Annotated in this window: 208 protein-coding genes, 5 tRNA genes and 4 pseudogenes (2 of these 217 cut by a window edge); 151 read left to right on the forward strand and 66 right to left on the reverse strand. The window is 60.3% G+C overall.

Features of this window, described 5'->3' with window-relative positions; genetic code table 11:
* Nucleotides 1-293 carry the 3' portion of a GatB/YqeY domain-containing protein gene (locus PAB09_RS01390; RefSeq protein WP_271034325.1) on the forward strand. It extends 160 nt beyond the left edge of the window, so the window shows 293 of its 453 coding nt (coding positions 161-453); its start codon lies off the left edge, out of view; it ends in the stop codon at nt 291-293.
* A gap of 44 nt (nt 294-337) precedes the next feature.
* Here the strand turns inward: PAB09_RS01390 and PAB09_RS01395 are convergent, their stop codons facing one another.
* Complete coding sequence (locus PAB09_RS01395) at nt 338-2740, reverse strand: transglycosylase domain-containing protein (protein WP_271034326.1); 2403 nt, start codon at nt 2738-2740, stop codon at nt 338-340.
* A 175-nt stretch (nt 2741-2915) separates the two neighbouring features.
* Between PAB09_RS01395 and PAB09_RS01400 the strand changes: the two genes are divergently transcribed.
* The 4 genes from PAB09_RS01400 to PAB09_RS01415 all read left to right on the forward strand — a co-directional run bounded on the left by PAB09_RS01400 (nt 2916) and on the right by PAB09_RS01415 (nt 4786).
* Entirely contained in the window at nt 2916-3236 is a 321-nt protein-coding gene (locus PAB09_RS01400) for a WhiB family transcriptional regulator (RefSeq protein ID WP_271035230.1), read from the forward strand.
* A 64-nt stretch (nt 3237-3300) separates the two neighbouring features.
* Nucleotides 3301-3456 (forward strand): DUF4177 domain-containing protein, encoded by a 156-nt coding sequence (locus PAB09_RS01405; protein ID WP_169729826.1) that lies wholly within the window; start codon nt 3301-3303, stop codon nt 3454-3456.
* Nucleotides 3456-3917, forward strand: a complete 462-nt coding sequence (locus PAB09_RS01410) for a RidA family protein (RefSeq protein WP_271034327.1) — start codon at nt 3456-3458, stop codon at nt 3915-3917. The genes PAB09_RS01405 and PAB09_RS01410 overlap by 1 nt, the downstream gene beginning before the upstream one ends.
* Nucleotides 3918-3955: 38 nt before the next feature.
* Nucleotides 3956-4786 carry an MBL fold metallo-hydrolase gene (locus tag PAB09_RS01415; protein WP_271034328.1) on the forward strand — a complete coding sequence of 277 codons (831 nt, stop codon included), beginning with the start codon at nt 3956-3958 and terminating at the stop codon, nt 4784-4786.
* Nucleotides 4787-4835: 49 nt separating this feature from the next.
* Here PAB09_RS01415 and glxR read toward each other — a convergent pair whose 3' ends face one another.
* Nucleotides 4836-5519 carry a CRP-like cAMP-activated global transcriptional regulator GlxR gene (gene glxR, locus PAB09_RS01420; RefSeq protein WP_271034329.1) on the reverse strand — a complete coding sequence of 228 codons (684 nt, stop codon included), beginning with the start codon at nt 5517-5519 and terminating at the stop codon, nt 4836-4838.
* Nucleotides 5520-5943: 424 nt separating this feature from the next.
* Between glxR and nth the strand changes: the two genes are divergently transcribed.
* From nth to PAB09_RS01440, 4 genes are read left to right on the forward strand one after another with little or no spacing between them, the layout of a single operon-like run.
* Nucleotides 5944-6702 (forward strand): endonuclease III, encoded by a 759-nt coding sequence (gene nth, locus PAB09_RS01425; RefSeq protein WP_271034330.1) that lies wholly within the window; start codon nt 5944-5946, stop codon nt 6700-6702.
* A gap of 1 nt (nt 6703) precedes the next feature.
* Nucleotides 6704-7303, forward strand: a complete 600-nt coding sequence (locus PAB09_RS01430; protein ID WP_271034331.1) for a TlpA family protein disulfide reductase — start codon at nt 6704-6706, stop codon at nt 7301-7303.
* Between the two features lie 6 nt (nt 7304-7309).
* The gene (locus PAB09_RS01435; protein WP_271034332.1) at nt 7310-8083 is read left to right on the forward strand and encodes an NUDIX hydrolase; all 774 of its coding nucleotides are present in this window, start codon (nt 7310-7312) and stop codon (nt 8081-8083) included.
* A 60-nt stretch (nt 8084-8143) separates the two neighbouring features.
* Complete coding sequence (locus tag PAB09_RS01440; RefSeq protein WP_271034333.1) at nt 8144-9343, forward strand: MarP family serine protease; 1200 nt, start codon at nt 8144-8146, stop codon at nt 9341-9343.
* A gap of 105 nt (nt 9344-9448) precedes the next feature.
* On the opposite strand, the gene PAB09_RS01445 is transcribed toward PAB09_RS01440, so the two are convergent.
* Both PAB09_RS01445 and PAB09_RS01450 read right to left on the reverse strand, forming a co-directional pair.
* A complete protein-coding gene (locus PAB09_RS01445) occupies nt 9449-10372 on the reverse strand; it encodes an alpha/beta fold hydrolase (RefSeq protein WP_271034334.1) in 924 nt (307 codons plus the stop codon).
* Between the two features lie 65 nt (nt 10373-10437).
* Entirely contained in the window at nt 10438-10944 is a 507-nt protein-coding gene (locus PAB09_RS01450) for a phage holin family protein (protein WP_271034335.1), read from the reverse strand.
* 247 nt (nt 10945-11191) lie between these two features.
* Here PAB09_RS01450 and PAB09_RS01455 point away from each other — a divergent pair, with 247 nt between their 5' ends.
* Nucleotides 11192-11845 (forward strand): hypothetical protein, encoded by a 654-nt coding sequence (locus PAB09_RS01455; RefSeq protein WP_271034336.1) that lies wholly within the window; start codon nt 11192-11194, stop codon nt 11843-11845.
* Nucleotides 11846-11873: 28 nt separating this feature from the next.
* Here PAB09_RS01455 and PAB09_RS01460 read toward each other — a convergent pair whose 3' ends face one another.
* Nucleotides 11874-12731: an HAD family hydrolase gene (locus PAB09_RS01460; protein ID WP_271034337.1), complete on the reverse strand. Its 858-nt coding sequence runs from the start codon at nt 12729-12731 to the stop codon at nt 11874-11876.
* Nucleotides 12732-13260: 529 nt separating this feature from the next.
* Here PAB09_RS01460 and ssd point away from each other — a divergent pair.
* The 8 genes from ssd (at nt 13261) to PAB09_RS01500 (ending at nt 18382) form a co-directional block, all read left to right on the forward strand.
* Nucleotides 13261-14427 (forward strand): septum site-determining protein Ssd, encoded by a 1167-nt coding sequence (ssd, locus tag PAB09_RS01465; protein WP_271034338.1) that lies wholly within the window; start codon nt 13261-13263, stop codon nt 14425-14427.
* On the forward strand, nt 14424-15524 hold the full coding sequence (locus PAB09_RS01470; protein WP_271034339.1) for a TadA family conjugal transfer-associated ATPase: 1101 nt from the start codon (nt 14424-14426) through the stop codon (nt 15522-15524). The genes ssd and PAB09_RS01470 overlap by 4 nt, the downstream gene beginning before the upstream one ends.
* Nucleotides 15511-16299 (forward strand): type II secretion system F family protein, encoded by a 789-nt coding sequence (locus PAB09_RS01475; protein WP_271034340.1) that lies wholly within the window; start codon nt 15511-15513, stop codon nt 16297-16299. Before PAB09_RS01470 ends, PAB09_RS01475 begins: the two co-directional genes overlap by 14 nt.
* The gene (locus PAB09_RS01480) at nt 16296-16868 is read left to right on the forward strand and encodes a type II secretion system F family protein (RefSeq protein ID WP_271034341.1); all 573 of its coding nucleotides are present in this window, start codon (nt 16296-16298) and stop codon (nt 16866-16868) included. The genes PAB09_RS01475 and PAB09_RS01480 overlap by 4 nt, the downstream gene beginning before the upstream one ends.
* Nucleotides 16869-17085: 217 nt before the next feature.
* Nucleotides 17086-17226, forward strand: coding sequence for a DUF4244 domain-containing protein (locus PAB09_RS01485; RefSeq protein WP_271035231.1), 141 nt, complete (start codon nt 17086-17088; stop codon nt 17224-17226).
* Between the two features lie 26 nt (nt 17227-17252).
* Complete coding sequence (locus PAB09_RS01490; protein WP_271034342.1) at nt 17253-17555, forward strand: hypothetical protein; 303 nt, start codon at nt 17253-17255, stop codon at nt 17553-17555.
* Nucleotides 17542-17874, forward strand: coding sequence for an Rv3654c family TadE-like protein (locus PAB09_RS01495; RefSeq protein WP_271034343.1), 333 nt, complete (start codon nt 17542-17544; stop codon nt 17872-17874). Before PAB09_RS01490 ends, PAB09_RS01495 begins: the two co-directional genes overlap by 14 nt.
* 88 nt (nt 17875-17962) lie before the next feature.
* Nucleotides 17963-18382, forward strand: a complete 420-nt coding sequence (locus PAB09_RS01500; RefSeq protein WP_271034344.1) for an organic hydroperoxide resistance protein — start codon at nt 17963-17965, stop codon at nt 18380-18382.
* Here PAB09_RS01500 and PAB09_RS01505 read toward each other — a convergent pair.
* Entirely contained in the window at nt 18379-20715 is a 2337-nt protein-coding gene (locus PAB09_RS01505) for a DEAD/DEAH box helicase (protein WP_271034345.1), read from the reverse strand. The genes PAB09_RS01500 and PAB09_RS01505 overlap by 4 nt on opposite strands.
* A gap of 342 nt (nt 20716-21057) precedes the next feature.
* Between PAB09_RS01505 and PAB09_RS01510 the strand changes: the two genes are divergently transcribed.
* On the forward strand, nt 21058-21261 hold the full coding sequence (locus PAB09_RS01510) for a cold-shock protein (RefSeq protein WP_271034346.1): 204 nt from the start codon (nt 21058-21060) through the stop codon (nt 21259-21261).
* A 279-nt stretch (nt 21262-21540) separates the two neighbouring features.
* Nucleotides 21541-24489, forward strand: a complete 2949-nt coding sequence (gene topA / locus PAB09_RS01515; protein ID WP_271034347.1) for a type I DNA topoisomerase — start codon at nt 21541-21543, stop codon at nt 24487-24489.
* 85 nt (nt 24490-24574) lie between these two features.
* Here topA and PAB09_RS01520 read toward each other — a convergent pair whose 3' ends face one another.
* Complete coding sequence (locus PAB09_RS01520; protein WP_271034348.1) at nt 24575-25579, reverse strand: HNH endonuclease signature motif containing protein; 1005 nt, start codon at nt 25577-25579, stop codon at nt 24575-24577.
* Between the two features lie 175 nt (nt 25580-25754).
* Here PAB09_RS01520 and PAB09_RS01525 point away from each other — a divergent pair, with 175 nt between their 5' ends.
* Together PAB09_RS01525 and PAB09_RS01530 are read left to right on the forward strand one after the other, a co-directional pair.
* Nucleotides 25755-27086: an amidase family protein gene (locus PAB09_RS01525; RefSeq protein WP_271034349.1), complete on the forward strand. Its 1332-nt coding sequence runs from the start codon at nt 25755-25757 to the stop codon at nt 27084-27086.
* 65 nt (nt 27087-27151) lie between these two features.
* Entirely contained in the window at nt 27152-27769 is a 618-nt protein-coding gene (locus PAB09_RS01530; protein WP_271034350.1) for a PadR family transcriptional regulator, read from the forward strand.
* Between the two features lie 54 nt (nt 27770-27823).
* Here the strand turns inward: PAB09_RS01530 and PAB09_RS01535 are convergent, their stop codons facing one another.
* Nucleotides 27824-29794, reverse strand: coding sequence for an OPT family oligopeptide transporter (locus tag PAB09_RS01535; RefSeq protein WP_271034351.1), 1971 nt, complete (start codon nt 29792-29794; stop codon nt 27824-27826).
* A gap of 168 nt (nt 29795-29962) precedes the next feature.
* A complete protein-coding gene (locus PAB09_RS01540; protein WP_271034352.1) occupies nt 29963-31489 on the reverse strand; it encodes an adenylate/guanylate cyclase domain-containing protein in 1527 nt (508 codons plus the stop codon).
* A 200-nt stretch (nt 31490-31689) separates the two neighbouring features.
* Between PAB09_RS01540 and PAB09_RS01545 the strand changes: the two genes are divergently transcribed.
* From PAB09_RS01545 to PAB09_RS01580, 8 genes are all read left to right on the forward strand, one after another.
* Entirely contained in the window at nt 31690-32862 is a 1173-nt protein-coding gene (locus PAB09_RS01545) for a DNA polymerase III subunit delta' (RefSeq protein WP_271035232.1), read from the forward strand.
* Nucleotides 32863-32957: 95 nt separating this feature from the next.
* A tRNA-Thr gene (locus PAB09_RS01550) sits at nt 32958-33030 on the forward strand.
* A gap of 858 nt (nt 33031-33888) precedes the next feature.
* Entirely contained in the window at nt 33889-34686 is a 798-nt protein-coding gene (locus PAB09_RS01555; RefSeq protein ID WP_271034353.1) for a hypothetical protein, read from the forward strand.
* Nucleotides 34679-35023: a hypothetical protein gene (locus tag PAB09_RS01560; RefSeq protein ID WP_271034354.1), complete on the forward strand. Its 345-nt coding sequence runs from the start codon at nt 34679-34681 to the stop codon at nt 35021-35023. The genes PAB09_RS01555 and PAB09_RS01560 overlap by 8 nt, the downstream gene beginning before the upstream one ends.
* Nucleotides 35024-35095: 72 nt before the next feature.
* Nucleotides 35096-35311, forward strand: a complete 216-nt coding sequence (locus PAB09_RS01565; RefSeq protein WP_271034355.1) for a hypothetical protein — start codon at nt 35096-35098, stop codon at nt 35309-35311.
* Nucleotides 35312-35329: 18 nt separating this feature from the next.
* Complete coding sequence (locus PAB09_RS01570) at nt 35330-35506, forward strand: hypothetical protein (RefSeq protein WP_271034356.1); 177 nt, start codon at nt 35330-35332, stop codon at nt 35504-35506.
* Nucleotides 35507-35731: 225 nt separating this feature from the next.
* Entirely contained in the window at nt 35732-36016 is a 285-nt protein-coding gene (locus tag PAB09_RS01575; protein WP_271034357.1) for a hypothetical protein, read from the forward strand.
* Nucleotides 36017-36261: 245 nt separating this feature from the next.
* Nucleotides 36262-37455 carry an MFS transporter gene (locus tag PAB09_RS01580; RefSeq protein WP_271034358.1) on the forward strand — a complete coding sequence of 398 codons (1194 nt, stop codon included), beginning with the start codon at nt 36262-36264 and terminating at the stop codon, nt 37453-37455.
* Here PAB09_RS01580 and PAB09_RS01585 read toward each other — a convergent pair.
* Nucleotides 37452-37817: an ArsR/SmtB family transcription factor gene (locus PAB09_RS01585; protein ID WP_271034359.1), complete on the reverse strand. Its 366-nt coding sequence runs from the start codon at nt 37815-37817 to the stop codon at nt 37452-37454. The genes PAB09_RS01580 and PAB09_RS01585 overlap by 4 nt on opposite strands.
* 199 nt (nt 37818-38016) lie before the next feature.
* Here PAB09_RS01585 and arsB point away from each other — a divergent pair, with 199 nt between their 5' ends.
* Complete coding sequence (gene arsB, locus PAB09_RS01590; protein ID WP_271035233.1) at nt 38017-39030, forward strand: ACR3 family arsenite efflux transporter; 1014 nt, start codon at nt 38017-38019, stop codon at nt 39028-39030.
* A gap of 42 nt (nt 39031-39072) precedes the next feature.
* Nucleotides 39073-39516 (forward strand): arsenate-mycothiol transferase ArsC, encoded by a 444-nt coding sequence (locus PAB09_RS01595; protein WP_271034360.1) that lies wholly within the window; start codon nt 39073-39075, stop codon nt 39514-39516.
* Nucleotides 39517-39531: 15 nt separating this feature from the next.
* On the opposite strand, the gene PAB09_RS01600 is transcribed toward PAB09_RS01595, so the two are convergent.
* From PAB09_RS01600 to PAB09_RS01610, 3 genes are all read right to left on the reverse strand, one after another.
* Nucleotides 39532-41181, reverse strand: a complete 1650-nt coding sequence (locus tag PAB09_RS01600; protein ID WP_442873684.1) for an AMP-binding protein — start codon at nt 41179-41181, stop codon at nt 39532-39534.
* A 237-nt stretch (nt 41182-41418) separates the two neighbouring features.
* Complete coding sequence (locus PAB09_RS01605; protein ID WP_442873726.1) at nt 41419-41757, reverse strand: DUF2304 domain-containing protein; 339 nt, start codon at nt 41755-41757, stop codon at nt 41419-41421.
* A 45-nt stretch (nt 41758-41802) separates the two neighbouring features.
* The gene (locus tag PAB09_RS01610) at nt 41803-42549 is read right to left on the reverse strand and encodes a glycosyltransferase family 2 protein (protein WP_271034362.1); all 747 of its coding nucleotides are present in this window, start codon (nt 42547-42549) and stop codon (nt 41803-41805) included.
* Between the two features lie 142 nt (nt 42550-42691).
* Between PAB09_RS01610 and PAB09_RS01615 the strand changes: the two genes are divergently transcribed.
* Nucleotides 42692-43711: a glycosyltransferase family 2 protein gene (locus tag PAB09_RS01615; RefSeq protein ID WP_271034363.1), complete on the forward strand. Its 1020-nt coding sequence runs from the start codon at nt 42692-42694 to the stop codon at nt 43709-43711.
* A 16-nt stretch (nt 43712-43727) separates the two neighbouring features.
* On the opposite strand, the gene rfbA is transcribed toward PAB09_RS01615, so the two are convergent.
* From rfbA to PAB09_RS01645, 6 genes are all read right to left on the reverse strand, one after another.
* Nucleotides 43728-44594, reverse strand: coding sequence for a glucose-1-phosphate thymidylyltransferase RfbA (gene rfbA / locus PAB09_RS01620; protein WP_271034364.1), 867 nt, complete (start codon nt 44592-44594; stop codon nt 43728-43730).
* Nucleotides 44595-44659: 65 nt separating this feature from the next.
* On the reverse strand, nt 44660-46057 hold the full coding sequence (locus PAB09_RS01625) for a bifunctional dTDP-4-dehydrorhamnose 3,5-epimerase family protein/NAD(P)-dependent oxidoreductase (protein WP_271035235.1): 1398 nt from the start codon (nt 46055-46057) through the stop codon (nt 44660-44662).
* A gap of 53 nt (nt 46058-46110) precedes the next feature.
* Nucleotides 46111-47109: a dTDP-glucose 4,6-dehydratase gene (gene rfbB / locus PAB09_RS01630; RefSeq protein WP_271035236.1), complete on the reverse strand. Its 999-nt coding sequence runs from the start codon at nt 47107-47109 to the stop codon at nt 46111-46113.
* 112 nt (nt 47110-47221) lie between these two features.
* Entirely contained in the window at nt 47222-48457 is a 1236-nt protein-coding gene (locus tag PAB09_RS01635) for a hypothetical protein (RefSeq protein ID WP_333780188.1), read from the reverse strand.
* 9 nt (nt 48458-48466) lie between these two features.
* Nucleotides 48467-49843 carry a M1 family metallopeptidase gene (locus PAB09_RS01640; protein ID WP_271034366.1) on the reverse strand — a complete coding sequence of 459 codons (1377 nt, stop codon included), beginning with the start codon at nt 49841-49843 and terminating at the stop codon, nt 48467-48469.
* A 108-nt stretch (nt 49844-49951) separates the two neighbouring features.
* Nucleotides 49952-52111: a prolyl oligopeptidase family serine peptidase gene (locus PAB09_RS01645; protein WP_271035237.1), complete on the reverse strand. Its 2160-nt coding sequence runs from the start codon at nt 52109-52111 to the stop codon at nt 49952-49954.
* 867 nt (nt 52112-52978) lie between these two features.
* On the opposite strand from PAB09_RS01645, the gene PAB09_RS01650 reads away from it, so the two are divergent.
* The 3 genes from PAB09_RS01650 (at nt 52979) to PAB09_RS01660 (ending at nt 55777) form a co-directional block, all read left to right on the forward strand.
* Nucleotides 52979-53863, forward strand: coding sequence for a hypothetical protein (locus PAB09_RS01650; protein WP_271034367.1), 885 nt, complete (start codon nt 52979-52981; stop codon nt 53861-53863).
* A gap of 46 nt (nt 53864-53909) precedes the next feature.
* Nucleotides 53910-55325: a dihydrolipoyl dehydrogenase gene (lpdA, locus tag PAB09_RS01655; protein WP_271034368.1), complete on the forward strand. Its 1416-nt coding sequence runs from the start codon at nt 53910-53912 to the stop codon at nt 55323-55325.
* A gap of 269 nt (nt 55326-55594) precedes the next feature.
* The gene (locus PAB09_RS01660) at nt 55595-55777 is read left to right on the forward strand and encodes a DUF6767 domain-containing protein (RefSeq protein WP_271034369.1); all 183 of its coding nucleotides are present in this window, start codon (nt 55595-55597) and stop codon (nt 55775-55777) included.
* 17 nt (nt 55778-55794) lie between these two features.
* On the opposite strand, the gene ramB is transcribed toward PAB09_RS01660, so the two are convergent.
* Nucleotides 55795-57219, reverse strand: a complete 1425-nt coding sequence (ramB, locus tag PAB09_RS01665; protein ID WP_271034370.1) for an acetate metabolism transcriptional regulator RamB — start codon at nt 57217-57219, stop codon at nt 55795-55797.
* A gap of 506 nt (nt 57220-57725) precedes the next feature.
* Between ramB and PAB09_RS01670 the strand changes: the two genes are divergently transcribed.
* The 7 genes from PAB09_RS01670 to PAB09_RS01700 all read left to right on the forward strand — a co-directional run bounded on the left by PAB09_RS01670 (nt 57726) and on the right by PAB09_RS01700 (nt 64131).
* Complete coding sequence (locus PAB09_RS01670) at nt 57726-58487, forward strand: succinate dehydrogenase cytochrome b subunit (protein ID WP_271034371.1); 762 nt, start codon at nt 57726-57728, stop codon at nt 58485-58487.
* Nucleotides 58488-58517: 30 nt separating this feature from the next.
* Nucleotides 58518-60533: a fumarate reductase/succinate dehydrogenase flavoprotein subunit gene (locus PAB09_RS01675; RefSeq protein WP_271034372.1), complete on the forward strand. Its 2016-nt coding sequence runs from the start codon at nt 58518-58520 to the stop codon at nt 60531-60533.
* Complete coding sequence (locus tag PAB09_RS01680; protein ID WP_271034373.1) at nt 60533-61282, forward strand: succinate dehydrogenase/fumarate reductase iron-sulfur subunit; 750 nt, start codon at nt 60533-60535, stop codon at nt 61280-61282. Before PAB09_RS01675 ends, PAB09_RS01680 begins: the two co-directional genes overlap by 1 nt.
* Nucleotides 61283-61404: 122 nt before the next feature.
* On the forward strand, nt 61405-61749 hold the full coding sequence (locus tag PAB09_RS01685; RefSeq protein ID WP_271034374.1) for a hypothetical protein: 345 nt from the start codon (nt 61405-61407) through the stop codon (nt 61747-61749).
* A gap of 291 nt (nt 61750-62040) precedes the next feature.
* Nucleotides 62041-63333: a DUF445 domain-containing protein gene (locus PAB09_RS01690; RefSeq protein WP_442873685.1), complete on the forward strand. Its 1293-nt coding sequence runs from the start codon at nt 62041-62043 to the stop codon at nt 63331-63333.
* Nucleotides 63334-63349: 16 nt separating this feature from the next.
* Complete coding sequence (locus tag PAB09_RS01695) at nt 63350-63646, forward strand: DUF2516 family protein (protein WP_271034376.1); 297 nt, start codon at nt 63350-63352, stop codon at nt 63644-63646.
* Nucleotides 63646-64131 (forward strand): aminotransferase, encoded by a 486-nt coding sequence (locus tag PAB09_RS01700; RefSeq protein WP_271034377.1) that lies wholly within the window; start codon nt 63646-63648, stop codon nt 64129-64131. Before PAB09_RS01695 ends, PAB09_RS01700 begins: the two co-directional genes overlap by 1 nt.
* A 155-nt stretch (nt 64132-64286) precedes the next feature.
* Here PAB09_RS01700 and PAB09_RS01705 read toward each other — a convergent pair whose 3' ends face one another.
* Genes PAB09_RS01705 through PAB09_RS01715 form a run of 3 tightly spaced genes read right to left on the reverse strand, consistent with a single transcriptional unit; the run spans nt 64287 to nt 66398 of the window.
* Nucleotides 64287-65057: an LmeA family phospholipid-binding protein gene (locus PAB09_RS01705; protein ID WP_271034378.1), complete on the reverse strand. Its 771-nt coding sequence runs from the start codon at nt 65055-65057 to the stop codon at nt 64287-64289.
* A gap of 10 nt (nt 65058-65067) precedes the next feature.
* Nucleotides 65068-65892 carry a class I SAM-dependent methyltransferase gene (locus tag PAB09_RS01710; RefSeq protein ID WP_271034379.1) on the reverse strand — a complete coding sequence of 275 codons (825 nt, stop codon included), beginning with the start codon at nt 65890-65892 and terminating at the stop codon, nt 65068-65070.
* A gap of 2 nt (nt 65893-65894) precedes the next feature.
* Nucleotides 65895-66398 carry a DUF2505 domain-containing protein gene (locus tag PAB09_RS01715; protein WP_271034380.1) on the reverse strand — a complete coding sequence of 168 codons (504 nt, stop codon included), beginning with the start codon at nt 66396-66398 and terminating at the stop codon, nt 65895-65897.
* 24 nt (nt 66399-66422) lie between these two features.
* Here PAB09_RS01715 and PAB09_RS01720 point away from each other — a divergent pair, with 24 nt between their 5' ends.
* Entirely contained in the window at nt 66423-67511 is a 1089-nt protein-coding gene (locus tag PAB09_RS01720) for a UDP-N-acetylmuramate dehydrogenase (RefSeq protein WP_442873686.1), read from the forward strand.
* Here PAB09_RS01720 and PAB09_RS01725 read toward each other — a convergent pair.
* Together PAB09_RS01725 and PAB09_RS01730 are read right to left on the reverse strand one after the other, a co-directional pair.
* On the reverse strand, nt 67508-68413 hold the full coding sequence (locus PAB09_RS01725) for an aldo/keto reductase (protein WP_271034381.1): 906 nt from the start codon (nt 68411-68413) through the stop codon (nt 67508-67510). The genes PAB09_RS01720 and PAB09_RS01725 overlap by 4 nt on opposite strands.
* A gap of 153 nt (nt 68414-68566) precedes the next feature.
* Nucleotides 68567-70273 carry a long-chain-fatty-acid--CoA ligase gene (locus PAB09_RS01730; protein ID WP_271034382.1) on the reverse strand — a complete coding sequence of 569 codons (1707 nt, stop codon included), beginning with the start codon at nt 70271-70273 and terminating at the stop codon, nt 68567-68569.
* Between the two features lie 196 nt (nt 70274-70469).
* Here PAB09_RS01730 and mshA point away from each other — a divergent pair, with 196 nt between their 5' ends.
* From mshA to PAB09_RS01750, 4 genes are all read left to right on the forward strand, one after another.
* Nucleotides 70470-71711, forward strand: a complete 1242-nt coding sequence (mshA, locus tag PAB09_RS01735; RefSeq protein WP_271034383.1) for a D-inositol-3-phosphate glycosyltransferase — start codon at nt 70470-70472, stop codon at nt 71709-71711.
* Between the two features lie 115 nt (nt 71712-71826).
* Nucleotides 71827-72573 (forward strand): phosphoglyceromutase, encoded by a 747-nt coding sequence (locus PAB09_RS01740; protein WP_271034384.1) that lies wholly within the window; start codon nt 71827-71829, stop codon nt 72571-72573.
* Nucleotides 72574-72593: 20 nt separating this feature from the next.
* On the forward strand, nt 72594-73832 hold the full coding sequence (locus tag PAB09_RS01745; RefSeq protein ID WP_271034385.1) for a sensor histidine kinase: 1239 nt from the start codon (nt 72594-72596) through the stop codon (nt 73830-73832).
* A complete protein-coding gene (locus PAB09_RS01750; RefSeq protein WP_271034386.1) occupies nt 73829-74524 on the forward strand; it encodes a response regulator transcription factor in 696 nt (231 codons plus the stop codon). Before PAB09_RS01745 ends, PAB09_RS01750 begins: the two co-directional genes overlap by 4 nt.
* Nucleotides 74525-74575: 51 nt before the next feature.
* Here the strand turns inward: PAB09_RS01750 and PAB09_RS01755 are convergent, their stop codons facing one another.
* Complete coding sequence (locus tag PAB09_RS01755) at nt 74576-75505, reverse strand: hypothetical protein (protein ID WP_271034387.1); 930 nt, start codon at nt 75503-75505, stop codon at nt 74576-74578.
* Nucleotides 75506-75536: 31 nt separating this feature from the next.
* Between PAB09_RS01755 and PAB09_RS01760 the strand changes: the two genes are divergently transcribed.
* From PAB09_RS01760 to PAB09_RS01780, 5 genes are all read left to right on the forward strand, one after another.
* Nucleotides 75537-76502 carry a Ppx/GppA phosphatase family protein gene (locus tag PAB09_RS01760; protein WP_271034388.1) on the forward strand — a complete coding sequence of 322 codons (966 nt, stop codon included), beginning with the start codon at nt 75537-75539 and terminating at the stop codon, nt 76500-76502.
* Between the two features lies 1 nt (nt 76503).
* Complete coding sequence (locus tag PAB09_RS01765; protein ID WP_271034389.1) at nt 76504-77763, forward strand: hypothetical protein; 1260 nt, start codon at nt 76504-76506, stop codon at nt 77761-77763.
* Between the two features lie 124 nt (nt 77764-77887).
* Nucleotides 77888-78694 (forward strand): pyrroline-5-carboxylate reductase, encoded by an 807-nt coding sequence (gene proC, locus PAB09_RS01770; RefSeq protein ID WP_271034390.1) that lies wholly within the window; start codon nt 77888-77890, stop codon nt 78692-78694.
* A gap of 474 nt (nt 78695-79168) precedes the next feature.
* On the forward strand, nt 79169-79360 hold the full coding sequence (locus PAB09_RS01775; protein WP_271034391.1) for a helix-turn-helix domain-containing protein: 192 nt from the start codon (nt 79169-79171) through the stop codon (nt 79358-79360).
* A 316-nt stretch (nt 79361-79676) separates the two neighbouring features.
* Entirely contained in the window at nt 79677-79778 is a 102-nt protein-coding gene (locus tag PAB09_RS01780) for a 30S ribosomal protein bS22 (protein WP_003402602.1), read from the forward strand.
* 144 nt (nt 79779-79922) lie between these two features.
* Here the strand turns inward: PAB09_RS01780 and PAB09_RS01785 are convergent, their stop codons facing one another.
* The gene (locus PAB09_RS01785; RefSeq protein ID WP_271034392.1) at nt 79923-80966 is read right to left on the reverse strand and encodes an HAD-IB family hydrolase; all 1044 of its coding nucleotides are present in this window, start codon (nt 80964-80966) and stop codon (nt 79923-79925) included.
* A gap of 404 nt (nt 80967-81370) precedes the next feature.
* Between PAB09_RS01785 and PAB09_RS01790 the strand changes: the two genes are divergently transcribed.
* From PAB09_RS01790 to ccsB, 16 genes and pseudogenes are all read left to right on the forward strand, one after another.
* The gene (locus tag PAB09_RS01790; protein WP_271034393.1) at nt 81371-81664 is read left to right on the forward strand and encodes a glutaredoxin family protein; all 294 of its coding nucleotides are present in this window, start codon (nt 81371-81373) and stop codon (nt 81662-81664) included.
* A 410-nt stretch (nt 81665-82074) separates the two neighbouring features.
* Nucleotides 82075-83469 (forward strand): glutamyl-tRNA reductase, encoded by a 1395-nt coding sequence (locus tag PAB09_RS01795; protein WP_271034394.1) that lies wholly within the window; start codon nt 82075-82077, stop codon nt 83467-83469.
* Between the two features lie 31 nt (nt 83470-83500).
* Nucleotides 83501-84418 (forward strand): hydroxymethylbilane synthase, encoded by a 918-nt coding sequence (hemC, locus tag PAB09_RS01800; protein WP_271034395.1) that lies wholly within the window; start codon nt 83501-83503, stop codon nt 84416-84418.
* Nucleotides 84419-85460: 1042 nt separating this feature from the next.
* A pseudogene (locus tag PAB09_RS01805) lies at nt 85461-87131 on the forward strand (uroporphyrinogen-III synthase); the annotation flags it as partial.
* A gap of 496 nt (nt 87132-87627) precedes the next feature.
* Nucleotides 87628-88614 (forward strand): porphobilinogen synthase, encoded by a 987-nt coding sequence (hemB, locus tag PAB09_RS01810; protein ID WP_442873728.1) that lies wholly within the window; start codon nt 87628-87630, stop codon nt 88612-88614.
* A 63-nt stretch (nt 88615-88677) separates the two neighbouring features.
* Nucleotides 88678-89241: a hypothetical protein gene (locus PAB09_RS01815; RefSeq protein ID WP_271034397.1), complete on the forward strand. Its 564-nt coding sequence runs from the start codon at nt 88678-88680 to the stop codon at nt 89239-89241.
* A gap of 221 nt (nt 89242-89462) precedes the next feature.
* Nucleotides 89463-89945 (forward strand): hypothetical protein, encoded by a 483-nt coding sequence (locus PAB09_RS01820; protein WP_271034398.1) that lies wholly within the window; start codon nt 89463-89465, stop codon nt 89943-89945.
* A gap of 407 nt (nt 89946-90352) precedes the next feature.
* On the forward strand, nt 90353-92707 hold the full coding sequence (locus PAB09_RS01825; protein WP_271035239.1) for a heavy metal translocating P-type ATPase: 2355 nt from the start codon (nt 90353-90355) through the stop codon (nt 92705-92707).
* Between the two features lie 192 nt (nt 92708-92899).
* Nucleotides 92900-93973 (forward strand): uroporphyrinogen decarboxylase, encoded by a 1074-nt coding sequence (gene hemE / locus PAB09_RS01830; RefSeq protein WP_271034399.1) that lies wholly within the window; start codon nt 92900-92902, stop codon nt 93971-93973.
* A 101-nt stretch (nt 93974-94074) separates the two neighbouring features.
* Nucleotides 94075-95481 carry a protoporphyrinogen oxidase gene (locus tag PAB09_RS01835; protein WP_271034400.1) on the forward strand — a complete coding sequence of 469 codons (1407 nt, stop codon included), beginning with the start codon at nt 94075-94077 and terminating at the stop codon, nt 95479-95481.
* A 305-nt stretch (nt 95482-95786) separates the two neighbouring features.
* Nucleotides 95787-97115 carry a glutamate-1-semialdehyde 2,1-aminomutase gene (hemL, locus tag PAB09_RS01840; RefSeq protein ID WP_271034401.1) on the forward strand — a complete coding sequence of 443 codons (1329 nt, stop codon included), beginning with the start codon at nt 95787-95789 and terminating at the stop codon, nt 97113-97115.
* A 72-nt stretch (nt 97116-97187) separates the two neighbouring features.
* Complete coding sequence (locus PAB09_RS01845; protein WP_271034402.1) at nt 97188-97796, forward strand: histidine phosphatase family protein; 609 nt, start codon at nt 97188-97190, stop codon at nt 97794-97796.
* Nucleotides 97797-97836: 40 nt separating this feature from the next.
* Nucleotides 97837-98421 carry a TlpA family protein disulfide reductase gene (locus PAB09_RS01850; RefSeq protein WP_442873729.1) on the forward strand — a complete coding sequence of 195 codons (585 nt, stop codon included), beginning with the start codon at nt 97837-97839 and terminating at the stop codon, nt 98419-98421.
* Nucleotides 98418-99221, forward strand: a complete 804-nt coding sequence (locus tag PAB09_RS01855; RefSeq protein WP_271034404.1) for a cytochrome c biogenesis CcdA family protein — start codon at nt 98418-98420, stop codon at nt 99219-99221. Before PAB09_RS01850 ends, PAB09_RS01855 begins: the two co-directional genes overlap by 4 nt.
* Nucleotides 99222-99321: 100 nt before the next feature.
* Nucleotides 99322-100917 (forward strand): cytochrome c biogenesis protein ResB, encoded by a 1596-nt coding sequence (locus PAB09_RS01860; RefSeq protein WP_271035240.1) that lies wholly within the window; start codon nt 99322-99324, stop codon nt 100915-100917.
* A 353-nt stretch (nt 100918-101270) separates the two neighbouring features.
* Entirely contained in the window at nt 101271-102302 is a 1032-nt protein-coding gene (gene ccsB, locus PAB09_RS01865) for a c-type cytochrome biogenesis protein CcsB (RefSeq protein ID WP_271034405.1), read from the forward strand.
* Between the two features lie 240 nt (nt 102303-102542).
* Here ccsB and PAB09_RS01870 read toward each other — a convergent pair whose 3' ends face one another.
* Both PAB09_RS01870 and PAB09_RS01875 read right to left on the reverse strand, forming a co-directional pair.
* Nucleotides 102543-102779: an ArsR/SmtB family transcription factor gene (locus PAB09_RS01870; protein WP_333780189.1), complete on the reverse strand. Its 237-nt coding sequence runs from the start codon at nt 102777-102779 to the stop codon at nt 102543-102545.
* Between the two features lie 276 nt (nt 102780-103055).
* Nucleotides 103056-103463 (reverse strand): hypothetical protein, encoded by a 408-nt coding sequence (locus PAB09_RS01875; RefSeq protein WP_271034407.1) that lies wholly within the window; start codon nt 103461-103463, stop codon nt 103056-103058.
* A 321-nt stretch (nt 103464-103784) separates the two neighbouring features.
* On the opposite strand from PAB09_RS01875, the gene PAB09_RS01880 reads away from it, so the two are divergent.
* Nucleotides 103785-104105: a DUF4229 domain-containing protein gene (locus tag PAB09_RS01880; protein ID WP_271034408.1), complete on the forward strand. Its 321-nt coding sequence runs from the start codon at nt 103785-103787 to the stop codon at nt 104103-104105.
* 160 nt (nt 104106-104265) lie between these two features.
* On the opposite strand, the gene PAB09_RS01885 is transcribed toward PAB09_RS01880, so the two are convergent.
* Complete coding sequence (locus PAB09_RS01885) at nt 104266-105180, reverse strand: 1,4-dihydroxy-2-naphthoate polyprenyltransferase (protein WP_271034409.1); 915 nt, start codon at nt 105178-105180, stop codon at nt 104266-104268.
* A gap of 1136 nt (nt 105181-106316) precedes the next feature.
* Here PAB09_RS01885 and PAB09_RS01890 point away from each other — a divergent pair.
* A complete protein-coding gene (locus PAB09_RS01890; RefSeq protein ID WP_271034410.1) occupies nt 106317-106652 on the forward strand; it encodes a hypothetical protein in 336 nt (111 codons plus the stop codon).
* On the opposite strand, the gene menE is transcribed toward PAB09_RS01890, so the two are convergent.
* Nucleotides 106649-107776, reverse strand: coding sequence for an o-succinylbenzoate--CoA ligase (menE, locus tag PAB09_RS01895; protein ID WP_271034411.1), 1128 nt, complete (start codon nt 107774-107776; stop codon nt 106649-106651). The two genes, PAB09_RS01890 and menE, sit on opposite strands and share 4 nt — an antisense overlap.
* Nucleotides 107777-107849: 73 nt before the next feature.
* On the opposite strand from menE, the gene PAB09_RS01900 reads away from it, so the two are divergent.
* The gene (locus PAB09_RS01900; protein WP_271034412.1) at nt 107850-109271 is read left to right on the forward strand and encodes a cutinase family protein; all 1422 of its coding nucleotides are present in this window, start codon (nt 107850-107852) and stop codon (nt 109269-109271) included.
* Here the strand turns inward: PAB09_RS01900 and PAB09_RS01905 are convergent.
* From PAB09_RS01905 to PAB09_RS01920, 4 genes are all read right to left on the reverse strand, one after another.
* Nucleotides 109268-110242, reverse strand: a complete 975-nt coding sequence (locus PAB09_RS01905; protein ID WP_271034413.1) for a 1,4-dihydroxy-2-naphthoyl-CoA synthase — start codon at nt 110240-110242, stop codon at nt 109268-109270. The genes PAB09_RS01900 and PAB09_RS01905 overlap by 4 nt on opposite strands.
* A 24-nt stretch (nt 110243-110266) precedes the next feature.
* Nucleotides 110267-110413 (reverse strand): hypothetical protein, encoded by a 147-nt coding sequence (locus PAB09_RS01910; RefSeq protein ID WP_271034414.1) that lies wholly within the window; start codon nt 110411-110413, stop codon nt 110267-110269.
* The gene (locus PAB09_RS13280) at nt 110361-110609 is read right to left on the reverse strand and encodes an ABC transporter permease (RefSeq protein ID WP_442873730.1); all 249 of its coding nucleotides are present in this window, start codon (nt 110607-110609) and stop codon (nt 110361-110363) included. The genes PAB09_RS01910 and PAB09_RS13280 overlap by 53 nt, the downstream gene beginning before the upstream one ends.
* 269 nt (nt 110610-110878) lie before the next feature.
* Nucleotides 110879-111202, reverse strand: coding sequence for an ATP-binding cassette domain-containing protein (locus PAB09_RS01920; protein ID WP_271034416.1), 324 nt, complete (start codon nt 111200-111202; stop codon nt 110879-110881).
* A 100-nt stretch (nt 111203-111302) separates the two neighbouring features.
* Between PAB09_RS01920 and PAB09_RS01925 the strand changes: the two genes are divergently transcribed.
* Both PAB09_RS01925 and PAB09_RS01930 read left to right on the forward strand, forming a co-directional pair.
* Nucleotides 111303-112346, forward strand: coding sequence for an o-succinylbenzoate synthase (locus PAB09_RS01925; RefSeq protein WP_271034417.1), 1044 nt, complete (start codon nt 111303-111305; stop codon nt 112344-112346).
* Between the two features lie 241 nt (nt 112347-112587).
* Complete coding sequence (locus PAB09_RS01930) at nt 112588-114852, forward strand: excinuclease ABC subunit UvrA (protein WP_271034418.1); 2265 nt, start codon at nt 112588-112590, stop codon at nt 114850-114852.
* An 88-nt stretch (nt 114853-114940) separates the two neighbouring features.
* Here the strand turns inward: PAB09_RS01930 and PAB09_RS01935 are convergent, their stop codons facing one another.
* From PAB09_RS01935 to PAB09_RS01945, 3 genes are read right to left on the reverse strand one after another with little or no spacing between them, the layout of a single operon-like run.
* Nucleotides 114941-116518, reverse strand: coding sequence for an ABC transporter permease (locus PAB09_RS01935; protein ID WP_271034419.1), 1578 nt, complete (start codon nt 116516-116518; stop codon nt 114941-114943).
* Nucleotides 116519-116520: 2 nt separating this feature from the next.
* Nucleotides 116521-117441, reverse strand: a complete 921-nt coding sequence (locus tag PAB09_RS01940; protein WP_271034420.1) for an ABC transporter ATP-binding protein — start codon at nt 117439-117441, stop codon at nt 116521-116523.
* 25 nt (nt 117442-117466) lie between these two features.
* Complete coding sequence (locus tag PAB09_RS01945; protein WP_271034421.1) at nt 117467-118111, reverse strand: TetR/AcrR family transcriptional regulator; 645 nt, start codon at nt 118109-118111, stop codon at nt 117467-117469.
* A gap of 262 nt (nt 118112-118373) precedes the next feature.
* Here PAB09_RS01945 and menD point away from each other — a divergent pair, with 262 nt between their 5' ends.
* Both menD and PAB09_RS01955 read left to right on the forward strand, forming a co-directional pair.
* Nucleotides 118374-120029: a 2-succinyl-5-enolpyruvyl-6-hydroxy-3-cyclohexene-1-carboxylic-acid synthase gene (gene menD, locus PAB09_RS01950; RefSeq protein WP_271034422.1), complete on the forward strand. Its 1656-nt coding sequence runs from the start codon at nt 118374-118376 to the stop codon at nt 120027-120029.
* The gene (locus PAB09_RS01955; RefSeq protein WP_271034423.1) at nt 120026-120538 is read left to right on the forward strand and encodes a DUF3592 domain-containing protein; all 513 of its coding nucleotides are present in this window, start codon (nt 120026-120028) and stop codon (nt 120536-120538) included. Before menD ends, PAB09_RS01955 begins: the two co-directional genes overlap by 4 nt.
* 71 nt (nt 120539-120609) lie before the next feature.
* On the opposite strand, the gene PAB09_RS01960 is transcribed toward PAB09_RS01955, so the two are convergent.
* On the reverse strand, nt 120610-120873 hold the full coding sequence (locus tag PAB09_RS01960) for a hypothetical protein (RefSeq protein WP_271034424.1): 264 nt from the start codon (nt 120871-120873) through the stop codon (nt 120610-120612).
* A 351-nt stretch (nt 120874-121224) separates the two neighbouring features.
* Here PAB09_RS01960 and PAB09_RS01965 point away from each other — a divergent pair, with 351 nt between their 5' ends.
* Together PAB09_RS01965 and PAB09_RS01970 are read left to right on the forward strand one after the other, a co-directional pair.
* Nucleotides 121225-122409, forward strand: a complete 1185-nt coding sequence (locus PAB09_RS01965; RefSeq protein ID WP_271034425.1) for a glycosyltransferase family 4 protein — start codon at nt 121225-121227, stop codon at nt 122407-122409.
* Between the two features lie 81 nt (nt 122410-122490).
* Nucleotides 122491-123183 carry a demethylmenaquinone methyltransferase gene (locus PAB09_RS01970; RefSeq protein ID WP_271034426.1) on the forward strand — a complete coding sequence of 231 codons (693 nt, stop codon included), beginning with the start codon at nt 122491-122493 and terminating at the stop codon, nt 123181-123183.
* Between the two features lie 47 nt (nt 123184-123230).
* On the opposite strand, the gene PAB09_RS01975 is transcribed toward PAB09_RS01970, so the two are convergent.
* A complete protein-coding gene (locus PAB09_RS01975) occupies nt 123231-124478 on the reverse strand; it encodes a geranylgeranyl reductase family protein (RefSeq protein WP_271034427.1) in 1248 nt (415 codons plus the stop codon).
* A 192-nt stretch (nt 124479-124670) separates the two neighbouring features.
* On the opposite strand from PAB09_RS01975, the gene PAB09_RS01980 reads away from it, so the two are divergent.
* The 14 genes from PAB09_RS01980 (at nt 124671) to rplL (ending at nt 133966) form a co-directional block, all read left to right on the forward strand.
* Nucleotides 124671-125705: a polyprenyl synthetase family protein gene (locus PAB09_RS01980; RefSeq protein ID WP_271034428.1), complete on the forward strand. Its 1035-nt coding sequence runs from the start codon at nt 124671-124673 to the stop codon at nt 125703-125705.
* A gap of 82 nt (nt 125706-125787) precedes the next feature.
* Nucleotides 125788-125869: transfer RNA gene (locus tag PAB09_RS01985), tRNA-Tyr, on the forward strand.
* Nucleotides 125870-126577: 708 nt separating this feature from the next.
* A tRNA-Thr gene (locus tag PAB09_RS01990) sits at nt 126578-126650 on the forward strand.
* A 39-nt stretch (nt 126651-126689) separates the two neighbouring features.
* A tRNA-Met gene (locus tag PAB09_RS01995) sits at nt 126690-126766 on the forward strand.
* Between the two features lie 628 nt (nt 126767-127394).
* Nucleotides 127395-127470: transfer RNA gene (locus PAB09_RS02000), tRNA-Trp, on the forward strand.
* Nucleotides 127471-127658: 188 nt separating this feature from the next.
* Nucleotides 127659-127982 carry a preprotein translocase subunit SecE gene (gene secE, locus PAB09_RS02005; RefSeq protein WP_271034429.1) on the forward strand — a complete coding sequence of 108 codons (324 nt, stop codon included), beginning with the start codon at nt 127659-127661 and terminating at the stop codon, nt 127980-127982.
* Between the two features lie 229 nt (nt 127983-128211).
* On the forward strand, nt 128212-129060 hold the full coding sequence (gene nusG / locus PAB09_RS02010; RefSeq protein WP_271034430.1) for a transcription termination/antitermination protein NusG: 849 nt from the start codon (nt 128212-128214) through the stop codon (nt 129058-129060).
* 265 nt (nt 129061-129325) lie between these two features.
* Nucleotides 129326-129757: a 50S ribosomal protein L11 gene (rplK, locus tag PAB09_RS02015; protein WP_271034431.1), complete on the forward strand. Its 432-nt coding sequence runs from the start codon at nt 129326-129328 to the stop codon at nt 129755-129757.
* A 113-nt stretch (nt 129758-129870) separates the two neighbouring features.
* Complete coding sequence (rplA, locus tag PAB09_RS02020) at nt 129871-130578, forward strand: 50S ribosomal protein L1 (protein WP_271034432.1); 708 nt, start codon at nt 129871-129873, stop codon at nt 130576-130578.
* Nucleotides 130579-131212: 634 nt separating this feature from the next.
* Nucleotides 131213-131407 carry a hypothetical protein gene (locus PAB09_RS13285; protein WP_442873690.1) on the forward strand — a complete coding sequence of 65 codons (195 nt, stop codon included), beginning with the start codon at nt 131213-131215 and terminating at the stop codon, nt 131405-131407.
* A gap of 437 nt (nt 131408-131844) precedes the next feature.
* The gene (locus tag PAB09_RS02025; RefSeq protein WP_271034433.1) at nt 131845-132252 is read left to right on the forward strand and encodes a CD225/dispanin family protein; all 408 of its coding nucleotides are present in this window, start codon (nt 131845-131847) and stop codon (nt 132250-132252) included.
* A gap of 22 nt (nt 132253-132274) precedes the next feature.
* Entirely contained in the window at nt 132275-132703 is a 429-nt protein-coding gene (locus PAB09_RS02030) for a DUF2752 domain-containing protein (protein ID WP_271034434.1), read from the forward strand.
* A gap of 251 nt (nt 132704-132954) precedes the next feature.
* Nucleotides 132955-133470, forward strand: a complete 516-nt coding sequence (gene rplJ / locus PAB09_RS02035) for a 50S ribosomal protein L10 (RefSeq protein WP_271034435.1) — start codon at nt 132955-132957, stop codon at nt 133468-133470.
* Between the two features lie 109 nt (nt 133471-133579).
* On the forward strand, nt 133580-133966 hold the full coding sequence (gene rplL / locus PAB09_RS02040) for a 50S ribosomal protein L7/L12 (RefSeq protein ID WP_271034436.1): 387 nt from the start codon (nt 133580-133582) through the stop codon (nt 133964-133966).
* A 78-nt stretch (nt 133967-134044) separates the two neighbouring features.
* Here the strand turns inward: rplL and PAB09_RS02045 are convergent, their stop codons facing one another.
* The 4 genes from PAB09_RS02045 to PAB09_RS02060 all read right to left on the reverse strand — a co-directional run bounded on the left by PAB09_RS02045 (nt 134045) and on the right by PAB09_RS02060 (nt 137453).
* Nucleotides 134045-135397 carry a S8 family serine peptidase gene (locus PAB09_RS02045; RefSeq protein WP_271034437.1) on the reverse strand — a complete coding sequence of 451 codons (1353 nt, stop codon included), beginning with the start codon at nt 135395-135397 and terminating at the stop codon, nt 134045-134047.
* Nucleotides 135394-136299, reverse strand: coding sequence for an HTTM domain-containing protein (locus PAB09_RS02050; RefSeq protein ID WP_271034438.1), 906 nt, complete (start codon nt 136297-136299; stop codon nt 135394-135396). Before PAB09_RS02050 ends, PAB09_RS02045 begins: the two co-directional genes overlap by 4 nt.
* Nucleotides 136300-136351: 52 nt before the next feature.
* Nucleotides 136352-137041 carry a DUF5819 family protein gene (locus tag PAB09_RS02055; protein ID WP_271034439.1) on the reverse strand — a complete coding sequence of 230 codons (690 nt, stop codon included), beginning with the start codon at nt 137039-137041 and terminating at the stop codon, nt 136352-136354.
* A gap of 103 nt (nt 137042-137144) precedes the next feature.
* Nucleotides 137145-137453, reverse strand: a complete 309-nt coding sequence (locus PAB09_RS02060; protein WP_271034440.1) for a hypothetical protein — start codon at nt 137451-137453, stop codon at nt 137145-137147.
* Nucleotides 137454-137788: 335 nt separating this feature from the next.
* On the opposite strand from PAB09_RS02060, the gene PAB09_RS02065 reads away from it, so the two are divergent.
* The 8 genes from PAB09_RS02065 (at nt 137789) to PAB09_RS02095 (ending at nt 151854) form a co-directional block, all read left to right on the forward strand.
* Nucleotides 137789-138295: an ArsR/SmtB family transcription factor gene (locus PAB09_RS02065; RefSeq protein ID WP_271034441.1), complete on the forward strand. Its 507-nt coding sequence runs from the start codon at nt 137789-137791 to the stop codon at nt 138293-138295.
* 1 nt (nt 138296) lies between these two features.
* Entirely contained in the window at nt 138297-139310 is a 1014-nt protein-coding gene (locus PAB09_RS02070; RefSeq protein WP_271034442.1) for a serine hydrolase domain-containing protein, read from the forward strand.
* A 3-nt stretch (nt 139311-139313) separates the two neighbouring features.
* Entirely contained in the window at nt 139314-139724 is a 411-nt protein-coding gene (locus PAB09_RS13290) for an RDD family protein (protein WP_442873691.1), read from the forward strand.
* A 3-nt stretch (nt 139725-139727) separates the two neighbouring features.
* Nucleotides 139728-141209 carry a phytoene desaturase family protein gene (locus PAB09_RS02075; protein ID WP_271034443.1) on the forward strand — a complete coding sequence of 494 codons (1482 nt, stop codon included), beginning with the start codon at nt 139728-139730 and terminating at the stop codon, nt 141207-141209.
* Nucleotides 141210-141212: 3 nt separating this feature from the next.
* Nucleotides 141213-142175, forward strand: coding sequence for a DUF3068 domain-containing protein (locus PAB09_RS02080; protein ID WP_271034444.1), 963 nt, complete (start codon nt 141213-141215; stop codon nt 142173-142175).
* A gap of 293 nt (nt 142176-142468) precedes the next feature.
* Complete coding sequence (rpoB, locus tag PAB09_RS02085; RefSeq protein ID WP_271035241.1) at nt 142469-145963, forward strand: DNA-directed RNA polymerase subunit beta; 3495 nt, start codon at nt 142469-142471, stop codon at nt 145961-145963.
* A gap of 165 nt (nt 145964-146128) precedes the next feature.
* Nucleotides 146129-150136 carry a DNA-directed RNA polymerase subunit beta' gene (locus PAB09_RS02090; protein ID WP_271034445.1) on the forward strand — a complete coding sequence of 1336 codons (4008 nt, stop codon included), beginning with the start codon at nt 146129-146131 and terminating at the stop codon, nt 150134-150136.
* Nucleotides 150137-150975: 839 nt separating this feature from the next.
* A complete protein-coding gene (locus PAB09_RS02095; RefSeq protein WP_271034446.1) occupies nt 150976-151854 on the forward strand; it encodes a VOC family protein in 879 nt (292 codons plus the stop codon).
* A gap of 226 nt (nt 151855-152080) precedes the next feature.
* Here the strand turns inward: PAB09_RS02095 and PAB09_RS02100 are convergent, their stop codons facing one another.
* Nucleotides 152081-152515, reverse strand: a complete 435-nt coding sequence (locus PAB09_RS02100) for a hypothetical protein (protein ID WP_271034447.1) — start codon at nt 152513-152515, stop codon at nt 152081-152083.
* On the opposite strand from PAB09_RS02100, the gene PAB09_RS02105 reads away from it, so the two are divergent.
* Nucleotides 152514-152831, forward strand: a complete 318-nt coding sequence (locus tag PAB09_RS02105) for a hypothetical protein (protein WP_271034448.1) — start codon at nt 152514-152516, stop codon at nt 152829-152831. The genes PAB09_RS02100 and PAB09_RS02105 overlap by 2 nt on opposite strands.
* Before the next feature lie 23 nt (nt 152832-152854).
* Here PAB09_RS02105 and PAB09_RS02110 read toward each other — a convergent pair whose 3' ends face one another.
* From PAB09_RS02110 to PAB09_RS02125, 4 genes are all read right to left on the reverse strand, one after another.
* Complete coding sequence (locus PAB09_RS02110) at nt 152855-153982, reverse strand: glycosyltransferase family 39 protein (protein WP_271034449.1); 1128 nt, start codon at nt 153980-153982, stop codon at nt 152855-152857.
* Entirely contained in the window at nt 153921-154376 is a 456-nt protein-coding gene (locus PAB09_RS02115; RefSeq protein WP_271034450.1) for a hypothetical protein, read from the reverse strand. The genes PAB09_RS02110 and PAB09_RS02115 overlap by 62 nt, the downstream gene beginning before the upstream one ends.
* A gap of 120 nt (nt 154377-154496) precedes the next feature.
* Nucleotides 154497-155189: an anaerobic ribonucleoside-triphosphate reductase activating protein gene (locus PAB09_RS02120; RefSeq protein WP_271035242.1), complete on the reverse strand. Its 693-nt coding sequence runs from the start codon at nt 155187-155189 to the stop codon at nt 154497-154499.
* Nucleotides 155190-155214: 25 nt separating this feature from the next.
* On the reverse strand, nt 155215-157008 hold the full coding sequence (locus PAB09_RS02125) for a ribonucleoside triphosphate reductase (protein ID WP_271034451.1): 1794 nt from the start codon (nt 157006-157008) through the stop codon (nt 155215-155217).
* 587 nt (nt 157009-157595) lie between these two features.
* On the opposite strand from PAB09_RS02125, the gene PAB09_RS02130 reads away from it, so the two are divergent.
* From PAB09_RS02130 to PAB09_RS02230, 21 genes are all read left to right on the forward strand, one after another.
* A complete protein-coding gene (locus PAB09_RS02130) occupies nt 157596-158729 on the forward strand; it encodes an ABC transporter ATP-binding protein (protein WP_271034452.1) in 1134 nt (377 codons plus the stop codon).
* 241 nt (nt 158730-158970) lie between these two features.
* A complete protein-coding gene (locus PAB09_RS02135) occupies nt 158971-160233 on the forward strand; it encodes a DUF4032 domain-containing protein (protein WP_271034453.1) in 1263 nt (420 codons plus the stop codon).
* 581 nt (nt 160234-160814) lie between these two features.
* Nucleotides 160815-161186 (forward strand): 30S ribosomal protein S12, encoded by a 372-nt coding sequence (gene rpsL / locus PAB09_RS02140; RefSeq protein ID WP_025251882.1) that lies wholly within the window; start codon nt 160815-160817, stop codon nt 161184-161186.
* A 3-nt stretch (nt 161187-161189) separates the two neighbouring features.
* Nucleotides 161190-161657 carry a 30S ribosomal protein S7 gene (gene rpsG, locus PAB09_RS02145; protein WP_271034454.1) on the forward strand — a complete coding sequence of 156 codons (468 nt, stop codon included), beginning with the start codon at nt 161190-161192 and terminating at the stop codon, nt 161655-161657.
* Between the two features lie 344 nt (nt 161658-162001).
* Nucleotides 162002-164074, forward strand: a complete 2073-nt coding sequence (gene fusA / locus PAB09_RS02150) for an elongation factor G (protein ID WP_271035243.1) — start codon at nt 162002-162004, stop codon at nt 164072-164074.
* Nucleotides 164075-164390: 316 nt separating this feature from the next.
* Nucleotides 164391-165581: an elongation factor Tu gene (gene tuf, locus PAB09_RS02155; protein WP_271034455.1), complete on the forward strand. Its 1191-nt coding sequence runs from the start codon at nt 164391-164393 to the stop codon at nt 165579-165581.
* A 425-nt stretch (nt 165582-166006) separates the two neighbouring features.
* Entirely contained in the window at nt 166007-167488 is a 1482-nt protein-coding gene (locus PAB09_RS02160) for an Hsp70 family protein (protein WP_271034456.1), read from the forward strand.
* Between the two features lie 60 nt (nt 167489-167548).
* Nucleotides 167549-168454 (forward strand): hypothetical protein, encoded by a 906-nt coding sequence (locus tag PAB09_RS02165; protein ID WP_271034457.1) that lies wholly within the window; start codon nt 167549-167551, stop codon nt 168452-168454.
* Nucleotides 168451-169002 carry a DUF421 domain-containing protein gene (locus PAB09_RS02170; RefSeq protein WP_271034458.1) on the forward strand — a complete coding sequence of 184 codons (552 nt, stop codon included), beginning with the start codon at nt 168451-168453 and terminating at the stop codon, nt 169000-169002. The genes PAB09_RS02165 and PAB09_RS02170 overlap by 4 nt, the downstream gene beginning before the upstream one ends.
* Before the next feature lie 607 nt (nt 169003-169609).
* Entirely contained in the window at nt 169610-169915 is a 306-nt protein-coding gene (gene rpsJ, locus PAB09_RS02175; RefSeq protein ID WP_003848085.1) for a 30S ribosomal protein S10, read from the forward strand.
* A 32-nt stretch (nt 169916-169947) separates the two neighbouring features.
* Nucleotides 169948-170604 (forward strand): 50S ribosomal protein L3, encoded by a 657-nt coding sequence (gene rplC / locus PAB09_RS02180; protein ID WP_271034459.1) that lies wholly within the window; start codon nt 169948-169950, stop codon nt 170602-170604.
* Nucleotides 170601-171254 carry a 50S ribosomal protein L4 gene (gene rplD, locus PAB09_RS02185; RefSeq protein ID WP_271034460.1) on the forward strand — a complete coding sequence of 218 codons (654 nt, stop codon included), beginning with the start codon at nt 170601-170603 and terminating at the stop codon, nt 171252-171254. Before rplC ends, rplD begins: the two co-directional genes overlap by 4 nt.
* Nucleotides 171254-171556 (forward strand): 50S ribosomal protein L23, encoded by a 303-nt coding sequence (gene rplW, locus PAB09_RS02190; RefSeq protein ID WP_271034461.1) that lies wholly within the window; start codon nt 171254-171256, stop codon nt 171554-171556. The genes rplD and rplW overlap by 1 nt, the downstream gene beginning before the upstream one ends.
* Nucleotides 171557-171579: 23 nt before the next feature.
* The gene (rplB, locus tag PAB09_RS02195; RefSeq protein WP_271034462.1) at nt 171580-172422 is read left to right on the forward strand and encodes a 50S ribosomal protein L2; all 843 of its coding nucleotides are present in this window, start codon (nt 171580-171582) and stop codon (nt 172420-172422) included.
* 16 nt (nt 172423-172438) lie between these two features.
* Nucleotides 172439-172714 (forward strand): 30S ribosomal protein S19, encoded by a 276-nt coding sequence (rpsS, locus tag PAB09_RS02200; RefSeq protein ID WP_025251893.1) that lies wholly within the window; start codon nt 172439-172441, stop codon nt 172712-172714.
* A gap of 3 nt (nt 172715-172717) precedes the next feature.
* Nucleotides 172718-173077, forward strand: a complete 360-nt coding sequence (rplV, locus tag PAB09_RS02205) for a 50S ribosomal protein L22 (protein WP_025251894.1) — start codon at nt 172718-172720, stop codon at nt 173075-173077.
* The gene (rpsC, locus tag PAB09_RS02210) at nt 173077-173823 is read left to right on the forward strand and encodes a 30S ribosomal protein S3 (RefSeq protein ID WP_271034463.1); all 747 of its coding nucleotides are present in this window, start codon (nt 173077-173079) and stop codon (nt 173821-173823) included. The genes rplV and rpsC overlap by 1 nt, the downstream gene beginning before the upstream one ends.
* A gap of 2 nt (nt 173824-173825) precedes the next feature.
* On the forward strand, nt 173826-174242 hold the full coding sequence (gene rplP, locus PAB09_RS02215) for a 50S ribosomal protein L16 (protein ID WP_046438647.1): 417 nt from the start codon (nt 173826-173828) through the stop codon (nt 174240-174242).
* Nucleotides 174242-174472, forward strand: coding sequence for a 50S ribosomal protein L29 (rpmC, locus tag PAB09_RS02220; protein ID WP_025251897.1), 231 nt, complete (start codon nt 174242-174244; stop codon nt 174470-174472). Before rplP ends, rpmC begins: the two co-directional genes overlap by 1 nt.
* A gap of 2 nt (nt 174473-174474) precedes the next feature.
* Nucleotides 174475-174753: a 30S ribosomal protein S17 gene (gene rpsQ, locus PAB09_RS02225; RefSeq protein ID WP_271034464.1), complete on the forward strand. Its 279-nt coding sequence runs from the start codon at nt 174475-174477 to the stop codon at nt 174751-174753.
* 31 nt (nt 174754-174784) lie between these two features.
* Nucleotides 174785-175150 (forward strand): YciI family protein, encoded by a 366-nt coding sequence (locus tag PAB09_RS02230; RefSeq protein ID WP_271034465.1) that lies wholly within the window; start codon nt 174785-174787, stop codon nt 175148-175150.
* A gap of 412 nt (nt 175151-175562) precedes the next feature.
* Here PAB09_RS02230 and PAB09_RS02235 read toward each other — a convergent pair whose 3' ends face one another.
* A complete protein-coding gene (locus PAB09_RS02235) occupies nt 175563-177026 on the reverse strand; it encodes a DDE-type integrase/transposase/recombinase (protein WP_271034466.1) in 1464 nt (487 codons plus the stop codon).
* Between the two features lie 108 nt (nt 177027-177134).
* Between PAB09_RS02235 and PAB09_RS02240 the strand changes: the two genes are divergently transcribed.
* The 5 genes from PAB09_RS02240 to pglX all read left to right on the forward strand — a co-directional run bounded on the left by PAB09_RS02240 (nt 177135) and on the right by pglX (nt 185350).
* The gene (locus PAB09_RS02240; protein WP_271034467.1) at nt 177135-177914 is read left to right on the forward strand and encodes a hypothetical protein; all 780 of its coding nucleotides are present in this window, start codon (nt 177135-177137) and stop codon (nt 177912-177914) included.
* A 160-nt stretch (nt 177915-178074) separates the two neighbouring features.
* The gene (locus PAB09_RS02245) at nt 178075-178680 is read left to right on the forward strand and encodes a DUF1819 family protein (RefSeq protein WP_271034468.1); all 606 of its coding nucleotides are present in this window, start codon (nt 178075-178077) and stop codon (nt 178678-178680) included.
* A gap of 5 nt (nt 178681-178685) precedes the next feature.
* Nucleotides 178686-179291, forward strand: coding sequence for a DUF1788 domain-containing protein (locus PAB09_RS02250; RefSeq protein WP_271034469.1), 606 nt, complete (start codon nt 178686-178688; stop codon nt 179289-179291).
* A gap of 6 nt (nt 179292-179297) precedes the next feature.
* Nucleotides 179298-182777, forward strand: coding sequence for a BREX system P-loop protein BrxC (gene brxC, locus PAB09_RS02255; protein ID WP_271034470.1), 3480 nt, complete (start codon nt 179298-179300; stop codon nt 182775-182777).
* Nucleotides 182777-185350 (forward strand): BREX-1 system adenine-specific DNA-methyltransferase PglX, encoded by a 2574-nt coding sequence (pglX, locus tag PAB09_RS02260; RefSeq protein ID WP_271034471.1) that lies wholly within the window; start codon nt 182777-182779, stop codon nt 185348-185350. Before brxC ends, pglX begins: the two co-directional genes overlap by 1 nt.
* Nucleotides 185351-185759: 409 nt before the next feature.
* Here the strand turns inward: pglX and PAB09_RS02265 are convergent, their stop codons facing one another.
* Nucleotides 185760-186839, reverse strand: a complete 1080-nt coding sequence (locus PAB09_RS02265) for a hypothetical protein (RefSeq protein ID WP_271034472.1) — start codon at nt 186837-186839, stop codon at nt 185760-185762.
* Between the two features lie 224 nt (nt 186840-187063).
* On the opposite strand from PAB09_RS02265, the gene PAB09_RS02270 reads away from it, so the two are divergent.
* Genes PAB09_RS02270 through brxL form a run of 4 tightly spaced genes read left to right on the forward strand, consistent with a single transcriptional unit; the run spans nt 187064 to nt 193911 of the window.
* On the forward strand, nt 187064-188281 hold the full coding sequence (locus PAB09_RS02270; RefSeq protein ID WP_271034473.1) for a tyrosine-type recombinase/integrase: 1218 nt from the start codon (nt 187064-187066) through the stop codon (nt 188279-188281).
* A 55-nt stretch (nt 188282-188336) separates the two neighbouring features.
* Nucleotides 188337-189272: a hypothetical protein gene (locus PAB09_RS02275; RefSeq protein ID WP_271034474.1), complete on the forward strand. Its 936-nt coding sequence runs from the start codon at nt 188337-188339 to the stop codon at nt 189270-189272.
* A gap of 22 nt (nt 189273-189294) precedes the next feature.
* Entirely contained in the window at nt 189295-191754 is a 2460-nt protein-coding gene (gene pglZ, locus PAB09_RS02280) for a BREX-1 system phosphatase PglZ type A (RefSeq protein WP_271034475.1), read from the forward strand.
* Nucleotides 191755-191778: 24 nt separating this feature from the next.
* A complete protein-coding gene (gene brxL / locus PAB09_RS02285) occupies nt 191779-193911 on the forward strand; it encodes a BREX system Lon protease-like protein BrxL (protein ID WP_271034476.1) in 2133 nt (710 codons plus the stop codon).
* Between the two features lie 56 nt (nt 193912-193967).
* On the opposite strand, the gene PAB09_RS02290 is transcribed toward brxL, so the two are convergent.
* Entirely contained in the window at nt 193968-194849 is an 882-nt protein-coding gene (locus tag PAB09_RS02290; RefSeq protein WP_271034477.1) for a DUF1648 domain-containing protein, read from the reverse strand.
* A 146-nt stretch (nt 194850-194995) separates the two neighbouring features.
* Here PAB09_RS02290 and PAB09_RS13225 point away from each other — a divergent pair.
* Nucleotides 194996-195332, forward strand: a pseudogene (locus tag PAB09_RS13225) (transposase).
* Nucleotides 195333-195335: 3 nt separating this feature from the next.
* Nucleotides 195336-196256: an IS3 family transposase gene (locus PAB09_RS02295; protein ID WP_333780177.1), complete on the forward strand. Its 921-nt coding sequence runs from the start codon at nt 195336-195338 to the stop codon at nt 196254-196256.
* Nucleotides 196257-196279: 23 nt separating this feature from the next.
* On the opposite strand, the pseudogene PAB09_RS02300 reads toward PAB09_RS02295, so the two are convergent.
* Nucleotides 196280-196744: pseudogene (locus PAB09_RS02300) on the reverse strand (IS110 family transposase); the annotation flags it as partial.
* Nucleotides 196745-197766: 1022 nt separating this feature from the next.
* On the opposite strand from PAB09_RS02300, the gene pulA reads away from it, so the two are divergent.
* Nucleotides 197767-199698 (forward strand): type I pullulanase, encoded by a 1932-nt coding sequence (pulA, locus tag PAB09_RS02305; RefSeq protein WP_271034478.1) that lies wholly within the window; start codon nt 197767-197769, stop codon nt 199696-199698.
* 88 nt (nt 199699-199786) lie between these two features.
* On the opposite strand, the gene PAB09_RS02310 is transcribed toward pulA, so the two are convergent.
* Nucleotides 199787-201388, reverse strand: a complete 1602-nt coding sequence (locus PAB09_RS02310; RefSeq protein WP_271034479.1) for an alpha-amylase family glycosyl hydrolase — start codon at nt 201386-201388, stop codon at nt 199787-199789.
* Nucleotides 201389-202123: 735 nt separating this feature from the next.
* Here PAB09_RS02310 and PAB09_RS02315 point away from each other — a divergent pair.
* The 8 genes from PAB09_RS02315 to PAB09_RS02350 all read left to right on the forward strand — a co-directional run bounded on the left by PAB09_RS02315 (nt 202124) and on the right by PAB09_RS02350 (nt 212605).
* A complete protein-coding gene (locus tag PAB09_RS02315) occupies nt 202124-203353 on the forward strand; it encodes an extracellular solute-binding protein (RefSeq protein ID WP_271034480.1) in 1230 nt (409 codons plus the stop codon).
* 154 nt (nt 203354-203507) lie between these two features.
* Complete coding sequence (locus PAB09_RS02320) at nt 203508-204917, forward strand: carbohydrate ABC transporter permease (RefSeq protein WP_271034481.1); 1410 nt, start codon at nt 203508-203510, stop codon at nt 204915-204917.
* Nucleotides 204918-204925: 8 nt separating this feature from the next.
* Nucleotides 204926-205780, forward strand: a complete 855-nt coding sequence (locus PAB09_RS02325) for a sugar ABC transporter permease (RefSeq protein WP_271035244.1) — start codon at nt 204926-204928, stop codon at nt 205778-205780.
* An 88-nt stretch (nt 205781-205868) separates the two neighbouring features.
* On the forward strand, nt 205869-206684 hold the full coding sequence (locus tag PAB09_RS02330) for a TraX family protein (RefSeq protein WP_271034482.1): 816 nt from the start codon (nt 205869-205871) through the stop codon (nt 206682-206684).
* Nucleotides 206685-207027: 343 nt separating this feature from the next.
* On the forward strand, nt 207028-207858 hold the full coding sequence (gene ygiD / locus PAB09_RS02335) for a 4,5-DOPA dioxygenase extradiol (protein WP_271034483.1): 831 nt from the start codon (nt 207028-207030) through the stop codon (nt 207856-207858).
* A 229-nt stretch (nt 207859-208087) separates the two neighbouring features.
* Nucleotides 208088-209575 (forward strand): glycoside hydrolase family 32 protein, encoded by a 1488-nt coding sequence (locus PAB09_RS02340; protein WP_271034484.1) that lies wholly within the window; start codon nt 208088-208090, stop codon nt 209573-209575.
* A 75-nt stretch (nt 209576-209650) separates the two neighbouring features.
* Entirely contained in the window at nt 209651-211645 is a 1995-nt protein-coding gene (locus tag PAB09_RS02345) for a sucrose-specific PTS transporter subunit IIBC (protein WP_271034485.1), read from the forward strand.
* Nucleotides 211646-211969: 324 nt separating this feature from the next.
* Nucleotides 211970-212605 carry a hypothetical protein gene (locus PAB09_RS02350; RefSeq protein ID WP_271034486.1) on the forward strand — a complete coding sequence of 212 codons (636 nt, stop codon included), beginning with the start codon at nt 211970-211972 and terminating at the stop codon, nt 212603-212605.
* Between the two features lie 91 nt (nt 212606-212696).
* On the opposite strand, the gene PAB09_RS02355 is transcribed toward PAB09_RS02350, so the two are convergent.
* From PAB09_RS02355 to PAB09_RS02395, 9 genes are all read right to left on the reverse strand, one after another.
* Entirely contained in the window at nt 212697-213419 is a 723-nt protein-coding gene (locus PAB09_RS02355; RefSeq protein ID WP_271034487.1) for a response regulator transcription factor, read from the reverse strand.
* Complete coding sequence (locus tag PAB09_RS02360; protein ID WP_271034488.1) at nt 213380-213769, reverse strand: ATP-binding protein; 390 nt, start codon at nt 213767-213769, stop codon at nt 213380-213382. The genes PAB09_RS02355 and PAB09_RS02360 overlap by 40 nt, the downstream gene beginning before the upstream one ends.
* 80 nt (nt 213770-213849) lie before the next feature.
* The gene (locus PAB09_RS02365; RefSeq protein ID WP_271034489.1) at nt 213850-214449 is read right to left on the reverse strand and encodes a hypothetical protein; all 600 of its coding nucleotides are present in this window, start codon (nt 214447-214449) and stop codon (nt 213850-213852) included.
* Nucleotides 214446-214835 carry a hypothetical protein gene (locus PAB09_RS02370; protein WP_271034490.1) on the reverse strand — a complete coding sequence of 130 codons (390 nt, stop codon included), beginning with the start codon at nt 214833-214835 and terminating at the stop codon, nt 214446-214448. The genes PAB09_RS02365 and PAB09_RS02370 overlap by 4 nt, the downstream gene beginning before the upstream one ends.
* A 475-nt stretch (nt 214836-215310) precedes the next feature.
* Complete coding sequence (locus PAB09_RS02375; RefSeq protein WP_271034491.1) at nt 215311-216102, reverse strand: ECF transporter S component; 792 nt, start codon at nt 216100-216102, stop codon at nt 215311-215313.
* Between the two features lie 99 nt (nt 216103-216201).
* Nucleotides 216202-217947 (reverse strand): ABC transporter ATP-binding protein, encoded by a 1746-nt coding sequence (locus tag PAB09_RS02380; RefSeq protein WP_271034492.1) that lies wholly within the window; start codon nt 217945-217947, stop codon nt 216202-216204.
* A gap of 6 nt (nt 217948-217953) precedes the next feature.
* Entirely contained in the window at nt 217954-219150 is a 1197-nt protein-coding gene (locus tag PAB09_RS02385; RefSeq protein WP_271035245.1) for an energy-coupling factor transporter transmembrane component T family protein, read from the reverse strand.
* A gap of 91 nt (nt 219151-219241) precedes the next feature.
* The gene (locus tag PAB09_RS02390; RefSeq protein ID WP_271034493.1) at nt 219242-220204 is read right to left on the reverse strand and encodes an oxidoreductase; all 963 of its coding nucleotides are present in this window, start codon (nt 220202-220204) and stop codon (nt 219242-219244) included.
* A 115-nt stretch (nt 220205-220319) separates the two neighbouring features.
* Nucleotides 220320-221546: a hypothetical protein gene (locus tag PAB09_RS02395; protein ID WP_271034494.1), complete on the reverse strand. Its 1227-nt coding sequence runs from the start codon at nt 221544-221546 to the stop codon at nt 220320-220322.
* A gap of 700 nt (nt 221547-222246) precedes the next feature.
* On the opposite strand from PAB09_RS02395, the gene rplN reads away from it, so the two are divergent.
* Genes rplN through rplE form a run of 3 tightly spaced genes read left to right on the forward strand, consistent with a single transcriptional unit; the run spans nt 222247 to nt 223514 of the window.
* On the forward strand, nt 222247-222615 hold the full coding sequence (gene rplN / locus PAB09_RS02400; RefSeq protein ID WP_271034495.1) for a 50S ribosomal protein L14: 369 nt from the start codon (nt 222247-222249) through the stop codon (nt 222613-222615).
* A 3-nt stretch (nt 222616-222618) separates the two neighbouring features.
* A complete protein-coding gene (gene rplX / locus PAB09_RS02405) occupies nt 222619-222933 on the forward strand; it encodes a 50S ribosomal protein L24 (RefSeq protein ID WP_271034496.1) in 315 nt (104 codons plus the stop codon).
* A gap of 2 nt (nt 222934-222935) precedes the next feature.
* A complete protein-coding gene (rplE, locus tag PAB09_RS02410) occupies nt 222936-223514 on the forward strand; it encodes a 50S ribosomal protein L5 (protein ID WP_271034497.1) in 579 nt (192 codons plus the stop codon).
* A 377-nt stretch (nt 223515-223891) separates the two neighbouring features.
* Here the strand turns inward: rplE and PAB09_RS02415 are convergent.
* Nucleotides 223892-226118 (reverse strand): annotated as a pseudogene (locus tag PAB09_RS02415) (bifunctional hydroxymethylpyrimidine kinase/phosphomethylpyrimidine kinase).
* Nucleotides 226119-226176: 58 nt separating this feature from the next.
* A complete protein-coding gene (thiM, locus tag PAB09_RS02420) occupies nt 226177-227034 on the reverse strand; it encodes a hydroxyethylthiazole kinase (RefSeq protein WP_271034498.1) in 858 nt (285 codons plus the stop codon).
* 375 nt (nt 227035-227409) lie between these two features.
* On the opposite strand from thiM, the gene rpsH reads away from it, so the two are divergent.
* The 6 genes from rpsH to rplO are packed head-to-tail and all read left to right on the forward strand — an operon-like array spanning nt 227410 to nt 230076.
* A complete protein-coding gene (gene rpsH / locus PAB09_RS02425) occupies nt 227410-227808 on the forward strand; it encodes a 30S ribosomal protein S8 (RefSeq protein WP_271034499.1) in 399 nt (132 codons plus the stop codon).
* A gap of 15 nt (nt 227809-227823) precedes the next feature.
* The gene (rplF, locus tag PAB09_RS02430; RefSeq protein WP_271034500.1) at nt 227824-228360 is read left to right on the forward strand and encodes a 50S ribosomal protein L6; all 537 of its coding nucleotides are present in this window, start codon (nt 227824-227826) and stop codon (nt 228358-228360) included.
* Nucleotides 228361-228362: 2 nt separating this feature from the next.
* Nucleotides 228363-228770, forward strand: a complete 408-nt coding sequence (gene rplR / locus PAB09_RS02435) for a 50S ribosomal protein L18 (RefSeq protein WP_271034501.1) — start codon at nt 228363-228365, stop codon at nt 228768-228770.
* 40 nt (nt 228771-228810) lie between these two features.
* Entirely contained in the window at nt 228811-229437 is a 627-nt protein-coding gene (rpsE, locus tag PAB09_RS02440; protein WP_271034502.1) for a 30S ribosomal protein S5, read from the forward strand.
* Between the two features lie 3 nt (nt 229438-229440).
* Nucleotides 229441-229626 carry a 50S ribosomal protein L30 gene (gene rpmD, locus PAB09_RS02445; RefSeq protein ID WP_271034503.1) on the forward strand — a complete coding sequence of 62 codons (186 nt, stop codon included), beginning with the start codon at nt 229441-229443 and terminating at the stop codon, nt 229624-229626.
* Nucleotides 229627-229629: 3 nt separating this feature from the next.
* Nucleotides 229630-230076, forward strand: a complete 447-nt coding sequence (rplO, locus tag PAB09_RS02450) for a 50S ribosomal protein L15 (protein WP_271034504.1) — start codon at nt 229630-229632, stop codon at nt 230074-230076.
* Between the two features lie 103 nt (nt 230077-230179).
* On the opposite strand, the gene PAB09_RS02455 is transcribed toward rplO, so the two are convergent.
* Nucleotides 230180-230686: the 3' portion of an AAA family ATPase gene (locus tag PAB09_RS02455; protein ID WP_271034505.1), read on the reverse strand. Its footprint extends 126 nt past the window's final position; 507 of the gene's 633 nt are visible here — the last part of the coding sequence; its start codon lies beyond the right edge, outside the window; the stop codon is at nt 230180-230182.

Genomic DNA, 230686 nt, shown 5'->3' on the forward strand with positions numbered 1-230686 from the left:
TCATCGCCCGTGAGATTAAAAAGCGCCGCGAATCCGCCGAGGTCTACGCCGAGGCCGGCAGGCAGGAGCTTGCCGACGCCGAGCTGTTCGAAGCCGAGGTGCTGTCCGCCTACCAGCCGGCCCAGCTTGACGACGAAGAACTCGCCCAGCTCGTGGCCGAGGCGATCGCCGCGGTCGAGGGGGAAGTCACCATTCGCCAGATGGGCCAGGTCATGAAGATCGCCACCGCCAAGGCCGCAGGACGCGCCGACGGAAAACGCCTGTCGACGGCAGTGCGACAGGCGTTGAGCTAGTGTGTGGCCGCGCTGGCGTGGGACGCTGGCGCTAGGCGATGGAGCTAGTTGGCATTCGGTTCGAGCAGTGACTGGATCTGATCGCTGAGGTCATTGAGATCCTGCTCGTTGATGCCGAATAGGTCACTGATATTCGAGTTCGCGGACGCGCTCGGCGCGGTGGTGGTGGGCGCGGTGGACGTCGGCCGCGGCCGCGTGCCATCGGAGACATAGACCGTCACCTTCGAGCCCTCGCGCAGCGGCGGGGTAGCGTCGATACGCATGACGCGATCCTTGGCCGTGCCATCGCCAGCGCTGACCTGCAGCGTCACGTCATAGCCCAGGCCAGTCAGTTCCTTGCGGACATCCTCGGCCAGCTTGCCGCGGTACTTGTCCGACAAAGTACCAGCAACACCGGTGTCATAGGCCGGGTCGTAGGCAGGCAACGAGCCCGCGGAAGCACCCAGAGCGCTTGCGGCCTGGAACCAGGTCTGTGCAGGCTCATCGCCGCCGTAGAGCGAGCCGTAGGAGCACTGCGAAACCGGGGCGGTGCACAACGGGGAGATCGTGGTGCCGTCGTTATAGATGTAGGTCGCCGCCGCGAAGTTGCTATTAAAGCCCATAAAGGCAGCCGACTGGTGCGACTCAGTAGTACCCGTCTTCGCCGCCACCGGCGCGTTCCACCCAGCCGCCCGCGCGGCATCAGCTGCGGTGCCCCGCGTGGCGTCTTGGCTCAGCCCGTTCGCCAAAGCATTGGCGACATCGGTGCTAATCGCCTGTTCGCAAGCCGGGCGCTCAATGTAGATCTCCTGGCCATTGTCATCGGTGACCGAATCCAAGGGGCTTGGCTCGCACCAGGTACCGCCCGAGGCGAGGGTCGCAGCGACGTTCGACAACTCCAGCGCATTGACGGCGGTAGGTCCAAGGGTGAAGGAACCGAGGTTGTGTGCCTTCATATAGTCCGCGATGGAGCTTTCCCCATCGAAGGAACCCTCGTTGGTATAGGAACGCAGGCCCATCTTCACGGCCAGGTCCACCACGTTGCTCACGCCCAGCTTCTCAATCAGCATGACAAACGGCGTATTGGGAGACTGGGCCAACGTATCGCGCAGCGTCATCGACGATGCATAAGAGCCCGAGTTCTCCACGCAATAGCTTCCCGCCGGGCAGCCCGAGGCGCCGCCCTCACCCATGCCCTGAGCCACGTAGCGCGTGGGCACCTGCAGCACGGTATCGAGACCATAGCCCTGATTAAGGGCTTCGGCGGCGGTGAAAATCTTAAACACCGAACCCGCGCCATTGCCCACCAACGAGGCAGTTTGCGGTAGCACCGTTTGCCCGGCCTCCAGGTCGAGGCCATAGTCACGCGAGGAGGTCATGGCCAAGATACGGCGGGAATTCGTGCCCGGCTCCACCACGTTCATGACGTCGGCAACGCCATAGGTCGACGAAGGAACTTGGCTGCTGACCGCAGCGTGCGCAGCATTTTGAACATTCTGGTCCAAGGTGGTCTTGATGGTGTAGGAACCACGCGTGAGCTGATCGGTATCGAGCCCCCTGCTGGCTAGATAATTGAGTACATAGTCGCAGAAGAAACCATTGTCGCCAGCGTTAATGCAGCCGTTGGGCAGCCCCTGTGGGGACTCCAAGACTCCCAAGGGCTCAAGGTGGAAGCGATCGGCGTCTTCCTGGGTCAGGGTGCCGGTAGAGACCATCGCGTCTAGGACCTGGTCGCGGCGGGCAACAACAGCCTCGGCGTTGGTATAGGGATCGAGATAAGAAGAGGACTGCACCATGCCCGCCAGCATCGCTGCCTGCGGGACATTCAGCTCGGCGGCGGAAATCCCAAAGTAGGTGCGCGCGGCGGCCTCGATGCCGTAGGCGCCATTGCCGAAGGGGATCAGGTTGAGATAGCGGGTGAGGATCTCATCCTTGCTAAGGCTCTCATCGATGCTGGAGGCCATGCGCATCTCGCGCAGCTTACGTGGGATCGAGGTCTCCACGGCCGCGGCCTGTTCGTCGGCGTTGTTGGAGGTAACCAACAACAAATAGTTCTTGACGTACTGCTGATCAATGGTGGAGGCGCCCTGCTCCACGCCGCCGGCGACAAGGTTGGTGGCTATAGCGCGAAGATTGCCCTGGATATCAACGCCGTTGTGCTCATAAAAACGCCGATCCTCAATCGAGACGATGGCATCTTTCATCGTCTGTGCGATCTGCGTGCTGTCCACCTCATAGCGGCGCTGCGAGTAGATCCAAGCGATCACGTTGTCGTTGGCGTCCGTAATCGTAGTGACCCCCGGTGCGGAACCATCGGTGAGGTCCTCAAGGTTGGATTGCATCGTCGCGTTTGTGCGATCAACAGCAACGCCGCCCAAGGCGGCAACGGGGCTAAGCGCTACTGCGCTGGTCAGCCCCGCCGCGATGGTGGCTCCAAGCAACTTCATCAGTGAATTCCACTTTGACACTCTTTTACCCTAGCGGGCGAACCTGTGAGTAGGGAATGCGAAAACCCCCCTCAATGTGTGATCCATTCGACTAAGTACCTAAAAAGTGAATACACTTACAAGTGTGCAAAAGCCGAAAGGCAAGGTTTCCACAAGGGTAGGAGGACGACCAATGACTGCATCGCTTCTTAATGACATGAAGCGCAATCCATTTACTGCCTCGAATCAGGTCGCAGGTAGTGGCGATCGGGGGGATTGGGTCATGCAGGCTCACTGCCGAAACGGGGACCCGGACGCGCTTTTCGTGCGTGGTGCCGCTCAGCGTCGGGCAGCCGCGATTTGCCGCCAGTGCCCAGTAGTGATGCAGTGTCGCGCAGACGCCTTGGATAACAAGGTGGAATTTGGAGTGTGGGGCGGACTCACCGAGCGTCAGCGCCGTGCCTTGCTCCGCAAGAACCCGCACATCACCAATTGGGCGGACTACCTAGCCTCCGGTGGGGAACTCATCGGAATCTAATTTAATTTCTTTTCCGTCTCCTTCGGGAGGCGGATATTTTTATGCCTCCGGTAAGGTGTAAGGCATGACTAAATGGGAATACGCAACCGTTCCGCTATTAACGCACGCCACCAAGCAGATCTTGGACACCTGGGGTGAAGATGGCTGGGAGCTGGTCTCCGTCGTGCCGGGCCCGAACCCTGAAAACGTCGTCGCCTACATGAAGCGAGAGGTGCAGTAATGGCTACTCATTCCGAGCGTCTCGCTGAACTGGGAATCACCCTCCCGGCGGTAGCGGCACCGGTTGCTGCCTATGTTCCTGCCGTGAAGGTGGGCAATCAGGTGTGGACCTCTGGCCAGTTGCCCTTTATCGAGGGCGCGCTGCCAGCCACCGGAAAGGTCGGCGCGGAAGTGTCGGCAGAAGACGCGCAGGCGTTTGCCCGCCAGGCCGCACTCAACGCCTTGGCGGCAGTCGATGCGCTGGTCGGCATCGATAACGTCACCCGCGTGCTCAAGGTCGTGGGCTTTGTGGCCTCTGCCTCCGGATTCGGAGGTCAGCCCGCCGTGCTCAACGGTGCCTCCAACCTCATGGGTGAGATCTTCGGTGAGGCGGGCGCGCACGCGCGTTCGGCCGTCGGTGTCGCGGAGCTTCCGCTGGATTCCCCCGTCGAGGTGGAAATTGTCGTTGAGGTCACCTCTTAGAGCGTGAAGCCTCGATAACTGGTACAAGTTCGCCGAAAATGGCTAAAGTTAAACACATGCAGCATCCTGCCTACAGCCAGTTGCGTCCGGTAACACCGTCCGCCGCCGTTGTCCTTTGCCCCAACCCCGGATACTCCTCTTTGGAGGGGACAAACTCCTGGGTCATCCGCGCGCCCGAAGATCCGCGCAGCATCGTGATCGACCCCGGTCCCGCCGACGAAGGGCACCTCAACGTGCTCCACGCAAAGGCAGATGAGGTTGGTGTTGTCCTCCTTACGCACCGTCACCATGATCACGCCGACGGCGCGCAGCGTTTCCGTCAGTTGACCGGCGCGCCGGTGCGTGCAGTGGATCCTTCCTATTGCGCTGGCGGGCAGCCGCTGACCCCGGGCGAGGTCATCTCCATTGACGGTGTGACCCCTCAGGTCGAGGTCGTGGCCACCCCAGGGCATACCAGTGACTCCGTGTGCTTCTTCATTTGGAGCGGTGAGCCACACAAATCCACCTTGGAGGGCATTTGCACCGGTGACACGATTGCGGGTCGTCACACCACCATGATCTCCGAGACCGATGGTGATCTGGGCAAGTACATGCAGACCTTGGAGCTGTTGCAGGAGCGGGGCAAGGATGTCCGCCTGCTTCCGGGGCACGGCCCCGACGGTGAGGACGTGGCAAGCTACGCAACTTGGTATCTCGAGCGCCGCCATCAGCGCCTCGATCAGATCATCGCGGCGAAGAAGAAGCTCGGCGATGATGTGGCACTCAAGGATCTCATTGATGAGATCTACGATGACGTGGATCCGGTACTGCGTGGCGCAGCGGAACAGTCCACCCGCGTCGCGCTGCGTTACCTAGAAAAGCAAAAGTAGTCCGAGATAGATGAAAGCCCCCACGAGGTGGGGGCTTTCATCTTTTCACTTAGCGGGCGCGCTTTGCTAGGTGTTCTGGGTCCACGATGAGCACGGACTTGCCCTCGAGGCGAATCCAGCCGCGATGCGCGAAGGTAGCCAGGGCCTTGTTCACGGTCTCGCGAGAAGCGCCGACCAGCTGTGCGATCTCTTCCTGGGTGAGGTCGTGGTTCACGCGCAGGGCTCCGCCTTCCTGGGTGCCGAAGCGGTTGGCCAGCTGCAGCAGCGTCTTGGCCACGCGACCGGGGACATCGGTGAAGATGAGATCGGCCAGGGAGGCGTTGGTGCGGCGCAGGCGGCGAGCCAACACGCGCAGGAGCTGCTCGGAAATCTCCGGGTGCTCAGCGATCCACTTGTGCAGCATCTCGGAGTTCATGGTTGCTGCATGCACCTCGGTCACGCACACTGCCGAAGAGGTGCGAGGACCCGGATCGAAGATGGAGAGCTCGCCGAACATGTCGGACGGGCCCATTACGGTGAGCAGATTCTCGCGCCCGTCGCTCGAATGGCGGGCGAGCTTCACCTTGCCGGAGGTGATGATGTAAAGGCGGTCACCCGGCTCGTGCTCTTCGAAAATGGTGGCACCGCGCGGGAAGCGCACGGTCTCTAGCTCCTGAATGAGGTTGTTGACAGCAACCGGATCCACACCCTGGAAAATTCCGGCGCGGGACAGGATGTCGTGTACACCTTCCACGTCTAATGACTCCTCTACATAAAAGATGACGCGACTTCCCTTTTGTGCCAGCTGAAACCGCCCCCTTAGGAAAAGATAAGGTTTCGAGCCAGTGCGTCACGTCTCGGTATATAAGTTATCTTCCCATACCTTACTATGAAATAGGTTACAGGGGCACCTCAAAAATCGAAGTATCACAAGGTCTGACATTTAGGGGGAGTCATGTGGGGGTGAAACGGGCACTTGTGCCGGTGAAAAAGAGTGCGAAAACCCCTACGCGGACGTGGGCTTTGCGGCCTCAGGGGTGGACTTGGGGAGAAGCTTCTTCTCCAGGCGGTCCATCCATACAAGGAAAAGGGTAAGGAACACAGGAACTACGATTACCAAGAAAGCACTCATAGTTTCCCCATTTTACGCCCAGACTTTTCGCTTACACTGTTGAGCTATGACTGCCACGACCCCGCTCGCTTTAAAACGGCGCGCCCGGCGCATCAACCGCATGCTAGCCGAGGGCTACCCGGACGCCCATTGCGAGTTGGACTTTAGCAACCCTTTGGAGTTGACGGTGGCTACCGTCCTTTCCGCGCAGTGTACGGATGTGCGAGTCAACCAGGTTACCCCGGCGCTGTTTGCCACGTATCCCACCGCCGAGGCCTATGCAACGGCCAACGAACTGGAGCTGCAGGAGATCATCCGCCCCACCGGGTTCTATAAGGCTAAGGCCGCCCACCTCATCGGACTGGGGCGGATGCTGGTGTCCGACTATGGTGGGGAGGTTCCCACGGCGCTCGAGGACCTGGTCCGCTTGCCAGGGGTAGGCCGCAAGACCGCGCACGTGGTGCGCGGAAATGCCTTCGGCATCCCCGGGCTGACCGTCGATACCCATTTCGGCCGGCTGGTGCGCAGGTTGGGGCTGACGTCCCAAGAGGATCCAGTGAAGGTCGAGCACGACATCGCCGAACTGATAGAGAAGAAGGAATGGACGATGTTTTCGCATCGGATCATCTTCCACGGGCGCAGGGTATGCCACTCCCGGAAGCCGGCCTGCGGCGCGTGCTTTCTAGCCAAGCAGTGCCCAAGCTTCGGGCTGGGGCCGGTGGATCCGGCCGTGGCCTCCGAGCTGGTGACAGGCCCCGAGCGCGAGCACCTTTTGGACATGGCGGGCGCTATTATGGGCACATCAACTAATTCAGGAAAGGGTTAGGATGCCAAGAAAGACAGTCATCGCTTCGGTCATCGTGTTCCTCCTCGGGATCGTGCTGTTGCTGATGTTGGCACCGAACCTGAGAAACGATAGCTCCACCGAGGAAGCAGCCACGGAGGAGTCCACGGCGTTGGGAACCCTCGAGGTTCCGGCGCGGCCGTCGTGTCCGGCGGGGGAGGTGGCGGGCATTGATTTGCCGTGCCTGGGTCCCGCGTCGGAAAGCGACGATACGGGCGATGTCGCCGGCGCCAGTGCCGGTTATACGATCGTGAGCCTGTGGGCGTGGTGGTGCGAGCCGTGCCGGGTGGAGCTGCCGCTGTTTGACGAGCTCGCCGCCAAGCACCCGGAGTATGAGGTGGTGGGCGTTCACGCGGACAAGTTCGCCGCCAATGGCGCGGCCATGCTCAACGACCTCGGCGTGAACATTCCCTCCTATCAGGACGATTCCAATCAGTTCGCGGGTACTCTGGGGCTACCCGGCGTGGTGCCCATCACCGTGATCGTGGACAGCCAGGGCGCGATGGTCTCCTTCATCCCGCAGGCCTTCGAAGACTATGACTCGCTCGAGAAAGCTATCGCGGAGAAGATAGCGCAGGCATAAAAGGACATGACCTTCCCACAACAAGACCTACCCGGATTCAACACCACGCTGCGCCCCGAGGCGGCGCCGCAGTGGCTCAAAGGGGTCATCGACCATCCCCGAAGCATTCAACGGCGCCTCGAGGGCACCATGCAGGAGCGCACCCTGCCCGCGAATCCGTCGCGCGCCGCGGCGGTTCTCATGCTGCTCTCCGGTAGCGCCGGATCGGCGTCCGGGTCAACGCCTGAGGCGCTTCCCGACGATGCCGCGGTGCTGCTCACACACCGTTCGCCGTCGCTGCGCAGCCACTCCGGCCAAATAGCCTTCCCCGGTGGGCGCATCGACCCGGGTGATACCAACGTGGTGGATGCCGCGCTGCGGGAGGCTTGGGAGGAAACCGGCCTCGATCGGCGCGCGGTGGTTCCACTGGCGCAACTCGATGCCGTGGAGATCCGAGTGAGCGGCAATCCGGTTCACCCGGTGGTGGGGTATTGGGATGCCAGCGCCGACGTTGGCGTCATCGATCCCGGCGAGGCCGACGACGTCTTCCTCACCCCGCTGGCGGAGCTTGTGGATCCGCGCAACCGCGTCCGCCTGGTCATGGGGCCGTGGATGGGCCCTGGTTTTTGGGTGCGTGACTATCTTGTGTGGGGCTTTACCGGCGGGCTGTTATCGGCGCTTTTTACGCAGGCCGGATGGGAACGTCCCTGGGCGGATGCGCCGGTCATGGGATTAGATGAGGCGATTGCGCGCTCCCGCAACAATGAGCCGCACTACTGGGGTGCCGAACCGAGGGGCTAATATTCGGGAAGTAGTTTTGTATATTTTGGAAGTCACAGTCCGCCGGCAGAAAGGTTAGATGTGCACTTTGCCCCGGAGACCATCGTCGATGTGGTGGTCGCAATCGCGCTCGTGGCCGCCTGCTATTCGGGCTGGCGCCAGGGGGCATTTACGGCAGTGCTGTCGACCGTCGGCGTCATCGCCGGCCTGATTCTAGGGGCAGCGCTTGCACCGCAGGTCATGCAGCTGACTGAGTCCGTCGCGCTGCGTTTCCTGCTGGCGTTGGGAACCGTGGTCATGCTCGTGGGCTTGGGCAACCTCGTCGGTGGGCTGTTGGGATCCTCGTTGCGCGCGGGCATCCGATTTAAGTCGCAGGTGGTGCTGGATTCGATAGTCGGCGCCGTGTTCCAGGGGCTTGCCACTGCGATCGTGCTGTGGCTGATTGCGATCCCATTAGCCACTGGTCTCGGCGGAAGCTTCGCCCAAGGCATCCGCAACTCGCACATCCTGGGCGCTGTCGACGGGCGGATGCCGGGTGCGATGGCCACGTTGCCTTCACGGATTTCTGCGATGCTGTCGGACTCCGGCTTGCCCCCGCTGGTGTCGCCGTTTAGCGGTCAGACATCGACCCAGGTGGAGGCCCCACGCATCGAGGTGGAAGATACCGCCCTCGTGGAGCAGCTGCGTCCTTCTGTCATCCACGTGCTAGGCGAGTCGCAGCAGTGCTCGCGCAGGCTCATGGGCTCCGGCTTCGTGGTCGATGATTCCCATGTCATGACCAACGCCCACGTCGTGGCCGGCACCGACAAGGTCAGCCTCGACACCGTCGAGGGCGTCTTCGAAGCGCAGGTGGTCTACTACAACCCGGAGCTTGACATCGCTGTTTTGTACAGCGATCACCTGGGGCTGCCCGCCCTGGATTGGGCCAGCGATGTCGCCCAGACCAGCGAGGATGCCATCGTGATGGGATTCCCGGAGTCCGGGCCTTTCGAGGCAGCCCCTGCCCGCATTGCCGAACGCATTACGATCTCCGGGCCGGACATCTATGCCTCCGGCCGCGTGGAGCGCGAGTCCTATACCGTGCGTGGCACGATCCGGCAGGGTAACTCCGGCGGCCCGATGGTCAACACCGAGGGCGACGTCTTAGGCGTGGTGTTCGGCGCCAGCGTCGACAGCAGCGACATCGGCTATGCGCTCACGGCGCAGGAGGTCTTGGGCCAGGTCGGCGATTACTCCTCCCTGACCGCGCCGGTGGACCCCGGGCGCTGCGTGATGAACTAAGAGCACGGCACACCGCCGTGGGCGCTTGGGTGGGCAGCGTCCGGCGCCCAGTGGCTGAGGGCACAGTCCCAGGCTGTGGCTGTGGCTGTAGCAGAAGCAGGGGCGTTAGTGCGTGCCGACGAACCCAGCTATCAATTCGGCCAGCTTTTCCGGGGCCTCCAGGTGGGCACGCCACCGGGAGCCCTCGTCCCCGTCGATCACGGCGTATTCGAACTCCCCAAAGCACCGCGCGCGGGCACGAGCAGCCAGAACCTGACTGTGGCTGGTCTTGTCGCCGACAAACTGCACGGGGACGGTGACCTTGTTCCCCAACCACTTCGCCGGCGGCAAGGAGGTGGCAATCTTGACGGTGCGGGCGACCGCGGCCTGGGTGGATTCCACGCTCATCGCCATGATCCGCAGGCGCAGGTCCTCGGCGAAGTGTGCGCCTTCCTGATATGCCAGGGAGGTGCCTGCGCGCAGTTCGCGGCCGAGCCACCGGTCGCGTCGCTTCCACAGCTGGCGCCGGGGAAGGGACGGGAGGTGGGCGAACAGGACATTTTCTATGGTCTGGGAGAAAAGCCACGGCCGGGTCATTATGAGCCTGCGCATGTCCACCGGGTGGATGCCGTCGATGCAGGTGATGCCGCTGATGTGCTCCGGGTGTGAGGTAGGCATGGTCCAGGCGATGGCGGCACCGGCGCCCACCCCCACCACATGCGCACTGTCATGACCCATGGTGCGGATCACGCCGGAGACATCGCCGTTGAGGTGGCGTAGGTCGTAGCCCTGAGGCGGCTTATCGGAGTAGCCATAGCCGCGCAGATCCAGCGCGATAACGTGGTAGCCCTTGCTTGCCAGCAGTGGGAGCAGCCGCCTGAAGTCCATCCAGGAGCCGTAGGCGTCGTGAAGCAAAACGATGCAGGGATCCGACGGGGAACCGGCAACGGCGGCATGCAAACGCAAGCCACGGGTATGGATCTCCTGGTGGTTAAACCCGTCCAGCAGCACCACCTTCGGCGACAGCGTTCGGGCGGAAAATAGACTCATCGACTTACCTCAAGGCACACATGGGAAACGCCCGCGGGCAGGCGAGGCGTGAGAAAAACAAGCTCTTAGCTGAACATGCCGCGGTTGCGGGATTCCAGCTTCTTGGTGGCCTGGCCGGGGACCAGGTTCTTGAGCTCGTTGACGGAGGCGATGGTCTTCTCCGGGGCGCGCAGCTTGCGCAGCTTCTTGAAGCCGATGAGGGCGAACAGACCCGCGAGAACCAGCATGAGCAGGAACACGATAAGGAACGCGGCCCAGCGAGCCAGCCACAGGTCCGCGATCAGTTCGGCGAGGAAGAAGAAAAAGAAGAAAGAGCTGTACAAAGCAACCGTGCCGGCCACGCCGAACAGGCCGCCGCCGATGGCCCCCTTCTTGGCCTCCTGCGCCAGCTCGGCCTTGGCAAGCTCCAGCTCGGAGCGGAACAGGGAGGACATCTGAGTGGTTGCGTCGCTAACCAGCGCGCCGATGCTACCCTTGCCGCCGGCGGCGTCCACATCACTCAGGGGGATGGAATTTATTTTGGCGCCGAAAGTCTCCGCGCCGTCCGTAAAAAATCCTTTGTCATTGCTCACGGGTTGATCCCTTCCACAACCGGCCCCTGGGGGCGGAGCCGAAGTCTGTACAGTTCTTACACACACTAGTCCCAGACGCACTAGTTCTGCGTAAACGATACCTACTATCGTGCCACGAAATGCTCGCCAATGTGAATTAGCCAACCTGAATTGCCGGATTTACTCACCCGTTTCCACAGGCGTGATTCCCGGCGCGCGAGCCGGTGGGCGATCATCGGCTTGAGGGCGGGCAAGTAGACTGTGGCGCATGGATCTAGCCAGCGATGCGCGCATTATCGAACTCACCTCTGAGGCGACCGCGGCGGTCAACGCGGTCCACCGCCGCCCCGTGAACCTTCGCAAACCGGAACTCACCAGCTCCGAGTCCGCGCTGCGCGGGGCGCGCGCCAACGTCGACTGCTACCTCGCCGGTGTCAGCGTCGAAGAATCGATCAACGCCTATAGCGTGCTCGCCCCCGCCAAGGTCTCCCAGACCGCGAGCACGTTCCTGCGCGCACCGCTTCAGGTTCTTGCGCTTATCGACGTCTATAGCGGGGGAACCGGACGCCCCGAGAAAAACCCGCAGCGCCTTCAACAACTGGCGAAGCTCATCACGAACGACCCGGACCAGGTGCTTGCCCCGGCACTGATTCAGGCGGAATTAATCACTGGCGGCTATTTCGGGCAGCGCTCGGGCACCGTTGCCCGCGTGGCCACCCGGATCGCGGCGATCGCCTATGGCTTCGATCCGCGCGGGCTGTGCGTGCCGGAGGTCTACCTGCGCCGGCACCGCGCGGAATACGAAACACTCGCCACCCACGCCACCGATGATCAGCAGGCCCTGACGGACTTCCTCGCCTTCTACCTGCAAAGCTATATCCTCGGCGCGCACGAGGCGGAGGGAATAGCCAAGCTGGCCTGAGGCGAGCCGGCGCTTTTGCGAAGGCGGGTTAAGCCTCGTCCGGGCGGTGCTTCTTGGCCAACCAGATGCCACCCGCGGCGGCGGCTGCGATAGCGGCGACGACCCCGGTGGTCTTGCCGATCTCGACGCCGGTGGGCATCTGGAATAGCGGCACGGGGTTGCGGAAGCTGTGGATGTTCCAGCCTTTGTCCGCGGCCACCTTGCGCAAGGCCCGGTCCGGGTTGACGGCATTGGGATTGCCCACGGCCTCAAGCATGGGGATGTCCACGGCCGAATCCGAGTAGGCGAAAGACTGGGGCAGGTCGTAGCCGCGGCGGGCGGTTAAGTCCATGATCGCCTGCGCCTTGGCAGCCCCCTTGCAGTAGAAGGTGATCTCGCCGGTGAACACCCCATCCTTTTTAGCGAGCTCCGTGGACACCACGGTGGTCACGCCCAGCTCCTTGGCGATCGGCTCGACCAGCTCGCGGGCGGAGGCGGAGATGATGACCACGTCATGGCCTGCGGCGAGGTGCTGATCGATGATGGAGCGCGCCTCGGCATAGATGGTGGGGGTCACCACGTGCTGCATGGTTTCCTCGGCGATGGCCTTGACCTGCTCGACGTTCCATCCGGCGATCATATGGGCGAGCTGATCGCGGGTGGTGTCCATCTGTTCGCTCGAGTGACCTGCGAACATGTAGGTGGCCTTGGCCATGGAAAGCTGCAGCGCCTCCACCGGGGTGATGAGCCCGGAGTTGAGAAACTCCTTGCCGTAGGCGAAGGCGGAAGAGGTAGCGATGATCGTCTTGTCCAGATCGAAGAAAGCCGCAACACGACGCGGCGCCAGGGCTAGCTCGTTGCTCGGGGCCGGCGCGACGTGCTCGTGATCGCGTTCCTTCTTACTCATTGCCACCTCATTCTAGCCACAAACCTACCCGCGGTGGCTGTCCCTCGCCGTCACCCCCCACAGGTTGCGCAGTCGCGCCACTTCATGGCAGCGCGCACCTGAAGTGGCGGCAAAAAGGTTTTCAAGCTGTGTAAACGTGCACGCGCCGAGGTTGCCTTGCTTTGTGGCCCTGTGTCATAATGGCACCTGCAAGGCCCCGATATACAGTGCGGCCTGCCCCGGCCCGCCCCCCTGTGGCCGGGTTTGGCGGCTCGCGCGTTTACCCCCCCCTAGCGCGAGCCGCCCTTTTAGGTCTCCCACCCGGCGCCACCCGAGAAACCTGAAAAATAGAATTTTCCACTAGGTGAATCACTATTGAATGTGTGTGGAAATAATGGCTGGGTGTTGGTTCTAAATAGACAAGAATTCGCCGCCTGCCGGTGACAGTTATCCACAGGCGAGCCCTTGGGCGTTCTCAGGTTCGGCAGTTATCCACAGGCAAACGCCCCGGCGGGTGAAAAGGCGTTGACGCTTGCGAAGACTTGTCGGCATGAACGAAGTAACGCACACCATGGCACCTGACGCCGGTATCGCCGCTGATGTGGACGATCTCATTCCACCGTTGCCGGTGCGCAAGGTCCGGCTGGTCCAGCAGATGCCCACGCCCAAGCCGCAGGCGGTGACAAGAGGCATGGATGCCCCAGTGCTCGTGGGGGTGGCCGACCCCGCGCTGCATCCGGAGGTCTCCACCATCGTCGCCGCCACCGGGCGCACCCGACTCGATACCACCCAGGTGTCGGAGATCCTGAAGCATGCCCCGCGCGCCTGCGCGATCATCCTCGACCCGGAGGTGGCCGCGGGCGTGGTCTCCCACCAACTCGCGGGAACGATCTTCCTCGTCCACGCCGATCCCGGTCCGGTGGATTGGAAGCTGGCCATGCAGCTGCACGCCGAGGAGGCTTTGGTGTTGCCGGCCCAGGCACCCGAGCTGCTGGCCGCGCTGGGGCGCCGCGAGAAGGTCCTGCACGCAGATACCTTTGCCCTGAGCATCGCCGGTGCCGTGGGCGGGGCAGGCGCCTCGACGCTGGCCGCGGCCGTGGCGACGCAGGTTGCGGGAAGCGTGCTGATCGACGCCGACCCGCGCGGCGGCGGCCTCGACCTGCTTCTCGGGGTCGAGGAGCACACCGGGGTCCGGTGGAATGACCTAGGCAGGGCGACGGGTTTGGATGCCGCAGCCCTGCTCGCTGCGCTTCCGGAGGTCGAAGGGTTTCGGCTGCTGGGGCCCGCCCGCACCCAGTTGCACCACGAACTCGAGCCGGCACAGCTGCGCGGGGTCGCCGATACCCTGGGCGGGCACGCCAGCCTTATCTTCGATACCGCAGGGGTGGGGGAGTGCTTCGAGCAGGCGGTGGCGCACTCCGATGCGGTGGCACTTGTCGTTCCGGCGGAGGTACGCGCCGCGGTCACAGCCCACGGGCTCGCACGTGCGCTGGATGCCCAACGCATCAAGCCCTTTCTGGTGGTGCGCCACCGCGGCTGGTCGGGGCTGAGTGCCAGCGAGGTTGAAGACGTCGTGGGAGCCCCCGTGGTCGCCGAAATACCGACGGTGCGCAGGCTCGCCAAGCGGATCGAAACCCAAGGCCTCGGCGCGCGCATGCCGAAGCCCCTGCGGGCTGCCGCCCGTGCGGTCACCGACAAGGTCCGGGAGCTGGCATGAGCATCATCGACCGCGTCCAAGCCCGCCTTGCCCAGGAACCGCACCTCGCCGATACCCTCGCCGCCGTGGTGCGTGAGGAGGCCGGTGGCATCATCAGCGATGCCGACGTCCTCGACGTCCTGCGCCGCCTGCGCCACGACACCACCGGCATCGGCCCGCTCGAGCAGCTGCTTGCCATCGATGGGGTCACCGACGTACTGGTCAACGGGCCCGACGACGTTTGGTTCGACCGTGGGCACGGCCTCGAGCGCGCGGGGATCTCGTTTCCCGATGACGCCGCCGTGCGTCGGCTTGCGGTGCGCGTGCTGGCAAGCTGCGGGCGTAGATTGGACGATGCCCAGAGCTTTGCCGACGGCCGGGTGATCCGCGCCGACGGCGCCAACCTGCGCGTCCACGCGATGCTGGCCCCGCCCTCGGAGGCGGGAACACTGATCTCGCTGCGCGTGCTCAAACAATCAAGGGTCAGCCTCTCCGGCCTCGTGGCAACCGGCACCTTTGACGAGGAGGCGGCTGACCTGTTGCGCGCCGTGGTGGCGCAACGACGCTCCTTCCTTATCGTCGGCGGTACCGGAAGCGGGAAGACAACGCTGCTTGCTGCCATGCTTGCCGACGTCGACAAGCGCGAGCGCATCATCTGCATAGAAGACACCGCCGAGCTCAACCCCGAGCACCCGCACGTGCTCACCCTCGTCACCCGGGCGGTCAACACCGAAGGCCAAGGCGAGATCACCATGGCCGACCTGCTCAAACAATCACTGCGCATGCGCCCCGACCGGATCATCGTCGGCGAGATTCGGGGCGCGGAGGTCGTTGAGTTGCTGGCCGCTTTGAACACCGGCCACGAAGGCTGCGCCGGCACCATCCACGCCAACTCGCTGGAAGAAGTGCCGGCCCGGCTCGAGGCCCTGGCCGCGCTCGGCGGCATGAGCAGAACCGCCCTGCACGCCCAGGCGCAGGCCGCCAACCCGCTGGTGCTGGTCATGCGCAAAGTCCGCGGGCGAAGGCAACTGGCGCAGATCGGCGAACTCGGGCGCCTCGACGGGCCACCGCGGGTCCTCTGGGCGCGCGAAGGGGGTGACCGCCATGATTCCGCTTGAGATTGCCGGGGCCGTCGCGTTGGCGGCACTCATCATCGGCGCTGGTGCGCCCCGGCGGCGTGTCGGCCCACACAACGCCACCCGCCTAGGTGGCATCAACCGGATCGTCGGTGCGCTTGCTGCTGCCGCCGCCCTGTTTGCCCTGCGCTCCTACCTGCTGCCTGCCATCGCGGCGATGGTGGTGGGGGCTACCGCAACCCACCTGGTGCGCAGCCGTCGCAGGCAAAAGAAGATGCTTGCCGACGGCGCCGCCGTCGCCACCGCAATGGCCATCATCGCGGGCGAATTGCGGGCGGGCGCGCAGGTGGGGCACTCCATCGAACGCGCCGGGACAGAACTCGAAGACACCAACGCGGCCGTGGCCACGGCCCTGCTCGTGGCGGCGCGCACCGCCTTGGCCGGCGGGGATGGGGCTGCAAGCCTGAGCAGGTCGGGCGAGGCCATCCCCGAGCTCGGCACCCTCGCCCGGGCGTGGTCGGTGGCCCACGCGCACGGCATCTCGCAGCTGGAAATGGTCGAGCAGGCCCGTCGGCGCATCGACAAGGCCACGTCGCAGGCGCGAAAGACCCAGGCCAAGATGCAAGGAGCACAGGTCACCGCCGCAATCCTCGCCGTCATGCCCATTTTCGGCATCGGCATGGGATTTGCCATGGGGGTAAACGTCCCCGCATTCCTGCTTACCCACCCCCTCGGCGGAATCCTTCTCGTGATGGGGGTCGGGTTGGAATGCGCCGGGCTCCTTGTGTCCGAGAAGATCATGAGGCAGGCAGCATGAGCGGAATAATTTTGGGACTTGCGATAGCCACGGCACTGGTGATCACCGAACCGCGATCGACCAGACTGGTGCGCATCGGTCAAGGCCCGCGCACCCCGCGCGATGGCCCCCGAAGATCAACGCGGGGAAAGAAGGCAGGCGAGCATCTAGCGCGCGCCGGGGAGCTCGAGCTCGTGGCGGCGTGCCTGCGCTCGGGGCTGTCCCCGCAGGCGGCCGCGCAGGTGGTGGCGGAGTCCACGGGCACGAACGCGTGGGCTCAGGTGGCCACGATGCTGCGCCTGGGCGTGGATCCCATCACCGCGTGGGACCCGATTGCCCGGCTGGAGGGCTGCCAGGAGATGGCGCTGATCGCGCGCAACTCGCACCGATCGGGTGCCGCGATGGCAACGTCGTGCCGCAACCTGGCGGCCACGCTGGACGACGCCGCCTGGGCCGAAGCCGAAAGCCGCGCCGAGCGCGCCGGCGTGCTCATAGCCATACCGCTGGCGTTGTTTTTCCTGCCCGCCTTCATCGTGTTGGGTCTGGCCCCGGTCGTGATCACCCTGGGGCAGGGCATGGCGCCACTGTAGTGGCAACAATCAGGTGATCGAACACTCAAAAGAAAGTAGGTAACCCATCATGACCGCTGCACTCGATGCGCTTTTCGAGGCGCAAGAAAGCACTCATTACCCTGTTCAAACCGACCACACCCACCCCGGCCCGATTGAGGTCGACGCCGCAGACCACCTCGAGGACTGTGGCTGCCTGCGCCATCGCATCAGCGTATTACTAGGCGATGACCGGGGGATGTCCACGCTGGAATACGCTATGGGTGCGCTCAGCGCAATGGCACTAGCGGCCGCCTTGTACCTGGTGGTTTCTTCCGGGACCGTCTCCGACGCACTGGAATCCATCATCACCGACGCCCTCAACAACCGACCGGCTTAAGGGGGGCGAAAGTGAAAAGTAGGCGGATGGCTGATGATGCCGGTATGACAACGCTCGAGGCCGCCATGGCAGTGAGCATCCTGGTGGGCGTCGCCGCGATGATCATCGCTGGCATCGCCACGCTCGCCGCCTACATTCGGGTGGTCGATACCGCTGGGGCGGCCGCCCGGGCCCATGCGATAGGAGAGGAGTTCGCACCGGTGGGTGCCACGGTGACCGTGACGGTGACCGGTGGCATGGTGGAAGTCACCGCGCGCGACGATTCCTTCCTTATCCCGCTTTCCGCGCAGGCCCGCTTCCCACAGGAGCTTGCCGATGGCAACCGATAAAAGCATTGTATGCGATGAAAAAGGTGCCATGAGCCTGCTGGCCGCGGTGATGATCGCCGCCTTGGTGGTCATCGCCGGGGCTGTCGGCTGGGCGTGCATGCGGGTCATTGATTCCCATCGCGCACAATTGGCGGCCGACATGGCGGCGGTTTCCGCAGCCTACGAGCACTATGTCGGTGGCGACGGGTGCGTGAAGGCTCAGGAGATCGCGCTAGAAAATGGGGCAAGTCTTGCCTCGTGTGAGATCGTGCTGATGGATGTTCGGGTGCGAGTGCGCGTTGAGCAGATGGGTGCGGTGGCGGTGGCTGGCCCATCGTAGAAAGTTGCGCGCGGATGTGCACGGGAGTACTCTTCGATTTATATTGCACGCAATCGTTTAGGTGAGTAATCGCCAGAATTGAGGGAACATGGAACCGCTGTACACCGCAGAAGCACTGGCCACCGGAGCAGGCCGAAACGGCCACGTCCAGATCGCCGGAACCGAGCTCGGCCTCGACCTGGCAATCCCGAAGGAGATGGGTGGCTCCGGCAACGGCTACAACCCGGAGCAGCTCTTTGCCGCCGGCTACTCCGCCTGCTTCCACTCCGCGCTGCAGATGGTCGCCCGCACCCGCAAGCTGGAGCTCGGTGAGTCCAGCGTGGGTGCCCGCGTTAACATCGGCAAGCAGGGCGAGGGCTTCGGCCTGTCCGTCGTGCTTGAGGTTGTCATCCCGGCCCAGCCGGAGGACGTCGCCCGCGAGCTCGTCGAGCAGGCACACCAGGTCTGCCCGTACTCCAACGCCACCCGCGGCAACATCGACGTTGACCTGGTGGTTTCCCAGGACTAAGGCGTAACGCCTAGCATGGCGCACATGGCCCCCAACAGGGCCAGTGCGCCTTTCTTGCTCAGTGGGTTATTGCCATTCCCGCACTTCGGGGACTGCACGCACGAGGGGCACCCCGATTCGCATTCGCAGGATCGGACATTGTCGTAGGTGGCCGCGATCCACTCCGGGAAACGCTCGAAGCCACAGTCGGCAAACCCCGCGCCGCCGGGATAGCCGTCATAGACGAACACGGTGGGAAGTCCGGTGTCCTGATGCAGCTGGGTGGATACCCCGCCGATGTCCCATCGATCGCAGGTGGCGATCAGGGGCAGCATGCCGATGGCCGCATGCTCAGCGGCATGCAAAGCGCCGGGAATGTCGGTGATGCCGAGCTGGTCGAGGACCAAAGGATCAATGGTGTAGGCCACCGCGCGGGTGCGCAGCAGCGCCGGGGGCAGGTCCAGCGGGACCATGTCCAAGGTGGTGCCATCATGCCCGCGCCGGATGTAGCCGATCACCTGATCGAGTACCTCGACCTCCAGGTTCGATACCCATAACCCCGGCGCCGGATTGGCGATCTGATCCGGGTCGGAGACGATGCGGATATCCGTCACGCTGCGCGATTGGGTGGTGTATTCGGGCAGCTCCGCGTGCACCACCACCAGGCGATCTTCCAGATTGAGCTCATCGACGACAAAGCTTTCGCCTTGGTGGATGTAGATCGCCCCGGGGTGGGTCTGCGATTGAGCTTGGGCGCCATCGATGGTGCCCAGAAGCCGCCCGTCGGTGTGGTCGATAATCGCTAGTTGCTCGCCCGCCCCGCGCAGGGCGACCTCCTCGTGGGGAGTGGGCTGCCCGGGCTCGAGGCTTGCATACCAGCCGCGTGACCGTCGCCGCAGGTAGCCTTGGGCTGCCAGATCGGAGACGACCTCCTGGGCTCCAAGCTCGGCCACTTCGGCGTCGGAAAGCGGTGCCTCGATGGCTGCACAATAGACGTGGCCTGCAAGGATATGTGGGTTGCGGGGGTTGAAAACCGTTTTTTCAATCGGGCGGCCGATCAGCGCCTCGGGGTGATGGACGAAGTAGTTATCCATCGGCTCGTCGCGCGCGACCAAGGTGACCAGCGAACCCTGCCCGCGTCGGCCCGCGCGCCCGGCCTGCTGCCAAAAACTCGCCGCCGTGCCCGGGTAGCCAGCCATGACCACCGCATCCAACCCGCCGACGTCGATGCCCAGCTCGAGCGCGTTGGTGGAGGCAACCCCCAGCAGCGAACCATCGTCGAGGCCGCGCTCGAGCTTGCGGCGATCCTCGGCCAAATAGCCCGCCCGATAGGCGGCGATCCGAGGGGAGAGGTCTAAGCGCCCGGCGAGATTGAGCTCCTCCTGGCAGCGCATGGCCACGATCTCGGCCTGCCTGCGGGTGCGCACGAAGCTTAAGGTGCGCGCGCCCTCATTGACAAGCGCAGCCATGAGGCTGGCGGTCTCCGAAGCGGCCGAGCGGCGCACCGGCGCCCCGTTTTCGCCCTCCACGCCGTCGAGGATGGCCGGTTCCCAGGTCATCACGGTGCGTGCACCCTGGGGTGCGCCGTCGCGGGTGACGGCCACGACCTGCTTGCCAATAAGGTTGGCGGCGTGTGCACCGGGATCGTTGCTGGTGGCCGAGGCCAAAATGACGGTGGGGGTGGAACCGTAGCGGGCACACATGCGCAGGAACCGCCGCAGCACCAGCGCCACGTGTGCGCCAAAAACACCCCGATAGCTGTGGCACTCGTCGACGACGATGAAGCGCAGGTGCCGCAACACCCGCCCCCAGCGCGCATGGTTGGGCAAAATACCGGTGTGGAGCATGTCGGGGTTGCTGAAGATGATCCGCGCCCGTTCGCGAATGGCCGCGCGCGCCTCCTGCGGGGTATCACCGTCGTAGCGGGCACAGGTTACCTGTTCGAGCCCGGCCACAGCGCTTGCGATGGCGCTTGCCGACGCCAACTGGTCCGAGCCCAAGGCCTTGGTGGGGGTCAGATACAGCGCGCAGGCCAACGGGTCGATGGCCAGGTGGGAGAAGATCGGCAACTGATAGCACAGGGACTTTCCTGAGGAGGTGCCGGTGGCCACCACCACGTCGTGGCCGGCCCAGGCCGCCTCCGCGCACTCCGCCTGATGGGTATAAGGCAAGGTGATGCCCTTGTGGACTAGGTATTCGCGCAGCGGGGGATGGATCCACGCCGGCCAGTCGGCGGTGGTCGATATCTTCGGCGGGAGGGTCTGGCGGTGTGTGCAGGTTCCTTCCGGGAATTTCTCGACGAGAATGCTGGCCAATTCCTCGCCGTACCCCGATATGGGGTTAGTTTGGCTCATTGATTTCCATCGCTTCCTGCAGGTGGTGCACCTTTTTAAGAATTAATTAATCTTATTGGCCTATCCATTAGTTTCCAAACGTGCAAGACTGGTGGTGGTCGCTGAGGCAGACTAACCAGTCCCCGCCGGCGAGAAAGCTGTTATCTTGCGGTTTTGTTTTTCGGTGCGGGGCCCAGGATTAGCTGCATTGTTTTTGCGAAAGTGATCTGCGGGTGTGCCTTTTTGGTGAGTACCTGCGGTGTCTTACGTCTAGTGAGGATGATCGACCCCACCGCAATTCGGTAAACACCGAGAAGTATCCGCTGGCTACATGAGTGGCCGGCAAAAAAGTTAGGAAAATATATGGCACAGGGAACTGTGAAGTGGTTCAACGCTGAAAAGGGATTCGGCTTCATCGCACCTGAGGACGGCAGCGCGGACGTTTTCGTCCACTACTCCGAGATTCAGGGCAATGGATTCCGCTCCCTCGAGGAGAACCAGCGCGTCGAGTTCGAGGTCGGCGAAGGCGCTAAGGGTCCGCAGGCTCAGGCGGTCCGCGCAATCTAAACGTACGTGATATTCAAGCCCCCACCGTCACGGTGTGGGGCTTGTTTGCATTATTGCCCCCATGGTGATTCCTCAGGCCAAAAACCGGCTGTGGGGGACAGGATTTAACAACTTTTCGACCGTTCTAAAATTGCCCCCACGCTGGCCTGTTGGACAAAGGTGCGTGAGTGACCCGTATTATAAGGAAACTAATGAGTAAGAAAATTAATTTTCTTACCCAGCTAGATCCCCTCACCGTGGGAACCACGGGCACTGTTTGAATTGAGGTCGAGCTCCTCTATGGCTGAATCCAAAGGCACGAAGCGCCTTGTAATCGTCGAGTCTGCGACGAAGGCGAAAAAGATCGCGCCCTACTTGGGCAGCGACTACATCGTCGAGGCCTCCGTTGGCCACATTCGTGACCTCCCACGCGGCGCCGCGGACGTCCCGGCGAAGTACAAGAAGGAGCCGTGGGCGCGCCTTGGCGTCAACACCGAGGATGGGTTCACCCCGCTGTACGTGGTCAGCCCGGATAAGAAGAAGAAGGTCGCCGACCTTAAGGCCAAGCTCAAGCAGTGCGACGAGCTGTATCTGGCAACCGACCCCGACCGCGAAGGCGAGGCGATCGCCTGGCACCTGCTCGAGGTGCTCAAGCCGAAGGTGCCGGTCCGGCGCATGGTCTTCAACGAGATCACCAAGCCCGCGATCCTCGCGGCGGCTGAGAACACCCGCGAGCTGGACGAGAACCTCGTCGATGCCCAGGAAACCCGCCGCATCCTCGATCGCCTCTACGGCTATGAGGTCTCGCCCGTGCTGTGGAAGAAGGTCATGCCCCGGCTGTCTGCAGGACGCGTGCAGTCGGTGGCCACGCGCGTGATCGTCGAGCGTGAGCGCGAGCGCATGGCGTTCATCTCCGCCGAGTACTGGGACTTAGAGGCTGAGTTCGACACCGGCAAGCCGGCGGTCGACGGCAACCCGTCCACCTTCATCGGCCGCCTCGTGAGCCTCGATGGCAAGCGGGTGGCAACGGGCCGTGACTTCAACGATCGCGGCCAGCTGTCTTCGGACACCGTGGTCGTCGATAAGCAACGCGCAACCGCGCTGGCCGCTGACCTCGAAGGACAGCCGATGGCCGTGGCCGCGGTGGAGGAAAAGCCCTACACCCGCCGCCCCTACGCGCCGTTTATGACCTCGACCCTCCAGCAGGAGGCCGGCCGCAAGCTGCACTACACCTCCGAGCGCACCATGCGCATCGCGCAGCGCCTATACGAAAACGGCCACATCACCTATATGCGTACCGACTCCACCACACTGTCGGAGCAAGGCCTTAAGGCCGCCCGCGAGCAGGCGATAGCACTCTACGGCAAGGAATACGTCACCGACGGCCCGCGCCGGTACGACCGCAAGGTGAAAAACTCCCAGGAGGCGCACGAGGCCATCCGCCCCGCCGGCGAGCGCTTCGCCACCCCGAGCGAGCTATCGGGACAACTCGACGCCGAGGAATTCAAGCTCTACGAGCTGATCTGGCAGCGCACCGTCGCCTCCCAGATGGCCGACGCCAAGGGCACCTCCATGAAGGTCACCATCGCCGGCTCCGCCCACGACGGCAGCGCTGTCGAATTCGCCGCGACCGGCCGCACGATCACCTTCCCCGGCTTCCTGCGTGCCTACGTGGAAACGAGCAGGCTTGCCGACGGCCGCGACGTCGCCGACAACGCCGAGAAGCACCTGCCGCGCCTAGCCGCAGGCGATCCGTTGGGTGTGAACACGATCACCGCCGACGAGCACTCGACCAACCCGCCGGCCCGCTACACGGAGGCCTCGCTGGTCAAGAAGATGGAAGACCTCGGCATCGGCCGCCCGTCGACCTATGCCTCCATCATCAAGACCATCCAGGACCGCGGCTACGTCTACTCCCGCGGCAACGCGCTGGTGCCCAGCTGGGTGGCCTTCGCCGTGGTCGGGCTCATGGAGAAGTCCTTCTCCTCGCTGGTCGACTACGACTTCACCTCCTCCATGGAAGACGAGCTGGACCAGATCGCCAACGGCGAGGAAGACGGCACCCACTGGCTGACCGGCTTCTACTTCGGCGACGCCGACGCCTCCGACGCCACCGCCGAATCCGTGGCCAAGCACGGCGGCCTCAAGGCGCTGGTGGGCGACAACCTCGAATCCATCGACGCCCGCGAGGTCAACTCGCTGAAGCTTTTCGACGACGCGGAAGGCCGCGCCATCGTGGTGCGCGTCGGCCGCTACGGGCCGTATATCGAGCGGGTGATCGGACGCGATGAGCAAACCGGCGAGCCGATCTATCAGCGCGCCAACATCTCGGATACCACCACCCCGGACGAGCTGACCCTGGAGCTTGCGGAGAAGCTGTTTGCCACCCCGCAGTCCGGGCGTGAGCTGGGCACCAACCCCGCCAACGGGCGTATGATCGTGGCCAAGGAAGGTCGTTTTGGCCCCTACGTCACTGAGATTCTCGGTGAGGATGAGAAGGAAAAGGTGGCCAAGGTCGCCGAGGAGATCGTCGCCGCCGAGCGCGCAGAGGAAGACGCGCAGCGCGCCGCCGAGGGCAAGCGGGCCAAGAACTGGGAGACCAAGACCGCCGCTGCCGCCAAGGAGAAGCGGATCAACCAGATCATCGACGAGCGCCTCAAGCCCGCCACCGCCTCCCTGTTTTCCACGATGGAGCCTTCCACCGTCACCCTGGAAGAAGCGCTGCAGCTGATGAGCCTGCCGCGTGAGGTGGGCGTGGATCCCTCCGACGGCGAGGTTATTACCGCGCAGAACGGGCGCTATGGCCCGTACCTGAAGAAGGGCTCGGACTCGCGCACGCTGGCCAGCGAGGAGCAGATCTTCACGATCACCCTCGATGAGGCCCGTCGCATCTACGCCGAGCCCAAGCGTCGCGGCCGCGGGACGACCTCCCAGTCCGTGATCAAGCAGCTAGGTGACAACGACGTCTCCGGCAAGCCCATGTCCGTGCGCGACGGCCGCTTCGGCCCGTACGTCACCGATGGCACCACGAACGCCTCCCTGCGCCGCGGCGACGACCCCACCGCGCTGACCGACGCCCGCGCCAACGAGCTGCTGTCCGAGCGCCGTGCCAAGGAGGCCGCGGACGGGCCGGCGAAGAAGTCGACGAAGGCGACCAAGGCGACAAAGAAAGCCGCCAAGAAGACGTCGAAGAAGACCGTCAAGAAGACTACCAAGCGCGTGGTGAAAGCCGGAGCGCGGAAGTCGTAGAACGACCAACCCCCGGCGTTCGACCGGGGGCTTTGGGTTTTAGGCATGCTTCGCAGGCCCCCTGGTGGGGGCCTGTGGTGTTTGTTTAGGCTTTGGGGTGCCAGGGTGGGTAGGTCCAGGTGGGGTGGCCGTTGGTGCGTTGGATGCGCCCGTGTTTGGGTGTGCTGGGGTCATCGTCGTTTCTTCCGTTGTGGAAGGCGCATAGCATGGTGAGGTTTTTACTTGCGGTGGTCCCGCCCCGATTCCACGCATGGATATGGTGGACCTGGCACTCATCGGCTGGTTTATTGCAGTCCGGGTGGGCACAGCTTAAGGATTCGAGGGTGGCTAGGTCGCGTTGCTTGGCGTTGGCAAACCTGGAGGAGCGCACGAGGTCGACGGGTCCGTCGACGGGGTGGATAAGCCCGAACCCCCACTGGTCATCAAGGATGGAGGCAACGATTTCGGTGCTGGTGCGTGTGACCCCATCGGAGCAGGTGAAGGTGGTTTCGTCTCCTGTGGCATCCAGGACGGTGGTGAGTTTGTCTAGGGGGATGGCCACGATGGGGCGAAGTGTTTTGGTGATGGTGCCGGCGTGGGGGAAGTTTTTGGCTGGGTCGGGCAGGTCTTTGAGTGTTTCGTAAAGTGTGTCGATATCGGCTGGTTCGCCGTTGATTTTCAGTTGCCAGAGGTTGTTGCGGTTGCGGTTGATGCTCACGCCTTTGACCAACCTTGCCGGTGGGGTTGCGTAGTCGTTGGTGATTGCGCGTGCGCGGGTGGCGAACTGTCCGGTGGGCAGGTTGCCGAGGTTGATGAGGTCGCGGCGTAGTTGCCATGTGGTTTTTTCGCCTGTGACTTTGCGGGTGCAGGTTTCGATGATTTCCAGGTGGGCGAGGGTAAGCCCGAGGGAGTCTATGGTTTCCCGGCAGGTGGCTTGCATCCTGGTGTAGGAGGTGGTGCCGTAGTACACCGTGGCGAGGGTTTTCAGGTCGGTGGCTGTGTTTTCGGGTAGTCCGCGTTCGACAAGCGCAGCAATTGTGCACCCGGCGGCGTCCTGGATGAGGGCGAGCGGGTTGGAAAGTACTGCTGCAAGCTGGTCGACGGGGTTCATGCCCACCAGTAAAGAAGCAAGGGCACGGGCGTGCAAGCATTGGTGTTGCGTGCCTGTGGATAACTCGGGCGACCTGCGGTTTTCAACCTGTGGATAACTTTTTTCCTGTAATTACAGTTCGAGAATTTTTCCGGGTTCGTCACCCGTTGTGCCTGAAACGGTCTAGGTTAGTTTTATGACTCAGGCACACAAAAGCTCGGCGAATGATATCCATACCTGGCGCGCTCGGGTGGAACGTACCTCGGCTTGTGAGACGGTAGAGGCGGTTATAGAACGCATTGAAGCCGAAAATCCGGTGTTGAACGCCTTTAGCGTGGTTATGGCTGATGAGGCCAGGCAGCAGGCGCGGGAGCTCGATGCCTTGCCTGCGGATCAGCGTGGGCCGCTGCATGGCGTGCCGTTTGTCGTCAAGGACGAGATCGACGTCGCGGGGTACCCCACGACCTTTGGCACCCACGCCAACGTCCGCATCAAGAAGGCCGACAGCGAGATCGTCGCAAGGCTGCGAGCGGCAGGTGCCATCCCGGTGGCGAAGACCAGAATGCCCGAGTTCGGGGCGTGGCCACAGACTTTTTCCGATCATGCCGGGGCGACCCGCAATCCTCATGATCTTGCGCGCACCCCTGGTGGGTCGTCGGGCGGTACCGCGGCGGCGGTGGCGTCCGGGATCGTTCCCTTTGGACTCGGTGGCGACGGTGGTGGCTCGATCAGGATCCCCTCGGCGCACTGCGGGCTGGTCGGTTTAAAACCCCAGCGTGGAAAGGTGCCGACGAAGCCATATCGTAATCTGTGGCTGACCCTGGGCACACCGGGCGCGCTGACTACAACCGCGGAGGATGCCGCACTGGTCTATGACGTCATCGCCGATGGGAGCGCACACCTGGTGCGCGCGTTGGAGCACACGGGGCCACTGCGGGTTCGGTGGACCACGAAATCGGCGTCGCCGACCGTACGGACCTGTGCCGACAATCAGCGCTCGGTGCGTAAGGCGGCGCAGGAATTGGCCCGCCAGGGTTATGATGTTCGCCCACTCGCGAAGCGGATTCCTGATCCAACGTGGCCTTTCTTAGCGCTGTTTTTCGCCTCCATCAAAGAGGAAACCACGCTGATCGAGAATCCGGCAGCGCTCGATAAGCGCAGCAGGACCTTGTCGCGTTTGTCACGGCTGACTCCGTTTTGGCTGCGGGCGTGGGCCCAAAGTCACAGCGAGCACCTCGCGCACCTCACGCAGGCGCTTTTCGACGACTGCGATGTGCTGCTCACGCCAACGACTGCCTCGAGACCGGGCAGGGTAGAGGACTTTCAAGGGGTGACGGCTGTGGGAGCCATGCTCAAGTCGGCTGGATCGGTGGCGCACACGGTGCTGTGGAATGTGACTGGTCATCCGGCGGTGGCAGTTCCGGTGGGGAAGGATTCTGCGGGGCTGCCGTTGTCAGTGCAGGTGGTGGGCCCAATCGATGGGGAGTCGTTGATCATGCGGGCGGCGCGTGATATCACAAAGGGTTGACGTAACGATATATTGCGATATATCGTTAGCGTATTCAGTTACGCAATCCTAAGGAAGGAAGCGACATGTTCAACCCAATGTCGACCCCAGAAGACTTTGACTTCGGCCGCCCAGGCTTCGGCGAATTCCGAATGCGCGGCCCACGCGGCCCACGCGGTGGGCGCCCCATTCCCGGATTTAGCCCGGAGGACTTTCGCGAGCACTTTGGCCACGGCCGCGGCAAGGGGCGCGGGGGCAGGGCCGGCCGCGGTGACCTGCGCACCGCCGTGCTGCTGCTGCTCGCCGAGGAACCGATGCACGGATATCAGCTCATGACCACCATCACCGAGCGCACCGAGGGGAATTGGAAGCCCAGCCCGGGTGCGATTTACCCGACGCTGTCCCTGCTGGAGGACGAGGGGCTCATCACCGTCGAAAAGCAAGCCGGACGCAAACTGGCCACGATCACCGAAGACGGACAGGTGTTCGTCGGCAAGCACAAAGAGCAATGGAAGGACTTTTTTGAAGCCTACCGGCAGCAAGCTAGCTTCCATCCGCGCGACGGGCGGCGCGGGTTCGGCAATCCACAGCTCATGGAGGCACTCGGCGGCCTGCGCCAGGTGCTCATGGATGTTGCTGAAGAAGATCAAGACAAGGCGGCCGCCATCGTCGAGGAAGCCATCGAACGCATCCGCAAGCTGTAGAAAAAAACAACGCCACGGGGACAAATCCCTGTGGCGTTGAGTGCGTTTTTACGGTTAGAGCTTGACGCTTAAGCCCCTGACCCAGCGGTAGAGGCCAAAGATGATGCCGACAAAGACGATGACGCCCAGCCACTCGGCGAACGTGCCGAAATCGAACAAGGCCAGCGGCGCCTCGGAGCCGGAGGCACCGATGATGGCGGCGTTGACCACGCCGAATAGGGACTCGCCGACGATCAGGCCGGTGGCCAGCAGGATGCCCATGCGCTTGGAGGTCTCGGGCTTGGACTGCTTGTCAGCCCAGCGATCATAGAACATGCCGATGAAGGCGCCGATCGGGATCATCAAGGTCAGCGAGATCGGCAGGTACATGCCCATGCCCACGGCCAGAGGCGGCAGGGAGGAACGGGTGGTCTTCTTCAGGACCTCGTCAATGATGATGATGCCCACGCCAATCAGCGCTCCCAGACCGATGCGCGACCAGTCGAGGGAGTTGCCGAAGATGCCGTTGGCCACCGAGGACAGCAATGCCGCCTGCGGTGCGGCCAGCGCGTTCTCGCCCGCGCCCTCCATGCCGACGAAGCCGAAGCCGTCGAGCATGAGCTGGAGCACCGGCGGAATGATGATGGAGCCGAAGACGACGCCGATGACCAAAGCCACCTGCTGCTTCCACGGGGTCGCACCTACCAGCTGACCAGTCTTGAGATCCTGGAGGTTGTCGTTCGAGATCGTCGCGATGCCGAAGACCACGGCCGAAGTAAACAGGGTGTAGGCCACCAGCGCCGGGGCGTTGGTGTCGGACTCATTGCCGGTGACCACCTTGATCAGCAAGGCGGAAGCCAGAACGACGATGATGCCCACGCCCGAGATCGGGGAGTTGGAGGCACCGATCAGGCCGGCCATGTAGCCGCAGACAGAGGCCACGATAAGCCCGATGAGCAGCACGAAGACGATGGACAAGATCACCAATATCGTGGTGTGGTGCGCGATCTCGGAGGTGTGGATGAACAGGTACAAAAGCGCGCCGACCGGAAGCATCGAGGCCAAGATGACGCCGATGACCACGTTGAAGGGGATGTCGCGCTCGGTGATCGGGACCTCCTCGCCCGACTGGCGGGCGCGGGACGAAGCCAGGGAATCCTTGATGCCCTTGACGATGGGGCCGATGATCTTCAGCAGGGTCCACACGGCGGCCACGGCCATCGTGCCGGCGCCGACGAAGCGGACCTCGGAGGAGAAGGTGGTGGAGACGACGTCGGCCAGCTCGCCGGTGCCGAGGGAGCCGGAGCTAAACACCGGCAGCAGGATGAAGAAGGAGATGACCAGGCCCACGATCATGGCGATGCCGACGCTCACGCCGACCAGGTGACCCACGCCGATCAGCGCCAGCGACAGGCTGGAGCCGACCATCGTGCCGCCGGGGCCGAAGCGGAAGACGGCCGAGAGCTCGCCGGCGGTAGCCTTCATCGCGGTCAACAGCGACATGCCCGCCGAAGCAAGGCCGCCGGCGATGATCACGTGCAGGCCACGGCGGTTTTCCTCCGCGTTTTCGGCAGCCTCATCGGATTCGGTGTCGCCGATCTTCAAGACCTCGGCGGCGGCCACGCCCTCGGGGTAGGGCAGGTCGGAGCCAGTCACCAGGGCACGGCGCAGTGGGATGGAGTACATGACGCCCAAGATGCCGCCGATGGCGCACACAGCCGCGGTGGTCCAATAGGGGAACCCACTCCACCAGCCGACCATGACCAGGCCCGGCAGGACGAAGATGATGGCGGAGAGGGTGCCGGCGGCCGAGGCGATCGTCTGGACGATGTTGTTTTCGACGATGGTGTGTCCGGCGAACTTGCGCAGGATCGCCATCGAGATGACAGCCGCGGGGATAGAGGTGGCAAAGGTCAGGCCCACCTTGAGGCCCAAGTAGACATTTGCCGCAGTGAACACAAGCGTGATGAGTCCACCGATGATGACGGCGCGGAGAGTAAGCTCCTTATAGCCATTCCCGGCGGACTGCGTGGTCTGTGTGGCCACGGAAGTTCCTTTCCAGTGTGTGGGGCGAAACCTGTCGAATAAATTAGTTGACAGGACGCATAACCCACTCAGCCTAGAACGATCAAGCCGCAGGAACCAACTACGACCCCGCGACCCATTCCGATTTTCGGAAGTAATCGGGGTAACAGTGCGAGTAAAACCACAATTTTAGGAACGGTCGGCCAGCGTCGGGCGCACCGGACGCGCCAGCTGCGTCATCATCTTGCGCCCGCGCAATTCCACCGACTTCATCAGCGTCCAGCGCTTCTGCTCCGCCTCATTGGCCTTGGCCAAGGTGGAGGCATTGGTGAGCACTCGGCCCGGGGTGTCCTTGGCTAGCTCTGTCAAGCGGGCCGCAGTGTTGACGGCGTCGCCGATGACGGTGTACTCGAAGCGGTCGTGACCACCGATATGACCCGCAACGACATGCCCGGCCGCAACGCCGATGCCTGCCTGCAAACGCAAGTCCTTGAGCTCCTGACGCAGCTCGCGGGCGGCGGTTAGGGCGTGGCCGGTGGCGTCGGAAAGCGTAATGGGGGCGCCGAACACGGCAAGCGCCGCATCGCCCTGGAACTTATTGATGATGCCCTTGTTACGGTGAACCACCTCGACGACGTGCTCGAAGAAACGATTGAGCTCGGCGACGACCTCCTCCGGGTCATGGTTGACGGCGAAGGTAGTCGAGCCGATCACATCGACGAAGATGACGGCGACCTCGCGGTCCTCACCGCCGAGCTCCGGGCGCTCCTCCAGCGCGCGGCGGGCGACCTCGGTGCCCACATAACGGCCGAAGATATCGCGCACCCGCTGGCGTTCCTTAAGCCCGCGCATCATCTCGTTGAAGCCAGCCTGCAGCACGCCGATCTCGGAGCCGTCGTAGATGTCTACCTGTACGTCGGAATCGCCGCGACGAACCTTGTTGATCGCCCGCTGAAGCTCCAGGATCGGGTCGACCACGCTCATCACCACCAAGGTGGTGCCAAGGAAACCGGTGATCAGTGCCGCACCGCACAAGGCGGTGATACCCGGGATGATGTCATTGGGGTTGTCAGTAAAAAACCCCGCCTCCTGGCCGACGATCATCAGCAAGACGCCGACGATCGGCAAACCAGAGGTCAACAGCCACGTCATGCGCAACCGCTGCGTAATCGGCGGCTCCAAGGTCGCATCCTCAAAACGGCGCGCCAACGCCGTGGCGGCAACCGGGCGCACCAAGCGTTCGGCCTCCAGGTAGGTCAGCAACACGACCACGCCACCGGCCAAGGAGGTAGCAACCACGACGACCAAGGCCATTCTGCCTGAGGTCTGCAGCGCCGTCACGCCGACGATGATAATGCCAATCGCCCACACCAACGCGCACAACGCCGCTTGGTAGAAGGGGATGCGCATCACCAAATTGCGCACCATGTTCGGATCGTGGCGCTCGGGGTGGCGCTGCCAATCCAGCACCGGACGGAAGAGGAAAAACGTGACGATCGCGCCGAACAAGATGGCAAGGAACAAATAAATTAACCCGATGAGCCCGAGCGAGCCATCGAGGGAAGAAAAGTCCTTGAAACCGGGCAGTGGAACCAAGAACCGAAGAAAGAGCATGATGGCGATGGCTGCGGAAACATTAGACCCCAGCACCGTCGTGGCGTATAGCGGCCACGAGGTTCCCGACAGCCACTTGAGGGCGCGCCACACTCTATCCATGCCCATTACTTTAACCTGCCGGCGTCAGCTACGCGGCGGGTACCTCTGAACAACTGTCAGCACGGGGTGCCTACCCATTCGAACGGTCTCGTATGGCCATCGCCAACATGTCGCGGTCCTCGTCTAGTGTTAAACCCGTGAACCCAAGCGCACCCTCAGCTACAACCACCGCGGCCGAGCACGATGACGTCTTTACTCAAATGGGCGTCAGTCCGGCGGTGGCGGCACCGTTGCGGGCGGCGGCCCAAGCTGCGCGCACGGGCGAGCCCGGTCCGGCGATGACCCACGCCTGGCTTTTTACCGGCCCGCCGGGCTCCGGGCGCTCGGTGGCCGCCCTCGCCTTCGCCGCCGCCCTCGAATGCGAACACCCCAGCATTGTTGGCTGCGGACGTTGCCCGCAATGCGTGGCGGTGAAGGCGCGTACGCATGGTGACCTCGTGTTCTTGGACCCCAGGGAGCTCAGCATTGGAAAAGAATGGGTCAACAACACGATTGTTAAAGAAAGCTATTCGAATCCAACTACTGCGCGGTGGCGGGTGGTGATATTAGACAATGCCGATCGCCTCACCGCTGAAGCTGGCAACACCATGCTCAAGACCTTTGAAGAGCCACCGTCGCAGACCGTTATCATTCTCTGCGCGCCCTCGACGGATCCCGATGACATGTTGCCCACTTTGGTCTCGCGTGCCCGCCACCTGCATGTTCCCCCGCCTAGCGTAGAAGATGTTGCTAGGATCCTTACCCGCGACGGACAGATCAGCCAGGAAGATGCCTTGCTTGCCGCCGCTGCCACCGGAAGCCACATTGGCAGGGCTCGTCGGCTGGCAACGGATCCGGAAGCTCAAAAGCGCCGCTTTGCCATCTTGCACCTGGCGGAACTGATGTATCACGGTGACCAGGCATTTCGTGCGGTCACGGACATTGTGAAGTCGGTGACGAAGGCCGCTGAGGCCGATCATGCCGAAGAAAATGAGAAGGAGCTGGAAAAGCTGCGGCAAAGTCTCGGCGTCGGCGCAAAAGGCCGGGGCGTGGTCAAGATGCAGCGGGAGTATTCCAAAGAGATCAAGGTCCTTGAGGAGCTGCAGAAAAAGCGAAAAACCCGCGCCATCCGTGACGCGCTGGATATGTCGCTGGTGGATTTCGCCGGGCTTTACCGCGACGCGCTCATGATCGCCACCGGCGCGCAGGTCGATCCCATCCATCCCGACATGGCACCGCTTGCCGGTGACCTGGCGAAGGTCGGCGTGCCCGGGCTTGCCCAGTGCATCGATGCGGTGATGGCGTGCCGCACCGCGATCGCTACGAATGTGCGCCCGGAAACCGCCCTCGACGCAATGGTCGGCAAGATTCGTTTAGCCTCGCGGTTGTCCTAGCGTGACGTTTTCTTGCTTGCCGACGTCCACCGGCACCCATTTTGGAACTACCTCACCTCGTGCTGTAAAATTCCGAAACAGTGCCAAAGCACGGCGCCGCCTTAGCTCAGTCGGTAGAGCATTTCACTCGTAATGAAAAGGTCGCGAGTTCGATTCTCGCAGGCGGCTCAATTAAAAACACCCCTCTACCTGCAAGTTCGGGTTTGAGGGGTGTTTTTGTCTGCCCGTGTCGAATGTTGAGTGAACACAAAATGAGCACAACCCGGGTGCTATACGACAAAATATGTGTAAGTTCCCCGTATTTTTTGGCTTTGACCGTATGTTTTCATGCGTTTGGTTTTCCTAGGAGATTTTGGATCTCTCGTTTTTGGTGTGAAGAAAACTGACGGGGTGTTTGTAAATTCCGCTAAGCGGGTAGCGGATCCATCCGCCGACTTGCTTTCGTCGTTTTGTAGTAATGGCATTGGGGACGTTATTGATCTCAGCGGATTGTTGGTAATGCACTAGGGCGGGATCGGTTTGAGGCCTGTAGGTTCGAGATCTCTCTCGGGTGGCTCATGCGCTTTGGTTCCATAAATGATGGCTTATTCTGGAACGGAGGATCCCTTCACGAGGGCATGGCACAGGAACCCGTGGCCATAATCTTCAAAGAAGTGGACTGCGTTAATGTGCTTGGTTGTACTAACTTTTGTTAGCTCACCAACCTTTTCATCGAGTCGAATATTGACTCCTGCCCATGCCCTTCGCCCAGCCTGACTGCCACAATGCGCGGGTAACCCCAGGATAGACCTGTGGGGAGCAGATGAGATTCCATCTGCCACGCAGGGTGTGACTGTGATGCGATCCCCGTCACGGACTACGACCGCCGTGAGAAACAGCTCGTTCAGGATGGCTGGATTCTCGATGTGAAGGATTATTTCGATTCGCTTTCGGAAAAAGCAGCAGAATCAGATCTTCTCCCGCTCTGGTGCTCAAGCAATCAGAGACGGTGCGGACATCAACTAAGTAGTCAACTCCCGCAGAGGCATGGACGCACGGGGTGTGTTTACCAGTGAGGGAACGACGAAGCGCGGGTGGGCGTCAGATTATCTCCTGCAGCAGTACCGTGCGACCTGGGAGAAGAACCCCACCGGCCGGTACATGCGAACGTCCGTGCCACGGCTGAGTATAGATGAGATTTATCGTCGATCTTCGACCTCGGATGAGGCTTTGGTGTTGCTGCACGGCAATGGGTACCTCACGGACGCTTCCCCAGACTTGTCGGGCAAGTTTGACTTCTTCCTACGTGATGCGGAGGTCAAAGCAGCACAGCTACGAGTAAGACAAGCGAAGCTTTCAGCGATAGCTGCGAAGCAAGCAAGACTCACGGATAGTGGGACTGGTGGTCCGCCTCTGATTCCGCCGGAGGTATTCAAGCTAGTCGATGAGGGCGATGGAGATTGGCGCTCCCGGATCACCGCAGACGCAGGAATATCCAAGAAAGCAATTCACGAGTGGGCAAGCTTTGTGCAGCTGGCCAAGAACGGGCATGCGGTCCATCTGCGACGCGATAGTGACGAGGAAGGAGTAGCAAATCCTGACATCTATCTAGACGGTGTTCTAACAGAGGTGAAAGCGCCGAAAGGGGGAACGAAAAATACCATCGCCGGCATTGTTAGAAAAGCGAAGTCGCAAAGCAGCCAAGTCGTTATTGACACTATTCGTGCGAATCTCTCTGTCGCAGAAATCGAAGCGTATTCTCGCAAGGCACTGGAACGCTATACTGAGGTGAACAGAATCATGGTCATGGCCGCGGAAAAGGAGGTGTGGGTATCCAATGAGTAACGAGGACTTCGTCATGACTGACGCGCCATTTGGCGAGGCCGTAGAGGCGTTGAAGTCTGCTGGCGTAATAGTTGAGATTCCCAAAGCTCCTACGGCAGTAGTTAAGACCACGTTCCAAGGCCAGTACATCGAAATTGGTTACGACATCAAGCTCGACGAGGATGAATTGGAAACATGGGTAGCAGTAGATGAAACTCAGGAAGAGTTGACTGCTGCCATCTTCTCCGCTTTTCAGCAATTACCGTATGCGTGTTTGCGCACCCCAACGCTTTCTGACCCAGTGGAAAGAATCTACAAGCCGCGAGGGGCGCGAAAAGCTGAAACCGCGGCAGCATAACAAACACCAAGAACCACCACACGAACCATCGTGCTGGTGGTTTTTTCATGCCAATTTTCGAGAGGAAATAACATGCACAACACCAAGCCATGGCTTCGCTTCATCGAGGCCGGCACCCCACATCTCGTCCCAGCACCGACCCCAGCACCTCCTTCCACATTGGAAGCCACCCCTACAGTGCAGAGTCCCGCACCGGTCGATCCCACCCAGGGGAAGACTGCCGACGCGAAGCCGAAGTTCAGTGATCTGGGTAGCGCGATCGCTGCCCACTACGAAGCGAACAAGTAATGAAAGGGGAGATAACCTATGGCTATCACTCTTGAGCAGGCAAAGCTCAATACTCTCGCGGATTATGCTCCCGCGATCATCGACGAGTTCCGCGAGGGCTCGGCACTTTTGGACCTTATGGTCTTCGACACCGCCGTGAACCCGGCTGGTGGTGGAGCGACGTTGACCTACGGCTACCGTCGTGTCTCCAAGTAGCGTGGTGCTGCATTCCGCGCCCTGAACACCGAGTACGTTCCGGGTCAGGCGGAGACCACGCAGCACTACGTCAATCTGGTTCCGCTGGGCGGTTCCTTCCAAGTTGACCGCGTGCTTGCAAAAATTGGTCCTACGGCCTCCAACGAGGTGATTTTCCCGATGCCTTAGACCATCAAGTCTTCGAACGCGAAGTTCGTCGACGCGGTCATCAACGGTGATACCGCAGTGGAGACTTCCGGCTTCGATGGCCTGGATAAGGCGTTGACGGCTACGACCACGGAGCTTACCGGTGGTAAGGACTGGTCTGCTCTGAACACGACGGACTCGGCTCATAAGATCCTTGATGATCTCGACGAGCTGCTTAGCGCCCTCGATGGCGCCCCCACCGCTTTGATCGGCAACACTCGCACCCTGGCGAAGTTACGTGCAGCTGCGCGTCGCGCCAGCATGTCCACCAAGTCCTCGGTCGAGGGGCTGATGGACGCCAACGGGCGTCCCACTTCCCGCTGAATCTAAGGCCTCACCATCGTGAAATGAGAATGTGCCCCTCCATGCTCCGGCGCAAGGGCCGTTTTTCGGGTGCCTTGCGTATTTTGGATGCAGCGATAAGGATAGGAGGTAATTTGCGGGGGTGGTAAAACCTCATGCCTGCCGGGGGATTTGTTAGTTTTGCGGGGGTGGTCTGACAAGGCGGGGGCTGCGGGTTTTCGACGAATTGTGAATTTTGCGATGTGCGTCACGCTACTATGTGATTCATGACACGAAATGGGATACCGGCTTGGGTGGGCATTGCGCTCGCCGTTTTTACTGTGGCGTGGGGAGGGAATCAATACACCCCCATGCTCGTGTTTTATCGGATTCAGGGCGTTTTTACGCCGCTGTTTATCGACCTCATGTTGGCCGCCTACGCCTTTGGTGTGGCGGTGGGTTTGTTGGTGGCGGGCCCATTGTCCGACCGTTATGGGCGCAAGCCCGTGATGATGCCGGTGCCCATCCTGGCCGCCATCGCCTCCTTATGCATTGCCGTCGGCGAGGAAAATGAGTGGTGGATGACCGTCGGGCGCACCTTATCGGGCATTGCCGTCGGCGTGGCGATGACCGCCGGAGGGGCTTGGATCAAGGAGTTGAGCTCTTTCAAGTTTGACCCGAAGGCGGTGCCCACGTCGGGGGCAAAGCGGGCGTCGATGTCGCTGACCGCAGGCTTTGCTTTGGGGCCTGCGTGCTCCGGCTTGCTGGCGCAGTTTGTGCCGCTGCCGGGTCAGCTTGCCTACATCGTGCACATCGTGCTGTCTATTGCGGTGCTTCCGCTGATGGCGCGCCTGCCGGAGACGCGGCACTCGACCCACCTGCACGAAAAGGGTGGGTTTAGGAAGGATATGTCGATCCCGTCGTTACGCAAGCCGCGTTTCATGCTGGTGATCGGGCCGATGGCGCCGTGGGTGTTCGGCGCGGGCTTTACGTCCTATGCGATCCTGCCGGCGCAAATCCGGCACCTGATGACCTATCCCATTGCACTGACCGCGCTGATCGCGTTGACGACTCTGGGCTCGGGCTTTCTTATCCAGCAGGTGGGTCCGCAGATCGCTGGCGATTCCAAGGTGCGCGGGCCGATTGTGGCCATGAGCGTTGCGGTGGTGGGCATGGGCTTAGCGACGATCGATGTCGCCCATCCGCGCGTGTGGTTTACCTTCGTGTGCGCGGTTTTCTTGGGGCTTACCTACGGCCTGTGCTCCTATGTGGGCCTGGCGGAAACCCAGGAAATTGCCTCCCCGGAGGATATGGCCGGACTGACGGGCATCTTCTATTGCCTCAGTTATGTGGGAATGTTGTTCCCAGCGGCGTTGACCATGCTGTCGGACTGGTTTAGCTACCCGCAGATGCTGGGCTTCGGCGTCGCGGTTGCCGCGGTGAGCCTGGTGGTCACCATCTTTACGGCGAGAAAACTCTAACGAAGATTGAGCAGGCTGCAAAGGGTCCGGAACTGATCTTCCTCAATATAGTGCAGGACCTCCAACCCTTGGCGCTGCTTGCGGATAAGCCCCGCATCGGTGAGCTTTTTGAGGTGATGGGAGACCGTCGATTGGGTCAGCCCGCTTAGTGCCGTGAGCTGAGTGACTGTCAACGGTTCGCAGCGGCGGTCGGCGATGTGCGAAATAAGTAACAGCCGGGTGGGGTCGGCGAGCGCCTTCAGCTGTGTGGAAAAACGCTGCGCCTCCTCTGGGGTGAGGATGTGGGTGCCCATGCAGCATTCGGTTGCGGGTTCGCCGACGGCTTGAATGGGGATCGTGGTGGGGAAGTGTTGCTCGGTCATTGTCTATTGATAGTAGGCGACCACCTCGATTGAAAGTCAATGCTGCAGAGGTGGGTGCCCACCCCGGGTCATATATTGACAAATATCGATATTCTGTTAGCTTGGGAACCGTCAATATTGTCAGGCGTGCGCTACCGTTGGTGGCGGAAAGCAAGGAAAAGTGGAACCCAAACTCAGCTTCCTCGATCGATTCCTTCCCATGTGGATCCTGCTGGCGATGGCCCTGGGGTTAGCACTTGGCGCCTGGGTGCCAGGGTTAGGCGATGCGCTTGGTGGCGCGGAGGTGCTGGGCGTTTCCATCCCCATCGCCATCGGCCTGCTGGTCATGATGTACCCGCCGCTGGCGAAGGTGCGCTACGATCGCGCGCTCAACCGGGCCTTTGACGCCAAGGCGTTGGTGGTGTCCGTGGTGGCCAACTGGGTGCTCGGCCCGGCCGTGATGTTCGCTCTGGCCTGGGCGTTCTTGCCCGATGCGCCGGAGCTGCGCACGGGCGTGATCATCGTCGGGCTGGCGCGCTGCATCGCGATGGTGGTGGTGTGCACGGATCTGGCTTGCTCGGATCGTGAGCTCACCGTGGTCCTGGTTGCGATCAACTCCATCTTCCAGATCCTCATGTTCAGCCTCATGGGCTGGTTCTACCTGCAGGTCCTCCCCGGCTGGCTGGGGCTAGATACCACCAGCGTGAACTTTTCGCTGGCGCAGATCACCGGCTCGGTGCTGGTGTTTTTGGGGGTGCCGCTGCTGCTTGCGATCGTGAGCCGAAAGGGGATCGAGCGCACTCGCGGGCGTGACTGGTACGAGCAGGTCTTCTTGCCGAAGATCTCCCCGCTGGCGCTGTGGGGCCTGCTGTTTACCATCACCATCTTGTTTAGCCTGCAGGGCGAGCGCTTCATCGCGGAGCCGGGCACCGTGGCCCGGGTGGCCGCACCGCTTCTGTGCTACTTCGTCATCATGTTCCTGGGCACCTTCTTTGCAGCCCGCGCGCTGGGGATGAACTACGAGCGCACCTCGGCGCTTGCCTTTACCGCAGCGGGCAACAACTTCGAGCTGGCCATCGCGGTGTGCGTGGGTACTTTCGGCACCCACTCGCTGCAAGCGCTGGCCGGCACCGTCGGCCCGCTCATCGAGGTGCCGGTGCTGCTTGGATTGGTCTATGTCGCCCGCTATCTGCGCAAGGTCGCATTTGCCACACGCATCGAGGCAACCAATTAGTCTTAAGCTTGTCCCCGCTTTCCTACTGTGGAGGGAAAACCCATGTCAGAAGTAAAATCCGAAACCCCAGGCGTACTGTTTGTGTGCGTGCGCAATAAGGGCAAGTCGCAGATGGCGGCGGCCCTGGCGCGCCTGCGTGGCCAGGGCTTGATCCGGGCCTACTCGGCGGGCACCAACCCCGCCCTCGGCCAGCCGGTCAACCAGGAGTCGGCGGCCGCGATCGCCGAGGTCGGCGGGAACATGTCCGATGAGCAGCCGCAGGGGATCAGCGACGAGCTGCTTTCCCAGGTCGACCAGATCGTGGTCATCGGCGCCGAGGCGGACACCAGCGAGCTGGAGGCCGCCGGGTGGCAGGTCACCCGCTGGGTCACCGACGAGCCCTCCTTGCGAGGAATCGAAGGCATGGAAAGGATGCGGATCATCCGCGAGGATATTGACTCCCGGGTCCAGGCGCTCATCGCGGAGGTGACGCAGGCGCACCGTTAGGCGTCGGCAAGCACGTTAGCCGAGCTTGGCCTTGACCACCTTGCCGGTGGCATTGCGCGGCAGGGAATCGACGAAGTGCACGTCGCGCGGGACGGAGTGCTCGGCCAGGCGGTGAAGCACCCAGTCGCGGACCTTGTGCTCATCCAGTGCTTTGCCCGCGCTGTCCTTCGCGCGCACCACCCACACCGCGACGCGGGAAAACATCTTCGAATCCTCCACGCCGGTTGCGAAGATGTCCTTCACACCCGGCATCGGCTCCAAGACCTCCTCCACCGAACGGGGGAAAACGTTTTCGCCGCCGACGATGATCATGTCATCCGCGCGACCCATGACGTGCAGGCGGCCCGCCTCGTCGAGAAAACCGCGGTCGCCGATCTGGACCATGTGCCCGTAGGTGTTCATCGGGATGGAGGGATCGGTATAGCCACTCAAGGTGGTGGAGTTCGCACAGAAGATGCGGCCGATCTCACCGCGGGGTGCGGGGCGGTCCTGCTCGTCAAGGATCACAAGGTCGGTTCCCACGCAGATATGGCCGGCCACCGTAGGCGATTCCACGAGATCGTCCATTCCCGCGATCGCCGCAGCAGAAATCTCAGTGGAGCCATAAAGGTTGCACAGGATCTTCCCGAAACGCTTGTGGACCGCCTCCACCAGCCACGGCGAGAGCGCATGACCGGAGGAGATGATGAACTTCAGCGATGAGGTATCCCCCGGCAGATCCACCATTTCCTTGAGGAAGATCGGCGAGGAGAACATGCCCTCAAGCTTCTGGCTTTCGATGTCGGCCATGATCTGGGCCGGGTTGAAGATGCGGTGCATGGAAATCGTCGAGCGCCCGGCCAAGGCGATATTCAAACAGCCCCAACCCCAGGTGTGGAAGATGGAGGCGGTCAGCTGCAGGCGCATATTCGCCCGCCACGGAACATGACCCAGCAGGCTGGCCACCACGGCCGGAATCACCGGCTCCGGGCGCACCACGCCCTTCGGGGTGCCGGTGGTGCCGGAGCTCATGAGCACGACGGGCCCGTGTGCGGGGAACAGGGGCAGTTTCACCTTCGCCGCTTGCGGGGTGCGCGCCCAGGAGTGGAGGATCTCATCGAGGGACGTAAATTCCGTCGCGCGCTCATGGGCGGTGGTTTCGCGGAAGCCCACGATCACGTGCAGATTGCCGGTGTCTTCCGGCAGTCGGTCGAGGAATTCCTCGTCGATGACCAACACGTTGATGCCATCGCGGTTGATGCAGCCTACAAGCTGCTCGGTGGAGGAACCGATGTTGAGCAGGTACACGCCCGCCCCCGCATAGCCCTTGGCCGCCAGCGGGTAGACAATGCCGCGGGAGTTGCGCGCCATGATGCCCACGCGCAGGTCCTCGATTCCCAGAGAGAGGAAATAGCGGGCGATGGTGTGTGAGTTGTTGCGTAGCTGCTCGTAGGTGAGCTCGCCGGCATCGTCGATGATGGCGATGCGTTTCGGGCAGACGTTGTAGCCCTGTTCCACTTCGCGGGCGGTGGTAAACCGATAGCGCGCGAGCACCTCCGGCAGGCGCACGGCCGCTTTCACCGATCCCTCCGTGCTCAACAGACCCGCGTTGTGGAATGCTGGCACGAGCTTGGCCAGATCTATGGCGGTGGAGGCAAAGGAATGGGCGAAACGGGTATAGCGCACGGGGAAAACTCTCCTTGAAAATAACGATGGGTGCCTTCAGTCATTGCTACCCTGCATCCCTAGCAGCAAGAAGTGAGCCTGCTGGGATCTGCCTGACTATTTCCTACTTGCGGGCGTGAACAAGTGACAATTGGGCAGGGTGCATGAAGGCAAAAATCCGTTTGGTATATAAAACTACAGGGCGCAAGCGTTACTAAAAAAAGGAAATCCCCGCCGTGAGAAGCGGGGAAACACACATCAGAGGTCATCCTCTGGCCTGACCGGCGATTGCAACGCGACCGCCCGGGCGAGCCTGGCATAACGCAGCTCCTGCTCGCGGAAGCGGATATAGGAGCTGACCGTGGTGAACATGAACGCGACGACGAGCGCATAAAGCAGCAGGTCCGTTCCCCGATCCACGCCGAGGAAGTTGGCCACGGTTGTCAGGGCCTCGGGGCGCAGCACCGAGACGATGCAGACGATGATGAAGACCACGAAGCCGATCTTCACCCCCGCCTTGGCACGCGCCTTGCGACGGTTGGCCACGAAGTACACAGCAAGCGCGGAGGTCGCTAGCAATAGCAGGCTCTGGATGATGATCTTTTCCACTGATGTAAGTCCCAATTCTTCCTAAAGATGTCCCTAGATGCGCTTGGCCAGCAGGCCGTCCGCCAGGATGTTGACGCCGTTGATGAGTGACTGTCCCTTGCTCATGGAGTACTCGGTGTAAAGGATATCCACGGGCTCTTCCGACACCCGCCACCCTTTGTCTGCGATCAGTGAGACTATCTCCGAGGCGTGGCTCATACCGTTCATGCGGAGGTTCATCCCATTGGCTACGGTGGAGTTGAACACGCGCAGGCCGTTGTGGGCGTCCGAGAGCCCCAACTTGCGGGTGGTCGGGGAGAGCATGACCACGGTCTTTAATACGATGCGTTTAATAAGCGGCACCTGGTCGTCGGCCGCGCGCGGGCGGCCGAATCGGGTGCCCACCACGATGTCTAGGGGCTCACTGCGCAGCCGTTCGATCATGCGGACCACGTCCTTGACCTGGTGCTGGCCGTCGGCGTCGAAGGTACAAAAGTACTTCGCCCCTGGCTGCTTGCGGGCGTACTCGACGCCGGTCTGGATTGCCGCGCCTTGGCCGAGGTTGACAGGGTGATTAACCAGGTGGGCGCCAGCGGCGTGAATTTCCGCAGCAGAGGCGTCGGCGGAGCCGTCGTTGACCGCGACGATGTTGGGAAACGTCTTCCTGGCGTTCTCGATGACCTCGCGGATGACCGTACCCTCGTTATAGCAAGGGATGATCAGCCAGGTGTCCGAAAAATCCCCCGGACGAGGGGTGGCTTCCGGGTCCGGCGACGAGGGGGTGGCAGCAGATGTATCCATGATGACTTAAACCCTATTCCACGCCATTAATAAGCCGCAAAGGCACGCCGAAGGCCCAAGTAGTACCTGCCCCTGCCCGGTGGGGTGGGTCATAACCGACAGCCGCCGGTTGGGCCGGAAGGGGCGCGCTAAACTCGAAGCGGTGAACACACTTGGAGTAGTCATCGTCTCTTATGGCCACGAGGCCGACGTGGAAAAGCTTGTACACTCTTTCCTCCCCCAGTTGAAAGGGGGGGACCGCGTGGTCATCGTGGATAACAAGAAGCCGTGGCGCTTCGCGCAGACCGTGCTTTTCGACGATGACCGCATCCAGGTGGTAGAGCACGACAACGGTGGCTTCGCCGCCGGTTGCAACGTGGGAGCGGCCCGGCTAGACACCGACATTATCTTCTTTCTTAACCCGGATACCCAGATCAAGGACCCGAACCTGTTCGACTCCATGCGGGCGATGGGGGACTCTGACTATGCCGCGTGGATGCCCTATCTTCTGTTGGGAGACTCCGGCAAGGTGAACTCCGCAGGCAATGCGCTGCACATCTCCGGGCTCAGTTGGGTCAATGGGCTTGACACCTCCCCCGACTTTGAGGCTGGGGTCAGCCGGATTTCTGCGGCCTCCGGCGCCTGCCTTGCGGTCAAGCGCTCCTGGTTCAATGAGATCGGCGGCATGAGCGAGGAATACTTCATGTACCACGAAGACCTTGACTTTTGTGCCCGTCTGCAGTTGGCTGGAGGCTCGATCGCGCTCGTGCACGAGGCCTTCGTCAACCACAATTATGACTACGGCAAGGGCGACTACAAGTGGATTTACATTGAGCGCAATCGCCTGATGTTTGCCTTGGCGACGTGGCCTGCTCTGGTCCTCGCGGTCCTAGCCCCGCAGCTGCTTGGCGTGGGCGTGGGCCTGTGGGCGATCGCGGCAAAGCAGCATCGCCTAGGACTTAAGGTGCGCTCGGCGACGCTGCTCATCAAGGCCATCCCCCAGATTCGGCGCATGCGCGCCCGTGCCGCGCGCACGCGCCGGTTGAGCGCCCCGGAGTTCTACTCTTTGATGAGCTGGCAGCTCGACAACCCCAATCTCGGCCTGCAGGACGCGGTGCTGGTGCAAAAGATATACCGCGCCTACTACCAGCTAGGCGCGGTGATTCTCAAGCTGGTGAAGTAGGACGCGGCAAGCGCGCCTATCGTGCGGCAAGTGCGCGCATGAGGTAGGTGCCGTAGCCGGACTTCTTCAACCGCTCGCCTAGTTGGCGGAGTTGTTCATCGGTGATGAATCCTTCTTGCCAGGCGGCGATTTCGGGTGAGCCGATGAGGATTCCGGTGCGTTTTTGTATGACTTCGACGTAGGCTGAGGCTTCGCTCATGGAGTCGATCGTGCCGGTATCAAGCCACACGTCTCCGCGGGCAAGGCGCTGCACGTTCAGCGCGCCTTGGTTGAGGTAGGCCTCGTTGATGCTGGTGATCTCCAGCTCGCCGCGCGCCGACGGGGTGATCGACTTCGCGATCTCCACGACGGAATTGTCGTAGAAATACAACCCCACCACCGCGAAGTTGGACTTCGGGTCGACTGGTTTTTCCTCAATGCTGGTGGCGAGCCCGTCCTTGTCGAAAGCCACCACACCATAACGCTGCGGGTCGGCGACCTCATAGGCGAACACCGTCCCACCCTTCGGGTCACGGCACTGCTTTAACGCCCGCCCTAGGGAACGACCATCAAAGATGTTATCGCCTAACACCAAAGCCACATCATCGTCTCCGATGAAATCCTCACCGATGATAAACGCCTGCGCCAACCCGTCCGGTGATGGCTGCACCGCATACGACAACGCGAGACCCCATTGGGAGCCATCGCCTAACAAACGCTGGAACCCGTACTGATCCTCCGGGGTGGTGATCACCAAAATCTCCCGGATGCCTGCCTTGATCAACGTCGTCAACGGGTAATAGATCATCGGCTTGTCATAAATCGGCATCAACTGCTTCGAGATACCACGAGTAATCGGATACAACCGAGTGCCGGAGCCACCGGCCAAAATGATGCCCTTCATGAAGCGCACATCCTTATTGAAGACAAAAAAAGGGGGAAACAACCAGACAAAAACAACAACGACGCCTACGCCAACTGGGCGAGGTAACCTGCGATGTAATCAGGCAGCACATCGCGCCAGTCGCGTGGGTGAAAACCAGCAGCGGTGATCTTGGAAAGATCCAACTCCGAACGAAGCGGACGTGGGGAGATATTATCCTTACCCGCGAAGTACTCGGCGGTAGTCGTCGTCGACACCATCGCCGGATCATGCCCCGCGTACTGGTAGCACAGCTTGGCTACCTGCGCCCAGGAGACGACATCGCCGGTGTTGGAAAGGTTGTAAGTACCAAAAGGTGCCTGCGTATCCAGGAGGTGTGTGATACCGGCAGCCAGATCCTGGGTAAACGTCAACCGGCCTACCTGGTCATCGACGACTGCTGGCGATACACCCTTGTGGGCAAGGTTGACCATGGTACGAACGAAGTTGTTTCCTTCACCGACCACCCAGCTGGTGCGCACAATATAGTGCTTCGGGGTGCTCGCCGCTGCGATATCACCAGCGGCCTTCGTCTGTCCATAGACCCCCAGCGGGGACAAAGCCTCCTGTTCAGTGTGCACGGGCGCACTGCCGTCGAAGACATACTCACTAGAAACATGCACCAACGTGATCCGAAACTCGGTGGCAATCCGCGCTAAGGCAGCAACACCACCAGCGTTGACAGCCCACGCCAGCTTCTTGCCCTCCGTGGTCTCAGCCTGATCCACCGCCGTATACGCGGCAGCGTTAATAATCGTGGCGTAATCCGCCCACCTGCGATTATCCCTCAACACCTCATAACCGGCTGTCAGATCCAGATCCGCACTCGTGGAGACCTCAGCATCCGGCAACAATGCCGACAAAGCAGTACCCAGCTGCCCATCGGCACCAATAATCAACACCTTCTTCGCCGCCACCGGGACGGCATCCGCAAGCACAGGATGCTGCTTATCCTTATCTGACAACTCCGCCTCATCCAGCGGAATCGGCCACGCAATCCCCAACGCCGGGTCAGCAAGATTGACAAACGAATACTGCGCATCCGCCGACCAATGATCATTGACCAAATACGTATACGCCGTAGGCTCCAACGCCTGGAAACCATTGGCCACACCCCGCGGCACAAACACCGCCACATCCGGGGTAATCACCGTCGTAAAAACCTGCCCATAGGTAGCAGAACCCGAACGCAGATCACACCACGCACCAAACACCGAACCCGAAGCAACCGAAATGAACTTATCCCACGGCTCCGCATGCAAACCACGAGTCACCCCAGCCTGGGCATTAAAAGAAATATTGTTCTGCACCGGGCCGAAATCATCCAACCCCAACGCAACAAGCTTCTCCCGCTGCCAATTCTCCTTAAACCAGCCACGATTATCACCAAACACCGACAAATCAATGACCTTCAACCCCGCAATAGGCGAATCCTTGACAGCCAAAGGCTTAGAAAAAGCAACCACCGACATCCTCCAAAAAACGAAACGACCGCGACCTACTGCCCCTGCTGCGCGTAACGCGCCTCCACCTGCTGCTTCAACGCAGCCCACCACGCCTGATTATCCCGATACCACGCAATAGTCTGCTCCAAACCCTCACGCATACCAGTCTCATTATCAGTAAACCTCGGCTCCCACCCCAACTGCGTACGCAACTTCGTCGAATCCATCGCATACCGCATATCATGACCAGGTCGATCATTGACATGCTCATACGCATCCGGGCCCAAACCCATCAACTCACAAATCAACGAAATGACCTGTTTGTTATTGACATGGTCGTTGTCCGCACCAATGATATAAGTCTCACCCAACGCCCCCTTGTCCAAGATGAGATGAATTGCGTCGTTATGGTCATCAACATGAATCCAGTCGCGCACCTGCTCACCCGTGCCATACAACTTCGGCGAAATACCCGACAAAATATTCGTAATCTGCCGCGGAATAAACTTCTCAATATGCTGATACGGGCCGTAATTATTCGAACAATTCGAAATCGTCGCCTCAATACCAAACGAACGAATCCACGCCCGCACCAAATGGTCGCTTCCCGCCTTCGTCGCCGAATACGGCGACGAAGGATTATACGCAGTCGTTTCCGTAAAACGGTTCGGATCATCTAACTCCAAATCACCGAACACCTCATCCGTCGACACATGATGAAAACGCTTACCATGCTTACGCACCGCCTCCAGCAACGTATACGTGCCGATCAGATTGGTATGCACAAACGGCCACGGATCCCTCAACGAATTATCATTATGCGACTCCGCCGCAAAATGAACCACCACATCCGCATCTGCAACCAACCCATCCACCAGCGCAGCATCCGCAATATCCCCAACAACCAACCGAGCATCCACACCAGCCAAATTCGCCCGATTACCCGCATACGTCAACTTATCCAACACCGTCACCTCATACTCCGGACGAGTAGCAACAGTACGACGAACAAAATTAGCCCCGATAAAACCGGCACCACCAGTAACAAGCATCTTCATAAGAATCAACATTACGGGGTGCAGGCCCAGGGCGGGCGCTTCCACACCTTGGAGTTAGCGAGTAATCCGCGTCGACCGCAGTGGCATGCTATTCCCGGGAGTTGAGTCAGGTGTTCCTCGAGGCGACCGTGATGCCGATGCCGTGGACGAGCAGACCCAGCAACGGGCCCGCGGTTAGTGCCAGCCAGGCGGAGGTGGCCAAGGAAAGGGGAGAGGCTAGGACCGTGACGGCAAAGATAGTGGCCACCACCCAGCCGAGCAGATAAAGCCCGTGTGCCTCCATCGCCACCGTGGCCGCGCCGGTGACCATCAGTGATGCGGTGCAGGCGGCGCCGAGGGTCAACAGACCCAGCAGCCACCAGGGCGCCTGATAATCCGGGCCCAAGATGGTGGGCATAAGCCAGGGGCCTACAGCCGCCGCGGCGACCGCGCCGATGATGCCCACGGCCCAGACGATGCCCATCGGGCCCACGAGTGCACGGACGGAGCGGTGTTCCACAAAGCGCACGATGAGTGCGGACTGGAATTGCTGCAGGGGCACGAGGATGGGCGCGCGGGTCAGCGTGACCGCGTAGATGACCGAGGCGGCGGTGATGGCCTCCGCGGAGGTATCTGGGTGCGTCAAGCGCACGATCGTCGGAAAGCCGGTGATGAGGATGGCGGTAGCGCCGGAGGCCGCCATCGCCGTGCCTGCGCGAGCCACAAAGGCGCGGGTAGGGACGTCGGCAAGCGAATGCAATACCGAGCGCAGCGCCGGTGAACACGCCACGATGAGCAGCCAACTCACAGCCCCCATGACGGTGACCACCATGAACGCGAGAAGCTTCCAGCCAACCGCCCAGGCGATGACCGAAACCACCATGCGCGAGGCTGTGTCCAGGGTGATCAGTGCGGCGTAGTGTCGCCAGAGCTGATGCCCAGACAGCAAGCCGGAAATGGTGGCCTGGACGGCGTAACTTCCCAAGCCAAGCGATAACAACACCACGCCCTCAATGTGGTAGTCGCTGGTCACACGTGGTGCCCACGCAAAGCCGGTGGCGGCGAACACGGCGATGGTGACCAGCCCGATGAGGAAGGACAGGCGAAAAGGGCGGGCCTTGGCTACTTCTCGTGCGGGGGCAGGGTGCCTGTCGGCGGGGCCATCGGAGGTAACCGTCACGTGGGAGGCCACCGCGCGGGTGGTCTCCTGGGTCAGGCCGGTGAGGATGCCGGTGCCGGCGAAAAACAAACCCCAGTAGGCGGTGAAATCCTCCGCCATGCGCAGATCAGAGCCGAAGGCGCGGGCGGCAACGATGATGACCACGAAGCCGGAAATGCCGGCGATGATCGTGGCCACGGACATGTACTTCACTTAGGCCTCCGCGGTGGGAAACGGCGGCAGGGCGGTCTGTTGTAGCCAGGCGTTCCACAGGTCATCTAGCTTCCCGACGCCAACGCCCGCCTCCTCCGCGGCGCGCACGGCCTCCCGGCGCAGATCCACGGGCTCGACGACGCAGTGGCGGCCATTGGCTACATAGCGGCGAATCATGCCGAAGAAGGCCTCATCGCCGAGCAGAACGCGCAGCGCATGCACGGTCAGCGCCCCGCGTTTGTACACGCGGTCATCGAACATGTCCTTGGGCCCCGGATTGGCCAAGAGCAGATCCTGCGGCTTGGAGGCAAGCACGTCATAGTGTTGCTTGGCCGAGATGGAGGCATGCTTGCCCGCGGAGTGCTCAAACCACAGCCACTCCGAGTAGCAGGCGAAACCCTCGTTGAGCCAGATGTCATCCCACTGCGCAAGGCCGAGCGAGTTGCCGAACCACTGGTGGGACAGCTCGTGGGCGATGAGCCGCTCCCAGTCCTTGTCGCCCTTGGCGTGGTTGGCGCCGAAGATGGACAGCCCTTGCGCCTCCAGCGGGATTTCCAGCTCGTCCTCGGTGACGACCACCGTGTACTGGCTAAAAGGGTAGGCGCCAAAAAGCTGGGTGTATAGCTCAAGCATCTGAGCCTGATCGGCGAAGTCGTTGTTAAACCCCGGGATCACCGCCGGCGGCACGTAGGCGATGATCGGGGTGGGTGCCTTGGCCAATTCAATTCGGCGATATTGTCCTACCTGCACGGTGGCCAGGTAGGAGCTCATGGGGGATTCCGCGAGATAATCCCAGGTGGTGCGCGAGCCCTTCACCGTCTTTGCCTGCAATAGTCCGTTGGCGACGACCGTGTAGGGAGAGTCGGCGGTAATGTGAAACTCGTAGGTGGCCTTCTCATCCGGGGTGTCATCGCAAGGAAACCAGCTATGCGCCCCGCAGGGCTGGCTGGCCACCAGCGAACCGTTGCTCAACTCCTCCCAGCCGATGGTGCCCCATTCGGAGCGCACCGGGCGGGGATTGCCCTGGTAGGAGATGGTAAGCTCAAATTCCTGATCCACCGGGATCGGCTCTTCAAAGCTGATGCGCAGCTTGCCGCCGGAGTGGCGAAAACGGGCGACGGACACCTTGGTCACGCCCACGGCGCGCGCGGTCACCGCGCTCACCCGCAGGCTGTTGGCCAGGTCCAAGGTGAGGTGGCCAAGCTCTAAGTAGTTGTCCATCGACAATCTCGCCTGGGCCTTGAGGTGATTGGGGCCCACCTTGTAATCCAGCTGCAGGTTGTAGTGCCTGATGTGGTAGCCCAGGTTGAAGTCGATTCCGGTGTAGGAATCGCGGGTGCCGGGGATGGGGGTCTTGCGGAGCCTGAGAGATTTCATCGCTTCATAACTTACTGCACTTACTGCGTCACGTTCTTTTTCTTTATTTGCACGGCCTGAGGGCAGAGGGTCGCACCTGCAATCTCTTGCTGCCTCTTGCTGGAGCCGTCAAGGATGGTCGCAGCCTTGCGCGAGCGCAGCGTTGATCCACCCGGCTACCAGCGCCTCCATGAAGGCGACCTGTGCGTTATCGGCAGCCCCGGCATGCCCGCCGGAGGAGTTTTCGTAATAATCCACTGATTGCCCGGCTCTTTCAAGCCCCAGGCAAAAAAGCCGGGCGTGCGCCGGGTGGACGCGATCATCCCTGGTTGAGGTGGTCACCAGCACCGGGGGATAGGCCTTGATCGCGAATCCTGCTCCGGTGTCGTCGCGCGCGGGCACGACGTCGTCGATGAGCGAGATCGCCGCACCACCTGCGGCATCGAGGGCGGCAGGACTGCCCGGCGCGAGGGCGATGTTGTGCAGCGGCGAATAGGAGGCCAGCACCTTACGCTGCGCGCCGTCGGGATCGCCGTATTCCGCCATCCAGGAGGCGCCGGCCGACCAGGTGTGGTAGCGCAGCATGTCCGTCAGCGGCACCTGGATGACCGCCGCGCCGATCAACTCCGGGTAGCGGGTAAGGGCCACCGAGGTCAACAATCCGCCGTTGGAGCCGCCGCGCACCACGATCTGGCTGGCGGTGGCATAGCCGCGGGCGGCGATGTCGGCAAGGACGGCGGCATGGTCCTCGTAGACCTTGATGCGGTTGTCACCTATGACCTGCTCGTGCCAGCTGGGCCCGAATTCCCCGCCGCCGCGCAGGTTGGCCTGCACCAGGTAGTTGCCCTGCTCCATCCACATGCCGCGGATGAAGGAGTGGCTCGGCAGCAAAGATACCTCGAAGCCTCCGTAGGCGCTGACCAGGCAGGGGTGCGGGTTGTCGTCGAAACGCCCGGTGATGAAGTAGGGGATCTTCGTCCCGTCGGCCGAGGTTGCCCAGTGTTGGCGGGTTGTCATGCCGCCGGCATCGAACAGCGCAGGGGCCGCGGCCACCTCGCGCAGGCTGTGCGGGTCGCCCGCCTCCCAACGGTAGAGGGTGTCTGGTTGCGTAAAGGAGCTTGCGCCCAACCAGACCTCATCGCTGTCGGTGCTGGTTGAGACCACCCGGGCGGTGGCGAGGGCGGGCAGGGGCAGGGGGGTGCATTCGCCTTGCGCAAGGGCTGTAAGCGGCACGCTAAAGATGGTGGTTGCCACGTTGTCGAGGACGGTGAGCAAAAGATGCGACTTCGACAGCGACACATCCTGCAGGCTGGTGGTGGGCGTGGGGTGAAAGATCGTGGCAAACTCGCGTGCGCCTCCGAGGAAGTCGTCGAGGTCAATGACGCCGAGGCCACCGGCTGCGATGCCAGCAAACGGTGTGCGCGGGATAATAAACATCCAGTTGCGGTCGAAGAACACCTCCGCGTCCTCGGGGACCTCGAGGATCTGTAGGCCCAGCGGGGTGTGGACGAAGGTGCGCGCCCGGTAGAAGTCGATGGTGCGGCGCACGAAGATTCTTTCGTAGCCGGGTTGGTTTAGCGCCCATGCCGAAACCGCGAGATCGTCCGGCTTTCCGGCAAAGAATTCCTCGCTGTCTTCCAGCGACTGCCCGCGCCGCCATAGGTGGGCGCGCGCCGGGTAGCCGGCGGTGGTGAGACTTCCCGGGCCAAAGTCCGTGCCGATGAGCACAGTGTCCCGGTCCACCCAGCTAATCTGGGTCTTTCCCTCCGCCACGTTAAAGGGGCTTTCCGACGTCCCCAGCGCCGCTTCCCGCCCTGTCGCCGGGGCCATCTCCGGCGCCACATCCTCCAACGTTGCCGTGAGGTCGGTCCCTACGAAGCGCTTTGCTTCCAAGTCGAATTCCCTGATCACCACCGCGTCCGCGCCGCCGCGGGACAGGCGCAGCAGCGCCCGGTCGAAGGCGTGTTCGCGCACGTGCGCGCCCTTCCACACCCAGTCGCATCCGTCATCAGCGGCAAGCTTATCGACGTCCACCAGCACCTCCCATTGCACCGTTTCCGGTGCCAGATACTGCTCCAGGGTGGTCCTTCGCCACAGCCCGCGGGGGTGAGACTCATCGCGCCAGAAGTTGTACAAATAATCCCCGCGCCGTGTCACATAGGGGATGCGCCCTGGGGTGTTGAGGCCTGCTTCGATACGTGCGCGCACCGTGTGGTCGACGAAGCGGGCTGTGATGTCCGAGCGTTGCTTGGCCCACCCGACCGCCTGCGGGTCCTCGACCTCCAGCAGGAACTGGTCTGGCCTTGTGGCTGTATCTGGGCTTGATTTCGGGTGTTGCGCGCTCACCCACACGATTGTAGCTGTTGGTGACCTGTGGGTTTAGGCCACAGGGTGAGTCCAATTCCGCTGACCAGCCCGCCGATAATACTCATCGACACAACTGCCTCAACCCCGGGCGGTGCGGGGCATTGCTGGGACAGATGTAACGCTTGGTGGCCGGGTAACGTTCTACTGAAGTAGAGTCCATTTCGGATATTCATTAGAAACCCAGCAGACCTACCTCCGCTGCTTTAACGTAGCGGAAGAAAAGGAATACTCTCATGGAACAGATTTTTGAGCAGATCCTCGTGGCAATCAACAATGTCCTTGGCACCTTCATTCACGCCGGTTCTTCCGCTACCTCCACTCTTTCCTCCGTCCTGGGCATTTTCTAAACGTTGCTGATAGGCCAGCGCGCTCGACGACTGCGCGCGGTGGCCGTCGGAAAGCAAGAAATTTTAGACCGCAACCGGCACCAATTCCCCTTCAAAGCAGCACCTGTGTGCGGGGGACATGGTGTCGGTTGTTGGCGTTATCGGGCCTGCGCGCGGTGCCCAGGTACAGTGAGCAGCAGGAAGCAAGATAAGGCAAGGGCGGGCACTGGCGGTCAAGCTAAGCCAGCAGGCAATGGCAAGTAACTGCGCGCTGCAGCAAGCAACGGCAAGCAAGGGCAAGCTACGGCGCACTGCAGCGAGCAATCGTGATGCAATAACTGTAGGCAACGTAAACGGGCGCAAGCGCCTGCAACCTGCGACAAGCAACTGTAAGCTTCCTCAGCGGTTGCGGGCAACGCCACACACGAGCTTTCGCAAGGACGTACTTTAAGGAAGGTTGGCAATGGCCGATACGGCACAAAATTCAGGTGGCGGCGCGCGAGTACCCAGCGCGCCGAGTGGCGCTATCCGGGAGGGAAACCAGCTGGTTATCTCAAGGCAGCTGCCCCTGTCGGCCACCGATGCCTGGGCGGCCGTGACCGAATCGGAGAAGATGGCCGCCTGGTACGGGCCGTGGGAGGGACAGCTGCGCGCGCCGGGAAGCGGCGAAGACGGTCCATTGGGCGAGGTCAGCGTCACCATGATCGCCGAGGAGGGCGCGCCCGCGATGGTCATGGAGGTTGTATCCTGCGCTCCGGGGAAGTCCTACCGGGTACGCGGCAAGGGGTACTTCGCCTGGGATCTCGGCGTGGAAGTCGAGGAGCTGACCGGGCAGGCCGCAGGCGCGCCCGCTCGGTCGCAGGTGAGCCTGGTACATGCGCTTGGCGAGCAGGACCTGGCCATGGTGGACCAGATCGGGCCGGGCTGGGAGTACTACCTCGACTGCTTGCTGGTTGCAGTCAGCGGCGGCGATGCCTCGAAGGTGGACTTCGGGGACTACTTCCCGGCGCAGCAGTTCTACTATCAGCTCGTCGGCGCAAGCGAGCAGGCATTAGCATCGATTCGTGCTTTCGAATCCGCCCGCCACGCTGCCTCGCTGCTGGCGGATGCGGACAAGCCCGACAAACAAACCACCCGCTTTGTCAACACCGCCGATTTGGTCTGGGCGTGGATCGCGCAGCACCCTGAGGCCGAGCACTCCTTGTACCGGCTTGCCGCGCAGGTCAGCGGCCTAGAAGACCAAGCGCTCATCGACGCCATCGGCGCGCTGGTGGAGCTGTGGGAGTTTCGCGATCCCTTCTTCGTTTCGCTTGTCGACGACCACGGTGGGCTGACCTTCCGCGAATAGGGGCAAAAGGCGACAAGTTAGGGGATATTTCACTATTCTTGGTTGCGTGACTGAACATTATGACGTAGTAGTACTCGGAGCTGGCCCTGGCGGCTACGTCTCCGCCATTCGCGCAGCCCAGCTTGGCCTGAAGGTTGCTGTAGTTGAGAAGCAGTACTGGGGCGGTGTGTGCCTCAACGTGGGCTGCATCCCCTCCAAGGCGCTGCTGAAGAACGCCGAGGTCGCCCACATCTTTAACCACGAAGCAAAGACCTTCGGCATCACCGGCGATGTCTCCTTCGACTTCGGTATCGCCCACGCCCGTTCCCGCAAGGTGTCCGAGGGCATCGTCAAGGGCGTTCACTTCCTGATGAAGAAGAACAAGATTACCGAGATCGATGGTTTCGGTACCTTCACCGACGCCCACACCATCCAGATTACTGAGGGCAAGGATGCCGGCAAGACCGTCACCTTCGACAACTGCATCATCGCCACCGGCTCCGTCGTGCGCTCCCTGCCGGGCGTGACCATCGGCGGGAACATCGTCTCCTTCGAGGAGCAGATCCTCAACAACGAGGCGCCGAAGTCCATGGTCATCGTGGGTGCTGGCGCCATCGGAATGGAGTTTGCCTACGTGTTGTCCAACTACGGCGTAGACATCACCATCGTCGAGTTCATGGATCGCGTCCTGCCGAACGAGGATGCAGACGTCTCCAAGGAGATCGCCAAGCAGTACAAGAAGCTGGGCGTGAAGCTTTTGACCGGCCACAAGACCACCGCCATCCGCGACCTCGGTGGCGCTGCTGGTGTCGAGGTCGACGTCGAGTCCAAGGACGGCTCCAAGTCTGAGACCATCAAGGCAGACCGCGTCATGGTCTCCATCGGCTTCGCGCCGCGCGTGGAAGGCTACGGCCTGGAAAACACCGGCGTTGCTCTCACCGAGCGCGGCGCCATCGCCATTGACGATGAGATGCGCACCAACGTCCCGCACATCTACGCCATCGGCGACGTCACCGCCAAGCTGCAGCTCGCCCACGTGGCCGAGGCCCAGGGCGTGGTCGCCGCTGAGGTGATCGCGGGTGCTGAGACGCAGCTGCTCGGTGACTACATGAACATGCCGCGTGCGACCTTCTGCAACCCGCAGGTCGCCTCCTTCGGCTACACCGAGGAGCAGGCCAAGGCCAAGTTCCCGGATCGCGAGATCAAGGTCGCCACCTTCCCGTTCTCCGCCAACGGCAAGGCCCAGGGCCTGGCCGAGTCCGCTGGCTTCGTCAAGATCGTCGCCGACGGCGAGTTCGGCGAGCTCATCGGTGCCCACATGGTCGGTGCCGGTGTCTCCGAGCTGCTGCCGGAGCTGACCCTGGCACAACGCTTCGACCTCACCGCTGAGGAGATCGGCCGCAACATCCACACGCACCCGACCCTGTCGGAGGCAATGAAGGAAGCAGCCGAGGGCATCATGGGACACATGATCAACTTCTAAGACAAGCTTGGAAGGCCTAGGCCTTCTGCAGCCTGTGAGTAGCAACCGTCTTTTCGTCGCGATAGTGGCGAGGGGCGGTTGCTTTTTGCTTTCCGACGGCCACCGCGCCATCGATTTCTTCGTCGCAGAAAGCGGATCTGTCAGCATAATCTCATTGGGTGCATGCTCGCAGCTTATCGATGTTTTTTCGATGGCGATCGAAGGGTGATTTCCCGATGGACTCCTTGAGTGGCGCCGGCTGCGGAGGGCGGGTGGCTAACATGGGGGATATGCATGTTGATGCCAAATGCCCCATCAGGTTCGGTGAACCGTGCACCCTGTGCGTTCCTGGTGCACATGGCCCGCAGGATTGCCAGCTTGTTGCCCTCGTGCGCGAAGATCCCGACCTCGCGGAGTTGCGGGCCGAGATGATCGCGAACAAGAAGGCGGAACAAGCCAACAAGCGCGGCTAGGGACTCGGCTGTCGCCCTTAATAAGGCGCAACGTTGGAGCTGTGCGCATCGATGGTGATGGTGCGGTTGATCGAGGGGAAGGCGCGCTGGGCGCAGTTCTCGCGGGAGCAGATTCGGCATCCGGGACCGATCGGCGTAGCGGTGGAGAGATCCTCAAGATTGAGCCCCTCGGCATAGACCGTGCGCTCTGCGTGGCGGGCCTCGCAGCCGAGGCCGATGGCAAAAAGCTTGCCGGTCTCGCCGAAGCGACCCTGGTGGTGGCGCACCGTGCGGGCGATCCACAGGTAGTTGCGCCCATCGGGCATCTGCGAGAGCTGGCGTTGGATCGTGCCGGGATTGGTGAAGGTGTCATAGACATTCCACAGCGGGCAGGTACCGCCCGAATGGGTGACATGAAAGCCGGTTGCCGACTGGCGCTTGGACATATTTCCCGCGCGGTCGACGCGGACGAACGTGAAAGGGATGCCGCGCAGGTTCGGGCGCTGCAACGTCGATAAGCGGTGGCACAGCGTCTCGTAGCCGACGCCGAACATCAGGCATAGGTACTCGATGTCATAACCGTTGCGCTCGGCCTCGTAATGGAACATTTCATAAGGCAGCATGACGGCCGCGGCGAAGTAGCTGGCCACACCGCGCAACGCCAAGGTGCGCGCCTCGGAGGTGTTGAAGTGCCCGTCGTCCACGGCCGCCTCCATGAGTGGGCCGACCTCAAGGTAACTCAGCTCGGCCGCCAGGCGGAAGGCGCGCTGGCCGGCAATCAGGCGCGAAGACAGGGTCAACACCTTGGTGTCGTGATCGAGTACGTGCAGGCGGTTGCCGATGTCTGCCCCGGTTTGGACGCGAATGCCGTGAGCCAGCGCTAGACGCTGGGTGAGTGCCTCCTCGGTCGCACGGACGGCAAAGACCCCCACACCGAGTTCCTGGGAGATCTCCTCGGCGCGCCGGTCGATATCGTCGAGGTAGTTCTGGCGGGCATAGAAGAAGTCCCGGACCTCATCGTGGGGCATGGACAACGCCTGCGCGACGGTACCACCAGAATCGGTGCCGGTGTGGCGTACGTCGGTAGCTACCGACAGCTTGTCGCGAACGTTGCGGTAGCGCCGGTGCATGTCCACCATGACCCGGGCGATATCCGGATGGTTTTGCACCATCTCATTGAGTTCGTGCAATTCGAAGGGGGTAGGGCACAACTCCCGGTCGAGGGCAACGTCCTGGATTTCCGCCAAAAGTCGGGAATCATCATCGCGGGAGAAGAAGGTGGCGTCGACGCCGAAGGCCTCGGTGATCTTATTGAGCACGGCAAGCGTTAGCGGGCGCACATCGTGCTCTATCTGATTGACATAGCTGGCAGATAAACCCAGCGTTGCGGCCAAGCTGGCCTGGCTGAGGTCACGCTCGCGGCGCAACTGACGCAGGCGTGATCCAACATACGTTCTTCCCATGTGCAGAAGTCTAACGTGACTGTCGTCACGAATGCGAGGGTATTCGCAAAACCTGTTCGCAAAATTGGATTATGTGTGCCAAATGGCACGGGGATGGGATAAGTGTTGGCCAACACTGAAACACGTGGCCTCAGGCACAAGTAGTGCGAAAGGCTTGCGCAATGGCTGGTAAATGTGGGAGTTACTGGGGTGCGTGTGAAACTTGGGACTTTTTCAAACGTCTCGTTTCGCTGAAACTTAGGTCTCACCCCGAAATGGTGTACTGCAAATTAGCAACACAAAATGTTGCGAAATTCGCATGATTGAAATTGTCACTTAACGCTCGGTGAAAATATGCCGGTAGAGGGCTATAGCGAGAGCTTGTCGATCGGACGAAAAAGATAAGGCTAACCTAAACCGCAGCTCATCGCCGGAATCTAATGGGTGTGAGGTAGATCACTGCACCCTGCGCTAAGTGGTTTGCCGGGCAAATTTCCTAATAAAGTAAAGCCGACACTGGAGGTGCCATGACTGTAAATAACATCGACCGTGACGCCATCGCTCACGGCAAAATCACTGAAAAGCCGCTACGCGAGCGGCCAAAGTACCCAACCTGGGCCCTGAAGCTGACAATGGCCGTCACCGGCCTTATCTTTGCGCTCTTCGTGGTCTTCCACATGGTTGGTAACCTGAAGATTTTCCTTCCTTTCTACGAGGATGGAACCGCCCCTATCGATTCCTATGCTGAGTGGCTGCAGAAAGACATTCTGTACCCGCTCGTTCCACACGGCTGGTTCATCTGGATCTTCCGTATCGTCCTGCTGGCATGTATTGTCCTGCACATTTACGGCGCATTCGCGTTGACCGGACGTTCCCACCAGTCCCGTGGTAAGTTCCGCCGCACCAACCTGATTGGCGGCATGAACTCCTTCACCACGAAGACCATGCTGGTTACCGGTATTGTCTTGCTGGCTTTCATCATCTTCCACATCCTGGATCTGACCATGGGTGTGGCACCGGCCGCATCGGACTCCTTCGTCCACGGCGAGGTGTACGCCAACATGATCGCAAGCTTCAGCCGCTGGCCGGTCACCATCTTCTACGTGATCGCAATGCTGGTGCTGTTCCTGCACCTGTCTCACGGTATCTGGCTGGCTTGCTCTGACCTGGGTATTACCGGTAAGCGCTGGCGCGCATTCCTGCTCGGATGTGCCTACGTTATCCCGGCCCTCGTCATGATCGGCAACATTTCGATTCCGCTCTCCATCGCCTTTGGCTGGATTGGTTAAGAGTCGATAGGACGAAAAGGTAAACATTTAATGAGCACTCACTCTCAAACCGTTACTCGCCCTGAGTTCAACCACCCAGCATCCATCGTCCCGGGCGTTGTTCCTGGAACCGTGCTGGAGTCCAATGAGCCTCATGGCGTCCCAATGAAGGACATGTGGGAGTACCAGAAGGACCACATGAACCTGGTCTCCCCGCTGAACCGTCGCAAGTTCAAGGTGCTGGTCGTAGGTACCGGCCTTTCCGGTGGCGCTGCCGCTGCAGCCCTCGGCGAGCTTGGCTACAACGTCAAGGTCTTCACCTACCACGATGCTCCGCGCCGTGCGCACTCCATCGCCGCACAGGGTGGCGTTAACTCCGCTCGTGGCAAGAAGGTCGACAACGACGGCGCATACCGCCACGTCAAGGACACCGTCAAGGGCGGCGACTACCGCTGCCGTGAATCCGACTGCTGGCGCTTGGCTTATGAGTCCGTCCGCGTGATCGACCACATGAACGCCATCGGCGCTCCATTCGCACGTGAGTACGGCGGCGCCTTGGCTACCCGTTCCTTCGGTGGTGTGCAGGTCTCCCGTACCTACTACACCCGTGGCCAGACGGGTCAGCAGCTTCAGCTGTCCACCGCTTCCTCGCTGCAGCGCCAGATTCACCTGGGTGCTGTCGAGATCTTCACTCACAACGAGATGGTTGATCTCATCGTCACCGAGAAGAACGGCGAGAAGCGCTGCGAGGGCCTGATCATGCGTAACCTGATCACCGGTGAGCTGACCGCTCACACCGGTCACGCGGTGATCCTGGCTACCGGTGGTTACGGCAACGTCTACCACATGTCCACTCTGGCAAAGAACTCCAACGCCTCCGCCGTGATGCGTGCATACGAGCAGGGTGCATACTTTGCCTCCCCGTCGTTCATCCAGTTCCACCCGACCGGCCTGCCGGTTAACGCTGAGTGGCAGTCCAAGACCATTCTGATGTCTGAGTCGCTGCGTAACGACGGACGCATCTGGTCCCCGATCGTGCCTAACGACGACCGCGACCCGAACACCATTCCGGAGGAGGAGCGCGACTACTTCCTCGAGCGTCGTTACCCTGCCTTCGGTAACCTCGTTCCTCGCGACGTTGCATCCCGCGCCATCTCCCAGCAGATCAACAAGGGTCTGGGTGTTGGACCGCTGCACAACGCCGCATACCTGGACTTCCGCGACGCAATCCAGCGCCTCGGCGAGGCCACCATTCGTGAGCGTTACTCCAACCTCTTCCAGATGTACGAAGAGGCTATCGGTGAGGATCCCTACAAGGCTCCGATGCGTATTGCTCCGACCTGCCACTTCACCATGGGTGGTCTGTGGACCGACTTTAACGAGATGACCTCCATCCCAGGTCTGTTCGCTGCCGGCGAGTGCTCTTGGACCTACCACGGCGCGAACCGTCTGGGCGCTAACTCCCTGCTGTCCGCATCCGTTGATGGCTGGTTCACCCTGCCGTTCACCATCCCGAACTACCTGGCAAACCACCTCGGTGAGGATGCACTGCCGGCAGATGCTCCTGAGGCAAAGGCCGCTCTGGCTCGCGCGCAGGCACGCATCGACAAGTTGATGAACATCAAGGGCGACAACCCGCACGGCCCGGAGTACTACCACCGCCAGCTCGGCGAGATCCTGTACTTCTCCTGCGGTGTTGCTCGCAACATCGAGGACCTCAAGACCGGTATCGAGAAGATCCGCGCCCTGCGCAAGGACTTCTGGGCAAACCTGCGCATCACCGGTACCAAGGACGAGATGAACCAGGTGCTCGAATACGCCAACCGCGTTGCTGACTACATCGACTTGGGCGAGCTCATGTGCGTCGATGCTCTCGACCGCGACGAGTCTTGTGGTGCTCACTTCCGCGATGACCACCTCTCCGAGGACGGCGAGGCCGAGCGTGACGATGACAACTGGTGCTTCGTCTCCGCTTGGGAGCCAGGCAAGGCTGAGGGTGAGTTCATCCGCCACGCCGAGCCGCTCGTGTTCGATTCGATCCCGCTGATGACAAGGAATTACAAGTAATGAAACTGCATCTTGAAATCTGGCGTCAGGCCGGGCCGACTACCGAGGGCCACTTCGAGTCGATCACCGTCGAGGACGCCGTCGCTCAGATGTCCATCCTCGAACTGCTGGACCACGTCAACACGGGTCTGATCGAGGAGGGCAAGGAGCCTTTCGCATTCGCTTCCGACTGCCGCGAGGGCATCTGTGGTACCTGCGGCCTCATGGTCAACGGTCGCCCACACGGCCTCGAGCAGAACAAGCCTGCCTGCCAGCAGCGCCTGCTCAACGTGGCTGACGGCTCCACCTTAAAGATCGAGCCGCTGCGCTCGGCTGCTTTCCCGGTCATCAAGGACATGGTCGTTGACCGCTCCGCGCTGGACCGCGTGATGCAGCAGGGTGGCTACGTCTCCCTCAATGCCGGTACCGCACCGGACGCCGACACCTTGCACATGAACCACCAGACCGCCGAGCTCGCCCTCGACCACGCCGCCTGCATCGGCTGTGGCGCCTGCGTGGCTGCCTGCCCGAACGGTGCAGCGCACCTGTTCACCGGTGCCAAGCTGGTTCACCTGTCCCTCATGCCGCTGGGCAAGGAGGAGCGTGGACGTCGCGCCCGCAAGATGGTCGACGAGCTGGAGACCAACTTCGGTCACTGCTCGCTCTACGGCGAGTGCGCTGATGTCTGCCCGGCCGGCATTCCGCTGACCGCTGTTGCCGCGATCAACAAGGAGCGCGCGCGGGCATTCTTCTCCGCTAAGGATCACTAAAAAAGGCTGATGATCGGGATTGTGTAGCCCGATCATTGCGCTAGACTATCAAGAAGTCTTAGTGACCATTTGTGGAAGTAGCATTCCCCACGACACTTTCTAAGAAAGGTACGTCAAGTCTCATGTCTAAGAGCACCGTGAGCACCACCGCGGGTTACCCCGTCTTCACCAACCGTCCTCACTACATCGACGGCTACGATCCCAGCAGCCTGTGGGCGCCGCATTCTTCCTTGCAGCGCACCTCGACGTGGCTCGGCATGGGCATGATCCTGGCTTCGCTGGCTGGTTTCGGTACCCTGATCTTCGGTATCGCAGCAGGTGGCGTTGGTTCTCAGGAGAACTGGTCGCTGTACGCAACCATCGGTGCTGTGTTCGCGGTTGCCCTCCTGATTGGCGGCTTCGGTATGGTCCACTCAGGTCGTTCCGCATACCGCCAGTACCGCGCTGAGACTGGTCGCGTTAACTAAGGTCTTGAGACACCTCCACACGCGGGGGCTTCGCACATACAATGTGTGAGGCCCCCGCTTTCATAATGAAAAATGAGCCTCTAGGAGGAGACATGCGAAATGATTCACGCTTGCGGATAGTGCTGATCACGCTGTCGACGTTGATCACGCTCTTGGTGGCGTTGCGCTTCTGGAATCTCGCCTGGGTGCTGGGATTTTAGCCTTCGTTTGTGAGGCAATCGCCGGAGGTGTGGAACTTAACTGTACTTTAGGCGTTGAATACATAGTTCACGTCTTTCCGAAAAGCAAAGGATGTATGGGGTGTCTACGCTAGCTGTGCCTGGTCCAAGCCCTGAGGTGGAGGCGCAGCGGCGGCAAGCACTGCGCGTCCATAAAACGATCGCTACGGGCCTGCTCATCGTTGCGGCTATTATCTTCCTCGTGTGCCGTTGGTATGAGTCCACCGGCAACGCTGGTGCTTGGGTCGGTTTCGTGCGTGCGGCAGCGGAGGCAGGCATGGTCGGCGGCCTCGCGGACTGGTTCGCCGTCACGGCGCTGTTTCGCTACCCGATGGGGCTTAAGATTCCGCACACCGCCATCATCCGCCGCAAGAAGGATCAGGTCGGGGAGGCCTTGAGTGGCTTCGTTGGCGAGAACTTCCTCAACGCCGAGTTGATCACGGAGAAGGTTTCTAAGGCCAAGGTGCCCGAGCGCATCGGCGAGTGGATGGTGGTGGAGGACAACGCCAAGAAGGTGTCCCGAGAGGCGGGCAAGTTAGTGGCCAACGCAACCCGGGCATTGGATCCGCGCGACGCGGAGGCGGTGATTCGCACGGCGATGATCGACAAACTCGCCGAGCCCGCGTGGGGTCCGCCCTTGGGGCGCACCCTCGACCAGTTGATTGCGGAGGGGCAAGCCGAGCCCATCGTGGAGCAGCTCATCCAATGGCTTAACCGCAAGGCGATGGAATCGGAGGATCTCATCGTCCGGATCTTAGATGAGCGCGCGCCAACGTGGGCCCCGAAGTTCATCAACGAGCTTGTCGGCGACAAGGTCTATCGGGAGCTGGTGACGTGGACCGGCCAGGTGGCTGCGGATCGCAACCACGAGGCCCGGCAGGCGGTGCGCCGGTTTATCTACCAATTCTCCCAAGACTTGCAATATGATCCGACGATGATCCAGCGCGTCGAGGACATCAAGCATGACGTGATGGGTTCCAAGCCGGTCCAAGATGCCGCGAAGACGGTGTGGTCGCAGGCAAGCGATGCCATCATCGAGTCGGCGGAGAACCCGGATTCTGTCCTGCGAAATAAGATAACTGAGCTGTGTTTGCAGTGGGGGCAGCGGATCCAGGAGGATCACGAGCTGCGGGAGGCGTTGGATAAGCGCATCACGGGCACTGCCGCCTTCTTGGCGGATAACTATGCTGGTGAGGTCACCTCGATTATTTCCGAGACCATCGAGCGCTGGGACGCCGATGAGGCCAGCGACAAGATTGAGCTGATGGTGGGCAAGGACCTGCAGTACATTCGCTTAAACGGCACGGTCGTCGGCGCGCTTGCCGGTCTTGCCATTTACACTGTTTCCTACGTGCTGTTTGGCTGATCAACGAAAGAAGAACATGACGATTTCGATTCTTGGCATCCTCCACTGGGCTATAACTATCGGCACCTTCGTGCTAGTTCTCTGTGGCCTGGCCGGTGCGGTGATGGCTGCCCTTACTCGCGATGATGCCTTTGAGGCAGCTGATCGCCAGAACAAGTGGATTTGGGTATCAATCCTTGCGCTATCCTCGCTGGTTTTGTACTTGAATTTCCCATTCCTTTCGTGGATCGGCATCGTGATCATCGGCCTGTACTGGTTTGATGTTCGCCCCCAGATCAAGGACATTCTCAGCGGCAATTACGGGTGGCACTAGTGCGCGACTTCTTGCTTATCGACGATCCCCTGGCCGATGCCGCCACCGTCGCTGCGGGGGTGGCGGCCGCCATCGAGCAAGACCACGGCATTTGTGTCGAGCCCTCTTTGCTCCATGCAATCAAGGACGAGGTGGCTGTGGCGACGTGGAGTGGTTATCCAACCGGAAAGCACCACACGCTGGTCAAGGCCGCGGAGGCGAGGCTCGCGGTGCAGTTTGGGGCGGAGTATGTCACCGTAGTACCCGACTTCGCGCTGGTAGGCACCAACGCCTACATGTCCGAGCTCATCGCCATTCGAGAGGCCGTGCCGCACCCGGCGAAGTTGGGGGTATTCCTCGATGAGCAGCATTGTGCCGAGACCATGCGCGATCAGGCCATCGCGCAGGCCGCGCGCTGCGGCTTCGATTACCTGGTGGGCACCAGCCATCATGCGCTGCCCACAATGAAGCTCATTGATTCCACGGCGAAGGATGAGCGTCCCTAGCCGTTGCCGCTGGGAACTGTGCATTCCTTTATGGCATTCCTTTATGTTCTTTGTTCAAGAAGTTCGTTGTGATCACGGCACAGCAAAACCCACCCTGTATGGTGCGCCTTTCGGAAGCGAACACAGGGTGGGTTTTAGTGTGTGCCGGTGACGTCCTAGAGCTGGCTCAGGGGGACGTTGGTGCCGGTGATGTGCAGCCTTAGGCCGCCGTCGGCAACCTCCACGGACTCAAGGCTGAGCCCATCGCCGAAGCTTTGCACGTTCTGGGAAAAGGCGTCGGTGATGGCGTTTGCGATCTCCTCCGGCAGGGACATCCCGAACGCGGCAGCTTCCGTGGCGGTAAAACCAAGCCCGCCGTTGGTGACCTCGGGGCGTAGCTTGAGGCTCATCGCGCCCTGGGTCAGCTCCACGTCCATGGTGCCGTCGCTAGGGTTGGACTTAATCGCCGTAACCGTAATCAGTTGGGTGAGGAACTGGCTGGCCAGCTCCTCGATGCTATCGCCGGTTGCCTGCTGGGGCGTCATGTTGGACTGGATGGACGCCAGCAGGTATTCGTCGGAAAGCAGGGTCGTCATCTCGAGGGAACCTGCCGTGGGGTTCGTCTCGGTAAGGGCGAAGTCCTTGAGCACCAGGTGCAGCTCGGGTTGGCCGTCGATGGTCGGCGGCTGGCCGGAGCCGTTGCTGGTGATTGTTACCGTGGAGGGCGAATCCACTGTCAGGTTCGGGATTCTTTGCTGCGGGAGGCTAAAGATCAGCGGCGAGGCGCCGAAGGAGACCTTTGCCTTTTCCCCAGTGGTGGAGGAGGAAAGATCCTCGGCGATCTGGTTGCCGATGAACCAGCGCAGGCCGAACTCGGCGATCAGGCCTAAGACGAGGATGACCGCGACGATACTAAGCAGTATTTTCGAGACTTTTGAATTTCGCATCCCCTCCATACTAGGCACAATCCGGGCCGACGACACCCCAGGGGAGGGTGATCTGATTGTCGCGCACCGGGCGTCGGATCGGGGTAAAGGGCAGCCCTTCGTTGGCAAGCAAGGCGCGCGCCTCGCGCCAGCGCACGCGTGGGCCGTAGGTGGCAAAAGGGGCGGCGCGCAGCCAGGCATCGTCCAAGAGGCGCAACACGTCGTAGATGGGCTCGCCGGGGACGTTGCGGTGGATGAGGATCTTCGGCAGTCGTTCGGCGATGTCGCTAGGGCGCTCCACATCGAAGGGGTCCCAGGCAAGGGTAAGGGTCTGGGGGCCGCGGGCGTCGATAAGCAACCACGAACTGCGGCGGCCGAGCTCATCGCAGGTGCCCTCCACGAAGAAACCACCGGGGGCGAGCCGCTCGCGCACCATCGCCCAGGCATCGTCTACCTGGTCGACGTCGTATTGGCGCAGCACATTGAAGGCGCGCACGAGGGTAGGCCGATAGCCTGCCAGCTCGAAGCCGCCGAGTGCGAAGGTGACGCCGTCGCGAGGCGGTAGGACGCGCTCCGGGTCGATCTCGAGGCCGGTGACGGCGATGTCGGGGCGGATCTGGCGCAGCCAGCGCGCCCATTCGACGGTGGTGGTAAAGCTGGCACCGTAGCCAACATCGAGCGCAAGCGGGGTGTCGGCTTGCCAAAGCGCGCGTGTGATCTCGGGATGATAGCGCATCCAGCGGTCGGCGCGGCGCAGACGATTAAAGCCGGTGGTGCCACGGGTAATGACACCAACCGGCTTCCGGCCCGAGCCCTTCCTGAAACTAGCGCGCAGGTTGTGGGCGTGATCGGCCATTTTTAAAGGTTGTCAGAAATCCAAGCGGCAGTCAGGTGGCCCTCGTTGGTAAACAGCTCGCCGAGGGCCTCGCCGACCTTCGGCTCGATGGCCGGGCCCATGAACGGGATGTTCACGGAGATCTCGTTGGAGTAGGAAACGGTGGTGGTCTCGCCTTCGCCGGTGAACACCACGGTGCCCTTGAAGTCCACGGGGGTGCCCTTGACGTCGGCGGTGTAGTTGCCGGAGAAGGTGTTAGCGGCCAAGGCGCCGACGGTATAGACGCGCTTGACCTTCAGTGCCTGGGAGATCATGGCGCGCACGGCCTCGGGGAGGATCTCGAGCGGAAGCACTTCAAAGAGGGTGGCCACGGCGCCGCCGTCGGCCTCGGTGAACTCGTTGAGGGAGCCCGGCTCGGGGCTTAGGTTTTCGGCGATGTGCGCCCAGTAACCCGCGTTGGTCAGCGCCGCGTGAACCTTGTCCACAGGCTGGTTGATAACGACGGTGTTCTCGCTACGTGAAGTCATGTGTAACAGACTACCTTTAAAAGGGTGTCTGAAAAATCTAATGTCCCCTTTGCCCAGCTCGAGGCGATCGACGGTGTGCGCATCGCGCAGGTGCCGTTTAAGGAATTGACCACCCTGCACGTCGGAGGCACCCCGTTGGCCACCGTTTTTTGCACCTCGCGGCAGTCCGTGTGTGAGGTTGTTTCCTTGCTTGACGACGCCAAGGTGCCGCTGCTCATCGTCGGTGGCGGATCCAACCTGCTCGTGGCCGACGGATCGTTGCCGCTGGTGGCCGTGGTTCTGGACTTCGACGAGGTAGACATTCGGTTCCTCACCAATGGCACGCAGGCGACGGTGGTAGCAGAAGCCGGCGCGGTGTGGGACGAGGTGGTAGAGATCTCGGTGCAGGCCGGACTCGGCGGGATCGAGTGCCTGTCCGGTATCCCCGGTTCCGCCGGGGCGACCCCCGTGCAAAACGTGGGCGCCTACGGGGCAGAGATCGCAGACGTGCTCACCCGCGTGGAGCTTTTCGACCGCAGAACGAAAAAGCGCGAGTGGGTGGACGCTTCCTCACTGGAGATGGCGTATCGCTATTCCAACCTCAAGTTCACCGGGCGCGCTGTGGTTCTAGCCGTCGAACTTCAGCTGGAGACCTCGGGGCTGAGCGCCCCGCTGCGCTTCGGGGAGCTCGCCCGCGTGCTCGGCGCGGAGGGTGGTCAACGCATGCCCGTGGCGACGGTGCGCGAGGCCGTTGTGGGGCTGCGCCGCGGCAAGGGCATGGTCTACGACGAGGCCGACCACGATACATGGTCTGCCGGTTCTTTCTTTACCAACCCCATTCTGGAGCAGGCGCAGGCTGAAAAGGTGCGGCAGTTCGACGAGACCATGCCGTACTTCGAGCTCGGGGACGGCACGGTCAAGCTGTCTGCGGCCTGGCTCATTGACCACGCCGGATTCAAGAAGGGCTACCCAGGCCACGGCGCTGCGATGTTGTCGACGAAGCACACCCTGGCATTGACCAACCGCGGTGCGGCGACCGCGGCAGACATCAAGGCCTTGGCCGAGGATATTCAGCGCGGGGTGGAGCAGGCCTTCGGCGTCCACCTTGAGCCGGAGCCGGTCTGGGTGTTCTAGGGGCAGTCCATGCCGCGGGACTCGCTGAGCAGCTCGTACCACTGCTCGCGGCTCAGCCGTGGCGCCTGCATCGCCTGGGCGAGCGCGTCGATGTGGGCAGGGTTGGTGGTACCGACCACGGGCACGATGCCTTGGCAGGTCAGCCACCACAGGGCGATGACAGCCGGGGTGGTGCCGTGGATGGCGGCGATGTCGCTTAGCTTGCGGGAATCCGCGAGCGCCCCTCCCGCCAAAGGCGACCAGGCCTGGACCTGAATGCCGTGGTCATGGCAGTATTCCACGGTGCCCGGTGTGTAGTGGGAGCCCGGGCGGGATTCGAAGGCCACGTTCATGGCGGCCTCGACGAAACCGCGGGCGCGCAGGCTCAGCTCGAGCTGGTTGACCACGGGGTAGGAGCCGACGTGGTCGGCAAGCCGCTCAATCTGCCAGGCGGAGAAGTTGGACACACCCCAATCGCCGATGGTTCCGGCGTCGAGGGCGGCTTTGATGGCAAAGCCGGTATCGCGGACATCCATGAGCGGATCCGCGCGGTGCAGGAGCATGATCTCCGGCGCGCGGCCAAGCTTGTCAGCGCTTTTCTCAATGGCCTCGCGGACATAATCGCCGGAGGAGTTGTAGCGGGTGTGCGCGTGCTGCTCGTCGGGAAGCAGGATGGAGCACTTGGTCTGCACCTTGAAGTGCTGCGCCAAGTCCTCATCGCGCGAAAAGACCTCACCGATCACGGCCTCGGAGGCCCCGCGCCGATAGATATCGGCGGTATCGATGAGGTCTATCCCTAGGGACTGGGCATGTGCGAGCGCGACGTGGGCGGTGTCAATATCGTCCTTGACATAGGAGGGCGTATCCCACGATCCGCCCAGCCCCATTGTTCCCAAAACGAGATGCTTCGATGTTGGCTTCATGACCCCAAGTCTAGGAGCCTTCGGCGCAAATGTCCGTGGGTAGAAAGAACAACAAGAAAGACGTCAGTAGGCAGACTGCGAGGACTCATAAGATATTCCAGCCACGCGCAGTCACTGCAGAAGACGGTCCAGAAGACGCAGCAGACGTGGGGGTTACTTGCCCAGCTTCTCCAAAAGCTCCGCCTGAACGTCGCGGCGACGGATCTTGCCCATCTGGTCGCGCGGTAGCTCCTCGAAGTGGTAGAAGGTGCGCGGCACCTTGTAACGGGTCAGCCGCTCGCGGCAGAAGTTCTTCAGGCCCTCGGGGTCGAGCGCGGCTCCCTCGCTCATCGTGATGGCGGCGACCACCGACTCGGATCCGTCGGCACGCGGGATGCCCACCACGGCGCAGTCCACGATGTCTGGGTGGGAGTGCAGCGCCTCCTCGACCTCGGCGGGGTAGACGTTGAAGCCACCGGTGATGATGACCTCCTTGATGCGGGCGACCAGGCGCAGAAAGCCGTCTTCTTCCATGATGCCGACGTCGCCAGTGCGGTACCAGCCGTTGTGGAAGCTGGCCTCGGTGGCCTCGGGCTGGTTGAGGTAGCCCTTGAAGATCTGCGGGCCACGCACCAAGACCTCGCCCTCGACGCCGTCGGGCTGGGTCTCGTCGAGGTTGTCCGGATTGGCAATACGCACCTCGGTGTCGGGGAAAGGGATACCCACGTAGCCTGGGCGGCGGCTGGTGGTCATGGGGTTGCCCACGATGATCGGCGAGCACTCCGTGAGCCCGTAGCCTTCCACCAAGAGGCCACCGGTGAGCTTTTCCCAATCCTCGACCGTGGAAACCGGCAGGGTAGAGGCACCCGAGAAGGAGTTGCGGATGCCCGAGATTGAAATGCCCTTCTCCTTGGCCGACTCGACAATGCGCTGGTAAAGGGTGGGGACGCCGGGAACCCAGGTGGGGGTGTTCTTCTTCATGATCTGCATGATCAGCGGGATCTGTGGTGCTGGCAACAGCATGATCTCACCGCCGACGTAGAAGGAGAGATTCATGACGATGGTCAGGCCGTATGCGTGGAAGAACGGCAGCGCGCCCAACAGGCGCTCGGGCTGATCGCCGAGGCCTGGCACCCACGCCTTGCCCTGGAGGAGGTTGGCCACCAGGCCGCCGTGGGTAAGCTGGGCTCCCTTCGGGGTGCCGGTGGTGCCAGAGGTATACAGGATAACCGCCACGGTTTCCTTGTTGACGGTGGGCTCAGAGACTACGTCATCGCCGATGCCGCCGAGGGCGGAACCTACCAGCACGTCCCACGGGATGGTGTTCGGGGCGGACTCCGACAGCTGCTCGCGCTTCTTCTTGATCATCGGCAGCGGAAGGCTCAGCGCCAGGCGCTGCACGGTCGGCATGGCGGAGATCATGTTGACGCTGACGATGGTCTCCAGCGGGGTGGTGCGGCGCAACTTCTCCAGAGTGGAGCAGGCCTTGTCCCATACGATGGCAACGCGCGCCGCGTGATCTTTAAAAGGATGCTCGAGCTCGGCCGCGGTATACAGCGGGTTGTGCTCGACCACGATCGCACCCAGCTTGAGGACGGCCCAATAGGCGATGACGTGTTGCGGGCAGTTAGGCAAGACGATGGCGACGCGATCGCCGGGGCGCACGCCCAGCGCGCGCAGACCAGCGGCGGCCGAACGGACCTGCTTGTCGAGCTCGCTGTAGGTCATCTGGCGGCCGAAGAAGTAGGTGGCATGCTCGTTGGCGTGCAGCGCCAAAGTGTTGTCATAAATGTCGAGCAAGGTGGTGGTGCCGTAATCCAAGGTATGCGGCGTCCACTCGGCGTAATGCTGAAGCCAGACCTTTGTTTCGAAAGCTGACACGTAACTTCCCTTCACATGTCGAGCGCGTACCTTACGCCCTCGTAGGTTTTTCCACCCACCATAGCACCAAAAGATGGTCAGCCCTTGAAGATGCGTACTTCCCTTATGCCTGCAATCGTTAGCGGGCGGTGGGGGAAAACGTGGTGCCGGTTATGCGGGTGGCAGGGGAGAAAGTGATGCCGGTTATGCTGGATCCATGCGCGTTGCCATGATTTCGATGCACACCTCTCCCTTGTCCCAGCCCGGCCTCGGCGATGCCGGGGGGATGAACGTCTATGTTCTCAACACGGCGCGCCACCTGGCGCGTCAGGGGGTTGAGGTGGACGTTTTTACCCGGGCGACACGCCCCTCCCAGGGAGAGGTCGTTGCGGTGGAAAAGAATCTGCGCGTGGTCAACATCGAAGCCGGCCCTTTCGATGGCTTGTCCAAGGAGGAGCTGCCTACCCAATTAGCGGCTTTTGCACGCGGCATGGTGGCCTTCAATAAGAAGGAACATGGCGAGTACGACATCATCCACAGCCACTATTGGCTCTCGGGTCAGGTGGGATGGCTGCTGTCCGAGCTGTGGGAAATCCCGCTCATTCATACCGCGCACACCTTGGCCTCGGTGAAAAACCACCACCGCTCCGAGACGGATACTCCTGAGTCTGAGGCCCGGCGCATCTGCGAGCAGCAACTTGTCGACAATGCGAACGTGCTCGTGGTCAACACTGCGGAGGAGACCCGCGATCTGGTGCGTCACTACGATGCCGATGCCTCCAAGATCGCGGTGGTGGCCCCCGGTACGGACACCACCTTGTTTACCCCGGGCACTGCCCGTAATACCGAGATGTCCAGGCGCTGCCTCGGCATTCCGCTGCATGCGAAGGTGGTGGCCTTCGTCGGCAGACTCCAGCAATTCAAGGGGCCGCAGGTGCTTTTGGAGGCAGTGGCCGCGCTGTTGGCTCGCGACCCGGAGCGCAACCTGCGGGTGATCTTCTGTGGCGGCGCCTCAGGTTCTTCTGCCACCACGGACCAGTACCACGACATGGCTCGCAAGCTGGGAATCTCGCACCGGGTACGGTTCCTTGAGCCGCGTCCGCCGCAGGAGCTGGTGAGTATCTATCAAGCCGCCGACATCGTCGCGGTGCCTTCGTATAACGAGTCCTTCGGGCTTGTCGCCATTGAGGCGCAGGCCTCGGGGACCCCGGTTATCGCCGCCCGCGTAGGTGGTCTTCCCGTGGCTATCGCCGAAGGGGAGACCGGGTTGCTCGTCGACGGGCACGACCCTAACGACTGGGCCGACGCTCTCGCGCAGTTGCTGGACGACGATGACTCGCGCATCCGGATGGGTCAGGATGCCGTGGCACATGCATCCAACTTCAGTTGGGAAGCCACGGCGGCGAAACTCGCGGAGATCTATTCGGATGCGCTGACTGCCCAAGCGGAAGAGCGTTAAACGTCGGAAAGCAAAAAGCGGAAACGTACGGGCATGAGTGTAAACAATCCCACATTTTTCGTTTGAAGCCCGGTAACCGATGAAAGCTTGGCCAACTCATGGCAGACTTGAATGCATGACTACTGGAAAGCTGATTCTGCTCCGCCACGGACAGAGCGAATGGAATGAATCAAACCAGTTCACCGGCTGGGTGGACGTGAACCTGACCGCCAAGGGCGAGGCCGAGGCCAAGCGCGGCGGCGAGCTGCTCAAGGAGACCGGCAACCTGCCAGAGGTTGTTTACACCTCCTTGCTGCGTCGCGCCATCCGCACCGCCAACATCGCCCTTAACGCTGCCGATCGCCACTGGATCCCAGTCGTGCGCGACTGGCGCCTCAACGAGCGCCACTACGGCGCGCTGCAGGGCCTGAACAAGGCCGAGACCAAGGAGAAGTACGGCGACGAGCAGTTCATGGCATGGCGTCGCTCCTACGGCACCCCGCCACCAGAGCTCGATGACTCCTCCGAGTACTCCCAGGTCAACGATGTGCGCTACGCAAATCTCGAGCGTGTTCCGCGCACCGAGTGCCTGAAGGACGTCGTGGAGCGCTTCGTGCCTTACTTCGAGGCCGAGATTCTCCCGCGCGCCAAGCGTGGCGAGACCGTCCTGATCGCCGCCCACGGCAACTCGCTGCGCGCGCTGGTCAAGCACCTCGACAACATCTCCGACGATGACATCGCCGAGCTCAACATCCCTACCGGCATCCCGCTGGTCTACGAGCTGGATGAAAACGGCAAGGTCCTCAACCCAGGTGGCACCTACCTGGATCCGGAAGCTGCCGCTGCCGGCGCTGCCGCAGTTGCCGCGCAGGGAGCGAAGTAACCCACTACAGTATGTAGCTGGTGGAGATTTTCGCAGCGTTCTTGTTGGGCGTGGTCCTCATGGGCCTCGCCCTACCTGCGTTTCAGTGGCTTCGTACCCGCCTGCGCCGGTACCGTTCCGCGGCAACGCTGACTGAAAATCAAGTCACCACCGTCAGCCAAGTCCTGCACTTGACGGTCCAAGGCTCCCCCACGGGGGTAGCAGTGGTGGACCGCTCCGGCTCAGTCATCCTCACCAATGGCCGCGCGCACGACATGGGAATCGTCCACGAACGGGCTCTCGCAGAGGAAATTGTGCCCATCGTCGCGCAGGCTTTTGAGGATAAGGAAACCCACACGCTCGATTTTGCGGCCAGCAAACGCCGCCACGGCTCCCGAATTACCTCGGTGCGGGCCGTCATCAAACCACTCACGCTCGTGGATGACCGCTTCGTCATCATTTACTCCACGGACGAATCGGAAAACGTTCGCATGGAGTCCGCCCGTCGTGACTTCGTGGCCAACGTCTCCCATGAGTTGAAAACCCCCGTCGGCGGCATGGCACTTTTGGCGGAGGCCCTCATGGAGGGCGCCGATGACCCCGATCAGGTCATCTATTTCGGCGAGAAGCTTCAGCGCGAGGCGCACCGGCTTGCGGACATGATCAACGAACTCATCTCCCTGTCCAAGCTGCAGGGCGCTGAGGCCCTACCCGACATGGAGCTGGTCGCCGTCGACGACATCATCGACGAGGCCATCAAACGCAATAAGATCGCCGCTGAAAACGCCGACATCGAGCTCATGCGCGGTGCTCGCGCGGGCGTTGCCGTCATGGGGGATAAGAACCTCCTGGTCACCGCGGTGTCCAACCTGATTTCGAATGCGATCAACTACTCGCCCTCGGCGCAGCCAGTGACCGTGTCCACGAAGCAGTCGGACGGGGAAACAGTCCTGATTCGCGTGACCGACCGCGGTATCGGCATCGCGCCGGAGGATCAAAAGCGTGTCTTCGAGCGATTCTTCCGCGTGGACAAAGCCCGTTCGCGATCGACCGGCGGAACGGGTCTGGGGCTGGCTATTGTTAAGCACGTGGTAGCCAACCACGGCGGCACCATCAAGCTGTGGTCGCGGCCCGGCACCGGCTCCACCTTTACCCTTGAACTACCCATCCACCACGGTGAGCCCGAAGGGCAGATCCCGGTGGCGGACATCGAACCGGATATTTCACTTCGACCCCAAACGCTGCGCGTGGGGTCACGCAGAAAGGATAAGCAACTATGACGACCATCCTGCTCGTTGAGGACGAGGAGAGCTTGGCGGATCCATTGATGTTCCTCCTGCGTAAGGAGGGTTTCGACGTCATTCACGCCGCCGATGGTCCCAGTGCATTGGTGGAGTTCGACAAGAACAACATCGACATCGTCTTGCTTGACCTCATGCTGCCCGGCATGTCCGGAACGGACGTGTGCAAGCGCCTGCGCGCGGTAAGCTCGGTCCCCGTCATCATGGTCACCGCCCGCGACTCAGAGATCGACAAGGTGGTAGGCCTTGAGCTGGGCGCGGACGATTACGTGACCAAGCCCTACTCCTCCCGCGAACTCATCGCCCGCGTGCGCGCGGTGCTGCGCCGCGGTGGCGAGCAGGCCAACAACCTTGACGAGCCCGAGGATGAGCTGGTTCTCGTCGGCGGGCGGGTGCGCATGGACGTGGAACGCCATACCGTCACCGTCGACGGTAAGGAGGTGCAAATGCCGCTCAAGGAATTCGACCTGCTCGAATATCTCATGCGCAACACCGGCCGTGTGCTTACCCGCGGCCAGCTCATCGACCGCATCTGGGGTGCGGACTATGTAGGAGATACCAAGACCCTCGACGTGCATGTCAAGCGCCTGCGCTCCAAGATCGAGCTGGAGCCATCCAGCCCGAAGAACCTGGTTACCGTCCGCGGCCTGGGCTACAAGTTCGAGGCCTAGAACAGGGCTCGATGAAACAAGCCCTACTCGGGCAGCATGGGACCGGCGTTACTAGTGAGTGCTCTCTTGTCGCGCGGCGATGGTGGCGGGGTGAGTGAGCAGCACGTCATCGCCGACACCGAGCTGCCTGGCGCGTGCGCGTGACTCGCAGTGCTGGGCGATGATCGCATAGCCGGCGTCGCCGACCAGCGCGCGCAATTCGTGCTCGCAGCTTTGCCACAGTGGCGTGGTGCCTGCGTGGCAGCCGGGGGCGGTGGTGCAGTACCAATCGAAGTCCTCCCCGCCGCCACCCCAGCCGCGCCGCTGATATTCGGTGATGGTGGTGCGCAGGATTTCCACCCCGTCGCCGCGATCCTCATAGGCCTCGAGCCTGCGCAGGGGCAGCTGCCAGCAGACCTCGGGCTTGACCACGGTGAGGTCCTTGCCCTCTGCAAGCGCCCACTGATGGATGGCGCACCCTGCCCCGGTAGGCCAACCCGGGCGGTTGGCAAAGATGCAGGCCTGATTGACAACGACGGTCTTTAATGCCGGCTCTGGCTCGCCATCATCGTTATCTAATTCGTCCCAGACCAGCCAGGGTTCTAGCTCGGTGGGGTCTTGTGCAGCTAGGTACTCATCGGTTCCCGCCGGGCGTAGTTGCCAATACTTCGCGGGCATCTCGGCGACGGCATCATAGAGTTGGTCGCGGTCGGTCTCGTCGCTCAGAAAGGCGCCGTGGGTGCAGCAACCGACGGCCGGATTGGCGGAATCTATGCCCAAACAATGAGGCGTACCAAAAGCGCAGGAATAATGAGACTCAAGCCACGTTAAGTCAATGGTGAACTGATGTAACTCATCCTCAGGGTCGGTAAATTCTAGCCACTGCCTCGGGAAATCCGGGGGTAATTCCTTCCCGTTGCGGATCGAAGCCGCTGCTGGTGACGATTGCGGAAACCCTAAGTTAATGGGTGAGTGAGGGAGTTTTTTTGAATCGTAGTTCACACTTGGACACGCTACCGTCTAACCTAAATATGTGCGATTAGGTGTATTAGACGTGGGAAGTAACACGGTCCATCTGGTGGCGGTGGACGCCAAGCGTGGCGGACGCCCCACCCCGATGAGTGACTGGAAGACGACCCTCAAGTTGGTTGAGTTTCTCGATAGAGATGGCGCTATCGAGGATAAGGGCATTGCCAAGCTCACCGAGTCCGTTGCTGAGGCCCGTGATTTGGCCACCCAGCTCGGCTGCGATGAGCTCAAGCCCTTTGCCACCTCGGCCGTGCGTTCGGCAACGAACGGGCTCGAGGTCCTCGACCACGTGGAAAAGGAGACCGGCGTCCGGCTGGAGATCCTCTCCGGCGTGGACGAGGCACGTCTTACCTTCCTCGCTGTGCGTCGTTGGTACGGCTGGTCGGCCGGGCGCATCACCAACTTGGACATCGGCGGAGGCTCGCTGGAGCTTTCCACCGGCATGGATGAGGAGCCAGATGTGGCCTATTCCCTAGACCTGGGTGCTGGCCGCCTGACCCATAACTGGTTCGATACCGATCCCCCGGAGCGCAAGAAAATCAACCTCCTGCGCGACTACATCGACGCCGAGCTTGCGGAGCCTGCCCGCGGAATCCGCGCGCACGGCCCAGCCCGCCTGGCGGTGGGCACCTCGAAGACGTTCAGGTCGCTGGCGCGCCTTACCGGTGCCGCCCCAAGCTCGGAGGGGCCGTTTGTGACCCGCACCCTGACCGCGCCGGGTTTGCGTCAGCTCATCGCGTTCATTTCGCGCATGACGGCCTCGGACCGTGCGGAGTTGGAGGGCGTGTCTCAAAACCGTTCCCACCAGATTGTTGCCGGTGCGCTCGTTGCTGAGGCCTCGATGCGTGCGCTTGGTATTGAGCAACTACAGATTTGCCCATGGGCTCTGCGCGAGGGCGTCATCTTGCGTCGGCTTGAGCAGGGCGTCGACGATCCGCTCGGCGCTGTCGGCGAGAAGGAGAGTGAGTAAAGTGAGCGATCAGCAATTAACCGTTGCGGAACTTCTGGCACGCTCCGGCAAGGACAAGAAGACTTCGGGTCGCCGTCGTCGCCGCAGCCTTGAGGAAGGCGGCGTGTCCATTGCTGAGCTGACCGGAAACATTCCCAAGGTTGAGGCAACACCGGTTGCCGGCAAGCACAACACCGAGTCCATTGAGGGTGTTGATCGCGACCAAGCGGTGACTGTAACCGCTGGTGACAAGCAGGCCGGCACAAGCGAGCAGACGCCGCACGCAGCGGACGCTGTGGCCGTCGGCAAGCAAGAAGAACAAACGCCTGAGGCCGCAAAGTCCGCCGCCGACGACAAGACGCCTGCTGCAGAGAAACCCGCTGCAGACGAGCCTGAGGCTCCAAGGCCCGCAGCCGAGAAGTCTGCCCCAACCGACGCGGGACCGAAGTTCGGGGTGCCCAAGACCGCAAAGCTGGAGGCCGTCCCGGCGCCAGCCAAGCCGGTGGCGCAAGCAACGCCGGGAAAGGCTGCTGCCGACAAGAATGCGCCAGCCCAGCAAGCACCAACAGCCCAGGCGTCCAAGCCGGCACAGAAGCCAGCTCAGCCTCAGTCACAGCTCGGCCAGCCTTCTGTCGCCAATGACGAGACCGTGATCTTGTCTGTCGTCGACGAAAATGATCCGGTTCGCCTGACCACCGGCACGTTCCCGGCGGTCAAGGGCGGCAAGTCCTCCACCGAGGTCAATGTCTCCGAATTGGCAGCGTCGGCCGAGGTGGCAAAGCCAGCGCAACCTGAGCAACCGGCACCGAGCGTTGCGGCACCGAAGTCGGCACCGCGTACCCCGGAGCTCGCAGAGCCCGCCGAGCTATCTCCCGAGGTCGCCGCGGCTTTGACCCCTGCTGTGGACGAGGCGTCGGCGGGGGAGACCACCACCTTCAACGCGGTGCCTGCCGACGCGGACGCCGTGCCAACGACCGCGGATTCGGTGGAAGTCGCGGAGATTGAGGACGCTGATGGCGACGAAGACAACGTCCCGGTTTCCGTGGGCGCGATCATCCTGCAGGCGCTTGTGGGAGTGGCCCTCGGCGTTGTTGTGTTCGCCGGTTTCCAATTCCTGTGGGGCAACCTCGGCCGCGGCATCGTCGCCGTCCTGGCCGCCATCGTGGCTGTGCTGATCATCTTCGTCGTCAACAAGGTAAATTCCGCCCACGACCGCCTGCTTACCGTGCTGAGCGCACTGGTTGCCATCGTGCTTACCTTCGGCCCGCTGCTGACCGTCTAGCCCGCAACAGGCGATTCTTTCCAACCCCAGCCCAGCTGGCGCGTACACGCGCTACGGGCTGGGGTTTGGTGATGGGCAAGGGTTCCGGTTCGAAAACGCGGCCAATGCGTGGCAAGGTGTAATCATGAGTTCAATTGCAGTCATCGGCGGTGGCAAGATCGGCGAGGCCCTCGTGTCGGGCCTCATTGCCAACGGGGTCGACCCCAAAGACATCAACGTCACCAACCGCAACAGCGAGCGCGGGCATTATCTTAAAGAGACCTACGGTGTTGTCCCGTTTACTGACAACGTCTCCGCTGTCGACGAAGTCAGCGTGGTGTTTGTCTGCGTCAAGCCCAAGGACGTAGTCAAGGTCGTAGGGGAGATAGCCGAGGCGATTGACAACAACACCGCAACCACGGTGGTTTCTATGGCGGCCGGTATTTCCAATGCCGTCATCGAAGAGGTGCTGACCGCCGGTGCACCTGTGGTCCGGGTTATGCCGAACACTCCGATGCTCGTAGGCAAGGGCATGTCCGTTGTCGCCCCTGGGCGTTTCGTGGGGGAAGAACAGCTCAAGGAAGTCGTCGAGCTGCTGGAGGCCGTCGGCGCCGTCCGCGTGCTTACTGAGTCGGATATGGACGCTGTCACCGCTTTGTCTGGTTCCTCCCCGGCCTACATCTTCCTCATCGCCGAGACCATGATCGACGCGGGTGTTCACCTTGGGCTTCCCCGCGATGTGGCCAAAGACCTCGCCATCAACTCCATTTATGGTGCCGGCGCGATGATGCAAGAAACCGGCGAGGAGCCCTCGCAGCTGCGCGCCAATGTGTCCTCGCCCGCGGGGACCACGATCGCGGCCATCCGTGAACTTGAGGAGTCGGGGTTGCGCGGCGCGTTTTACCGTGCGACCAAGGCGTGTGCCGATCGTTCGGCTGAACTAGGCAAGTAATGCGCGGCTGATCATCGCTCATGCCCGGGCCGCCCTTCCAGTGATGAGGGGCGGCCCTTGTTGCGTTTAAGGGGCTCTTCCGGATTTGGAGTGCGTAGGGGCTTAGGGTGCGATTGTGGTAGGCACAATGGGAAGAGGTGGCGCAGTAGGCGAGGGCAGCGGGGCATCGGCGAAGCCTCGACAAATGACATCCTTGTCATTCGCGGTGAGGTTTTTGGATCGAAACTGAAGAAAAGTTCTGTGATTTATGGGGTAGTTTTTCAGCCGTGGGGCGTCGTTGAAGCGCTGAAAAAAATTGTCTTTACCTGTATCTATAAGAAAAGTGTGTGGTGCGGGTGGTGGTCACTGGAACAAATTTCTCGCACATAAGTCGCAACAGTCACACGATTCACGCTAGACTTTAGCAAGCACGTGCGTGTTCGTTCTGCGGGAGGGGAAGCCTGCAGCGCGCCACGGCTGAAGGGTTAGATGAATATGGCAAAAGAAGATAATGGAACCTTCTTGACGGTCGCCGAGGTCGCAGAGATCATGCGGGTCTCCAAGATGACCGTTTACCGCTTGGTCCACTCCGGTGAGCTTCCGGCGGTTCGCGTTGGGCGCAGTTTCCGCGTTCACGAGAAGGCAGTCAACGATTACTTGGACTCCTCTTATTACGAGGTTGGCTAAAGTTCGTTGGCGCTCCTTTTGTTTTTACAAGGCGGCAATATCCCCTTCTTTCCTTGATGGGAAGGAGGAGATATTGCCGTTTTCTTTTGTCTTAACCAAGGGGGCATTTTTGGTTGCTCACACCTCAGTAGGTAAGATATTCAGCATTCGTGTCAGCAGCATGCCCAACGTAACGGCGCGGTTCATCCCTTGCGGGTGTTCCATGTCGAGTTGAACGCGGGCGAATGTGCACTTCGGCTGTGTCATACAACCTTTTGACCGTTGGGCGGCTGACAGGGAAGTACGTACACCTACTGATAAAGCGAGGGAAACCGTTATGGGTTCTGTCATCAAGAAGCGCCGTAAGCGCATGTCCAAGAAGAAGCACCGCAAGCTTCTGCGTCGCACCCGCGTGCAGCGTCGTAAGCTCGGCAAGTAAGCCGGGCAGGCAGCACCACCTCTTAGATCAAGGATTGCTCTTTGGTCCACAGGGGTGGTGTTTTCTTTATGTCAGCGCTGGCGAACCCTTCGAGCCACAGGGGCAACAAGGCACCCTTGGTCTCGTTCGCCCTCAGCCCTACGGCTACTTCTTGTACAGCTTCCAGCCGCCGAAACTAAAAGCGGCGGTGGCCAATGCGGGAAGCCCGAAGGTGCGCACCGCCTTGCGGATGGATCGATAGTCGCGGATCTCCCAGCCGCGGGCTTTGGCCTCCTTGCGCAGCGGGACATCGGGGTTGATGGCAACGGCATTGCCCACCATCGACAGCATGGGCACGTCATTGATGGAATCTGAGTACGCGGTGCAGCGGGACAGGTCGAGGCGCTCGATGGTGGCCAGTGCGGCGACGGCGTGCTTTTTTCCGGGTCCGTGCAGGATATCGCCGACGAGGCGGCCGGTGAACTTGCCGTCCTTGACCTCGGCGACGGTACCGAGCGCGCCGGTGAATCCCAGCCGTTGCGCCAAAATCTGTGCCAGCTGGACCGGGGTAGCGCTGACGAGCCATACCTGGTGGCCGGCGGCGATGTGGGTATCGGCCAATTGCTTGGTGCCGGGCCAGAGCTTTTCGCTCATGTTGTTGTCGACGATCTCCTCACACAGGGCGATAAGCTCGTCGACGCTGCGTCCCTTGATGAACTCGAGGGCCTGCTGGCGGCCTTCGGCAACATCGCTGGCGTTCTCGGAGCCGGTGACGCGGAACTTGATTTGCTTCCAGATCACCGGGAGGATCTGCGACAGTGAGAAGTAGCGCTTCTTAGCAAGCCCAACGGCGAACACGATAAGGGAGGAGCCCTGGATGAGGGTGTTATCCACGTCAAAGAATGCGGCCACGCCCTCATCCTGAGGAATGGTGGGATCAGGTGTTGTCACATGGAGTCCGCCGGCGGATTCGATGGACCCGGTGACCGAATCGAGTCCCTTCGTGTAGTCGGAGAGTTCGAGGTCGAAAAGCTCGGCGACGGCGGCTGCTGCGGCGGCCTCACCCGCCTCGCGCTGGGTCTCATCGTCGATGGGCGGCAGGGCCAGTTCCTCGAGGAATCGGCGCAGATTCCCGCGCGTGCTCGACCAACTGGCTAAAAACTCCTGCGGGGTGTGGTGCCAGTATGGGTCGGGCTGCGTGACGCTCACGGTGGATTCCTTATTGCGGCCTGCTAGTGGTGGGATAACTCGCCTTTGGACGGTCGTTCCCTATGTTAATGCGCCGCCGGGAATCGTGCCTGAAAACCTCCCTTGTCCGAAGTAGTGCGCCATTGGCCTGGCGCAGCGCCCAGCGGTTGCCGCTGTTGTGATCGATCAAAGCGCGGTTTGTCGTTGACACGACGACATCGGGGAGAAAAGGTCGCACTGTAAGGCGGATGCACATACGGTTGCAAGCACGGATAAAAAAGGATGCGCCCGCTACTGGCATGACACCGGAATGGGAAAGAAAAAAGAGTGTTTGGGGTTATAGGGTTAAGGAATCCACGCGCGCGCCCTTTCGCGGGCGTGTGTGTCATGAGGGATTTACCCACATACTTGAGAAAAGGAGCGACATGGTGGATGACCACATCGGTGCCGGTGCGCCAACCGCCGCGGGCCACCTAGTGGAGTTGATGGTGCGGAAGACGTGTGGTTCCTGCAAGCGGGTTGCGGCCCAGATCGAACCGATCGTTGCGGCCGCAGGCGCGCGCCTTGTGCTTCACGACGTCGACAAGACTCCCGCGCTTGCGGCCGAATTCGGCGACCGGGTTCCCGTTGTCGTGGTCGATGGCGAGGAGTTCGCCTGCTGGGAAGTAGACGATGAGGAATTGGCCGCGGAGCTGGCACTGCCGGTAACTACCCCCTAAGAGGTGACCGGAGATACGCCCGGCGGTATCATAATCAACCTTATGGTTGATGGACATAAATCCCGGGTTATGCACTATTACTGCAGCCCGGGGGGTGTTCACAGCCGAGGTCTACTCCGAGGTGGCCGGGTGTGCGGGGGTACCCGCATCGCGGCAGTCCCCGGGATTCTACGGGGTTAAACCCCTGGCAGTTTCTCCCTACCCCCGCTGGGTGGATAGGGTGGAACGAGGACTTCGGCGACGTCGGCCAACGAGAGTCAAGGTATTTTATTCGTGAGTTTCATGCAGGCGTGGTGGAAGCCACGAGGACCTTTATGCGTTGAATCGACGTGGATGTTGATGGATGGACCGGCATCGACCAGGCGAGTAAGCGCTTGGTTGGTGATGGATTGAAAGCGGTGGTGTAAGTCGTGAGTGTGCTGGTTGTTGGAATGTCTCATCGTTCGGCACCGGTGGCGCTTCTGGAGCAGCTAAGCATGGATGACACCGTGCGCGATTCCACCGCACAGCAGTTGGTGGACAGCCCCTCGCTCACCGAAGCGATGATCGTGTCTACCTGTAACCGCCTCGAGGTCTACGCGATGACCTCCAGCTTCCACTCCGGCGTCAATGATGTCGTCGAGGTATTGCACGATATCTCGGGCGTGGACATGGAGACCCTGCGCGGCTACCTGTATGTCCGTTATGCCGACGCCGCCGCCGAGCACATGATGGTGGTGGTCTCCGGTATGGATTCGATGGTGGTCGGCGAGCAGCAGATCATCGGGCAGGTGCGCACCGCCTACCAGCACGCGATCGAGATCGGTACCGTGGGCCCGGCCCTGCACGGGCTGGTCCAGGCTTCCTTGCACACCGGCAAGCGCGTGCATACCGAGACCAATATCGATGACGCCGGCGCTTCGATGGTTTCCTTTGCCCTAGACGAGGCATTGACTCAGATGGGGCTGCCTACTGATATGGCGTCTTCCCCCCTCAAGGGCAAGGTTGCCTTGGTTCTCGGCGCTGGTGCGATGGCCTCGTTGGCGGCCACTCATCTGGGCAGACTGGGTGTTTCCACGTTGATCATTGCCAACCGCACCCGCGAGCGTGCCGAGCGTTTGGCCGATCACGCCCGCCAGGCCGGGGTCGATGCCGAGGTCGTGGACTTCGATGAGCGCGTGGCGACGTTGTCGCGGGTCGATATTGCGGTGTCGGCAACGGGCGCGAACACCTTTACCATCGAAGGCGCGGATGTTGCGGATGTGCCGGCAGGGCACGCGTTGATGCTCATCGATTTGTCCATGCCACGCGATATCGACGACGCGGCCGCGATGCGCCAGGAGGTTAGTTTGGTCAACATCGAGAAACTGCACGCGATTTCGCGCGAGGATTCCGGCTCCGATGGCGCCGCCCAGCGCATCGTCAACGAGGAGCTCGCCGCATATAGCTCCGCCCAGCGCGTGAAAGATGTTGCCCCGGCGGTGTCTGCTTTACGACGCCACGCTGCCGAACTCGTCGAGTCGGAGCTGGACCGCTTGAAATCCAAGGTGCCCGGCATCAGCGAAGAGGATTTCGGGGAGGTCCAGCGCACTGTACGCCGAGTGGTGGACAAGCTGTTGCACCAGCCGACGGTGCGCGTGAAGGAGCTGGCCGCCAACTCGGGGACCGTTTCCTATGATTCGGCCCTGCAGGAGTTGTTCGGCCTTAGCGAGGCCCTGCCGGAGCGTTCCGTCAAGGTCGACGTCGACGAGCTTCCCGATGCTGAAATCGTCGCCTTGGGGGTCACCGATGTTGAGCGTGCGACCGCGGCCCTGCGCAAGCACTAAGAACCACAATTTTTCCCCAGAGGAGATCGCTTTGAGTCAGACCGCATCCACCTTGCTAATTGGTACCCGTGGCAGCCTGTTGGCCACCACACAGTCCGGCCACGTTCGTGATTGGCTGGCGGCCAATGGCTTTGCCTCCGAGCTGCACATCGTCACCACCCACGGAGACGTCAACATGGCTCCCGTCGAGCGCATCGGTGTCGGCGTGTTTACCCAGGCCCTGCGCGAGGCCCTCGAAGCGGGCGAGTGCGACATCGCGGTCCACTCCTTCAAGGACCTTCCCACCGAGCCGGATCCTCGCTTCCACCTGGTTGTGCCGGTGCGTGCCGACGCCCGCGACTGTCTCGTGGCCCGGGATGAATTAACCCTGTCGGAACTGCCCATTGGTGCCAAGGTGGGCACCGGCGCACCGCGGCGGATCTCCCAGCTCAAGGCGCTGCGCCCCGATCTGGAGATCGTGCCTTTACGTGGCAACATCGACACGCGCATGGGGAAGGTGACAAGCGGCGAGCTCGACGCCGTGGTCCTAGCCTTTGCCGGGCTTTCTCGCGTCGGGCGCGGCGACGAAGCCACCGAGGTCTTTGACCCCAGCCAGGTCGTGCCCGCGCCCGCTCAAGGCGCACTCGCCATCGAGTGCCGTGCCGACGACGAACGCGCCCGCGCCGCCATCGACTCCATCGCCGATGCGATCGCTTTCGCACAGGCCCAGGCAGAGCGCGTCGTGCTCAACCGCCTGGAGGCGGGCTGTACCGCCCCGGTTGCAGCGCACTCCTTCGTCAACGAGGAAGGCGAGCTTGTGGCAGAGGCCACCGTCGTCGCCCTCGATGGCTCCCAGGCAGTGCGTGAGACCGCGACCGGACGAGTCGAGGACTGCGTTGCCGTGGGTGAAAAGCTTGCGCAGACGCTCATCGAGATGGGGGCTACGGACATCCTTGGCGCGACCACGTAGCGGTGAAGGCTGAAGGCCCGGCTGCCCCTCGATCCGCTGACCGACATAAGTGCACGACCCTATTCAAGAAGGCCGCGGTGGATTCTTCCCACCGCGGCCTTGGCCTACATTTGGCGACTGAGCAGATCAAACGGTCTCTGCGTACACCTCAGTACACTGAGTACCTTACGTACACTACGTACCCTGCGTACCCTGTTTGCAGTCGATCCAGGGTGGGAAGCAAAAGTATGTTTCCCGGATGCAGGCCGCGGTGACCGGGAGTGTGCCCGGCGCCGGCAATGGCGCGCGGCATTGTCCACCCCTTTTGGGGGAAGCTGGAATTATATGCGGTGAGCGACTCAGGGAATTTTCGATTGCCAAAAACTCGACGCAGGAGAAGCGTCGCCGCAAGCGGCCGGGTGCTTGTGGCGGCCTGAGAATCTACCTTGGTGGTCTGTTATGCGAAAAAGTCCAGCTTAAGGCGTGCATATTCTCTTCAAGGGGAATGGTTGGCGCTACAGGTTTCCACTTGTGCGAGAAGATGCGCACGCACGGGGGTGGGCGGCGATGGGAGGGTTGAGGGATATTACCACCACCGGTGTGGTGGTCGGCTTCAGCCCCCGGTTTTTTATATGGGGCGAACTCAATTATGGTGTATTACCACACGCTTTCAGCGCCCTGTGCACGGGGTCGGCATCGCGCAGATGTTGCGATATCGGACCACGTGGACACAAGGGCGCGGTTTTTGTGTTGTGCCAGCCAACGAGTCTGTGGCGGTGGAGGAGTCCGTCCGCCCGCATATTCGTGGCAGGTCATGACATAAGGGCTGGTGGGATAACCGAATAGGCAATGCGTGCAGGCTGGGGTCTTCGTGAGTTGTAATGGCCACGATCCTGGACCTGGTTGTGTGACCAGTTTTTCGATGCCTGCGCGGCGAATAGACACATACGCGATGCCCCTTCGGCGTAGCGCATATTCCGTGTGAACCGTCTTACCCCTCGGGGTGCGGCGAAGAAGGGATGAGCGTGTGCCCAGGGAGCTAGAAAACGGGTTTTTGACATTTATGAGCTCTAACGAGGTCGAATTGACCACCGCCCCTTCGGGAAAGGTGATTTTCGTCGGCGCAGGTCCCGGTAATCCGGACCTGCTGACCGTCCGCGCCCGCGAGGTGCTCAGCATGCATGCCCTCGCCGTGGTGGATGCCGATATCCTCCCCGGCGTGCGCAGCATTATCGCCGCGGAGCTTCCGGTCCCGGCCGATAAGATGAAGGCCTACGAGCAGGAGTATGAGCGGCTGTGTGACCAGGCCCGCCAGGCCGGGGCGCGTCGTAAGCCTGCCAAGCCCGAGCCGCCGACGGCCGCCGAGATTACCGATGTCGACGAGGACGAGCCGGTAGCACAGATCGTGGACATCGTCGAACATCTCGCCGCAACCGGCGAGGATGTCATTCGTCTCGTGCAGGGCAACCCGCTTTCCGACGATCGCACGCTCGCAGAGATCACCGAGGTCCAAGAGCGCGGGCTGTCCTTCCATATCGTTCCAGGCATGTCGCTGCCCGCTACGGTTCCGGCGTTTGCAGGTATTGCCTTGGGCTCGACGTACACTGAAATCGCCATCAATGGCGAGGAGGTCGATTGGGATCAGCTCGCGAGCTCTCCCATGCCTTTGGTCTTGGAGACCACCAAGGACAGGTTGGGCGAAATCTCCGCTGAGCTGTTGGCCCGCAACATGCCAACAACCACCCCAGTGACCGTGACCGCACACGGCACCACGCGCCTGCAGCGCTCCTACGACGTCACCCTGCGCACCTTGGCGAAGCTCGATGCCGATCTCAACGGAAAGCTGGTGGTAACGGTGGGTACCAGCGTCGATGAACGCTTCAAGTATTCCTGGTGGGAGTCGCGTCCGCTGTTTGGATGGCGCGTGCTGGTACCGCGCGCCAAGGAACAAGCCGGTCCGATGTCGACCCGCCTGGCCACCCACGGTGCCATCCCCCAGGAGGTGCCCACGATCTCCGTGGAGCCACCGCGTAACCCGGCGCAGATGGAAAAGGCCATCAAGGGCATCGTCGAGGGCCGCTACCAGTGGGTCGTACTCACCAGCGTCAATGCGGTGCGTGCCGTGTGGGACAAGATCACGCAGTTCGGTCTGGATTCGCGTGCCTTCGCCGGCGTACGCATCGCCGCGGTGGGAACCAAGACGGCCAACGCGATCCGCGAGCTGGGGATTACCCCGGAACTCTTGCCACCGCGGCACCGCCAAAACGCCCAAGGGCTCGTCGACGTCTTCCCGGAGTACGTTGAGGAGCTCGATCCCGTCGGTCGCGTGCTGCTGCCGCGCGCCGACATCGCCACCGACGTGTTGGTAGACGGCATCGCGGCCCTTGGCTGGGAGGTCGAGGACGTGGTGGTCTACCGCACGGTGCGCGCGGCTCCGCCGAGCGCCGAGATCCGCGACATGATTAAGTCCGGCGGATTCGATGCTGCATGCTTTACCTCGGCCTCAACGGTACGCAACCTGGTGGGTATCGCGGGCAAGCCGCATTCCCGCACGATCATTGCGTGCATCGGCCCGATGACGAAGGCGGCGGCCGAGGAGCTTGGCCTGCGCGTTGATGTCGTGCCTGAGGTCGCCGACGTTCCTCATCTCGTCGATGCGCTGGCTGCGCACGTCGCAAAGCTGCGCGCAGCAGGCCAGTTGCCGCCGCCACGCAAGAAGCGCCGCGCCCGAAAGAAGGCCGCGGACGAGCTTGCGGAGCTGGCCACCAACGACAAGGACGCTAAGGAAACAGACGCGGTAGCTGAAGTGGCCGAGGCCCCCGCAGCGGCTATGCCTGCCGAGCCTGCCACCAGCGCGACTCCGGATTCCGTTGCGGGTGTGGCCAGCGAATAAGCTGCGACGCGGGAGTTGGCACGGGCAGCAGTATGCACAACGGGCGGCGATGCCGCCGGTGCAGCCCCGCCACCACACGCGCGGAAGGAAGAGTAAGTTGTGAAGGAGGTTCCACCGGCAACGGCGGGCCTCCTTTTTCAGTTGTTAGTTCTTTAAGCTCGAGTTGCACCTCGCGGTGCTCCAGCCCGAGGCCGAGACAGCCACGCCAGTGGCTTGCGGTCCCAGGTAGTGGCGCGGGTGACAGTGGGTTTTAATTTATGAAAAGCTTTCGCAGCACGAGGAGTCTAGGTAGGCAATGAACGCACACAAAACGCCGCAGGAGTACCACAACGTGGGAATGCGCAGGCCGCGCAGGCTGCGCACCTCACCGGCTATGCGCAAGCTCGTCTCGGAGACCACGCTGTCCCCGAAGGACTTTATCCTGCCCATGTTTATTGCCGAAGGCATCGACACCCCGCGCGAGATCCCTTCCATGCCGGGGGTGTTCAATCACACCATGGACTCCCTGATCAGGGCAGTACACGAGGCAGTGGATCTGGGAATTGTGTGCATCGACCTCTTCGGGGTGCCGCTGGATAGCAAGAAAGACCCCACCGGCTCCCAGGCCTGTGACCCCGAGGGCATCCTCAACAAGGGACTTGCGGCCTTGCGTGCGGAGTTCGGCGACGAGGTCATGATCATGGCAGATACTTGCCTCGATGAGTTCACCGATCACGGGCACTGTGGAGTGTTGAGCACCGATCCCTTCGGCACGACCATCGTCGACAACGACGCCACCTTGCCGCTGTACCAGAAGATGGCGGTGGCTCAGGCTCGGGCAGGCGCCCACATCGTCAGCCCCTCGGGCATGATGGACGGTCAGATCGCCGCCATCCGTGAAGCGCTCGACGAGACCGGATTTCAGGACGTGGCCATTATGGCCTACTCCGCGAAGTACGCCTCCGCATTCTATGGTCCATTCCGTGACGCCGTCGGCTCCTCCCTCCAAGGCGATCGCCGCACCTACCAGCAAGACCCTGCGAACTTCCGCGAGTCCCTGCTCGAGGTCGAGCTCGATATCGAGGAAGGCGCAGACTTCGTCATGGTCAAGCCGGCAATGCCGTACCTGGATGTGCTGGCCGAGGTCGCCGCCACCAGCCCAGTGCCGGTGGCCGCCTACCAGGTCTCCGGCGAGTATGCGATGCTGCATGCCGCTGGCGCCAACGGCTGGCTGGATCTCGATACGGTTATGATGGAATCTCTCACGTCCATCAAACGTGCCGGTGCGGATCAGATCCTTACCTATTTTGCGGTCGAGGCCGCAAGGAAGCTACGCGGCGCCTAGCCCCGTGGTAGCAAGCCACCCCCCCTTTATCCCATCAATGAAGAGGAAGTCGTCTCCACTGCGATGAGCAATCACCAAGGAACCGGAACCCCTCCGGCTACAGGCTTAGCCCCTGAGAATGTCCCTGTCGCCGGTGCGCCTGCCTCCCTCCAGCAAGCCAAGATGCTGTGGCTTGTGGCGGTTGTCATCGAAGTGATCCACCAAGCACTGAGCGTGGTGATGACTTTCCTGAATAAGGAACAGGCGGTCAGTCAGGTCAAAGACTCCCTGCCCGCGGGGCAAGACTATACGGACCAGATGATCAACGCATCGGTGATAGCCGCCGCCATTGGTGCGTTGGTGATCACGCTGCTGATCCTGGGGGTTGTGGTCTATTTCGTCCTGCGCCTTGCCCAGGCGGGGAAGAAGGCGATCACGGCGCAGAAAGTCTTAACCTACTTCGCCGTGTATTTCGTGCTGCGCGCCTTCCTGCTATTTCTCGCAAGCCCCACGTCAGACCTGCCGATCGCGCTGTATGCCACCGATGGGATCCTGCAGATCATCGTCGCCGCACTTGCCGCAGTGGCAGCGGTGATCGCGATGAATAAGGAATCGGCGGACTGGCTGGACAAGCAAGTAGCACCATAGGCGACAGGTGAGCGTCGGAAAGCGTAATAGGTAGCAGGCGGGGGAGCGCGACGGGGCAGGATGTCGTTGCCAACAAGCGCGCAATTCGCCATACAATGTGCATACTGATAGAACTATGTTTCGCAGATAGTTAAGGATGGCTAACAATAGCCCCTTGGCGCACATTTGCCACGGACGTTCTGGCAAGCCCCGAGCAGCCCCCGCATCACCGAAGGACCACTATGCCAAGCATGTTCCCCTCGCCCCACCGCGGCGACGCACGCGCGAATGCGAATGGAAACGGCGCCCCATCCGATCCAATAACCAAGCCTCGCACGCTGACCATCGCCTACTACCTCGCGGTTGCCTCGGCCATCGTCTTAATTTTCAGCGGCCTCGTGCTTTTTACCACCGAGGCCCCAGTGGGGGCGGACGTGCACGTCGTCGATGCGGTGTCGGGCAACCTGCGGTTTATGGCCATTGTCAACATCCTGGGCGGGCTCATGATCGCGGCGCTGGCCTCCCAATTCCAGCACGCGGGCAAGGTCACCAGGAGAGTGTATCTTGGCATCGCCGTGCTTATCGTGGCGCTCAACCTCATTGCCGTTATGCTGCGGCTGGGCGGGTGGGTGCTCATGATTGTGGCATTGATGATTGCGCTTTCGGCCATGGCCTATTTCCAGCCCGCCGTCAGCAACTACCTTGATAGCAAGGCGAAGGCCTAAGGTTAACAACCATGACCGGCAGTGTGAATCGAGGCGGAGACACCCCGCGAGAGGCTGCGTGGGAAGAAACAGGCGCCGGTCTCGACACGGGAAGGGCCGAAGAACCCACGGACATAGCAGACTCGGGGCAACCCTTAGGCGATGACCTCGAGGAGGAGCTCACCGAGGTCATCGATGATGCCAAGACTGCCGCCGCGCGTGCCGGGGTAGACACCGGCACTATGCTGGCCGTCAACTCCGAGTTCAGCAGGAACGCCCTCGACGGGCGCGAGGACTATCCCGGCGAGGGCAAGACCTCCTTCGCCTTTGAGCTGCACAATCTGCCCAGCGCGTCCAGTATCGGGGAGGTAGAAGACGCCCTCAACGAGCTTGACGACGTCGACGTGCGCATCGTGTACCCAACCTCCATGGCCTGGGTCACCGCCGGTCGCGCGGTGGATCCGACCATCATCGTCGACCGGTTCCAGGACTTCGGAATCCATGCCAGCCTCACCGACTCCTCCCTGCGCCGCCGCCTGGCGTGGTCAGATGTCGAGGAGCGCCGCTATGGGCGCAGCGTTCGCCGGCATCATCGGCGCACCCGAGCCATCGGCATGTCCGGACGCCTGCGCCGCCAGATCGAGGAGGAAGAGCGCGCCAATGAGTTGGCCCGCCAGTCCGGATTCATGGACCGCGGCAAGGTGGTGCGCACCACACCCACCGCCCCGGCGGAGGTGCTGTTTACCGCCCGCGCCCTGCTGACCAAGGAACGCTTCATCGTCGCCCTGCTGTTTAGCTTGCCCGTGCTGTTGGTCAGTTATTTCCCGCAGCTCCAGTTCGACTACTGGCAGTGGACGCTCATCTTCCTCTCGGCACCGGTGGTGTTCTACTCCGCCTGGCCTTTCCACCGCGCGATGCTCGGCGGCGTGCGCCGACACACCTCCGCGCTGGATGCGGCGAGCTCAGTGGCGGTGCTGTTGGCCTGGGCTTGGTCGGTGGCGATGATCGTGTTCACCGATGTCGGCGATCCCACGCATCGTTCGAACCCCCAGTGGGTCTCCCTTGACCCCACCCGCTTCGAGGATGGAGCCCTGTTCTTCGACGTCGCCTGCGGCATGACCGTGCTGCTCGTGGGCGGTCGGTTGTTTAGCTTGAAGACTCGGGCAAGCTACCTCGAGCAGCTTTCGCGCTATAAACTCGATCCGGGAACCCTAGTGACCGTGGTGCGCAAGAACCGCAAGACAGGCGAGGTCAAGCAGGTTGATATCCCGATCCAAAAACTCAACGTCGGCGATGACATTCTGGTCGAACCAGGTGAGATCATCCCCGTTGACGGCACGGTGATCGGCGGTTCCTCGGTCATTGATGCCACCGCGCTAGGCATTTCGCCGTACACGGCCAAGGTGCATTCCAAGGTCTATGCGGGCTGCATCAACGAAACCAAGAGGTTGAAGATCCGCGTTCACAACACCGGGCACCGGACCTGGCTGGCGGCGATCTATAGGTGGGTGCGCGCAGCCGCCCGCCATCAAAACGAATCCGACGGCCTCGCCATCAAAACCGCCTCGTTCCTCGTGCCCACCTCGCTAATCATCGCGGCGGCGGACTTTGCCATGTGGGCGCTGATCACCAACAACCTCAACCAGGCCTTCGCCACCGCGCTGGCGGTACTCGGATGTGTGGCGCCGGTGGCCTTGGCGGTTTCGGCTTCGCTGGCCACGAGGTTGGGTATCGAGAACGCTGCGCGCCGGGGCGTGCTTATCAATGAGGCCGAGGACGTTCACGCCCTCGATCAGATCGAGGCCGTCATCTTCAACCGTGTGGGAACCTTGTCGGCCGGTGAGATGGTGGTGGAAACCGTCACCGCTGACCGTGGCGAAGACCCCGACCTGGTGATCCGCGTGGCCGGTGCCGTGGCCATGGAGTCCGATCACCCGGTGTCACGGGCGTTGGTTCGTGCCGCCCGCGAGTCGCGCGATAAGGCCGCCGACAAGTCCATTCCTTCCTGGATCGAGGCCTCGCACTTTCGCTTCGATGAAGATGGCAACTTCCACGCGATGATCGAGCTTCCCATCACCAACCCAAGCGGTGAGACGGAAAAACGTACCGTGGAGGCGCTGCTGTGGCGCCCGCGCAACCTGTCCCAACTCGACGGCCGCCTGGCGGCGGCTGCCGTGTCCGGTGGCACGCCCATTGTCGTGCGCTGGAAGGGCAAGGACCGCGGGGTGATCACCCTCTATGACCACGCCAAGGATGACGCGAATGAGGCCGTCGACGAGCTGGAATCGATGGGTATTGAAACCATGATGCTCAGCCGTGATACCTACCCGGTGGCGCGGCGCTATGGTGACTACGTGGGCGTGTCCCACGTGCTGGCTGGCATTCAACCCGGTGACAAGCCACAGGCGGTGCGCTCAGTGCGCTCGCATGGTGTCAACATTGCGATGGTGGGCGATACCTCGGTCAACGCCTGCTTCCGCGTGGCTAACCTGGGCATTCTCATCGGCGCCATGGATACGATCGATAACCCTAGCGCGCTGGATCATCCGCAGTCGGACATTGTCTTGTTGGAGGGCAACGTCGCCCCGATCCCGTGGTTGTTTAAGTTCGGGCGCAAGCTGACCCGCCTGATCCGCTACAACATGGCCTTCGCCTGGGCCTATAACGTCGTGGCGATCATCGCGGCCTGCGCCGGGGTGCTGCATCCGATGATCGCCACCGTGGCGATGCTCGGCTCCTCGCTGGTGATCGAATTCCGCTCGAAGATCGCAAGCAACTACTAAGCAGCCCCATCGCTAGAAGCGGCGCCGGAAGCCGGGCGGAAGCACTAGCATTTTCAGGCATAGGGCAATCGCGCGCGGCTAGCGCGAAACCCTTCTTGAGACCTGCTCAACCGAACGGTTGAGCGGCATGGGGTAAGAAAGTGGGAAAAATTAGGCACGGCTTGCTTTCCTTTGCCCTTGAAAGGGGGCAAGATGGAACCCATGACTGTCAAGCGCCGAAGCCTTAGCAATGCCCCTCTCATCGACGCTGCGCAAGGGCGTACTCCCAGCCGCCGACCGGTGTGGTTCATGCGCCAAGCAGGGCGTTCGCTGCCCGAATATCGGGAAGTACGCGCGGGGATCGGCATGCTCGACTCCTGCTTCATGCCCGAGCTGCTCGCGGAAATCACCCTCCAGCCGGTGCGCCGCCACGATGTGGATGCCGCCATCTTGTTCTCCGACATTGTGGTTCCGCTCAAGGCTGCGGGGGTAGGGGTAGAGATCGTCGCCGGGCGCGGCCCGGTCATGGATCACGCCATTACCTCCCGTGCGGATGTCGACGCACTGCCCATCCTCGAAGACGAGGTCACGGAAGTTTCCGACGGCATTGGCACCATCCTCGAGGAGCTCAGCGATACGCAGGCACTCATTGGCTTCGCCGGGGCACCGTTTACCCTAGCCAGCTACCTGGTGGAGGGTGGTCCCTCCAAGAATCATGAAAAGACCAAGGCCATGATGCATGCTGACCCAGACACCTGGCATGCGCTCATGCGCAGGCTTACCCCGACCGTGATCCGGTTCCTGCGCACACAGATCGACGCAGGAATCGACGCCTTGCAGCTATTCGACTCGTGGGCTGGCTTCCTCACCGAGCGCGACTACCGCGAGCACGTGTTGCCGTACTCCACCGAGATCCTGCAGGCGATCGGCGACGCGGGTATCCCTCGCATTCACTTCGGCGTGGGCACCGGGGAGCTACTCGGTGCCATGAGCGAGGCGGGAAGTGAGGTCATGGGCGTGGACTGGCGCGTGCCACTGGATAAGGCCGCCTCCCGCATCGCGGCAGCAAGTGGACCGAAGGTGCTTCAGGGCAACCTGGATCCGGCCATGCTCTTTGCCGGTGACGACGTTGTGGCCAAGGAGGTCGCGCGCATCTGCGGCGAGGCCGATGCCGCCATCGGCGCAGGCAATGCCCGCGGCCACATCTTCAACCTCGGGCACGGCGTGCTCCCGCACACCCAGCCGGAAGCTATCACCCGCGCGGCGGAGATTATTCACCAGCACTAGGGTCATCGCTTCGCGGAAAGCCTCGTTCGGCGGACTTATTCTTATATATCGAAACGGCGGACACCCCGCCCGCCCATGCCAAGAAAGAAGGGACGCGCATCGTGCGTATCGCAATCATCGGAGCCGGGTTGGCGGGTCTGACCGCAGCCTATGAGATTCACCAGGCTGATCCCAGCGTTGAAGTCGAGGTCTTCGAGGCATCCGACCGCATCGGTGGCAAGCTATTTACCGTCCCCTTCGAGTCCGGCCCCATCGACATGGGTGCGGAGGCCTACCTCGCTTTCCGTAAGGATGCTACCGAATTCTTCGAATCGCTCGGCCTCAAGGACTCCCTGCGCGCCCCGAGTGGATTGCCGTCTTTGTTGTACGCCGGTGGCACGCTTAACCCCATGCCCGCCCACACGGCGATGGGCATCCCCGCTTCCGGTGCCGGACTCGAAGGGCTCATCAGCAAAGAGTCCATCGAGGCCATCGACAAGGAGTCTGAGCGTGAGGCCATCGAATGGGGCGAAGGCGACGTTTCGCTCGGTGCGCTCGTGCGCGAGCGCTATGGCGACGACGTAGTCGACCGCGTCGTCTCCGCCCTCCAGGGTGGGGTGTATTCCGCGTCCTCGGATGACCTAGGAGTGCGTGCGACGCTGCCGGAGCTCGCCCGCACCTTCGACGCGATGGCTGCGGAAGGAGAAAAGGTCACGCTCTCGGGCGCTGTCAACCGCATCCTGGACCAGCGCGCCGTCCGCAACGCGGCACACGCGGAGAAGATCCCCGGCTACAAGCCACAGGTGTTCGCCTCCTTCGCCGGTGGCTACGCGGAAATGTACGAGGCGTTGGCGGAACAATCCGGCGCCACCATCCACATCGACGCCTTCATCTCACAGGTCACCAAGACTAAGGGCGGCTACCAGCTCAAAGGCGCTGAGGGAACCTTCGACAAGGTGCTGTTTGCCACCCCGGCACCGACCACGGCGATGCTTATTAAGTCCGTGGTGCCGGATGCCGTAGCCCCGTTGAAGGAGATCAAGCTAGCAAGCTCCGTGGTGGTGGGCATGAAGTTTGACGATGCCGCCGGACTGCCGGACAACTCCGGCATCCTCGTCGCCATGGATGAGACCTCCGTGCGCGCGAAGGCTTTTACGTTTAGCTCCAAGAAGTGGCCGCACCTGGGCGAGCGGGGCGGGGCCATCGTGCGCGCCTCCTTCGGGCGCTTTGGCGATGATGCCATCACCCGCGCCGAGGAAGACGACCTGGTGGACTACGCCCTCGATGACCTACAGACCATCACCGGCTTCGATGGCCGGGCTGCGGGGCTTTCCGAGATCTACGTGCAGCGTTGGTTCGGCGGCCTGCCCGTGTATGGCCCCGGCCACCTCGAGACCGTAGCCACAATCCGCGCGGCCATCGATGCCAACCCCGACATCGATGTGGCTGGCGCCTGGGTCGCTGGGGTGGGGGTGCCCGCCATCATCGCGGACGCCCGCGCCACAGCCCACCGTGTCCTCGGCGCGTAGCTGGCACACCGTACTGGCACAGCAACGCTTACACCCCGCGGCGCTGCATACGTCGTGAAGCACCTGCCTGGGACACCGCAAAGTAAAAATGCCGCCGCGCCCCCACCACGCAGGGCGTGCGGGGTGCACCGCCAGGGTGCAGCGACAGCCTGGCGAAAAGCGCGCTGACCGACCGCTGAGCGACCGGTGAATGCGCTCCGTTGCGCTGTGGCGACGGCGCTCTTGTACACAGTTTCTACACCCGGATGCGACATTTCGGAGGTGCCCAACTTTAGTTTGAGGGGATGTCCCCTACAATAGTCGGCATGACTTCTACGCCCACTTCCTCCAATGTCGCAAACTCGCACGCGCTTTTTGAGCGCGCTCAAAAGCTCATTCCTGGCGGTGTGAACTCCCCGGTGCGCGCCTTCGGCTCCGTGGGCGGGCAGGCCCGCTTCATCGCCTCGGCGAAGGGCTCCAAGCTCTACGACGTCGACGGCAACGAGTACGTCGACCTCGTGTGCTCCTGGGGTCCGATGCTTCTAGGCAACGCCCGCTCGGAGATCGTGGAGGCCGTGGCCAAGGCCGCGGAGAAGGGGCTTAGCTACGGCGCGCCCACCGAGGCCGAACTGGAGCTGGCCGAGATGATCATCGACCGAACCAGTGTGGAAGAAGTCCGCATGGTCAACTCCGGCACCGAGGCCACCATGTCCGCAGTGCGCCTAGCCCGCGGCTTTACCGGACGCCCGAAGATTATCAAGTTCGCCGGCTGCTACCACGGGCACGTCGACGCGCTGCTGGCTTCGGCCGGATCCGGCGTGGCCACCTTCGCCCTGCCGGACTCCCCGGGTGTGACCGGTGCCTCGGCCGCCGACACCATCGTCGTGCCGTATAACGACATCGAGGCCGTGCGCGCGGCCTTTGCCGAGAACCCGGGGCAGATCGCCTGCATCATCGCCGAGGCAGCGGCGGGCAACATGGGCACGGTAGCCCCCATCAACGACTTCAACGCGCAGCTCAAGCAGGTCGCGCACGACAACGGCGCGCTGCTGATCCTCGACGAGGTCATGACCGGCTTTCGCACCTCCTACAACGGCTGGTACGGCGTGGACCAGGTCGCGGGCGATCTCACCACCTTCGGCAAGGTCATCTCCGGCGGCCTGCCCGCCGCGGCCTTCGGCGGCCGCCGCGACATCATGAACCACCTGGCACCCGTGGGCCCGGTCTACCAGGCGGGCACCCTGTCCGGAAACCCGGTTGCGATGGCGGCGGGAAAGAAATCCCTCGAGCTTGCGACCCCGGAGGTCTACGACATCGTCCGCGCCAACGCCGACCGCGTCGCCGGCCTCATCAGCGCCGCACTCGAGCGCGAGGGCGTGGCCCACCACATCCAGCGTGCCGCCACGTTCTTCTCCGTGCGCTTCGCCGAGGGAGAAGGGCACAACTTCGAGGACATGTTGGGTGCCGATACCTTCCGTTACCCGCCGTTCTTCCACGCCCTGCTCGACAACGGCATCTACACCGCGCCGAGCGTATTCGAGACTTGGTTCGTCTCCTCCGCGCTGACCGATGATGACTTCGAACGCATCGAAAAGGCGCTGGTCCCGGCCGCAAAGGCAGCAGCGGCAGCTCGTTCACAGGTTGGCAGTGTTTAATAAGCCTTTAATAATTGCGGTTGGTTTATTCACGCTTGCCGACGCCTACGGATTCAAGCAGAAAGGGAACGTGTGAGCACCACGATCGTGCACCTCGTGCGCCACGGTGAGGTCTTTAACCCAGAGCGCATCCTCTACGGGCGCCTGCCCGACTACCACCTGTCCGACCGCGGACAGGAGATGGCCCAGGCCACGGCAGCCTCATTTCAGGGGCACGACGTGGCAATCGTGCGTAGCTCCCCGCTCGAACGCGCCCAGGAAACCGCAGCGCCCATCGCGAAGGTCACGGGGCACGAGGTAGGCATCGACGTCGACCTGCTGGAGGCAGGCAACCGCTACGAGGGCCTGCACGTCAAAGGCCTACGCTCCCAACTGTGGAATCCGGTGCGCTGGCCGTTGATGTATAACCCCACCCTGCCCAGCTGGGGCGAGCACTACACCGACATCGTCGAACGCATGATGGCCGCGGTGGAGTCTGCGCGCCGGGCGGCAGAAGGCCACGAGGCTATCCTGGTCAGCCACCAGCTACCCATCGTCTGCGTCCAGCGCCATGTCCAAGGAAAGCCGTTGGCGCACAATCCCGCAGCCCGCCAATGCAACCTAGCGAGCGTGAGCTCACTGGTGTTTCGTGGGCGCGACATCATCGACTACGTCTATACCGAACCGGCTCAGGAGAGCTAGAGGACAGATGGTTTCCCGTACTATTTCCACCACCAAACGCATGCTGGCGGTATCCCTGATCGCCACCGCCTCCTTGACGCTTGCGGCCTGTAGCTCCGATCAAACCGCAGGCCAGGACGCTGTCGCCATTGGCGGCACCTTCGAGTTCTACTCGCCCGACGGCAAGCAGGAGATCTTCTACGACGAGGCTGATCGTCGACCGATCAGCAACATCTCCGGCGAATCCCTCATGGAGGAGGGAAAAACGATAGCCCTGGATGACTTCAAGGATCAGGTCGTGGTTCTCAATGCGTGGGGTCAATGGTGCGCGCCGTGCCGCTCCGAGTCCGACGATCTCCAGGAAGTCCACGAATATCTCTCGCAGCACGGCGGCACGCTGCTGGGTATTAACGTCCGTGACTATAGCGCGGAGATCTCCCGCGACTTCGTCAAAGACAATGGTATTACCTACCCCAGCATCTACGACCCGCCTTTCAAGACGGCAGCCTCGCTAGGCGGTGTCCCGGCATCGGTGGTTCCCACCACCATCGTCTTGGACAAGCAGCACCGCCCGGCGGCGGTGTTCCTGCGTGAGATCACCGCCCAAGACCTGCTTGATGTCGTCGAGCCCTTGGTGGCCTCATGACGATCCTGGCAAGCGGAGTAGGAGGGCAGGTCGCCGACGTGGCGGCCAACGGTCCGCTGTTGTTGGGAATCCTCGCCGCGGCATTGGCGGGGCTGGTTTCCTTTGCCAGCCCCTGCGTTGTCCCACTCGTGCCCGGCTATATCTCTTATCTGGCCGGAGTGGTCGGCGCGGAGGTTGAGTATGGCGAGAAGGGTCCGCAAGTGGCCCGCTCCCAGCGCTGGCGGGTGGGCGGGGCCGCCCTGCTTTTCATCCTCGGGTTTACCGTGGTGTTCCTTCTGGCCACCGTATCCGTATTCGGCCTTATCAGCGCGCTGACGTTGAATGCGGAAACACTCATGCGGGTCGGTGGGGTGGTCACCATCCTCATGGGATTGGTGTTCATGGGGGCGGTGCCGTTCCTGCAAAACACCAAGCGCTTTTCCCCGAAGCGATGGTCGACCTGGCTGGGCGCGCCGCTGCTCGGCGGGGTGTTCGCCCTGGGGTGGACGCCGTGTCTGGGCCCCACCCTCGCCGCGATCATCTCCATCTCCGCCGGTACCCAGGGCATGACCGCAGCCCGCGGAGTGTTCCTGATCGTCGGCTACTGCTTGGGGCTCGGTCTGCCTTTCCTCATCGTTGCGCTGGGTTCCGCGCGCGCCATGGCTGGCGTGGGCGCCCTCGGGCGCCATTCCCGCATGATCCAAATCATCGGCGGTGTGGCGCTCATCTTGGTGGGGCTTGCCCTCGTGACCGGATTGTGGGCCGAATTTATCAACTGGGTTCGCCAATGGACAGTGGAGTACGGCTCCACCTTGATCTAATTGCTTGTCTCGCTGCAGGGTTTCCTGAAAGCGAGCCGGGCAAAAGCACATACTTCTTGATTTAAGAACAGATGAAAGCGTCATTGTGAAAGTCATTCGAATGGTCGTCCGCGCGTTGAATAAGGCGTGGCACTGGCTTACCTCCATGCGCACCGCGCTGGTGTTGCTTTTCCTGCTCGCCTTAGGAGCCATCCCTGGTGCGCTCTTGCCACAGCGTTCGCTGAATGAGACCAAGGTGGACGAGTACATTGCCAACAATGGCAAGCTCGCAGAGATCTACGACACGCTGCAGCTTTTCGACGTTTTCAGCTCCACGTGGTTCAACGCCATCTTCGTGTTGCTGTTTGTCTCGCTTGTGGGATGTATCATCCCGCGTTCCTGGGATCACTACAAGGCGATGAGGACCCCGCCGGTACGCGCGCCGAAGAACCTGGCGCGTCTGCCACTGAACGGCGAGGGAAGCGTGGACAAGCCCCTAGCCGAGGTGGAGGCGGACGTTCGCACGGCGCTGAAGAAGTGGCATGTGGCCGAGTACACCCCGGAGGAGGACCGCGCCGGGGCGCGCTCCTTTGCCGCCGAGCGCGGCTACCTGCGCGAGTTCTTCAACCTCACCTTCCACCTGGGGCTGACGGGCATGCTGGTGGCGATCGCCATCGGCCGGGTTTTCTCCTACGAGGGCCAGGTCATCGTGGTGGCCTCCGACAAGGAGGGAATGAATACCGAGTTCTGCAATACCGCGACCGCCAACTATGACTCCTTCCGGGCCGGCGTGAACTTCGACGGTACGGGGCTGCACCCCTTCTGCTTCGAGGTGCACAGCTTCGAGGCCGATTACCTTCCCAACGGCCAGGCGGAGATGTTCCGTTCGGAGATTTCCTACGCCGAGGGCGAGGACATCAACTCCGACCCGAGTACCTGGCAGGACTACACCCTTGAGGTCAACCACCCGCTGCGCATCGCGGGCGATCGCGTGTACCTCCAGGGCCACGGCTTCGCGCCGACCTTCACCGTGACCTGGCCTAACGGCGAGTCCCGCACGCAGACCGTCCAATGGCGCCCCGATGACCCGACCTTCTTCCTGTCCTCCGGTGCCATGCGCTTCGATCCGCCGGCCGGCATGTACCCTGATCTGTATGAGCGCCGCCAGCACCAGCTTGCAATCCAGGGCCTGTTCGCCCCGACCGCACAGTGGGATGGCGAAAACGGTGAGCTGCTTTCCTCCAGCTACCCCGCGATGACCGACCCCGCGGTGGCCATCGATATCTACCGTGGTGACAACGGCCTCGACACTGGCGTGGGTCAGGGCCTGTTTAGCCTGGACACGTCCTTGCTGCACTCCGGCGCGCTGCAAAAACTCGAACGCACGAACCTCTCCGTGGGCGAGTCCATCACCTTGGACGACGGCACGGTGATCACCTTCGACGGCGCCGAGGAATTCGCCAACTATCAGATCAGTCACGACCCCTCGCAGGTGTGGGTCTTGGCTATGACGCTTATCGCCCTGGGCTCGCTGGTCGGATCCCTGGTGATCAAGCGCCGCCGCGTGTGGGTGCGCCTGCGCCCGGTATCTGACACCGTCACCTATGTGGAGACCGGCGCGCTTGCTCGCACCGACCGCGCGGGCTGGGGCGAGGAATACGAGCGGATCCATCGTCGCATTCTGGGGCTGCCGGACCCAGATGACGACGAGGACTGATCGGGGGCGGGTAAGTCTGCTTCTTATGTCCGGTTGACTTCTTTTAAGGGGGTAGCGTCCGCGCGCAGCCGCAGTCCCCGATTTTCCGACAGTGTGTCGGAAAATATCGCTAAGATGGAAAAAGGCGCGGGCGGTGAACGGTTTCAGCCACCGTGGTCGTGGCGGTGCTCGTCGGAAAGCTCCGCTATCGCCTTTTCCCCCTTGGAGCTGCCAAAAGTCAGGTGTATGGTGTAAGCCAACTGTGTTCCCTTTCAAACAGGGGGGCGCTTTCTTATTTCTTGTTTGTCCTTGTACGTTGTCTGTCCTTGTTTGGCCGGCATGAAGAACCTCACGAAACTAGGTCCTAGGTCATTATGAATGTCAACAACACTCTCGCCTCGCTGTCGGATGTTGCCTTCGGCTCGGCGTTCGTCATCTATTTCATCGGCCTTGTGTTGGCCATCGTCTATTACAGCCGCTCCCGTGCCATCATCGACCTCAACCGTGAGCTCGAGGCCATAAAGTCGGGCGAGCTCGTCGCCGTCGGCGCCGGCACCTCCGATGCCGACAGCGTGCCGACGTCTACAGTGGCGGCTCCCGCCGCCAGCGAGCAGGAGCTGCGGGACACGCTAGCCTCCAAGGAGGCGAGTGCCGAGAAGTTCGCGAACATGACCCAGATGATCGTGTGGCTCGGCGTAATCGTCCACGCCGTCTCCGCGGTCTCCCGTGGTTTGTCCGTCAGTCGCTTCCCATTCGGCAACCTGTACGAGTACGTGCTGGTCATCTCGCTGTTCTGCATGGCCGTGGCCGCAGTTTTCTTGCAGCGCAAGGATCTGCGCATCATGTGGACCTGGGTGCTGGTGCCGATTCTTGCCCTGATGTTCTTTGGTGGCACCAAGCTGTATTCCGACTCCGCCCCGGTGGTTCCGGCGCTGAAGTCGATGTGGCTACCCATCCACGTGAGTACCGTGGCCACCGGCGCCTCCATCGGACTGATCTCCGGCGTTGCCTCGCTGCTGTACATCCTGCGCATGTTCCAGCCTGAGGGCAAGGAGAAGGGGATCCTCGGCGCCATCGCCAAGCCGTTGCCGTCCGCGAAGGCCTTGGATACCGTGGCCTACCGCACCGCTATCGTCACCGTGCCTGTGCTTGGCTTGGGCATCGTTCTCGGTGCGATCTGGGCCGAGTCCGCGTGGGGTCGCTTCTGGGGCTGGGACCCGAAGGAGACCGTGTCCTTTATTACCTGGATTCTCTACGCCGCCTACCTGCACGCCCGCGCGACCGCCGGCTGGCGCGACTCGCGTGCTGCCTGGATTAACATCGCCGCGTTGGCCATGATGGTCTTCAACCTGTTCTTCATCAACATGGTGGTCTCCGGCCTGCACTCCTACGCCGGTCTGAACTAAGGGTTGTATGCCTCGAGCGTGACTTCCATCCCTATGACCTCTAACCGAAGCTAGTGTCTGGGGCAACGCGAGAGGGACAAGCCAAGGAACGATAACCGTCGCAAGGCAAAAAGCGCACGAAGCCTCCCACCGAAGCCATTTCTATGGCCTCGGTGGGAGGCTTTTCGTTCCTAGATTATTGACGCACGGGCAGCCCCGGACAGTCATTCTCAGCGCCTAAGCCTGGGCAGTACATGGTAATTACAGCGCGTTGATGAGCCGGTCAACGCGGTTGAACTCGGAGTCATTGACCTCGTAGAAGGCCCATTTACCCTCCTTGTTGCGGCGGACCAAGCCAACAGACTCGAGCTTTTTCATGTGATGGGTCACCGTCGGCGCGGAAATCTTCAAAGCGTTGGAAAGGTCAGCGCAGCACAACCGTCCCTCGGGCGACTCGGCGACCAAATACAGCAGGCCGAGGCGAGTGGGATCGCTCATCACCTTAAATAGTTGCGCAGCCTTGTTCTTGAGCTCACTCGACAAGGGTGCGGAAGCATGAGGGGTGGTGGGTTGCTGAGCTGCAGACATACCCCCAACTATATAGGCAAGGGTAAGCTAACTAAAGAGGTGGGTGGAGTGACGGGGTAGAAACGGCGTCGACCTTGGTGAATGCATCCGGAAAGCGCGCCCCGGCCAAAAGAAATCAGGTGTGGCAGGCCACGCACGGGGCGAATAAGTGGGCGCAGGCCTGATGGACAAGCCGCATTTTCGTTCTTACTGCTTCTTCCCCTCCTCGTTGTCCTCGCCATCGGCCGGGTCTGAGGGCGCGGCAGGATCACCGGCCGGGGTCTGCGGCGAAATAGCGCGTGGGTGCGAATCGGGGGAGTCGGCTTGGCCGGGGGAGGGTCCTACTTTTGTGCCGGGTTCCGACTGGTGGAACCGTTGCCGCGCTCGCTCGATGGCTTCTTCCTGGCGGGCTAGTTCCTCGGCCTTTTGCTTCTCCCGCTTCTCCTTGAACTGCTTCTTTTCCAGCTCCCAGAGGAATTGCTCATCGTCGTCGGGGCCTTTGATCGGCGCCGGTGCGGCGACCTGATTGTTGCGCTTCCAGGTGGCGGGGCCGAAGGCCTTCCACACTACAATGGCGGCGGCGATGAGGAGGATAAGCAGCAGAAGCCTTCCCACGTGATGGTTCCTTCCAACAGTTACTCGTATGGCGGCCGTGCGCTACAGATGCGCGTGCGGTGGCCGGTTCCTGAGTTCGCACAATACCCGAAATATGATCTCCTCGGCACACACCAGGGATACCTCGGCCATAGCCGGTGCCGTAGAAAACTACGCAGACTTCGGGCCCCACGCGGGGTGGCCCACTGGCCCGCTTCTGGGTTTGAACTAGCGCCAAGCAATGCGCCAGTGAGGTGCAGCGGGTTGTTCTTCCGCCTTCAGCTGCCCGTGGTGTGGTGAGGGGATACGCGCGCCGGTGAACGACCGAGTAGGGTAGGTGAGGTGACTGAAAACTCATCCGCACCGGAGCCGGTGCGCGATCCCGCCGTTCGCGCAGCCGCCCGCAAGAATGTGACGTTGTATGGCCTCGCCCGCTTGGGGCTTTTCATTGTGCTCACCGTGGTCATTCAGCTCATCGCCGTGGCCATTGATGCGCCCGTGCCGCTTCTGATCTCAGCGACGTTGGCGCTTCTCGTCGCCATGCCGTTGTCGATGTTCGTGTTCAAGGGGATGCGCATCCGCGCCACCGAGGCCGTGGCCTTGTGGGATTCCCAGCGCAAGGCACACAAGGAATGGGTCCGCCAAGAGCTGGCCAACCGCTAGGGGCAGCTTTCCATAACGCAAGCGCGCCACCGGCACTTACCACCGCCCCTTTTGTCAAGGGAGGATGGAATCAGTGCTGGTGGCGTGCTTGTTATTGCTTGCCGACGCCCATCGGTTGCCTATCCGAACCCAGTCTGCGGCCGGCATCCGGGGCGATCACCTAGCCCCCAAATCCCAAGGCTAGGGCGGTGATCACCGACCAGATGGCCATGGAGCGACCGGTGGCACCCAGGACCGGGATGAGAGCCTTCCCGCCGGCGTCGGTCATCACCGGGCGCGAGGCCTGCCACAGCAGCGGGGCCACGACGATGGCGGCGATTGCCCACAGCGTTTGGGTGGCAAGCAGCGCGGTGACCACAAACGGAATGCACACCAGGATGGCATAAAGGGTGCGGGTGCGTGCATCGCCCAAACGCACGGCGAGGGTGATCTTGCCGGATTCGGCGTCGGTGGGGATGTCACGCAGGTTGTTGACCAGATTGACCGCCGAGGACATCGAACCCACCGCGATGGCGACCACGAGGCCAACCCAGGTGACGGTGCCCGCCTGGGTGAATTGGGTGCCGATCACGGCCACGAGGCCAAAGAAGACGAACACGGCGACCTCGCCCAGGCCGCGGTAGCCGTAGGGATTCTTGCCGCCGGTGTAGAACCAAGCGCCCAGGATGCAGGCCGCGCCCACGAGGATGAGCCACCACGCGCTAGCGATGGAGAGTGCGATGCCCGCCACCGCCGCCACTCCGAAGGATAAGAAGGCCGCGTACTTCACCTTCTTCGGCTCCACGAGGCGCGAACCGGTAAGCCGTAGCGGTCCGGTACGGTCTTCGTCGGTGCCGCGAATTCCATCGGAATAGTCGTTGGCGTAGTTGACGCCGATGATCAGCGCCCACGCCACCACGGCCGCCAGAAGCGCGCGCCACCAGCTTGCAGCACCCGCGAAGGCGGCGGCGCCGGTGCCGGCGATGACCGGGGCGAAGGCATTGGCCCACGTGTGCGGGCGTGCGCCTTCGAGCCACTGGGCTGGGGTGGCGCCCGGGTAGCTAGCCTGTGGACCATTCGATTCGTTCAAAGACATGTCCTCTATTGTCCCCCGGGTGCCCATCGAAGCCCAAAAACACCTAGGCGAAAAGGTAATGCTCGTGGCTAGCGCAGCACCCACATGGGCAGCGATGAGCGCGGGCCACGCGGGCACAACTCGGTGCGAAGTTCGTACGAACCACAGCGGGCGTGTCCGTGGCGAGGCGTGTGTCTGCCTGCCCTCAAAGGTGTACTCGTAGGCGTGCAAGCAAGCGGCCAAAAAAAGCCTTTCGACAGCAGCTATTCCGTAATCTGAACCCATCGCTATGTCGATAACAGTTACATAACGACATGTAAAGGGTCGTGAAAATGCATGTCGCTTTATTTAGCCATGGAAGGGAGAACGTGTTTACCCAATGATTGGAGTAAATGATGATCGGCAATCGAACTCGAAAAAGATCTTTAGCTACAACATTCGCGTGTTTGGGTGCAGCTTTTGCACTAGCCATGCCAGCTCAATCTGTTGAACCTACTCGCTTCGAGTGAAGCCACGACCTAGAAGATAGAAAACAACCAAACGATCACGTATTCCGATGGCACACTGTGACGGCGGTAGTGAAAAAAGATGGACAGAGTGTGGAGCTGTATCTGAACGGAGAGTACGTGAAGACGACTTCGGTATTGCTGGTGTTGTCGCATCAGGAATTATTGGTATAGCAGGAGCAGAATGCTAAGACAACGATGCAGAAACGTGATCCACTAAGTACATCACAACTTATTTCCGAGAGTTCGATCCTGCTGGCGATGGGCGTGACGTGGACTGCGGTGGTCATTTACCGGTTCAACGTGAAGTCGATCGAGGGGGAGTGGGGGAATCTTCTCTTGGCTTCCTGCGGGTCCGGGTTTGGATCGCTGCCCTGTATGCGGGGCTTCGTCACAAGAACAAGCTAGTGTCCTTCGCGGTACTGGGATTACTAGCTAGTGCCTTCCTGCTCATCACGCTGGCTTATTATTCTGAAGCGCTATAAACACCGGTGGGTCGTGGCGTGGGGTCTCGCAGTGTCGGTGTGCACTGCGCCTAGCCGGAGGCGCCACTATACTGAGCCGAAACCGACGTTTTCAACAAGTGCAACCTGAGTCATAAAGGTCGTGTCCTTATTTTCGCAGCCAGCGCTTGTAGATAAGGAGGAGCCGATGTTTTTCAAGTCCACTTCCGACGATGCCTACGCACGCCGCCTCGAAGGACGCGTCGAGGCCCTTGAGCGACAGGTGCTGCAGCTTAACCAGCAGGTGCGGGCCTTGTCTGCAGATCTCGGCGTTGAGATGGTGGCACACACCGGGTCCAGTGGGATGCCGGAGGTAGCCTCGGCCCGCACCAACGAGGTCTCGGCGGCGATCCATTCCCTGCTAAGCGAGGGCAAGACCGTGGCGGCGATCAAGGCGTACCGTGAGGAGACTGGAAGTGGGTTGCTTGAAGCCAAAGAAAAGATCGAAGCGGTTGTCCGCCAGTACGGATACAAGTCGAGCTAGGCTTGCCCAAACATGGCGATGACCGCGCGCCGATCCACCTTGCCGGGGCCGGTCAGGGGCAGCGCGTCTACGCGTAGCACCTGCTTGGGGAGCTGCCAGCGGGGCAGGTCATCGAGCGCCTCGATGATGTCCGTGGGGGCGGCAGTGCCCACATAGGCCGCGCAGATAGCCTGGCCGAGCCGGGGATCCGGCACGCCGACCACGCAGGCGGCCGTGACGGATGCCAGGTCGGTCATGCGGCGCTCGAGGACCTCCGGGTGAATCTTGAGTCCGCCGGAATCGATGATGGTGTCGATGCGCCCGGTGACGGTGAGCACGCCGTTGTCCAGGTAGCCGGTGTCAGAGGTGATGAACCAGCCATCAGAAAAGGCATCGCTGTCCACGTTGCGATAGCCGCGGGAGATCATCGGTCCACCCAGGTGGATCCTTTCGCCCACAACCCGAACCTGGGCGCCCGGGATCGGGCGGCCGTTGTAGACGCAGCCGCCGGAGGTCTCCGAGGAACCATAGGTGCTGACCACGGTGATGCCGAGTTCGCGCGCTGCGCGGGCATCGTCGGCACGCAAGGGAGCACCGCCCACCAAGATCGCGTCGAAAAGGCGCAAGGCCTCGATGCCGACGAGGGTGTCCATTGCTTTGAGAAGCTGCATCGGCGTCAGCGCCGTGTAGCAGCGAGAACTCTCGCCGGCCAGGCGGCTTGCGGCCTGGGCGAAGGTGGGGACGTGGAAGCCGCCGCGGACGTCGACCACGAGCGGGTCGATGCCAGCGACCAAGGAGCGCACCAATACTTGGATGCCTGCGATGTGGTGCGGGGGCATCGCTAAGAGCCATGCGCCTTCTCCGCCCAGGAACTGGTGGGTGGCGTCGGCGGAAGACACCAGGTTGGCGGGGGTGAGCATCGCGCCTTTGGGGGTGCCGGTGGACCCGGAGGTGGCGACCACGACGGCGATGCCTTCGTCGATAGGCTCGCCGGTGCGCATGCTGCGGCGCAGTAGCTGTGCGCGCGCCGGGTCGTCGGAAGGCAAGGGGACGAAGCTGCGCTGGCCGGCGATGGACTCCTCAAGCAGGCTGAGGGTCGCATCGATGGCGGCGGGGTCGACGATAAAAGGCTCGAGTATGGGCACCCACACATAATAACCCCACCTGACTGGCATAAAATCTTGGCCAGGAGTCTTCTTTCGATGACAAGGAATTGCCATGCACTCGCCCCTAGAACTTGCAGCAGCTTCCGTTCGCTCCACCGTTACAGCCACCGTCGCAGCGAGCGTTGCGGCGACCATCGCGTCGGTTTCATGCTTGCCGACGCCCACCGCCGCAGCTGCTACAACTGATGCGACTGCTGCAGCCGCCACAACGGCCTCTGTCGCTGAGGTCTGCCCGGCGGTGGAGGTGATGACCGCCGGGGGATCCGGCTCGGCTAACCCCAACGATGATCCCAACTACCCCTTGGGACTTGTTGTGGGCAATAATTATGCGGCGACGCTGCAAAAGAACTATGACAATGTGCGCACCTGGCAGCTTCCTTATGATGGCACCGCCGGGGTGATCCCCTCCAATAACAACAACGGCCTCGATGGCTTTCCTTCCTACAAGGACTCGCAGACCATGGGCCGGCGTACCCTCCAACAACATGTGGATGAGGTGCGAGCGCAGTGCCCAGACTCGGCGTTGTATTTTGTCGGCTACTCCCAAGGAGCGGACATCGTAGGCGATGTGTTTGAGGGGATGGACGATAATACGGTTGGAAAGACCCTTGGTGCCATCTTGCTCTCCGATCCCAAGCGAGGACCACAGGATGGGGCGCGGCTGGTGGGAACGAACTACGGGGATCCTTCCCCAGGATTTGGGGGCATTGCGGGGCATCGCGTTGACGGAGCTTTCGACCGCTTCGAGGGCAAGGTAATAAGCATTTGTTCAAAGGAGGACACGGTCTGTGATGCTGATCCGGAAGGGACTGCGGCAGCACTGGGAAGGAGATATCAGCAAGACTCCATGCCAGCCCCGGTGCGCCCCCAAGTGGGTTTCGATCGCATGCTGATGGATGGCAGCTTTGTTGCCGCCACCGCCCCACAGGCTGGCACCATCGCCTATGCCGTGGCACGGCGCGATTCTAGTCTTATTGGTTCTGCCCTGCATCAAGCGGCCGAAACTGCGTGGCTGAGCGTGCCGCAAAGCAACACACTGCACCAGCTTGCCGACGAAGCCAGGGTGGTCTTCGACGTGTTATTTGAGCGCGGCACCTTTGAGCCCAAGGGCGGGGTCGCAACCGGAAACCCGGATCTCGATACCGCGATCGCCATCGCGCAGATAGCCTCAAATCCGCTGGCGAATCCGGATGTGGCGGAGGCACTGCACGTGTTCGACCGGCACTTTCGGTATCTTGGCGAGTCGGAAGAATTCACCACCATAGACGGTGTGCGGGTAGATGATTGGATCGCCAACGAGGTGCTCAACTCCGTGGCAGGCTACCTAGGACATCCCCCGCAACAGCCAGTTCTAGCCGAGGCGCGCCGCACGCCGGTCAAGGACGTCGTTCGGAAATTGTGGGGAGTCCTTAACCAAGTGGGGGGAGGCCGCAACCCAGCGGCGCAGTGGCTGTGGCGCACCTTTGACCTTTAGTAATAGTAAGGAAACGGCGACCAGTCCGGATCACGCTTTTCGAGGAAGGAGTTCTTGCCCTCCACGGCCTCATCGGTCATATAAGCCAGGCGGGTCGCCTCACCGGCGAAGACCTGCTGGCCCATGAGGCCGTCGTCGGTGAGGTTGAAGGCAAACTTCAGCATGCGCTGGGCGGTGGGGGACTTTCCGTTGATTTCCCGGGCCATCTGGATGGCGGCGTCTTCGAGGTCGGCGTGGTCGACAACCTCGTTGACGGCACCCATTTCATACATGCGCTGGGCATCGTAGGTACGACCTAAGAAGAAGATCTCGCGGGCATACTTTTGCCCCACCATCTTTGCCAGGTAGGCGGAGCCATATCCAGCATCGAAAGATCCGACGTCGGCGTCGGTCTGCTTGAAACGAGCCTCCTGCCGGGAGGCGACGGTCATATCGCAGACCACATGAAGTGAATGCCCGCCACCGGCGGCCCAGCCGTTGACCACGGCGATGACGACCTTCGGCATGGTGCGGATGAGCCGCTGAACCTCCAGGATGTGCAGGCGCCCACCCTCGACCTTGGTGCGTGCTTCGTCGACGGTGGAGGCATCCGCGGTGGCGTCGTCGTGGGCGTGCTCGTTGGCGTAGCGGTAGCCGGAGCGGCCACGGATGCGCTGATCGCCGCCGGAGCAAAAGGCCCAGCCGCCATCCTTCACGCTCGGACCGTTGCCGGTGATGAGCACCGTTCCCACGTCCGGGGTCCTTCGTGCGTGGTCGAGGGCGCGGTAGAGCTCGTCGACGGTGTGGGGGCGGAAGGCGTTGCGCACCTCCGGGCGGTCGAAGGCGATGCGTACCACGCCGTCGGCGCGGGTATTGCCGCGCAGGCGGTGATAGGTGATATCGGTAAGATCCTCGAAGCCGGGCACGGGCTTCCACAGCTCCGGCTTAAACGGATTGTCTGTGCTGTACTTGCTTTTGGGACTAGTGGTCATTTCTTCATTCTATAGGTGCGACCCTCACGGGGTCTGCCTACGCATAGACGCCGCTGCCAACCCGAGGAACACCACCAGAAAGCCTACCAGAGCTGCCATTTCCAGCCCGGTGGCTGTGTCACCGGCGCTGACTTTGGTGATGACATCCACGGCATAACTTAAGGGCAACACCTTGGAGAGTTTCTCCAATGCTGTTTGGCAGGTCGTCGCGGGGTACCAGCAATCCGCAGAGCAGGAACTGGGGAAAGATGAGGGCCGGCGTGAATTGGCCGGCCTGAAACTGCGTGCGAGCGAACGAGGATGCAAGCAACCCGGGCGCGGTGCCGGCGAGGGCGTCGGCAAGCGTGACGGCGAAAAATTGCCACATCGGAACGTGAACGTCCACGCCGAGTAGTCCAATGACCACCGCGCAGGACCAGGAGGTGGTCGCAGTGCTCGGCCTCGTCGAGCACGTGGCTGGAGATAATGAGCGTGGTGCCTTGATCCTGCATGTGTCTAAACATTGTCTACAATTGGCTTCCACAATTGTCTTCTCAGAATGGGGTCAAGTCCGACCGTCGGTTCAAAAGAGAATGGGGACCTCGGGCCCGCCGATGAGCGCCATGCCCAGGCTGACGCGGGAGTGTTGCCCACCGCTTAGATTGTGCACAATGGTGTGGATTTGTCCTGTAAACCAAGGCTTTCGATGACTTCCTCCACGCGGGAGCGCGGCTTTTTGAGCAAGCCGGCGCAATAGGCGAGGTTCTCGGCGACGGTTAGGTCGGCATAGACGCTGGCTTGTTGCATGGCATGACCCACGCGCCGCAGAGGTGCTGGTGATCCCGCGGAAAGTCCGAGTACGGGCAGCCTCCCGCGGATGGTGGCCTGGGTGCCAACGACCATGCGCAGTAGGGTGTACTTTCCGGCGCCGGATGGGCCGATGACTCCAGTGATACTGGCGCGTGGGATCTGAAAGTCCACGGGTGTCAGATGTCGCGCCTGGGCGGCGGTGGCCGAAACTGCGTAGGTGTCGGGGCTTGTGAGATTAACGTAAGGGGGCTGGTGAAATATAGTCAAAGGTATGACCGAAGAAACACATTCCGACTCATCCTGGCCCAATATCGATGAGGTCCTCGCCCGCGCGCACGTGGTTGCGCTTCCCATGCGCGTGCCTTTTCGTGGGGTAACCACCCGCGAGGCCCTGCTCATCGAGGGAACCGCCGGGTGGGGTGAGTTTTCCCCCTTCGTGGAATACGGTCCGGAGGAATCCGCAGCCTGGTTGCGGTGTGGGATGGAGATGGCTTTCGACGGCCCACCGGCGTTCCTGCGCGACGTGGTGGAGGTTAACGCCACGATCCCCGCGGTACCCGCGGGGCAGGTGGCTGAGGTTCTCGCCCGCTACCCGGGAGTGCGAACGGTCAAGGTGAAGGTGGCCGAGAAGGGGCAGACGCTTGCCGACGATGTCGCCCGCGTGGCGGCCGTGCGAGACATCTTGCCGAATGCGGTGATCCGCGTTGACGCCAATCGGGGCTGGAGCGTGGAGGAAGCGTTAGCGGCGGCGAGGCAGCTCGCCCCAGTCGACTACCTGGAGCAGCCGTGTGCGAGCGTTGACGAACTCGCGCAACTGCGTCAGTTCCTGGTGCGCAACGGACTGTTCGTGCGCGTGGCCGCGGATGAGTCCATTCGGCGTGCGCAGGACCCCTATGAGGTGGCCAGGCGTCACGCGGCCGATGTTGCCGTGGTCAAGGCGGCCCCACTCGGCGGGCCGCGGGCTGTGCTGACGATCGCCGAGTTTATGCGGGCGCGCGGGTTGGACATCACCGTTGCCAGCGCGCTGGATACGGGCGTGGGCATGAACGCCGGGCTGGCCGCGGTCGCCGCCTTGCCGAAGCATGCCGACGATGATGATTTTGACGTGCCCCCGGCGGCGGCCGGATTGGCCACGCAAAGCCTGTTTGTCGAAGACGTGACGGCAACGCGCGAGCTTGTCGACGGGCAAGTGAAAGTCGAGATGTTGGCTCCCGAACCTGAGCGCCTCGAGGGCCTCACGGCACCCGGGCCTCGGCGTGACTGGTGGCTGAACCGGGTACGGGAATGCTGGCCGTTCCTGGAAGGCCGGGCTTAAGCGCGGGGCCTAGGAACCTGGTTGAAGGAGTGGGCTAGAGGACTGGTTTTGAGGACCTGGTCAAACATGGCTTCGTGCACGCGCTCTGCTTGCGCGTTCGTTATTAACACGCGCGGCCTGTTGGAACGAGGTATACGAGGCGAGCACCTTCCCTGAGCAGCTAAGAAATTCCTGAAAGGAGCGGAAAAAAACCTTTATTTCCACTTAGGGTTCGGGGATGGTGCATGGCAGAATTATTGGCATGACACATATCGCCGATGGGCATGACATCATCCGTGTGCGCGGCGCGCGGGTAAATAACCTCAAGAACCTGGATGTGGACATCCCCAAGCGCAGGATCACCGTCTTCACCGGCGTTTCCGGCTCGGGCAAGTCCTCGCTGGTGTTTGGCACGATCGCCTCCGAGTCGCGCAGGCTTATCGACGAAACCTACTCCGCTTTCGTACAAGGTTTCATGCCGTCGCTTCCACGCCCCGACGTGGACGTTCTCGAAAACCTCTCCCCGGCCATCATCATCGACCAGGAGCGCATGGGCGCCTCCAGCCGATCCACCGTGGGTACCGCCACCGACGCCAACTCCATGCTGCGCCTGGTGTTCTCACGCCTGTCGGAGCCACATGTGGGAACCTCCGGGCACTTCTCCTTCAACCTCCCCGAGGGCATGTGCCCGACCTGCGAGGGCTCCGGCGAGGCGGCTACCTTGGACTACTCCGCGTTTCTCGATGAGTCCAAGTCGCTGAACGAGGGCGCGATCACCGCGCCGGGTTTTGAGGTGGACCAGTGGTATTGGCAAACCTACGGCAACGACCCCAGCCTCGATAATGACAAGAAGATCAAGGACTACACGGAGGCAGAACGCGAGTGGTTCCTGCACGCCCCGCAGCAAAAGGTGAAGGTCGACGGCAAAAACGTCACCTATGAGGGCTTGGTGACCCGCATCCGCAGGCTGTGGATCGACCGCCCGGAACCGCCCAAGGCCAAGCAGATCGTGGAGTTCGTCGCGCGGATTTCCACTCGCTCCACCTGCCCGGATTGTCAGGGCACCCGGCTCAATGAGGCCTCGCGCACCGCAAAGGTCGCAGGCAAGACCATTTCCGAGTGCCAGGCGATGCAGGTCGACGAGTTGGCCCAGTTCATCGCGGGATTGGAGGACAAGCGGGTCAAGCCGGCGCTCGATTCGTTGGGATCCATCCTGCAAGCCATGGTGGAGGTGGGGCTTGGCTACCTCTCGCTCGATCGCCCGGCGGGAACGTTATCCGGCGGCGAAGCCCAGCGCGTGAAGATGGTGCGGCACCTCGGGTCCCCGCTGACCGATGTCACCTACGTCTTCGACGAGCCGACTGCGGGGCTGCATCCACACGACATCACCAAGATGAATGACCTCCTGAAAAAGATTCGAGACAAGGGCAATACCGTTCTTGTGGTCGAGCACAAGCCCGAGGTCATCGCCATCGCCGATCACATCGTGGACATCGGCCCAGGCTCCGGCGACGAGGGTGGCCAGCTCGTCTACGCGGGAACCCCGGAGGGGTTGAAGGAGACGAACTCGATTACCGCTGACTACCTCGAGCGCGGGATCCACATCAACGAAAGCCCACGTTCGGCGTCGGAAAGCATAAAAATCGGTCCCGTCAGCCGCAATAATCTCCATGGTGTGGAGGCACAGATCCCCTTGGGCGTGCTCACGGTGGTCACGGGTGTCGCCGGTTCCGGTAAATCCACCCTCATGGACGGGCTCACTGGGGAGCGGGTGCTGGTGGTGGACCAGTCGGCCATTCGTGGTTCGCGCCGCTCGAATCCGGCGACCTACACGGGCCTGCTAGACAAGATCCGCGCCAAGTTTGCCAAGGACAATGGGGTCAAGGCCGCGCTGTTTTCGGCCAACTCCGAAGGCGCATGCCCGAATTGCAACGGCCTGGGTGTGACCTACATGGATCTTGCCATCATGGCAGGTGTGGCCAGCACCTGCGAACAGTGTGGCGGAAAGCGCTTCAAAGAAGAAGTCCTGGCCTACACCATCAGCGACAAAAAGAAGCAGGATTACTCCATCGCCGACGTGCTCGCCATGTCGGTCGACCGCGCGCGAGGCGTGTTTAGCTCCGGTGAGGCCAAGAAGATTCTCGACCGGCTCTCCAGCGTCGGGCTCGGCTACCTGCGCATAGGCCAGCCCCTGTCCACCCTCTCCGGCGGCGAGCGGCAGCGCCTGAAGCTGGCCGCGCAGATGAATGACGGCGCCGACATCATCGTCCTCGACGAGCCCACCACGGGCCTTCATCTTAAGGACACCCAGACCATCATCACGATGATGAATGGCCTGGTCGAGCAGGGCAAGACGGTGGTGGCGGTGGAGCACAACGTTGCCTGCATGGCGGCAGCCGACTGGATCATCGACATGGGGCCCGGCGCCGGCGCCGGCGGCGGCACGATCGTATTCGAAGGCACTCCGCAGCAACTGGCCAAGGCAAACACCCTCACCGGACAGCACCTCGCAGCCGAAGCCCACTAGGAAGGCAAGTAGTGGCAAAAATGCCCCGCCTGACCATGGATTTTCACCCTGGTCAGGCGGGGTTCCCCTGGCTTTGCGCCGGGAGGGCTTAGACGATGTCGCGCCTGTGGTAGCCCGCGAAACCGATCGCGAGGAAAGCGGCAGCTATCAATCCCAGCCACACCAGCGGGGTGGCGCTGTCCTGCCCGATGACGGTAGGTACGTGATACAGGGGGCTTATCGACATAGCCCAGTCTGGGAATTTGAACGTCGGCCCAAGCAGGGTGATGGCGAAGGTGGCCACGATCACCGCCCAGGAGGCCAGCCGCGCCGCAGGGCGCGCGCCGACCGCAGCCACCGCGATGCTCCCCAGCAGCCACACGGCGGGGATGATTGCCGCTGCCTGGCGCAGGACGTCGGTAAAGGCAATGGCCTCGCTATTCGAAGACGCCACCACCCCCATGGCAGTTCCCGCGATCAATAGCCCGCAGGCAGAAAGTCCAAAGGCGACTGCAACGTGGCTGGCTAGCATGCGGGACCTGCGCAGGGATCCTGCAAGGAGGGGTTCGATCCGGTAGTCGATTTCCTCGGAGTAGACGCGAAGGATGATCTGGGCTCCGGCTATAGCGGCGATGATGCCCACCAAGGACAAGATAGTTCGGATGAAGCCGAAGATCAGCTCCTCCTCGGTTGTTGCTCCCGCCGCCATGCTGGCCGCGATGGCGGGGTTGGCGGCAAAAGTCTCCCCGACAGTGGTCGCGAGGTTGCCGAAGATCGTGCCCAGCAGTGCGAAGGCGAGCAACCAGGTGCTCACCGCGCCGCGGTGGGTGCGCCACGCAAGCATAAACACTCCCATGTTCGGTGCAGACGGCTGCGCTGGGCGCTGGGGAAGCAGGCCCTGCCCGAAGTCACGGCGGGACTGCAGCGCCAGCGCGATGAGCACGAGCACGACATCTGCCACTACAAAGACCAGCAGCGGCCACCAATTATTTTCCACCGCGACTCCGGTCTTGCCCGCCCAGCCAAAAGGCGTGAGCCATAGGGCCCAGCTTGGCAGGTCCGCGGAGTCAACATAACCGCGGAAGACGTACATGACTCCCATGAGCCCCATCGCCAGGCTTGACGCCGTGCGGGAATCGGCGCCAAGCTGGGCGGCGATCGCGGCAACGCCACCCCACACCAGGACCGAACCGGCGAACGTGGCCGCGATCAGGGCGCTGGGATTGAGCTGGCCCCCGCTGGCCCACGTTCCCAGAAAGGTCACCACACCCACCACGAGGGCGGCTATGACCGAAAGCTGCACGGGAACCAGCAGGCGCGCCGGACGCGAAATTACTCCGGAAGCGATGAACTCCGCGTTGCCGGAGTCTTCATCCGCGCGAGTATTGCGCACAATAAGCATGATGCCCAGCAGGGCTGCGAAAAGGCATCCAAGCTGTCCTGCGCGCCAGGCATTGAATCCGTCGTTGGTGAGCATGTCTCGGGCTGGGCCGAAGACGATCTCGAGCGCGGGGTTGGAGCCCATCGCGGCCGCAAGGCCCTGACGGTCCGCTAGGTCGGGAAATACCCAGCGGTAGGCCAAGATGGAGGAGGCCGACAGCACCATGATGATCATGGCCCACGGTGCGATGAAGGTACGGTTCTGTTTCAAGGTTGCCCGAAGCAAGGGGCGTGCGCCAGTGAGCATACCTAGGCCTCCTTCCGCATGGCAGGGTTGTCTGCGCGGTGTGCGTCGTCATGGTCGCCATAGAGATCCAAAAACAGCTCCTCCAGCGAGGCCGGAGTGACACTGAGATTACTGACTCCCAGTGGGAGAAGCTGCGCGAGTACCGAGTCGATCTCGGCCGGATCCACGGTCGCCTGCAGGCGATGGCCGTCCACCTTGGCGTCGGCAAGACCTGCAATCGCAAGCGGTGGAACCTGGTCGAGCGTGACTGCGATATGGGAGCGCGCCTGGCCGCGCAGCTGTTCGAGCGTGCCGGTTTGTACGATATGACCGGCTCGGATGATAGATACGCGATCACCAAGCGCCTCTACCTCGGAAAGGATGTGGGAGCTAAGCAAGACGGTTGTCCCGCGCGCCTTGTGCTTGGCGACCTCGTCCTGGAAGATGGCCTCCATCAGCGGGTCGAGGCCGGAGGTGGGTTCGTCGAGGATGAGTAGTTCGACGTCAGACGCCAATGCGGCAATGATCGCGACCTTTTGTCGGTTGCCTTTGGAGTATTGGCGGCCACGTTTGGTGGGGTCGAGTTCGAAGCGCTCGATGAGTTCGGCGCGCCGCTGCCGATTGAGCCCGCCGCGCATGTTGCCCAGGAGGTCGATGGCCTCTCCGCCGGAAAGCCCCGGCCATAAGGTGACGTCACCGGGGACGTACGCGAGCTTCTTGTGAAGCTCCAGGACGTCCTTCCAGGGGTCGCCGCCGAGGAGTTCGACGCGGCCGGCGTTGGCTTTGAGTAATCCAAGTAAAACCCTGATGGTGGTGGACTTGCCTGCGCCATTGGGTCCCAGGAATCCGTGTACCTCGCCCTTGTCGACGGTGAGGTTGAGGTCGTTCAAGGCGGTGAAGGAGCCAAATTTCTTCACCAGGCCCTCGGTCTTGATTGCGTGCATGACGGTGGTTCTTTCTAGGAGCGGTTTAGGGATGAAGGTTGGATTGAGCGTGCAGGTGAGAGTCCTCCGCGGGTTCCGGGGTAGCTTGCGGCCGCTGGAGCGCCGGGATAATGGCGTTATCAAGGATGGTTTCGAACTCCCGATAAGACATGGCGTTGAAGAAAGCCCCGTCGCGAACAATAAGGACGATCAGCTTGGAAATGCCTTCGGGGATCGGCTCGGTGATCTCACCGCGGGCAACCGCTCGAGCAAGCAAGGAGGACTCAACCACAGCTTGCATATCGCGCGCAACCTTTTCGAATTGTTCCATTTCTGCAGGTCCGGCATCTGCCAGGGTCCCACGAAGCACACTCATGGCCTTGGGGTTAGGGGCGGCGTTGCGAATCCGCCACCATGCCAAAAGGTCGCTGCGGAGACTTCCGGTATCGGGGGTGTCACCGTATGTGGCATGAAGCAAGCTCGACGTTGCGGCGATGGCTAAAGCTGCGCGGTTAGGGTAGCGCCGGTAGATCACGTGCTTGGAAACCTCGGCGTACTCGGCTACCCGCTCAAAGGTGAGCTGGGGGTAGCCGCCTTCGAAGATGCAGCGTTTGGTCGCGCCGAGAATGGCTTCCTCGATTTGCTGGTGGGTGCGTCGCGGACGCCGGCGAGGTGTGGGGTGGTCGTCCATGAAAGGGAACCTTTCTTGGGTGGTGTGGTGGTTTAAGTACGCAACGTTCCTAACTCTACCTTTTCACATTTAAGTACGCAACGTTCTTAAAAGGAATAGCTCAATTCGCTCGCTCGAAAGGCGGCCGGCTGGATTTCATCGCTCCTGTACGTCGGCGGCAAGCGGAGCGAAAGAGGAACGGGCACACGAGCAGTAGGTAGGCGGCGCCGTATGTGGCCCACTAGAAGCGGAAGCCTCGCGCGGTGACCCTAGAATGGGAACCATGATTTCTTCGCCCGAGCTAGCCCAATTGGTCGCCGCCGAACTCGCACGTCACCTGACAGATGTGGTCATCTGCCCGGGCTCGCGGAACTCACCGCTGTCCTTGGCGTTGCTCGCACGCAGCGACATCCGCGTGCACACCCGCATCGACGAGCGCTCCGCGTCCTTTCTGGCATTGGGAATGGCCCGTGCCACCAGGCGCCATGTCGGCGTGGTCACCACCTCCGGTACCGCCGTAGCCAACTGTCTGCCTGCCATGGTGGAGGCCTCCCATTCCCACGTTCCATTGGCGATGATATCTGCTGATCGGCCTGAAAGGCTGCTGGGGACAGGCGCAAACCAAACCATCACCCAGCGTGGCATCTTCGGCGACGTCGCCGACACCGTCCAGATCACGCAGGAACGCGTGCAGGGCGAAGAATTGCACCAGCTTCGGTCGGTCTTCGATGAGGCCTTCCAGCGCGGCCAAGTTCATATCAACGTGGCCTTGGATACCCCGCTCGTGGACGGCCTGCCCGCTGTGGTGGGGGACGCCGAGAATAAGCTGCTCAAGGCGGGCCCTGCGCGCCTTGAGCGCGTCGACCACGGTGAGATCGAGGTGGACCTTAGCAAGAACACCATTGTCATCGCAGGCGATGAGGCCTGGGAGACCGAGGAGCTCGCCGAGGTTCCCACCATCGCTGAGCCAACCGCGCCTGCGCCATTTCGCCCCATCCACCCGTTGGCGGCGGGAGTATTTTCCAAGCAGCAGGTCTCAGCAGAGGGATATGTCGTAGACACCAAACCCGCTCAGGTGGTGGTGGTCGGGCACCCTACTTTGCATCGTGGGGTCCTGGCCTTGATCGAAGACCCGGAGGTGGAGCTCCTCGTGCTCACTCGGAATGAGGTGGTCACGGATCCCGCGCGCCGGGCTGCGGCGGTAGGCTCGCGCGTGAAGGTATCCGGTGCGCCCAGCGCGCAATGGGTAAAGCTCTGCGAGGCTGCAAGCGAGCTGGCAGCGGAGTCCGTGCGAGAGGTGCTCGACAATGAGGAGTTTGGATTTACAGGGCTCCACGCCATGGCAGCGGTCGGAGACACCCTCGCCACGGGAGATACCCTTTTCCTTGGCTCTTCGAATCCGGTCCGCGATGCGAGCCTGGTGGGGCTCCCCTTTGATGGTGTCGATACCTTCGCCGCCCGAGGAACGGCGGGGATCGACGGCACGACCTCTCAGGCGATCGGCGTGGCGCTGGCCGTCCAGGCGGCGCATCCAGACGAGATTCGAGCTCCACGCAGCGTGGCCGTGGTAGGCGATGTAACCTTCCTGCATGACGTAGGCGGATTGCTGATCGGCCCGGATTCAGCCCGCCCGGAAAACCTCACTATCGTGGTTGCTAACGACGATGGTGGGGGAATCTTCGAGACTTTGGAGATTGGTGGGGAGGATTATCGCCCCAGCTTCGAGCGAGCTTTCGGGACCCCGCACGGGGTGGACATCGAGTCGCTGTGTGCAGCCTATGAGGTCGACTACCTGGGGGTTGATTCACTGCAGGGGTTGATAGAGGCGCTCATTGATACCACCGACATCGGTGGCTTCCATGTGATCGAGGCGCGCACCACCCGGACAACTCGCCGAGCCATGCATGAGGCTCTCGCTGCGAAGGTGGCCATGCAATGAACGCTCACCATGCTCAGATTCCTAACTATCGCCCGGAGGGGATTCGACGCCGTGCGCATCAGCTGGCATTGTTCCTGTACGCGTGTGCGCTGGTGGGGTGCGTGGGCATGGTGATTGGTGCCGGCCTCAACGACCGTACGATCGAGTCTGATCCCGGGCGGGCGCTGGCGAAGGTGACTGACGTGTCGCGGTGGCGCACCACCGTGGAGTATCAAGACGAGGAGGGGATCTATCATTCCCCGGCCACCGGGCTGTTGTACCCGACGGGCTTGGGTGAGGGGCAACGGGTCTGGGTGACCTATGCCAAGTCTGACCCGGACCTGGTCAAGGTGGAGGGGCGGAAGTGGACGCTGTCTTTCCTACCCGCGACCTCCACTGCGGCTGTGGTGACCATTGTTTTCGGCCTGATCTGGTGGATTATCAATCTGGTAACCCGGCGCTTCATTGCGCGCAAGGAAAAGCTCCGTCACGTGGATATGCACCCGGAGATCCGTATCAAGCTGCAATAGGGGAAGTCTCAAGCACAAGACCGCGCCGGTCGGACCTAGTCCTCAACCGGCGCGGTGTGCGTGCCCACGTCCTAGGCGTTCGTATCGCTGAACTTCCCAGCGTTGACCAATCCCGCCACCCCGGCAAGGGCGGCGGCGGACAGCCCACCGACGCTGCCGGTGATGTCCCCCAGAATCGTCCTACGGGAGGGGTGTGCCAGCTGTGAGGTGGGGTCGTTCGCGGTAGGGGTGATGGCTGGCGCTGGGACAACGGCCCCCTTGGTAATGGCTCCGAGCCCCTCGCGAGAGACGCTGTTGTTGGTGGAGGAAGGCGCGGTGGTGCGATCGGTGATCATTATCGTATTCCTTAAATACTGGTTGTTTTCTGCGTAGTTTGTAGTTTGTAGTTCGTAGTTTGTAATTTGTAGTTTCTTCCCGCGCGCTCCCTCTCGTGAGGGGGAAGGGGCAAAGTCCCTAGAAAGAACGTAGGCTCCGGGGTTTCTCTGCGGAGTGAAAACCCGAAGCCTCAGCGAGCAAGAATGTGCTATGGGGCACACCGTAGTCGGTGAATATTTCCCCGTCAATGGTTTTTGGTTGAAAATACGGTAAACGTTGCCTGTTCGATTCATCGGAAGTTTGGCGAAGGGACAGCAACTCTTATCATCGAAGTCGATGGGTGTTGACCGAGGAAGGGGAGTATCTGGCGTATGCGTGTAGCAATCGTCGCGGAAGCCTTTCTTCCTAACGTCAATGGCGTGACAAACTCCGTGCTCAGGGTGCTCGAACACCTTGAGCGCAGGGGGCACGAGGCTATCGTGATAGCCCCAGGTGCCCGTGACCATGAAGAAGAGATCACCCACTACGCGGGTGCCCGAATCGTGCGCGTGGCCACGGTGATGGTGCCCCTGGTGAACTCGCTTCCGGTCGGGGTTCCCTCGGCGACCGTGTTGCACACCTTGGCGGAATTTAAGCCGGACGTGGTGCATCTTGCCTCGCCTTTCGTACTCGGGGCCGCAGGCGCGTTCGCGGCGCGCCACCTGCGTATCCCGGCGGTCGCTGTGTATCAAACCGACGTCGCTGGATTCTCGCAGCGCTATCACCTGGCGGCACTGGCTGCCGCGAGCTGGGATTGGACCCGTACGATCCACAATATGGCGCAGCGCACGCTCGCGCCGAGCTCGCCTACGATCGATGCCCTCAAGATCCACGGCATCAACAACATCTACCGCTGGGGCAGGGGCGTGGACTCCGTGCGCTTCCACCCGGCGAAACGCTCCCAGCAGCTGCGGGGCAAGTGGGGCCAGGGTAAGAAAATCGTGGGCTTTGTTGGCCGTCTGGCCAGCGAAAAGGGGGTGCAGCGCCTAGCCGGCTTGGATGTCCGAAGCGATATCCAGCTCGTCATCATCGGCGACGGGCCCGAGCGAGAAAACCTTGAGCGGCTCATGCCGAATGCCTTGTTCCTAGGCTCCCTCAGCGGCGAGCATTTGGCGAAAGCCTATGCCAGCCTCGACGTGTTGGTTCACACCGGCGAGTTTGAGACCTTCTGCCAGGTCATCCAGGAGGCGCAGGCCTCTGGTGTGCCTACGATTGCCCCGCGGGCGGGTGGTCCCATCGATCTCATTACTCCAGGTGTCAATGGTGAGCTGCTCGAGGTGGCCACCTTTGAGCGGGACCTGCCCGGTGCGGTGGACCGGGTCCTCGCCCGTGGGGGTCAGGCCAGGGAGGCCGCGCGACGCGGGGTGCGCACCCGCACGTGGGAGGCGCTATGTGATCAGCTCCTCGACCACTACTCGGCGGTCATTAGCTCGACCCAGGAGGTTCCGCTGACGATAATCGGGCAGCGCCCGGCGCTGCCCAGGTGGGCGCAAAAAGCGCTGGGTGCGCGAATATAAGCGCGGTAGCCCGAACGTTCTACCTACCACTGCGTGCAGGGCTTGTGTCAAAGCATGATCGCGCCATATAGAATCGGCTAGGTGGCTAAGGCATCACTAGATAAGAAACCCTTCGAAGTTGCTCGCATGTTTGACGCGGTGGGTGCGAAGTATGACATCACCAACACCGTGCTCACAGGCGGCCTCGACCGCCTGTGGCGCAAGCACACCCGCGAGGTCTTAGGCATCGGCCCCGGCGACCGCGTCCTCGACCTTGCCGCGGGAACCGCCGTCTCCACCGTCGAACTAGGAAAATCCGGCGCGTGGTGCGTGGCCTGTGATTTCTCTCAGGGCATGCTCGCCGCGGGTAAGGATCGGGATGTGCCCAAGGTCGTGGGCGATGGCATGCACCTGCCCTTTGCCGACAATAGCTTCGACGCGGTCACCATTTCCTATGGTCTGCGCAATATCCATGATTACCGCGCGGGGCTGAAAGAACTAGCGAGGGTGACCAAACCTGGCGGGCGCCTCGTGGTGGCTGAGTTCTCCACGCCAACCGTGCCGGTTGTCAAGACCATCTACAAGGAAGGCGTGCTGCGCGCCCTCCCGGCGATCGCCCGTACCGTGGCCAGTGATCCGGAGTCCTACGAGTACCTCGCCGATTCCATCAGGGCTTGGCCCAAGCAGGAAGACCTGGCCAAGGCAATCAATGAGTCCGGCTGGCAAGGCTGCGGCTGGGTCAATCTGACCTTCGGCGTGGTTGCCCTCCATGTGGCAACTAAGCCCGCCAACTAACCCCATCGAACAAGCGTGCCATAACCCAATCAGGTCACCTCGCCCTGCTAGCTCCACAACGGGGCGTCGGGATTAAACCGATGCAGCACCCTGCCGCCGGCGCGGAAGGCGCGGGCGACGAGATCACGATCCTGTTCGGTGATGAGGTTGCCCATGAGCCGCACGGCCGCCGGCATGAGCACCGTGCTGAAAGGCTTGCGCAGGCCGATGGGGCCTACCGCCGGCAGGAACGCTGGGTAGGTCAGCAGGCGCGCGGCCGTGCGGGCCAACAGGAAAGCGTCGCCGTAGTGGCTGCGCAAAAGGTGTGGCCACAGCAAAGTCAGGTCCCGGTGCGGATCGACGGTTTCGGCGGCCAGCTTCGCGGTTTCGAGCCCATAGTCGATGCCCTCGCCGTTGAGCGGGTTCACGCAGGCGGCGGCGTCGCCGATGAGCATCCAGTTGGGGCCTGCCACGGTGCTGACCGCACCGCCCATCGGAAGCAGTGCGGAGGCAACCTTGCGCGGTTGCCCGAAGTTCCACTCGCCGCGATTGGCCGCGGCATAGTGGTGCAACAGCTTCTTTGTATTGATCTTTGCCGGGCGGGCATCGGTGCTCAGCGCGCCGCATCCGACGTTTGCTTGGCCGTCGCCCAAGGGGAAGATCCACCCATAACCGGGCTGGATGACGCCCTGCTCGTCGCGCAGTTCCAGGTGGGAGTGGATCCACGGCTCATCGCCGCGATCGGTGGTGCAATAGGAGCGAGCCGCGATGCCGTAGACCTCGCCCTTGTGCCAGGTGCGCCCCAGCAGCTTGCCGAAGGGGGAGCGGACGCCGTCGGCGACGATGACCGTACCCGCTTTGATGCTGCGACCGTCGGAAAGCGTTACGGCGGAGATAGACCCGTTGGCGGCGAAGTGGGGTTTAGCTGCGCCCACCCCGGGGTAAAAGGTGACCTCCTCGCGGGCTGCGGCGGTCCTGATGAGCAGATCATCGAACTCCATCCGCGGCATCGCTGAGCTGGTGGTGCCGTACGCGGAGGCCGGCCAGGCAACTTCTACGCTGCCGCCGTAGCCATGCAGCTTGAGCCCGAGCGAGCGATAGTGGGCGGTGATCTCATCGGCGAGGCCAAGCTCGACTAGTTGATGTACCGCGCGCGGGGTGAGCCCATCGCCGCAAGTCTTGTCGCGCGGGAAGGGCTGCGGGTCCACCACGATCGTTTCTAGCCCGCGGCGGGCGCAGTGCCAGGCGGCAGCGGAGCCGGCAGGGCCTGCGCCCACGACGAGGACATCACAGAATTCGCTTGCGTCAACAGTCACCGAACTATTGTCACACTCTGCTACGTAAGGACACAACGTGCGCCTGATAATCCTCATCGAACACCCCGGGTATGTCTTGTGGGGCTATTTCGACTACGGTTAAGGCGAAAGAGATAGGAAACAGAGGGTCAACTATGCCCAAACCGGGTGGTTTCACTTTGGCCTTCGATCGAGCAAAGAGGCTTTGAACGCATGAGCGACGGTGCACAGGTGCCCCAGGCAGGTCACGGGGATGCGGCTGTTGGGGCGCGGGTGGATCTAGGCGATGCTGCCCTCAACGCAGCTATCACCGATGGCCTTGTCAAGGTCGAATCACTGCTGCGCGCTGAGCTAAATAAGGGCGAAGACTTTGTCACCGACAAGGTCATGCACCTCGCCGCCGCCGGCGGTAAGCGTTTCCGTCCGATGTTTGCGCTGCTAGCCTCCAACTACGGTGACAAGCCGCTGTCCGACGACGTCATCAAGGCGGCCGTCGTGGTGGAGATGACCCACCTGGCTACCTTGTATCACGATGACGTCATGGACGAGGCTGAGCGGCGCCGCGGCGTGCCCAGCGCCAACGCGCGCTGGAACAACTCCGTGGCCATCCTGGCCGGCGATATCCTTCTGGCTCATGCGTCTCGCCTCATGGGTGAGCTCGGCGCCCCGACGGTTTTGCACTTCGCCGACACCTTCGGCGTGCTGGTCACCGGCCAGATGCGCGAGACCATCGGCGCCGGTGCGGCCGATCCGATTGAGCACTATATGAAGGTCATCGCCGAGAAGACCGGCATCTTGATTGCCTCGGCAGGCTATCTCGGTGGCATCCATTCGGGCGCGAAGCCAGAGCACATCAAGGCACTCGAGGCCTACGGTTCCGCCATCGGCATGGTTTTCCAGATCGTCGATGACTTCATCGACATCTTCTCCGACCCCAAGGAATCCGGTAAGACCCCGGGCACCGACCTGCGTGAGGGCGTGTTTACCCTGCCCGTACTCTATGCGCTGGCGGAGCAAACCCCGGTGGGGGATAAGCTGCGCGCGATGCTGACTGGTCCTGTCACCGACGAGGAGGAGGTCGCCGAGGTCCTTGCGCTCCTGCACCAGTCCACTGGGCGTGAGCGTGCCCTTGCCGACGTTTCCTTCCACCTTGCTGAGGCCGAGCGCGCCTTGGAGTCCTTGCCGGATAATTCCACCACCAACGCCTTGCGCACCTTGGCGCAGTTTGCCGCCAAACGTGTGGGATAGCGCCTCAAAAAGCCAGTACACACTGCCGATTTGCATTACCCGGTGCCCTTCGTAGTACAGTATGTAGCGCACCACGGTGCACGCCAGGTTGCCCGAGCGGCCAAAGGGAGCGGACTGTAAATCCGTCGGCATTGCCTACAGAAGTTCGAATCTTCTACCTGGCACAGTTAAACCCCAGTACTTCGGTACTGGGTTTTTCTGCGTCTTCCGGCGATTATTTCTTCGCCGTTGATAACCCGTCGGCACCGAGGGACCACGGCCGGCGGAAACGGATCGTGCTCCTTAGTCCTTCAAGCGAGCCTGGTAAGCCTTGATATCTTGTGCGTCGACTTGGGTAGCAAAATGTGGGTTATTGGACAAAATGTGTGTCTGCCATGCCCGTGAGAACGCGCCCGCTCCCGCGCAGGGGATCTGTTTGGCATTGCTCGTAACCCTCGTCGAAGAGTTCGCCTCTGTCGCCCTCGCCTACACATCGGCACCTGCTGGCTTCGCTGTATCTGTGGACACCTGCTCGTGAGGAAGTCAGTGTCCGGTGGGCGCATCCGCGTCGAGTTTGCTTTCCGACGTTCACAGGCTTCCTGCGGTGCTCGACGTTTTCCCGTGCCAGCTTTGCTTGGCTTTCCAAACGCTTGTACCGAGGCTCCGATGTGCTGCCGATGGAGGCCGCCGGGGTAGCTATTTAACCCGTGCCAATAAGTGCGCTACGCCCAGTTGCATGGTGACTGATCAACACATGTGTTTTAGAGCTAAAAAAAGTGCAGAAAAAGTGGCCATAGGCTGCAGATTTGTTAAAGTTATGTTGTTCGGGTTAATCTTTTGGAGGCTTCAGGGAGCAGGGCGGAACACAAACCGCACTACTTCGAAGAGGCTGTGCCCCCTTAGCTCAGTCGGCAGAGCGTTTCCATGGTAAGGAAAAGGTCGACAGTTCGATTCTGTCAGGGGGCTCTGTTGTTTTTCTAGCCTTGGTTAGAGTGCAACGAGTTTGGCGGTGTAGCTCAGCTGGTTAGAGCGCACGACTCATAATCGTGAGGTCGAGGGATCGAGTCCCTCCACCGCTACCATTTACCCCAACAGCCCAGGCTGCTGGGGCTTCTTGGTATTTACCGTCCTTGAGATGCCGGAAGGCCGGGCTATCGCGGGCTATACGGAAAAAAATCGTGTAAGTCTCCGAGACGCCCGTTATGGGGGTGAAATGAGAATGCATTGTGCATCGAGGGCTGGAAAGGCCTTCACGGCGCGTGCCTTATTGCCTTCGCTTATGCAATGGTATGACCGTCACCGAAGTGCTGATTCTAGGGTCATGCGGATGGCCTGAAGTATGGATTGCGATAGGCGAGCCTGGAGGATTCTAGAGGGATCTAGTCTGAAGTTTGAGAATTAGCCGAATAGATGTTGACGGCAGGAAGCTGCAGGCGGTTCCGAAAAGGCGTAGAGATCCTGAGCGTCCTGCTGGGCAAAGAACTTTGGCGGGCACTCCGTATTTGCCGAAGGCTCTATCGCTGCACGGAGGCCGTGTCGGTGTGTGTTCGTGCCATTTGAGTGGGGGAGGGCTGTGTCCGCTGTGGTGGGGATTCGCCGTGGGTAGGCGCTGGTTTGTTCTAGGTGGTGGGTGTCTGATAAAGTAGCCTTTCGTTGCACGGGGACGCATATGGCATTTCTTCGTGGAGCGGCTTTGGGGTTAGTCCTCGAAGGGGCGTAGTTCAATTGGTAGAGCAACGGTCTCCAAAACCGTAGGTTGCAGGTTCGAGTCCTGTCGCCCCTGCCAGAATCGAAGGCCAGAGTGGGAAAACCCATTCTGGCCTTTCGTCTTGGGTATGAAATTTAAGGCTAGATAAGAAAATGGGCCTAGGAGTTTGATATACTCGTCTACTTGAATAGCGACCGCTGCTGCCCACGGCCTTGAGGGCGGTGCTACACATACATCAATACCCAAAAGTTGACTTGAGGAGCGCTGTGACCGAAGAACAGCCAGAGAAGGTGGGCGCTGCACGCCCCACCGGCAAGCGTCAGTTGGCAGGCGTGTCCACCGCTACCACCGCCAGCATTGAGGCGAAGAATGCCGCCACCTCCGATGATGATGCCAAGGCGGAGGGCAACAAGGTTGCCAAGTTCCTGCCTGAGGTTGTCTCCGAGATGAAGAAGGTCATCTGGCCAACCACGCGTCAGATGGTCAACTACACCCTCATCACCTTTGGCTTCCTCATCTTCATGACCGCCTTGGTGGCGGGCGTGGACTTCCTCGCAGGCCTCGGAGTTGAGAAGATCCTCAATCCCTAGCTAGGATAAAAACACTTGAATCATCCCGCCGAGTTCTTGAGTAAAAGAAACGGCGGGATAATTTATGCACTAGGTGCCGTCCAACCTGCCAACGTCGGAAAGCAAAAGCACATGTTTTGCGGCGGGCAACGGGGACAAACGGCGGTAAGATGGGAAACCAATCCCGCGCAAGGCTCACGGGGCGCAGCAAAACCCGGGCAAGTGATCACACACGAAACAGGAGAGATACATGAGTGACGCATCCTTCGCCGATGCTTTCGATGAGGAAAACGAGGGCGGCTCTTTCGCAGCAGCCTTCGACGAGGCCGTAGAGGCAACGAATTCCGTGGACGAGGATGCCGAGGCCACCCAGCCTGCCGCTGAGCCTGCACCGGAAACTGACGCCCAGGCCGCAGCCGCCGCACTCGGGGATGCGGAAGCCGAGCCGGACGCAGAGTACAAGGCACGCCTGCGCGCCTACACCCGTGAGCTTAAGAAGCTACCTGGCCAGTGGTACATCATCCAGTGCTACTCCGGATATGAGAACAAGGTAAAGACCAACCTGGACATGCGCGCCCAGACCCTCGAGGTGGAGGACTCCATCTATGATGTCGTCGTGCCGATCGAACAGGTGCAGGAAATCCGTGACGGCAAGCGCAAGCTGGTCAAGCGCAAGCTTTTGCCGGGCTACGTTTTGGTGCGCATGGATATCAACGACCGCGCCTGGTCTGTGGTGCGCGATACCCCGGGTGTGACCAGCTTCGTGGGCAACGAGGGCAACGCCACCCCGGTCAAGCACCGCGACGTAGCCAAGTTCCTCATGCCGCAGGAAGTCGTCACCGGCGATGCCGAGGCCGCTGCTACCAACGCCGAGGGCGAGAAGGTCGTTGCCATGCCCACCGATTCCGCCAAGCCCACCGTGGCCGTGGACTACGAAGTTGGCGAGGCCGTCACCATCTTGTCCGGTGCACTGGCAGGCGTTTCCGCCACCATCAACGAGATCGACGCCGAGAACTCCAAGATTCAGGCGCTGGTGTCGATCTTCGGCCGCGAGACCCCGGTCGAGCTCACCTTCGACCAGATCGAGAAGATCTCCTAAGCCCGAAGGCTTGATAAGCTGCACAAGTGAGCCCGCTGGTGCCCCGAAAGACATTTGGGGTTCCGGCGGATTTTGCTGTAGGCTATTAAATCGCGTGTTTTTTGCGCGTTCAATCGTATTTTTCCCGGTGGCCTAGCTACGCGAAGACGGTAGAACCACTGCCAAGTGGGGCTTCCTAGTTGGGCTAGGCATCCGGACGGTTGCCTGGGCTGTTAACCATCTCCTCGGCCCGGGAAATCCGTTAACAAGGAAGCAGGTAAAAAAGATGGCTCCAAAGAAGAAGGTTGCAGGCCTGATCAAGCTGCAGATCGAGGCAGGCGCTGCTAACCCGGCTCCGCCAGTCGGTCCGGCCCTGGGTGCCCACGGCGTCAACATCATGGAATTCTGCAAGGCTTATAACGCCGCTACGGAATCCCAGCGTGGCAACGTGGTTCCGGTTGAGATCACCGTCTACGAAGACCGCTCCTTCGACTTCAAGCTGAAGACCCCACCGGCAGCCAAGCTGCTGCTGAAGGCCGCTGGCCTGCAGAAGGGCTCCGGCGTGCCGCACACCCAGAAGGTCGGCAAGGTCACCATGGCCCAGGTCAAGGAGATCGCCCAGACCAAGATGGAAGACCTCAACGCCAACGACATCGACAACGCTGCCCGCATCATCGCCGGCACCGCCCGTTCGATGGGCATCGTGGTCGAGGACTAATCCTCCATCACCCAAGGCGAGGCCAAAATCTCCTGGCCTCGCCCGTGGAAGGGCCCGCTCCGGCCCGCACCACACATCCTTTTCAATACACTTTCAACTCTGAAGGATTCACAATGAGCAAGCGTTCCAAGGCATATCTCGCCGCCGCTGAGCTGGTCGACAAGGGTCGCCTCTACACCCCGCTGAAGGCCGCCGAGGTCGTCAAGGAGACCTCCTCCAAGAACTACGACGCCACCGTCGACGTCGCCATCCGCCTGGGCGTTGACCCGCGCAAGGCTGACCAGCTGGTCCGCGGCACCGTCTCCCTGCCTCACGGCACCGGTAAGACCGTCCGTGTTGCCGTCTTCGCCGAGGGCGAGAAGGCTACCGAGGCTGAGGCTGCAGGCGCTGACATCGTCGGCACCACCGAGCTGATCGAGCAGATCACCGCTGGCACCATCAACTTCGACGTTGCTATCGCAACCCCGGATCAGATGGCTAAGGTTGGCCGCGTCGCCCGCGTCCTGGGCCCGCGTGGTCTCATGCCTAACCCGAAGACCGGCACTGTGACCACCGACGTTGCTAAGGCAATCTCTGAGGTCAAGGGCGGCAAGATCTCTTTCCGCGTGGACAAGGCCTCCAACCTGCACGCCATGATCGGCAAGGCTTCCTTCGACGCCAAGCAGCTGGCTGAGAACTACGGCGCTCTCCTCGACGAGATCATCCGTATCAAGCCGTCCTCCTCCAAGGGCATCTACGTCAAGAAGGTCACCATGGCCTCCACCTTCGGCCCTGGCGTTCCGGTTGACCCCTCTGTCACCCGCAACTACGGCGAGGCTTAAGCCATAAATACAGCCATGCGGGGCAACCACAAAAAGCACCGCGGGTGCTCATAAAAGGACAGCGTTTCTTTCCGGCATCACCTTCATCGGTGGTGCCGTTTTTTTTGCTTTCCGACGCCCATAGGCCGCAGATCTGGGGGCACGGCACAACGAGCGGTTACTTTTTGATGAAGATTCTCGAAAGGCATCGCCTCGAGGCGCTCGCTTGGCCTAGGATCGCAGGAACAACGCGCGTTCGTGTCGTGGTGGTGCGGGACAGCATCGCAAACGTGTAGCCCGCGACGTCGGTGCGACGACACGGCTTAAGGTGAAATGGCGCAGCAGTGGCGGGGCGCGCGGGCTCGCGGTGAGCAAGGCTCGGGCGTTGCTGCCTGAGCAAGCTCTAACGTTGTCCAAGGAAGCAAAACCACATGGGTGTCTTAGGCAATGACGGCGACCCAATGCCCACTGATCCGGAGGGTAGAGTGCCGCCTCCTTCTGCGCCGCCGCCCGGAGCTGGTGGGACCGCTCAGCCCTTAAGTGCCCGCGGTCCTGGGGAGGCCATGCCGCACACCTACCTGGCGTGGGCAATCCTTTCCATGCTCTTTTGTTGTGCGCCTCTTGTGGGGAGCTAGGGATCTATTTTTCAACCAGAGTGGAACACTATTGGTGTCAAGGCAGGCCCGCCGAGGCTGTGGAAATGTCTCGCAAGGCTAAGTGGTGTGCCCTTGGGGCTACCTTGGTCGGGATCGCAGTCATGCTCCTGTTTGTGGTGCCCGCTCTCGTCGAGGCGGTCTCACAGGGACGGGTTCAGTTTGAAGGGGAGCAGCCGGCCGGCAATAGGGGGTAGGGGAGAGTTCGTCTCGGATTATTGACGTACTCCAGCCTTTGTCTTTGTTGTGACTGGTGGCGGTGAGCAGACGAGATAGCCTTGCCGGAGTCACGTTTGCGGGATGGCTTAAAGATAACGGTTTCATCATGACCGTGCATTATTTCCTGCACGAGTGCAGCTTCTGCTTTAGCATGGTGGGCAATGTCGCACAGGCAGTGAGAATAAAAGCTCACGGCGGTGTGGCATGGGGCAGGATAAGTCTACGCACATCCAGAGTAACGAGAGCACAGTAGAGCAAAAGCAGCCGACATCTTCTGGCCAGTCGCGTCCTAGGCCTTCATGCTGCGTGAGCAAGCATCAAGGTTGATCACAAGGACCTTAAGACCTCAGGGGGCTGGGAGCCCAGCAATCACGCGGGCGAGAAGACGAAGGTCGACTAAGAAAGCGAATGACACATGACTTACCCACATACCCCATACCCCGGCGACAACGACGAGAACAACCTCGGCGCGGGCAACAATGGACCGGCTGGCGCTAGCGGGGGAGCCAACCCTTACGGTGCAGGTGGTGCCAACGGCTTCGGGGGCGCTAACGCCTTCGGTGCCGGCTCCGGTATGCCTAACCCCGGTCAGAAGCCGAATAACTACCTGGTGTGGACCATCTTGTGCTGTGTGCCGATCGGCGCGGTGAGCATCTACTTCTCCACCCGTGTGGATAACTACTGGAATCAGGGTCAGTATGACCAGGCCCTCGATGCCTCCAATAAGGCCAAGTTGTGGGCCATCATCGCAGCTGTCGTGGGGATCATCTTTAGTATTGGCTACGTTATCTTTTCGGTTTCTTATGTCGGGACGCAGTATTAGGTAACAACAGGAGGCTGGCGGCATGCGTATCGCGGAGCTTGAAGGGCGATTAGCCCATACGGCGCTAGGTCCGGTGGCGGCGGCAGCCGTCACCGCCTGCGGATGCGCGATCATTTATGCCGCCGACCCCACCACCCCAGGCGGTATCTTGCCGGTATGTCCCACGAAGGCGTTATTTGGCATCAATTGCCCCGGCTGCGGATCCTTAAGAGCCATCTACTCGCTGATGCACTTCGACTTCGCCTCGGCCGTTGACTACAATGCCCTGGCTTTGGTGGGGATCGTGCTGGTGGCCTGGAGCTTCCTCGCCTGGATCGCAGGGATGGCGGGAAAGAGCATTCCCCGATGGGAGCGGGTGCGCGGGGCACCTTACATGGTGGGAATAGCCCTTCTGGGCTGGTTTATCATCAGGCTTCTACCGTTCGAACCATTCGTGAATTTGCAAGTTTGAATTCAATTTACTAAGCTTGCCCGAGAAGTTTGAAAGGCCGTTTGGCCTAACTCAAGTTTCACCAAAGACCGTCGGTCGATGCATTGCATCCGAAGGTTTCCATGCTTAATGGAACGGCCCACGCAGGAGACACTTAGAGTTCACCCTCCTTTTGGAGTATGTGCGCCCTGTGCTCTTGCACGGGGCTTTTGTTTTGCGCAAGAGTCTCGGCGGATCAACACATAGACATGAATGAGGAAGGAGGCGAAGTAATGGCAAACCCAAAGAACGCTGCTTCTCTGGCAGAACTTAAGGTTCGTTTCGCAGAGGCTAACGCTCTCGTGCTGACCGAGTACCGCGGCCTGACCGTGGCTCAGACCACCGAGCTGCGTCGTGCTCTTGGTACTGATGTCCAGTACTCCGTCGCCAAGAACACCCTTCTCAAGCTGGCTGCTAAGGAAGCTGGCGTCGAGGGCCTTGACGATCTCCTTACCGGCCCGACCGCTGTCGCTTTCATCAAGGGCGAGGCTGTTGACGCTGCTAAGGCACTGAAGAAGTTCGCTTCTGACAATAAGGTTCTCGTAGTCAAGGGTGGCTACATGGATGGCAACGCTCTGAGCGCATCTCAGGTTGACGCCATCGCCGAGCTGGACAACCGCGAGACCACTCTCGCAAAGCTGGCTGGCGCCATGAAGGGCAACTTGGCAAAGGCCGCTGGCCTGTTCAACGCTCCTGCTTCCCAGGTCGCTCGCCTTGCTGCAGCGCTCCAGGAGAAGAAGGAAGGTTAAGAGTTCTTGCCCTTGCGGCATAAGCTCTTAAACAACCACAAACACATACTTTGAACTCTCGGGTCACCTACTTTCATCCCGATTGTTCGCAACCGAAAGGAATACCATTATGGCTAAGCTCACCAAGGACGAGCTCATTGAGGCTTTCAAGGAGATGACCCTGATCGAGCTCTCCGAGTTCGTCAAGGAATTCGAAGAGGTCTTCGAGGTTACCGCTGCTGCTCCGGTCGCTGTTGCTGCCGCTGGCGCTGCTGCTCCTGGCGCTGCTGCTGAGGAAGAGAAGGACGAGTTCGACGTCGTCATCGAGGACGCTGGCGCTAAGAAGATCGGCGTCATCAAGGTTGTCCGCGAGATCGTCTCCGGCCTGGGCCTGAAGGAAGCTAAGGAGCTCGTCGAGTCCGCTCCTAAGGCTATCCTCGAGGGTGTCTCCAAGGACGACGCTGAGGCTGCAAAGGCTAAGCTCGAGGAGGCTGGCGCAAAGGTTACCCTCAAGTAATCTCGCTTCACTCTTTGCAAAACCCGCTCACCTTTGGTGGGCGGGTTTTCTTATGAGGTGACTTTGTTCAGTCGCGCGCTAAGAGGACAAACTGCTTCCACTAGGGGACTCTGCTTCCGGCAGGATGGTGAAGGCGTTGCCAACGTTTAATACCTTGATACCTGCAATGGCAGTTGCTGATTTCAGGAGTGCTTGTTCCAGTGCTTCAGTTGGAGTGTTCGGGTAGTGGCTTTTCAGAAGTGCCAGTGCGCCGGCTACGTGCGGTGCCGCAATGGAGGTGCCACCTCGGTAGCGGTAAGAAAACTGTTCGGGCCCTCGTTGCCCTTCTGTCGTTGCGACTGCCACATCGTCTGCGTAGTCGCCACCTGGGCCATAAATGGCTACAGCTTCGCCACCATTCGAGGTCTTGGCTTGACCCAGTTCGAGATTGGTGGCGCCTACGTTGATGACTCCTTGGCAGTTGCCGGGGCTGTAGAGTGCTGCGTCTTCGCTGTAGTTTCCAGCTGACGTGACAATGCTTACCCCTTTCTGTCTCGCAGCATCGATTGCCTCTTGTAGTCCGGGAGAACATTCCTTGCGGAGCGCATAAGAGATGTTAATGACATCAACTGGCGTGTCCCGAGTAGTGACACCTTCGACCTCGTAACCTGCTGACCATAAGATCCCAGAGATCATGTCGCTGACCGCGGCTCCGCAAGGGCCAGCTATGCGCACCGGCACGATCCTAGCCTCCGGTGCTGTGCCAATGACACCGAACGGATTGCTGCCGCTGTCGGCGACGGCACCAGCTACCATCGTGCCGTGAAAAGTCGAGGGGATGAAGTCGTCATTGCCGCATTGACCCACTTCTGTCCAGTTTCCAGGGTCTGTGGGATCGTTGTCCCGTCCGTCGCCGTCGCGAGAGTTGGCTGGCTTTGCGATCACATCCACTCCCGGTGCTGCAGCAGTTTCAAGTGCTGGGTGTGCGGTGATTCCCGAATCAAGTACAGCTACTGATGCTCCAGCTCCCTTGGAATGCTTCCATGCCTCGCGAAACCCGAAGCTCTCAATGTTCCAATGCAAGTCTGGTGTCTGCGCTGCGGCGCTCTGTTGCTGGGCAAGGTGAAGGGCGCGGGTCACATGCTGCTTTTCGACGACCATTGCCTTCTCGTCCTTTTCATACCACTGCACGTTGGAATCATTGCTAAGTTGCAAGGCAAGTTCGGCGTCGGATATGCCGGGCTTCAGCTCACAGTCCAGTAGTGACATGCTGAGGCCAAGGTCAAAGGTAGAAACGTCCGAGCATGTCATCTTGATGAGACCAGCAACAGTCCCATCGAGGTCAGATGTGCGGACGATCATTTGTGTTGATTCAGCTTGCTCCTGCGCGTGGGACGGAGAAACAAAAGTTGAGTACACGACGGCAGCGGCAAGAATTGCTCTCCGTTTCATGAGGCTATCTCGTTTCGGAATGTGCGGACGAAACCCACTCGGGCCAAAGGCTTTTCGGACCTAGTACTTTTGGCTTCTTGTGTTTCCACGTGCCGACTGTGTAGGAATTTTCTGGCTCGGAGTACCGAGCTATCTCGGACGAAGGCCATCTCGGCAGAGATCATGACGACGGCAAAACTGACCAACCCCATGACGATGCCAATCGAAGCATGGAATAGGAAGAACATGATGAGAGTTGGAATCCGGCTCCATTTGTTGAGCACGAGGAATGGGAAGTAGATCTGCATAAACACCGTGAGGAATGATGCAGGGATCAAAACCCATTCGAAACCGAGCATGAAATTGCTTAGCCACGGGAAGTTCTGAAATTGAATTGAGGTGAGACTACGACTAACACCCTCTCCAGCAAGCCACGTATTACCAGCTACTTTGGCCAAGCCGGCGATGGTATAGACGACGCACACTTGAAAGACGAAAAGCATCCAGGCACAGTTCGCGATCGGCAGGTACCAGGATTGTGTTGATAGCGAGAATGGGTGACGGCGGCGAAATCGAGCGTCGAAACTCCACACGTCTGATGCATTGGTCAAGATCAGAAAGATCAAGGCAATATGAAGGAGGTTGTCGCCGCCATCTGTCAAAAGCGGGTTGTTATCGCACAGAGAGCGGTAAGTGATGAGCGTGCCGAGGGTACTCAGGCGGGTGAGAAATCCCAGCGACATGGTAAGTGCGGTCAACGCACAGACACCGACCAACAGGAGCGAGTGCCAGTCGTGGCTCACCGCAGCCGTGTTTGCTGATGTCGGAAGGAAACTTCGTTCTGCACCCCAGACGGAATTCCACGCCGGGATGTCGGGAACGATTGATAAGAGGATGGCAATACCGAAACCGATTCGGACCATTGCCATTCCATGACTCGGGTAAAGCTTTGTGCGCTCGAGAGTCGTTATCAGGTTACTTAACTGCATCGAAATCAACCCCACAAGTTAGCGGCTTTAAAGTGCGAATCCCCGGTTCTTCGCGCTGGTCATCAAGGCCAGGAATGGAAACTGCGACCAGGCGGATGGTGATGGTTCCGCCATCTTCGTGACAGCGCTTCTTTAGTTCGTTTCCTCCAAGTCGTTCCAAAGCGGCGAGGGCGAGACGTTCGTTGTCCTTGGTAAGAGATTCCACGAGAAGAGGATGGCTTTCCTCGATTTCTTCGGCCGCCTGTGTGACTTGTTCATTGGTGGCGAGGAAAGCGAATGGCGGCACGGTTGCATCGGAGGTCTTGCCGAGTACGGCTTCTTCGCTGGAAATGTACGACTGCGCCAGCGAACCCATTTCTCGGGTGGACTTCCGTGGGATGATCCCCTCGCGGCTTTGCGCGATCTCAGGACTTGTAAGGTTGACGTACTCCTTCTGCTCGTCATCCGACTCGTATTTTGCGAGGATGCCGACGTCGCTGACCGGGGCATCTGGTGCAAACAGTGTCCATCGCTGCGTGAATACCGGATCCATGATGTTGTCGACGGCGGTGAATTGGTTGCGCATATGGCTCTCTGGCAGGTTGTAGGTCACGGTTAACAACGCAAAGGTGACGGTGGAGGCTAATCCCAGCACTGTCACCCCGCGCCGAAGTTTGGAGTAAGTGGGTGTCGACATCTTCTTACCTAAGTGGTTTCAAGTTGGTAGATGGAGGGAACAAAGTGCCGGCTAGAAGACTCTAGGCCGGCACTTTGTTAGAAGGAGGCTGATTGGGCCCGTCTTACCAAATTCCGATCAGCTTCTTGCCTGCTTCAGTCAGTGCGCCCTTCGCCAGCTGCTTGCCGGCCCAGGTTGCGCCTCGGACCACCACTGCTGGCCACTGGCCGGTGGCCATGTCGTCAGCAGTGTCCTCTGCGGTGGCAGCATCGGCCATTGCAGCGTCAAAGGCAGTTGCATGGTCCTGGACGGCAACGGCTGGTACTTCTGCTCGCGCTGGTGCGGAGTCGAAGGCCATTGCGGTGGTAGAGCCGGAAGCGATGGCGGTAACCGTCGCGAGAGCGATGACGGTGTTGCGAAGACGATTCTTCATGATGTTCTCCTGAGATGAGAGAATGGGATACATTGTGGGTCTCTTCGTGACCCAGGTACGAATATTAGAGGGGGGTGATGTTTTCGCAACCGAACCGATGAAAGAGACTCGATGATGAAATGTATTACCAGTACAATGTTCCAAAAAGTTGGGTCGATACAAAAGGGGGTTGAACCTGCCAATTGGGGAACTTTGGTGCGAAGCGTTCTGATTTATTGGAAGGCCAAGGTTCTTCAATAAATTTGATAACGGGGGTTAGGCGTGGGGGTGGATGGTGAAGCGCTTGCGGGGTGATGCAGTCGTGAACTGTCCACTTATTACGGTATTGTGAAATTATGGAAAATCAACTAGGTGATTTCACTGATCTTGCTTTCAGGCTTGCTCGCTTGGAAGAAAGAGTGGCAATCCTTGAACGAGGTGAGCGAGCACAGCCCGGGCTCCGCAATGAGGACGTGGAAGCCGAACGGTCGGCAACTAATGGGTTGTCCGGCTCTATCAGTTTCTCTGGCAACATCGCACTGAACGGTTCTCCGCTGAACTATCAATGGCATCGCTCCGTGCATTTTCTTTGTGAGGAAGCATGGGATCGTAGCTTGGAGCGCTTAGCAACGCTGGCCCATCCTGTGCGCCGCACGATTCTGGCTGAGCTGCTGGGGCAGCCGCGTACGGTGCTCGAATTAGTGGGACAGGGCATTGTATCTTCAACCGGTAAGGCCTATCACCATTTAGGTGAAATGCAGTCCGGTGGGTGGGTAGCTAAGGACAACGAAGGACGATACTCCATTCCGGCTGCCCGAATCTTGCCATTGTTGGTTTTGGTCGCTGCCGCTGAGGAGCATTGATATGAGTCCTCTTGATGCCAAAAAGGCCGTCTCTACTGTGGCAATCGTCCTATTGATCGCGCTGTCCTTTTTCGGCACCCCTCCGTTGCCGAAAGCTATGCAGAGCTCACAAGGAGATGAGGAGCTGGCGGAAAAGGTCCGGCAACTACTGGAGAGTAAACACTCAGCAGTCTCAGTGGTGTATCTGGATAACGGGGCGGTACGTTTTGCGGGTTTCGGGACCACCCCCGATACTGAGTTTGAAATCGCGTCTCTCACAAAGACTTTCACTGCCGAGCTGTTTCGAATTGAGCTCGCCAGCGGCAGGATAACGGAGCGAACAACCGTGTCCGAGATCTCTCCGCATCGGTTTGCCGATACCGAGATAGGTGATGTGACAATGGCCGAGTTGGCAAACCACACTAGTGGTCTGCCCCGAGTGGGCAGTATCGGCGTGTGGCCGACAGTCAAGGCCCTGATCGGGAGGAACCCATACCAGGGGATTTCAGTGGAACGGGTGTATGAGATCGCTGGCGAATCAGCGTTGAAAGGTCGAGGGGAGTATCACTACTCCAACGTAGGTTATGCGCTATTGGGCAACCTCTTGGCGGAAAACAGAGGTGAGTCTTTTGCGGAAGTGCTGCACGCAGAGATTCTGGGTCCGTTGAATATGGATAGAACATTTCTCATGGAAGAGGGGAGTGTTTCCGCCTCTGCCCCGCGCGGATACAACGGCGCGGGATATGAGGCGCAGCCTTGGGAAATGTCGGGATTCCTGCCTGCAGCCGGGCTCCGTTCAACTCCTCAAGATTTAGCCAAATATGCCGAGTATCTCTGCAACGTGGGAATCTCTCCTAGCAGCTGGCTGGAGAAAGAAAACGGAGAGGTGTTTGTACATGACGGCGAATCCTTCGGCTTTGCCTCCGCACTTGTGGTAGCACCTGGGCGTAAGCAAGCGCTGTTTATCTTGTCGAACCGCTCGGAATCTGTACTGGACAGTGCGGTCACCTTGTTCAAAGATCTGGAGGATATGTAGTCCATGGTTCCTTCGTTGATCTGGAAACGGGGTATCGCAACGACTATCGACTACTTCTTGCTTGCAGGGGTATTCGCTGTCGGTGCCTTGTTTGGGGGGCCGTCATTTCACGGCCGAGACCTTGTAGTGGTCACCGCGGCTATCTATGCCGCCATTGCGATAATGCAGGCGCTTTGGGGGAAAACTCCAGGCAAGCTTCTCTGCGGTCTTTCGGTCGTAAGTCGGAATGGCGGAGTGCCGAGCTGGTGGGCCAGTTTCACGCGAAATGCGTGGATATTGTTTGGAGCAGTGCCGGTGATTGGCGAGGTAGTTGAAGTACTTGTTGTGTCTGTTCTTCTGGTGACAATGCATCGTGATTCCTCGCACCGAGGGCTTCATGATGTCTTTACGGAAACTGCGACTGTGAAAGGGTAGGCAATGGTCAGAGTGGCCGTAGTAGGGGCAGGCCCAAACGGATTGACTGCTGCTGCTGTGCTAGCTAAGGCAGGCGTGGACGTCGAGGTTTATGAGGCAAATAGTGAGCCCGGCGGGGCGGCACGTTCGTCGAGCGAGATTTTTGGCAGCGGCACCATTGTTGACCTCGGGGCAGCTGGTCATCCGTTTGGAATAGCAAGCCCAGCGTTCTCTAGCCTGGAGCTCGAGCGACATGGCCTGCGTTGGCTTCATGCTCCCCACCCTATGGCGCATCCATTGGATGACGGCCCTGCTGCGGTGTTGTATTCCAGTCTGGATGCCACGGCGACTCAGTTTGCTGAGGCTTCGCAGGACGGAGCTCGCTGGCGTCGTCTACATTCACAACTGTGCCTGCATATCGACGACTATCTGGAGGACTTCCTCAGCCCAATGCTGCGCGTCCCCAGGCACCCGATCAAAATGGCACGATTTGGCCCAGTCGGCTTGTTGCCAGCTCGAACACTCGCCTCGCAGGTATTCGCCGGTGAACAAGCGAAGGCATTGCTCGCGGGGTCGGCGGCCCACGCGATTTGCCCACCGTCTCATCCTTTTACCAGTGCTTTTGGTCTCTTATTCAGTGCGCTCGGTATGACTCGAGGTTGGCCGGTGGCTGCTGGTGGCAGCCAGTCAGTCATTCGAGCGCTTTTATCTGTCGTGGAGGAATATGGCGGAAGACTTCACACTGGCGCGCGTATCAGCGATCTCCGTGAGCTTGGGCGGCGCGATGCGATTGTCCTCAATGTAACCGCGCCACAAGTGCTTGGAATTACCGGCTTTGATATGAGGCCGCGCGTGTTTCGGGCTCTGAAGAAGTGGATGCCCGGAACTGGCGTGTACAAGGTGGACTTCTTGGTTGATCGTCCGGTCCCCTGGTTGGACCCCAAGGTTAAGGACGCGGGAACCGTTCATGTCTGCGGCACGATGGAAGACATTCAAGAGGCAGAGACGCTTGTGCACAAGGGAGTGATGCCTAAGCGTCCGTTTGTCATGGTATGTCAGCAGCAGGTTGCCGATCCATCTCGAGGAAGCCATGATCGGCAGGTGTTGTGGACGTATGCGCACGTCCCCCATGGGTATCGGGAGTCCTATGTCGGGGAGGTCATGGATAAGATCATTCTCCAAATCGAAAGATTTGCGCCGGGCTTTCGGCACTCGATAGTCGACTTTCATTTGTGCAGCCCTCAGGATTTGGAGCGAGGAAACGGAAACCTTGTTGGCGGAGATGTTGCGGGCGGTGCAATGAGTGGAACGCAAGTGTTGTTTCGGCCCAGGGCTACTCGTGATCCATATGTCATTGGTTCTTCGAACGATGCGCCGGTTGTTATGGCCGGTAGCTCGACTCCGCCAGGGGCGGGAGTGCATGGCATGGCCGGTTACCACGCGGCGCGTCGTGTGCTCCAGCTGGTTGCTAAGGCGGAGAAGCCTTTCGTACCAGGTATTGTGTAGACCATGCTTCCTAAGTCCCGCATCTTCTCTGCTCTGACCGTTGGCCTCGGCGTCATGCTGCTGGCTTGGGGATTGCTCGCTCCTTACTTCCTGCACTTTGATGGCCGCATGCCATTGGATCTTCGCAACACCACGCTTACGCTGACCGATGACCAGGCGAAGGCCCGCATTCCGCAGCAGGACAAGGTGATTACGGTGCCGGTGACGAGGCAGTACCACGCGCAGTTCATGGATCCTGTGGACACTAATTCTGTGACGGCGCGTATTGGCGTCACCACGATGCGGGAGAGCAACCAGGATGAGCTGGATCGCCTGATTGATGCGACCGTGTGGAGCTACCGCCTCGATCGCTTCACGGGCCAGGCACTGACGGATGCGACGATGGCTGATCAGCCGGCGAGCGCCGCGAAGCAGGTGCCGATCGATTCGTTGTGGGTGAAGTTCCCCTCCAACGCAGAGCAAACCACCTACCAGGTCTTCGACCCCGTCCTGCGCGATTCGGCGCCGGCGGTATTCGAGGAGGAGACCCAGATGGGCGGTCGCACCATCTACCGCTACCACCAGGAGATCAAGCCTACGGATGTGGCCGCCCGGTATTCCTCGGTGTTCAACACCATCGAGGTCTCCAGCGACGCCGACGAGGAGGCGGCCACCACCGCGAACCTCTACCACTCCGGCACCCGCGACTACTACGTGGACCAGGTCAGCGGGCTCATCGTCGACATCAAGGAGCAGATCGACGACTACTACGGCGACTCCAGCGGCAAGAAGATCGAGCAGGCGCTGCTTTTCGACGGCCAAGGCTCGCAGGAGCAGACCGACGCGCTCGTCGCGCAGGCGGCGACGGTCCCCGACGGGCACGTGGGGCGTATCGTCAGCTATGTCATCCTTTCATTGGGAATTCTGCTCACGGTTTTGGGTCTGGCGGGGTCTTTCGGTATCTTCAAGCGCAAGAGAACTTCATAGGGAGCTGCAATAACCATCCGCAGGTTGTGTGTTGGGTGGGCAACCGGCCGGAACGGGGGTGGCCGGTTTGACAAAAGGGCAAGGCCTTTACATCGGTGATGATTTGGTATAGGCTGATTCGTTGCGCTGGAATACCTTTTCCGCTAGTGCTCCGACCTTGATCGCCGGTTCGAAAAACCCGGATTTGACAAGGTCATCCTGTGCTATCTGGACCAGATATTCCGAAGCAGACCGAAATGCTCAAATACCAGCGGTTTTGGTGGTCAATATTGCGGGGCCGCCATCCGCGTGAGGTGCTGGAAGGACCCATCTTGGCAGTCTCCCGCCAGACCAAGGCCGACATCCCTGGGGCTCCAAAACGTAAGTCGTTTGCAAAGATTACGGAACCAATCGAGGTCCCGGGACTTCTTGATATTCAGCTTGACTCCTTTGCTTGGCTGATTGGCACGCCTGAATGGCGCGCACGCAAGCAGGAGGAGTTGGGTGAGGGCGTCCGCGTCACAAGCGGACTCGAGGACATCCTCGAGGAGCTCTCTCCAATCCAGGATTACTCTGGAAACATGTCTCTGTCTCTGTCAGAGCCGCGCTTCGAAGATATGAAAAACACCATCGACGAAGCCAAGGAGAAGGACATCAACTACTCGGCGCCACTGTATGTGACCGCTGAGTTCATCAACAATGACACCCAGGAGATCAAGTCCCAGACTGTCTTCATCGGCGATTTCCCGATGATGACGGACAAGGGAACGTTCATCGTCAACGGCACCGAGCGTGTCGTGGTCTCCCAGCTCGTGCGTTCGCCGGGTGTCTACTTCGATCAGACGATCGATAAGTCCACCGAGCGTCCGCTGCACTCCGTGAAGGTGATCCCTTCCCGTGGTGCATGGCTCGAGTTCGACGTGGACAAGCGTGATACCGTCGGCGTGCGCATTGACCGCAAGCGTCGCCAGCCGGTTACTGTCTTGCTGAAGGCTCTCGGATGGACCACCGAGCAGATTACGGAGCGCTTCGGCTTCTCCGAGATCATGATGTCCACCCTCGAGGCCGATGGCGTTGCCAACACCGACGAGGCACTGCTGGAGATCTACCGCAAGCAGCGTCCGGGCGAGCAGCCGACCCGCGACCTTGCGCAGTCCCTGCTGGACAACTCCTTCTTCCGCGCGAAGCGCTATGACCTGGCCAAGGTCGGCCGCTACAAGGTCAACCGCAAGCTGGGCCTGGGCGGCGACAACGACGGCCTCATGACCCTTACCGAGGAAGACATCGCCACCACCTTGGAGTACCTCGTGCGTTTGCACGCAGGTGAGACCTCCATGACCTCGCCGACCGGCGTGGTCATCCCGGTGGAGACCGACGACATCGACCACTTCGGCAACCGTCGTCTGCGCACCGTCGGCGAGCTCATCCAAAACCAGGTCCGCGTGGGCCTGTCCCGCATGGAGCGCGTCGTCCGCGAGCGCATGACCACCCAGGATGCGGAGTCGATCACTCCCACCTCCCTGATCAACGTGCGCCCGGTGTCTGCCGCCATCCGCGAGTTCTTCGGAACCTCCCAGATGTCGCAGTTCATGGACCAGAACAACTCCCTGTCCGGCCTGACCAACAAGCGCCGTCTGTCCGCTCTTGGCCCGGGCGGTCTGTCCCGCGAGCGCGCCGGCATCGAGGTCCGCGACGTTCACGCTTCTCACTACGGCCGCATGTGCCCGATTGAGACCCCAGAAGGCCCGAACATCGGTCTGATCGGTGCCTTGGCTTCCTATGCCCGCGTGAACCCCTTCGGCTTCATCGAGACCCCGTACCGCAAGGTGGAAAACGGCAAGCTCACCGATCAGATTGATTACCTGACCGCCGATGAGGAAGACCGCTACCGCGTGGCCCAGGCCAAGACCGCCGTCGACGCCGAGGGCAACATCATCGACGAACGCGTGACCGTTCGTATGAAAAACGGCGACATCGCCGTGGTCTCCGGCGATGAGATCGACTACATGGACGTCTCCCCACGCCAGATGGTCTCCGTTGCTACCGCAATGATTCCGTTCCTCGAGCACGACGACGCTAACCGTGCCCTCATGGGTGCGAACATGCAGCGCCAGGCCGTGCCGCTGGTTCGCTCCGAGGCTCCGCTGGTGGGTACCGGCATGGAGCTGCGCGCCGCCTACGACGCTGGCGACCTCATCATCAACAAGAAGGCTGGCGTTGTCGAAAACGTCTGCGCCGACTTCATCACGGTCATGGATGACAACGGCATCCGCGACACCTACCAGCTGCGCAAGTTCGAGCGCACCAACCAGGGCACCTGCTACAACCAGAAGCCGCTGGTCAACATCGGCGACCGCGTCGAAGAAGGCCAGGTGCTGGCCGACGGCCCAGGCACCAAGGACGGCGAAATGTCGCTCGGCCGCAACCTGCTGGTTGCGTTCATGCCGTGGGAAGGCCACAACTACGAGGACGCCATCATCCTCAACCAGCGCGTGGTGGAGGAGGACATCCTGACCTCTATCCACATCGAAGAGCACGAGATCGATGCCCGCGACACCAAGCTTGGTGCCGAGGAAATCACCCGTGAGATCCCGAACGTGTCTGAGGATGTGCTCAAGGACCTCGACGAGCGCGGCATCGTCCGCATCGGCGCCGATGTGCGCGACGGCGACATCCTGGTCGGTAAGGTCACCCCGAAGGGCGAGACCGAGCTGACCCCGGAGGAGCGCCTGCTGCGCGCCATCTTCGGCGAGAAGGCCCGCGAGGTGCGCGACACCTCCATGAAGGTGCCTCACGGCGAGACCGGTAAGGTCATCGGCGTTCGTCGCTTCTCCCGCGAGGACGACGACGATCTGGCACCGGGTGTCAACGAGATGATTCGCGTCTACGTGGCCCAGAAGCGCAAGATCCAGGACGGCGACAAGCTCGCCGGCCGCCACGGTAACAAGGGTGTCGTGGGCAAGATCCTGCCGCAGGAGGACATGCCATTCCTGCCGGACGGCACCCCGGTCGACATCATCTTGAACACCCACGGTGTGCCGCGTCGTATGAACATCGGCCAGGTGCTCGAGGTTCACTTGGGCTGGCTGGCTGCTGCTGGTTGGAAGATCGACACCGAGGATCCGGCTAACGCCGAGCTGATGAACATGCTGCCGGAGGATCTCTACGACGTCCCGGCTGGCACGCTCACTGCAACCCCGGTGTTCGACGGTGCCTCCAATGAGGAGCTGGCAGGCCTGCTTGCCAACTCCCGCCCGAACCGCGACGGCGATGTCATGGTCGACGCTAACGGCAAGGCCACCTTGTTCGACGGTCGTTCCGGCGAGCCTTTCCCGTACCCGGTGTCTGTTGGCTACATGTACATGCTCAAGCTGCACCACCTGGTCGACGAGAAGATCCACGCTCGTTCCACCGGCCCGTACTCCATGATTACCCAGCAGCCGCTGGGTGGTAAGGCCCAGTTCGGTGGCCAGCGCTTCGGCGAAATGGAGGTGTGGGCCATGCAGGCATACGGCGCTGCCTACACCCTGCAGGAGCTGCTGACGATCAAGTCCGACGACGTGGTCGGCCGCGTCAAGGTCTACGAGGCCATTGTGAAGGGCGAAAACATCCCGGATCCGGGCATCCCGGAGTCCTTCAAGGTGTTGCTCAAGGAGCTTCAGTCCCTGTGCCTGAACGTGGAGGTCCTCTCCGCGGACGGCACCCCGATGGAACTGTCCGGCTCCGACGACGATGAGTTCGACCAGGCAGGTGCCTCGCTCGGCATCAACCTGTCGCGCGACGAGCGTTCCGACGCCGACATCGCCTAACACGCCAGGTCTGCCTCCCGACGCCACCTCGAAGAAGCCGCAACGAGAAAGAAACACTTCGTTGCTGCAGGCAGGTGGGCGTCGGAAAGCAGGCGGAAACCGATAAATCGAAACAAAGATCCACTACGACTCCTTGGGGAAAGCCCCGAGGTGAAAGGGAGTTACGTGCTCGACGTCAACTTCTTCGATGAGCTCCGCATCGGCCTGGCCACCGCCGACGACATCCGCCGTTGGTCCAAGGGCGAGGTAAAGAAGCCGGAGACGATCAACTACCGTACGCTCAAGCCGGAAAAGGATGGCCTGTTCTGCGAGCGTATCTTCGGACCTACCCGCGACTGGGAGTGTCAGTGCGGTAAGTACAAGCGTGTTCGTTACAAGGGCATCATCTGTGAGCGCTGCGGCGTTGAGGTGACCAAGTCCAAGGTGCGCCGCGAGCGCATGGGCCACATTGAGCTGGCCGCGCCTGTCACCCACATCTGGTACTTCAAGGGCGTTCCTTCCCGCCTGGGCTACCTGCTCGACCTGGCACCGAAGGACTTGGAGCGCATCATCTACTTCGCAGCCAACATCATCACCAGCGTCGATGAGGAGGCTCGCCACAACGATCAATCCACTCTGGAAGCAGAAATGCTGCTGGAGAAGAAGGACGTTGAGGCCGACGCCGAGGCTGAGATCGCAGAGCGCGCTCAGAAGCTGGAGGAGGACCTGGCAGAGCTCGAGGCAGCCGGCGCCAAGGCCGACGCCCGTCGCAAGGTCCAGACCGCAGCCGACAAGGAGATGCAGCACATCCGCGAGCGCGCCGAGCGCGAGGTTGCACGCCTGGATGAGATCTGGCAGACCTTCATCAAGCTGGCCCCGAAGCAGATGATCATCGACGAGACCATCTACGAGGAGCTCGTCGACCGCTACGAGGATTACTTCACCGGCGGCATGGGTGCTGAGGCTATTCAGACCCTGATTCGCAACTTCGACCTCGACGCCGAGGCCGAGGAGCTGCGCCAGATCATCAACGAGGGCAAGGGCCAGAAGAAGATGCGTGCCCTCAAGCGCCTGAAGGTCGTCGCGGCCTTCCAGCGCTCGGGTAACGATCCGGCCGGCATGGTGCTCGACTGCATCCCGGTGATCCCGCCGGAGCTGCGCCCGATGGTTCAGCTCGACGGTGGCCGCTTCGCCACCTCCGACCTGAACGATCTCTACCGTCGCGTGATCAACCGCAACAACCGCCTCAAGCGCATGATCGATCTCGGCGCGCCCGAGATCATCGTCAACAACGAGAAGCGCATGCTGCAGGAGTCCGTCGACGCGCTGTTCGACAACGGCCGTCGCGGCCGCCCGGTCACCGGTCCTGGCAACCGTCCGCTGAAGTCCCTGAGCGACCTGCTCAAGGGTAAGCAGGGTCGTTTCCGCCAGAACCTGCTGGGTAAGCGCGTGGACTACTCCGGCCGTTCGGTTATTATCGTCGGCCCCCAGCTCAAGCTGCACGAGTGCGGTCTGCCGAAGCTCATGGCGCTCGAGCTGTTCAAGCCGTTCGTCATGAAGCGCCTGGTCGAGCACGACTACGCGCAGAACATCAAGTCCGCCAAGCGCATGGTCGAGCGTCAGCGCCCCGAGGTGTGGGACGTGCTCGAAGAGGCCATCGCCGAGCACCCGGTGATGCTCAACCGTGCACCTACCCTGCACCGCCTGGGTATTCAGGCCTTCGAGCCGAAGCTCATCGAGGGCAAGGCAATTCAGCTGCACCCGCTGGCGTGTGAGGCCTTCAACGCCGACTTCGACGGTGACCAGATGGCAGTCCACCTGCCGCTGTCCGCCGAGGCGCAGGCCGAGGCTCGCATCCTCATGCTGGCGTCGAACAACATTCTTTCGCCTGCATCCGGCAAGCCGCTGGCCATGCCGCGTCTGGACATGGTCACCGGCCTGTACTACCTGACCATGGACAAGCGCGCCGACGAGTTCGGTGGCCAGGGTGCCTACACCCCGGCCGACGAGAACGGCCCGGCACGGGGCGTCTACTCCTCCTACGCCGAGGCCATCATGGCCTACGACCGCGGAGTCTTGGGCCTGCAGGCACAGATCAAGGTGCGCATCTCGCACCTGCGTCCGCCGGCAGACATCGAGGCCGAGCAGTTCCCGGATGGCTGGAAGCAGGGCGAGTCTTGGCTTGCCACCACCTCGCTGGGTCGCGTGATGTTCAACGAGCTGCTGCCGTGGAACTACCCGTACCTTGAGGGCGTCATGGTCCGTAAGGGCGGCGGCTCCGACAAGATCATGCTCGGCGATGTCATTAACGACCTCGCCGCGAAGTACCCGATGATCACCGTCGCTCAGACCATGGACAAGATGAAGGACGCCGGCTTCTACTGGGCAACCCGCTCCGGTGTGACCATCACCATGTCCGACGTGCTCGTGCTCCCGAACAAGGACGAGATCCTGGAGGATTACGAGCGCGAGGCACGCAAGATCGAGCGCAAGTACTGGGAGCAGGGTGCTCTTACCGAGCGCGAGCGCTACGACCGCCTGGTTGAGCTGTGGAAGGACGCCACCGACACCGTGGGTAAGGCCGTCGAGGCCCTCTACCCGGACGACAACCCGATTCCTATGATCGTGAAGTCCGGTGCCGCCGGTAACATGCGTCAGATCTGGACCCTGGCCGGCATGAAGGGCATGGTCGTGAACTCGAAGGGTGACTACATCACCCGCCCGATCAAGACCTCCTTCCGCGAGGGCCTGTCGGTGCTCGAGTACTTCAACAACTCGCACGGTTCCCGTAAGGGCCTGGCCGATACCGCTCTGCGTACCGCTGACTCCGGCTACCTGACCCGTCGTCTGGTCGACGTGGCCCAGGACGTCATCGTCCGCGAGGATGACTGCGGCACCCGCCTGGGCGTCCGCGTGCCGGTCGCCGTCCCGGTCAAGGACGCCGATGGCAACGTCACCGGCTACCGCGCTCACGAGCTGATCGAGACCACCGTGTCCGGCCGCGTGGCCGCCACGGACGTCAACGTGGGCGAGCAGACCCTGGTTGCTGCTGGCGAGAACCTGACCGACGCGCTCATCGAAAAGCTCGTTGAGGCCGGCGTTGAGCAGGTCAAGGTCCGCTCCGTGCTGACCTGCCAGACCCCGACCGGTGTCTGCGCGAAATGCTACGGCAAGTCCATGGCCTCCGGCAAGCTCGTCGACATCGGCGAGGCTGTCGGCATCGTGGCTGCCCAGTCCATTGGTGAGCCGGGTACCCAGCTGACCATGCGTACGTTCCACCAAGGTGGTGTCGGTGGCGACATCACCGGCGGTCTGCCGCGTGTCCAGGAGCTGTTCGAGGCTCGCGTTCCTAAGAACCGTGCCCCGATCGCCTCTGTCGCCGGTACCGTTCACCTCGACGATGAGGGCAACTTCTACACCCTGACCATCACCCCGGACGACGGTTCGGACAACGTGGTTTACGAGAAGCTGTCCAAGCGTCAGGGCCTGGCCACCGTGCGCGTGCCGATGGAGACCAACCCGGGTGCGTTCATCGAGCGCACCCTGCGCGAGGGCGATCACGTGGGTGTAGGCGACCGCCTCCTGCGCGGACCTGCCGACCCGCACGACGTGCTCGAGGTGCTCGGCCGCCGTGGCGTGGAGCAGCACCTGGTCGACGAGGTGCAGGCCGTCTATCGTGCCCAGGGTGTGGCCATCCACGACAAGCACATCGAGATCATCATCCGTCAGATGCTGCGTCGCGGTACCGTCATCGAGTCCGGCTCCACTGAGTTCCTTCCCGGTACCCTGGTTGACCTGTCCGAGGCCAAGGCAGCCAACGCCGAGGCTATCGCCGCCGGCGGCGCTCCCGCCGAGCTTCGCAGCGAGATCATGGGTATCACCAAGGCCTCGCTGGCTACCGAGTCCTGGCTGTCGGCGGCCTCCTTCCAGGAGACCACCCGCGTGCTCACCGACGCCGCGATCAACAAGCGCTCCGACAAGCTGATCGGCCTGAAGGAGAACGTGATCATCGGTAAGCTGATCCCGGCCGGTACCGGCATTGCCCGTTACCGCAACATCGCTGTCAAGCCGACCGAGGCAGCCCGCAACGCGGCCTACTCGATCCCGACTTACGGCGATTCCATCTACGGCGACGACGGCTACGGTGAGTTCACCGGCGCCTCCGTCCCGCTGGATGAGGCCTACGACCTCTAAAGGCCTAGCAACGGGTTGAGACCCTAGGGTTTCCGGTTCCACCACAAGGTGGGGCCTGGGGCCCTAGGGTCTTTTGCTGCCGCACCCGTGCGCAGTGCTTGCCGACGCACCACGGCCGCTTTCCCGCGCCGCCTGCGACCAAGGGGGAGGCGCGCGGAGTCCAAACACCATGAGTTCCATGTAATCCTTACAGTTTGTTCGGGGGCGCCGAGTGCCGCAATAGCTATCAGCTAGGGGGAGCCTTCGCGGTTCACCGGTAAGTGACAAGCGGGCGGCAACGCGCTGACTAGAGGCCACGCCGGCGGGTGGTGGTGCTCGATTCCCGCCGCGCGTGGGGCTTCACATTTGCGGTCGAAAGGAAATAGTCGAACGGAGTGCCAAAAATACCCAGGGGGGTATAAAAACCGGCTCTATTCGACCGATTCCTTTCGACCGCAAACTTGAAGCCCCGGCCGAGGAGGCCCTTCACGCACAGCCTCGTGCGTGAAGCCTACTTCTTGCCCTAGGGCTCGATCGGGTTGCCCTGTCTGCGGGCACCGGCGGGCACCTGGTCGCCGCGCATGAGCAGCGAACCCGGGCCCACGATGGCGCCGTCGCCGATGAACGCGGCAGGCGAGGAGACCGAGAGGGGCGCTAAAGCTAGGCAGTGCAGACGTGAACCGCAAGCATGAGGGCAGGCAACGGCTGTGCACGCCCAGCGCCCCAGGCAGTAGTGTTGGATTCAACCTCCGTGACTGCCATAAGAAAGTCCTTGACTATCAAGTCCCGTTGTATGCGACGGGAAAGGTGCGCCTTCGACCACCCGGGGCGGGACTAGGACTCGAGAAAGAAAGACCATCATGCAAAAAATCGTCCCCAATATCTGGTGCAACGGTAACGCCCTTGAGGTCGGAGAGTTCTACGCCGATACGTTCCCCAAAGCCAAGGTCACCACCATCGTCCGCTATCCCACTGAGGGGTTGCCCGACTTTCAGAAGTCGATGGCCGGCAAACCGCTGACAGTCGATGTTGACATCGACGGCTACCGCATGACCTTGGTCAATGGCGACGACCACTTCGCGCCCAACCCCACTATCAGCTTCATGGTCACCAGCCCCAGCGAGGAGGCAACCTGCGCACTGTGGGATGCACTTGCCGCGGAGGGCGCGGTCATGATGGAGTTTGCCCAGTATCCTTTCAATCCGCTCTACGGCTGGGTGGAGGACCGCTACGGTGTCAGTTGGCAATTGCTTACCGACGAGGCCGCGACCGTTCCTTACATCTATCCCAACATCATGTTCTGCGGACAAAGCCAGAACCGGGCCAAGGAAGCCATCGAGACCTATACCAGCATTTTTGATGACTCGGAGATCACCCACCTGGTGACCTACGGGGAGATGGGGACCCCGGCCAACGGGGTGATAACTCAGGACTCCGTAGTCTTTTCTACATTCACGATCTGCGGGGAGACCGTGGGTGCGATGGACTCGGCGGTGGCGCAAAACTTCGACTTTGACTGTGGCGTGGCTCTACTTGTCAACGCCCACGGCCAGCAGCAGCTCGACCGCTATTGGGACAGCCTTTCCGCCGTGCCTGAGGCCGAACAGTGCGGCTGGTTGCGCGACAAGTTCGGTCTTTGGTGGGAGATTGTTCCCGATAACCTCGACGAGCTGATGGCCAAGCCCGGCGCCTATGCAAAGCTCATGGGCATGGGCAAGATCGTCATCGACGAACTCTAGGCGCGTAAACATGCCCGACGCTGTGGCCGGGTCCTAAGGAAGTGCAGAAGCTCCCGGCATGTGCCTTCAGCTTGTGTGCACACAAACTCCCCGCCACGGAAGCGAATGCGCGAACCACACTCGTGGCGGGGAGCCGTCGTGGAAGGGCCTAAGGACCGGGAGTGCTCTTCTTTCAGGTCCATGGACAAAGCCGCCCTGGTGAAGCAGTGAACTAAAGGAACTTCGCTTAAGCCGCTGTACACACATACAGGCTACTGCTGCCCGAATCGCTTGCCACCTGGCAGTTTTCCTGTACCCACGAAGTGATTTCGCTGTCCGCGGAGGTGCCGTCCGAGCCGGTAATCGAGGTGGCGCTGCGGCCGCCACCGCCGAGGTAGATGTAGTAGACCTCACCGTTGTTGATCAGTTCTTTGAGTTCATCGGGGGTGAGGTTGTTGATGCTTCCGGAATAGCCGCCGGCGAAGATGACCTTGCCGCCGTTGGTGATGAACTCGGAGGCCGCGGAGTACCCGGTCACCACGACATCGTAGGTGGAACCTGGGTTGTTGGCGCGGATGTAGTCCACAACGCTGCTGGCATCAAAGCTTGTGCCGCTACCCGAGCCACCCTGTGAGCCGAATCCGGGGGTGCTTGGGGTTCCATTGCCAGTCGGCGGAGTCATGGCTCCATTTCCACGGGTGCGACCGGAGCCATTCGCGCCGGCGGGACCGGCACCGCTAGCGGTGGCATCTGAGCTGTTGGCGGTGCCAGTGGCCGTATTGGCGGTGTCCCCGGTGCTCTCGCTGTTGAAGGAGACATTGCTGGTCGCAGAGCTTCCATCCGTGGGCGCCTGCTTCAACGATGGTGCCGTGCCATCGGAATTGTCGGAAGACGTGCTACCGCCACCGCTAGGTGCACTTGGCCTGCCACCACTGGAGGAGCCGCCACCCATCGAGCTCACCGGCCCGGCGGCCGGGCCGTGGGCGCTGCCGGCGTAGTCGGCGCTGATGGTGGATGCCGACTACATGGTTGGGGTGGCAAGTGCTGCGACGGTAAGCAGCGCTGCGGCGATGGGTGTTGCCAAGCGGAGGCGTCGGGAAGCAAACAGGGCGACGAGGCCGATGCCGGCTGCAACTACCACGACCACGGTGGTCTGGTAGAAGTTATCGAACTGCCCCATGAGGTAGCAGGCCCACCCAACGGTTGCGGCCACGATAGCTAACACCCAGAGTTTGTTGTGGCGCCAGGCCACCACCGCGCCGACGGCGGCCAGCATAACCACGGCCGGGGCGAAGGCGATGACATAGTAGGAATGCATGACCTTGCCCACGGAAAACCCCACGAAGAAGGTTCCGAACCAGGCCCCGGTCATCACGCTGGCAGCGCGCAGCAGATCCGTGCGCGGGGCCTTGCGGGTGTACCACAGGGCGACGATGAGCCCCACCGCGGCGGCAACGTAGAACCAACCCGCCTGAGTGGCAACGTTCGCGCCGAACAAGTAGGACCAGGAATTACCCCCGCTGCTGTCGGATTCCTCGTAGCGGCCCGACAGGTTGTAGTCGAAGACCATGGCCCATGCGGAATTGTTGGCCGAGCCATCGATCCACGGGCGCGCATCGGCCGGGGTGACGGTTGCAAGCACCAGCCACCGCAGGGAGAACACCGCCGTACTGATACCGGCGACGAGCACATGCCAGACGCGGCGGGCAACCCCGCCGGGGGCAAAGATCAGGTAGGCAAGCGCGAGCGCGGGCACAATGCCCCAGGCCTCAGCCATCTTGGCTTGGAAGGCCCACCCGACGAAGAAGCCGGTCAGCGCCAGCCACTGCCACGAGCCCTGCTCCATCGCACGGGTCCAGGCGTAGGCGGCCAGGCTCAAGGTGAGCATGAGAAAGGTGTCGGAAATCTCCGCGTGGGCCAAGGCCGCGACGATCGGGGTGGTGGCAAGGCCCGCGGCGGCGAGCAAACCAGCCACGTTGCCACATCCGGCACCGTAGCTGTGGCGCACCCAGCGGCGCACCGTGAAAAACACTACGACGACGGCCAGCAGCGACTCAACCAGCTGTGGGCCCAGCAGCGCGAGGTCATTAAATCCAAACAGTCGCACCGACAGCGCCTGAATCCACAAGGCGCCCGGGAGCTTGTCCACGGTGATCGAGCCGCCGTCGACTGAACCCCACAGGAAAAAAACTCCAGTCCTTCGACATGGAATACACGGCGGCGGAGTAGTAGTCGTGCACGAGGCCGAGTTTGATGCCGAGGGCATACATCGCCCCGGCGACCACCACGCTTATGGCGAGAGCGCCATAAGCGATGCCGTCGGCGCGGTGTGTTCCTTGTGCCAGCGTGGTCTGCTTTCCGACGTCCACAGTGCCTGCTGCATTCGTCACGGCTGTATCGCTGGCCAGGATTCCAGAACCGGAAGAGGAAAGAACAAAGGAAGCTTCATTGCCGCCTTGTGGGATGGCATCAGCGCCGGGGATGGGAGCATTGCCGGCCTTGGCTCTCGTCCTGCGCAGCGTGTTGAAAAAGTCGACCTGCATAGGCTGAAACTTTAGGAATAAAGTTTTCTAAAGTTCTGAGAGGAAGACTCTCCCAACCTACGAGATACGTGTGTGTTGGCTTGGAGGCACACAGGCTTTGTCCACACAAGCGTGCCGGTACTAGGTCACCGGCGTGGCTGGCGCTGCTTGGACGTAGCGGCCGTCGGCGCCCACGCCATGGGCGGTCTGTACGACCAGCTCATGGCCCAATTGTGCGACGGCAGCGTCAAGTTCACCGAGGTGATCGGCGACAACCGATTCTGGCCAGATTGTGGTGCGCACCTGCATCGCCACGCCAGCGTCGGAAAGCAAGCGCAGGCTTTCCCAATTGCCGATGGCCTGCGTCGGGGTGCCACCGGTGACGTGGGCGAAGTCGCGAGGCAGCGCCTTGATGTCGAATCCGACCCAGTCCGGGGTTGTTTCAGGACTGGCAAGCAGTCGCTCGATGCGCGCCGGGAGGTACCCGCACGTGTGCAGGCCGACGGGGAAGCCACGCTGATGAACGCCTGCGATGGCCTCAGCCAGACCGCGCTGTGCTGTGGGCTCGCCGCCGGAGATAACCAAGCCGTCTAGCAGACCCCGGCGCTGCTCGAGCAGGGAGAAGACCTCAGGAAGATCAACCTGGCCGGGCGAGAACGGCTGGAGCTGGGAATTGTGGCAGTAGCGGCAGGCTAGCGGGCACCCTTGCGTGAAGACCGTGGCGGTCAGCCTGCCCGGCCAATCCGTGGCGGAAAAGGGGATTAGCCCCGCGATCGCGAGGGGTGGTTGCCTCCCGTGCAGGGTCTCGGAGGCAGGGCTCGATGTGCTTTCCATGACCGCGGTTGTTCCCAAAGCGCGCTTAACGCAGTGCTGGGACGACGGCGTTTTCATCGAAGTAGACGCGCTCATGGAATTCCCCCTTCTTGCCGGTGTTGAAGCTGGCTACCGGGCGGAAATAGCCCATGACGCGGGTCCAGACCTCGGTTGGGGTCCCACACGCCGGGCATTCGGGATGCTCGCCGGAGAGGTAGCCGTGATCGGGGCAGATACTGAAAGTAGGCGTGACGGTGACATAGGGGAGCCGGAAGTTGCTCAGCGCGCGCCGGATGAGCTCAGCGCAGGCGTGACCATCGCTCATCGCGGCCCCCATATACAGGTGCAGCACGGTGCCGCCGGTGTACTTCGACTGCAGGTCCTCCTGCGCCATGAGTGCGGCAAAGGGGTCAGGGGTGTGATCCACGGGCAGCTGCGAGGAGTTGGTGTAATAGGGCTCGTCCTCGCTTCCGGCATGCAGGATGTCGGGGAAGCGCTTCAGATCCTCCTTGGCCAAACGGTAGGTAGCCCCTTCGGCTGGGGTGGCCTCCAGGTTGTAGAGATGGCCGGTGTCCTCCTGGGCCTTGACCAGGAGTTCATTAAGGTGGTCGAGCAGTCGTGCGACCTGGGCGTGTCCCTGGGGATCGGTGAGATCATAGGCGCCTCGGGTGAAGTTGCGGATCATCTCATTACAGCCGTTGACGCCGATGGTGGAGAAGTGATTGTCCAGGCTTGGAAGCCAGCGGGAAGTGTACGGAAACAGCCCTTGATCCATGAGCTGGGCGACGAAGCTGCGGCGACGCTCCAGGGTATCCACGCCGATAGCCACCAGCTCGTCGAGGCGGTCGTACAGGCCCTGCTCATCCCCGGCATAGAGGTAACCCAGGCGGGCGCAGTTAATGGTGACCACCCCGATGGAGCCAGTCAGCTCAGCCGAGCCGAAAAGTCCGTTGCCGCGCTTGAGCAGCTCGCGCAGATCCAACTGCAGTCGGCAGCACATGGAGCGGATCATGCCTGGGTCGAGGTCGGAGTTGATGAAGTTTTGAAAATACGGCAGGCCGTACTTCGCGGTCATGGCGAAAAGGGCTTGCGCGGTGGAGGAGTCCCAGTCGAAGTCTTTGGTGATGTTGTAGGTGGGGATTGGGAAGGTAAAGGGTCGTCCGTTGGCGTCGCCCTCGCTCATGACCTCGATAAAGGCGCGATTGATCATGTCCATCTCCGGCTGGAGATCGCCATAGCAAAACTCCGCCGGTTGCTCACCGATGAAAGGAACGCTGTCTGCTAGGTCGGCCGGGCAGGTCCAGTCGAAAGTGAGGTTGGTAAAAGGCGTTTGGGTACCCCAGCGGCTAGGAACGTTGAGGTTGAACACCATCTCCTGCAGATACTGCTTGACCTCGGGGTAGCTGAGTTTATCCAGGCGGACGAAGGGGGCCATGTAGGTATCAAAGGAGCTAAATGCCTGCGCGCCTGCCCATTCGTTTTGCAGGGTGCCTAAGAAATTGACGATTTGCCCGCACGCGGAGGAAAAGTGCTTCGGTGGGGCCGAGGAGATCGCGCCGGGTACGCCGCCGAAGCCCTCCTCGAGCAACTGGCGCAGCGACCAGCCGGCGCAATAGCCAGACAACATGTCGAGGTCATGGATGTGCATGTCGCCTGCGCGGTGGGCGCGGCCTGCCTGATCGCTAAAGACCTCGTCCAGCCAATAGTTGGCTACCACCTTGCCGGAAGTGTTGAGAATCATCCCTCCGAGGGAATAGTCCTGGTTGGCGTTGGCGTTGACGCGCCAATCGCTGCGGTGAACGTATTCGTCGATGGTGGTTGCTACATCGATGCGGCTCATGAAAGCTCTCTTCTCCTGTCATGGGTACGGGCGCATTGCTTGCCGACGCTGCGTTGGTGCGCTCCATTATCTTGGGCCAACCTTTGATGGAGGTTTTCTTCCACCGTTGGTCTGGCTGACAGGAGTTAGGCTAGACCGGCGGGGAGGGAAAGTCAGATTACATAGGTGTGATTTACTCCCATATCCAGCCCAAAAGATTGGTCACAGCCACTACATGTTGTGGTCGCGGGCTGGGTCAACGAATTTTTCAAGGCAAGATAGGGGATGGCTATGACTGTTTCAATAGCACCCTATTTAGGGGTGGTCAACGGTTGGCGTGTGGCGTGACTGGCAATCGGATTTTGCATGCAAGCAACGGACATTGCGGCCGTTGCAACTGTGAGATATGGCGCGTTTGGGAAAACCGTCATTGCATGTGCGTCGACATAATCCCAGTTGGCGGGGTGTAAATGGGTGCGGTATGAGAGCAATCACAAACACGCCCCCTTGTGTGAGCAGACCAACATTCGTGTAGAGTTAAGCCTTGACATTGTCCACTTCCACTACGGATCGTTCGGCACGTACCTGCCGATGGAGGAGTAAAAACCATGGCATCAGTGACCTATGAAAATGCCTCGCTGACCTACCCGGGTGCCAAGGCGCCCACCGTCAACGGAATCAACCTGGAAATCGCCGACGGTGAGTTCCTTGTGCTCGTCGGCCCGTCGGGCTGCGGCAAGTCCACCACGCTGCGCATGCTCGCAGGACTCGAGGAGGTCACTGGTGGCCGCATCCTCATCGGTGACAAGGACGTCACCAACGCCGCTCCCAAGGAGCGCGACATTGCCATGGTTTTCCAAAACTATGCGCTCTATCCGCACATGACCGTCCGAGAGAACATGGGCTTTGCCCTCAAGATCGCGGGAGAGAGCAAGGAGGTCATCAACCAGCGCGTGGAAGAGGCCGCTAAGACCCTGGATCTGACCCAGTACCTGGACCGCAAGCCGAAGGCCCTGTCGGGTGGCCAGCGCCAGCGCGTGGCTATGGGGCGTGCCATCGTCCGCAAGCCGCAGGTCTTCCTCATGGATGAGCCACTGTCCAACTTGGATGCCAAGCTTCGTGTGCAGACCCGTACCCAGATCGCTTCACTGCAGCGCAAGCTGGGGGTTACCACCTTGTACGTCACCCACGATCAGACCGAGGCCTTGACCATGGGTGATCGTATCGCCGTGCTCAAGGATGGCTACCTGCAGCAGGTCGGCAGCCCACGCGAGCTCTATGAGCGCCCGGAAAATGTCTTCGTGGCAGGCTTCATTGGCTCCCCGGCAATGAACCTGGGCACCTTCACCTTGGACGAGAATGGTATGGCCAAGCTCGGCGAGGCCCGCGTGCCAGTCTCTGCCGCGGCGCGCGCGGCGCTAACCCCGGAGGATAACAACAAGCTGGTGATCGGCTTCCGTCCCGAGGGGCTGGAGATCGTTCCCGCCGGTGAGGAGCACCAGGGTGCCATCCCGGTCAAGCTTGACTTCGTCGAAGAGCTCGGCTCGGACTCCTACCTCTACGGCCACCTGGTCGGTGGTGGCGACCTCAGCTCTGGCGATGAGGATAACCCCTCGGATCAGATCGTCATCCGTGCCCTGCCTAACGTTGCCCCCGAGCGTGGCTCGGTGCTTCATGTCCGCATCAAGGATGGCGCACAGCACAACTTCTCCTCGGCAACGGGTCTTCGCCTGCCGGAATAAGGGCGGAATCGACAAAGCCTGACTAAGAGCAAACAGGGGGAGCGCTGCGTGTGCGCCCCCTGTTCGTATGTGGGCACGTCATCTGGCCGTGCTTACATTCTGTAGCGTTTTTACTCCTGTCATCTTGGCTATTTTTGCGCACCCTGTCACGTGTGCGTTAACTGTTGGTTCCCCATGTAATACCCCTAGCCTTTTGAGCTTTCGCGACGTAGGTGGTGGTCGCGAGAAAGAAGGATTCGCCGTGCCGAATTCAATGAGCATCAGCACTTCGGCCTATGCGCCAGCATTGCTGGGCCTGCCGTGGACGAAGCCCCTGGATGAGTGGCCGCAAGACATCATCGTCGCCTTGCCGCGAGGCATTTCCCGGCACGTGGTGCGCTTCGTTTTACTCGGGGACCAGCGGCAAGTCTGCGCCGTCAAGGAGATCGGGCGCCGGGTTGCCCATCACGAGTATCGGATGCTGCGCGAGCTCCAGCGCGTCGGCGCCCCGTCCGTCGTGCCCGTTGCCGTGATTACCGGGCGCCGCGATACTGACGGCGACGTGCTGACCGCGGCTCTTGTTACCGAGCACTTGAAGTTCTCGCTTCCCTACCGTGAGATTTTCTCCCAGGAACTCCCCGAGGAGATGGCGCACAAGCTCATCAAGGCGCTGGCTATCCTCTTGGTGCGGCTGCACCTGCTCAACTTCTACTGGGGCGACGTCTCCTTATCGAACACCCTGTTCCGGAGGGACGCGGATACCTTTTCGGCCTATCTCGTGGATGCTGAGACCGGCGAATTCCAGGAGCAGCTCAGCACCTCCCGCAGGCTGTATGACGTCGACGTCGCTCGGGTCAACATCATCGGCGAACTCATGGATCTTCAAGCCGGCGGCTACCTATCCGAAGCCATCGACGTCATCGATCTCGGCTCGCGGGTGGAGACGCACTACCTCGAACTGTGGGAGGAGCTCACCGCCGAGGAGGAGGTGGGGATGGATGAATACTGGCGTGTGTCCAAGCGCATCAACCGCCTCGGCGAGCTTGGATTCGACGTGTCCGAGATGTCGGTGGTTGCCGAAGACGGCTCGCACGCGTTGGTTATCCGCCCGGTCGTCGTCGACGCTGGCCACCATCACAAGGAACTGCTGCGCCTGACCGGGCTTGAGGTGGAGGAGCAGCAGGCCAAGCGCCTGCTCAACGCCATCACCGCCTATCGCGCAACCCACTATGACCACGAGGTGGAGCTTGCCCAGGCCGCGCATTCGTGGATGGCCGAGGAATACGAGCCCACCATTGCGGCCATGCCGAAGGAGCTGGTGGGAAAGCGGGAGCCGGCCCAGATCTTCCATGAGATCCTCGATCATCGCTGGTACATGGCCCAAGAATGTCAGGGGTTCGTCCCCATTGAAAAGGCCGCGCAGTCCTACTATGAAAAGGTCCTCCCGGTCCACCGTGACGAGGCCGTGCTTATCTCCGAGCCGCAGCCCGGCACCGAGGGCACGCCAAGCATGGATGTGTACTAGTACAGCCGGGACCACAGCGGCGCGGTTGATCGTCGGCAAGCGCTTGAGGGCTTCAGTGTCAAGCAACCGTATGGAAGGTTACGGCCTGGTCAAGGATGCACACATCGACCTCCTGCTGTGTCTGTGGATGTCATTTGTGGCATCTGTGTCTTGCGTGCGCATGACTGCCGGCGCTGGGTCTAGATTGCTTGCCGACGTCGCCTGCATCGCAGGCGGGGACGTGATTGAGCAGCTGCTGGGAGGTCTCAATTGCTCGCAGGCAGGCCGGCTGAATGCGGCAGGTGGATGGAATTGCTGTGGGGGAAGGAATTTGTGTTCTCCACGCGCATGCGATAGGGTTGTCCCTAGTCCCATGTGCATATATGGGAGCCTGACATTATCCCGTTTCAAGCTACGGTTTGAATCTGTTGGTGATGATCTAGGAAAGTGCGGAAGCGGCCCCGGAAAGAGCCCCTTTTTTGGTTTGTCCGGGTACTTTTTAACACTTTTTCACTCCCTAGAAGGCGCATAACAAAACACTTCCTACCACCAGCCAAACGGCGGGTGTTAGTAAAATACCGATCAATTGAGAAAGACGGTTCATGCCAACTATTCAGCAGCTCGTCCGCAAGGGCCGCCACGATAAGACTGCAAAGGTGAAGACTGCAGCACTGAAGGGTTCCCCTCAGCGTCGTGGCGTGTGCACCCGTGTGTACACCACCACTCCTAAGAAGCCTAACTCCGCTCTGCGTAAGGTTGCCCGTGTGCGCCTGACCTCTGGCATCGAGGTTTCCGCTTACATCCCAGGTGAGGGCCACAACCTCCAGGAGCACTCCATGGTGCTCGTTCGTGGCGGTCGTGTAAAGGACCTCCCAGGTGTTCGTTACAAGATCATCCGTGGCGCACTGGACACCCAGGGCGTGAAGGACCGCAAGCAGGCTCGTTCCCGCTACGGCGCAAAGAAGGAGAAGTAATCAATGCGTAAGAATGCAGCTCCGAAGCGCCCAGTCGTCAAGGATCCAGTCTACGGTTCCCAGGTTGTCACCCAGCTCGTGAACAAGGTTCTGGTGGACGGCAAGAAGTCCACCGCTGAGCGCATCGTTTACGGTGCCCTGGACATCTGCAAGGAAAAGACCGGCACCGATCCGGTTCTGACCCTGGAGAAGGCCCTCGGCAACATCAAGCCTGACCTTGAGGTTCGTTCCCGCCGTGTCGGTGGCGCTACCTACCAGGTTCCGGTCGAGGTTCGCCCAGAGCGCGCCAACACCCTGGCTCTGCGTTGGCTGGTCACCTTCACCCGTCAGCGCCGTGAGAACACCATGATCGAGCGCCTCGCTAACGAGATCCTCGATGCAGCCAACGGCCTTGGTGCTTCCGTCAAGCGTCGCGAGGACACCCACAAGATGGCCGAGGCCAACCGCGCCTTCGCTCACTACCGCTGGTAATTCCCATGAAGAAAGAGACCCAACCCTTGAATCGAACTTCCCGGACCGCACGCGCCATGCGTACAGCCTCACCGTTCGACTTCTTGCATGGTTGGGTCCTTTTTTCTGTCCGATAAACAGCATTCTTCGCCATATTCACAGACGCGAGAGATGTTTTGCCTAGAATTAGTGCTGCTAAATCGGCGCGAATTTGGCAAGATTGAACAGACATAATTCGTAACCCTGAGGCCTACGGATAGACGAACATTTCGCACTACTTCGGCCGAAGCTACAACAAGTAAGGGAAAAACGTGGCACCTCAAGAAGTGCTTAAGGATCTCAACAAGGTCCGCAACATCGGCATCATGGCCCACATTGACGCCGGTAAGACCACGACCACCGAGCGCATCCTGTTCTACACGGGTATCAACCGCAAGGTCGGCGAGACCCACGACGGCGCATCCACCACCGACTGGATGGAGCAGGAGAAGGAGCGCGGTATCACCATTACCTCCGCTGCTGTTACCTGTTTCTGGTCTGGTAACCAGATCAACATCATTGACACCCCAGGCCACGTCGACTTCACCGTTGAGGTTGAGCGCTCCCTGCGCGTTCTCGACGGCGCTGTTGCTGTGTTCGACGGCAAGGAAGGCGTTGAGCCACAGTCCGAGCAGGTGTGGCGTCAGGCTGCTAAGTACGACGTTCCGCGTATCTGCTTCGTCAACAAGATGGACAAGCTGGGCGCTGACTTCTACTACACCGTTCAGACCATCATTGACCGCCTCGGCGCTAAGCCGTTGGTTCTGCAGCTGCCGATCGGCGCTGAGGATGACTTCGACGGTGTCGTCGACCTCATCAACATGAACGCCATCACCTGGCGCGGCAAGGTCGAGACCGGCGCTGAGCCAGTCATCGAGGAGATCCCAGCTGACCTTCAGGACAAGGCCGAGGAGTACCACGAGAAGCTGCTCGAGGCTGTCGCTGAGTCCGACGAAGCACTCATGGAGAAGTACTTCGGTGGCGAAGAGCTTACCATCGAGGAGATCAAGGGCGCCATCCGTAAGATGACCGTCAACTCCGAGATCTACCCGGTTCTGTGCGGTACTGCTTACCGCAACAAGGGTGTTCAGCCGCTGCTGGACGCTGTCATCGATTACCTGCCTTCCCCGCTGGACATCGGCGAGGTTCACGGCCACGCTGTTGGCGACGAGTCCAAGGAACTGGTTCGCAAGCCTTCCGTTGACGAGCCTTTCTCCGCACTGGCCTTCAAGATCGCTGCTCACCCGTTCTTCGGTAAGCTGACCTTCGTTCGCGTTTACTCCGGCATCGTCGAGCCAGGTGCGCAGGTTGCTAACTCCACCAAGCGAAAGAACGAGCGCATCGGCAAGCTGTTCCAGATGCACGCCAACAAGGAGAACCCGGTTGACGAGGCACGCGCTGGTAACATCTACGCCTTCATCGGACTGAAGGACACCACCACGGGTGACACTCTGTGCGACAAGAACAACCAGATCATCCTCGAGTCCATGGACTTCCCGGATCCGGTTATCAAGGTTTCCATCGAGCCAAAGACCAAGGCTGACCAGGAGAAGCTGGGTATCGCTATCCAGAAGCTGGCAGAAGAGGATCCTACCTTCACCGTCGAGCTTGACGATGAGACCGGCCAGACCGTTATCGGCGGCATGGGCGAGCTCCACTTGGACGTCCTGGTTGACCGCATGAAGCGCGAGTTCAAGGTCGAGGCAAACATCGGTAACCCGCAGGTTGCTTACCGCGAGACCATCCGCAAGGCTGTGGATCGCATCGAGTACACCCACAAGAAGCAGACCGGTGGTTCCGGTCAGTTCGCAAAGGTCATCGTTGCCTTCGAGCCTTACAACCCAGAGCCAGAGACCTTGGAAGAGGGCGAGTCCGCTACCTACAAGTTCGAAAACGCCGTCACCGGTGGCCGCGTCCCGAAGGAGTACATCCCTTCCGTCGACGCCGGTATCCAGGACGCAATGCAGTACGGCTACCTGGCTGGCTTCCCGCTGGTCAACATCAAGGCCACCCTGCTCGATGGTGCATACCACGAGGTTGACTCCTCTGAAATGGCCTTCAAGCTCGCCGGCTCCCAGGCACTGAAGGAAGGCGTTGCCAAGGCAAAGCCGGTCCTGCTCGAGCCGATCATGGCCGTCGAGGTTGTTACCCCAGAGGAGTACATGGGCACCGTCAACGGTGACATCAGCTCCCGTCGCGGCCAGGTCTACGCTATGGAAGACCGCTCCGGTGCAAAGGTCGTCAAGGCTAAGGTGCCGCTGTCTCAGATGTTCGGTTACATCGGTGACCTGCGCTCCTCCACGGCAGGCCGTGCAAACTTCTCCATGATCTTCGACTCCTACGCTGAGGTTCCGACCAACGTTGCTCAGGAGATCATCGCGGAGCGCAACGGCCACTAAGCCAAAAGGCTGAAGGCACGCCCTTCACCTCTCCTTTCACCTTCTGTGTGCCAGTGGTGAAAGGGGAGTAAAGGGGGTAGCGGCCTGCTGATTGCCCTGCGCTCGCGGGGTGATGAGTCGGCCGTTACCTCCCAAGATCCAAAAAGATCCACAAACGGTTTGAAAATTAGCGCGCGTGACTCTAGGATCATGTAACTGGCACATCTGTAAGTGCTGTTTACTTTTGTGGCCGCCGAATTAGCGGTGCAAGGCAAACAGTGAAGTAAATCTGTGGCTGCGAAACTCGTAGCCACCACGAAGTCCAGGAGGACACACAGTGGCAAAGGCTAAGTTCGAGCGTACTAAGCCGCACGTTAACATCGGCACCATCGGTCACGTCGACCACGGCAAGACCACCACCACCGCTGCTATCACCAAGGTGCTGGCCGATGCTTACCCAGACCTGAACCAGGCTTTCGCTTTCGACGCCATCGACAAGGCTCCGGAAGAGAAGGAGCGTGGCATCACGATCAACATCTCCCACGTGGAGTACCAGACCGAGAAGCGCCACTACGCACACGTCGACGCTCCTGGTCACGCTGACTACATCAAGAACATGATCACCGGTGCTGCTCAGATGGACGGCGCAATCCTCGTGGTTGCCGCTACCGACGGCCCGATGCCGCAGACCCGTGAGCACGTTCTGCTCGCTCGCCAGGTTGGCGTTCCTTACATCCTCGTCGCTCTGAACAAGTGCGACATGGTTGACGATGAGGAAATCATCGAGCTCGTCGAGATGGAGGTCCGCGAGCTGCTGGCTGAGCAGGACTACGATGAGGAAGCTCCGATCGTTCACATCTCCGCTCTGAAGGCTCTCGAGGGCGACCCGAAGTGGACCCAGTCTATTCTCGACCTCATGCAGGCTTGCGACGACTCCATCCCGGATCCAGTTCGCGAGACCGACAAGCCGTTCCTGATGCCTATCGAGGACATCTTCACCATCACCGGCCGCGGTACCGTTGTTACCGGCCGTGTTGAGCGTGGCTCCCTGAAGGTCAACGAGGACGTCGAGATCATCGGCATCAAGGAGAAGGCAACTCAGACCACCGTTACCGGTATCGAGATGTTCCGCAAGCTGCTGGACTACACCGAGGCTGGCGACAACTGTGGTCTGCTGCTCCGCGGTGTTAAGCGCGAGGACGTTGAGCGTGGCCAGGTTGTCATCAAGCCGGGCGCTTACACCCCTCACACCGAGTTCGAGGGCTCCGTCTACGTCCTGTCCAAGGACGAAGGTGGCCGCCACACCCCGTTCTTCGACAACTACCGTCCGCAGTTCTACTTCCGCACCACCGACGTTACCGGTGTTGTGAAGCTGCCTGAGGGCACCGAGATGGTTATGCCTGGCGACAACGTCGACATGTCCGTCACCCTGATCCAGCCGGTCGCTATGGACGAGGGCCTGCGCTTCGCTATCCGCGAGGGCTCCCGCACCGTCGGCGCTGGCCGCGTCACTAAGATCATCAAGTAAATTGATTTTCTAGGCTAAGAAAACCCACTCCGTTTCGGCGGGGTGGTTTTCTTTTATTCCCATGCTTGTTTTGGGTGCAAACATGGTTTAGACTGGGCGATCACAGCGAGACAAAGTTTGTGGGATTCGTTAGTTGCGCTGTGCCAGGCCACCTTCAGGAAATCCTGGAAGCCTTCGTGGCTTCTCGGTGGCTGGGGCTAATTCGGGACGAGGTTTCCTAATTGGCTTCACCCTTTATCGGTAGCGAACAGCCGTCGGTGGATAGACTCACGAGGTCACCTTCACCGGCGGCTTTTCTATTGCTTTGGATCGGGCTGCCTCAGCTGGTATTTGATTGTGGTGGGGGTTGGTTTGTGAGGAAAAATAGGAGGAAAGTGCCTTGTTGTCAGCTAGACAATGGCGGCAAATGAACTAAGGTTTTCCCTATGCGCTTTGGAATCGACTTTGGAACCACCCGCACCGTCGTCGCCGCCGTGGACCGTGGTAACTACCCTGTGGTGAACTTCGCGGATAAGTTTGGAGATCCGCATGAGTTCATCCCCTCGGTGGTTGCCTTGCAGGGAGAAGACATCGTTGCCGGTTGGGAAGCCCAGGCACTCGATAGCCCGACACTGGTGCGTTCCTTCAAGCGTTTCCTTACCTCCTCTAAGGTCACGGCTGCTACTCCGCTTCGGATGGGTGAGAACACCCGCACCGTTGGGCAGGTCATGCAGGCCTTCGCCAAGCACGTTGTGACCGAACTGGAGCAGTTTGCCAATGGAGAGCCGATTGAGGTGGTACTCGGTATTCCGGCCAACGCCCGTTCGGCTCAGCGCCTGTTGACCCTGGATGCTTTTAATCGCGCCGGTGCACAGGTGGTCGCGATGGTCAATGAGCCCAGTGCAGCGGCTTTTGAATACTCGCACCGCTATTCGCAGACCTTTAATAGTCAGCGATCGCGCGTGATCGTTTATGATCTGGGCGGCGGTACTTTTGACGTCACCCTCATGCATATCAACGGCCGCAGCCATGAGGTGGAAACCTCCTTTGGCATCTCACGCCTCGGCGGCGATGATTTTGATGATGCGCTAGTGAAGTTGGCCCTCGAGTCCACCGGCCGAGGCGATGACGCCTTCGGCCGCCGGGCGTGGCAGAAGCTTGTCGACGAAGCCCGCACCGCGAAAGAACAGCTCAAGCCGCAGTCGCGGCGGCTTATCCTCGAGGTGGGCGAGGATGATGTCATCGTTGCAGTCCCAGACTTCTATAAAGCGGTGACACCGTTAGTGGAGCAGACATTGGAGGCGATGCTTCCGCTGGTTGGTAGTTCCGGAAGCCTGACCGATACCGATATCGCAGGTATCTATCTCGTGGGCGGGGCCAGCGCGCTGCCGCTGGTGCCGCGTCTGCTGCGGGAGAAGTTTGGCCGGCGCATTCACCGCTCGCCGCTGCCCACGGCATCCACGGCGGTGGGCCTGGCCATCGCAGCAGATCCGGAGTCGTCCTATCTACTCAGCGATCGACTCTCCCGTGGCATCGGTGTTTTCCGCGAGACCGATGGGGGCGCCCAGGTCACCTTTGACAAGCTTGTTGGCCCAGAGGCAAAGGCCGAGGACGGCAACACAATTACCGTCGAGCGCCACTATCATGCGGCCCACAACGTGGGATGGTTCCGCTTCGTCGAGTATTCCGCACAGGCCGCCAATGATGTTGAGCCAGGAGATTTCACGCTTCTGGCCGAAGTCGCGGTGCCATTCGACCCCGCTTTGCGGAAGCTGGATCCGGAGGAGCTGGCGAAGGTGCCGGTGACCCGCGGGGAGTTTGGCATCGACGTCACCGAGACGGTTACCATCGACGCCAATGGCATCGCCGCCATTCACATCCGTTGCTCGGATGGCTTCGAGGTCGAGGTGGAAGGGAAAGTTCTGTAGCTGTTCACCCTAGGCTTCGTCGGTGACTACCACGCATGCTTATGTAGACCTACTTTTGCTATGGATGACTTCACTCGCATCCCCACGATTCTTACAGCGTTGGAAGATGTCTGGCTTGGGCAACCTGACCTCAATTTTGGAGCCCTCATCGGCATGCTCGGTAACTTCGGGGTTGATTGGACGACGACCGACGAGCGCGCCTTGACGCTGCTGCACGACATCGCCACGAGGTTTCCCGGCACGGTCAGTAGGCAGGACGGTCGGGCTACTGGATTATTCGAGGTCATCGCAGATTCGGGTGCGCGTCGCCTCTTTTTGGATCCGAATAGGGTGCTCGTACTACCAGGCAAACAACGCGCTAAGGAGTCGAAGGCCGTCCACGCCCGACCGCGAATGCTAGGATCGCCGCCAAGTATGTGGGCGTATTCACACATCAGGCAAGCACAAGTGGGGATGCCCCTCCTCGTCGTTGACCCGGAAGGATTTGTGCACCGGCTCGGGGTAGTGGAAAGGATCATCCCGCGGCATGTGCCCACCCCTTCGCGGGAGTCCACCTCAGGGCTGGTTGTTGATGCCTTCTATCATGTGCGCCGCGGCGACGACGATGACCTTAAGCTTCTCTGCCTCGACGGGCACGTGTGTGCGTGGGTCGTCGGCAGGCGCGAAACCCGTAGCTATAGCATCAGCCCCGGCGAGGTTGCCTTCAATGAAGAAGGCCTCATCGCCCGTGTCGCGCTTTCCGACGCCAAGGCGGGCCAGCACAAGAATCCCAAGCAGGACCACAGCCGTGCCGGTCGTATCTTCGACGTGGTAAAAGGTGGGGATAGCAACAGCAGTGCAGTCCGGCGCCAAGGAACCGGTGACCGCAGCGTGAGTGCGGGTGTGAACCCTGCCTCCGGTGGCAACGGCGAAGACGGCGCGTCCCAAAGGGTTGACCTCATGGTGTTAGGCAGTGAAGAAGAATGAATGAATTCACCCGCTTGATGTGGGAACAGCTTGCCATCGAACCCTGGCGCATCCCCGTGGTCATGATCTCAGCGATCGGCGCTTACCTAGGCTTTCTCCTCTTGGTGCGCGTCTTCGGTGTGCGTGTATTGGCCAAGATGAGTTCCTTCGACACGGTCGTCATTGTCATGTATGGTGCGGTCGCCGGCCGTGTCATTATCGGGAACCCGCCCACATTGGCCGCCGGCATCATCGGTTTGCTCACCCTGATGGGCATTGAGGCGGTCATGGGGGAAGGGCGTCGCATCGCCGGGCTGCGCCGCACCTTCGATACCCGACCGCAGGTGGTCATGGTGCACGGAAAGGTGGTCGAAGACAAGCTCAGGCGCAGCCACCTCGCTAAGTCGGACCTACGGCTTGCCATTCGTCGGGCCGGAATTCCCGCGCTGAATCAGGTGCAGCTCGTCATCCTAGAACCCACCGGAAACCTATCCATCTTCCGCGAGGGCGTGGACATTGACCCGAATCTGCTTCGGGGGGTGGCGGGCGTCGACTTGCTGTACCCATAGCAACCTGTGTCCGTCGGCAAGCGAATGCGGGAAAGAAGCAAACTCTCCGTGAACGCAATATAAAAAAATTTCTAAAAGGGCTTGAGTCTAGGAATTATTCGTGCTTTAATAGACGGGTTGCCTTAACACGGCGGTTGTGCCATGGCCACGTTCGGAGATTGAACATCAATAAACCGGCAGGTCATCGCATCTAGGAACAGTTGTGGTTTGGCAAACATGACACCTTCGAGGTGGTAGTAAAGCGGACACGCTTGCTACGCGTCTAAGGATCTTCAAGGAATAAGGCCCCAAGCCAGTTCCCTTGAAGGCCGGTTTCGAAGGGGCATGGCAAATAAACAGCGGCAGTATACGTAAGAGACCCACGCTTATCACGAGTATTGGTCCCTTCCGGCTTGACATCCGGGGTCTTGTACCCCCGAAGCAAGATTGCAAGGTGTTTGTTGTGCCTTACACCCTCTGAATCTGGCAAGTCGAATCAAAAGACAAGTCAAGTTAAGAACTGGCGTTGCGCCCAGACCCCAATGAAGTCCGGACAACGTTATAGAGAAATATGAAGCGATTCCCACCAATCCTGTTGGAAGTGGGACAAGCGAGGAAGAGGATAAGCGTGGCGGGACAAAAGATCCGCATTCGGCTGAAGGCCTACGATCACGAGGCGATCGACGCTTCTGCAAAGAAGATTGTTGAGACGGTCACCCGTACCGGTGCTCGTGTTGTTGGTCCGGTGCCGTTGCCCACCGAAAAGAACGTATACGCCGTTATTCGTTCTCCCCATAAGTACAAGGATTCTCGCGAGCACTTCGAGATGCGCACGCACAAGCGCCTGATCGACATCCTCGACCCGACGCCGAAGACGGTTGACGCTCTCATGCGCATCGACCTTCCGGCCAGCGTCGACGTGAACATTCAGTGATCGACGGAATAATTGGCAGCGGAGAATAAATAATGAGTGAAACTGAGATCAAGGGCATTCTGGGCACCAAGCTCGGCATGACCCAGATCTTCGACGAGGATAACCGCGTTGTTCCGGTTACCGTCGTTGAAGCTGGACCATGCGTTGTCACCCAGATTCGCACCGAAGAGACTGATGGCTACACCGCCATCCAGATCGCCTACGGCGAAATCGACCCACGCAAGGCTAACAAGCCTGCAACCGGCCACTTCAAGAAGGCTGGCGTTACCCCCCGTCGCCACGTCGCCGAGATTCGTATGGACGATGTCTCCGGCTACGAGGTTGGCCAGGAAGTTACCGCGTCCATCTTCGAGGGTGTCACCTTCGTGGATGTAACCGGTACCACCAAGGGTAAGGGCTACGCCGGCGGCATGAAGCGCCACGGCTTTGCCGGCCAGGGTGCATCCCACGGTAACCAGGCTGCTCACCGCCGCGTCGGTGGCATCGGCGCCTGCGCTACCCCGGGCCGCATCTTCAAGGGCAAGCGCATGGCTGGCCGCATGGGTCAAGACCGCGTCACCACCCAGAACCTCAAGGTTCAGAAGATTGACGCCGATGCTAACCTCATCCTGATCAAGGGTGCTATCCCAGGCATCCGCGGTGGCATCGTTACCGTTAAGACCGCAGTGAAGGGCGGTGCACACGCATGACCAATCTGAAGTTGGACGTCCACACCGCTGAGGGTGCAACCGCTGGCGCAGTTGAGCTGCCTGCAGAGATCTTCGACCGCGAAGTTTCTGTTGCTCTTATGCACCAGGTTGTTAACGCTCAGCTCGCTGCAAAGCGTCAGGGCACCCACTCCACCAAGACCCGCGGTGAGGTCGCTGGCGGCGGCAAGAAGCCGTTCCGTCAGAAGGGCACCGGTCGCGCTCGTCAGGGTTCGATCCGCGCTCCTCACTTCGCTGGTGGTGGCATCTCGCACGGCCCTAAGCCGCGCGATTACGCACAGCGTACCCCTAAGAAGATGATCAAGGCTGCTCTCTACGGCGCTCTGTCGGATCGTGCCCGCCACGACCGCATCCACGTCGTTTCCGAGCTGGTTCCTGGTCAGACTCCTTCCACCAAGTCCGCACGCGCTTTCATCGAGCGCCTGACCGACCGCCGCAACGTCTTGTTCGTTGTCGGTCGCGAGGACATCAACGCACAGAAGAGTGCTCGCAACCTGCCAGGCGTTCACATCCTGTTCGCCGACCAGCTGAACACCTACGACGTCTTGAAGTCTGACGACGTTGTGTTCTCCGTCGAGGCTCTGAATGCCTTCATCACCCGCGCTACCGGCGCGGCTAAGGAGGACAACTAATGGCTAAGATCGCAGACCCACGTGACATCATTCTCGCCCCGGTCGTGTCTGAGAAGTCTTATGGCCTGATGGAGCAGAACCAGTACACGTTCTTCGTTGCTCCTACCGCCAACAAGACCCAGATCAAGATCGCCATCGAGCAGATCTTCGGCGTTAAGGTCGCCTCCGTGAACACCGCTAACCGCGAGGGCAAGCGCAAGCGCTCCCGCTCCGGTTTCGGTACCCGTAAGGCAACCAAGCGCGCGTATGTGACGCTTCGTGAGGGCAGCGACGCTATCGACATCTTCGGCGCTAACGCCTAAGAGGGTCGAGGTAAGGACAAACTATGGCTATTCGTAAGTACAAGCCGACAACCCCGGGTCGCCGCCAGAGCTCCGTTTCTATGTTCGAGGAGATCACTCGCTCGACTCCAGAAAAGTCTCTGGTTCGCCCACTCCCTAAGAAGGGCGGCCGTAACGTTCACGGCCACATCACCGTTCGCCACAAGGGCGGCGGTCACAAGCGCCAGTACCGTCTCATCGACTTCCGTCGCAACGACAAGGACGGCATCCCGGCTAAGGTCGCTCACATCGAGTACGACCCGAACCGCACCGCCAACATCGCTTTGCTGCACTACGTCGATGGCGAGAAGCGCTACATCATCGCTCCTAAGGGCCTAAAGCAGGGCCAGATGGTTGAGTCCGGCGCCAACGCCGACATCAAGGTTGGCAACAACCTGCCACTGCGCAACATCCCTGCGGGTACCGTCATCCACAACGTCGAGCTCAAGCCAGGTGCTGGCGCAAAGCTCGCTCGTTCTGCCGGTGCTTCCATCCAGTTGCTCGGTAAGGCTGGCAAGTACGCAGTCCTGCGTATGCCGTCTTCCGAAATCCGCCGTGTGGACATCCGCTGCCGCGCAACCGTTGGTGAGGTCGGCAACGCTGACCAGATCAACATCCGTTGGGGCAAGGCTGGTCGCATGCGTTGGAAGGGCGTTCGCCCAACCGTCCGTGGTGTCGTTATGAACCCGGTCGACCACCCGCACGGTGGTGGTGAAGGTAAGACCTCCGGTGGTCGTCACCCAGTGTCCCCATGGGGCAAGAAGGAAGGTCGCACCCGCAACCCCAACCGTTACAGCAACAACATGATCGTGCAGCGTCGCCGCACGAACAAGAGCAAGAAGCGCTAAGAGGAGGTAAGGAAAGATGCCACGTAGCCTTAAGAAGGGCCCGTTCGTCGATGAGCACCTCCTCAACAAGGTCGATGCTCAGAACGAAAAGGGCACCAAGCAGGTCATCAAGACCTGGTCCCGCCGTTCCACCATTCTGCCTGACTTCATCGGTCACACCTTCGCCGTTCACGACGGCCGCAAGCACGTGCCGGTGTTCGTGGACGACTCTATGGTCGGCCACAAGCTGGGCGAGTTCGCTCCCACCAAGACCTTCAAGGGTCACATCCAGGACAAGAAGGGACGTCGATAAGCGATGAGCGAAGCTATCACTTCCGCACGCGCTACCGCGCGTTTCGTCCGCGTCACCCCGATGAAGGCTCGCCGCGTGATCGACCTGGTTCGCGGCAAGTCCGTCGAGGAGGCCCTGGCTATCCTGAAGTACGCCCCGCAGGCTGCTTCCGAGCCAGTCGCCAAGGTCGTTGCTTCCGCAGCCGCCAACGCTGAGAACAACTTCGGCCTGGATCGTCGCTCCCTGGTTATCTCCGAGGCTTTCGCCGACGAGGGACCAACCATGCGTCGTTTCCGTCCGCGCGCTCAGGGTCGTGCTTTCCAGATCCGCAAGCGCACCAGCCACATCACCGTGGTTGTCGAGAGCCAGGAAGGGGCCAAGTAGTGGGCCAGAAAATCCATCCTCACGGCCTCCGTCTGGGCATCACTTCCGATTGGAAGTCCCACTGGTTCGCCGAGAAGAACTACGCTGAGTACCTTGCTGAGGACATCCGCGTTCGCGAGTACCTCACCAAGACCCTCGACCGCGCAGGTGTCGCCGATGTTGTCATCGAGCGCACCCGTGACCGCGTCCGCGTCGACATTCACACCGCCCGTCCGGGCATCGTGATCGGCCGTCGTGGATCTGAGGCTGACCGTCTGCGCCGCGAGCTCGAGAAGCTCACCGGCAAGCAGGTTGCCCTCAACATCCTCGAGGTCAAGAACATCGACGCTAACGCTCAGCTGGTGGCTCAGTCCATCGCCGAGCAGCTTGCTAACCGTGTGGCTTTCCGTCGCGCAATGCGCAAGGCTATCCAGTCTGCCATGCGTCAGCCGCAGGTCAAGGGCATCAAGGTTTCCCTGTCCGGTCGTCTGGGCGGCGCCGAGATGTCTCGCACCGAGCGCTACCACGAGGGTCGCGTTCCGCTGCACACCCTCCGCGCCGAGATCGATTACGGCACCTACGAGGCTCACACCACCTTCGGCCGCATTGGCGTGAAGGTGTGGATCTACAAGGGTGACGTCGTCGGTGGTCGTCGCGAGAGCGAGATCAACGCACCAGAGCAGCGCCGTGGCCGCGGCGACCGCAACGCGCGTCCGCGCCGTGGCGGCCAGCGCCGTCAGCGTTCTGAGCAGAAGCAGGAGGGCTAAGAATGCTTATCCCTAAGCGCGTCAAGTACCGTCGTCAGCACCGCCCGGTTCGCCGTGGCGTGTCCAAGGGCGGTAACCGCATCAACTTCGGTGATTACGCCATTCAGGCTCTCGAGCCGGCTTACATCACCAACCGTCAGATCGAGTCTGCACGTATCGCCATCAACCGCCACGTCAAGCGTGGTGGTAAGGTCTGGATCAACATCTTCCCAGATCGCCCTCTGACCCAGAAGCCGCTCGGCGTTCGTATGGGTTCCGGTAAGGGTCCGGTGGAGAAGTGGGTCGCCAACGTCAAGCCTGGCCGTATCCTCTTCGAAATGTCCTACCCGAACGAGGAGATGGCTCTTGAGGCTCTGCGTCGTGCAGGCCAGAAGCTCCCTTGCAAGGTTCGTATCGTTAAGAAGGAGGACCAGTTCTAATGGCTACCGGTACCCCCGCACACGAGCTTCGCGAGCTTAACGCCGAGGAGCTGAAGACCCGCCTGACCGAGGCCAAGGAAGAGCTGTTCAACCTGCGCTTCCAGGCTGCAACCGGCCAGCTGACCAACAACCGTCGCCTGCGCACCGTCAAGCGCGACATCGCCCGCATCTACACCGTTATTCGCGAGCGTGAGCTGGGCCTGTCTGTTGTTCCGGGAGCTGAGGCTTAATCATGAGTGAGGCAACTGTGAACAAGAAGGAAAAGGGCGCACGTAAGGTCCGCACCGGCTACGTGGTTTCTGACAAGATGCAGAAGACCATCGTCGTCGAGCTCGAGGACCGCAAGCCGCACGCCCTCTACGGCAAGACCATTCGTACCAACTCCAAGGTCAAGGCTCACGATGAGGAAGGCATCGCCGGCGTCGGCGATCTCGTCCGCATTGAGGAGACCCGCCCGCTGTCCAAGGACAAGCACTTCCGTCTCGTGGAGATCATCGAGAAGGCTCGCTAAAGTCCCACCGTTAACCCGTCAAGGATTCCCCTTGGCGGGTTTTCGCTTTTCGACGCCCATGGTGACTACTCCCCACATTGACGAACTCGGGAAACTGCCCTACGGTGCATCTATGGCACTTTTTTCTGTGGAATACACCTATGATCCTGAAAACCCAGACCTTTTGGCCGAGGTTCGCCCCCGTCACCGGGAGTTTTTAGGTAACCTGCACGAGCAGGGCATCCTGCGCATGGCCGGTTCCTGGGCTGAACCCCGTCCCGGCGCCTACATTTGGGTCGAAGCCGACAGCGCGGAGCACGCTCTAGAAATCCTCGATGCAGATCCCTTCAAAAAGGAGGGCGTGATCATTGATCGCTACCCGCACCCGATCAATGTGGTTTTCGGCGAAGTGAAATAACAAAAATTGAGGGAGCCCCGTGGCTCCCTTTTTTGTGCCCCCAGCGTTAAAAGCATCGACTATAGTCGATGAAATTACATAATTCGGAAAGGATATGTGCCCGGCAATCCGGGAATCGCGAGTTCCTTGGAGCCTCATCAGCACGATGTTTCCCACCTATCGGCGCTTCTGATGTTCGAACATAAGAGCCGAAACTACTCCCTAGCGTCGGCGTGGATGGTTACGCTCAAGGGCATGGATCATGATTACATGCGTGCCCTAGGTTTCCCCTGTTATGTCCATGGGGTTTTTGGACACGGAGTCCAAAGACCTTTTGGACAGGGAGTCTAGTTACTTGTTGGACAGGGAGTCTAGCCACTTTTTGGACGGGGAGTCTAAGGGGTTTGTGGGCAAGTTTTAGGCGCTGGGCGGTCTACGGCTTTTTGCGTCGCGAGGGCCGCGGTCGCGACAGGATCGGTTTGATCTCCGGCGGGCGGCGGTGCCACATCCCTTCTACATGTCCGATGTTGATCTGTCCTCCGGCCGGTCGGTGCAACAAGGTAATGGGTAGGGGGAAGGAGAATAAAAGCTCGCCGTCATGCGCGGTAAAAAACTCCGCATGATGGGTGCCGACATGGCTGTAGATCATTCTATTTTTCCATCGAGTGCCGACATACAAACGGTGCTTGAGGATGGTCACGACACCACTTCGGTTGATCCAAAGTTCGTCGGGGATGCCCCAGTCGTTGCTTGACGCTGAGCCTGCGGCAGTTACGCTGGGGGTATCGATAGGGTGTGAATCCTGGTGGATTGGCTCATTATCGTGTTCACACGCCTTGGGTGAAGCTGCAACTTCTCCCAAGGTGTTTTTCCTTTCCTCGGGGACTCCATCGTGCATGCTGTGGTAGTACGAGGCGATTTTGGCCCACAACACATCTGGATCAAGAGGCTGTTTAGGTGGGGTGGCGTGGTCGAGAATCTCGCGGGCTTGTGCCGGAGTGATGTGCATTTTGCCGTGGTTGAGGCCTTGGTGACGTCGCTTGGTGTTGTAGTAGGTGCGATACTCCACGAGCAGCTGTTGGACTTGCCCGAGTGTTGTGGGGGTGCGCGCGTCAAGGTACCGGATGATCGTTTGGTGGGATCGTTCGTCTTTACCTTGGGTTTGTGGAGCGAATCCAGCAATAGACCACACACCCAGATGTGCCAGCCATCGTTCGGTGTCCGACAGTCGCCCTCGGTGGTAGGTAGCGAAGGCCTCACCGTTATCGGATAGCACCTCCTGAGGACAGCCATATGAATCCATTGCAGCCGCCAATGTGGCGCGTGCATCGACACCGTTCTCGGGTGCACTGAATGCTTGCGACCCTACATCAAAACGACTCGCATCGTCGATGAGCTGGTAGATCGTGATCTGGGTATGCGCTGTATCGAACAGGCGATAGACAAAGCCATCGATCTGCCACAGCTCATTGACCTTCGCACGCGCAAACCGCCTGTACGAGCTTCGGGGACGCTTCCGAGCATTCTCGTCAACAACACCAGCTTCGTGAAGCCACAAGGCGATCGTCGAGCGCTGCGGAGGATTTTCCATCCGAAGGTCATCGAGCAAGTAGTAGTAGATTGACCACGGCCCATAGTCACGGCCAGTTTCTTTCAGAACCTGGCGGGCCTGGACAACCAGTTGGCGTAGCTCGACACCGAATTTTCGGGTAGGATTCTTCGGTGCTGTTGAATCTGGGATAATTCCTGCTCGGCCGCGTTCGGCGATGCGATGTTTGATGTTGTTGTATGTCTGCCTGGACACGCCGATTTCCTTGCAGAACTTTGTGATGGTCTTGCCGTCACGGACGGGATCGAAATCCGCGATCTTCTTACGGATATGAGTTGGAATAGCCATCTGCATATTCCAACCCGAACCACGTCCAAAAAGCTTATAGACATCACGCCCACAAACCCCATGGACTCCCCGTCCAAAAACCAACTAGACTCCCTGTCCAAAAAGCCTATGGACTCCCCGTCCAAAAAGTCCCTAGACAGGACAGCCCTAGGTTTCCCCGAAGACCTAGATACCCGGCTGGCGCAGTTGGTAGTCCAACCTTTACTGGATGAGGACACTGATTTCTTCGAGTTCTATCGCTCCTACGTAGACCCCTCAGGGGCACGCTACGTGGTATGGAAACTCCCAGGTCAGGGCGGTGAGGAGTTCTTTGGCACCACCAACACCGACTATCTCGTGCCAGCTACCTTGTGGCAGGCGCATCCCGGTATGGCCGTTGCCGATATTTTCTATGAGGACGGTGAACTTTTTACCCGGGTAATCGTGGAGGTGGATTGCCCGGATGCCCTTCCGTGGTATTCCTTTGATGAGCTGGGCGAGCCAGTATCCTGCATGGTGGGCATGGGGGCAATTGCCGTGGAGGTGACCGTGTATGACAGTGTGGACGAGTGGGAAAAAGACCAAACTCCCATAGAGATTTCCACCCCGCTAGGGGAGAAAGGGTGTATCGGACCGGAGTTTATTGCCAGCCCGTGGTTATTTGCGCTCTTTAGTGGTCAGTGCACCCAGGAGCAGGTCAATAGTTCCGCAGTTTTTAAAGCGGTGTGCCATGAGGTGGAGTTGGTGACCAATGAGTTCACGGGCATTCCTTGGTACCGGGTGCTTGCCGATTGTGGCTTCCCTGTCGTCCTTGCGCTTCCCCATGACACCACCCCTGCACCCCACCCTGGGAGCGTGGTTGATGGTAGGGCGATCCTCAATGCCACCATCCTTGTTCCGGAGGAGTAAAGACTGCCCCTTCTTTACAGCGGAAAAACGACAAGAAAGAGATGATATCCGCAGGTAAAGAGGGGGTAATCGGTGTGGTCTTCTTCATTTATGGGGAAAATATCGGGTACCCTGGGGAAGTTAACTGGGGGACCCTATAGTGATGAGAAAGGCGTGCTGAATGAACAATCCGGGCGATTCTTCCCGCTACGAGTTGTCGTTTAGTACCGGAGGGCTCATGGTACATGAGGCGGGGGTGCTCGTTCCGCTTTTTAACCAGTGTCACGATTGGGAGCAGGTCCGACAGCAAGTTCTTAGGGAGAATCTCTTACAAGCGCGCACTCGTTCTTCCGCTGTTCGTATGCTGCGGGAGACGATTAAGCGTTTGGAGGCGTTGACCGACGAGGAGCTAGAGATCGTACCAAGTCTGACGGCTATGGAACTAGGGCATCTCATGTGGGCTGCGGCGTGTCGCAGGTACGCCTTCATCGGTGAGTTTGCGGAAGAAGTGCTGCGGGAGGGGTTTCTTACTTTGTCACTCACACTCACCGTGGAGGAGTATGACTCTTTCTTCCGATCGAAGGTGGTGTGGCATGAAGAGCTCACCGAGATCACCGAGAGCACGTATAAGGAGCTGCGCCAGGTCATTTTCCGCATGATGAAGCAGGCAGGATTGCTGACGAAAAATCAAGAAATTGAACCAGCGTTGCTTTCTGATCGAGTACTAGCACTACTAGATAAACGAATCCCAAGCGATAGTCGATTTTTCCCCTTAAGGACAAACTGATGCCAGTGACAAACGAGCTGAATATGGCAGAGCAGGAAAAGCACCTGCTACAGGTGATCAGCAGTGAGCGTTTTCGGAAAAAGGAGGGCCTGGGTAATGAGGTGGCGCACTTCATTTATGACTATGCCCCCTCGCAGGCACTGCATGTGGAGGGGATGAAGAAGCGGCTGAAGAATGTTTTGGCCACACAGCATGGTATGACGGTGGTGGAGATTAATCTCTATGAGTTGTGCATGGAACTGCTAGAGCGCCGCAATTTGAAAGATCGGGTTATTGCAGCAGAGCCGGAGATGGACAAGGAGGAGTTCCTCGGTTTGCTGCAAAACGTGTTGGACCCGCAGACTCACTTGGCGCCGGCGATTGCTCAGAAGTTGTCGGGGGAGGAGTTTGACCTGGTTTTCCTCACGGGGGTGGGGGAGGTTTTCCCCTTTATTCGTTCGCATACGGTGCTCAACAATTTGCAGACGGTTATTTCTCAGCGTCCGATGTTGATGTTTTTCCCCGGTCGGTATGAGGTCTCCGCAACGCAAGGTTCGGCCTTGGTGTTGTTTGGGCAGCTCAAGGATGATTCTTTTTATCGGGCCAAGCGAATTTTAGATCAGGAAGCATAGGAAACCATGAACCTCAACGAGATTTTCCGTAAAGATGTCACCCGCTCCATCGAGGGGGTTGTCAAGGCCGATGACGTGGGTAACCTCGGCGTCGAGGTCGAGGAGTACGTGTTTACTAATGACGCGGCCAAGGGTGTGGGACCCCTGTTGGAGGAGTACACCAATTACACCAACGCTAATGGCGTGTGGATTTCGGGCTTCTTCGGTTCCGGTAAGTCGCACCTGTTGAAGATGCTGGCGCATTTGCTTGGCGACGTCCAAGGCCAGGACTTCCCACGGGAGAAGGTCAGCGAGAGCTTCCTGTCGAAGACGGATGATGAGATGCTCAAGGCCTCGCTGCGTAAGGCCGCGTCGATTAAAGCAACGAGTTTGCTGTTTAACATCGATCAGAAGGCGACGTTGATCTCGAAGGATCAACGCGATGCGCTGCTGAAGGTATTCGTCAAGGTTTTCAACGAAAGCCGTGGTTACTTCGGCAACGATGGGGCAGTGGCCCAGTTCGAGGCCGATTTGGATGAGCGTGGCCAGTATGAGGCCTTCAAGCAGGCCTACCAGGAGATTGCCGGGATCGATTGGTCGATGGGCCGGGAGCAAACCGCTTTGGAAGGCTTTAACATCGATGAGGCTTTCAAAAAGGTCAATGGTTCTGCCAACCCGGGAATTATCGCGCAGTACAAGAAGTCTTATGCGGTTTCCATCGAGGATTTCGCCACCTCGGTCAAGCGGTGGCTTGACCAGCAGGAGCCCGGTTATCGCCTGAACTTCTTTGTGGATGAGGTCGGCCAGTTCATCGCCGATGATGTGCAACTCATGCTCAACCTGCAAACCATTGCGGAGTCGTTGAACACGAAGTGCCGCGGTCGGGCATGGGTGTTTGTCACCTCCCAGGAGGACATGGAAAAAGTCATCGGCGACCGTACCCGCGCCCAGGGCAGTGACTTTTCCAAGATTCAGGCCCGTTTTGCTACGAAGGTGAAGCTGACCAGCCAGGACGTTGAGGAAGTCATTAGTAAGCGTCTGCTGGAAAAGAATGAGGAATCCACCCGCGAGCTCTGCGAGCTGTACTCGCGTGAGCACGAAAACTTCCCCACGATCTTTAGCTTTGCGGATGGTTCGAAGACCTACCGTAACTACGACTCGGATACGCGTTTTATCAACACCTATCCCTTTGTCACCTATCAAATCCCCATGTTCCAGTCGGCGATCGAGGGATTGTCCGATCACAACATGTTCGAAGGCCGTAACAGCTCCGTGGGTGAGCGTTCGATGCTGGGTGTGGTCCAGGAAGTGGCCAAGCGAATTGGCGATGAGCCGATGGGCTACTTGGCCACCTTTGACCAGATGTACGCGGGCATTAGCGCGGCGCTGAAGTCGGCGGCGCAAAGCGCGATCATCCAGGCGGAAAAGCACCTTCCCGATCCGGATTCCCCCATCACCATTTTGGCTAATCGCCTGCTCAAGGCCCTTTTCTTGGTCAAGTACGTGGATACCTTCAAGGCCACCCCTCGTAACTTGGCGGTGCTGATGTACGATCGCTTCGGCCTTGACCTTAACGCTTTGGGCAGTGAGGTGCAGGAAGCACTTGCTCTTCTTGAGCGTCAGTCTTATGTGCAGCGTAACGGTACTCTCTATGAGTTCCTCACCAACGAGGAGCAGGAGATTGAAAAAGAGATCAAGGCTGTTGACATTGACTCTGCTGATTTCTCGGATGCCTTCTTGAAGATTCTTGGTTCCGAGGTGCTGAAAACCACCAAGATTCGCTATGAGAAGAACAAGCAGGATTTCCCGTTTAGCTACAAGCTAGACGGGATGAGCAAGGGCAAGCAGCACGAGCTAAGCGTCCACTTCATCACTCCGGATACGAAGGATTCGGATGATCAAATCCGCGCACGGACCATTGGCGTCAACGATGAGCTGTTTGTCTTCCTCGGCCGTGATAAGCGTTTGCTTGCGGATCTGCGCATGATTTTGAAGACGGATAAGTACATCAAGCAGCGCACCTCTTTGGGGGCTGCTCCTTCCACGCAGGCCATTTTGCAGGCCAAGCGCGCGCTCAACGATGAGCGCCGGAAGGAATTGAAGACCCGCATGGAAAAGACGGTGGCGGAAGCGCAGCTGCTCATCAACGGCACCGATGTCCGTTCCTCGGCTAAGGATGCGGTGGGGCGGATCAACGATGGGTTCCAGGAACTGGTTGACCGTGCGTACACCAACTTGAAGATGCTGCACGGACGGGTCTTTGACCCAAGTATCCTTCCGACGGTCATCGCCAACAACGAGAATGGCCTGCACGGTACGCTCTCGGAGTTTAGCGAGGCTGGCGAGGAAGTCGAAAGCTTCATTGCCCGTCACAGCGCCTACGGTGAGCAGGTGACGATCAAGAAGATCGTCGACGCCTTTGAGCTAAAACCCTATGGCTGGGATCTCGGCTCTATTGAGGTCATCGTGGGGTGGCTGCTTGGCACCGGCAAGATCACCCTTTCCCTGGATGGCAACTCCGTGTCCCGTTCGGAGGCGGCAGCACTCATCCGCAACACGCAAAAACACCAGTACGTGGTGGTTGCCCTGCAAAAGTCCTACGACCAGTTCAAGGTAACCAGGCTGCGTGAATTCTGTGCTGAGTTCTTCTCGGATGGTAATGCACCGAACGATCCAACAGAGTTGGCACAGACCGTTGATCAGCATTTCCGCTCTCTGCGCGATGAGTTGTCCCGCCTCCTTAACCGCGTCGACGCTTATCCCTTCCTCGAACAGCTGCGGGAACCGATCGCGCGCATGAATGCTGTCATTGGCAAGTCGCCGGATTGGTACTTGGAAGAATTCGATGAGCACGAGGACTTCCTTGACGATAAGGAAGACGTGATCGACCAGGTTCAAGGATTCTTCTCGGCTGCTCAAAATGAGATCTACTCCGAGGCACGCTCGCTGCTGGAAGATAATGCTTTCAACCTCAGCTATCTCACCGACGAGGAAGCGAAAGCGGCAGCTCAAGAGGTAACCCGCATCCTGAACTTGAAGCGACCCTTCGGGGAGATCAACCACCTCAAGGTTGTCGCCGATAAGCTACGCACCCACATTGAGAACGCCATTGCCGCCGAACGCGAGAAAGCAAAGGCAGAAATCGCTGAGCGCCAGCGACTCATTGTGGAAAGCGATATCTTTGCCCAGGCCACCGCGGAAACACAGTCCCTCGTGGAGCAGGAAATCCAGCAGCTTGTGGAAAGCGTTCAGAAGGAAAATCAGATCGCTGCCGTGCGTCAGCAGGGCACGGACTTCAAAAACAATAGTTTCACCAAACTGCTGAACAAGCTGGAATCTTCGCGCCCGGATGCAGAATCTGCTAAAGCCACGGTGTCGATCCAGAGTATTTCGATGCCTAGGACCGCGCTCTTCCTCGAATCTGAGGAAGACGTTGACCGTTACCTTGAAACGATGCGCAGTGCCCTCACCGCGGCGCTCAAAGATGGAAAGCGAATCGCACTCTAATGGATATCAACCGTCTGAAGAAATTTGCCACCGCCGCACGTACCCAGCTTCTTAACGAGGTAGAGGTGCGTATGAGCTCCGTGCTCGCCCCCAATTCGCCTGAGCGTGTGGAATCCCCCAATGCTATTGCCCAGCTGGAAGCCGCCATCAATGCTGCTGGCGGTGGCCAAGCGGGACACGATCACGTCGTGGAGAAAGTCGCGTATACGTGGTTTAACCGCTTTGTGGCACTTCGGTTCATGGATGCCAACGGCTACACTAATGCCGGCGTTGTCTCTCCGGCCGAGGGAAAGATTGGCCAGCCAGAGGTCCTTGCTTTGGCTAAGCGCGGCCAACTCGACACTTCTGTGGTCAAGGCCGCGAACGTGGAGAAGATCATGGCGCTTCTTTCCGGCGCCCGCCAGGCAAAGAAGGGGATGGACGCCCAGGCGGAAGCCTACGGCCTGTTGCTTTCCGCATACTGCGCGTTTTGGCATAACACGATGCCGTTCATGTTTGAGGCCTCCGACTCGTACACGGGCTTGCTTGTCCCCAACGACCTCTTGTCCGACAGCTCCGTGCTCAGCGCCACTGTTGAGGCCCTCGATCCCGAAACTTGCCAGGATGTTGAGGTAATCGGCTGGCTGTACCAGTTCTATATCTCAGAGCGCAAGGACGAAGTCTTCGCCGACTTCAAAAAGAACAAGAAAGCTGGCGCCGCCGAAATCCCCGCAGCTACCCAGCTGTTTACCCCCCACTGGATTGTCCGCTACCTCGTGGAGAACTCCATCGGCCGCCTATGGCTGCTTAACAACCCGAACTCTAAGATTCGGGCGAAGATGAAGTACTACATCGACCCCGTCGATGAGGAAACCGATTTCCTCAAGATTTCTTCCCCGGAGGAACTCACCGTCATCGACCCGGCTTGCGGTTCTGGCCACATGCTCACCTACGCGTTTGACCTGCTCTATGCCATTTATGAGGAGAAGGGCTATGCCCCTTCGGATATCCCGAACCTCATTTTGGAAAACAACATTCACGGCACGGAGATCGATCAGCGCGCCGGGTCTTTGGCTGCGTTCGCGCTGGCGATGAAGGCCACGGCGAAGCGGCGCCGTTTCTTGCGTCGCCCGGTTGCTCCGAAGATTTGTGTGTTGGAGCCCATCACTATTACTGGTGATGAGGTTGTTCGCCTGTACACCCCTGGCGGCGATCATGAGGCTGAGTTTAAGTTCTGGAACCAGTTTGAGAACGCCGATACCTTTGGTTCTCTTTTGCGTCCCGACGCCGACCTCACCGCACGCCTCGCGAACCACATTGCCACCCTCGAACACAACGGGGACCTCCTCCTGGATAACGTCCTTGCTCGCGCCAAGAAGGTCATCGAGCAGGCCCAGTATTTGAGCAAGACCTATTCCGTTGTGGTAGCGAACCCGCCCTACATGGGTGGCAGCCAGATGGACGCCCTGCTTTCTCAGTTCATGAAAAAGCAGTACCCGACGGCAAAGTCGGATCTCTTCGCCGCATTCATCCTGCGCTGCACCGATCTTGCCCGCAATCCGCAAGGCATCGTAGCTATGATTACGATGCAATCGTGGATGTTCCTGAGCTCCTATGAGAAGCTGCGCAGCTCACTCCTTGAGAATCAGCGAATCACTTCCATGCTGCATCTTGGACCCCGAGCTTTCGACTCTATCGGTGGTGAGGTTGTTTCTTCTACAGCGTTTACCTTGGTAGAAAACGGTAAAAGTGCTTCGGGAAACGCTGAAGGTGTCTTTCTTCGACTTGTAGATGGAAACTCGGAGGCTGAGAAGCAGGATCTATTTACAAAGGCACTCGCCTCCCGTAACGCGGAAGCAAATTTCTATACTGCCTCTGTACCTGATTTTTCTTGCATTCCAGGTGCACCAATTGCTTATTGGCTAAGTGAAAAAATGCGAGCTACCTTCTCCTCAGGACGCAGCTTGAGTGAGATTGCCAACCTACGACAGGGGCTTGCAACCGCTGATAATGATCGTTTTTTGCGCCATTGGTGGGAAGTGTCGAATAACCGGACTGCCTTTGGGTGCACATCACGTGAAGAAGCCAAGAACAGCCAAGCTCGATGGTTCCCTTACAACAAAGGTGGAAACTTCCGCAAGTGGTACGGTAACCAAGAATACGTAGTTAACTGGGAAAACGACGGAGAAGAAATCTTTGACTTCAAACCTCGCTCAGTGATCCGTAACCCCAACACATATTTTTCATCTTCTGTGTCGTGGTCTGATGTCTCATCTGGAGAAGCTGCCTTTCGACGTTTCCCGGCGGGTTTCATCCATGATGTGAAGGGCATGTCGGCTTTTGGTGCTCCAGACCTACTTGACCAAGTTGCCTTATTAATGAACTCCAGTTTTGCCAAACAAGCCCTTGCTGCACTTGCACCTACCCTCAACTTTCAAGTAGGAGATGTTGGCAAAACGCCCGTTATAGATGGCTTTCAATTACCTCCAATTACAGAGGAACTTGTTGAAATCTCCAAGAAAGACTGGGATATGCGAGAGACTTCATGGAATTTCAGCTGCAATTCTTTGGTCAAGCTTTCCGAATGGGAGTAGTCTGTGACGTTTTTTGGTGGGGGATAACCTCCTAGATGACAGAATGGCTACCATCAGTTTTTGCGAGTCTCACCAGAGGGTTTTCCGTAAAACTCCAAGAGTGCTCCATGCTGTCCCAATCAGTCTCTGAAGTGGATATTAATCGATCAAAAATTTGAATCGATAGTTCTTCTAGCCTCTTTGTTATGGGCATTAGTCCAACATAACCGATATGAAAATGCATTGTAGGTGCGAGAACTTTCAAAATTTCTTTCGCGAAATTTGAATTCATCAGGAGGGAAATTCGATCCAGTGTTTCCGTAGCCCCGAATCCTGAGTGCCCTGTCACATCATGGATGAAACTTTGACGGGTTGACTAAGCGCAGGTAATTGAAATTAATTCATATTACCTGCGCTTATTGTGAATTATCTACTTTGCAGCACCTCTTGCGATAGTGATTAGTCCGTTCTCCTCAAAATCCCAAGATAGTTCGCTCGAATTCCAATCAAGCCGCGATAAATCGATCATTTGTTTTGCTCCGGTTTCTACTTCGTCTCCAGGGGAGTTAGTGATGGATATGCTCGCCACTTGCCCTACTTCAAAATTCATTGTGGGGGCAAGGGCATTAAGCTGACTCAGGGCTACTTGCGAATTAAGAACAGCAAGCAGGTACAACTGTTTTTCTTTGCTATCTGGGAAAAGCGAAGTGCCAGCAACGTCATATATGAACCCGGAAGGGAACAGCCGGAAAGCGGGTGCTCCACTGCTGATTTTCGACCATGAGACAGAAGATGAAAAATAGGTTTCGGTGTTTTGTGCTCGTGAACGCGCTCGGCCACCATTTTCAGTACCGAAAGAGCGGATTTCTTCTCCGTCGTTTTCCCAGTTAACTACGTATTCTTGGTTACCGTACCACTTGCGGAAGTTTCCACCTTTGTTGTAGGGGAACCATCGAGCTTGGCTGTTCTTGGCTTCTTCACGTGATGTGCAACCAAAGGTGGTTCGTTTGTGAGAAACCTCCCACCAATATCGCAAAAAACGATCATTATTCCCTGTTTGAAGGCCGACTGCTAAGTTTGTTGCTTCACCAAGACTGATTCCTACTCGGAACGCTGCTCGCATTTTTTCACTTAGCCAGTAGACCACCGGAGATCCAGGTATTGCAGCGAAATCGCCCTGTGGCACGATGAAGCGATTGTAGTTCTCGTCTAAGAAGAGCCCCTCGATGGTAGCAATGGAGCGGACGTCCACGTGCTGCTCAAATAGGCGGCGGTAGACTCCACGGCTGTTGCTTGGTGAGTGGTTGTCGATGACGAAGGCAACGGTGCCAAAATCGGAACCGAACACCCCACGGCCGAGGTGGACCAAAGAAGAAATTCGCTGCTGAGCGAGAAGATCCTTGCGTAGCTGCTCGAAAGACTTCAAAGACATCCACGACGGGATGTTGAGCATCGCCCACACGCCACCACGAGCGCTAAGTTCTTGCGAGCGAACCATGAAGGCAGTCATGAGGTCCGACTTTGCCGTCGGGTACTGCTTTTTCATGAACTGAGCAGTGATGATGCGTTTGCATGGCTGAACTGCGGGAAAACAGGGGTGGCGGTGGGCGTAATCGGCGTTGGGGCGGACATTTGGTGTGGATATTGGCTGTGGTGGGGGCTGATTGCGTGGCTTTTAAACGGTTTTTCTTGAAGTGGCTACCCCGATGGCTACCCTCGCATAAACATGAGGGCATGGGAAAACACAAGCAACGAGCCAAAGGAACCGGCTCGATTTATCAAAATACGCGGGGGCAATGGGTAGCGGCAATGGAAGTGGGGTGGTCCGTGCGGGGAACCCGGCAACGGGTCACCTTCAAAGCACGCACTGAAGCCGAAGTGCGAGCTAAGTTAGCAGACGCACAAATGCGGCTCGCCGTGGAAGGACCCGCAGCATCCTTTTCCAGCATCACCGTTAAACGATGGGCAGATATATGGCTTGCAGAGCGGCAACGCACCGTACGGCCGGGAACCTACGTGTCGGATCGTTCGGCGGTATGCCGGTGGATCATCCCAGCTGTTGGGCATATTCGTTTGGATGCGTTAACGCCGATGGATATTCGTCGAGTAGCTAACCAGCAAGAATCCAGTGGGTTGGCGCTGACAACGATGCGACGCACACATGCGGTACTTGGCAAGTTGCTTACCGACGCTGTTGCTGAAGGCTACCGAGTTTCCCAACGCGCGCGAGAAACCGCCAGCCCCGGCAGCGGAGTCACCACTCGTCAGCCCTTGAGCGTGGAAGATGCCACCAAGATTCTTCAAGTCGCAGCCGGTCGGGTAGATGCATCCCGATGGATTGCAGCCCTCATTGAGGGGCTACGCCCCGCTGAAGCACTCGGCCTGACCTGGGAAATGGTTGATTTAGATGCTGGGACAATGACACTGGCATGGCAGTTGAAGGCCTTACCTTATGCGCACACCCGGGACCCCGAAAGTGGGTTCCGGGTACCCCGTGGCTTTGAATCCAGGCACTTGGTAGGGGCATACCACCTGGTGCGACCCAAGACGCGTTCGGGTATTCGAGTCATCCCCCTCGTCCCGCGTCTGGTGGAGGCGCTGCGTGTGTGGAAAGGACAGGTGGATTCCCCCTATGATCTGGTGTGGCCGCGGGAAGACGGCAGCCCCCGATCCGCGGATTTTGATCGGAATCAGTGGTATGAGCTGGCACAAGAAGCGCGGGTGGAGATGTTGTTGCCGGACGGGACAATCCGGCACCCGTTGCTCTACGAGGCGCGACACACAGCCGCAACCATGATGCTGGCCAACGGAATTGATGAGACCACCATCAAGGCGGTGCTGGGGCATTCCTCCGTTTTAAGTACCCAAACCTACTTGCACACGGATCAAACACGTACTCGAATGGCGCTTATGGCGTCGGCCGAAATGTTAGGATTGGGCGATAAATTCTAGTGGTGATGGCTACCCCGATGGCTATCCTCCCTGAAATCTACCCCAAGGAATTCCAGTGAAAACACTCGAAGAAATCGTTGCTCAGCACCGCGAAGAGTGGGCTGCCCGCTCACGGGAACAGCAAAGGCTAGAGATTGCCAACAATGAGGCAGTGGCGAAGCTTTATGGTCTTGAGGATGAGGTATCTTCCGATGTGCCCTTGGAACGAGTGTCGCTGACGAATAACTCCGCTTTCCGCTGGCCGAACAAAACCCAAGAGGAACGCGACCTGCTGTTTGCACAGTCGGCCATTGAGGATCTCGTCTCCTACGCGGTGGGGTGCATGTTTGGCCGCTACAGTCTGGATAAGCCGGGGCTTATTCTAGGCAACCAGGGAGCCACACTAGAGGATTACCTTGCCCAAGTTCCCAATCCCACGTTCATGCCGGATGAGGACAATGTGATCCCAGTCGTGGACGGGGAGTGGTTCGACGACGATATCGTCGAGCGGTTCCGACTGTTTCTGCGGGTGGTGTTCGGGGAGGAAAACTTCGAGAAAAACCTCGCCTATGTCAACGAATGCCTCAAGGTTAAGAACCTGCGCGAGTACTTCCTGAGCATGAAGAACACTAAAACTCTGAAGAAATCGCGCTTTTACGACGATCACCTAACCCGCTACAAGAAGCGTCCGATCTATTGGATGTTCTCTAGCCCGAAGGGGTCCTTCAACGCGCTGATCTACTTACACCGTTACACCCCGACGACCGTGTCCAACGTGCTGACCTATCTACGGGAGTACGTCACCAAGCTTGAAGCAGCCCTCCAACAGGCTGAACGCACCGAAGATTTGAAAGAAGCCGACCGACTTCGTGCAGTGCTCGTCGAACTGGGGGAGTACGAACACGATGTTTTGTTCCCTACGGCGTCGGCGAATATCACCTTGGACCTTGACGATGGGGTCAAGGTTAACTATCCCAAGCTCGGGGATTCCCTCCGTAAGGTGAAGCTCTAAGAAAGACGGAGAATCAAAAACGATGAACAACGGAGTGACACAAAATCTGTTGGAGCGCTTTGACAGGCAGCGAGTTGTCTTCTGGCACGACGAGAAAGGCGACTACGAAAGCGAACTGGACTCGCTTGTCCCCGAAGGCGTGGAATTGATCCGGGTAGACAATAACGAGTTCGGGGTAAAAAACACGCTTCTGAGTGATACCGAGGGGAAGTACGTGGTCTACCGCAGTGGAACCATTCCCACGGGTACCGGAAACTGGCTGCTGGACTTGGAATTGGCCTACGGTGTTTTCACCGCCGACCGGAATTCACTCCTCATGGAAGAGCTTGGACTTGAAGGGGAAAATATCGGTGAAGTCATCGAGCAGCATGCTAAGTTTTTCGCAGCCAAGACACGTCGAAAAGCACTCAAAGACAAGTTGGATGGCAAAGAAAACGCCGTGCGGGTGCGTGCGAAAATGTGCCAAGTTCTGGTCAAAGCAGATGACTGTGCACTGTCGAATATCGTTCGAGAACTCCTCATCGACCACGCCAACGAGGAGGAAACAAAATTCAATGAACTGGCCTCCTACGGTCTGAAAGACTATCTGTGGAACGGGATGGCACAGATTTACCACTACCGCTCCGAAAATCCCTCCATGGAGGACTTCGTGCTGTGGATGTTCGAGCGTGCCTTTGAGAATTTTGTCTCGGAGAACACAGACGAATATCTCAGCATCCGACGCGACTTCAACCATTTTTTATTCGACAATCGTAATAGTGAGTGGATGCGGAAGCTTTCCGACCATGCGGCGGACATGCTAGGCATTGGGGACAAGATCGAAAGCTATGAGCTGAAAGAACTCGCTGGCATCAGCATGTTCAAGGAAGTCGATCGACGACTCGTCTCGCTCCTCAACGAACAGATCGCCGCGCGGACCATCTCTCCGAAGGAGGTTTCCGAGCTTGTTCGTCAGCGCAAGACCAGTCTTTGGCACTCCCACACAAGCTCGACCTACCAAGCCCTGGAACATGCAGCCTACTTACTCGCAGACATTGAGGCATTCGAGGCGGAAAGTGAATCCGTAGACGACGCCCTCACCCGTTACCAGCAGGAGTGGTACCGCATCGATCAGCGCTACCGCTGGTTCATTCAGGCAGTCAATCCTTCCTCGGATCTGAAGAAGATTGTTGACCTGCAATACACCAACCGTTATCTGCACCCGCTCGGAACCATGTGGCAGCAGCACCTTGATACGCTCACACGGTGGAGCACTGAGACACTACCAGCGCAAAGCGAGTTTTTCGAACACTACGTTAAAGCACGCGGAACCAAGGTTGTAGTGATTATCTCCGATGCGATGCGCTATGAGATCGGCGAGGAGCTTGCCTCCCGCATTCGCAGGGAGGACCGCTATGATGCAACTACCTCTGCGATGCTCAGTAGCCTGCCTAGTTATACCCAACTCGGCATGGCAGCACTGCTTCCCCACAGCACCCTGGAACTGCCCGAGACCGGAAAACCCGTGTACGCCGATGGTGCATCCACCGAGGGCACTGCTAACCGAGGCAAAATCCTTAGCGCCTTCGACGGCTGTGCACTGAGGGCTTCCGAGATTGTCGGAAAAACCGGCAGCGAGATGCGCGCGCTCTACCGCCAACACCAGATTTTCTACATCTACCACGACCAGATTGATGCCACCGGTGATGATGCTGGTACCGAATCGGGTGTGTTCAAAGCCGCCGAAACTGCATTGGAGGAACTTGTTTCCCTAGTTAAAAAGTGGTTCAACGCCAACGCCAGTTGTGTGCTCGTTACCGCTGATCACGGGTTCCTCTACCAAGACACCAAGCTGGAAGAGTCCTTCTACCTGTCTGAGAAACCGGAAGGGGAGCAGGTAACCAAGATCAATCGACGCTACGTCTTCGGACGCGCACTTACCGCTTCGCCAGCATTTATGACTTTCCAACCACAGCAACTTGGGCTGGAAGGCGATATCGAGGTGCAAATCCCGAAGTCCATCCACCGCATCAAACTTTCCGGCGCTGGTACTCGTTACGTGCATGGGGGTGCTTCTTTGCAGGAAGTCGTGGTCCCCGTCGTAGCGGTGACGAAGAAGAGTAAGAGCGATGTGCGCATGGTCGAGGTAGCGTACCTGCCGGAAAGCGACAAGATCACCACTGGGCAGCTCGCCGTGAAGCTATACCAGGGTGAACCCGTCAGTGACAAGATCCAGCCGTGTACGGTTCGAGTGGGCCTCTACGGTGGCGGAAAATTGATCTCCGACCAGCCCGTTGCGATCTTTGAGAGCACCTCTGAGGATCACCGGGAGCGGTACCAAACGGTTGTTGTCATGCTGACCCAAGACGCCGATGACTTTAACAATCGGGCCGTGGAATTGCGGGTGAAAGCCAAGATTCCAGGCACCGAGCGGTGGAAGGAAATCGCCAAGGGGACCTATACGATCAGGCGCGCATTTACGTCCGATTTTGATCTTTTCTAGTTCTCATTAAGGAAGGGCAAAGTAATGAGCGATTCTGAGTCCAATAGCGAGGTTAACCTCGATCAGCCTCCAGCACCATCTGCTCTGGATCAGAAAATTAATGAGTTTTTCCCCGGCACGGTGGTGCGTAAAGATTTGGTGAAGGCGGTCCGGGGCAACGCTGTGGTGCCCTCGTATGTACTGGAGTTTCTGCTCGCCCAGTATGCAGCCTCCGACGATGAGGCAACGATTCAAGCAGGTATTGCAGCGGTCCGCAATATTTTGGCCAAGCACTACGTCAACCGTAACGAGCACATGCTGTTGAAGTCGATGATCCGGGAGAAAGGTAGCTACCGCATCATCGACAAAGTCACCGTTACCCTTAATGAGAAACAGGATGTTCACGAGGCGGCCTTTGAAAACCTCCAGATAAAAAACGTGGTCATTGATGATCGGATTGTCAAAGACAATCCCAAACTCCTCGTCGGTGGCGTGTGGTGCATTTGTGACATTGAGTATTACCACGAATCCAGCAGCCCTTGGCTGTTGGGAAGCCTCAAACCCATCCAGGTGTCCGGTATCGACCTGGAGCATTATTACCGGTCCCGTACTTCTTTTAGCACTGAAGAATGGATCGACCTGCTCATGCAGTCGATTGGGCTCAACCCAGAGCAATTCGATGACCGCGATAAGCTCATTGCGTTAACTCGCCTTATTCCCTTCGTGGAGCGGAATTACAATTTTGTGGAGTTGGGACCTAAGGGAACCGGTAAATCACATATTTTCAGTGAATTTTCCCCCAACGGCATCCTCATCTCCGGTGCGGAAGTTACCTTAGCGAAGCTCTTCGTTAACAACTCCACTGGACGCATTGGGCTTGTCGGCTACTGGGACTGCGTGGCCTTCGATGAATTCGCGGGAAATAAAAGCGCGAAGCAAGATCTTGTCAACGTGATGAAGAACTACCTGGCCAATAAGTCTTTCTCTCGTGGGGCAAGCGTATATGGGGCGGAAGCCTCCATGGTCTTTATCGGCAACACCGCACACACCGTGCGCTACATGCTGAAAAACTCCGACCTGTTCGACGAGCTTCCCGACGCCTACCGTGACCCTGCATGGCTTGACCGCATCCACTACTATGTGCCCGGCTGGGAAGTAGCCCCCATGCGTTCGGAAATGTTCGCCAGCGGCTACGGCTTCGTGGTGGACTACCTCGCTGAAATCCTCCGCTCCCAACGCGCCACGGATTACTCCGATCTGTACAAGGAATACTTCACCCTCGACAGTTCCCTGTCCACCCGCGACCAAGACGGCATCCGCAAAACCTTCTCCGGGCTGATGAAAATCATTCACCCCACCGGGCAGGCCACGGAAGCAGAAATCCGCACGCTGCTTGAATTTGCGATGGAAGGGCGCAAACGCGTCAAAGATTCCATTTTGCGTATCGACGCCACCATGCGGGACACTCCCATCGAGTTCCGCTTTGCTGATCGCGCCGGGAACTGGCATAACGTGGCCACGCGGGAAGAAAGCCGTTACCCGCAGTTGTATCACCGCGATTGGGATAGTGAAGAAGACCCGGAAGAGGAAGACACCACGGAGGAATCCGTGACAAGTTTTGTCGAGTCTGTGGTCGTGGAGGATGCCGCACCTGTGGTAGCAGAGGAACTCTGCGATAAGGTGGTCGATTTTTATGATGGCCAGCGTGGGGTGACCTATGAAAACTGCCTCATTCCGTATCTGAAGGGGGCGACGGATATCATCATCACCGATCCGTATATCCGGAAGGATTATCAGTACTACAACCTGGTTATGTTGTTGTGCGATTTGGCTTTGGTGAAAGACGAGAAGGAAGAAATCGATGTCACTCTCGTCACCGTTCGCGATCGCGAAGACCCCGATGGACAGTGGGAACGAATTACCGGAATTATAGACGCAGCAGACGAAGAGGGAATTCGTTTCAACGTCGAGTTTGCCACGGGTCTCCACGATCGGGGGATCAAGGCCAATAATGGTTGGCGTATCGATATGGGACGTGGCCTCGATATGTGGGAAGCCCCGAAGATTAAACGCTACGGATTTGGTCTGTTTAACCGAAACTTTGGCGTTTTGAAGTCGAATTTTACGATCAGTTACCGACACCTATCCGAGGAAGAACTGCTCAGACTCTTCCCTTAAAAGAAAATAGGGAAAAGGGCCTGCCCCATGATGGGGCAGGCCCTTTTTGCGTGGGCTTAGAAGAAGAAAGGAAGCGCGCAGATAGCCACGATGAACAGGATGAAACCGATGGTGATCGCAAGGGCCTTGGGGTGGCCGAAGTTGAGGGTGGTGCCAATGCCGAAGCGCTTGGGTACGAATAGGGCTGGGTCGTTGCGGTTGTAGTAGAACATGCCCGCTTTCCAGTATTCGTCCGCATCATTGGGGCTGGCGGGGGAGGTGGCGGTAATGGGGCCGGTTTTTTCTAGCAATTTAGCGCCGTTTTGCCCAAGGATGATTCCAGTTGCACACAATACAATGACGCCTACCCCAGTGAGGATGAGTAGTCCTGCCATGCTGGCTTGGGGGCTCATGAGCTGTGCGGAGGATAAGGTAATGAAGTTCAAAGAGCACAGGGTGAGTGCTCCGCACACGAGGGTGGCGGCGGTCATGGCGCGCTGGTAGGTGCTGTGGGTGATCAGGGAGGCGGTGGGGCGGTGGGCGTCGGCAAGCGTGGGGCGGGTGTGGATGAAAGCTACGTGGATGCCGCTGAACACGAGGGCAAGAATGGCTTGGAAGATTAGTTCAAAGCTGGCGTTGAGCGGGGTTTTCGCTGCCCAGCCATCGACTTCCCAGGCGCCGTTGTAATGGATGGGGATGGGATTAGGCATGCTCGGGTAGAGCAGGTATACGAGGACCCCGGAGAAAACAATGATGAGCGGGTAGATAAGCAGCCACCAGTAGCTGATCGGACGGGGTGTATCGGGGCTGGGGATGGGGGCTTCGGCGAGGGTGGTGTCTTGGTGCCAACCGTGGGTGTTTTTTAGTGTGCGCACCCGGCGGTGGCAGAGGAGATAGCCGACGATGGCGACTAGGGGAATGATCAGGGAGGCGCTAAAGAGAAAAACGTCGTTAAGCATACCGCCGATGGTGGCCACAAGGGCGAGAAGGATCAGTGCACCACTGAAGGTGCGTTTGAGGGAAAGTACTTGTGGGTTGCGGGCGTGTTCGGCGGGGAGGAAGACGCCGAAGGCGAGGGTGTGAAGTGTCCCAGGTTTTGTTCCGCTTGAGTAGATGGGAAAATCTGGAACATGCCGAGAAAATTTGACCAGGATGCAAAGGACCGTGTGGTCCGTCTCGTGGAAGACCGCATCTTGGCGGAAAATATGTCGATGCAGGCCGCGTGCCAGGCAGTAGCTCCAAAGCTGGGGGTTTCATGGCACACGGCTCGTCAATGGACCCAGCAGGCCCGCCGTGCAGGAAACACCCCAGAACCTGTACCTGAAGATTTGGCCGCCGAAAACGCGAGGCTACGCCGTGAAAATCAAGAGCTCCGCGACACTAATGAGCTACTGAAAGCCGCGTCAGCTTTTTTCGCGTCGGAACTCGACCCCAAACGTTAAGAAATGATCCGGTTCATCGATGAAAACCGGAATCGTTTCTCTGTCGAGTTCATCTGTAAGACGTTGAAAAATAACCGGGCTGGCGGGTTTATCACCTCGCGTGGTTATCGCCAGTCCAAGGCTCGCGGGTTAAGTGCTCGTCGACTTCGTGACGGCGTGCTGGTTGAACGCATTAGTGCTGTTCATAGAGATAATTATGGTGTCTACGGTGTGCGGAAAATGTGGCATGCTCTTCGCCGTGAAGGAATCGATATCGGGCGTGAACAAACCGCCCGACTGATGCGCCTGGCTGGCGTTTCTGGCAAAGGCAAAGGCGGATCACCAATCACAACCCGAAAAGCTAACGTGCCTGATTTGCGCCCGGACTTGGTCGAGTGTGAATTTAAAGCTCAAGGACCGAATAAGCTGTGGGTGGCTGACATTACCTATGTACGGACACGAAAAGGATTCGTCTACACCGCGTTTGTCACCGACGTCTACTCCCGGAGGATCGTCGGGTGGGCGCTGTCAGATTCGATGCGGACCGAAGCTTTGCCGCTGCAAGCTCTCAACCAGGCGATCGTGTGTGCTGAGGAAACAGCAGGTCTCATTCATCATTCGGATCACGGGTCGCAGTATGTCAGCGTTGTCTACAACGAGCGACTTACCCAGCACGGCATTACAGCTTCCACCGGAAGTGTTGGTGACTCCTATGATAATGCTCTGGCTGAAAACGTTAACGGCTCCTACAAGAACGAGCTAATCCATACCCGCAGGTGGAATGACGTTGTAGAGGTAGAAATCGCGACGTTCGAGTGGGTGTCATGGTGGAACGAGGTAAGGCTCCACCAAAGCCTGGGATACCGAACCCCAGCCGAGGTGGAAACCGAATTTTGGAAGCAGAACTTGCCACAGGCAATAATGGAAATCAAGGCAAATGCCTAGGAACAAAACCCGGGGCACTTCACAGACCGCATTTGATTGATAAGACGGGTGTATGCCCTGGTGAGGTCTTCATCTATGCCGTTGAGAACTTTCAGTTGCAGGAAGACTTCCTCGACGCGGTCAACGCTGCGTAGGGTATCTGGCAGGTTAAGACCTGTGTGGGCGATAACGTAGGCGTCGCGTATATCGGTTTTGGCGTTGCCAACGTGGACGCGTGATAGCTGGCGCATGGCAAGACCAGGAAGATAGCGGACATCAGCGCCCATGTCTTGAGCAATGGCGACGGTGAGTCGGCCGATATTGTTAGGTTGGTCAACTACGACAAGAATTTCTGCGTTGTTTGCAAGGAATGTACCAAAGAGCTTGCGTAGTGAGCCTTCGTGTTGGTTGATGCGTTTGGATAGGACTTGTTGGCCCTGTGGATCGAGGACGCAGGCATGGTGGAAGTATTTGCCCACGTCCATGCCGATGACGAAGTCATAAGCCATAGCGGGTGCCTCCTAGCAATGATGGAAAGCTGAACAGTTTCTAGGTTTCATCGCTGGGGTTTGTCGGACATACTTGCGCTGGCATCCACATTACTGTGAGACCTCATACCGTCCCGGCTGGGTCAGGTTCCTATTGAGCTGTTTGAGTATGCCACTGCCTTCGGCGGCATCACCCCCCCGGATCATTTTCAGACAGGGCAGAAAAGGGCCATACCGAAGCCAGCGACTAGTTCCACTGTCCTTTCGGAACGATGGGAACGGAAATAAACGTAACCCGCCCGTTCGGGTGGATGGGCTACGAATCTTCGGTATCCCGGAGTGGAACAGCTAACAACGTAATGGGAGGAGTACATCACCGCGAGTACACTCACACGTTGCCGAGCATGCTCGCCGCGCTAGAGGATAGGAGTGTCGAAGAAGGCACGTTTCTCACGGCTCGATCCTGTGCTTTCGAAGACTGACAGCAAGTGCAGTTTCACTTACGCCTTCGGCACGGACGCCTCCGTTGTCGGCGCGATTGGTCTTGCCCAAGGTAGAAACGTGAGGGAAGGTGCATTCTTGCTGGATTTCTGTCCGTTGCCCCAATGTCAGCCTCGATGCACGCTACGAATTAGTTGGTGGTTGAAGTCCTGCGTTGCTACGGTGCCGCGCTACCGTGTGTCTGCCCGCGAATCATGAAAGCGCGAGGAAGACGTCGCCAGGTGTTGGCCATTTCAGGCAGCGTGGCATGGTGCGAATAGGCTTAGTGGACGCGGGGTCTTATGATTGGGGTATTGACCACGTGGCATGACCTCGGGTCAAGTGGGTGTCACCTCGATTTCTCCGCCGTTGATATGTGCATGTTCGTGTCGCTTGAAACTTGGTGTGGGTGTACTGGTTGCCGCCCCAGCAAGTAGCACCTCATGGCGATGAGGACGTTGCGTAGGCATGCCTGTGCGTTGCTGCGAGAGACCTCAAAGCGGAAGTGTCAGCAGCGACGAGTATTTCCGAATCCCCAGCAAGAGAAAGCGCTTCTATTCATCATGCAAGAACCCTCCCCGCGCGAGCGCCTGTTTGGCCTGTACTACGACGGCCCGCTTGGCGTCACCATCAGCGCTAACGAGACCACCTTCGCCGTCTGGGCACCGAGTGCGAAGTCGATGCAGGTGGTGCTGTTTGATCCCACCGGTCCCGAGCGCTGTCTGGAGATGGAGCCAGGGTCCTCCGGGGAGTGGATGCGCGTCGTGCCGGAAGACCTTACCGGTGCGGAGTATGTTTACCAAGTCGGTGGTGAACCCGCCCGCCGTGCGGTAGACCCCTACGCGCGTGCGGTCACGGCAAACGGCGAGCGTGCGGTGGTGGTGGACGTCGGCAAGCAACTGGGAGCGCCCAGACGCCTGCCCAGCTTCGGCGACCCCGCAACGGCGGTGATCTACGAGGCGCACGTGCGGGACATGACGATCGCACCCGACAACGGCATCACCCACAAAGGCAAGTTTCTCGGCCTTGCGGAGGCCGGCACCCGAACCAAGCAGGGACATCTTTCCGGGCTCGACTACATCACCTCGCTGGGGATCACCCACGTGCAGCTGCTTCCCATTTTTGACTTCGGCAGCGTCGACGAGCTCGGTGACTTAGGTTTTAATGCCCAATACAACTGGGGCTATGACCCGGACAATTACAATGTGCCCGAGGGTTCCTATTCCACCGACCCCAGCGACCCGCTCGCGCGCCTAACGCAGCTACGGGCGCTGGTGGATGCGTGCCACGCCAGAGGGATCCGGGTGATCATGGACGTGGTCTATAACCACGTCTACGACGCCGCCACCAATCCTTTGGAGATCCTCGAGCCGGGCTACTACTTCCGCAAGGATCATTGGGGCAACTACCATGACGCGACCGTGTGCGGCAACGAAACCGCCAGCGAAAGGCCCATGATGCGCCGGTTCATCGTCGATTCCGTGCGCTATTGGGCAGAGACCTTTGGGCTTGACGGCTTCCGCTTCGATCTCATGGGTATCCATGACGTGGATACGATGAACGCGGTGCGGGCCGTGCTCGACGACATCGACCCGGGCATCATCCTGCTGGGGGAGGGCTGGGCGATGGGCAACCACGACGAAGGCGCGGTCGGCGCCGACCAGCGCGCGGGCCACCTCATGCCGCGGATCTCAATGTTCAACGATACGTTCCGCGACGTGGTGAAAGGTTCCAATTTTCAGCTGGAGGGTGCGGGCTTTGTCAGCGGCAACCCCCACTACGCCACCGACGATGCCCCCGCTGACACCGCGGCCGCGGCCGATTTGCTGCTGGACTCGATGCTGGGTGCGCCGGGCACCCGCAATTACCACGATGCGGCGCAGTCGGTGGTCTACAACGAGTCGCACGACAACTACACGATGTTTGACAAGCTCACGGGAACGGCAAGCCTGATCGGCGCACCGGAGGAGGAGATTGCGCGCAGGCACCGCCTGGCAACGAGCATCCAGCTGCTTTCGCATGGGTTGGCCTTTGTCCACGCGGGGCAGGAGCTGCTGCGCACCAAGCAAGGGGTGGAAAATTCCTACATCTCACCCGATAGCATCAACGCCTTCGACTACGACCGTGCTGGCACCATGGCCGAATCGGTGGACTTCTTCCGCGCGCTCGTTGCTTTCCGACGTTCCCAGCCGTGGGTCACCGAAACTAACTACGAGGTGATCAAGGCGAAAACAACCAAGGTGGTAGCCCAGGGACTGCACTTAAGCTACCGGGTCGCCGATGCCTTCGGGCCAGGACGCGACGCATGGGTGCTGGCCAACGCCGAGGAGGGTCTGTGGCAGTCGCCGATCCTCTCGGGGACGTATCGCGTTCACCTCTGTGACGAGCAGGTGGTGCCCGAGCCGAGCCGGGTGAGCCTCGGCGAGGAATTCCCGGTGCCCGCGTTATCGGTGGCCGTGCTGGAGCGTTGTGCGGTGGCAATGGACGGGCGCTGACGCGCCACAGGCTGCGCGACAAGCGACGAGCAGGGAGCGAGCCCTGGTCGCCGCTGGTCGCTCTTATGGCAGGTAGTGGGCCGGGAACTTAGCCGCCGATGCGGATGATCACTCCGGAGACTGGACCCAGCGCCACGGACGTGCCAGCGAGCGTGGACGCGCCGTGGGAGAAAACCACCTCGCCGGGGGCCTTGAGGGTGAAGGTGTCATTGTCGGTGCCGGCGTTCAAGGCGATGACGTAGCTGTTACCCTCGGCATCCTCGCGGGTGTAGGTGAGGATGCGGGAATGATCGTGGGCCCAGCCAAAGCGCAGGTCGGCCTTGGCCTGCAACGCTGGGGTGGCACGCCGTAGGGTGATGAGCTGCTTGACGAAGCTGCGGAGGCTGTGGTCGTCGGCAAGCTGCGATGCAACATCGGGGGCTGCGACCTCATCGTCGACCGGCAAGTAGAGCGAGTCGGCGGGCGCGGTGGAAAAGCCGAAGTTGGGCTTGGAAGCATCCCATTGCATAGGCGTGCGGGTGCCGGTGCGCTGGTAACCGCCCTCGTGGGTGGGGATGTCGAGGTAGCGCATGCCGATCTCATCGCCGTAATAGATAAACGGCACACCCGGCATGGTCAAAAGAAAGAGGAAAAACAACCTGCGCTCGGCCTCATCGAGGCGCGGGGCGAAGCGCGGGGTGTCGTGATTGCAGGAAATGAAGCAGAAATAGCCCTGGTCGCGCGTGGCCTCGTACTGCGGCCAGTAGTCGTCGATGAACACCTGCGGGGAGGTGCCAGAATCCTTCTTGAAAAAGCTGGCGTCGGCGGCCCTACCCCGGGGGCTGTCGGTGTCACGCAGCAACTTGTTATAACCATTGTGTCGCCAGTCGAGGTAGAAATCCATATCGAATCCGGCCTCGAGAGCCTGGTCCGGATGGCCCCACTCGGAGACAAACGCGGCCTCGGGGTAGTCGGCGCGGAAGCGGGAGAAGATGTCCTGCCAGACCTTGATCGTTTCCTTCTTGTCCTCGCCGTCGAACTTCACCAGCGAGTCTGCCATGTCGACACGGAAGCCATCGGCGCCGAGATCGAGCCAGAAACGAATGATCTTCGCCATCTCCTCACGGTTGGCCATGGGGCCCGGATCGGTGGGCGACTGCTGCCAGGGGCGCGTCTTTTTGTTAAAGCCATAGTTCAGCGCCGGTTGGCACTTAAAGAAGTTGAGGATATAGGTTCCCGAACGCGGGGCCTCGCCGCCGATAAACGGCAGGCCATCGCCGTTATCGAAGGCGTGGGAGGTCCAGATGTAGCGGGAGGAAAATTCGTTTGGCTCGGCTTCGCAGGAGTGTTGGAACCACTGGCTTTCCTCGCTGGTGTGTCCCGGAACAAGATCGAGGAGCACCTTGATCCCGCGGGCGTGGGCGGCCTGGAACAAGCTGACCAGATCCTCATTGGTGCCGTAGCGCGGGGCGACCTTGTAGTAGTCGCGGACGTCGTAGCCTGCGTCCTTGAATGGCGAGTCAAACAGGGGATTGAACCACAAGGCGGTGGCGCCGAGGTCGGCAATGTAGTCGAGCTTCTCGACGATTCCCGGCAGGTCGCCGATGCCGTCACCGTTGGCGTCGTGGAAGGTTTGGGGATAGATCTCATAAAACACTGCGTCTTCAAGCCACGCGGGCGAAGGGGTGTGTCGGGTGAGTGAATGTGGCATGACCCTAAGTGTAATGGACCCCCGGCAGATGTGAATTTCCGTGCAAAGAATTGATGAGATTTGCACCGAACAGTTCAACAACTAGTGAAGTCTTAACAATCGTTGGTCACGCATTCTTTGAATTTTGCAAGGTATGATTGGTACCCCTTTGAGCTGGGAACAAATCTACAAACGTTTGCATAATTTTGTAAAGGATCGCATTGATGGAGCGGCACAGGGCGCGTTCTTGACCCTAGATGGGGGTAGTTTGAGGGGTTTGGATGAGTCAATTTAAGGAAGTTTTCTAAGGATTTAATTTCCGAATAATTCCGGTTTGGAGAAATAGCGAATGCAAACGGACATTGTTAATTTTTGCCGAAATTTGTGAACATTTACGGTGATTGTCCTGCTTGGGGCCGTATGAGGTCAGTCCAGTGTTGTGGTTATAACCTTTACAAAATCATGCAGTGTCCATTATTCCTTCCGTCTGGGTGATTGATTGTGTTGATTTGGGGCCGATAGGAATGTTGCTTGGGTCACATACGCCTCTATCTTGGATAGCGGTCACTGTGCTTAAATTAGTCATTAGTGAAGCGAACCCGGACTTTAAGCCCGAGCCGCGGCCACATTGTGGCGCACGTGGCGATATGAGTTCCCACGCTTCTTCCAACCAAGCGGGGATCCTTGCAGTTAAAGGGCAGTGACCCCAACAGATCGAAAGTGGTGAATTTCGCGATGATCAACAAGCGGAAGGTAATGGGCGCAGTTCTGGCGGCCGCACTGGGTAGCGCAAGCCTCGTAGCCTGCAGCTCCGACAGCTCTTCCTCTGACTCTAGCGGCGACAACGCAGCTAGCGCATCGGGTGCAGTGACCCTCACCGTGTGGACCTCCCAAGAGGATCAGACGGATGACAATGCTTGGCTGCAGACCATGGAGAAGAAGTTCCAGGAGGAAAACCCGGATCTGGACATCACCTTCAAGAACTCCGTCGTTTCTTCTGCTGACGCCGGAACCACCGTCAATCAGGACCCGGCCGCGGCAGCCGACGTCTACTACTACGCCAACGACCAGCTCGGCGCTTTGCTGGATGCAGGTGCCGTCGGTCAGCTTTCCGATGATGGCATGGCACAGCTGAAGGAGCAGGCCTCCGATACCCTGGCGGCCTCGATCCAAGGCCCCGACGGCGAAAGCTATGGCCTGCCCGTCGAGCCAAACACCTGGTTCATGTACTACAACAAGTCCAAGCTGTCGGCCGAGGACGTCAAGAGCTTCGACACCATGCTGGAAAAGGCTAAGGTCTCCTTCCCGATCTCGAACTCCTGGTACCTCCCAGCCTTCTACGCAGGCGCTGGTGCTACCTTCTTCGGCGAGGATGGACTGCAAGAGGACGCCGGAATTAACCTCGGCGATAAGGCTGCCGATGTGACCAAGTACTTGGTCGACGTCGCTGCCAACCCGAACTTCGTCAATGATGCCGACGGCGCCGGCATGGGCGGACTGGCAAGCGGCGCCGTTGATGTTGTCTTCTCCGGTGCGTGGGACTCCAAGAACGCTCAGGAAGCCCTCGGCGACAACTACGCTGTTGCCACCCTGCCGACCTTCACCCTCGGTGGTGAGCAGGTGCAAATGAAGGCCTTCTCCGGTTCCAAGGCCATCGGTTACAACCCGAACACCTCCAACCCGCAGGTGGCCGCAAAGTTTGCTGAGTTCCTGGCTTCGAGCGAGTCGCAGAAGATCCACTTCCAGAAGAACGGTGTCATCCCGGCTGACCAGACCCTGGCCACCGACGAGGAAGTCTCTGCAGACCCGGTCGCTGTTGCCCTGTTTGAGACCGTCGGCAGCAACTCCATCCTCCAGCCGACATTCAAGGCAATGTCCGACTTCTGGGATCCGGCGGAGAACTTCGGCAAGGCCATCATGAACGGTGAGGTCACTGCCGATAACGCCGCCGAGAAGACCGACGCCTGGATGGCTGCTTACAAGTAAAGCTCTGGCCGCAAGGGCCCTGGCTCGGCGCGGATAATCTTGAAGCGCCTATTGCCCCACGCTCTTCGATAAACCAGAAGAGCGTGGGGCATTTTTCATGCATGAAATGCGCCCTCGTCGGCGCACATTAGTCCTGACGAAAGGAAGTGGAGCCATGAAGGTGGGGCTCCTCCCCAAGGCGGATTCGCCGGGGGACAATCAACGCCGGACCCGCAGAAGCGACGATAATTACTCAGAGTATGGTCTCGCCAATGCTTGGAAGTACGGCGATGCGCTAACCAAGGCATCGCTGCTGGTCTTCGGTCTCGGTAATCTCGTTCGAAAGCAATACCTCAAGGGCATCGCGTTCCTTGCCATCGAGATCGCGGCGATCTATTACTTTGTCACCAAGGGCGTCAAGGCGCTCGAGGAGTTCCCGAGCCTGGGCGGCGGTGGACAAACCCGCGAGAAGGTCAATGGCTTCTGGGTGTACACCAACTCAGACCCCTCCACCGTTGTGCTGCTCAACGGCATCGCCACGATCTTCTTCATCCTCATCTTCATTTGGTTCGCAACCGTGGCCCTGCGTTCGGCGTACAAGGCGCAGGCATATGCTGAGCGAACCGGCCGGGCACGCACGCTCGGTGAGGACCTGCGCGCACTCACCGACGATGATGCACCCATCTTGTTCATGAGCCTTCCCACGGCGGGCATCCTGCTGTTTACGATCTTGCCGCTGATCTTCATGATCTCGATGGCCTTTACCAGCTTCGACTCGAAGAACCCGCAGCAGTTTAAATGGGTGGGATTTGAAAACTTTGGCAAGGTGCTGTCCAACGACGGCGGCACGGTGAACCTGAAGCTGTTCGTCTCCGTCCTTATTTGGACGCTGGTGTGGGCCTTTTTTGCCACCTTCCTGAACTACTTCTTGGGCATGTTCATGGCGATGCTCATCAACCGTCGCACCACGTGGGGCAAGGGCTTCTGGCGCGCCATCTTCTCCCTTTCAGTGGCCGTCCCGCAGTTCGTCTCCCTCCTAGTTCTGCGCTCGATGCTGCAGCCGGAAGGAGCCGTCAACCGACTGTTGTCCGGTGCCGGTCTCATCGACAGCCCGCTTCCTTTCTTTACCGACACCACTTGGGCGCGCGTCACGGTCATCGTGATCAACCTCTGGATCGGTATCCCGTACACCATCATGCAGGTCACCGGTATCTTGCAGAATATCCCCGGTGAGCTCTATGAGGCCGCCCGCCTCGACGGTGCCTCGTGGTGGCAGACCTTCCGCAGCGTGACCATGCCGTACATGCTGTTCGTGATGACCCCCTATCTCATCACCACTTTCACGGCCAACGTGAATAACTTCAACGTCATCTATCTGCTCTCTGGTGGCGCCCCGACCCCTGTCGGGGACTCCGCCGGCAAGACCGACCTTCTGATCACCTGGCTGTATAAGCTGACCGTCGACCGCGGCGACTACAACGTCGGCGCCGTCATCGGTATCTTCACCTTCATCGTGCTGTCGGTGGTCGCCCTTATTACCTACCGCCGAAGCGGATCCTACAAGAATGAGGAGGGATTCCAGTGAGCGAGAAGATGCACAACATTCGGACCTCACGCCGAATCGCTGATGTTGCCACCCACGTGTTCCTCGCCATCATGGCGATCATCTGGGTCATCCCGATCGTGTGGGTGGTTGCGGAAAGCTTCAACAAGAACACCGCACCGTTTAACGCTACCTTCTTCCCCACGGACTACACGCTGGATAACTACCGGAAGTTGTTTACGGAGACCCAGGTGCTCAACTTCCCGAAGATGTTCATGAACACCTTCATCGTGGCCATCTTCACCTGCCTTATTAGCGTCGCCTTCGTGCTCATGGTGTCCTTCGCCTTGTCGCGCATGCGCTTCCGCTTCCGCAAGGTTTACATGAACGTCGCCCTGATCTTGGGTATGTTCCCGGGCATCATGGCCGTGGTCGCCATCTACTTCATCCTGAAGTCGATGGGCCTGACCGAGGGCAACCTCACTAACGTGGCCCTGATTATCGTCTACTCCGCGGGCACCGGTGCCGGCTTCTACATCATGAAGGGCTTCATGGATACCATCCCGGCATCGCTAGATGAGGCCGCCTACCTTGATGGTTGCACCCGCTGGCAGGTGTTCACCAAGATCATTATCCCGATCGCCAAGCCCATGATCGTCTACCAGGCCATCGTTGGCTTCCTTACCCCTTGGCTGGACTTCGTGCTTGCCAAGGCCATCGCGCGCACCCAGGACAACTACACGGTCGCCCTTGGCCTGTGGAAGATGCTGGAGAAGGAATACATCCACGACTGGTTCGCGCGCTTCGCCGCGGGTGCCGTGTGCGTGTCCATTCCGATCGTCATCCTCTTTATCGTCATGCAGCGCTACTACCAGGAGTCCATGGCAGGCTCCGTGAAGGGCTAGTAGCCTCAATCAAAAGGTTTCGCACGCGGGTCCAAGGTGCCCTCCTTGGGTCCGCGTGCCTGTGTCTTTAACCAGGGAAGGATCGCTCATGTCCGCGAAAGCGCGCGCCAATGCTAATAACACGAGGGTTGCCGCTAAGGCCGATTTCCCGTCACGGGCTCGAAGCTCGGCCGGAGATGATCGGGGAGTGCAGCCGGGTGGGCGGGGCCGGGGGCTGAGCCTTAAGGCCCTGATTGGAATCGGCTACGGCTTCCTTATCGCTTCGGTAATCGGCATGGTGTGGGCCAACCTGCGGGTCGATGATCCATCGGCTGCAAGCCTGGCTGATCTTTCGGCTGCGATCCTTTTTGAGGTTCTCAGCTGGGCTGGGTTGCCCATTCTCACCTGGTGTTTTGTTCACCAGTACCGGGCGCATGCGGGATCCTGGGCGATGCTGGGGTGGATTGCCGCAGCGGCGCTTGTCGCGGAGGTGCCTTACGACTTGGCGGTATCACAGCGCGCCTTCGATTTTTCTTCGCAGAATCTTGTGTGGGCTTTTGTTGTGTGCTTCCTTTTGGCAAAGGCTTTGGAGACTACCAAGTCGGGTGGCTTGAAGGTGCTCGCTATCGTCGGGGCGGTGTTATGGCTGGTGCTGCTGTGCGTGGGCGTGCGCTTTGGTTTGGTTTATGTGGGGCTTTTCGTCTTTGCGTTCTTCTTGGTGTTCTGGTTCCTTTCCGCCCGGGAAAACACGATGATGATGACGGCCGGCTTGCTCGGCGCATCCTTGCTTGTGGCCCCGGCACTGGGTACGGTTTTCCTTCACTATCGCTCGACCACGATCGAGGATGATCGCTCGAGTCACTGGGGTTTGTTGTGGGCCTATCCTGTGCTGATGGTGCTTGCGGCCTTCAGTGCTATTGCTTAACGACGCCGCCTGTGTCGCAGAAAAGCAACGCGGCTTGGCCGTAGCTGTTTCCAACTCTGCCGATTTACTTCGCTCGTGCATGGCGTGTTCAGCATTACCCGGGCGGCGTGCCGGTGGCGGGGTATCTCGCGACCACGGCGGTTGTGTCCGCTCCTGATTGCACGCCCGTTAAGCCAGGGGGTCGTCGTGTTTGCGTCCTGGCTATTCCTCGGCACGCCACCAGCGTGGACTCGGTGTACCTCTTCCTTGTCATCCCTGTCGCCGCGTAAAGGTGAGCAAAGAGATAGGGCCGTTGGGGGATTGTCCATTGTCAAGGGGTTTCAACAAGGCTAGGGTGTATGACATGACCACAAAATCTTTTGATGAATCTTTTCGCCCTACCCCTGATAGCTCCGGCCTGGCGGCCGTTTTCGTCGGCCATGGTTCGCCTATGAACGCCATTGAGGAAAACTCCTTTACTCGTTCGTGGAATGAAATAGGCAAGCAGGCTACCCCGCGCGCGGTGCTGAGCGTCTCGGCTCACTGGTATACCCAGGGCACCGGCGTGACTGCGATGGAACATCCTCGCACAATCCACGATTTTTGGGGCTTTCCGGATGAGCTCAATCGGGTTGTTTATGGAGCCCCCGGCGACCCCGAAATAGCCGCGCTCGTCGAAGAGGTTGCCAAGCCAACCTTGGTGAGCCAAGATCATTCCTGGGGGTTAGACCACGGAACGTGGTCGGTGCTGCGCCATATCTACCCCGAGGCAAATATTCCCGTCATCCAGTTGTCCATCGACGGCACGAAACCATATGAGGAGCACTTTGCCCTCGGTGCCCGGTTGGCCACGTTAGCGAAGGAAAACAACGTCCTCATCTTGGGTAGCGGAAATGTTGTTCACAATCTGCGGATGTATAACCCGCACATGGGTGATGCCGGTTTTGAATGGGCCGATCGTTTCGACGAGAAGGCGCACGAGCTGATGTTGGCCAGTCCCGACCGTATCCCGCAGCTATATGAGGATCCTGACTTTATGAAGGCCGTGCCGACCCCGGATCACTTCCTACCCCTGGCCTACATCGCCGGAGTCGCAGACGCTCTTGGCGGGGACATCAGCGCCTTCAACGAGTCGCGCACTGGCGGTTCGCTGTCGATGACCGGCTACGCGGTCACAGCCAAGCGCAACGGCTGAGGATCATGCAGCTAGGCGAGAGATTATCGCCGCTGGGCGGTATCGGGAGGCAGGGCTCGATGGAGTATTTGTTCGTGACATTGTCAGGCATTGTCACGTACTGAAGGCGAGCGACCGTAGGCGTCGGAAAGCGCCATGCGCAAGTGAGCATGGGGCAAAGGTTTGCGTGCGCAATCACGCGCCACGGCAACGACCCCGAGGTGGTGGAAAACTCCATAGTATGGAAGCCATGACCGATTTCCGCCCGCGCCTGCATATCACCGCGCCCACCGGCCGCCTCAACGACCCCAACGGACTGTTTATCGAGGACGGGATCCTTCACGTGTATTATCAGAAGGATCCTGCCTTTCCCTTCGGTGCTAAGCGCACCGGCTGGGGGCATGTCAGCACCCCCTTGGGGGCACTGGCGCAACCTGCAGAAACCAGTGCTCACAGTGCTCAAGGCTCTCACGGCGACGATAGTGCACAAAGCTCCCGCATCACCGAATGGAACGGGGTGTGGACCCATCATCCCGATGCCTTGTATCCGGACGCGGCCTACGACGCCAACGGCTGCTACTCCGGCGGCGCGGTGCGCGACGAGCGCGGCGACGTTCGCCTGTTTTACACCGGCAACCTCAAAAAGGTTGACGCCAACGGGGAAGTGGTACGCATTGCAACGCAAAACAGCGTCGATGTTGCCGAACCCAATTCGGCGCTGGGCGGCGTGTATCGCCGCAGTACGGCCAATCCCCTCATTGACGGCCCGGCGGCCGGATACACCGCCCACTACCGCGATCCAATGATCACGCTCGATCCCGACGCCGACAAGCCTGGGCACAAGAAATATCGCATGGTCATCGGCGCGCAGCGCGCGGACGAGACCGGCGCGGTGGTGCTCTATCGCTCCGACGACCTGGAACAATGGGAGTTTGCCGGCGAGGTGGAATTCGACCTTTCCGAAGCCGTGCCGGGTCTGTCGCCCGATCTCATTCCCGGTGGCTACATGTGGGAATGTCCCAACCTGTTTAGCATCCGCGATCAGCAAAGCGGGGAGCGCTTCGAGGTGCTCATCATCTGCCCGCAAGGCCTCGACAAAGTCGTCGACGAGGCGGGATGTACGCACTATGCCTCCAGCGATCAATGCGGCTACATCGTGGGGCACCTCGAGGATACGACTTTCCATGTGGTGCGCGGATTTAGCGAGCTCGACTACGGGCACCAGTTCTACGCCCCGCAGGTCGTAGCGCTCGATGAAGCGGAGGTTCCTGAGACCTATGTGCTTTTTGGTTGGATGGGACTTCCCGCTCAAGATGACACCCCTTCGGTCGATGCGGAGGGGTGGGTGCATTCGCTCACAGTACCGCGGGAACTCACGCTTTATGGTCTTCACCTGCGACAACGTCTGGTTGTGCCCGAAAACGTTTGCACCGGTGGTCAGCATCACAGTGCAAAGGTTTGCTATCGCCGTGAACTGCTAAAACAAGGAGAAGTCACACTCGAGGCGCGCGACATGTCTGGTTCGGTGGTAATTTCGGCAAACTACGTTCCGAACGGGCAACAGGTATTAAGTGTGACCTATGGGGGAGATACCCGAACCATCGCTTGTGGCCCCGGTGAGCTGGAAATTCTGCTCGATGGCGCTACTTGTGAAATTACAGCTCAGAATGGTGAAATCACATTTAGTATTGCGGCGTTTCCTACCCCCGGTGTGGGTTGGGACACAATTAATTGTTGATGTGAGAACCGTTGTGTTCCTGTTGGTTTTCCGATTGAATAAGGAGTGTTATCCACTTCTTCTTAGGAGAACTTCATGCAACATAAGGAAGTTGCAGGCCGCGTTCTGCAAGCAATCGGCGGCGAAGACAACATTGTCGCCGCCGCGCACTGCGCGACCCGCCTGCGCTTGGTCTTGAAAGACAGCAAGAATGTCGACCAGGCAGCTCTCGACAATGATCCGGATCTTAAGGGAACCTTTGAGACCGGTGGCATGTATCAAATCATCGTCGGCCCCGGTGACGTCAACAACGTGTTCAAAGAACTCGACTCGATGACGTCGAAGAACATCGCGGTCACCACTGAGGAACTGAAGAATGTTGCCGCCAAGAGCGGCAGCTGGTTTACTCGCGCCATCAAGGCACTCGCCGACATCTTCGTCCCGCTCATCCCGATTCTGGTCGGTGGCGGTTTGTTGATGGCTATCAACAACGTGCTCACCGCAAAGGACCTCTTCGGCCCGGAGTCCCTGGTAGAGATGTACCCGAACATCACCGGTGTCTCGGAGATGATCAACCTGCTGGCTTCCGCACCGTTTGCGTTCCTGCCGGTGCTGGTGGGCTTTACCGCTACCAAGCGCTTCGGCGGCAACGAGTTCCTCGGTGCCGGCATCGCCATGGCAATGGTCTACCCATCGCTGGTCAACGGCTACAACGTGGCCGAGGCCATCGCCAATGGTGAGATGACATACTGGAACCTCTTCGGCCTCGACGTGGCCCAAGCCGGCTACCAGGGCTCCGTCCTGCCGATCCTGCTGGTCTCCTGGATCCTGTCTGTCATTGAGAAGTTCTTCCACAAGCACCTCAAGGGCACCGTCGACTTCCTGGTCACCCCGGTGCTTACCCTGCTGATCACCGGCTTCCTTACCTTCATCGCCGTTGGCCCGGTCATGCGCAGCCTCGGCGACTGGCTGGCCATCGGCCTGGCCAACCTCTATGACTTCGGCGGCCCGATTGGTGGCTTCATCTTCGGCCTCATCTACTCGCCGATCGTCATCACAGGTCTGCACCAGTCCTTCCCGCCGATCGAGACGATGCTGTGGGGACAGGGTGGTTCCTTCATCTTCGCAACCGCCTCCATGGCCAACATCGCCCAGGGTGCTGTGGCTCTGGCCGTGTTCTTCCTGGCCAAGAGTGAGAAGCTCAAGGGCTTGGCTGGTGCCTCGGGTATGTCCGCCGTCTTCGGTATCACTGAGCCCGCCATCTTCGGTGTGAACCTGCGCCTGCGCTGGCCTTTCTACATCGGTATCGTCTCCGCTGCCATCGGCTCGACCCTGATCGCCATCTTCGACGTCAAGGCAGTCGCGCTGGGTGCCGCAGGCTTCATCGGCTTCGTTTCCATGCGCGCCAATGACATCGGACAGTTCTTCATCTGCGCCTTTGCCACCTTCTTTATCGCCTTCATCGCCGCCTACCTCTATGGCCGCACGCTCGTGGCCAAGAACGGCACCATTGACCCCGATGGCGAGAATCCGGCCGCTGACGCAGCTGCCTCTGCCGCCGCCGCTGCAGCTTCCACCGCTGAGGCTTCTGCTGACGCACTGGCTGTCATCGCCCCGCTGACCGGCAATGCCACCCCGCTGTCTGCAGTCTCCGACCCGATGTTTGCCCAGGGCAAGCTGGGTGAGGGCGTTGCGATCACCCCGACTGAAGGCAAGCTGGTCGCCCCAGTATCCGGCAAGGTCGTCGTTGCCTTCCCCTCCGGGCACGCATTCGCGGTGCGCACCCAGGGCGCCGATGGCAAGAACGTGGACGTGCTCATGCATATCGGTTTCGACACCGTCAACCTCAAGGGCCAGCATTTCACCCCGCTGGCGCGGCAGGGTGACGAGGTCAAGGCTGGCGACGTGCTCTGCGAGTTCGACATCGACGGCATTAAGGCCGCAGGCTACGAGGTCACCACTCCCGTTGTGGTCTCCAACTCCAAGCGCACCGGCCCGGTCCTACCGGCCCTGGCGTTGCCAAGCACCGTCGCCGCAGGCGACAAGCTCATGACGGTTGACCCCAAGCCCGTCGCCGCGACTACAGCCTAAGACGTAGACCACTCGTTCGGCTTCCGATGAGGCAGCCGAATGGCGCAACCCCGCTATCCGTACACCGCCTACGAAGGCAAGCGGATCGCGGGGTTCTTGTGTGCTTTATCGCATGTATGCCAACGTTTGCTTGGCTAGGTTGTCACTGGATAGAGCGGTTAACGTTGACATCGCATCGTGCGTGCGACCAATCCCCACGCGCGTGCATTCCCCTTAATATTCCACCGCCATGAGGCGAATCGCGGCGAGATTCCGCAGCTGTCCCGCAACCGTGAAAGCCGGACCAAATCATGGCGATGAATGAGAAAAGAAAGGCGAAGTTCCTTGATCTCTTTCAAGAAGACCTCCCCACGCGGCCTGCGTAAGGCCGCCACCCTCGTTGCCCTCACGGCTAGCGCCGCAGCCCTCACTCCGGCTGTGGCTCAAGCGGCCGAAGTACCCACCACCGCATCCGAGTGCGTCAAAGCCGACAACGTGTGGGTGGAGATCGAAACCGGCGATGCCGCCACATCCACCGGCGGTTGCGCCACCAAGTTTGCCACCGGCATCGATGCGCTGAAGTCGGCCGCGACCAATGCTGGCTTTAGCGTGGATTCACTCCCATCTTCTTACGGCGAGTACGTCACCGGCATTAGTGGGGTTTCCCCGGCGTGGAGCGAATCCAACCCCGTCTATTGGTCCTATTTCAACGGCACGGTGGGTGATAACGGCAAGGTGAGCTGGGTGTACAACGCGACTGGTGCAAGCAACTCCGCTCCGCAGGCAGGCTCGGTGGAGGGCTGGAAGGTAGGCGACGGTAAGACCGTACCCGCCCTTTCCACCGTCGCGGCCCCTTCAGCGGCCACGGGCAGCTCCTCTGGTTTCGGCGTCTTCGGTGCTTTTGCCGCCCTCCTTGCCTTGATGACCGGCATCTTGGCAACCTTGGGCAATCCGGGGATTGTAATCCTGCCGCGATTCTAGGCACGAGCAGGAAATAAAGGCTTGCCGCACATCCCAAGGGGGAGAGCCTGCGGCAAGCCTTTTTCTAGCTCTTCTGAACGAACCAGGGCTTCTAGCGTTGTGGAGAGGGGTAAACGTAAAGACGCGAAGACTGTGCAAACACCTGATCATTCGCGGAGTGGCTCCAGAACTCGGTCTCCACCAGCTTCACAGTAAGAGACGTGCGTGACGAGCAATCAAACTTCGACAGCAGGCTGGAAACGTACTTCTTCACAGTCGATAGGGACAACCCACAGGCGCGTGCAACTTGTTGGTTCGTCATTCCCTCTTTGACGAGGTTGGCCACTTTCCGTTCATTCTCGGTGAGATCGGCCAGGAGGAAGGATTCCTCCGATGGTGGTCGCAAGAACTTTTGCACATCCCCAAGCAGCTGTGCCGAAATGTAGGTCGCGCCATTGGCCACCGCATTGATGGCGGCCTCGTACTCCCACGCTTGTGCTGTCTTTAGCAGAAATCCTTGGGCACCCGCATGCAAGGCTTGAGCGAGGATCGGGCCACCACCGAGGGCCGTAAAGGCGATCGACGGTACCCGCGGGCTTAGCCCGTGGGCAAAAGAGATGAGGGAGATGCCATCTTCACCGGGCATTGCAATATCGCACAGTATGACGTCAATGAGAAATTGCGCTAGCTGATTCTTTGCCTGCCTGGCACTATGCGCCGGGACCACCTTGAAGACGGTGCTCAACTGTTCAATCGTTGGGCGAATAAGCTCGATGAGCTCGGCATCATCGTCGACTATGAGAACCGTGAGGTCGCTTCTAGTGGGATGGTGCATACCGCAGTCCACCTTCCGGGTTCGATGTCTATATCTAGCGTGCCCTGAAGCGCATTGATTTTGTGTCTTATCAATTCTAGGCCGAGGCCGTTGCCTCCCACCGGCCGCTCCGATGTGTCTGCCCTGGCGTCGGTGCAGGCAATGACGAAGGTCGTCGTTCGCCGTTGTATCGAAAACCCCAGGGGCATCCCACGATCGCCGTATTTCAGAGCATTGAGGAGAAGCTCGGCTGCAACATCCACGGTATCTGACTGGGTGAGGAGCAACGGCCAATCATCGTCGAGGCTTCGGATCACCTTCCACCCCGAGTGTTCGATGATGGACAGCGTGCTCGTGATCGCGTTAGACATAGTGTCGACGCTTGGCATTCCGTCTTCGACGAATGAGCGCACCAGAGACAAAGTTGATTCGGCGTCTTCCTCAATTTTCCTCAATACGGTAGGGGGTTGCTGTGCCCAGCCCGCGCGAGCAAGATGATTTTAACCAGCGTCGAAGCGATGTGTTGGTGGAGATAGGCTCCGAATTCTGCGTGAAGGCTGTGAATCCTATCGTGATGAACCTCATTAATGAGGCGTGTCCGCTCCTCCCAGAGATTGCGTGCAGCGCCGAGGAGGATGGCAAAAGCAAAAATGCCGAGATCCTTTAAAAGGAATGTGGCCAGCTCGCGATGTGCTTGCCCTGCCGAGAACAACAAGTACGCCTCCCATAGCAGGAAGAATTCACCCGCCAGCAAGGAATATGTCACCTTGCCTAGCGCTGACAGGTACTCCGCATAGGGCAGTGCGACGATGGAGATAAATGGCAGCCAACCTGGATCGACCTTTCCCATGGCTAAAAGGGAGAAACAAAACACCATGAGTGACCGCCGCGGGCTGCTAGATGCAACCCTGATGGATGCCAGCAGAAGGGTTCCGACGATGAGAAACCACATCGCTTCGATGGTGGACATGAAAAACAACAGCAGCAGCAAGGAGATGACACCGAAGAGGAGCTCAACAGTGTCATCTCTTTCAAGCAACCGGGTCTTCATGCTCGGGTATTGGGCGGGGTGTCTTTGACCTTGTGGATGACTATCAAGGTGAGGACGAGCGTGGCAACCCCGGCGACGAGGAAAAAGGATAACCCGGTCCAATGGAAAACCACCACCGCAAGGGTCAGTGCTAGCGCGCCAGCCATAATGCTGACCTTGGCAAGAGGGGACCTGAAAGTCGTGCGCACACCCCAACCCATAGCCAGAATTCCCAGGACGAGCTCGATGCCAAAGAGTGTGGCGTCCTCGCGGGGAAGCTGCCCTGCATGAATGTCAATAGCATGCGCATAGGTGGCCAGCGCGCCCCAGAAGAATATGGGGCAGGCAACCCTTGCGACTTTCAACCAAAAACTTCCCATTGCTTTCTGCCCAATAGCCAATCTCATGGGTGATAGGATAGGACAACGCTGGTTGTGCAAAGATTCCTGATAACCGTTCGAGGCACCCGGAGGAGCCTTCCTGCCATTTCGGCCCTGCCCGGAGCGCTCAGCTCGTGCACATGGCGCCGATTGTAGGACATACGAGGACACAAAATGCAGCTTTCACGACGGCGGGGCGAAGCGCGGCGCTTACTGCCGATGGAGAGCTGGTTTCCCATTCGCCCACTCCTTGTCCTGCAATCCAATTGGCGCACACTGTGGGAGGCCTCGTGCCCTCCATTATTGGTGAAAAGTGGCATCGGAGGTAGGCACCTTTGGCTACCCACCGAATAGAGGTGGGCGCTTGGGATTGCTGAGCAGCTGCACCCGCGTGGCTGCGTATGTTGCTCAGGGCAATGATGAAGGAAGGTTCCCTCATACCCAAAGCCGGTCACTTACCTTGGGAAAACCCTCGGCAGCCTACGGGTTGGACGCTCGTGTCCTAGATCTTGGCTTCAAACGCCGCCTCGGCGCCGAAGGCGGCGCGTCGGGAAGCACGCCGCAGCGCGCCCAGGACCGGCCGGATAGTAAAAGCCAACAGCAAGGAGGTAAAGAATGCGCGCCCCAAATCCCAGCCGAGTGAGGTAGTTAGGCTAAAGATCAAGAACGTGTGCAGGTTGTGCGCGACTGTGGCGCCCGGCTCGAAGGACAAGCCCGTGCTAACACCCACGGCAAAGGGCCAGAAGCTCATGTTCATCACTATGCCGTAGGCAAGGCAGGCCACAAATGCGTAGGCGATGATGATAAGGTGCTCACCAAGCCCTCCGGGGCGTTTCGTGTGCGGCAACAGACCAGCGAAGAAGCCCACCCACGCCGCGGCCAGCATCTGGTAGGGAAGCCACGGCCCGATGCCGGCTGTGACCAGCGCGGAAACGAAAAGCCCGGTGCTGCCCAGGATGAAGCCGAAGGCAGGTCCGAACGCGCGTCCGCCCAAGATGATGACGAAGAAGACGGTCTCAAATCCTGCGGTGCCCGCGCCGAAGGGGCGCACCACTGCCACCGCCGCCGACAGCACGCCGAGCATGGCGATCGCGCGAACGTCGAAGCCGTCGCTGCTCATCTCACTGAGCACGATCGCCAGCACCAAAGGGATCAGCACGCCTAGGTAGATCGGGGCCTGCGCCGAATCGGAGAGCACCGAGTCCGGGCTGATGAAAAGCGGCCACAAAAAGACCATGAGGCTAAACACCGCAAGGATTCCCATGAGCACCAGGGAGCGCGGGTGCATGCGCATCGCCGCATGCTCGCGGGGCGGGATTGACCGACTTGGCCTCGAAGCACGGTGCGAAGGGGCGTTGCTGGTATCGCCGCGGTGCACGAAAGACAGAGCCACTTAAACCAACCCCGTCATGCAGGCCTGCACCGCCGAGACGGTGAGCCACTGCGAGGGATCATGGACCCCGGCTGTCACCTTGGCCACCTGGGGTGCGTAGGCCGGGGAGGCGGCCAGGATGTCCACGGCCGGGCCGTCGGCAATGAGCTTGCCGCCGGCCATGAATAGCACGCGATCGGCGCACAGGGCGGCGAATTCCACGTCGTGGGTGACCACCAGTATGGCGCGGCCGGACATCGCCAGCTCACCAAAAAGCCGGGCGAGGACCTTCTTGCCGTCGTAGTCGAGGCCGCGGGTGGGTTCGTCGAAAAGCAAGACGGCAGGCCGTGCGGCCAGCTGGATACTCAACGCCAAGGCCAGCTTCTGTCCCTCGGAAAGATCGCGCGGGTGCAGCGCAGTCTGGATGTTGGGAACGAGCGTCGACAAGATGTTCTCGGTGGTTCCTTCCGGCGCCCCGGCGTCGCGGTCGGCTTGCGCTAATTCCTCGGCCACGGTGGGGGAATAGAGGATGTCGGTGGGGGTTTGCGGCACCATCGAGACCAGTTCGCGCCGGGTGGCCGGCTTTAACGAAGCCGGGTCGAGGAATCCGCCGGTACCATGGGCGATGCCCACCTGGCCCAGGGTGCGCTTGCCGGTTCCCTGCAAGGCCCACAACAGCGAGGACTTGCCGCAGCCGTTGCGTCCCATCAGCGCGGTGATTTCGCCTGCATGCAGGCTGAAGCTGACCCCGTCCACCGCGCGGATCTCGGGGTAGTCGACGACGATGTCGCAAGCGCGAAGTGCCACGGCGGCATCTCTGGCTGCCGTTCGCTTGACGACGAGACCGCGGCCGTACAAATTGCGGCGCAGCTCGGCCGATTGCGCGCGTGCCTCCCGAATGGAGAGGGGAAGTGGCGACCAGCCTGCCCACCGGCCCAGTTCGATGAGGGGCGGGGCGACATCCGAATGCTCCATGACGCGCTCGGGCTTATCCACCGTGACGGTGCCATCGGCGCCGATGTGGGCGACCTTGTCCACGTAGCCCAGCACGCGCTCGATGCGGTGCTCGGCCAGCACCACCGTCATGCCCAGGTCATGGGCGAGCTTGGTGATGGTGGCCAGCACATCTTCGGCGCCATTAGGGTCGAGCGCGGAGGTCGGTTCGTCGAGCACCAACAGGGCCGGGCGGGTGGTAAGCACAGCGCCGATGGCAACCCTTTGCTGCTCACCGCCGGACAGGTCCGTAAGCGGCACCCCGCGCAGCTCCGCAAGTCCCAAAAGATCGAGGGTTTCCTCCACGCGCTTACGCATGATGTCCTGGGACAAGCCAAGCTGCTCCATGCCATAGGCAAGCTCTTCCTCGACGGTGGTGGTGACAAAACCGGCGAGCGGATCCTGGCCCACCACACCGATGACGTCGGAAAGCAAACGCGGCGGATAGTCGCGGGTATCTCGCCCGACCACCTTCACCGCACCGCGCAGCAACCCGCCCGTGGTGTGCGGCATTTGACCGGTGATAGTGCCAAGCAGCGTCGACTTTCCGCTTCCGGTGCGCCCCATCACCAGCAAGATCTCGCCCTCGTTGAGCGTGAGGTTCACATCGTGGATCTGGGCAGGACCGACCTTGTCATCCGCGCCCGGGTCAAGTGCTGGGTAATGCGCGCTGACATGCGAAAGCTCCAGAATCGGCTCCGTGGACCACGGGCTGCGGTGGGCGTGGGAGGTGTGAGCAAAGACCGCAGTGTCGGGGAAATCAGGGGAATTCATGGGGCGCTACTCCGAATCGAAAGAGGTGGCGCGCCGCAAGCGGGCGCGGCGCGGGCGGGTGGTGGGAGAAGAGACTGCCGTTGAGGCCGGCTCAACAGTGAGCCCTGTGGCCAGAGCGTGAGTGCGGCGCCGGGTGGGGCGCTGGGAATTGCGGGGCAGGCGCGGGGTGAAAAACCCAGGGAAGGTGGCCACCATCAACCCCAGAACCAGCAGGTAGGGGATGTGATCCGGCATCTGCAGCGGCATCCAGGAGGTCACCATTGAGGTGGGGTCGCGCTGCAGCTCTACTGCGGCGGCAAGCAGCGGCACTAGGCCTGAGGTCACGGTCAGCCACTCGCCGGTGCCCCAGGAAATCTTGGTGTAGCTGGTGGCCTGGTTGCGAAGGCCTGCCACCACCATGGAAATCACGAGGAATCCCAGGCCTGTGACCACAATGGGCACGGCGACATACATCGGCGCCGAGGCATCGAGGATCACGTACAGCCCGATGGCAGCGCCCATGAGCCCCAGGCCCGCGAAGGCGAAGGTGATCTGCCTCTGGAGCTTCGGTGCGTGGGTGCGCCTGCCGTAGCCGCGCGCATCCATCGACGCCGCCAGCGCCAAAGAGCGGTCCAGGGTGTCTTGGAAAACGGGCATGAGAATCCGCAAGAAACCGCGAATGCCCCGACCATCGTCGCCACGCAGCTTCCGGGCGCGGTTGATGCGCACCGCCGACTCGGCCATTTGCGGGGCGATGGTGATGCCGATGACCAGTGCGGTGCCGATCTCTCCCAGCGCGCCCGGCAGTGCCTTGACCAAGGCTCTGGGGTGCGAAAGGGAGTTGGCTGCACCGATGGCCACGATCATGCAGCCGAGTACCAAACCTTGGGTCAGCGCCTGGAGCAGGCCTTCGGCGTAGACGGTGCCGAAGAGGTTGATGCCCGCGGCCCAGCTAGGAAGCTCAACCGTGGGAATCCGGAAAAGCTGCGTAGAGCCGACCTTGGATCCCACCAGGATATGCATGATGATGCGGTAGACGATGATTCCGGCGGCGAGCATGAGATACACCGGGAAGGCCCGGGCCCATGGCGAGGAATCGCGCCTCGCCATCACCACAAAACAAATTGCGCACAATGCTAAGAGCAATACATAGGGATTTGTGGTCAGGCTGGTTGCCCCGGCGATGCTCAACGCCCAGATCCACCATGCCCACGGGTGCAGGATCTTTCGGGAAAGCAGGTATCGCGTTATCCAGGCGGCACGCTCCGGGGAAGTTCGCATCGCGGCAGGAAGCTCGGTGTGATTGTCCACGTTCCTAGCCTTGGGTTTCTTTCTTGCGGATTGCCCACGTGGCCGTGGCCGCAGCGGCGGTCAGGGCGATGAAGGCAATCGTCATGCCGATCAACCACTTCTGAGAGTCGGTGCCCTGCGTGGCGGCGGTGGTGGTCACGTCTTTGCTGGTGGCGCCTTCGTCGCCGGCCGGGGCCTGCATGACCAGCGTGGACTTCGGCTTCTCGGACTCCGTCGCAGCGGCGCCGGACGACGGCTGCGTGCTCGACTCGCTCGCACTTGAAGGGGTCACCGCCCCGGAGGCCAAGGCCTCATACTCCTGCTTGCTAATGCGCCTTCCTTCGGCATCGAGGTAGACGACCACCTCGTCTGGATTATCGGGGTTTGTTTCGGGGGTCGGCGTGGCCCGCGTACCACTAGCTGCTTGCCCATTCGCGGTGGTAGTCAGCGGTTCAGCGGCAAGCAGTGCGGGGTCGATGTTGCTGAGCCCGGAATTGCTGGTGGAGCCATCGGCGGTGCTTTCCGTCGCCCGCGATGAAGGAATCGACCCCGGCTCCTCGCCGGCGCCCCATGTCCACGCCTCAACGCTGCCCGCCTCCGGGTAGTAGGCGAACGCGCCGAGGTTACTGTATTCCCAAGAATCACCGTCGAGCGTTGCGTGCCAATAGGACCAGTACGCATCGACCGGCGAGGAGGTCAGGCACTTATCGACGCTGTCATCAGGGGAGCCGTTGATTCGGCAGATGAAGTCCGGTTGCTTCTGTGTGACGGTGACCGAAAACCCCGCCGCGCGCAGGGTATCGTAGCCATTGCCTCCGGGGTTGGCGCAGCCGGTGGCAAAACCCTCCACCATGACGGTGACCTGATCATCGCTGCAGGGTGTGGTCGCGGCCGCAGCCTGCGGGGTACCCGGCCCCGCCGCTTGGAGCGCGATGAGCGCTATTGCCATGGCAAGGCCACGAAGGCGATGGGAAAGAGAAAAGGACACGATAGGTTCCTTCTGTTGTTTTCGAGGTTGGCACGAGGCCCGCACCAGGACCATGAGAGTTAAATAAGGTGCATGAAGTGCGGATATAGGTAGGGTAAAGCGGCGAGGCGAACTCTTAGAGGGTTCCGAGTAGCCCGGCCAGGCCACCGCTTCCGAGGCCAAGTGCGATGAGGAGGCCGATGATCCCGGCCACGATGATTGCAATGCCACCGCCGCTCGAGCCGGATTCATTGGTGTGCGAGGGTGTTGGCCGCTCGCTGGTGCTAGGGGCAGCCGTGGTGGGAACAGCCTGCGGCAGGTCGACCTTATTCGCATTTGCGTAATTGGCACCGGCGAAGCCGATCGCCGCTTGTACGCTGGCCCGCCGGATCTGATCGGTGGGGCCGGAAGGCGCGGAGGTCTGGCTTCGTGACCAAGCGAAGGCGCCCTTCAGCGAGGCGGGTGCCGAGGCGTCAAACCTCAGCGATGAAAGGTAGCTGTGTGCACGATGAAAGCCCTCCTGGTCCCTGGTGACCGCGAACGCTCCGGCGGCGAGACCAGTGGTGTTGGCGTTGACCGGAAGTTGTTCGGAGGCAAGCCCGCCATCCGCGCCCTGCTTGGCGCGCAGGAACTGGGTTGCAGACTGCAGGTGCGGGTCTTCCGGATGAGTCAAGGAAACGGCTTGAATGAGCAAAGCAGTGGTATCGGTGTTCTCCTGCGCGCAATTCGGCGGCGTGGCGGCGCTGAGCGGGATCGCGCCGGATTCGCACTGCTGATGAAGCAGGAACTGCGCCGCCCGGGCAGCCGCCGTTGCCTCGCCGCTGCGCGAGAGTGCGATGACTGCCCACGCCTGGCTGAAGTTATAGACGGTATCAGTGGCGCCGACGCCTCGGAGCGCGCCATCGGCGCCGACTGCCGCGACGAGTTCCTGTAGGAGGGAGGCATCGACGTCATTGCGAGAGGCACGCAGTGCAACAATCTTCGCCAGGCGACCGGCGTCGGTTTCGCTACCTGCATGAATAAAGGCATCCGCCTCCTGTTTGATGGCATCATAGGTGGCGTCGGCCTGGGCTTGCTGTCCGCCGAGTGCATCGAGAGCGAAGACCGCGTCGATGCTCAATCCCACGTCCGGGGTGTCCACCACGGAAGGCATGAGATTAGTGCCGGTGGCTGAGAGTTCCCGGGCGATGAAAGCGGCAGTGTCTGCGGTAATTGCGGTGTCCGCGGGGCCCGCAGTGTCTGCGGTGGCAGCGACGGCGGGTGCCGGTGCCGCTACACTGAGCAGGCCGGCGGAAATGGAGGCGGCGACCGTCCGCATCCCGCGTGCGGGGAACCGGGGGTTTATTGCTAGCACGAAGCGCATGGGCAGGCTCCTTAGGGAGGGTGTGTGAGGGGAATCTTTGAGCCATAACACCTACCTGGGGCCACCAAGATGGTCTTCTGGCACCGTAATCCGCGACGGGTTCAGAAAATGCGGTGCGTCAGGCGATCCGACTCGCAGAAGAACTGCACACGGTTGCGGGACAGCGCCGGGTTCGCACCGGACTTTCCCTGAGAGCACCACTTTCTTATGAACTTTTGCTTTCCTTGAGTCTAGGTAGCTGGGGAGGCGAGGGGCAAAAATTGCGCAATATCCCACAATCGGAACTTCCCGGAAGGAACCGGTACGTTCCGGAATCTTCATCGTGGCTGTTTCCACGACGCCGGGCAGCGGTGGCATCCGGACCATGATGCGGGAGAAACGCGCGATCGTGCCCCAAAGTACGCAGGCTATCCGGGGTTCTCCGCCTATTGCCGTCGGCAAGCGTGCATAGCACAAGATCCCGCAAGCACACCTTGCTTTCCGCGGTTGGTATGTGCTTAAATTGTCGGGTTGCCTTTCATAGGTCGGTCGAAGCGTGCAGTTTTCCGGGCTCCTCGACCGAGACCCCTCGACGATAAGCGCCTTTTGGCCCTGGGTTCGATGTTTGCGACAAGCAAATGTGCAAGGCTACGAAGTACATAGACCGCGCGAGTCAGTTCGGAAATCTGGCCCGCATAAAATCCAGGTCAAGGAGACCCTAGTGATTCAGCAGGAATCGCGTCTGAAGGTCGCCGACAACACTGGTGCACGTGAAATCCTGTGCATCCGCGTTCTCGGTGGATCTACCCGACGTTTTGCTGGCATCGGTGACGTCATCGTCGCCACTGTCAAGGATGCTACCCCTGGCGGCAACGTCAAGGCTGGCGATGTTGTGAAGGCTGTCGTCGTTCGCGCTAAGAAGGAGACCCGTCGTCCGGACGGCTCCTACATCAAGTTCGACGAGAACGCTGCCGTCATCATCAAGAACGACAACGAGCCACGTGGTACCCGTATCTTCGGCCCAGTTGCTCGCGAGCTTCGTGACAAGAAGTTCATGAAGATCGTTTCTCTCGCACCGGAGGTGATCTAACTTATGAAGATCCATAAGGGCGATACGGTCATTGTTATTTCCGGCCCGGACAAGGGTGCTAAGGGCAAGGTCATCCAGGCTTTCCCGAAGACCCAGAAGGTCCTGGTTGAGGGTGTCAACCGCGTGAAGAAGCACGTCGCTAACTCCGCACCGGAGCGCGGCGCTGAGTCCGGCGGAATCGTCACCCAGGAGGCTCCGATCCACGTTTCCAACGTGATGATCCTGGACTCCGACGGTAACCCAACCCGCGTTGGCTACCGCTTCGATGAGAACGGCAAGAAGGTCCGTATCTCGCGTCGTAACGGGAAGGACATCTAATCATGAGCGAGAACTACACTCCACGTCTCAAGACCCGCTACCGCGAAGAGATCCGTCCGGCGCTGAACGGGAAGTTCAGCTACGACAACGTTATGCAGATCCCAGGCGTGACCAAGGTCGTCGTCAACATGGGTGTCGGCGAGGCTGCTCGTGACTCCAAGCTGATCAACGGTGCTCTCGAGGACCTGACCGCTATCACCGGCCAGAAACCAGAGCTGCGTCGCGCTAAGAAGTCCATCGCTAACTTCAAGCTGCGTGAGGGCATGCCGATCGGCGCCCGCGTCACCCTGCGTGGCGATCGCATGTGGGAGTTCCTGGACCGTCTGCTGACCGTGGCTCTGCCACGTATCCGCGACTTCCGCGGCCTGTCCGACCAGCAGTTCGATGGCCACGGCAACTACACCTTCGGTCTGACCGAGCAGACCATGTTCTACGAAATCGACGTGGACAAGGTTGACCGCCCACGCGGTATGGACATCACCGTTGTTACCACCGCCACCAACAACGAGGAAGGCCGCGAGCTGCTCCTGCACCTCGGCTTTCCGTTCAAGGGCGAGGACGGCAACAAGGCTCAGGTCTAGTCTTTAGATCTTCCTTGAAGGCACCCAGCCAGATCTTTGTGATCGGGTTGGGTGCCTTTTGTGTAGGCGCTGCGTCATTTTTCTGCGCGATGAGGGTTGCTCGTGTGGGGCTGCAAGTTTGCGGTCGAAAAGAGTTGGTCGAAAAGACCCCTTTTTGCCCGCCGGAATTTCGACCCTTTTCGACCGTTTCCTTTCGACCGCAAACCTGAAGCCGTAGCATTTGAGCGTTCAGTTCGCCGTTAGACGGATGGTTTCACGGTGCGTTGGCAGGGCGGACCTCTTCGGGAGGGGGCATCCTCTAGATGGCACCCAGGCGGATCTTTGCGATCGGGTCGGGTGCCTTTTTGTGTCGCACGTAATGCGCCTAGGTCTCGCGGCTAACCGCGACGCGAAGCCTGGTCAAAGAACCACAGCTCGTGATAACAGGCCTGGAGGAACGCCGCGGCCGCAGTAAGGCGCTGTGTTGCTGGTGCTGCAGCGAGTGCTTGCTCGGCGTGGGCGATGGCGACGGAGGTGGCCGCCTCAAAATCGCTGCCGGAGTACATGCTCAACCACGCATGATAGGGGTGACTGTCATGGTTGTGGCTGGCCAGAACCCGGCCTACCTCCGCATACAGCCAGTAACAGGGCAGTACCGCAGCAACGCCTACCGCGTAGTCCTGGGTGAGTGCGGTGGCCGTGAGGAAGTCCGTGTAGGCGCGCGTTACACCCGAGGGGCCTTGGGTGTGGTAGTCGGCGCCGAGCCAGGCTACGTGGAGGGAGGATTCCACGGTCAGGCATTCGGCGGCGCCCGCAGCCCAAAACGCCTGGGCGTCCGGATCGGGGGCCTTGACGGCGAGCATTGCCAAGGCCTTTGAATACGACCGCAAGTACTGGGCGTCCTGGTCCTGGTAGAAGGTGAAATCCTCCGGCGCCAAGGTGCCATTGCCTAGCTGCTTGATAAAGGGTAGCTCGGTGATGCGGTGCCAGACGCCGGCGGCACCGTCCCATAGCGCCTGGGTCCAGGGGCCGGCGGCTGGGATGCGCGCTGGCAGGACTGGGTTCGTCGGCGTCGGCAGGAGATGGTCCGGGGTATCTGCCGCGAGCGCGCTCAGGCCTGCGTGGAAGGCGAGAGGGGTGGTATCTGCCGCGGCGGCCTGCGCCCAGAGGCGGTGGAAGTGTGAAATTGGGCCGTTCCCGTGGCCGACCTGGAGGTGGGCCGGGTCTGCAGCAGCCGAGATGGCGTCGGCGATCCAGCGGGTGCTCCACGCCAACGCCTCCGGAAGTGATTGACCGCGGGCGATGCGTGTAGCCAGGGCTGAGGATAGTGAACAGCCTGTGCCGTGGGTGTTGGGAGTGTCGATGCGCGGGGAAGGCCAGTGCCCCTGCACTCCCTCGGCGGTGACCAACGCGTTTCCCGCATCCGCTCCCACCAGGTGCCCGCCCTTGACCACGACCGCGGTGTCATATTTCTGCGCGACTGAGCGCGCAATCGAGCATGCCTCCTCCCAGGTGGTGGGGGCTTGTGTTTCCGCGAGAACGGCAAGTTCCGGGATATTGGGGGTGATCACGGTGGCCAAGCGCAAAAACTCGCGCAGGGCCTGCTCAGCATCGGCTTTCAGGAGACGGTCGCCGCTGGTGGAGATCATCACCGGATCTACTACAACTGGGATGTGACCCTGCTCTTTCAGCCAGCTGGTGACCGTGTCGATGATCTCGGCAGACCCAAGCATGCCGACCTTGATGGCGTCGATGCGCACGTCCTGGCTTACTGCCTCCAGCTGTTGCAGGAGGAAGTCCATCGGTGGGACATGGATGGAGCGCACGCCCTGGGTGTTTTGGGCGACGAGGGCGGTGACCACGTTCATGCCGTAGCCTCCGGCAGCGGAGATCGATTTCAGATCCGCCTGCGCGCCCGCCCCGCCCGTGGGATCGGTGCCGGCGATGGACAACACGTTAGGAATGCGCACTCTTTTTCTCCTGGAAGCTTGACCGTAGATCCTGCGCTGCGGCGAAAGGATCGTCTGCTCCCATGATGGCAGAGACCACGCAGATTCCGTCGATGTCCGTCGCCGCGAGTGCCCCTGCATTGTGCTTATCGACGCCGCCAATGGCCACACTCGCCACCCCGGCACGCCGCGCGAGGGTGGCGATGCGGGCTACGCCCTCGACTCCGCAGGCCGCTGGCGTGTCCGGCTTGGTGGCGGTGTCGCGGACGGGGCCTAACCCGATGACGTCGGGAAGCGGAACACCGGCGGCGGCGCATTCTTCGAGGCATCGATGCCACTGCTGCTCGTTTTCAATAGTGAGTCCGATCATCTGCTGAGGCGGCAACAGCTGTCGGGCCTGCACATAGGGCATGTCCGACTGGCCGATATGCAGATGCAGTCCCAGCGCGCGTGCGACTTGAACGCGATCGTTGACAAACAGGGGCACAGTCGCACGGGCCTGCTGGATTGCGCGGGCCTGCTGGAGGAACTGCTCGTCGGTAGCGTGTTTATCGCGCAGCTGTACCACGCTGACCCCGCCGGCAATTGCGCGACTGATGACGTCGGGAAGCTCTTGAGGGGAGTAGTAGCTGGGGTCGGTGACCAGATAGAGGCCCCAATCAACCTTTATGCTCATGTGCCTAGTTCGATCCTTTTTCTGCCGAAGGTTTCCATCCACACTGGCCAGCGAGCACCTATTCCTCGGAAGCGGTCGAGTCTTCGTGGCTGATCTCTACAAGCTCGAGGATGCCAGGGCCGTCAAGCTCATAAAGCGCATCGAGAAACGCCACCGCAAACGAGCCGGACTGGCGCGGGAACAGCGCCCCCGCCCGCGTTCCTGCGGCGGAGGCGTGCGCATGGGCGGCGACGACGGCCAGATGTGGATCGAGCTCGGACTTATTGGCCGCGCCCGCGTAGGCGGCGCACAGGGCGCCGAGGAAGCATCCTGTGCCCGTCACCTTCTGTAGGAGCGGATGACCGCCCTCTATGCGGGTGATTCCCGCTTCAGAAACAATGATGTCCACTGGGCCGGACATGGCAATGATGGCACCGGTCTTTTTGTTCAGCTTCAATGCTGCGGGAACAGACACCTCGACAGATTGGGTTGCATCCGTTCCCCTTCCGCCACCTCCCTCCTTGGCAAGAGCTGCGATTTCGGACGCATTGCCGCGAATAACTGTGGGATCAAGCTGCATCTTCTGACGGTAGAATTTCTTGCGCCGCTTCAAGCTGCCGGCGGCGACAGGGTCTAGTACCCACGGGACACCTGCGGTGGTAGCGCCGGCGATGGCGTGGCGCATGCCCTCGAACTGTTCTTCGGAAGGGGTGCCGGCGTTGACGAGGACAGCGTCGGCGATGGTGGCAAAGTCAAAGGATTCGGACGGGGTGTCAATCATCGCGGGCGCGGCGCCCGCAGCTAGCAGTGCGTTCGCGGTGAACGCGGCGACGACCTTGTTGGTCAAGCATTGAACTAGCGGATTGTGCTCACGCAGCGCCTCCACGGAGGCGAGCACTGCTGCCTTTTGAGCTGCGCTCAGGGGATTGCCGGTCATGTATAAAAGCTTAGCAGCGTTTTGAGAAAACAAACTGTGACCTGCGCAAATGGGTAACGCTCTGGATTGATACCGCCGAAGAGGCAATGTTGCTTTCACAATTTTTTGAAAAAGACTTGTGTAACCGGTAAATAGCAGGTAAATTTGTCGATCGGACTTTTGCGCGCTTTTAATGTGCGCGAAAATTTTGTCCACGAGTACATTTTTCAAACCTACTTTGTTGTAGGCCCCCCGCCCCATGCGACCGCTGAATTAAAGAGGTAGCGAGCTTTGCGGCTATTGAGCCGTGAAAGCGTGAAGTTGCCCGTAGCAGACGCGGTAACGCCACTTAGGGGTAGGAGGAACCGCAACGAGAAAGGCGCAAGGTCACTTTTCATGACCATGACTGATCCTATTGCCGACATGCTGTCGCGCGTGCGCAACGCAAACCACGCGCACCACGACACCGTGTCGATGCCTTCGTCCAAGCTCAAGGTGAACATCGCTGAGATCTTGAAGTCCGAGGGTTACATTGCTGATTACACCGTTGAGGATGCAAAGGTTGGCAAGCAGCTGACCCTGTCTCTCAAGTACGGCCCTTCCCGCGAGCGCTCCATCTCTGGTGTCCGCCGCGTGTCCAAGCCGGGTCTGCGTGTATACGCAAAGTCCAACAACCTGCCGAAGGTTCTCGGCGGCCTGGGTGTGGCTATCATCTCCACCTCCCAGGGTCTGCTGACCGATCGTCAGGCTACCGAGAAGGGTGTAGGCGGAGAAGTTCTCGCCTACGTCTGGTAAGGGAGGAGCGAAAACATGTCACGTGTTGGTAAGGCACCTATCGCTGTCCCATCCGGCGTCGAGGTCAAGATCGATGGCCAGGCCGTCGAGGTGAAGGGTCCTAAGGGCACCCTGAACGTCGTCGTTCCTGAGCCGATCAACGCTGCCCTCGAGGACGGCCAGATCGTCGTCACCCGTCCGGACGACCACCGCAAGTCCCGTTCTCTGCACGGTCTTTCCCGCTCTCTGATCAACAACATGGTTGTTGGTGTTACCGAGGGCTACACCATCAAGATGGAAATCTTCGGTGTTGGTTACCGTGTTCAGGCTAAGGGCAAGGACCTGGAGTTCTCTCTGGGTTACTCCCACCCAGTCCTCATCGAGGCTCCTGAGGGAATCACTTTCGCCGTTGACGGCACCACCAAGCTGTCTGTCTCCGGTATCGACAAGCAGAAGGTCGGACAGATCGCTGCCATCATCCGCCGCCTGCGTAAGGACGATCCTTACAAGGGCAAGGGCATCCGCTATGAGGGCGAGCAGATCCGTCGCAAGGTCGGAAAGACGGGTAAGTAAGCATGAGCAACAACGAGAACAACAACGGCAAGCGTCTGCCGGTGGGCAAGGATATCTCCACCCGCCGTCGCATCGCTCGCGCACGTCGCCACGACCGTATCCGCAAGCACCTGCGCGGTACCCCGGAGGCACCTCGCCTTGTCGTGCACCGCACCTCTCGCCACATGCACGTTCAGGTCATCGACGACATCGCTGGCCACACTCTGGCCGCTGCTTCCACCATGGAAGCCGACGTCCGTGCTCTTGAGGGTGACAAGAAGGCCAAGGGCGCTAAGGTTGGTCAGCTGATCGCCGAGCGCGCTAAGGCAGCTGGCATCGAGAAGGTCGTTTTCGACCGCGCTGGCTACAAGTACCACGGTCGCGTTGCTGCGCTGGCCGATGCAGCTCGCGAAGGCGGTCTGCAGTTCTAATGATCACCTTTAACCTGAACCTCAACGGAAGGATCGCGTAATGCCGGGACGTGAACGGCGTGACGGCGGACGCTCCGCCGACGACAACCAGAACAAGAACGAGCGCCGCGGCGGCCGCCGCGACGATCGTCGTAATCAGCAGCAGGACGAGCGCTCCCAGTACATCGAGCGCGTCGTGACCATCAACCGTGTCTCCAAGGTCGTGAAGGGTGGTCGTCGCTTCAGCTTCACCGCTCTCGTGATCGTCGGCGACGGCCAGGGCATGGTCGGCGTTGGCTACGGTAAGGCCAAGGAAGTTCCAGCAGCTATCCAAAAGGGTGCCGAAGAGGCTCGCAAGAACTTCTTCCGCGTTCCAATGGTTGCTGGCACCATCACTCACCCGGTTCAGGGTGAGGCCGCAGCCGGTATCGTGATGATGCGCCCGGCTGCCCCAGGTACCGGTGTTATCGCCGGTGGCGCTGCACGTCCGGTCCTCGAATGCGCTGGCGTTCAGGACATCCTGTGCAAGTCCCTGGGCTCCGACAATGCCATCAACGTGGTTCACGCTACTGTTGCAGGCCTGAAGCAGCTCGTTCGTCCAGAAGAGGTCGCTGCCCGTCGTGGCAAGACCCTGGAGGAAGTTGCTCCAGCTCGTATGCTGCGCGCCCGCGCAGGACAGGAGGCTTAAACCATGGCCCTCAAGATCACCCAGAACAAGGGATTGGTTGGCGCTAACCCGAAGCAGCGTAAGAACATCGCTGCCCTCGGCCTCAAGCGCATCGGCCACTCCGTCGTCCGCGAAGACAACGGTGCCACCCGTGGCATGATCCAGGTCGTGCGCCACATGGTCACCGTCGAAGAAGTGGCAGGGGAGTAAACAATGAGCGATCCAATCAAGCTCCACGATCTGCGCCCAGCAAAGGGTGCAAACAAGGCTAAGACCCGCGTTGGCCGCGGTGAGGCCTCCAAGGGTAAGACCGCTGGTCGCGGTACCAAGGGCACCAAGGCTCGTAAGCAGGTTTCCGCTGCTTTCGAGGGTGGCCAGATGCCGATCCACATGCGTCTGCCGAAGTTGAAGGGCTTCAAGAACAACAACAAGGTCTACTTCCAGGTAGTCAACGTTGCTGATCTCGAGAAGGCTTTCCCGAACGGTGGCGACGTTACCGTTGCCGACATCGTCGCAGCTGGCCTGGTTCGCAAGAACCAGCCGGTCAAGGTTCTCGGTAACGGTGAGCTGGGCGTCAAGCTCAACGTCACCGCGACTAAGTTCTCCAAGTCTGCAGTTGAGAAGATCACTGCCGCTGGCGGCACCGTCACCGAGGCTTAAGACTCAAACCGAGCCTTCATTAGGGCCCGTCCTCATTCCGAGGGTGGGTCCTTTTCTCTATTTCAGCCCATTCCGGTAGCGGGGTGCGCAATGATGCCTTAAACTATTGCGAAATTGTGTCAATTGTGTCAATTGTGTCAGTTGAGGCAATTATGGCCAGGGTTAAGTATGGTGCGCAAGGGGTAAAGAGTGTCGCGTTCACAGGGGTGTTGTGTTGATTAGTGAAAAGGACGCCCAGGGATGGGTCGAGGCGGGGCAATACCGCATCCAATGGGCTGGGGGAGGGGACCAGGGCATTCAACGTGGGGCCCTCAGTCAGCAACATCCCGTAGTTCCATCCATAGCGAATCTGGTCCTCGGTGGTGCCCGCGCTGCCTTGCACAGACAGCGTGGAGCTTCCGCAGATCGCTGTGGCCAGCGGCTCTGAGAGCATAGACTTGGCGGTGCCCGGCTCCCCTACAAGCATGAGCCCGCGGGAGCCGGCGAGAGTGACAACGCAGCGCTGCACGAGGGCGCGATCCCCGATGAACTTTGCTGGAATGTCCATCCCGCGCCCATCGCCGAGGCGAAGTCCCTCTCCGCCGCAAATGAAGGTCACGACCGCCGCGGG

The organism is Corynebacterium sp. SCR221107 (genome assembly GCF_027886475.1).
Classification (GTDB): domain Bacteria; phylum Actinomycetota; class Actinomycetes; order Mycobacteriales; family Mycobacteriaceae; genus Corynebacterium.

Excerpts from the sequence above, each read along its gene's own strand:
- rplL (WP_271034436.1), top strand. The coding sequence starts at position 133,580 with ATGGCTAAGCTCACCAAGGACGAGCTCATTGAGGCTTTCAAGGAGATG.
- PAB09_RS02310 (WP_271034479.1), bottom strand. The coding sequence starts at position 201,388 with ATGCCACATTCACTCACCCGACACACCCCTTCGCCCGCGTGGCTTGAA.
- PAB09_RS01685 (WP_271034374.1), top strand. The coding sequence starts at position 61,405 with ATGTCTAAGAGCACCGTGAGCACCACCGCGGGTTACCCCGTCTTCACC.
- rplO (WP_271034504.1), top strand. The coding sequence starts at position 229,630 with ATGAGCGATCCAATCAAGCTCCACGATCTGCGCCCAGCAAAGGGTGCA.
- PAB09_RS01415 (WP_271034328.1), top strand. The coding sequence starts at position 3,956 with ATGGCTAAAGTTAAACACATGCAGCATCCTGCCTACAGCCAGTTGCGT.
- rpmC (WP_025251897.1), top strand. The coding sequence starts at position 174,242 with ATGGCTACCGGTACCCCCGCACACGAGCTTCGCGAGCTTAACGCCGAG.
- PAB09_RS02295 (WP_333780177.1), top strand. The coding sequence starts at position 195,336 with ATGATCCGGTTCATCGATGAAAACCGGAATCGTTTCTCTGTCGAGTTC.
- rplD (WP_271034460.1), top strand. The coding sequence starts at position 170,601 with ATGACCAATCTGAAGTTGGACGTCCACACCGCTGAGGGTGCAACCGCT.
- PAB09_RS01940 (WP_271034420.1), bottom strand. The coding sequence starts at position 117,441 with ATGCACGCAATCAAGACCGAGGGCCTGGTGAAGAAATTTGGCTCCTTC.
- PAB09_RS01690 (WP_442873685.1), top strand. The coding sequence starts at position 62,041 with ATGTATGGGGTGTCTACGCTAGCTGTGCCTGGTCCAAGCCCTGAGGTG.
- PAB09_RS02160 (WP_271034456.1), top strand. The coding sequence starts at position 166,007 with ATGCGCTTTGGAATCGACTTTGGAACCACCCGCACCGTCGTCGCCGCC.
- PAB09_RS01935 (WP_271034419.1), bottom strand. The coding sequence starts at position 116,518 with ATGCTCACTGGCGCACGCCCCTTGCTTCGGGCAACCTTGAAACAGAAC.
- pglX (WP_271034471.1), top strand. The coding sequence starts at position 182,777 with ATGGATATCAACCGTCTGAAGAAATTTGCCACCGCCGCACGTACCCAG.
- rfbA (WP_271034364.1), bottom strand. The coding sequence starts at position 44,594 with ATGAAGGGCATCATTTTGGCCGGTGGCTCCGGCACTCGGTTGTATCCG.
- rplJ (WP_271034435.1), top strand. The coding sequence starts at position 132,955 with ATGGCAAACCCAAAGAACGCTGCTTCTCTGGCAGAACTTAAGGTTCGT.
- PAB09_RS02060 (WP_271034440.1), bottom strand. The coding sequence starts at position 137,453 with ATGAAGAATCGTCTTCGCAACACCGTCATCGCTCTCGCGACGGTTACC.
- rpsE (WP_271034502.1), top strand. The coding sequence starts at position 228,811 with ATGCCGGGACGTGAACGGCGTGACGGCGGACGCTCCGCCGACGACAAC.
- PAB09_RS02380 (WP_271034492.1), bottom strand. The coding sequence starts at position 217,947 with ATGAATTCCCCTGATTTCCCCGACACTGCGGTCTTTGCTCACACCTCC.
- PAB09_RS01740 (WP_271034384.1), top strand. The coding sequence starts at position 71,827 with ATGACTACTGGAAAGCTGATTCTGCTCCGCCACGGACAGAGCGAATGG.
- rpsH (WP_271034499.1), top strand. The coding sequence starts at position 227,410 with ATGACCATGACTGATCCTATTGCCGACATGCTGTCGCGCGTGCGCAAC.
- hemB (WP_442873728.1), top strand. The coding sequence starts at position 87,628 with ATGCGCAGGCCGCGCAGGCTGCGCACCTCACCGGCTATGCGCAAGCTC.
- PAB09_RS01530 (WP_271034350.1), top strand. The coding sequence starts at position 27,152 with ATGTTCAACCCAATGTCGACCCCAGAAGACTTTGACTTCGGCCGCCCA.
- rpsQ (WP_271034464.1), top strand. The coding sequence starts at position 174,475 with ATGAGTGAGGCAACTGTGAACAAGAAGGAAAAGGGCGCACGTAAGGTC.
- PAB09_RS02065 (WP_271034441.1), top strand. The coding sequence starts at position 137,789 with ATGGAAAATCAACTAGGTGATTTCACTGATCTTGCTTTCAGGCTTGCT.
- topA (WP_271034347.1), top strand. The coding sequence starts at position 21,541 with ATGGCTGAATCCAAAGGCACGAAGCGCCTTGTAATCGTCGAGTCTGCG.
- PAB09_RS01815 (WP_271034397.1), top strand. The coding sequence starts at position 88,678 with ATGAGCAATCACCAAGGAACCGGAACCCCTCCGGCTACAGGCTTAGCC.
- PAB09_RS02375 (WP_271034491.1), bottom strand. The coding sequence starts at position 216,102 with ATGCGCATGCACCCGCGCTCCCTGGTGCTCATGGGAATCCTTGCGGTG.
- PAB09_RS01715 (WP_271034380.1), bottom strand. The coding sequence starts at position 66,398 with ATGACTTCACGTAGCGAGAACACCGTCGTTATCAACCAGCCTGTGGAC.
- PAB09_RS02105 (WP_271034448.1), top strand. The coding sequence starts at position 152,514 with ATGGCTCCATTTCCACGGGTGCGACCGGAGCCATTCGCGCCGGCGGGA.
- PAB09_RS01500 (WP_271034344.1), top strand. The coding sequence starts at position 17,963 with ATGGAACCGCTGTACACCGCAGAAGCACTGGCCACCGGAGCAGGCCGA.
- PAB09_RS01455 (WP_271034336.1), top strand. The coding sequence starts at position 11,192 with ATGGATCTAGCCAGCGATGCGCGCATTATCGAACTCACCTCTGAGGCG.
- PAB09_RS02050 (WP_271034438.1), bottom strand. The coding sequence starts at position 136,299 with ATGGTCCGAATCGGTTTCGGTATTGCCATCCTCTTATCAATCGTTCCC.
- PAB09_RS02030 (WP_271034434.1), top strand. The coding sequence starts at position 132,275 with ATGCGTATCGCGGAGCTTGAAGGGCGATTAGCCCATACGGCGCTAGGT.
- PAB09_RS01580 (WP_271034358.1), top strand. The coding sequence starts at position 36,262 with ATGACACGAAATGGGATACCGGCTTGGGTGGGCATTGCGCTCGCCGTT.
- PAB09_RS02025 (WP_271034433.1), top strand. The coding sequence starts at position 131,845 with ATGACTTACCCACATACCCCATACCCCGGCGACAACGACGAGAACAAC.
- PAB09_RS02360 (WP_271034488.1), bottom strand. The coding sequence starts at position 213,769 with ATGTCTAACGCGATCACGAGCACGCTGTCCATCATCGAACACTCGGGG.
- menD (WP_271034422.1), top strand. The coding sequence starts at position 118,374 with ATGATTTCTTCGCCCGAGCTAGCCCAATTGGTCGCCGCCGAACTCGCA.
- PAB09_RS13290 (WP_442873691.1), top strand. The coding sequence starts at position 139,314 with ATGGTTCCTTCGTTGATCTGGAAACGGGGTATCGCAACGACTATCGAC.
- PAB09_RS01505 (WP_271034345.1), bottom strand. The coding sequence starts at position 20,715 with ATGAGCCAAACTAACCCCATATCGGGGTACGGCGAGGAATTGGCCAGC.
- PAB09_RS02120 (WP_271035242.1), bottom strand. The coding sequence starts at position 155,189 with ATGGAAAGCACATCGAGCCCTGCCTCCGAGACCCTGCACGGGAGGCAA.
- brxC (WP_271034470.1), top strand. The coding sequence starts at position 179,298 with ATGAACCTCAACGAGATTTTCCGTAAAGATGTCACCCGCTCCATCGAG.
- arsB (WP_271035233.1), top strand. The coding sequence starts at position 38,017 with ATGTGGATCCTGCTGGCGATGGCCCTGGGGTTAGCACTTGGCGCCTGG.
- PAB09_RS01775 (WP_271034391.1), top strand. The coding sequence starts at position 79,169 with ATGGCAAAAGAAGATAATGGAACCTTCTTGACGGTCGCCGAGGTCGCA.
- rplA (WP_271034432.1), top strand. The coding sequence starts at position 129,871 with ATGAGCAAGCGTTCCAAGGCATATCTCGCCGCCGCTGAGCTGGTCGAC.
- PAB09_RS01545 (WP_271035232.1), top strand. The coding sequence starts at position 31,690 with ATGGGCGTCAGTCCGGCGGTGGCGGCACCGTTGCGGGCGGCGGCCCAA.
- rplW (WP_271034461.1), top strand. The coding sequence starts at position 171,254 with ATGGCTAAGATCGCAGACCCACGTGACATCATTCTCGCCCCGGTCGTG.
- PAB09_RS01635 (WP_333780188.1), bottom strand. The coding sequence starts at position 48,457 with ATGTCCGTGGCCACGATCATCGCCGGCATTTCCGGCTTCGTGGTCATC.
- ramB (WP_271034370.1), bottom strand. The coding sequence starts at position 57,219 with ATGGGAAGAACGTATGTTGGATCACGCCTGCGTCAGTTGCGCCGCGAG.
- PAB09_RS02070 (WP_271034442.1), top strand. The coding sequence starts at position 138,297 with ATGAGTCCTCTTGATGCCAAAAAGGCCGTCTCTACTGTGGCAATCGTC.
- PAB09_RS01980 (WP_271034428.1), top strand. The coding sequence starts at position 124,671 with ATGAGCGACGGTGCACAGGTGCCCCAGGCAGGTCACGGGGATGCGGCT.
- ygiD (WP_271034483.1), top strand. The coding sequence starts at position 207,028 with ATGACCACAAAATCTTTTGATGAATCTTTTCGCCCTACCCCTGATAGC.
- PAB09_RS01435 (WP_271034332.1), top strand. The coding sequence starts at position 7,310 with ATGACCTTCCCACAACAAGACCTACCCGGATTCAACACCACGCTGCGC.
- PAB09_RS01485 (WP_271035231.1), top strand. The coding sequence starts at position 17,086 with ATGTCCACGCTGGAATACGCTATGGGTGCGCTCAGCGCAATGGCACTA.
- PAB09_RS01905 (WP_271034413.1), bottom strand. The coding sequence starts at position 110,242 with ATGACCACTAGTCCCAAAAGCAAGTACAGCACAGACAATCCGTTTAAG.
- PAB09_RS02370 (WP_271034490.1), bottom strand. The coding sequence starts at position 214,835 with ATGAGATTGGCTATTGGGCAGAAAGCAATGGGAAGTTTTTGGTTGAAA.
- PAB09_RS01890 (WP_271034410.1), top strand. The coding sequence starts at position 106,317 with ATGTTTTTCAAGTCCACTTCCGACGATGCCTACGCACGCCGCCTCGAA.
- PAB09_RS01850 (WP_442873729.1), top strand. The coding sequence starts at position 97,837 with ATGCTGGCGGTATCCCTGATCGCCACCGCCTCCTTGACGCTTGCGGCC.
- PAB09_RS01480 (WP_271034341.1), top strand. The coding sequence starts at position 16,296 with ATGAGCGGAATAATTTTGGGACTTGCGATAGCCACGGCACTGGTGATC.
- rplR (WP_271034501.1), top strand. The coding sequence starts at position 228,363 with ATGAGCAACAACGAGAACAACAACGGCAAGCGTCTGCCGGTGGGCAAG.
- rplB (WP_271034462.1), top strand. The coding sequence starts at position 171,580 with ATGGCTATTCGTAAGTACAAGCCGACAACCCCGGGTCGCCGCCAGAGC.
- PAB09_RS02055 (WP_271034439.1), bottom strand. The coding sequence starts at position 137,041 with ATGTCGACACCCACTTACTCCAAACTTCGGCGCGGGGTGACAGTGCTG.
- PAB09_RS01710 (WP_271034379.1), bottom strand. The coding sequence starts at position 65,892 with ATGGCCGATCACGCCCACAACCTGCGCGCTAGTTTCAGGAAGGGCTCG.
- PAB09_RS01870 (WP_333780189.1), bottom strand. The coding sequence starts at position 102,779 with ATGAGCGATCCCACTCGCCTCGGCCTGCTGTATTTGGTCGCCGAGTCG.
- PAB09_RS02315 (WP_271034480.1), top strand. The coding sequence starts at position 202,124 with ATGGGCGCAGTTCTGGCGGCCGCACTGGGTAGCGCAAGCCTCGTAGCC.
- PAB09_RS01825 (WP_271035239.1), top strand. The coding sequence starts at position 90,353 with ATGGCCTGGGTCACCGCCGGTCGCGCGGTGGATCCGACCATCATCGTC.
- pglZ (WP_271034475.1), top strand. The coding sequence starts at position 189,295 with ATGAACAACGGAGTGACACAAAATCTGTTGGAGCGCTTTGACAGGCAG.
- rpmD (WP_271034503.1), top strand. The coding sequence starts at position 229,441 with ATGGCCCTCAAGATCACCCAGAACAAGGGATTGGTTGGCGCTAACCCG.
- mshA (WP_271034383.1), top strand. The coding sequence starts at position 70,470 with ATGCGCGTTGCCATGATTTCGATGCACACCTCTCCCTTGTCCCAGCCC.
- PAB09_RS01955 (WP_271034423.1), top strand. The coding sequence starts at position 120,026 with ATGAACGCTCACCATGCTCAGATTCCTAACTATCGCCCGGAGGGGATT.
- rfbB (WP_271035236.1), bottom strand. The coding sequence starts at position 47,109 with ATGCTTGTTACTGGTGGTGCCGGTTTTATCGGGGCTAATTTTGTTCGT.
- PAB09_RS01790 (WP_271034393.1), top strand. The coding sequence starts at position 81,371 with ATGGTGGATGACCACATCGGTGCCGGTGCGCCAACCGCCGCGGGCCAC.
- ssd (WP_271034338.1), top strand. The coding sequence starts at position 13,261 with ATGAACGAAGTAACGCACACCATGGCACCTGACGCCGGTATCGCCGCT.
- PAB09_RS01660 (WP_271034369.1), top strand. The coding sequence starts at position 55,595 with ATGCATGTTGATGCCAAATGCCCCATCAGGTTCGGTGAACCGTGCACC.
- thiM (WP_271034498.1), bottom strand. The coding sequence starts at position 227,034 with ATGACCGGCAATCCCCTGAGCGCAGCTCAAAAGGCAGCAGTGCTCGCC.
- PAB09_RS02395 (WP_271034494.1), bottom strand. The coding sequence starts at position 221,546 with ATGCGCTTCGTGCTAGCAATAAACCCCCGGTTCCCCGCACGCGGGATG.
- PAB09_RS01965 (WP_271034425.1), top strand. The coding sequence starts at position 121,225 with ATGCGTGTAGCAATCGTCGCGGAAGCCTTTCTTCCTAACGTCAATGGC.
- PAB09_RS01675 (WP_271034372.1), top strand. The coding sequence starts at position 58,518 with ATGAGCACTCACTCTCAAACCGTTACTCGCCCTGAGTTCAACCACCCA.
- PAB09_RS01405 (WP_169729826.1), top strand. The coding sequence starts at position 3,301 with ATGACTAAATGGGAATACGCAACCGTTCCGCTATTAACGCACGCCACC.
- PAB09_RS01650 (WP_271034367.1), top strand. The coding sequence starts at position 52,979 with ATGGCCGATACGGCACAAAATTCAGGTGGCGGCGCGCGAGTACCCAGC.
- PAB09_RS02355 (WP_271034487.1), bottom strand. The coding sequence starts at position 213,419 with ATGCACCATCCCACTAGAAGCGACCTCACGGTTCTCATAGTCGACGAT.
- rplC (WP_271034459.1), top strand. The coding sequence starts at position 169,948 with ATGAGTGAAACTGAGATCAAGGGCATTCTGGGCACCAAGCTCGGCATG.
- PAB09_RS01860 (WP_271035240.1), top strand. The coding sequence starts at position 99,322 with ATGGTCGTCCGCGCGTTGAATAAGGCGTGGCACTGGCTTACCTCCATG.
- ccsB (WP_271034405.1), top strand. The coding sequence starts at position 101,271 with ATGAATGTCAACAACACTCTCGCCTCGCTGTCGGATGTTGCCTTCGGC.
- PAB09_RS01490 (WP_271034342.1), top strand. The coding sequence starts at position 17,253 with ATGGCTGATGATGCCGGTATGACAACGCTCGAGGCCGCCATGGCAGTG.
- PAB09_RS02125 (WP_271034451.1), bottom strand. The coding sequence starts at position 157,008 with ATGAGCCGCATCGATGTAGCAACCACCATCGACGAATACGTTCACCGC.
- brxL (WP_271034476.1), top strand. The coding sequence starts at position 191,779 with ATGAGCGATTCTGAGTCCAATAGCGAGGTTAACCTCGATCAGCCTCCA.
- PAB09_RS01670 (WP_271034371.1), top strand. The coding sequence starts at position 57,726 with ATGACTGTAAATAACATCGACCGTGACGCCATCGCTCACGGCAAAATC.
- PAB09_RS01595 (WP_271034360.1), top strand. The coding sequence starts at position 39,073 with ATGTCAGAAGTAAAATCCGAAACCCCAGGCGTACTGTTTGTGTGCGTG.
- PAB09_RS02165 (WP_271034457.1), top strand. The coding sequence starts at position 167,549 with ATGGATGACTTCACTCGCATCCCCACGATTCTTACAGCGTTGGAAGAT.
- PAB09_RS01555 (WP_271034353.1), top strand. The coding sequence starts at position 33,889 with ATGGACGCACGGGGTGTGTTTACCAGTGAGGGAACGACGAAGCGCGGG.
- PAB09_RS02330 (WP_271034482.1), top strand. The coding sequence starts at position 205,869 with ATGTCCGCGAAAGCGCGCGCCAATGCTAATAACACGAGGGTTGCCGCT.
- PAB09_RS02080 (WP_271034444.1), top strand. The coding sequence starts at position 141,213 with ATGCTTCCTAAGTCCCGCATCTTCTCTGCTCTGACCGTTGGCCTCGGC.
- PAB09_RS02130 (WP_271034452.1), top strand. The coding sequence starts at position 157,596 with ATGGCATCAGTGACCTATGAAAATGCCTCGCTGACCTACCCGGGTGCC.
- rpsL (WP_025251882.1), top strand. The coding sequence starts at position 160,815 with ATGCCAACTATTCAGCAGCTCGTCCGCAAGGGCCGCCACGATAAGACT.
- proC (WP_271034390.1), top strand. The coding sequence starts at position 77,888 with ATGAGTTCAATTGCAGTCATCGGCGGTGGCAAGATCGGCGAGGCCCTC.
- PAB09_RS02170 (WP_271034458.1), top strand. The coding sequence starts at position 168,451 with ATGAATGAATTCACCCGCTTGATGTGGGAACAGCTTGCCATCGAACCC.
- PAB09_RS01680 (WP_271034373.1), top strand. The coding sequence starts at position 60,533 with ATGAAACTGCATCTTGAAATCTGGCGTCAGGCCGGGCCGACTACCGAG.
- PAB09_RS02100 (WP_271034447.1), bottom strand. The coding sequence starts at position 152,515 with ATGACTCCGCCGACTGGCAATGGAACCCCAAGCACCCCCGGATTCGGC.
- PAB09_RS02095 (WP_271034446.1), top strand. The coding sequence starts at position 150,976 with ATGCAAAAAATCGTCCCCAATATCTGGTGCAACGGTAACGCCCTTGAG.
- PAB09_RS01855 (WP_271034404.1), top strand. The coding sequence starts at position 98,418 with ATGACGATCCTGGCAAGCGGAGTAGGAGGGCAGGTCGCCGACGTGGCG.
- PAB09_RS01430 (WP_271034331.1), top strand. The coding sequence starts at position 6,704 with ATGCCAAGAAAGACAGTCATCGCTTCGGTCATCGTGTTCCTCCTCGGG.
- rplP (WP_046438647.1), top strand. The coding sequence starts at position 173,826 with ATGCTTATCCCTAAGCGCGTCAAGTACCGTCGTCAGCACCGCCCGGTT.
- PAB09_RS01925 (WP_271034417.1), top strand. The coding sequence starts at position 111,303 with ATGACCGAAGAAACACATTCCGACTCATCCTGGCCCAATATCGATGAG.
- hemE (WP_271034399.1), top strand. The coding sequence starts at position 92,900 with ATGGAACCCATGACTGTCAAGCGCCGAAGCCTTAGCAATGCCCCTCTC.
- PAB09_RS01525 (WP_271034349.1), top strand. The coding sequence starts at position 25,755 with ATGACTCAGGCACACAAAAGCTCGGCGAATGATATCCATACCTGGCGC.
- PAB09_RS01695 (WP_271034376.1), top strand. The coding sequence starts at position 63,350 with ATGACGATTTCGATTCTTGGCATCCTCCACTGGGCTATAACTATCGGC.
- PAB09_RS01520 (WP_271034348.1), bottom strand. The coding sequence starts at position 25,579 with ATGAACCCCGTCGACCAGCTTGCAGCAGTACTTTCCAACCCGCTCGCC.
- PAB09_RS01510 (WP_271034346.1), top strand. The coding sequence starts at position 21,058 with ATGGCACAGGGAACTGTGAAGTGGTTCAACGCTGAAAAGGGATTCGGC.
- PAB09_RS13280 (WP_442873730.1), bottom strand. The coding sequence starts at position 110,609 with ATGTGGCAATTTTTCGCCGTCACGCTTGCCGACGCCCTCGCCGGCACC.
- PAB09_RS01930 (WP_271034418.1), top strand. The coding sequence starts at position 112,588 with ATGACACATATCGCCGATGGGCATGACATCATCCGTGTGCGCGGCGCG.
- rplV (WP_025251894.1), top strand. The coding sequence starts at position 172,718 with ATGAGCGAAGCTATCACTTCCGCACGCGCTACCGCGCGTTTCGTCCGC.
- PAB09_RS01640 (WP_271034366.1), bottom strand. The coding sequence starts at position 49,843 with ATGAAATCTCTCAGGCTCCGCAAGACCCCCATCCCCGGCACCCGCGAT.
- rplK (WP_271034431.1), top strand. The coding sequence starts at position 129,326 with ATGGCTCCAAAGAAGAAGGTTGCAGGCCTGATCAAGCTGCAGATCGAG.
- PAB09_RS01400 (WP_271035230.1), top strand. The coding sequence starts at position 2,916 with ATGAAGCGCAATCCATTTACTGCCTCGAATCAGGTCGCAGGTAGTGGC.
- pulA (WP_271034478.1), top strand. The coding sequence starts at position 197,767 with ATGCAAGAACCCTCCCCGCGCGAGCGCCTGTTTGGCCTGTACTACGAC.
- fusA (WP_271035243.1), top strand. The coding sequence starts at position 162,002 with ATGGCCCACATTGACGCCGGTAAGACCACGACCACCGAGCGCATCCTG.
- PAB09_RS01885 (WP_271034409.1), bottom strand. The coding sequence starts at position 105,180 with ATGTCTTTGAACGAATCGAATGGTCCACAGGCTAGCTACCCGGGCGCC.
- PAB09_RS01900 (WP_271034412.1), top strand. The coding sequence starts at position 107,850 with ATGCACTCGCCCCTAGAACTTGCAGCAGCTTCCGTTCGCTCCACCGTT.
- PAB09_RS01570 (WP_271034356.1), top strand. The coding sequence starts at position 35,330 with ATGGCTATCACTCTTGAGCAGGCAAAGCTCAATACTCTCGCGGATTAT.
- PAB09_RS01540 (WP_271034352.1), bottom strand. The coding sequence starts at position 31,489 with ATGGATAGAGTGTGGCGCGCCCTCAAGTGGCTGTCGGGAACCTCGTGG.
- PAB09_RS01560 (WP_271034354.1), top strand. The coding sequence starts at position 34,679 with ATGAGTAACGAGGACTTCGTCATGACTGACGCGCCATTTGGCGAGGCC.
- PAB09_RS01960 (WP_271034424.1), bottom strand. The coding sequence starts at position 120,873 with ATGATCACCGATCGCACCACCGCGCCTTCCTCCACCAACAACAGCGTC.
- PAB09_RS02320 (WP_271034481.1), top strand. The coding sequence starts at position 203,508 with ATGAAGGTGGGGCTCCTCCCCAAGGCGGATTCGCCGGGGGACAATCAA.
- nusG (WP_271034430.1), top strand. The coding sequence starts at position 128,212 with ATGAGTGACGCATCCTTCGCCGATGCTTTCGATGAGGAAAACGAGGGC.
- PAB09_RS02340 (WP_271034484.1), top strand. The coding sequence starts at position 208,088 with ATGACCGATTTCCGCCCGCGCCTGCATATCACCGCGCCCACCGGCCGC.
- PAB09_RS01705 (WP_271034378.1), bottom strand. The coding sequence starts at position 65,057 with ATGCGAAATTCAAAAGTCTCGAAAATACTGCTTAGTATCGTCGCGGTC.
- rpsS (WP_025251893.1), top strand. The coding sequence starts at position 172,439 with ATGCCACGTAGCCTTAAGAAGGGCCCGTTCGTCGATGAGCACCTCCTC.
- rplE (WP_271034497.1), top strand. The coding sequence starts at position 222,936 with ATGAGCGAGAACTACACTCCACGTCTCAAGACCCGCTACCGCGAAGAG.
- PAB09_RS01780 (WP_003402602.1), top strand. The coding sequence starts at position 79,677 with ATGGGTTCTGTCATCAAGAAGCGCCGTAAGCGCATGTCCAAGAAGAAG.
- PAB09_RS02075 (WP_271034443.1), top strand. The coding sequence starts at position 139,728 with ATGGTCAGAGTGGCCGTAGTAGGGGCAGGCCCAAACGGATTGACTGCT.
- PAB09_RS02045 (WP_271034437.1), bottom strand. The coding sequence starts at position 135,397 with ATGAAACGGAGAGCAATTCTTGCCGCTGCCGTCGTGTACTCAACTTTT.
- PAB09_RS02270 (WP_271034473.1), top strand. The coding sequence starts at position 187,064 with ATGGGAAAACACAAGCAACGAGCCAAAGGAACCGGCTCGATTTATCAA.
- rpsG (WP_271034454.1), top strand. The coding sequence starts at position 161,190 with ATGCGTAAGAATGCAGCTCCGAAGCGCCCAGTCGTCAAGGATCCAGTC.
- PAB09_RS01585 (WP_271034359.1), bottom strand. The coding sequence starts at position 37,817 with ATGACCGAGCAACACTTCCCCACCACGATCCCCATTCAAGCCGTCGGC.
- PAB09_RS02365 (WP_271034489.1), bottom strand. The coding sequence starts at position 214,449 with ATGAAGACCCGGTTGCTTGAAAGAGATGACACTGTTGAGCTCCTCTTC.
- hemL (WP_271034401.1), top strand. The coding sequence starts at position 95,787 with ATGACTTCTACGCCCACTTCCTCCAATGTCGCAAACTCGCACGCGCTT.
- rplF (WP_271034500.1), top strand. The coding sequence starts at position 227,824 with ATGTCACGTGTTGGTAAGGCACCTATCGCTGTCCCATCCGGCGTCGAG.
- rplX (WP_271034496.1), top strand. The coding sequence starts at position 222,619 with ATGAAGATCCATAAGGGCGATACGGTCATTGTTATTTCCGGCCCGGAC.
- PAB09_RS01820 (WP_271034398.1), top strand. The coding sequence starts at position 89,463 with ATGCCAAGCATGTTCCCCTCGCCCCACCGCGGCGACGCACGCGCGAAT.
- PAB09_RS02240 (WP_271034467.1), top strand. The coding sequence starts at position 177,135 with ATGGACTCCCCGTCCAAAAAGTCCCTAGACAGGACAGCCCTAGGTTTC.
- PAB09_RS02265 (WP_271034472.1), bottom strand. The coding sequence starts at position 186,839 with ATGACTGCCTTCATGGTTCGCTCGCAAGAACTTAGCGCTCGTGGTGGC.
- PAB09_RS01610 (WP_271034362.1), bottom strand. The coding sequence starts at position 42,549 with ATGGATACATCTGCTGCCACCCCCTCGTCGCCGGACCCGGAAGCCACC.
- PAB09_RS01945 (WP_271034421.1), bottom strand. The coding sequence starts at position 118,111 with ATGGACGACCACCCCACACCTCGCCGGCGTCCGCGACGCACCCACCAG.
- PAB09_RS02115 (WP_271034450.1), bottom strand. The coding sequence starts at position 154,376 with ATGCAGGTCGACTTTTTCAACACGCTGCGCAGGACGAGAGCCAAGGCC.
- PAB09_RS01460 (WP_271034337.1), bottom strand. The coding sequence starts at position 12,731 with ATGAGTAAGAAGGAACGCGATCACGAGCACGTCGCGCCGGCCCCGAGC.
- PAB09_RS01565 (WP_271034355.1), top strand. The coding sequence starts at position 35,096 with ATGCACAACACCAAGCCATGGCTTCGCTTCATCGAGGCCGGCACCCCA.
- PAB09_RS01495 (WP_271034343.1), top strand. The coding sequence starts at position 17,542 with ATGGCAACCGATAAAAGCATTGTATGCGATGAAAAAGGTGCCATGAGC.
- PAB09_RS02345 (WP_271034485.1), top strand. The coding sequence starts at position 209,651 with ATGCAACATAAGGAAGTTGCAGGCCGCGTTCTGCAAGCAATCGGCGGC.
- PAB09_RS01750 (WP_271034386.1), top strand. The coding sequence starts at position 73,829 with ATGACGACCATCCTGCTCGTTGAGGACGAGGAGAGCTTGGCGGATCCA.
- nth (WP_271034330.1), top strand. The coding sequence starts at position 5,944 with ATGACTGCCACGACCCCGCTCGCTTTAAAACGGCGCGCCCGGCGCATC.
- PAB09_RS02245 (WP_271034468.1), top strand. The coding sequence starts at position 178,075 with ATGAACAATCCGGGCGATTCTTCCCGCTACGAGTTGTCGTTTAGTACC.
- PAB09_RS02325 (WP_271035244.1), top strand. The coding sequence starts at position 204,926 with ATGCACAACATTCGGACCTCACGCCGAATCGCTGATGTTGCCACCCAC.
- PAB09_RS01410 (WP_271034327.1), top strand. The coding sequence starts at position 3,456 with ATGGCTACTCATTCCGAGCGTCTCGCTGAACTGGGAATCACCCTCCCG.
- PAB09_RS01475 (WP_271034340.1), top strand. The coding sequence starts at position 15,511 with ATGATTCCGCTTGAGATTGCCGGGGCCGTCGCGTTGGCGGCACTCATC.
- PAB09_RS01470 (WP_271034339.1), top strand. The coding sequence starts at position 14,424 with ATGAGCATCATCGACCGCGTCCAAGCCCGCCTTGCCCAGGAACCGCAC.
- PAB09_RS02235 (WP_271034466.1), bottom strand. The coding sequence starts at position 177,026 with ATGGCTATTCCAACTCATATCCGTAAGAAGATCGCGGATTTCGATCCC.
- PAB09_RS01445 (WP_271034334.1), bottom strand. The coding sequence starts at position 10,372 with ATGAGTCTATTTTCCGCCCGAACGCTGTCGCCGAAGGTGGTGCTGCTG.
- PAB09_RS01725 (WP_271034381.1), bottom strand. The coding sequence starts at position 68,413 with ATGAAGCCAACATCGAAGCATCTCGTTTTGGGAACAATGGGGCTGGGC.
- PAB09_RS02290 (WP_271034477.1), bottom strand. The coding sequence starts at position 194,849 with ATGCTTAACGACGTTTTTCTCTTTAGCGCCTCCCTGATCATTCCCCTA.